Annotated in this window: 180 protein-coding genes, 3 tRNA genes, 4 pseudogenes and 1 riboswitch (1 of these 188 only partly in view); of the genes and pseudogenes, 105 read left to right on the top strand and 82 right to left on the bottom strand. The window is 61.9% G+C overall.

Annotated features, from left to right (window positions below; genetic code table 11):
* Positions 1-97: 97 nt before the first annotated feature.
* Positions 98-652, bottom strand: coding sequence for a GspH/FimT family pseudopilin (locus tag D0550_RS08720; protein ID WP_116808738.1), 555 nt, complete (start codon positions 650-652; stop codon positions 98-100).
* 144 nt (positions 653-796) lie between these two features.
* On the opposite strand from D0550_RS08720, the gene D0550_RS08715 reads away from it, so the two are divergent.
* The 4 genes from D0550_RS08715 (at position 797) to D0550_RS08700 (ending at position 3,377) form a co-directional block, all read left to right on the top strand.
* Positions 797-1,282, top strand: a complete 486-nt coding sequence (locus tag D0550_RS08715; protein WP_116808717.1) for a Fur family transcriptional regulator — start codon at positions 797-799, stop codon at positions 1,280-1,282.
* Between the two features lie 104 nt (positions 1,283-1,386).
* A tRNA-Thr gene (locus tag D0550_RS08710) sits at positions 1,387-1,462 on the top strand.
* Positions 1,463-1,492: 30 nt separating this feature from the next.
* Complete coding sequence (locus tag D0550_RS08705) at positions 1,493-2,620, top strand: S1C family serine protease (protein WP_116808716.1); 1,128 nt, start codon at positions 1,493-1,495, stop codon at positions 2,618-2,620.
* A 22-nt stretch (positions 2,621-2,642) separates the two neighbouring features.
* Positions 2,643-3,377 carry a lysophospholipid acyltransferase family protein gene (locus tag D0550_RS08700; RefSeq protein WP_116808715.1) on the top strand — a complete coding sequence of 245 codons (735 nt, stop codon included), beginning with the start codon at positions 2,643-2,645 and terminating at the stop codon, positions 3,375-3,377.
* Here D0550_RS08700 and D0550_RS08695 read toward each other — a convergent pair.
* Positions 3,374-4,372 carry a cation diffusion facilitator family transporter gene (locus tag D0550_RS08695; RefSeq protein ID WP_174842479.1) on the bottom strand — a complete coding sequence of 333 codons (999 nt, stop codon included), beginning with the start codon at positions 4,370-4,372 and terminating at the stop codon, positions 3,374-3,376. The two genes, D0550_RS08700 and D0550_RS08695, sit on opposite strands and share 4 nt — an antisense overlap.
* Positions 4,373-4,444: 72 nt before the next feature.
* Here D0550_RS08695 and D0550_RS08690 point away from each other — a divergent pair, with 72 nt between their 5' ends.
* Both D0550_RS08690 and D0550_RS08685 read left to right on the top strand, forming a co-directional pair.
* Positions 4,445-5,176 (top strand): glycosyltransferase family 2 protein, encoded by a 732-nt coding sequence (locus tag D0550_RS08690; protein ID WP_116808714.1) that lies wholly within the window; start codon positions 4,445-4,447, stop codon positions 5,174-5,176.
* Positions 5,177-5,479: 303 nt separating this feature from the next.
* Positions 5,480-8,170, top strand: coding sequence for an EAL domain-containing protein (locus D0550_RS08685; protein WP_116808713.1), 2,691 nt, complete (start codon positions 5,480-5,482; stop codon positions 8,168-8,170).
* Between the two features lie 5 nt (positions 8,171-8,175).
* Here the strand turns inward: D0550_RS08685 and nadC are convergent, their stop codons facing one another.
* Together nadC and D0550_RS08675 are read right to left on the bottom strand one after the other, a co-directional pair.
* Positions 8,176-9,027 carry a carboxylating nicotinate-nucleotide diphosphorylase gene (gene nadC / locus D0550_RS08680; RefSeq protein WP_116808712.1) on the bottom strand — a complete coding sequence of 284 codons (852 nt, stop codon included), beginning with the start codon at positions 9,025-9,027 and terminating at the stop codon, positions 8,176-8,178.
* A 111-nt stretch (positions 9,028-9,138) separates the two neighbouring features.
* Entirely contained in the window at positions 9,139-9,597 is a 459-nt protein-coding gene (locus tag D0550_RS08675) for a urate hydroxylase PuuD (RefSeq protein WP_414717275.1), read from the bottom strand.
* Positions 9,598-9,803: 206 nt separating this feature from the next.
* Here D0550_RS08675 and D0550_RS08670 point away from each other — a divergent pair, with 206 nt between their 5' ends.
* The 4 genes from D0550_RS08670 (at position 9,804) to rnt (ending at position 12,208) form a co-directional block, all read left to right on the top strand.
* Positions 9,804-10,094: a DUF1289 domain-containing protein gene (locus tag D0550_RS08670; RefSeq protein ID WP_322109528.1), complete on the top strand. Its 291-nt coding sequence runs from the start codon at positions 9,804-9,806 to the stop codon at positions 10,092-10,094.
* Positions 10,095-10,122: 28 nt separating this feature from the next.
* A complete protein-coding gene (gene grxD / locus D0550_RS08665) occupies positions 10,123-10,446 on the top strand; it encodes a Grx4 family monothiol glutaredoxin (protein ID WP_116808710.1) in 324 nt (107 codons plus the stop codon).
* Positions 10,447-10,529: 83 nt separating this feature from the next.
* Positions 10,530-11,576, top strand: a complete 1,047-nt coding sequence (gene pyrC / locus D0550_RS08660) for a dihydroorotase (RefSeq protein WP_116808709.1) — start codon at positions 10,530-10,532, stop codon at positions 11,574-11,576.
* A gap of 38 nt (positions 11,577-11,614) precedes the next feature.
* The gene (gene rnt / locus D0550_RS08655) at positions 11,615-12,208 is read left to right on the top strand and encodes a ribonuclease T (RefSeq protein WP_116808736.1); all 594 of its coding nucleotides are present in this window, start codon (positions 11,615-11,617) and stop codon (positions 12,206-12,208) included.
* 20 nt (positions 12,209-12,228) lie between these two features.
* Here the strand turns inward: rnt and D0550_RS08650 are convergent, their stop codons facing one another.
* Positions 12,229-12,897 (bottom strand): alpha/beta hydrolase family protein, encoded by a 669-nt coding sequence (locus D0550_RS08650; protein WP_116808708.1) that lies wholly within the window; start codon positions 12,895-12,897, stop codon positions 12,229-12,231.
* A gap of 918 nt (positions 12,898-13,815) precedes the next feature.
* Here D0550_RS08650 and cas7g point away from each other — a divergent pair.
* From cas7g to D0550_RS37120, 5 genes and pseudogenes are all read left to right on the top strand, one after another.
* Entirely contained in the window at positions 13,816-14,994 is a 1,179-nt protein-coding gene (gene cas7g / locus D0550_RS08645; protein ID WP_161965716.1) for a type I-G CRISPR-associated RAMP protein Csb1/Cas7g, read from the top strand.
* A 3-nt stretch (positions 14,995-14,997) separates the two neighbouring features.
* Positions 14,998-16,401, top strand: a complete 1,404-nt coding sequence (gene csb2, locus D0550_RS08640; protein ID WP_116808706.1) for a type I-G CRISPR-associated protein Csb2 — start codon at positions 14,998-15,000, stop codon at positions 16,399-16,401.
* Complete coding sequence (cas3g, locus tag D0550_RS08635) at positions 16,398-19,223, top strand: type I-G CRISPR-associated helicase/endonuclease Cas3g (RefSeq protein ID WP_116808705.1); 2,826 nt, start codon at positions 16,398-16,400, stop codon at positions 19,221-19,223. Before csb2 ends, cas3g begins: the two co-directional genes overlap by 4 nt.
* Positions 19,220-20,131 carry a type I-G CRISPR-associated protein, Cas3-extension family gene (locus D0550_RS08630; protein ID WP_116808704.1) on the top strand — a complete coding sequence of 304 codons (912 nt, stop codon included), beginning with the start codon at positions 19,220-19,222 and terminating at the stop codon, positions 20,129-20,131. The genes cas3g and D0550_RS08630 overlap by 4 nt, the downstream gene beginning before the upstream one ends.
* 2,171 nt (positions 20,132-22,302) lie before the next feature.
* Positions 22,303-22,527, top strand: a pseudogene (locus tag D0550_RS37120) (CRISPR-associated endonuclease Cas2); the annotation flags it as partial.
* A gap of 594 nt (positions 22,528-23,121) precedes the next feature.
* Here the strand turns inward: D0550_RS37120 and D0550_RS08620 are convergent.
* Positions 23,122-23,364: an alpha/beta family hydrolase gene (locus tag D0550_RS08620; RefSeq protein WP_153067094.1), complete on the bottom strand. Its 243-nt coding sequence runs from the start codon at positions 23,362-23,364 to the stop codon at positions 23,122-23,124.
* Between the two features lie 119 nt (positions 23,365-23,483).
* On the opposite strand from D0550_RS08620, the pseudogene D0550_RS36795 reads away from it, so the two are divergent.
* A pseudogene (locus tag D0550_RS36795) lies at positions 23,484-23,687 on the top strand (CRISPR-associated endonuclease Cas2); the annotation flags it as partial.
* A 921-nt stretch (positions 23,688-24,608) separates the two neighbouring features.
* On the opposite strand, the gene D0550_RS36650 reads toward D0550_RS36795, so the two are convergent.
* A complete protein-coding gene (locus tag D0550_RS36650) occupies positions 24,609-25,025 on the bottom strand; it encodes an alpha/beta family hydrolase (protein ID WP_349770709.1) in 417 nt (138 codons plus the stop codon).
* Positions 25,026-25,322: 297 nt separating this feature from the next.
* Between D0550_RS36650 and D0550_RS08605 the strand changes: the two genes are divergently transcribed.
* On the top strand, positions 25,323-25,730 hold the full coding sequence (locus D0550_RS08605; RefSeq protein WP_116808701.1) for a VOC family protein: 408 nt from the start codon (positions 25,323-25,325) through the stop codon (positions 25,728-25,730).
* A 265-nt stretch (positions 25,731-25,995) separates the two neighbouring features.
* Positions 25,996-26,265 (top strand): SymE family type I addiction module toxin, encoded by a 270-nt coding sequence (locus D0550_RS37115; RefSeq protein WP_414717273.1) that lies wholly within the window; start codon positions 25,996-25,998, stop codon positions 26,263-26,265.
* 3,277 nt (positions 26,266-29,542) lie between these two features.
* Here D0550_RS37115 and D0550_RS08590 read toward each other — a convergent pair.
* Complete coding sequence (locus D0550_RS08590) at positions 29,543-31,003, bottom strand: M17 family metallopeptidase (protein WP_116808698.1); 1,461 nt, start codon at positions 31,001-31,003, stop codon at positions 29,543-29,545.
* Positions 31,004-31,143: 140 nt separating this feature from the next.
* On the opposite strand from D0550_RS08590, the gene aceE reads away from it, so the two are divergent.
* From aceE to D0550_RS08560, 6 genes are all read left to right on the top strand, one after another.
* Entirely contained in the window at positions 31,144-33,813 is a 2,670-nt protein-coding gene (aceE, locus tag D0550_RS08585; RefSeq protein WP_116808697.1) for a pyruvate dehydrogenase (acetyl-transferring), homodimeric type, read from the top strand.
* Positions 33,814-33,841: 28 nt separating this feature from the next.
* Entirely contained in the window at positions 33,842-35,599 is a 1,758-nt protein-coding gene (aceF, locus tag D0550_RS08580) for a dihydrolipoyllysine-residue acetyltransferase (protein WP_116808696.1), read from the top strand.
* Positions 35,596-37,470 (top strand): dihydrolipoyl dehydrogenase, encoded by a 1,875-nt coding sequence (gene lpdA / locus D0550_RS08575; RefSeq protein WP_116808695.1) that lies wholly within the window; start codon positions 35,596-35,598, stop codon positions 37,468-37,470. Before aceF ends, lpdA begins: the two co-directional genes overlap by 4 nt.
* Before the next feature lie 314 nt (positions 37,471-37,784).
* Entirely contained in the window at positions 37,785-38,405 is a 621-nt protein-coding gene (locus D0550_RS08570; RefSeq protein WP_161965714.1) for an RNA polymerase sigma factor, read from the top strand.
* A 50-nt stretch (positions 38,406-38,455) separates the two neighbouring features.
* A complete protein-coding gene (locus tag D0550_RS08565) occupies positions 38,456-39,529 on the top strand; it encodes a FecR family protein (protein WP_161965713.1) in 1,074 nt (357 codons plus the stop codon).
* A gap of 57 nt (positions 39,530-39,586) precedes the next feature.
* Positions 39,587-42,370, top strand: coding sequence for a TonB-dependent receptor plug domain-containing protein (locus tag D0550_RS08560; protein ID WP_161965712.1), 2,784 nt, complete (start codon positions 39,587-39,589; stop codon positions 42,368-42,370).
* A 591-nt stretch (positions 42,371-42,961) separates the two neighbouring features.
* Here D0550_RS08560 and D0550_RS08555 read toward each other — a convergent pair.
* Positions 42,962-44,335 carry an MBL fold metallo-hydrolase gene (locus tag D0550_RS08555; protein ID WP_116808691.1) on the bottom strand — a complete coding sequence of 458 codons (1,374 nt, stop codon included), beginning with the start codon at positions 44,333-44,335 and terminating at the stop codon, positions 42,962-42,964.
* Positions 44,336-44,513: 178 nt separating this feature from the next.
* Here D0550_RS08555 and D0550_RS08550 point away from each other — a divergent pair, with 178 nt between their 5' ends.
* The 10 genes from D0550_RS08550 (at position 44,514) to D0550_RS08505 (ending at position 60,067) form a co-directional block, all read left to right on the top strand.
* A complete protein-coding gene (locus D0550_RS08550; RefSeq protein ID WP_116808690.1) occupies positions 44,514-47,915 on the top strand; it encodes a TM0106 family RecB-like putative nuclease in 3,402 nt (1,133 codons plus the stop codon).
* A 232-nt stretch (positions 47,916-48,147) separates the two neighbouring features.
* On the top strand, positions 48,148-49,401 hold the full coding sequence (locus D0550_RS08545) for a Yip1 family protein (RefSeq protein WP_116808689.1): 1,254 nt from the start codon (positions 48,148-48,150) through the stop codon (positions 49,399-49,401).
* Positions 49,402-49,440: 39 nt separating this feature from the next.
* Entirely contained in the window at positions 49,441-50,433 is a 993-nt protein-coding gene (locus D0550_RS08540) for an NAD(P)H-quinone oxidoreductase (RefSeq protein WP_116808688.1), read from the top strand.
* A 562-nt stretch (positions 50,434-50,995) separates the two neighbouring features.
* A complete protein-coding gene (locus D0550_RS08535; RefSeq protein WP_116808687.1) occupies positions 50,996-51,721 on the top strand; it encodes a GntR family transcriptional regulator in 726 nt (241 codons plus the stop codon).
* A 248-nt stretch (positions 51,722-51,969) separates the two neighbouring features.
* A complete protein-coding gene (locus tag D0550_RS08530; RefSeq protein ID WP_116808686.1) occupies positions 51,970-52,572 on the top strand; it encodes an RNA polymerase sigma factor in 603 nt (200 codons plus the stop codon).
* A gap of 28 nt (positions 52,573-52,600) precedes the next feature.
* Positions 52,601-53,656 carry a FecR family protein gene (locus tag D0550_RS08525; RefSeq protein WP_116808685.1) on the top strand — a complete coding sequence of 352 codons (1,056 nt, stop codon included), beginning with the start codon at positions 52,601-52,603 and terminating at the stop codon, positions 53,654-53,656.
* Between the two features lie 204 nt (positions 53,657-53,860).
* Complete coding sequence (locus D0550_RS08520) at positions 53,861-54,883, top strand: FecR family protein (protein ID WP_161965711.1); 1,023 nt, start codon at positions 53,861-53,863, stop codon at positions 54,881-54,883.
* A 120-nt stretch (positions 54,884-55,003) separates the two neighbouring features.
* Entirely contained in the window at positions 55,004-55,648 is a 645-nt protein-coding gene (locus tag D0550_RS08515) for an RNA polymerase sigma factor (protein ID WP_161965710.1), read from the top strand.
* Complete coding sequence (locus D0550_RS08510; protein WP_116808682.1) at positions 55,645-56,889, top strand: FecR family protein; 1,245 nt, start codon at positions 55,645-55,647, stop codon at positions 56,887-56,889. Before D0550_RS08515 ends, D0550_RS08510 begins: the two co-directional genes overlap by 4 nt.
* Before the next feature lie 160 nt (positions 56,890-57,049).
* Positions 57,050-60,067 carry a TonB-dependent receptor gene (locus D0550_RS08505; RefSeq protein WP_116808681.1) on the top strand — a complete coding sequence of 1,006 codons (3,018 nt, stop codon included), beginning with the start codon at positions 57,050-57,052 and terminating at the stop codon, positions 60,065-60,067.
* 3 nt (positions 60,068-60,070) lie between these two features.
* Here the strand turns inward: D0550_RS08505 and D0550_RS08500 are convergent, their stop codons facing one another.
* The 5 genes from D0550_RS08500 to D0550_RS08485 form a co-directional block, all read right to left on the bottom strand.
* The gene (locus tag D0550_RS08500) at positions 60,071-61,924 is read right to left on the bottom strand and encodes an asparagine synthase-related protein (RefSeq protein WP_116808680.1); all 1,854 of its coding nucleotides are present in this window, start codon (positions 61,922-61,924) and stop codon (positions 60,071-60,073) included.
* 21 nt (positions 61,925-61,945) lie between these two features.
* Positions 61,946-62,683 (bottom strand): lasso peptide biosynthesis B2 protein, encoded by a 738-nt coding sequence (locus D0550_RS08495; protein WP_116808679.1) that lies wholly within the window; start codon positions 62,681-62,683, stop codon positions 61,946-61,948.
* Positions 62,684-62,812: 129 nt separating this feature from the next.
* Entirely contained in the window at positions 62,813-62,953 is a 141-nt protein-coding gene (locus D0550_RS34845) for a hypothetical protein (protein ID WP_161965709.1), read from the bottom strand.
* 545 nt (positions 62,954-63,498) lie between these two features.
* Positions 63,499-64,506: a transposase gene (locus D0550_RS08490; protein WP_116808678.1), complete on the bottom strand. Its 1,008-nt coding sequence runs from the start codon at positions 64,504-64,506 to the stop codon at positions 63,499-63,501.
* Between the two features lie 123 nt (positions 64,507-64,629).
* Entirely contained in the window at positions 64,630-65,529 is a 900-nt protein-coding gene (locus D0550_RS08485) for an NUDIX hydrolase (RefSeq protein WP_153067092.1), read from the bottom strand.
* 17 nt (positions 65,530-65,546) lie between these two features.
* Here D0550_RS08485 and D0550_RS08480 point away from each other — a divergent pair, with 17 nt between their 5' ends.
* Positions 65,547-66,509: a hypothetical protein gene (locus D0550_RS08480; RefSeq protein WP_116808676.1), complete on the top strand. Its 963-nt coding sequence runs from the start codon at positions 65,547-65,549 to the stop codon at positions 66,507-66,509.
* A 78-nt stretch (positions 66,510-66,587) separates the two neighbouring features.
* Here the strand turns inward: D0550_RS08480 and D0550_RS08475 are convergent, their stop codons facing one another.
* On the bottom strand, positions 66,588-67,673 hold the full coding sequence (locus tag D0550_RS08475; RefSeq protein ID WP_116808675.1) for a zinc-binding dehydrogenase: 1,086 nt from the start codon (positions 67,671-67,673) through the stop codon (positions 66,588-66,590).
* A gap of 224 nt (positions 67,674-67,897) precedes the next feature.
* Between D0550_RS08475 and D0550_RS08470 the strand changes: the two genes are divergently transcribed.
* The 3 genes from D0550_RS08470 to bglX all read left to right on the top strand — a co-directional run bounded on the left by D0550_RS08470 (position 67,898) and on the right by bglX (position 72,840).
* Positions 67,898-68,359 carry a (2Fe-2S)-binding protein gene (locus tag D0550_RS08470; protein ID WP_116808674.1) on the top strand — a complete coding sequence of 154 codons (462 nt, stop codon included), beginning with the start codon at positions 67,898-67,900 and terminating at the stop codon, positions 68,357-68,359.
* Positions 68,360-68,369: 10 nt separating this feature from the next.
* Complete coding sequence (locus tag D0550_RS08465) at positions 68,370-70,553, top strand: xanthine dehydrogenase family protein molybdopterin-binding subunit (protein ID WP_116808673.1); 2,184 nt, start codon at positions 68,370-68,372, stop codon at positions 70,551-70,553.
* Positions 70,554-70,698: 145 nt separating this feature from the next.
* Positions 70,699-72,840 (top strand): beta-glucosidase BglX, encoded by a 2,142-nt coding sequence (bglX, locus tag D0550_RS08460; RefSeq protein WP_349770708.1) that lies wholly within the window; start codon positions 70,699-70,701, stop codon positions 72,838-72,840.
* A gap of 7 nt (positions 72,841-72,847) precedes the next feature.
* Here bglX and D0550_RS08455 read toward each other — a convergent pair whose 3' ends face one another.
* Positions 72,848-74,881, bottom strand: coding sequence for a carboxypeptidase-like regulatory domain-containing protein (locus tag D0550_RS08455; protein WP_116808671.1), 2,034 nt, complete (start codon positions 74,879-74,881; stop codon positions 72,848-72,850).
* A 221-nt stretch (positions 74,882-75,102) separates the two neighbouring features.
* Here D0550_RS08455 and D0550_RS08450 point away from each other — a divergent pair, with 221 nt between their 5' ends.
* Complete coding sequence (locus D0550_RS08450) at positions 75,103-75,678, top strand: hypothetical protein (RefSeq protein ID WP_153067091.1); 576 nt, start codon at positions 75,103-75,105, stop codon at positions 75,676-75,678.
* Here D0550_RS08450 and D0550_RS08445 read toward each other — a convergent pair.
* From D0550_RS08445 to D0550_RS08410, 8 genes are all read right to left on the bottom strand, one after another.
* Entirely contained in the window at positions 75,662-78,154 is a 2,493-nt protein-coding gene (locus D0550_RS08445; RefSeq protein WP_161965708.1) for a chemotaxis protein CheW, read from the bottom strand. The two genes, D0550_RS08450 and D0550_RS08445, sit on opposite strands and share 17 nt — an antisense overlap.
* A gap of 153 nt (positions 78,155-78,307) precedes the next feature.
* Positions 78,308-79,006, bottom strand: a complete 699-nt coding sequence (locus tag D0550_RS08440; RefSeq protein WP_116808668.1) for a histidine phosphatase family protein — start codon at positions 79,004-79,006, stop codon at positions 78,308-78,310.
* A gap of 120 nt (positions 79,007-79,126) precedes the next feature.
* Positions 79,127-79,339, bottom strand: coding sequence for a hypothetical protein (locus D0550_RS08435; RefSeq protein WP_116808667.1), 213 nt, complete (start codon positions 79,337-79,339; stop codon positions 79,127-79,129).
* Positions 79,340-79,628: 289 nt separating this feature from the next.
* Positions 79,629-80,207, bottom strand: a complete 579-nt coding sequence (locus tag D0550_RS08430; protein ID WP_116808666.1) for a hypothetical protein — start codon at positions 80,205-80,207, stop codon at positions 79,629-79,631.
* A gap of 35 nt (positions 80,208-80,242) precedes the next feature.
* Positions 80,243-80,614: a response regulator gene (locus D0550_RS08425; RefSeq protein WP_116808665.1), complete on the bottom strand. Its 372-nt coding sequence runs from the start codon at positions 80,612-80,614 to the stop codon at positions 80,243-80,245.
* 141 nt (positions 80,615-80,755) lie between these two features.
* A complete protein-coding gene (locus D0550_RS08420; RefSeq protein ID WP_116808664.1) occupies positions 80,756-81,523 on the bottom strand; it encodes an ABC transporter ATP-binding protein in 768 nt (255 codons plus the stop codon).
* A 1-nt stretch (position 81,524) separates the two neighbouring features.
* Positions 81,525-82,337 (bottom strand): ABC transporter permease, encoded by an 813-nt coding sequence (locus tag D0550_RS08415; protein ID WP_116808663.1) that lies wholly within the window; start codon positions 82,335-82,337, stop codon positions 81,525-81,527.
* Positions 82,338-82,343: 6 nt separating this feature from the next.
* On the bottom strand, positions 82,344-83,423 hold the full coding sequence (locus D0550_RS08410; RefSeq protein ID WP_116808662.1) for a putative urea ABC transporter substrate-binding protein: 1,080 nt from the start codon (positions 83,421-83,423) through the stop codon (positions 82,344-82,346).
* 94 nt (positions 83,424-83,517) lie between these two features.
* Positions 83,518-83,616, bottom strand: a riboswitch (guanidine-I (ykkC/yxkD leader).
* A gap of 239 nt (positions 83,617-83,855) precedes the next feature.
* Between D0550_RS08410 and D0550_RS08405 the strand changes: the two genes are divergently transcribed.
* From D0550_RS08405 to D0550_RS08385, 5 genes are all read left to right on the top strand, one after another.
* Positions 83,856-84,593: an urea amidolyase associated protein UAAP1 gene (locus D0550_RS08405; protein ID WP_116808661.1), complete on the top strand. Its 738-nt coding sequence runs from the start codon at positions 83,856-83,858 to the stop codon at positions 84,591-84,593.
* Positions 84,593-85,243, top strand: a complete 651-nt coding sequence (locus D0550_RS08400; RefSeq protein WP_116808660.1) for an urea amidolyase associated protein UAAP2 — start codon at positions 84,593-84,595, stop codon at positions 85,241-85,243. The genes D0550_RS08405 and D0550_RS08400 overlap by 1 nt, the downstream gene beginning before the upstream one ends.
* A 116-nt stretch (positions 85,244-85,359) precedes the next feature.
* Complete coding sequence (locus tag D0550_RS08395; protein ID WP_116808735.1) at positions 85,360-88,866, top strand: 5-oxoprolinase/urea amidolyase family protein; 3,507 nt, start codon at positions 85,360-85,362, stop codon at positions 88,864-88,866.
* 242 nt (positions 88,867-89,108) lie between these two features.
* Entirely contained in the window at positions 89,109-89,942 is an 834-nt protein-coding gene (locus tag D0550_RS08390) for a hypothetical protein (protein WP_153067090.1), read from the top strand.
* An 82-nt stretch (positions 89,943-90,024) separates the two neighbouring features.
* Positions 90,025-91,656: a 3-(methylthio)propionyl-CoA ligase gene (locus tag D0550_RS08385; RefSeq protein WP_116808658.1), complete on the top strand. Its 1,632-nt coding sequence runs from the start codon at positions 90,025-90,027 to the stop codon at positions 91,654-91,656.
* A 94-nt stretch (positions 91,657-91,750) separates the two neighbouring features.
* On the opposite strand, the gene D0550_RS08380 is transcribed toward D0550_RS08385, so the two are convergent.
* The gene (locus tag D0550_RS08380; RefSeq protein ID WP_116808657.1) at positions 91,751-92,893 is read right to left on the bottom strand and encodes an OmpA family protein; all 1,143 of its coding nucleotides are present in this window, start codon (positions 92,891-92,893) and stop codon (positions 91,751-91,753) included.
* A gap of 177 nt (positions 92,894-93,070) precedes the next feature.
* On the opposite strand from D0550_RS08380, the gene D0550_RS08375 reads away from it, so the two are divergent.
* Together D0550_RS08375 and D0550_RS08370 are read left to right on the top strand one after the other, a co-directional pair.
* Complete coding sequence (locus D0550_RS08375) at positions 93,071-93,814, top strand: helix-turn-helix domain-containing protein (protein ID WP_116808656.1); 744 nt, start codon at positions 93,071-93,073, stop codon at positions 93,812-93,814.
* 158 nt (positions 93,815-93,972) lie between these two features.
* On the top strand, positions 93,973-96,492 hold the full coding sequence (locus D0550_RS08370) for a glycogen/starch/alpha-glucan phosphorylase (protein ID WP_116808655.1): 2,520 nt from the start codon (positions 93,973-93,975) through the stop codon (positions 96,490-96,492).
* Here the strand turns inward: D0550_RS08370 and D0550_RS08365 are convergent.
* From D0550_RS08365 to D0550_RS08290, 16 genes and pseudogenes are all read right to left on the bottom strand, one after another.
* Positions 96,482-96,907 (bottom strand): MAPEG family protein, encoded by a 426-nt coding sequence (locus D0550_RS08365; RefSeq protein WP_161965707.1) that lies wholly within the window; start codon positions 96,905-96,907, stop codon positions 96,482-96,484. The two genes, D0550_RS08370 and D0550_RS08365, sit on opposite strands and share 11 nt — an antisense overlap.
* Before the next feature lie 23 nt (positions 96,908-96,930).
* Positions 96,931-98,457, bottom strand: coding sequence for a fumarate hydratase (locus D0550_RS08360; RefSeq protein ID WP_116808653.1), 1,527 nt, complete (start codon positions 98,455-98,457; stop codon positions 96,931-96,933).
* Positions 98,458-98,550: 93 nt separating this feature from the next.
* A complete protein-coding gene (locus tag D0550_RS08355) occupies positions 98,551-99,000 on the bottom strand; it encodes a DUF1841 family protein (RefSeq protein ID WP_116808652.1) in 450 nt (149 codons plus the stop codon).
* A 29-nt stretch (positions 99,001-99,029) separates the two neighbouring features.
* Positions 99,030-101,261, bottom strand: a complete 2,232-nt coding sequence (locus D0550_RS08350; RefSeq protein ID WP_116808651.1) for an Ig-like domain-containing protein — start codon at positions 101,259-101,261, stop codon at positions 99,030-99,032.
* A gap of 113 nt (positions 101,262-101,374) precedes the next feature.
* Entirely contained in the window at positions 101,375-102,325 is a 951-nt protein-coding gene (locus D0550_RS08345) for an SDR family NAD(P)-dependent oxidoreductase (RefSeq protein ID WP_116808650.1), read from the bottom strand.
* A 106-nt stretch (positions 102,326-102,431) separates the two neighbouring features.
* Positions 102,432-103,088: pseudogene (nth, locus tag D0550_RS08340) on the bottom strand (endonuclease III); the annotation flags it as partial.
* Positions 103,085-103,777: an Rnf-Nqr domain containing protein gene (locus D0550_RS08335; RefSeq protein ID WP_116808648.1), complete on the bottom strand. Its 693-nt coding sequence runs from the start codon at positions 103,775-103,777 to the stop codon at positions 103,085-103,087. The pseudogene nth and the gene D0550_RS08335, both read right to left, overlap by 4 nt.
* On the bottom strand, positions 103,774-104,412 hold the full coding sequence (gene rsxG, locus D0550_RS08330) for an electron transport complex subunit RsxG (protein ID WP_116808647.1): 639 nt from the start codon (positions 104,410-104,412) through the stop codon (positions 103,774-103,776). The genes D0550_RS08335 and rsxG overlap by 4 nt, the downstream gene beginning before the upstream one ends.
* Positions 104,396-105,433 (bottom strand): electron transport complex subunit RsxD, encoded by a 1,038-nt coding sequence (gene rsxD, locus D0550_RS08325; RefSeq protein ID WP_116808646.1) that lies wholly within the window; start codon positions 105,431-105,433, stop codon positions 104,396-104,398. The genes rsxG and rsxD overlap by 17 nt, the downstream gene beginning before the upstream one ends.
* On the bottom strand, positions 105,430-106,890 hold the full coding sequence (gene rsxC, locus D0550_RS08320) for an electron transport complex subunit RsxC (RefSeq protein WP_116808645.1): 1,461 nt from the start codon (positions 106,888-106,890) through the stop codon (positions 105,430-105,432). Before rsxC ends, rsxD begins: the two co-directional genes overlap by 4 nt.
* Complete coding sequence (gene rsxB, locus D0550_RS08315; RefSeq protein WP_116808644.1) at positions 106,887-107,390, bottom strand: electron transport complex subunit RsxB; 504 nt, start codon at positions 107,388-107,390, stop codon at positions 106,887-106,889. The genes rsxC and rsxB overlap by 4 nt, the downstream gene beginning before the upstream one ends.
* A gap of 10 nt (positions 107,391-107,400) precedes the next feature.
* Positions 107,401-107,979, bottom strand: a complete 579-nt coding sequence (locus D0550_RS08310) for an electron transport complex protein RnfA (protein WP_116808643.1) — start codon at positions 107,977-107,979, stop codon at positions 107,401-107,403.
* A gap of 24 nt (positions 107,980-108,003) precedes the next feature.
* Positions 108,004-110,115, bottom strand: a complete 2,112-nt coding sequence (metG, locus tag D0550_RS08305) for a methionine--tRNA ligase (protein ID WP_116808642.1) — start codon at positions 110,113-110,115, stop codon at positions 108,004-108,006.
* Positions 110,116-110,244: 129 nt separating this feature from the next.
* The gene (locus tag D0550_RS08300; RefSeq protein ID WP_116808641.1) at positions 110,245-111,363 is read right to left on the bottom strand and encodes a type IV pilus twitching motility protein PilT; all 1,119 of its coding nucleotides are present in this window, start codon (positions 111,361-111,363) and stop codon (positions 110,245-110,247) included.
* A 2-nt stretch (positions 111,364-111,365) separates the two neighbouring features.
* The gene (locus tag D0550_RS08295) at positions 111,366-112,460 is read right to left on the bottom strand and encodes a type IV pilus twitching motility protein PilT (protein ID WP_116808640.1); all 1,095 of its coding nucleotides are present in this window, start codon (positions 112,458-112,460) and stop codon (positions 111,366-111,368) included.
* A gap of 180 nt (positions 112,461-112,640) precedes the next feature.
* Positions 112,641-115,082 (bottom strand): HEAT repeat domain-containing protein, encoded by a 2,442-nt coding sequence (locus D0550_RS08290; protein WP_116808639.1) that lies wholly within the window; start codon positions 115,080-115,082, stop codon positions 112,641-112,643.
* Between the two features lie 185 nt (positions 115,083-115,267).
* Between D0550_RS08290 and apbC the strand changes: the two genes are divergently transcribed.
* Positions 115,268-116,371, top strand: coding sequence for an iron-sulfur cluster carrier protein ApbC (apbC, locus tag D0550_RS08285; RefSeq protein WP_116808638.1), 1,104 nt, complete (start codon positions 115,268-115,270; stop codon positions 116,369-116,371).
* Positions 116,372-116,423: 52 nt separating this feature from the next.
* Complete coding sequence (dcd, locus tag D0550_RS08280; protein ID WP_116808637.1) at positions 116,424-116,987, top strand: dCTP deaminase; 564 nt, start codon at positions 116,424-116,426, stop codon at positions 116,985-116,987.
* Positions 116,988-117,001: 14 nt separating this feature from the next.
* Here the strand turns inward: dcd and D0550_RS08275 are convergent, their stop codons facing one another.
* From D0550_RS08275 to purM, 4 genes are all read right to left on the bottom strand, one after another.
* Positions 117,002-117,877 (bottom strand): hypothetical protein, encoded by an 876-nt coding sequence (locus D0550_RS08275; RefSeq protein WP_116808636.1) that lies wholly within the window; start codon positions 117,875-117,877, stop codon positions 117,002-117,004.
* A 163-nt stretch (positions 117,878-118,040) separates the two neighbouring features.
* The gene (locus D0550_RS08270) at positions 118,041-118,760 is read right to left on the bottom strand and encodes a DUF3108 domain-containing protein (RefSeq protein ID WP_116808635.1); all 720 of its coding nucleotides are present in this window, start codon (positions 118,758-118,760) and stop codon (positions 118,041-118,043) included.
* A gap of 16 nt (positions 118,761-118,776) precedes the next feature.
* Positions 118,777-119,454, bottom strand: coding sequence for a phosphoribosylglycinamide formyltransferase (gene purN / locus D0550_RS08265; protein ID WP_116808634.1), 678 nt, complete (start codon positions 119,452-119,454; stop codon positions 118,777-118,779).
* 11 nt (positions 119,455-119,465) lie between these two features.
* On the bottom strand, positions 119,466-120,500 hold the full coding sequence (gene purM / locus D0550_RS08260) for a phosphoribosylformylglycinamidine cyclo-ligase (protein WP_116808633.1): 1,035 nt from the start codon (positions 120,498-120,500) through the stop codon (positions 119,466-119,468).
* A gap of 135 nt (positions 120,501-120,635) precedes the next feature.
* On the opposite strand from purM, the gene D0550_RS08255 reads away from it, so the two are divergent.
* From D0550_RS08255 to hda, 3 genes are read left to right on the top strand one after another with little or no spacing between them, the layout of a single operon-like run.
* Positions 120,636-121,601 (top strand): DUF2066 domain-containing protein, encoded by a 966-nt coding sequence (locus tag D0550_RS08255; RefSeq protein WP_161965706.1) that lies wholly within the window; start codon positions 120,636-120,638, stop codon positions 121,599-121,601.
* Between the two features lie 27 nt (positions 121,602-121,628).
* Entirely contained in the window at positions 121,629-122,189 is a 561-nt protein-coding gene (locus D0550_RS08250) for a CDP-alcohol phosphatidyltransferase family protein (protein ID WP_116808631.1), read from the top strand.
* Positions 122,189-122,908, top strand: coding sequence for a DnaA regulatory inactivator Hda (gene hda, locus D0550_RS08245; RefSeq protein ID WP_116808630.1), 720 nt, complete (start codon positions 122,189-122,191; stop codon positions 122,906-122,908). Before D0550_RS08250 ends, hda begins: the two co-directional genes overlap by 1 nt.
* Here the strand turns inward: hda and D0550_RS08240 are convergent.
* Entirely contained in the window at positions 122,905-123,258 is a 354-nt protein-coding gene (locus tag D0550_RS08240) for a DUF2069 domain-containing protein (protein WP_161965705.1), read from the bottom strand. The two genes, hda and D0550_RS08240, sit on opposite strands and share 4 nt — an antisense overlap.
* A gap of 10 nt (positions 123,259-123,268) precedes the next feature.
* A complete protein-coding gene (gene wrbA, locus D0550_RS08235) occupies positions 123,269-123,865 on the bottom strand; it encodes an NAD(P)H:quinone oxidoreductase (RefSeq protein WP_116808628.1) in 597 nt (198 codons plus the stop codon).
* A gap of 245 nt (positions 123,866-124,110) precedes the next feature.
* On the opposite strand from wrbA, the gene D0550_RS08230 reads away from it, so the two are divergent.
* Both D0550_RS08230 and D0550_RS08225 read left to right on the top strand, forming a co-directional pair.
* Entirely contained in the window at positions 124,111-124,335 is a 225-nt protein-coding gene (locus tag D0550_RS08230) for a DUF4398 domain-containing protein (RefSeq protein WP_161965704.1), read from the top strand.
* Between the two features lie 22 nt (positions 124,336-124,357).
* Positions 124,358-124,645 (top strand): acylphosphatase, encoded by a 288-nt coding sequence (locus tag D0550_RS08225; protein ID WP_116808626.1) that lies wholly within the window; start codon positions 124,358-124,360, stop codon positions 124,643-124,645.
* Positions 124,646-124,650: 5 nt separating this feature from the next.
* Here D0550_RS08225 and D0550_RS08220 read toward each other — a convergent pair whose 3' ends face one another.
* The gene (locus tag D0550_RS08220; RefSeq protein WP_116808625.1) at positions 124,651-125,217 is read right to left on the bottom strand and encodes a transglycosylase SLT domain-containing protein; all 567 of its coding nucleotides are present in this window, start codon (positions 125,215-125,217) and stop codon (positions 124,651-124,653) included.
* Between the two features lie 231 nt (positions 125,218-125,448).
* Between D0550_RS08220 and pssA the strand changes: the two genes are divergently transcribed.
* The 6 genes from pssA (at position 125,449) to D0550_RS08190 (ending at position 131,503) form a co-directional block, all read left to right on the top strand.
* Entirely contained in the window at positions 125,449-126,243 is a 795-nt protein-coding gene (pssA, locus tag D0550_RS08215; protein WP_116808624.1) for a CDP-diacylglycerol--serine O-phosphatidyltransferase, read from the top strand.
* Positions 126,244-126,435: 192 nt separating this feature from the next.
* Entirely contained in the window at positions 126,436-127,227 is a 792-nt protein-coding gene (locus D0550_RS08210; RefSeq protein WP_116808623.1) for a uracil-DNA glycosylase, read from the top strand.
* Positions 127,224-127,709, top strand: a complete 486-nt coding sequence (rimI, locus tag D0550_RS08205; RefSeq protein ID WP_206606159.1) for a ribosomal protein S18-alanine N-acetyltransferase — start codon at positions 127,224-127,226, stop codon at positions 127,707-127,709. The genes D0550_RS08210 and rimI overlap by 4 nt, the downstream gene beginning before the upstream one ends.
* Before the next feature lie 92 nt (positions 127,710-127,801).
* Positions 127,802-128,536, top strand: coding sequence for a hypothetical protein (locus D0550_RS08200; RefSeq protein ID WP_116808622.1), 735 nt, complete (start codon positions 127,802-127,804; stop codon positions 128,534-128,536).
* A gap of 44 nt (positions 128,537-128,580) precedes the next feature.
* A complete protein-coding gene (locus D0550_RS08195; protein WP_116808621.1) occupies positions 128,581-130,194 on the top strand; it encodes a peptide chain release factor 3 in 1,614 nt (537 codons plus the stop codon).
* A 13-nt stretch (positions 130,195-130,207) separates the two neighbouring features.
* A complete protein-coding gene (locus tag D0550_RS08190) occupies positions 130,208-131,503 on the top strand; it encodes an MFS transporter (RefSeq protein ID WP_116808620.1) in 1,296 nt (431 codons plus the stop codon).
* On the opposite strand, the gene D0550_RS08185 is transcribed toward D0550_RS08190, so the two are convergent.
* From D0550_RS08185 to D0550_RS08165, 5 genes are all read right to left on the bottom strand, one after another.
* On the bottom strand, positions 131,463-133,439 hold the full coding sequence (locus tag D0550_RS08185; protein WP_116808619.1) for a transglutaminase TgpA family protein: 1,977 nt from the start codon (positions 133,437-133,439) through the stop codon (positions 131,463-131,465). The two genes, D0550_RS08190 and D0550_RS08185, sit on opposite strands and share 41 nt — an antisense overlap.
* Positions 133,436-134,419: a DUF58 domain-containing protein gene (locus D0550_RS08180; protein ID WP_116808618.1), complete on the bottom strand. Its 984-nt coding sequence runs from the start codon at positions 134,417-134,419 to the stop codon at positions 133,436-133,438. Before D0550_RS08180 ends, D0550_RS08185 begins: the two co-directional genes overlap by 4 nt.
* Positions 134,420-134,447: 28 nt before the next feature.
* Positions 134,448-135,404 carry an AAA family ATPase gene (locus D0550_RS08175; RefSeq protein ID WP_116808617.1) on the bottom strand — a complete coding sequence of 319 codons (957 nt, stop codon included), beginning with the start codon at positions 135,402-135,404 and terminating at the stop codon, positions 134,448-134,450.
* A gap of 439 nt (positions 135,405-135,843) precedes the next feature.
* Positions 135,844-138,657 (bottom strand): valine--tRNA ligase, encoded by a 2,814-nt coding sequence (locus D0550_RS08170; RefSeq protein ID WP_116808616.1) that lies wholly within the window; start codon positions 138,655-138,657, stop codon positions 135,844-135,846.
* A 145-nt stretch (positions 138,658-138,802) separates the two neighbouring features.
* Complete coding sequence (locus D0550_RS08165; RefSeq protein WP_116808615.1) at positions 138,803-139,576, bottom strand: SDR family NAD(P)-dependent oxidoreductase; 774 nt, start codon at positions 139,574-139,576, stop codon at positions 138,803-138,805.
* 129 nt (positions 139,577-139,705) lie between these two features.
* On the opposite strand from D0550_RS08165, the gene D0550_RS08160 reads away from it, so the two are divergent.
* Together D0550_RS08160 and D0550_RS08155 are read left to right on the top strand one after the other, a co-directional pair.
* On the top strand, positions 139,706-140,617 hold the full coding sequence (locus D0550_RS08160) for a LysR family transcriptional regulator (protein ID WP_116808614.1): 912 nt from the start codon (positions 139,706-139,708) through the stop codon (positions 140,615-140,617).
* A 43-nt stretch (positions 140,618-140,660) separates the two neighbouring features.
* Complete coding sequence (locus D0550_RS08155; protein WP_116808613.1) at positions 140,661-141,101, top strand: acyl-CoA thioesterase; 441 nt, start codon at positions 140,661-140,663, stop codon at positions 141,099-141,101.
* 652 nt (positions 141,102-141,753) lie between these two features.
* Here the strand turns inward: D0550_RS08155 and D0550_RS08150 are convergent.
* The gene (locus D0550_RS08150; protein ID WP_116808612.1) at positions 141,754-142,176 is read right to left on the bottom strand and encodes a DNA polymerase III subunit chi; all 423 of its coding nucleotides are present in this window, start codon (positions 142,174-142,176) and stop codon (positions 141,754-141,756) included.
* Between the two features lie 10 nt (positions 142,177-142,186).
* Positions 142,187-143,674, bottom strand: a complete 1,488-nt coding sequence (locus D0550_RS08145; protein ID WP_116808611.1) for a leucyl aminopeptidase — start codon at positions 143,672-143,674, stop codon at positions 142,187-142,189.
* Positions 143,675-143,790: 116 nt separating this feature from the next.
* Between D0550_RS08145 and lptF the strand changes: the two genes are divergently transcribed.
* Genes lptF through D0550_RS08130 form a run of 3 tightly spaced genes read left to right on the top strand, consistent with a single transcriptional unit; the run spans position 143,791 to position 146,410 of the window.
* Positions 143,791-144,882: an LPS export ABC transporter permease LptF gene (gene lptF, locus D0550_RS08140; RefSeq protein WP_161965703.1), complete on the top strand. Its 1,092-nt coding sequence runs from the start codon at positions 143,791-143,793 to the stop codon at positions 144,880-144,882.
* Complete coding sequence (lptG, locus tag D0550_RS08135; protein WP_116808609.1) at positions 144,879-145,949, top strand: LPS export ABC transporter permease LptG; 1,071 nt, start codon at positions 144,879-144,881, stop codon at positions 145,947-145,949. Before lptF ends, lptG begins: the two co-directional genes overlap by 4 nt.
* Positions 145,950-145,951: 2 nt before the next feature.
* Positions 145,952-146,410: an RDD family protein gene (locus D0550_RS08130; protein WP_116808608.1), complete on the top strand. Its 459-nt coding sequence runs from the start codon at positions 145,952-145,954 to the stop codon at positions 146,408-146,410.
* 300 nt (positions 146,411-146,710) lie between these two features.
* On the opposite strand, the gene D0550_RS08125 is transcribed toward D0550_RS08130, so the two are convergent.
* From D0550_RS08125 to D0550_RS08100, 6 genes and pseudogenes are all read right to left on the bottom strand, one after another.
* Positions 146,711-147,799: a DUF4340 domain-containing protein gene (locus D0550_RS08125; RefSeq protein ID WP_116808607.1), complete on the bottom strand. Its 1,089-nt coding sequence runs from the start codon at positions 147,797-147,799 to the stop codon at positions 146,711-146,713.
* A 19-nt stretch (positions 147,800-147,818) separates the two neighbouring features.
* Positions 147,819-149,711, bottom strand: coding sequence for a GldG family protein (locus tag D0550_RS08120; RefSeq protein WP_116808606.1), 1,893 nt, complete (start codon positions 149,709-149,711; stop codon positions 147,819-147,821).
* A 1-nt stretch (position 149,712) separates the two neighbouring features.
* Positions 149,713-150,447, bottom strand: coding sequence for an ABC transporter permease subunit (locus tag D0550_RS08115; protein ID WP_116808605.1), 735 nt, complete (start codon positions 150,445-150,447; stop codon positions 149,713-149,715).
* A 68-nt stretch (positions 150,448-150,515) separates the two neighbouring features.
* Positions 150,516-151,181 (bottom strand): annotated as a pseudogene (locus tag D0550_RS08110) (ABC transporter ATP-binding protein); the annotation flags it as partial.
* Between the two features lie 625 nt (positions 151,182-151,806).
* Complete coding sequence (locus D0550_RS08105) at positions 151,807-152,622, bottom strand: hypothetical protein (protein WP_153067089.1); 816 nt, start codon at positions 152,620-152,622, stop codon at positions 151,807-151,809.
* Positions 152,623-152,769: 147 nt separating this feature from the next.
* Positions 152,770-152,845, bottom strand: a tRNA-Glu gene (locus tag D0550_RS08100).
* A 98-nt stretch (positions 152,846-152,943) separates the two neighbouring features.
* Here D0550_RS08100 and pcnB point away from each other — a divergent pair.
* From pcnB to panC, 5 genes are all read left to right on the top strand, one after another.
* On the top strand, positions 152,944-154,314 hold the full coding sequence (gene pcnB, locus D0550_RS08095) for a polynucleotide adenylyltransferase PcnB (protein ID WP_116808733.1): 1,371 nt from the start codon (positions 152,944-152,946) through the stop codon (positions 154,312-154,314).
* Positions 154,315-154,340: 26 nt separating this feature from the next.
* Positions 154,341-154,844 (top strand): 2-amino-4-hydroxy-6-hydroxymethyldihydropteridine diphosphokinase, encoded by a 504-nt coding sequence (gene folK / locus D0550_RS08090; RefSeq protein ID WP_116808602.1) that lies wholly within the window; start codon positions 154,341-154,343, stop codon positions 154,842-154,844.
* A 17-nt stretch (positions 154,845-154,861) separates the two neighbouring features.
* Positions 154,862-155,527 carry a deoxynucleoside kinase gene (locus tag D0550_RS08085; RefSeq protein ID WP_116808732.1) on the top strand — a complete coding sequence of 222 codons (666 nt, stop codon included), beginning with the start codon at positions 154,862-154,864 and terminating at the stop codon, positions 155,525-155,527.
* A gap of 85 nt (positions 155,528-155,612) precedes the next feature.
* Complete coding sequence (gene panB, locus D0550_RS08080; RefSeq protein WP_116808601.1) at positions 155,613-156,440, top strand: 3-methyl-2-oxobutanoate hydroxymethyltransferase; 828 nt, start codon at positions 155,613-155,615, stop codon at positions 156,438-156,440.
* A 3-nt stretch (positions 156,441-156,443) separates the two neighbouring features.
* Complete coding sequence (panC, locus tag D0550_RS08075; RefSeq protein WP_116808600.1) at positions 156,444-157,313, top strand: pantoate--beta-alanine ligase; 870 nt, start codon at positions 156,444-156,446, stop codon at positions 157,311-157,313.
* On the opposite strand, the gene queG is transcribed toward panC, so the two are convergent.
* Positions 157,314-158,378 carry a tRNA epoxyqueuosine(34) reductase QueG gene (gene queG / locus D0550_RS08070; protein WP_116808599.1) on the bottom strand — a complete coding sequence of 355 codons (1,065 nt, stop codon included), beginning with the start codon at positions 158,376-158,378 and terminating at the stop codon, positions 157,314-157,316.
* 65 nt (positions 158,379-158,443) lie between these two features.
* On the opposite strand from queG, the gene D0550_RS08065 reads away from it, so the two are divergent.
* From D0550_RS08065 to D0550_RS08000, 14 genes are all read left to right on the top strand, one after another.
* Positions 158,444-159,934 carry an NAD(P)H-hydrate dehydratase gene (locus tag D0550_RS08065; RefSeq protein ID WP_116808598.1) on the top strand — a complete coding sequence of 497 codons (1,491 nt, stop codon included), beginning with the start codon at positions 158,444-158,446 and terminating at the stop codon, positions 159,932-159,934.
* 20 nt (positions 159,935-159,954) lie between these two features.
* Complete coding sequence (tsaE, locus tag D0550_RS08060; protein ID WP_116808731.1) at positions 159,955-160,425, top strand: tRNA (adenosine(37)-N6)-threonylcarbamoyltransferase complex ATPase subunit type 1 TsaE; 471 nt, start codon at positions 159,955-159,957, stop codon at positions 160,423-160,425.
* Between the two features lie 44 nt (positions 160,426-160,469).
* A complete protein-coding gene (locus D0550_RS08055; RefSeq protein WP_116808597.1) occupies positions 160,470-161,732 on the top strand; it encodes an N-acetylmuramoyl-L-alanine amidase in 1,263 nt (420 codons plus the stop codon).
* Positions 161,733-161,837: 105 nt separating this feature from the next.
* The gene (gene mutL / locus D0550_RS08050; protein ID WP_116808596.1) at positions 161,838-163,679 is read left to right on the top strand and encodes a DNA mismatch repair endonuclease MutL; all 1,842 of its coding nucleotides are present in this window, start codon (positions 161,838-161,840) and stop codon (positions 163,677-163,679) included.
* A complete protein-coding gene (gene miaA / locus D0550_RS08045; protein ID WP_116808595.1) occupies positions 163,676-164,629 on the top strand; it encodes a tRNA (adenosine(37)-N6)-dimethylallyltransferase MiaA in 954 nt (317 codons plus the stop codon). Before mutL ends, miaA begins: the two co-directional genes overlap by 4 nt.
* A gap of 218 nt (positions 164,630-164,847) precedes the next feature.
* The gene (hfq, locus tag D0550_RS08040) at positions 164,848-165,105 is read left to right on the top strand and encodes an RNA chaperone Hfq (RefSeq protein ID WP_116808730.1); all 258 of its coding nucleotides are present in this window, start codon (positions 164,848-164,850) and stop codon (positions 165,103-165,105) included.
* A 30-nt stretch (positions 165,106-165,135) separates the two neighbouring features.
* The gene (gene hflX, locus D0550_RS08035; protein WP_116808729.1) at positions 165,136-166,416 is read left to right on the top strand and encodes a ribosome rescue GTPase HflX; all 1,281 of its coding nucleotides are present in this window, start codon (positions 165,136-165,138) and stop codon (positions 166,414-166,416) included.
* A gap of 123 nt (positions 166,417-166,539) precedes the next feature.
* Complete coding sequence (gene hflK, locus D0550_RS08030) at positions 166,540-167,700, top strand: FtsH protease activity modulator HflK (protein WP_116808594.1); 1,161 nt, start codon at positions 166,540-166,542, stop codon at positions 167,698-167,700.
* Positions 167,700-168,572, top strand: coding sequence for a protease modulator HflC (hflC, locus tag D0550_RS08025; protein WP_116808593.1), 873 nt, complete (start codon positions 167,700-167,702; stop codon positions 168,570-168,572). Before hflK ends, hflC begins: the two co-directional genes overlap by 1 nt.
* Positions 168,573-168,576: 4 nt before the next feature.
* Complete coding sequence (locus D0550_RS08020) at positions 168,577-168,768, top strand: DUF2065 domain-containing protein (protein WP_116808592.1); 192 nt, start codon at positions 168,577-168,579, stop codon at positions 168,766-168,768.
* Positions 168,769-168,796: 28 nt separating this feature from the next.
* Entirely contained in the window at positions 168,797-170,095 is a 1,299-nt protein-coding gene (locus D0550_RS08015) for an adenylosuccinate synthase (protein WP_116808591.1), read from the top strand.
* Positions 170,096-170,270: 175 nt separating this feature from the next.
* Entirely contained in the window at positions 170,271-171,542 is a 1,272-nt protein-coding gene (locus D0550_RS08010) for a BON domain-containing protein (RefSeq protein WP_161965702.1), read from the top strand.
* A gap of 55 nt (positions 171,543-171,597) precedes the next feature.
* A complete protein-coding gene (locus D0550_RS08005; protein WP_116808728.1) occupies positions 171,598-171,957 on the top strand; it encodes a four-helix bundle copper-binding protein in 360 nt (119 codons plus the stop codon).
* A 119-nt stretch (positions 171,958-172,076) separates the two neighbouring features.
* On the top strand, positions 172,077-173,960 hold the full coding sequence (locus tag D0550_RS08000; RefSeq protein ID WP_116808589.1) for an ABC transporter ATP-binding protein: 1,884 nt from the start codon (positions 172,077-172,079) through the stop codon (positions 173,958-173,960).
* Here the strand turns inward: D0550_RS08000 and D0550_RS07995 are convergent.
* The 3 genes from D0550_RS07995 to D0550_RS07985 form a co-directional block, all read right to left on the bottom strand.
* Positions 173,946-175,976, bottom strand: coding sequence for an amylo-alpha-1,6-glucosidase (locus tag D0550_RS07995; protein ID WP_116808588.1), 2,031 nt, complete (start codon positions 175,974-175,976; stop codon positions 173,946-173,948). The two genes, D0550_RS08000 and D0550_RS07995, sit on opposite strands and share 15 nt — an antisense overlap.
* Positions 175,973-177,865 carry a malto-oligosyltrehalose trehalohydrolase gene (gene treZ / locus D0550_RS07990; protein ID WP_116808587.1) on the bottom strand — a complete coding sequence of 631 codons (1,893 nt, stop codon included), beginning with the start codon at positions 177,863-177,865 and terminating at the stop codon, positions 175,973-175,975. The genes D0550_RS07995 and treZ overlap by 4 nt, the downstream gene beginning before the upstream one ends.
* A gap of 151 nt (positions 177,866-178,016) precedes the next feature.
* A tRNA-Leu gene (locus tag D0550_RS07985) sits at positions 178,017-178,101 on the bottom strand.
* Between the two features lie 101 nt (positions 178,102-178,202).
* Here D0550_RS07985 and rnr point away from each other — a divergent pair.
* Together rnr and rlmB are read left to right on the top strand one after the other, a co-directional pair.
* On the top strand, positions 178,203-180,467 hold the full coding sequence (gene rnr, locus D0550_RS07980) for a ribonuclease R (RefSeq protein WP_116808586.1): 2,265 nt from the start codon (positions 178,203-178,205) through the stop codon (positions 180,465-180,467).
* Positions 180,464-181,204 carry a 23S rRNA (guanosine(2251)-2'-O)-methyltransferase RlmB gene (gene rlmB / locus D0550_RS07975; protein ID WP_116808585.1) on the top strand — a complete coding sequence of 247 codons (741 nt, stop codon included), beginning with the start codon at positions 180,464-180,466 and terminating at the stop codon, positions 181,202-181,204. Before rnr ends, rlmB begins: the two co-directional genes overlap by 4 nt.
* A 3-nt stretch (positions 181,205-181,207) precedes the next feature.
* Here the strand turns inward: rlmB and D0550_RS07970 are convergent, their stop codons facing one another.
* Positions 181,208-183,349, bottom strand: a complete 2,142-nt coding sequence (locus D0550_RS07970; protein ID WP_116808584.1) for a putative bifunctional diguanylate cyclase/phosphodiesterase — start codon at positions 183,347-183,349, stop codon at positions 181,208-181,210.
* A 271-nt stretch (positions 183,350-183,620) separates the two neighbouring features.
* Here D0550_RS07970 and rpsF point away from each other — a divergent pair, with 271 nt between their 5' ends.
* The 6 genes from rpsF (at position 183,621) to alr (ending at position 188,209) form a co-directional block, all read left to right on the top strand.
* Complete coding sequence (rpsF, locus tag D0550_RS07965) at positions 183,621-184,001, top strand: 30S ribosomal protein S6 (RefSeq protein WP_116808583.1); 381 nt, start codon at positions 183,621-183,623, stop codon at positions 183,999-184,001.
* Between the two features lie 27 nt (positions 184,002-184,028).
* Positions 184,029-184,253 carry a 30S ribosomal protein S18 gene (gene rpsR, locus D0550_RS07960; protein ID WP_116808582.1) on the top strand — a complete coding sequence of 75 codons (225 nt, stop codon included), beginning with the start codon at positions 184,029-184,031 and terminating at the stop codon, positions 184,251-184,253.
* Positions 184,254-184,368: 115 nt separating this feature from the next.
* Positions 184,369-185,205 carry a hypothetical protein gene (locus tag D0550_RS07955; RefSeq protein ID WP_116808581.1) on the top strand — a complete coding sequence of 279 codons (837 nt, stop codon included), beginning with the start codon at positions 184,369-184,371 and terminating at the stop codon, positions 185,203-185,205.
* A 30-nt stretch (positions 185,206-185,235) separates the two neighbouring features.
* Positions 185,236-185,685 carry a 50S ribosomal protein L9 gene (rplI, locus tag D0550_RS07950; RefSeq protein WP_116808580.1) on the top strand — a complete coding sequence of 150 codons (450 nt, stop codon included), beginning with the start codon at positions 185,236-185,238 and terminating at the stop codon, positions 185,683-185,685.
* 17 nt (positions 185,686-185,702) lie between these two features.
* Positions 185,703-187,136 (top strand): replicative DNA helicase, encoded by a 1,434-nt coding sequence (dnaB, locus tag D0550_RS07945; RefSeq protein WP_116808579.1) that lies wholly within the window; start codon positions 185,703-185,705, stop codon positions 187,134-187,136.
* Positions 187,136-188,209 (top strand): alanine racemase, encoded by a 1,074-nt coding sequence (gene alr, locus D0550_RS07940; RefSeq protein WP_116808578.1) that lies wholly within the window; start codon positions 187,136-187,138, stop codon positions 188,207-188,209. Before dnaB ends, alr begins: the two co-directional genes overlap by 1 nt.
* Before the next feature lie 13 nt (positions 188,210-188,222).
* Here alr and D0550_RS07935 read toward each other — a convergent pair whose 3' ends face one another.
* The 4 genes from D0550_RS07935 to D0550_RS35870 all read right to left on the bottom strand — a co-directional run bounded on the left by D0550_RS07935 (position 188,223) and on the right by D0550_RS35870 (position 192,999).
* Positions 188,223-188,600: a hypothetical protein gene (locus D0550_RS07935; protein ID WP_153067088.1), complete on the bottom strand. Its 378-nt coding sequence runs from the start codon at positions 188,598-188,600 to the stop codon at positions 188,223-188,225.
* 61 nt (positions 188,601-188,661) lie between these two features.
* Positions 188,662-189,450 (bottom strand): FHA domain-containing protein, encoded by a 789-nt coding sequence (locus D0550_RS07930; RefSeq protein ID WP_116808576.1) that lies wholly within the window; start codon positions 189,448-189,450, stop codon positions 188,662-188,664.
* A gap of 40 nt (positions 189,451-189,490) precedes the next feature.
* Positions 189,491-190,309 (bottom strand): Stp1/IreP family PP2C-type Ser/Thr phosphatase, encoded by an 819-nt coding sequence (locus D0550_RS07925; protein ID WP_206606156.1) that lies wholly within the window; start codon positions 190,307-190,309, stop codon positions 189,491-189,493.
* A 17-nt stretch (positions 190,310-190,326) separates the two neighbouring features.
* Positions 190,327-192,999 carry a CHASE2 domain-containing serine/threonine-protein kinase gene (locus tag D0550_RS35870; RefSeq protein WP_116808575.1) on the bottom strand — a complete coding sequence of 891 codons (2,673 nt, stop codon included), beginning with the start codon at positions 192,997-192,999 and terminating at the stop codon, positions 190,327-190,329.
* 309 nt (positions 193,000-193,308) lie between these two features.
* Between D0550_RS35870 and radA the strand changes: the two genes are divergently transcribed.
* Positions 193,309-194,670, top strand: coding sequence for a DNA repair protein RadA (radA, locus tag D0550_RS07915; RefSeq protein ID WP_116808574.1), 1,362 nt, complete (start codon positions 193,309-193,311; stop codon positions 194,668-194,670).
* On the opposite strand, the gene D0550_RS07910 is transcribed toward radA, so the two are convergent.
* Together D0550_RS07910 and D0550_RS07905 are read right to left on the bottom strand one after the other, a co-directional pair.
* Positions 194,653-195,534: a transporter associated domain-containing protein gene (locus D0550_RS07910; protein WP_116808573.1), complete on the bottom strand. Its 882-nt coding sequence runs from the start codon at positions 195,532-195,534 to the stop codon at positions 194,653-194,655. The two genes, radA and D0550_RS07910, sit on opposite strands and share 18 nt — an antisense overlap.
* Before the next feature lie 9 nt (positions 195,535-195,543).
* Positions 195,544-196,293: a cytochrome C assembly family protein gene (locus D0550_RS07905; protein WP_161965701.1), complete on the bottom strand. Its 750-nt coding sequence runs from the start codon at positions 196,291-196,293 to the stop codon at positions 195,544-195,546.
* A gap of 232 nt (positions 196,294-196,525) precedes the next feature.
* On the opposite strand from D0550_RS07905, the gene ffh reads away from it, so the two are divergent.
* The 7 genes from ffh to sppA all read left to right on the top strand — a co-directional run bounded on the left by ffh (position 196,526) and on the right by sppA (position 203,073).
* Positions 196,526-197,887, top strand: coding sequence for a signal recognition particle protein (gene ffh / locus D0550_RS07900; protein WP_116808571.1), 1,362 nt, complete (start codon positions 196,526-196,528; stop codon positions 197,885-197,887).
* A gap of 135 nt (positions 197,888-198,022) precedes the next feature.
* Complete coding sequence (gene rpsP, locus D0550_RS07895; protein ID WP_116808570.1) at positions 198,023-198,280, top strand: 30S ribosomal protein S16; 258 nt, start codon at positions 198,023-198,025, stop codon at positions 198,278-198,280.
* 23 nt (positions 198,281-198,303) lie between these two features.
* On the top strand, positions 198,304-198,825 hold the full coding sequence (rimM, locus tag D0550_RS07890; protein WP_116808569.1) for a ribosome maturation factor RimM: 522 nt from the start codon (positions 198,304-198,306) through the stop codon (positions 198,823-198,825).
* A gap of 10 nt (positions 198,826-198,835) precedes the next feature.
* The gene (gene trmD / locus D0550_RS07885) at positions 198,836-199,591 is read left to right on the top strand and encodes a tRNA (guanosine(37)-N1)-methyltransferase TrmD (RefSeq protein ID WP_116808568.1); all 756 of its coding nucleotides are present in this window, start codon (positions 198,836-198,838) and stop codon (positions 199,589-199,591) included.
* 15 nt (positions 199,592-199,606) lie between these two features.
* Positions 199,607-199,948, top strand: a complete 342-nt coding sequence (gene rplS / locus D0550_RS07880) for a 50S ribosomal protein L19 (RefSeq protein WP_116808567.1) — start codon at positions 199,607-199,609, stop codon at positions 199,946-199,948.
* A gap of 144 nt (positions 199,949-200,092) precedes the next feature.
* Complete coding sequence (locus D0550_RS07875) at positions 200,093-201,205, top strand: PQQ-dependent sugar dehydrogenase (RefSeq protein ID WP_116808566.1); 1,113 nt, start codon at positions 200,093-200,095, stop codon at positions 201,203-201,205.
* 29 nt (positions 201,206-201,234) lie between these two features.
* Entirely contained in the window at positions 201,235-203,073 is a 1,839-nt protein-coding gene (sppA, locus tag D0550_RS07870) for a signal peptide peptidase SppA (RefSeq protein WP_116808565.1), read from the top strand.
* Between the two features lie 75 nt (positions 203,074-203,148).
* On the opposite strand, the gene D0550_RS07865 is transcribed toward sppA, so the two are convergent.
* The 5 genes from D0550_RS07865 to D0550_RS07845 form a co-directional block, all read right to left on the bottom strand.
* On the bottom strand, positions 203,149-203,604 hold the full coding sequence (locus tag D0550_RS07865; RefSeq protein WP_116808726.1) for a VOC family protein: 456 nt from the start codon (positions 203,602-203,604) through the stop codon (positions 203,149-203,151).
* Between the two features lie 14 nt (positions 203,605-203,618).
* The gene (locus D0550_RS07860) at positions 203,619-204,314 is read right to left on the bottom strand and encodes a type 1 glutamine amidotransferase domain-containing protein (RefSeq protein ID WP_116808564.1); all 696 of its coding nucleotides are present in this window, start codon (positions 204,312-204,314) and stop codon (positions 203,619-203,621) included.
* Positions 204,315-204,487: 173 nt separating this feature from the next.
* Entirely contained in the window at positions 204,488-205,090 is a 603-nt protein-coding gene (locus tag D0550_RS07855) for a cell wall hydrolase (RefSeq protein ID WP_116808563.1), read from the bottom strand.
* A gap of 21 nt (positions 205,091-205,111) precedes the next feature.
* Positions 205,112-205,747 (bottom strand): vWA domain-containing protein, encoded by a 636-nt coding sequence (locus D0550_RS07850; protein ID WP_174842478.1) that lies wholly within the window; start codon positions 205,745-205,747, stop codon positions 205,112-205,114.
* Positions 205,744-207,111 carry a hypothetical protein gene (locus tag D0550_RS07845; RefSeq protein WP_153067087.1) on the bottom strand — a complete coding sequence of 456 codons (1,368 nt, stop codon included), beginning with the start codon at positions 207,109-207,111 and terminating at the stop codon, positions 205,744-205,746. The genes D0550_RS07850 and D0550_RS07845 overlap by 4 nt, the downstream gene beginning before the upstream one ends.
* Before the next feature lie 185 nt (positions 207,112-207,296).
* On the opposite strand from D0550_RS07845, the gene D0550_RS07840 reads away from it, so the two are divergent.
* Positions 207,297-208,202, top strand: a complete 906-nt coding sequence (locus D0550_RS07840; RefSeq protein WP_153067086.1) for an MBL fold metallo-hydrolase — start codon at positions 207,297-207,299, stop codon at positions 208,200-208,202.
* 9 nt (positions 208,203-208,211) lie between these two features.
* Here D0550_RS07840 and tdh read toward each other — a convergent pair whose 3' ends face one another.
* Both tdh and D0550_RS07830 read right to left on the bottom strand, forming a co-directional pair.
* Entirely contained in the window at positions 208,212-209,243 is a 1,032-nt protein-coding gene (tdh, locus tag D0550_RS07835) for an L-threonine 3-dehydrogenase (protein WP_116808560.1), read from the bottom strand.
* A gap of 27 nt (positions 209,244-209,270) precedes the next feature.
* Positions 209,271-210,461 carry a glycine C-acetyltransferase gene (locus D0550_RS07830; RefSeq protein WP_116808559.1) on the bottom strand — a complete coding sequence of 397 codons (1,191 nt, stop codon included), beginning with the start codon at positions 210,459-210,461 and terminating at the stop codon, positions 209,271-209,273.
* Positions 210,462-211,233: 772 nt separating this feature from the next.
* Between D0550_RS07830 and D0550_RS07825 the strand changes: the two genes are divergently transcribed.
* Positions 211,234-213,870: a TonB-dependent receptor gene (locus tag D0550_RS07825; protein WP_161965700.1), complete on the top strand. Its 2,637-nt coding sequence runs from the start codon at positions 211,234-211,236 to the stop codon at positions 213,868-213,870.
* A 25-nt stretch (positions 213,871-213,895) separates the two neighbouring features.
* Here D0550_RS07825 and D0550_RS07820 read toward each other — a convergent pair whose 3' ends face one another.
* Together D0550_RS07820 and glpD are read right to left on the bottom strand one after the other, a co-directional pair.
* Positions 213,896-215,707, bottom strand: coding sequence for a DUF885 domain-containing protein (locus D0550_RS07820; RefSeq protein ID WP_116808557.1), 1,812 nt, complete (start codon positions 215,705-215,707; stop codon positions 213,896-213,898).
* A gap of 116 nt (positions 215,708-215,823) precedes the next feature.
* A complete protein-coding gene (gene glpD / locus D0550_RS07815; RefSeq protein ID WP_206606155.1) occupies positions 215,824-217,341 on the bottom strand; it encodes a glycerol-3-phosphate dehydrogenase in 1,518 nt (505 codons plus the stop codon).
* A gap of 177 nt (positions 217,342-217,518) precedes the next feature.
* On the opposite strand from glpD, the gene D0550_RS36320 reads away from it, so the two are divergent.
* On the top strand, positions 217,519-217,914 hold the full coding sequence (locus tag D0550_RS36320) for an RNA-binding S4 domain-containing protein (RefSeq protein ID WP_116808556.1): 396 nt from the start codon (positions 217,519-217,521) through the stop codon (positions 217,912-217,914).
* Here the strand turns inward: D0550_RS36320 and D0550_RS07805 are convergent.
* Positions 217,911-218,996, bottom strand: coding sequence for an XdhC family protein (locus D0550_RS07805; RefSeq protein WP_161965699.1), 1,086 nt, complete (start codon positions 218,994-218,996; stop codon positions 217,911-217,913). The two genes, D0550_RS36320 and D0550_RS07805, sit on opposite strands and share 4 nt — an antisense overlap.
* 234 nt (positions 218,997-219,230) lie before the next feature.
* Between D0550_RS07805 and D0550_RS07800 the strand changes: the two genes are divergently transcribed.
* The 3 genes from D0550_RS07800 to D0550_RS07790 all read left to right on the top strand — a co-directional run.
* A complete protein-coding gene (locus tag D0550_RS07800) occupies positions 219,231-219,659 on the top strand; it encodes a hypothetical protein (protein ID WP_116808554.1) in 429 nt (142 codons plus the stop codon).
* Positions 219,660-219,783: 124 nt separating this feature from the next.
* Positions 219,784-220,875 (top strand): phosphotransferase, encoded by a 1,092-nt coding sequence (locus tag D0550_RS07795; protein WP_116808553.1) that lies wholly within the window; start codon positions 219,784-219,786, stop codon positions 220,873-220,875.
* Between the two features lie 28 nt (positions 220,876-220,903).
* Positions 220,904-221,095: the 5' end (the start) of an acyl-CoA dehydrogenase family protein gene (locus tag D0550_RS07790; RefSeq protein WP_206606154.1), read on the top strand. It continues 996 nt past the right edge of the window; 192 of the gene's 1,188 nt are visible here — the first part of the coding sequence; the start codon lies at positions 220,904-220,906; its stop codon lies beyond the right edge, outside the window.

Here is a 221,095-nt window from a genome sequence, read left to right as displayed (position 1 = left end):
GCAGCGTCAGATGTGTATAAGAGACAGTGTTGAAGCCGCGCGTGTAATGGCGACCGCGCAATGGCGTAATTGATCCTCCCATACGCGAGCATGATGGCTATCCGTTGGGACAGCGTAAAGGGCGATTGTCGGAGTCTCGTGTCGCAATCCGGGGACGGCCGGCAGTGTTGATGATGATGGCGCGCGCCTGGGCCGGTCCGCGACGGTCACAGAACACCAGGGTGCCGTTGACCACGGCATGTTGATACGGTCTGAATGAATAGCTGCGGCGATTCGAAGTGATCGTTCCGCCGCGCCAGGCTGCTTGAACCGCAAGAATCCGCTCGTTTGCGTCCCGCACGGGTGGATCGTCCCGATTCGTATTCAAGAACACGATCCAGCCGTGCTGCCAATCGGCGGTGGCGTTGCTGCAGGTCTCGCCGTCGATCGAGCGGCAGATGCTGACCGTGCGAGCCTGGGTAGCCGCGGTTATGCGAGCCAGGTAGATGCTGTGGACAAAGGAGTTCACTGCCACGGTTCGCTGCGAGTCGAGCAACATGCCGTTGAAGACCGGGGCCGCCAACCCCAGCAGAATGCCGGCCACCGACAGGGTGACCAGCAGCTCGAGCAGGCTGAATCCTGCCCTGGATACCGATGGACAGGCTCGGGCCATGCGCGATCCCTCGCTTCAAGGGATAGCCAACATAACGACTCATCCTTGCCCTCAAATGTCGATTTTTAGCCTTTATTACCTAGTTTCTCGCCTCCGGACGCATGCCGATGTATGCTGGGCTCAAGTTATTTGGCGGGTTCTTAAGTGACTTCCGAGTACAACCCCGGACGCAACCCTCAGCATGACCCGGTGGTCTGCGCCGAGGGGCCGACGCGCGATCGGATCATCGAGCAGCTGCACCTGCACGGCCTCAAGCCCACTCATCAGCGGGTGCGAGTGGCCGAGATCCTGATGGTGGCGCCGACCCACATGACGGCCGAGCAGATCCTGGCGGAGATTCGCCGGGGCGGCGAGCGGGTGTCGAAGGCCACGGTCTACAACACCCTCAAAGTGCTGGCCCAGCGCGGCCTGGTGCGCCAGATCCACCTGGATCCGGAGCGCTCGGTGTACGACTCGACCATCGTGCCCCATCACCACTTCCATGACCTGGAGACCGGTGAGCTGCAGGACATCGATCCCAACGACATTGCCTTCAGTCGTTTTCCGACATTGCCCGAGGGCATGGAGGCGGAGGCGATCGAGGTCGTGATCCGTCTGCGCAAGAAGCGCCCGGCCGAGCCGTCGGCTTAGCACGCACAAGTTGATTGCGGCGCCTGTTCGCTCGCAACTTCTTCCCCTATACTTCGCACCCCGCCGCACCGGGGCTCCCCGGTGCCGCATCGGTTTCTCTCGGTGCCGACTTAGCTCAGCTGGTAGAGCAACGCATTCGTAATGCGTGGGTCCGCGGTTCGATTCCGCGAGTCGGCACCATTTCCCATCAAGCACTTACGCCTCATAACGATGCAAGCATCCGGGCGCTCGCGGTGGCGGAATATCACTCGGCTCATCGTGCTGGCGCTTGCTGCGTATGGCGCCTGGTATCTCGGCTCCGACACGGTGCATCGACTCACTGCCAGTGCCGCGCCTCGGCCCGTCGTCCCCCGGCGCGAGCTCATGGCGGACGAACAAGCCGTCATCGGTTTGTTCGAGGCGGCCAAGGGCTCGGTGGTTTTCATCTCGACCCAGGAGCGCGTGCTCGACTACTGGACCCGCAATGTCATGACCGTGCCGCGGGGCACCGGCTCGGGCTTCATTTGGGATGAGCAGGGTCACGTCGTCACGAATCTGCATGTCATCCAGGGTGGCAGCAGCGCGGTCGTGAAACTTGCCGACGGCCGCGATTTCGAAGCGACCTTCGTCGGCGGCAGCGAGACGCATGACATCGCGGTTCTGAAAATCGCCGCAGCAAAAGATTCGCCGGCGCCGATTCCTGTCGGCAGCAGTGGCGATGTTCAAGTCGGTCAGAAAGTCTTCGCGATCGGCAATCCGTTCGGGCTCGACTGGACGCTGACGACGGGCATCGTCTCGGCGCTGGATCGTGCGCTCAACGAGGAGGACGGTCGCGTCATCCAGCATCTGATCCAGACGGATGCCGCCATCAATCCCGGCAACTCGGGCGGCCCGTTGCTCGATAGCGCCGGTCGGCTGATCGGTATGAACACCGCGATCTTCAGCCCGTCGGGCGCCAGCGCCGGCATCGGTTTCGCGGTGCCCGTGGACACGATCAACCGGGTCGTGCCGGAGCTCATTGCGAACGGTCGCTATGCGCCGCCGAGCCTGGGTATCGACGTGGATGAGGTGCTGAGTCGCGCGGTCGCGCGTCAATTCGGCGTTCGTGGTGCGGCGATTCTTCGCGTGCGCCAGGGCAGTACGGGAGATCGTGCAGGCTTGCGCGGGGTTCGCGTCGAACGGCGCAATACCATTATTCCTGGCGACGTCATCGTTGCCGTCAACGGTAAGGAAGTGGACAGCGGCGCTTTGTTGTCCGCACGACTGGACGACTACAAACCCGGCGATACCGTGCGCCTCAAAGTGTGGCGCGACGGCAAGGAAATCGAGCTGAACGCCCAACTGCAGCAGGGCGGCTAGCCTTTGCAGTAAACTCACATCGATGTCAGGAGAAAGTGCGCCGCCGACGCGGCCCAAGCGAACCAAATCGCAACGCCAGCTGACGCCGGGACGCATGTTCGTCTATCGGCTCGCCACCTATCTGGGGGCGTTGCTGCTCGAAGTGCTGTGGCGGACCAGCCGGCTGAAGGTCGTCCATCTGGATCGGCTGGAAACATTGTTGAAAGAGCAAGGCGCCGTGGTGCCGGTGTTCTGGCATCAGCACCTGCTGATGTGCGCGCGCTTCATGGCCTCGAACAAGCTCAAAGGCATGAAGCCCGGCTTCATGATCTCGCCGTCGGTGGATGGTCAGGCGCCGACCATGCTCGCGGAGTTGTACGGCTGCCATGTGGTTCGAGGCTCGGGCTCATACACTGGCGTGCGAGCCGTGCGCGGTGTGTATAACGCGATCGTCAAGGAAGGTATTTCACCGACCATTACGCCCGATGGTCCGCGCGGGCCGCGTTTCGTCATGAAGCCCGGCGCAATCTTCACAGCGCAGATCAGTGGCAAAGCGGTGGTGCCGATCGCCTACGCGGCCAGCCCTGCAAAGTTGCTCAGGACCTGGGACAAGTTCGTCGTTCCCTGGCCGTTCGCGCGACTGCGCATCGCGATCGGCGAGCCGTACTTTCCGCCGAAACGAATGACGGAGGAAGAAATGGAAGCCGCGCAGAAGGAACTGGAACGGCGGCTGCACGAGGCGTTCAAAATCGCTGAACGCGCCTTACATGAACGCTAGCCGGCGACGCGATCGCGCTTGATCGGCGCCTCTTCCGCGCACTCCTTGTCGACGCAATCTGCCACTTCGATCTGAATCGTCGTGTGCGTGATACCGAAGCGCTCCGCCAACAGCGCCTTGGTGTCTTTCAGCACCATCTCCTGATCCGCCGCGCCATTCACCAGCGCGTGCATGGTGAGCAATGTTTCATGCGGGCCGACCGACCACGTGTGCACGTGGTGTACGTCGCGAATGGCCGGAATCTTCTGCTCCAGCGTACGACGCAGCTCGCTGTGATCGAGCCACTCCGGCGAGCCTTCCATGAGGATGTGCGCTGACCGTCGCACCAGCGAGACGGCGCTCTTCACGATCAGCGCGCTCACGAGCAATGACAGCAGCGGATCGATGGGCATCCAGCCGGTCCACAGAATGATCACCGCCGCGACGATCGCTGCGACCGAGCCCAGCAGATCGCCGAGCACATGCAAGCTCGCCGCCGAAAGGTTCATGTCGTGCGAGTCGCCCCGGCGCAGCATCGCGAAGACGATGAGGTTGACCGCCAGCCCGAGGCTGCCGATCCACAGGATGGCGGTCGCATTCACGGGCACAGGGTTCAACAAACGCATGACGGCTTCGAACGCGATCCAGGCGACGATGAACAGCAGGGCGCAGCCGTTGACGAAAGTGGCCAGCACGCGCAGGCGCTGATAACCGAACGAGCGTTTGGCGTCGGCGGGTCGGGTCGCGATACGCACTGCTGCCCAGGCGAGTGCCAGGGCGGCGGCATCGGTGAGCATGTGGCCGGCGTCTGCGACCAGGGCGAGCGAGTTCGCCAGCACGCCGCCGGCGAATTCGACCACCATGAACAGCGCGGTCAGCGCGAAAGCGATGCCCAGGATGGTGCCGCTGGCGCCTGCGGTGTGGTCGTGATCGTGATCGTGGCCATGCTCGTGAGCAGGGTGATCTTCATGCTCCCGTCCATGATCGTGGCCGTGCCCGTGCCGGTGCTCGTTCATTGGGTCAGCATAAGTCGATTGGTTTTGCCCGACCAGACGTCCAACCTGCCTGGTCTATAATCCGCGCCGCGCATGAAACTCTCCGTCGTCATTCCAGTCTGCAATGAGGCTGACAATGTCGGGCCGCTGGCCCGCGAAATCCAGGTCGCCCTGGTCAATCATCAGCCCTTCGAGATCATTTTCGTCGACGACGGCAGCACCGACGGCACCGTCGCGGCCGTGCATGCGGCACACGCCGGCGGCATCCCGGAAATCCGTCTGCTGGAGCACTCCCAGCGTTGCGGTCAGAGCCGGGCGGTATGCACCGGCGTCGAGGCGGCCCGGGCCGAATGGGTCGCGACCCTGGACGGCGATGGTCAGAATGACCCGGCCGACATCCCGGAATTGATCAAAGCAGTCACGGCGGGCGAGGACTCCCCCAAGCTCGTGATGGGCAATCGCACCACAAGAAAAGACACGTGGCTGCGCCGTTTTTCGTCACGTGTGGCGAATCGAGTACGCGGCGGGCTGCTTCGCGATGGCACCCCGGACACGGGCTGCGGCATCAAGCTCATGCATCGCGCCACGTTCATGCGGCTGCCCTGGTTCAACCACATGCACCGTTTCCTACCGGCCCTGTATCAGCGCGCCGGCGCCCGCGTGGTCTCCGTTCCCGTCCGCCACCGGCCACGCACTCGCGGAATCTCGAAGTACGGGCTGAGCAACCGCCTGTGGGTGGGCATCGTCGACCTGTTCGGTGTGCGCTGGCTGATCCTGAGAAATCCGCCGCCGATTCGCATCCGGGAATCCCTGCCGTTCGAATGAGGCATGCATCTGACGGAGGTTCCGTCGGATTGCGTACGGCCTGCACAGAGAAATGTCGCTGTTTGGCGTCGAGATTGGGGTGCGACACTGGGCGCTGTGCTTTTCATCGCATAATTTGCTGTGCCACAATCGGACGATCGCCGCATTGCTATTCATATATGCTCAGCAACGCAGTGCCGGCGGCGCGCAAAAAAGTTTCGGTTCGGGAGGGTGCCCTGAATGGCGAACGATACGAATCGCGGCCCGTGGTTGAGCCCGTGTCCTTGCGGCTTGGCGCCCGCCACTCATTGACGTGCGCCGCAAGTGGCAAGCAACCCGACAGAGCATGGACCGCTGATCTCCGCCCCGAGCGGCGATACGTTGTTTACCGCGCGTCCGCGCCGTAATACGAGGGTGGGGCTGGATGTCCTGCTCACCAAGGCATCCATCGATTTTCAGAATCTCACGTCCGAGCGCGATGATCCGCTGCTGAAACAGAATCTCGAGGCGCTGCGCGAATCGGCCGGCCTCGATGCGATCGTCATCGCCACCTTCGATGAAGCTCACCAGAGCATCGAGCACGTGGTCGCAGCCAGCGGCTTGTTCGCGACGTTCAATCCCATCGTGTTCCATGGCGAGCCGCTGGAGCGTTTGCCATATCTTCGTAACAAACTCGGTCATCTGCGCATCGTCGAGATCCGCGATTCGACGCGCCCGCGGCGAGAGCTGATCCCCGAGGGGACGCGCTTCGCTTCTTTACATATTGGCGCCGCGTTGATCGTCGGCGTGGCCCTGCAGGGACGCGTTCAGGCTTTCATCGCGCTGTGCTCGACGCTGCCGCGTGACTCGTGGGACGCCAACCTGCATTTGATGCTCAAGCTGCTCGGCTCCAGTTATTCGAGCGGCGTCGAAAGGTTGCGCTACCAGCGGCATTTCCATCAGCTCGAAGAGCGCAATGAGCTGGCGTTGCACGGTGCGAACGATGGTTTGTGGGACTTCGAAGTCGATACCCAGAAGACCTGGTTCTCGCCGCGCTGGAAAGCGATGCTCGGCTATAGCGACGACGAAGCTGAACCGCTGATCGACTGGCAACAATTGTTACATCCGGATGACACGGTGCGCGTGAGCATGGCGTTGCGCGACCACTTGTCCGGCAAGGAGCCTTTGTTCGAGAGCGTGCACCGCCTGCGTCATCGCGATGGCGTGTGGCTGTGGGTGGAGAGTCGCGCCAAGGCGCGCCTCGATGAGCATGGTCGCGCGCGTCGGATCGTCGGCGTCGATCTCGATGTCACCGAGCGCAAGCTGTACGAGGAAGCGCTGTTCAAGGAGAAGGAGAGCGCGCAGATCACGTTGCAGTCCATCGGCGACGGTGTGATTACCACCGATTCGAAGTGCCGCATCGAATACCTCAACCCGGTTGCTGAACAGCTCACCGGCTGGCGCCTCGAGCACGCGCAGGGCCGCGTCATCGATGAGATCTACCGCAGCTTCCATGAAGAGACTTGCGAGCCGCTGGAGAATCCACTGGCGGTCGCGATTCGTCGCACGCGCGCGATCAAGTCGGTCCGTCCGACGCTGCTGATTCGTCGCGACGGCAATGAGCTGTACATCGAGAGCTGCGCCTCGCCGATTCGCGATGGCGCGGGCAACGTGTCCGGCGGCGTGCTGGTGTTCCATGACGTGAGCGAGAGCCGCGAGCTGAATCGCAAACTCTCCTATCACGCCAGCCACGACATCCTCACGGGTCTGGTCAATCGTCGTGAGTTCGAGTCGCGCCTGGAGCGCGCTCTGAAGAGCTCCAAGGCTCGCGAAGCGTCCTACGCGCTGTGTCACATCGATCTCGATCAGTTCAAGATCATCAACGACAACTGCGGCCACAGCGCGGGCGACGCTTTGCTCGGCCAGGTCGGCGCATTGCTCAAGTCGAAGATTCGCTGGCGCGATACGGTGTCGCGGCTCGGTGGTGATGAGTTCGGCGTGCTGCTCGAGAGCTGCTCGCTCGAAGAAGCGGTGCGCAACGCCGAAATGCTCCGCGAGGCGATCCGCAACTACAAGTTCGTTTGGGAAGAGCGCACGTTCCGGCTCGGTGCCAGCATCGGCGTGGTGCCGCTGTCGCCCGAGAACGAGGATGTGGCGTCGCTCATTTCCGCCGCGGACAGCGCATGCGCCGCTGCGAAGGAAAGCGGTCGCAATCGCATTTACAGCTTCCAGGAAAACGACATCGACTTGATGCGTCGCCGCCGCGAAATGCAGTGGGCCGCGCGCATCAACAACGCGCTGGAAGACAATCGCTTCGAGATTTTTCGCCAGGTCATTCAGCCGCTACAGCACAAGGATGCGCACGGACTGCATTACGAGCTGCTGCTTCGTATGCGCGATGAGGCGGGCAAGATCGTGGCGCCGGATCAGTTCATCGTCGCGGCGGAACGCTACGGCCTGACGCCGAACATCGACCGCTGGATGATCGAGCATGCGCTGCGCTGGCTGGTGTCCGAAGCCGATGAGCGCGAGAAGCTGGAGCTGTGCTCCATCAACCTGTCGGGTCAGAGTCTGGGCGACGACAAGTTCCTGCCGTTCGTCATCGATCATTTCCATCGCAGCGGCATCGATGCCTCGAAGATCTGCTTCGAGATCACCGAGACCGCGGCCATCGCGAGCTTCTCGCAGGCGAACCGCTTCATTCATGCGCTGAAGGAGCTGGGTTGCCGCTTCGCCCTGGACGACTTCGGCACGGGCCTGTCGTCGTTCGGTTACCTGAAGCACTTCCCGGTGGACTTCCTGAAGATCGACGGCAGTTTCGTGAAGGAAATCCTGCACGACCCGATCGATCGCGAGATGGTGCGCTCGATCAATGAAATCGGCCATCTCACCGGCAAGCAGACCATTGCCGAGTTCGCCGAGAACGTCGAGATCATCGAAATGCTCCGCAGCCTGGGCGTGGACTACGCGCAGGGCTACGGCATAGCGACGCCGCAGCGAGTGATGAAGCTCGCCTCCGGCAGCGAGGCGTTCTAAAGGGCTTAGGCGAAGCGCATCGACAGATCGACGGCTCTTACATGCTTGGTGAGCCCGCCCACGGAGATGAAATCGACTCCTGTCTCCGCAACGGCGCGCAGTGTCTCCAACGACATGTTGCCCGACGCTTCCAACTCGATGCCCTTATTCTCGTGCCCTCGCGTGATACGCACCGCGCTCTTCATGTCTTCGTTGGAGAAGTTGTCGAGCAGGATGCGATCCACCTTCGCGGCCAGCGCCTGCTGTAGCTCGTCGAAATTCTCCACCTCGACTTCCACCATCACCTTGCTGTTGACCTTTCGCGCCTCGGCGACCGCCGCTGCGATCGAACCGGCCGCCGCGATGTGATTCTCTTTGACCAGGATCGCGTCGAACAAACCGATGCGATGATTCGTGCCGCCCGCACAGCGTACGGCGTACTTCTGCGCCAGCCGCAAGCCAGGAATCGTCTTGCGCGTATCGAGCACGCGGCATTGCGTTCCCTTCAACGCCTCGACGTAGCGAGTCGTCTCGGTCGCCACCGCAGACAAGCATTGCAGGAAATTCAGCGCCGTCCGCTCGCCGGTCAGGAGCGATCGTGACGGGCCCGACAATTCGCAAAGCAACTGATTCGCGCGCACGCGATCACCGTCCGCAGCTTTCCAAGTGACCTGCACGCTCGAATCGATTTGACGAAACACTTCGTCGAACCACGCGCGACCGCACAGCGTCGCGTCCTCACGTGTGATGACGGTCGCTTTCGAAACGCGATCGGCCGGAATCAATTGCGCGGTCAAATCGCCCGCGCCAACGTCTTCCTCGAGGGCAGTGCTGACGGTGCGGGAGATGTATTCGGAGCTGGGCGGGGCAATCGACATGCTGGGTCCTCGAACGCGAGATGCGAAAGATACGCTGTATTGCCCTCGGGCCAAAACGGCAGAGCCCGGCCGGAGCCAGGCTCTGATCGCGATCGAGGCAGGACCGCCGGGCTAGAAGGGCAGGCCGTGGCTCTGGCCGCCCATGCACATCAGCATTGGCACGGACAGGATGAAATTCACGCGCGAGGCGTACAGGGCGAGCTTGCGCGCCTTGGCCTTTTCCTCATCCGTGGCTGGCTTGATGCCGAGTATTTTTTTCTGATTCGGCCAGATCACGCCCCAGACATTGAGCAGCATGAAGGTCCCCAGCCAGGCGCCGACGCCGATGGTCACGAAGCCCTCTTGCAGCATGAAGGCCTTGTGCATGGCCACCGGGCTGCCATATCCGAACAGCAGGAAGTAGGCGCCAGTGACCCAGGTGAGCACCGCGGCCCAGCGGAACCACCAGAGCGCCCGCGGGGCGACATATTTGGCGATGCCGGCGCCGCCCGGGCCGCCTTTATCGGCGGTGGCATCGGCCAGGGCCGGCATCTGAACGACATTGAAGTAGTAGAGCAGGCCAATCCACATGACGCCCGACACGATGTGCAGCCAGCGATCGATCCGGGTGTGGTGCAGGCCCAGCCCATCGGCGCCGACCAGGGTGGTGGTGAGAATGACTGACAGAATGATGGCTAGCACGAAAGCCGAGATAATGGCCCCGCGCACCGAAGTCAGTGGATGCATGACCGTACTCCTCGCTAAACCGCCGGTTGTTCTTCGTTCTCGCCGCGTCCATGCGACTTGCCAGCCCTGGGACTACGGCATTTGTCAGCAAAAAGCGTTTGAAGAATAGGGTAGGCATCCCCATAATTCAATTGTCAGCCCCTTCCGTCATGTCGTTGTCGCCCCCATCTCCGGCCATTGCTTCTCCCTGTATCAAGGTCTGTGTACTCGATGCACAGCAGGTCTGCGTTGGCTGCGGACGTACCCTTGACGAGATCGCTCAGTGGTCGCGGATGACGGAGGAGCAGCGGCGCCAGGTCGTCGACCGGGCGCATCAGCGGCGCAGCCAGGCCGCCCCGTGAACCGTCTTTGGCTTTAATCGAGGTTTGTATGGACGTCATCGAACGCATCAAGTCGCAGCTGTCCTCCAGCCCGGTCGTGCTGTACATGAAGGGCACGCCTGACTTTCCCCAGTGCGGCTTCTCCGCGGCCGCTGTGCGTGCCCTGGGTGCCGTGGGCGCCGAGTTCGCGCACGTCAACATCTTCGAGGATCCGGAGCTGCGCGAAGCGCTGAAGCAATACTCGAACTGGCCGACCTACCCGCAGCTGTACGTAAACGGCGAGCTGGTTGGCGGCTCTGACATCATCATCGAGATGTACAAGAGCGGCGAGCTGCAGAAGCTCATCGGCGAGGCAGCCCAGGCCTCCGGTTGATCCTTTCCTTTTTGCCCTCCGCCTTGAGGCGGAGGGCATCCCCGGGCGCAGCTTCCTTCGCTCGCGTCCGTTAAACTCCCCGCATGACTCAGCTGACTCTGCTTCGCCCCGACGACTGGCACCTGCACGTGCGCGATGGCGCCCATCTGGCCAGCGTAGTTCCCTTCACCGCCCGGCAATTCGCTCGCGCGGTCATCATGCCGAATCTCAAGCCGCCGGTGACGACTGTCGCCGCTGCGGCTGCGTATCGCGACCGCATCCTGCAAGCCGTGCCCAAGGGGCTGCGCTTCGAGCCGTTGATGACGTTGTATCTCACGGACACGACATCCCCTCAGGAGATTCACGCAGCCAAGGCCAGCGGATTCATCGTCGGCGCGAAGTTGTATCCGTCCGGCGCGACCACGAACTCCGATGCCGGCGTCACTGCGATCGAAAAGATCTTCCCGGTGCTCGACGCCATGCAGGAAGCGGATCTCGTGTTCCAGGTGCACGGCGAGGTGACCGAGCACAGCGTCGACGTGTTCGATCGCGAGAAGGTTTTCATCGATCGCATCATGTCGCGCATCGTGGAGAAGTTCCCCAAGCTGCGCGTGGTGTTCGAACACGTGACGACGCGCGAGGGGGTGCAGTTCGTCCAAGGTGCTCGTGCGGGGGTCGGCGCGACCATCACGCCGCAGCATCTGCTGTTGAACCGCAATGCGATCTTTCAGGGCGGCATTCGTCCCCACAACTATTGTCTGCCGGTGCTCAAGCGCGAGCATGATCGTCAGGCGCTGGTGGACGCGGCGACCAGCGATGATCGTCGGTTCTTCCTCGGCACCGATAGCGCACCGCATGCGCGTCATACGAAGGAGAATGCTTGTGGCTGCGCGGGCGTGTTCTCTGCTCACGCGGCGATCGAGCTCTACGCCGAGGCGTTCGAAGCGGCCGGTCGACTGGATCGCCTGCAGGCGTTCGCGTCGGAGCGCGGGCCTGACTTCTATGGCTTGCCGCGCAATACTACGAAAATCACATTGAATCGCACGTCGTGGACGCCGCCTGCGGTGTACCGATTTGGTAACGATGAGCTGACGCCGTTTCGTGCCGGCGAGAGCGTTGCCTGGCAGCTGGCCGAGGAAATTCCGTCTTGAGCGATGTAGCGGGTGTCGAAGTCGAAGGCAAGCTGCCCATGGCCCGCCGCTTTCGCGGCTTTTTGCCAGTGGTGATCGACGTCGAGTGCGGCGGCTTCAATCCGAACACCGACGCGCTGCTGGAGATCGCTGCGGTGTTGGTCGAGATCCAGGGTGACGGCTCGCTGTTGCCGGGTGAGAGCTGGCGTTATCACGTGCAGCCGTTCGCGGGCGCGAATCTCGAGCCGGCGTCGCTCGCGGTCACTGGCATCGATCCGTTTCATCCGCTGCGCCCGGCGATTCCGGAGAAAGAGGCGCTGACCCGGCTGTTCAAGGAAATCCGCCGTGCGATGAAGGACAACGATTGCACGCGCGCCATCCTGGTCGGTCACAACGCGTACTTCGATTTGAACTTCATCAACGCCGCGATTGCCCGCACGGACATCAAGCGGAATCCGTTTCATCCGTTTTCGAGCTTCGACACGGCGACGCTCGCTGGCGTTGCTTACGGGCAGACTGTGCTCGGCAAGGCGCTGCAGGCAGCGGGCATCGAGTGGGACTCGGGCGCCGCACATTCCGCTGCTTACGATGCGCAGAAGACGGCGGAGCTGTTCTGCAAGATCTGTAACACGATGAAGGTGGCGGTGGGCTAGTCGAAAGCCGGTCGCCGCCGTTAGAGCTTCGCTGCCCAGTTCGCGATCGTATCAGCGAGCTCTTCCATCACTTCGCGGTCATTGCGCCCCGAGCGCACCAGCACGTGAAACGAATGATCCGCGCCTTCGATGCGCTTCATCGTTGCGCTCGGGCCGAGCTTTTGCACGATCGGCTCGAGCAGTGTGAGATCGGCCAGGTCATCTCGCGTGCCTTGCAGGAACAGCATCGGAATCTTCACGTCCGATAGATGAGCCGCGCGCTCAGTGGAGGGCTTCTTCGCTGGATGCAATGGGAAGCCCACGAACGCGAGCCCACGCACCTCGGGTAACGGCTTCGCTGCCTGAGCTTGCGAGGTCATCCGACCTCCGAACGACTTGCCACCCGCGATCAAACTCACACCCGGCGCCTGCTTGCGCGCTTCCTCTACGGCTGCGCGCACGGTGGCATGACAAAGTGCTGGTGGATCGGGGCGCTTTGAGCCGCTTTCCATGTAAGGGAAGTTGTAGCGGAGCGTGCCGATCTGTCGCGCTTCAAGGGCGTTGGCGAGATCGGTCATGAAGGTGTGGTTCATTCCCGCGCCCGCGCCATGTCCGAAGACAAAGCATGCTTTCGCAGCTGAGGGCATCTGTAACAACGCGGATACGCGGATGTTTGGTTTGATTTCGATGCTGAGGGAGGCGGGCGGCATGAGGCGAGTATGGCGGCTTTCGGTGGACGCGCCAACTTGAGATTTCCTTTAAAAGCTCTGCAGACAAGGGTCAATTCACCCTTCGATCCGATCCCTCGATGCAGGCGTCCGAGGAATGCTTGACGGCAGGTCGCCAGTTCCCCTGTGATAGCGAGGGAAAAGAGTGAAACCAACAAGTAAGAAAGTCCGATACGGCGACAAAGTGCGACTGGATATTGAGGTGCAAGGGAGGTCGCAGATTCGTTGCAGCATGAGTTCCCACCGTGGGCGACAGTCGAACGATCCGACTGGTGGGGCGCGAGGTGACAAGCAACAGAGAAAATCATCACGGAGGTCACGTGACCGCTGAATTGGGCTAACAACGAAGTCACTTGCCGGTGCTGTCGGCACGCGTTCGCGGTGATGACGCTGCGGCTTCATTGAAGCTCTGCTGAGCTGTTTTTTTGTAACTGCCACAACAGGTGCCCGCGGCGTGATTGCTGCGGCCTCATTGAAGGCGCTCCAAGACGAGCGTGTTGCGCGTGCCTTTGTCGTGATCGCGGCGATGACTCCGCGGTCTCATTGAAGCGTCGCTTGGACCCAGTGTGCGATCGTGGCAACCGCCGGTGATCGCGGCGAGAACGCCGCGGCCTCATTGAGTCAGGACGCTTCGATTCTCTTGCGGACTACCTGTGGTCGCGCCGAGTCCGACGGATTTTTGTCCTGCTCACAAAGGAGCTTGGACGCTATGCCTCCTGCCGACTAAAGGTCAATACAGGGGTATAGGCACACCCGTCGCGCGCTCTTTTCCTCCGTGGCGTAAGTGACGATTTGAGCGTCGGGTAACTACCGGTGCTTGCCCAATGTCTGTCTGCGCCCAGAGAACATTCTAACGACACGGAGCAGATGATGAACCTAAGTAACATCGTACGATCCGCTGTGGCAATTCGTTTGCGCCAGAGGCTGCTTCCCGAAGGAGGGGCTGGCGACAAAATCTTCCCACCGACATTCGCCGGCGGAACCTATTGCTGGGAACAGCGACGGATCGATGGGAAAAGCGTTCCATGTGTGTTGCTCGATTCCGTTTCCTCTCAGGCCAATCGCCTGGAAGAAGCCCTGGTGGAACTCGCGGCGACCGGGTTGATAGAGTTGCCTCGCTTGGTGTCGCGCTTTGATGGCGAGTTGGAGGACATTGGGGAGATCTGCACGCTCGCCGCCCCGCATCGAGTGTTCGATGCCATTTTTCGTGACAGCAATACCAGCAATGGCAAGCCGTTCTCGAAATCGGAGCTGTACAAACAGCTCGCCACTGCAAACGTCAGAAATGCCACGGCACTATTCGGAAGCTCGCCATCGGCTCTGTTGTTCGGGTGCTGGGACTCCACGGGGGCGGCGGGAGGAGGAGGCAATAGATTTGCGCGCGCCGTGACGAGTGAGATCGTTGGCATCGATGCTGAATGGGGCTCGACACAGGGTGGTGTTCGTCAATGTCCACTCAGGGTCAGTGCCGAAGCGGAGATTGCGATCGACCCCCAAGGTGACTGGTCCCTGGTCGGAAAGTCGGCGGTTGGAAAAAAGGAGCGCGCCAAAGGAACACGGCCTTCCGAGGTAAACCACGGCAGCATCTTGCTGAAAGTGGAGCAGGGAACGCGTCAGACCGTTGATTCCAACGGCGCTGTTCAGTCTCAGCGATTGCCTCTCAAGGGAGGAGTCACGGTGGACTATGCCCTTCAGACCACCGTGGTGTCTTTGACTGCTTTGCGTAGATTGAGATTCCCCGTCGCTAGCAAAGGGGATCCTGACCACGCCGCAAGGGTTGCGCTGGCTGCTTTGTCATTGGTTGCGATCACGGCCGGTCGCGAACGTGGATACTGGCTGCGATCGCGCTGTGGGCTGGTCGCGGATGGCTTGCAGGAACTTGAGATCCTCAATGCCGATGGCTCTTCCTCGACCCTCAAGGTGGATCGCGCCTCAGCACTGACCGCGTACGAGGATGCGGTTGCAAAGGCGAAGAAGGCAGGACTCCCTTGGAGTGCCAAGCCGGTCGTGCTTCGTCCGCAGCAGAAGCTCGTTGACCTGGTGAGGAAAAGTCGCCAGATCCAGTCGCTCGGAGGTTGAGCGATGTTGGCCATAGAGGTCGAGTTCCTCATGGGGCGCGCTGTGATCAGCCAGGTGATGGATCGGACGCAGGCAGAATGGCCACCGCATCCGCAGCGATTGTTCTCTGCACTGGTGGCGGCTTATGGCGAGTTGGGCGAACAAGGAGATAACCAGGAACAGGCGCTGCGGTGGCTCGAGGGGTTGCCCCCACCCGAGATCAAGGCCGATTTGTCTGCCTCACTACGAAGCTCGCCCAGCTACTTCGTACCCGTGAATGATGAGGTGACGAAGGCCGTTAAGGACAAGAATGACTTTCGGCATGTTCTGGATCGCCGCACGCGTCAGGAGCGGTTCTTCCCCGCGGCGGTTCCTGGGGATCCTGTCGTTGTCTTTCAATGGCCCTGTGCGCCGGGGCTCGAACAGCATCGTGCGGCTCTTAGAGGGCTAGTGGAGAACTTGACCTACGTCGGTCACAGCTCTTCTCCGGTGCGTGCATGTCTGCGCGAGCAGCCCGTCCAACCATCGCTCTGTCCCACCAACCAGGGGGAGATTTCGCTACGTGTTCCTTCGTCTGGGCGTTTTGATCGTCTGGTTACTACCCATGAACTGCGTGAAATAGATGAAAGTATTCAGCCGCCCTTAGGGCGTTTTCAGTCCTATCAGCGGCCGAGTCTCGTCAGGCGCAGCATCTTCTCTGAGAACGCGTTGGTGGTAGCGCTGGAGGGTGGGCCGAGATTGGGTTTGGATTCGACGCTGCCCTTGATCCAGCACGTGCGCAACGCCTTGCTGGCGCGGTTTGGCTCTTCCGTATCGGAGCTGCTGTGTGGTCACGACGCTGAGGGAAAGATGACTCGCCAGCCCCACCTGGCAATTCTGCCGTTGGGCTTCGTCGACTCTGGTCACGCGGACGGAGCGCTGAAGGGGATCGCCTTCGTGCTCCCATCGACAGCAAGCACCGCGGAGCGCCGAAAGCTGCGAGCTGCATTGGCAGGGCCGTGGCAACTTCATCTTGGGCCCCTTGGGTCGATGACGGTGCGTTATATCGATCCGTTCTCGCGCGGCGAGCTGAAAGCGCTGGACTTCAGCGTCTACACGCAAGAGTCCGATGTGTGGGCGAGCGTAACGCCGATCGTGCTCGACAGGCATCCGAAAAAGAATGGAGCAGGTGTTGAAGCAGTAATAGCGATGGCGTGCGAGCGAATCGGCTTGCCGGCTCCCGTAGAAGTGCGACTTGGATGTGTATCTGCAATCTCTGGTGCACCGACTGAACGTGACTTCCACGGTCGCTCCAAGCAGGTGGACGGCAAGGTGCGGCGGCATGCGGTGATCAGATTCGGCGAACGTGTGCGTGGTCCGCTCATGTTGGGAGCCGGTCGATTTATCGGGCTTGGGCTTTGTATGCCGCTGAGGAAGTCAAAGCGATGAAGCGCCTCAATTTCGTCGATTTCTTCTGCGATGTGCATGGACATGAGCCGTTCCCATGGCAAGAGCGACTCGCGACGCAGCTTATTGAGGACCATGCCTGGCCCGACCTGATCGATCTGCCAACGGCGAGTGGCAAGACCGCATGTCTGGACATCGCATTGTTTCACCTCGCTTGGTGTGCCGAACGTGGTAAGCCGTGGCTCGCTCCTCGGCGAATCGTATTCGTGGTCGATCGCCGCATCATCGTGGATTCGACTGCCAAACGAGCACAGAAGCTCTGCGCGGCACTGGAGAGTCCAAAGACGGCCGCCGTGAGGCGCGTTGCTGCGGCTCTAAAAGGCCTCGGTGGCGCCCATCCTTTGACACACGAAAAATTGCGAGGTGGCATGCCTCGAGAACGATCATTTCAGTTCGGTCCGGCTCAGCCAATGATTATCACATCGACCGTGGATCAAATCGGTTCGCGTCTGCTTTTTCGCGGCTATGGGATGAGCCCCTACGCATACCCGATCCATGCGGGCTTGCTTGGTCATGACTCATTATTGCTGCTAGATGAAGCCCATCTTAGCGCTCCATTCATGGAAACCGTCAGCGCGATTCGTGCAAGGCAGTCTCAGGCAGAGCGTCCGCTGAGCTCCGTGCAACCAGTGAAGCTGGTACCGCTCAGTGCGACGGCAAACACGAAGGGCATTCCTTTCAAGCTGGATCGGGATGACCTTGCCAATAAGGAACTAACCGCGCGGCGAACTGCGAAGAAGCCGGCACGACTGGTAGAGGCGCCGATGCGAACCCCAGATCGAGTGAAGGCTCTGTTGCGGGAGACACTTGACCTGTATCGATGTTCACGGACACCGGCTCCAGCCGTCGCAGTGATCGTAAATCGCGTGCGCACGGCGCGAGCCCTATATCAGCATCTTTGGGCTGAGAAGAAAGACGGCGGCTTCGACCTCGAGCTGATGATTGGCCGGAGCCGGCCGCTTGATCGCGATGCTGTTGCGACGCGAGTCGTAGAGCGCGCGGCTGCAGGCACTGCTAACAAAGTGCACGACCGAGGCTTGATTGTCGTAGCGACACAGACGATCGAAGTGGGCGCGGATCTCGATTTCCAGGGACTGGTGACGGAGTGCGCGGCCATGGATGCCTTGCGGCAACGATTCGGTAGGCTGGATCGCTTGGGCGAGTTTCGCAAAGCTCAGGCAGTAATCGTGGGAAGCTGCGACGAGGCAGGGGGCGACCCAGTATATGGTGAGGCGCTCAACTACACCTGGTCTTGGCTCAATACCGTTGCAAGTGAAGTCGCCGGGGTTCCAACGGTCGATTTTTCCATCGCCTCGATGCAGCGACTCACGAAGGCGGTCGACATGACGGCAATGAATTCCCCACTGCGCGATCGGCTATTGCTGACCCCGGCGCATGTCGACTTGCTTTCCCAGACATCGCCGCGGCCGATGTTCGAGCCAGATGTCCACGCGTTACTTCATGGGCTGGAGTCCGGTCTCGCGGATGTCCAGGTTATATGGCGCGCCGAACTTCCTGTAACGGGCGACGAGCCGGTCCTTGATGCCTCGGAACTTGGTGTCGCGACGAGCCTGCTTACGCTGAACCCGCCGACCAGCCTCGAATCACTTTCGTTGCCGTTGAGAGATGTGCGTGCTTGGCTGCTGGGACGGGCGGATGAAACAGGTCTGGCCGACGTCGAAGGTGTTTCAGAGGGGGAAGCAGCCAACGAGGCTGTCGCAAAGCCCCGCTTAGTGCTGCGCCGATCTGCTGAAAGATGGGAGCATGCGTTTGCTGGAGAAATTAGGCCTGGCGATACCCTCGCGGTACCGAGCACGTATGGTGGATGCGATCAGTTTGGCTTCGCCCCTGACTACAACAAAGCCGTTATTGATCTAAGCGCCGACGCGCGCCGTGCCTTGAAGAAGTCTGACCTTGTTGTGATCACCGAGCGCTGGCTCGAGGCCATCGGCGTGGGCAGTGAGCGCAGGGACTCGATCTGGACTGCACTACAGGAGCAGCGAAGCGATCAGTCGTCAGCCGGGGAGTTGTTGGCGTTCCTGCTCGAACAGATCTCGGATCTCGTTGCTCCTGATGCATGGCTTAGGAGGAAGCCGGTAATCGATGTCGTGGTGAGCGCGAATGGAAAGCTGCATGCTCTTGTTGTCGCAGAAGCTTCTGTGAAGCCAAACGACGCGTCCGATGAGGATTTCTCATCGAGCAACACCGTTCCCGTCCTGTTGAAAGAACACAGCTCTGGCGTGGCAGCGCATGCGCGCAAGCTCGCGGAGGCGCTTTGCTTGGGCGAGGAACATGTGGAGCACCTGGCGTGCGCAGGTGAATTCCACGACGTGGGTAAGGCCGATCCAAGAACTCAGCAAAGACTACGCGCAGGAGATGTCGGAATCTTCCCCGGCCAGCTTCTGGCCAAAGGTTCGCGACGCTCCAGGCTCGAACCCTCGGAATCGATGGAGAGGCATGAAGCCTATTCGGCGGCATTGCTTCGTCTGTATCCGGAACTGATGAAAGAGGTCGCCGATCCGGACTTGGTGGTCTATCTGGGTGGGACGCATCACGGGCGAGGGCGCGCCTTGATGCCAGATCGAAACGATGAAGGAACTGCCTTTACTATCGAATTGGCCGGCCAGACGTACTCATTCGAGGGAGCGCCAGGACTGGGATCTCTGGGGTCGGGCTGGGCCGCGCTGTTCTGGCGTATGAATCGCCGCTACGGTCCCTGGGGAATCGCATATCTCGAGTCGATCCTGAGGCTCGCGGACTGGATGCGATCAGCGGAGGAAATTGAAATGAGTCAGTCCCGATGAAGTCGCTGACGTTGTCTGCACTGATCGGGTCCCACCCGCTGGGTGCACTGGCCAGTTTCGGTCTGTTGCGGCTCGTGAGTGCCATCGATCCTCTCGCGAAGCTCGCATTTGTGCAGCGTGATGACTGGATTGCATCCCTCGAGTCGTCAGTCGTCACCGATGAGGCCAAGTTGATCGAAGTTCTTTCGCATTGGCTAAAGACGAATGATTTGGATGAAGCCTTGGGTTGGGCAACCGACGTTCGAATGGAACGCTCGGCCTATGTCAAAGCACTGGACAAAGCTATCACAGCTAGCCCTTCGGTACGCTCTGAATTCCTGTCTTCGCTGGTCGCCGATGGTGCTGTCGATACTCAGAAAGGCCTGGTCAAGCCATCGGCGTTTTACATGGTGTCGGGCCAACAGTCTTTTCTTGGTGGGCTGCGCGAGATTCTCGCGCAAGCACGAACATCTCCAGAAGCAATCTTTCAAGAGGCAGTGTTCGGGCCTTGGCGCTACCGAGTGCGCTCGCATAGTCTCGGTTGGGATCCGAATACGGAACGGCTGCACGCGCTGCGTAGTTTCGCTCCCACGTCGGAAAAGCCTTCCTGTATTGCGGGCGCAGTGCTGCTGGCATTTTGGGCGCTGCCCACAATGCCGGCGATGAGCAACGAAGGCAGGCCGCAAACAATCGGCTTCGCACGGCGAGGGCGTGATCAATACTTCTGCTGGCCCATATTCTCAAAGCCCATCGATGCGCCGGAGCTGACGACACTTTTGCAGGTGGGTGCCAAAGGTTGGAGATGTGGCCAAGGATTGCGCTCTGGCATCGAAGCGGTGTTCGAGTCTTCCAAATTCGTGTTTGGTCAAGGCTACGCCGTGCTTCGTCCGGCACGTGCGATTCGCTCTCGGAGTGTCGTTAGCGGCTGATCTCGTCGCGGAGTGTGGGTCGATGAGATATTCGAGGGCGGCGCTCGCGATCTGTTGCTCTTTAAAAAATCAGGTCTGGTTTTACCGCGGCGGTGCTGCCGCTGCGGCCTTATTGAAGTAACAGCCGGCGCAAGTCATGCGGTGCCACGCGGGATAGTTGCCGCAGCGGTGTCGCTGCGGTCTTATGGAAGCGGCGCGGCGCCGCCGTCGTCCATGTCAAGCAGTTCGGTGATCGCAGCGATCTCATTGAAGTCGCAAGAGAAGCAAGGAAGCCGTGCAAATTGACGACGTGATGGTGGCATACGCCGCGACCTCATTGAAGGTCCGCATTTAGCTCATTTGCTTGCCTGCTCGGGTCGGTTGTCGCGGCGACTTTAGTAAGGCATCGATACGGAAATCGGTCCTCCGCGTGCGTTTGCCACATATCCGCCGAGTTATCATTGTGGCCTCATGGATCTCTCCTATTGCATCGCGGTATCAATGAGACAGGCGGGTCGTGATGTTGTCCATATCGCCCACCGCATGGTGTCACGTGATGCTTCGATGTAATCGTCAGCTTCGTTGAGGCGGTTACGATGTTCATGACGTTATCGTCAACCTGATCGTGTCCCGCAGCCGCGTTGCTGCAGCCCCGCTGAGGCAAAGGCTTGGGTTCTATTTCAAGGCTGCAGATGCGGATTTCCGCGGTGTTGCGGTTGTGGCCTGATTGAAGCGAACCCCCGGCCAATCGGTTCGGAGCCGATTACTCTGATGCCCGTGGTAGTAACGCCGTGGTCTCGTCGCCGGATAAATCCGTTGAGATAGTCAACGGTACTGGTGGGCTGCATGCGCGGCGAGAGTGCCGCGCCTCCACTGAAGCTACGGGATGAGACTGCCGCTCCTCTTCGGTGTGTTCATGCTCCATCGCCAGGTCTCGTCAAAGCTGCTTGAACGACAGGAGAACCTTGGCGATCTTGCCGAGTGACGCTGGCGATATGCGCGGCCCGTTCAAGTGCGGCAGGTATCGCGCAGGGCTTGATGCGTATGCAGCGATGTTTTGAAGCGTCGGGGCGGTGGCCTCATTGAGGCGGCCGCTCGATCGGCATGGATGTCTTCGAGTTCAGTGTTGCTCGCGGTCTCCGCTGCCCGCTTTTTCTGGAGGCACTTTGTGAGTCCAGTGAGCCGCAGATGTCGAAGAGTGTCAGCAGGGTTGTTGCTGCGGTCTTATTGAAGTGCTGGCATCGAGTTCAGTCGTGATTTCGGCATGATCGATGCCTCCTCATTGAAGGTATAAGATTTTGGCCGGCGAAGTTCTGACGGCGTATGTCATCGCGGTGAGTTCGTCGCGATCCCATCGAAGGTACTGCACGGTGGTCGATGTGATGGGCGTGAATCTAATATCGTGGTGCCCACACTGCGACCTCATTGAAGTATGGTCGGCATTGATTCCGACCTCGCGCCGGACGCAGTGATTATCGTGCGGCATCATTGAAGTACCGTAACGCCGAACTGGCAGTTGTCGAAGTAACAAGTGATCGCGGCCTCTACGGTGCGGCTTCGTTGGAGCACGGTGGCTAGAAAATTTGGCGGCTGGCTGGGTCCGGTGTCCGCAGCGACAATGCTGCGGCTTAATTGAAGCAAATTTCCTTCGCTTACTTGACGAACTTTCATGCTCTGTGTCCGCAGCCATACCGCCGCGGCCTCATTGAAGCTTGTCAAAGTAACAATTCTCGACCGTGAGCAGGCCGGGTGATCGCGGCGATGACGCCGCGGCCTCATTGAAGTCACGGGGCAGGCCGAAGAGAGAGAGGCGCCTGGTATTCGCAAAGCGCTTCTATGAAGGGGAGCTGCCTGAGGCACCCTTGATTGCCTATGCGGAGTGGGGTGTTGGTGCGGCAGGTTCTCTACGCTGGGCTCGTGGTGTTGGCGGCTATTGGTGAGGTGTCGGCGGCATGATCGCTGCGGCCTTGTTGAAGTGTCGTGCTGGGGATATCGCCATTCAGGTCAGCGAAGTGTCCGCAGCGATAACGCTGCGGCCTCATTGAGCCTCTCCCTGGCGGTCGAGGCTCGCGATGCCGGTGGGCTAGTCGAAACCACTCGGTCCCTTTCGATCAGAAATCGACAGGGTTTTCGCTCAGCTCGCGATTGTGTCGGCGATCTCTTCCATCACTTCGTGACTATTGCGCATGCGCCAGCTGTCGGTTTTCCAATGCCGCTTGAGCAGAAAACGACATGCCGAGCTCGTGACGCTGCTCGATGGCGTGATTCATCACGATCAAGACCATACTTTTGTTTGTCGATGTCGGGCCGGCTGAACACGTGACCCCCAGAGTGGTAAGCTAGGCAAGGGCTTCGAGCCCGTCACCCGCCAGCCCATCATCGCCTTATTTCGCCGTGCCACGCGAGAGCTGCAGTGATGATGAAATCCGGCCCTCGCGGTTCTGAAGCTCTTTTAAAATCAGGAAGTTCGTTGACAATCTGAAAGCTTCCGTTGTGGCTATGTTTTATCCGGCCTGGATCGTAAATGGAGTCTCGCAAATGCGTTGCAAACGCGAGGTGGTGCGAAGGGTTATGGGTGGGCCGTGTCCGCAGCGATAAAGCTGCGGCTTCGTTGAAGCGTTCTTGGGCTGTGGTCGCCGATGGCATTGATTGAGTGTCCGCGGCGTTATCGCCGTGGCCTCGTTGAAGCGAGCCGATCGGGACCGGTGAGATAGCGCCGCAGGCCGGTGTCCGCAGCGATACCGCTGCGGCCTCGTTGAAGCGGCTTGAAGTGAGTCATTCGGCCCGTGACGGCGCCGTGTGTCCGCAGCGATCACTGCGGCGTCGTTGAAGCGATCACAACAGCTACGGCGGCGAGGCCGCTGGATGTGTGTCCGCAGCGTTTCGCTGCGGCCTCATTGAAGCAGCACCACCGTATCGAAGCTCTGCGGTGCCACGCCGTGTCCGCATCGCTGACGCTGCGGCCTCATTAAGCCTCACCTCGCCCCGCCGAGGTTCGCGCTGCCGGTGGGCTAGTCGAAACCGCTCGGTCGCTTTCGGTCAGAAGTCGACAGAGTTTTCGCCCAGCTCTCGATCGTATCCGCGATCTCTCCCATCACTTCGCGAACGTTTCGGCCGGAACGCGCCAGCATGTGGAAGGAATGATCCGCGCCGTCGATGCGCTTCAGGGTCGCGCTCGGGCCGAGTTTCTCGACGATCGGTTCGAGCAGTGTGAGATCGGCCAGGTCATCGCGCGTGCCTTGTAGGAACAGCATCGGAATCTTCACGTCCGTAGATGAGCTGCGCGTTCGGTGGATGGCTTCTTTGCCGGATGCAACGGAAAGCCGACGACCGCCAGCCCACCTACGTCTGAGCCGCGAGGTCATCCGACCTCCAGTGGCTGCAGCTTTCGGTCTTCCAATGCCGCTTGAGCAGAAAACGGCACGCCGAGCTCGTGGCGCTGCTCGATGGTGTGATTCATCACGACCAAGACCATATCCTGTTTGTCGACGTTGGGCCGGCTGATCACGTGACTCCCAGAGTGGTAAGCTTGGGCAAGGACTTCGAGCCCGTCACCCGCGCTCCCGTCATCGCCTAATTTCGCCGCGCCACGCGAGCGCTGCAGTGATGATGAAATCCCCGGGGAGCGCTCGCGATCTGAAGCTCTTTTAAAATCAGGATGTTCGTTGAGAACCGGAAAGGTTCTTTGGTGCTTATGTTTTCTCTGGCCTGGATCGTAACTTCAGCTCTCGCAAATGCGTCGCAAACGCGAGGTGGTACGCAGGGTTACGGGTGGGCTGTGACCGCAGCGATAGCGCTGCGGCCTCCTTGAAGCATTCAGTACAAGGATGGCTATGGCCCCGAAGTGGAGGTGACCGCAGCGATAACGCTGCGGCCTCGTTGAAGCGTCAGCTACTCGAGCGAGTCGATCGGCGCGGGCATCGTGACCGCAGCGATAACGTTGCGGCCTCGTTGAAGCAACTCGCCGTGCGCTGGATTCCATTGCGAATTTCCGGTGTCCGCAGCGTTATCGCTGCGGCCTTGTTGAAGCTACAACCAAGTGGATCTCGCGCGCAAAGGCCTCAGCGAGTGTCCGCAGCGATACCGCTGCGGCCTCGTTGAAGCGATCCGGATCCGTTGGACGATCTGAAGCGGGTTCACGTGTCCACAGCGATAGCGCGGCGGTCTCGTTGAAGGACTGATGCCATGTCACTCACTTCCCCGATCATCTCCGTGTCCGCAGTATTGTCGCTGTGGCCTCGTTGAAGCCGCACCGCCAGCGCCGCGAAATCCGGGCACGCCAGGTATGTGTCCGCAGCGTTATTGCTGCGGCCTCGTTGAAGCGTCGGGCCGGCACAGAGTGGCAAGACCGACAGCCTGTGTCCGCAGCGCTATCGCTGCGGCCTCATTGAGTCTCACCCTTTCGATCGAAAATCTACAGGGCTTTCGCCCAGCTCGAGATCGTTTCGGCCTGAGCACGCCAGCATGTGGAAGGAATGATCCGCGCCGTCGATGCGCTTCAGGGTCGCGCTCGGGCCGAGTTCTCCACGATCGGTTCGAGCAGTGTGAGATCGGCCAAGTCGTCACGCGTTCCTTGCAGGAACAGCATCGGAACCTGCACATCCGATAGATGAGCCGCGCGTTCAGTAGAGGGCTTCTTCGCTGGATGCAATGGAAATCCCACGAACGCGAGCCCACGCACCTCAGGTAACGGATTCGCTGTCTGAGCTTGCGAGGTCATCCGACCTCCGAACAACTTACCACCCGCGATCAACGTCACGCCCGGCGCTTGCTTGCGCGCTTCCCTACGGCCGTGCGCACAGCTGCATGACAAAGTGCCGCTGGGTCGGGACGCTTTGAGCCGCTTTCCATGTAAGGAAAGTTTAGCGGAGCGTGCCGATTTGCCGCGCTTCGAGTGCGTTGGCGAGATCGCCATGAATGCATGCGCCATTCCGGCGCCCGCACCGTGACCCAGCACAAAACACGTGCGAGCGTCCGGCGGCAGCTGCAGTAAAGCTGACACGCGTAGGCCGGGTTTAACTTCTATGCTTAGCGGTGTTGCGGAGGCTGCCATGTCCGGCAGTATGAGCTTTTGGGCACGGGCACTTAATGGCAGATTGAGGCGCTGTGCCCGGCAGTTGCTGCCGCACCTGGCCCGGCAATCAACTTGCTTTGATCGGCGCTGCGTCGCGCACTATGGCCCTCCTGCTTGGTCGACGTTGGAGAATGATTCATGAAGCCTCGGATTTCTCTCATTACGCTTGGCGTCGACGATCTCGAGCGCGCGGTAGATTTTTACGCTAGCGGTCTAAGGCTCAAGACCGACGGCATCGATCACGGCGCGGTCGCGTTCTTCGAATTGGAAGGCGGTCTGAGGCTGGCGCTGTGGCCGCGCAAGAGTTTGTCACACGACTCTGGATTGCCTCTGTCAGCACCGAGTCCCACGGACTTCTGTCTCGCTCACAATGTGAGTTCGAAAGCGGAGGTCGATGCAGTGATGGAGCAGGCTCGGAGTGCCGGCGCGACCATCGTCAAAGCCGCGCACGATACGTTTTATGGTGGCTACGCCGGCTATTTCCAAGATCCGGAGCGGCATCTGTGGGAGGTGGCGTGGAATCCGCAGATGCTGCCGAAGGAGTGAGCGAGCGCGCTGTGCGCGTGAATTCACTCTCACCAATGGGTGAGATCAGATCCTCCCGGTGGGGGATGCTCCCCTTCAATGGCTTCCTAAGTTTTGGCGCTCTTATGATTCGAATGGGAGCTAAACAACCGTATAGATACTTATTTTAACGGCAATAGAGACTGGGCGAGTAACTCGACAAAGAGCGGCGCCCGAAGGTGCTACAACACCATCCGGGCGCCTGACCACAGTCAACTTAAAAGGAGCTGACCATGGCTACTGCAAAGTGTACGACGCCTCCGCGCGGCGTGGACGCGCATATTCCCGCGCAATCCTCCGAAGCAACCCAGTCGCGCCAGTTAAAGATCCGAGACTTCTCTCCCTAAAAGCGTTGCTAGAAGGCAGCGAACCCGAGCCGAGGCCTTCGTTGCATCTCCAAGGACGCTGGCTCGAGAAGGCGGGCTTCCCAATCGGCCCGAATGTGCGAGTGCAGGTGACTCCACGGCGTTTGGTCGTGGAGTTGATGAAGCGTGGTTCGGATGGCGCAGAGTCTTGAGCACCCAAGTTCGGCAAACTCACGCGGACACGTCACGGTGTCGATGGCTGCCGTACGGTGCGCAGGGTTGCGCGAGGGGCGTGATCGCGACGGTAACGCTGCGACCACATTGAAGCGACGTTGTCGCAGACGTTATCGCGGGTCTGGACGGCGATTGCGCTCCAACCTTTGAAGGCAGGTGCTGCTGGGCGCTACGGCGGACAATGCGACATTATCGCGGCGTGATTGTCGCGACCTCATTTGTATTAGTTTCGACTTGATCTGACACCCCTCTTGCAAAGAGCGGGGTTACCCGGTTCGATGGTTGTTACCAGGCAATCACCTAGAGATGTCCGCGGCGCTAACGCTGCGGCCTCGTTGAAGCGGGATTTCGGTAGCCATCGGCGGCCGATACTACTCAGGTGTCCGCAGCGATACCGCTGCGGCTTTGTTGAAACCCAACCTGAATCGGGGTGACGTTTTACCCGTTGTCGTGCCCGCAGCAATAACGCTGCGGCCTCGTTGATGAGCCTGTCATCGTTCGATTTTGCCGGGTCGCGCGAGCGCGGTAGTGACGAAGAAATCCCTGGGGAGCGCTCGCACTGAAAAAGCTCTCTAAAAATCAGGATGTTTGGTGAGAATTGGATGGTTCTCCATGTCGTCATGTGTTTTCCAGTCCGGAATGCAGCTTTCGCAAACATGCGGAAAACGCGAGGGGCGCGTAGGGTTACGCGTGGGCTGTGATCGCGGCGATGACGCCGTGGCCTCATTGAAGCGCGAATCCGCAGTCGCTCGCGGGTCCGCAATTGTGTGATCGCGGTGATCGCGTCCGCGCGGGTGATCGCGGCGATGACGCCGCCGCTCACTAAAGCGGGACGTAGCTATCGTCCGGCCCCGGCTTCTGGATCGCGTGATCGTGGCGATTATGCCGCGGCCTCATTGAAGCCTTAGTCGCGTAATGCCGCAGACGTGACGCGGTTCCGTGATCGCGGCGATGACGCCGCGGCCTCATTGAATCTATGGCTTCCACTCGGATCGTTACGAGAAGGATATCGGTGATCGCGGCGATGACGCCGCAGCCTCATTGAAGCAGCAACTGCACCGGACCAGCGACGCGATGGCCTAGCGCGATCGCGGCGATTGCGCGCGATCTCATTGAAGCCCGCAGCCCATTTCACCGTTGATTATTGCCGCACGTTCGGTGATCGCGGCGATTACGTCGCGACCTCATAGAAGCTTCGCCGCGTTGTGATCGCAGTCATGTTCGGCGCCGTGTCCGCAGCGTCATTCCTGCGGCCTCATTGAGTCTCACTCCAGTTGGTCGAGGTTCGCTGTCTGTGGGTTGGTCGAAACGGGTCGGTCGCTTTTGAGTAGAAATCTGCAGGCTTTTCGCCCTGCTTGCGATCGTATCCGCGATTTCTTTCAGTTCGTGATCGTTGCGCCGCGAGCGCGCCAGTACGTGAAGCGAGTGATCCGCCGCGTCGATGCGTTTCAGGATCGCGCATGCCTTGCCGGAACAGCATAGGAGATGGTGCGCCAGGTCTCCATGATGTCGCCAGCGATTACTCTTGGCCATCACGGCGTGTGCGGCGGACTCTCTGTGACCGTTGCAAGCAATTGCTCCTTTGTTGTTGGAACTCTTAGGTACCTCGTACACCGTGGCGGTCTCATTGAAGCAATGCCACGCGCCGCTTTCTCGAAGCGTGGCTTGCGGTTATCGCGGCGACTGCGCCGCGACCTCATTGAAGGAGGTATGCCGCGACGCGCTGGTCCTGCATCGACGTTTTCGTGGCGATGACGCTGCGGCTCATTGAGGCGATCCGAAGGGGGGGCGGACCTACTGAAGCGGATGTATGGTGTCCGCAGCGTTATCGCTGCGCCCTCATTGATCCTCGCCTCAGGCGGTCGAGGTTCGCCCTGATGTAGTCAAGTTGAATCGTTTCGGTCGCTTTCGATCGGAAATCTACAAGGTTTTCGCCCAGCTCAGGGTCGTGCCCGCGATCTCTTCCATCACCTCATGATCATTGCACCGTGAGCGCGCCGGCACGTGGAACGAGTGACTCGGCGGCGTTTGGTGGGGGAGTTAGTAGAGTGCGATTCCGACGGTGCGGAATCGCATGCCACGCTCTCGGCAAACTCACTCCAACATCTCGCGGAGCTGATCGATGTGATGGAGCCGCCGCGCGCATGCGCGGCGATCCCGTGGCGGTCGCGGTTCGGTCACAATTTAGCACTCGCATATGAACTTTCCCTGCAAGTAGAGACTGATCGAGATCTGTGCACGAGGATTCGCTTGCAGGCGTATATCCGGCATCTGAGTTGGGAGACATTACGTCCCGTGCCGATATGAAGATCTGCAACACTGCGGGTGCCATGCGCTCCCCGGCGGGAATGCGCCACGAGTGTAGTACCGGCATCAAGCAGTGCGGACGCGGTCCAGTGAGCCATGATGAGCGATGAGCCTCTGAAGCAAGCATTTCAGTCATCGCGGCGACTATGCCGCGGCCTCATTGCAGCAGGAGAATGAGGCGAACCTAGCTGGGTGTGTGCATCGCGGTTGGAAACGCGAGAATGTGCGCATGGTTGCGCGTGGGCCATGATGCGGTGATTACACCGCGGCCTTATGAAGCATCGAGCAGGGCGTGAGCGCTGAACAAGTCGATGCGAGTGTGATCGCGGCAATTGCACCGCGACCCCATTGAAGCTACTGATTGCCGTCGATCTTCAGTGCGACCAGCCCGCGTGATTGCGGCTATTACGTTGCGACCTCATTGAAGCAAAGGCCTTCACGGATCAGTTCACACCGATGCGGCAAAGATCGTGGCTACTGCTGCGACCTCATTGAAGCACCAGGCCGTCGAGCGCAGGACCGCCTGCAGCGATGGTCGCGCGTCATGGCTGCGGCCTCATTAAAGCATCTGTGCTGGTCGAGACATACGAGGGCGTGTTCGCCACAGGCCATCATCTGGTGACACGAGTGACTTGCCCGCAGTGTTATGGCTATGGTTTGATATCCTTATGCAATGAACGATGTCGCGATCCTCGAAAAGAGTGGATCGGTACACCACTGAGTCCATGGCATGAGCGCAGGTGTTAGGTCCGCAGCGTGGTGGCTGCGGCTTCATTGAAGTGGATTATCACGATGCAACTGCGCGAACCGTTTCTTAGTGTCCGTGGCCTTATCGCCGCGGCCTCATTCAAGCGTCAACGCGGGCCCACCCGAGACGCAATTTGACAGTTTGCGTTTCTCCGGAAACGTCCAGCGCCAAGCAGTCGGGGCGGAAGCGACACCAACGCCTCACTCCCGCCGAGCCCGCTTCGCCCGTCCGCCGCTGAGCAAGTCCTGCTCAAGCAAAAGCTGCGTCGTGTACCGCACTCCAAATCCCGTGAAATCCGTCGGCACATGCGCAAGCCCACCGGGCCGATTCCCCGCGGCCAGATCGATGTGAATCCACGGAATCTCCGCCGGCACGAACTTGCTCAGGAACCGAGCGGCCAAGATGTGATCGCCTTTGCTATCCGGCGTGCACTGAAGGACATCGGCGATCGATGATTCGAGATCGCTGTCGAAGTCTTCGTCCATCGGAAACGGCCACACGCGCTCACCACTCTCACGACCGGCTGTCTCGATAGCGCCGTGCCACTCGGGGCGATTCGTGAATGCACCACAATAGCGCTCGGTCAGTGCTGTAACACACGCACCCGTGAGTGTCGCGAAGTCGATCATCAAATCTGGCTTCTCGCGCGCGGCGATCGTCAATGTGTCGGCAAGCACCATGCGACCCTCAGCGTCGCTGTGCGCGACTTGGATCGTTGTGCCATTCGCGGCGCGCACGACTTCTTGCGGGCGAAATGCGTTCGAGCCGATCTGGTTTTCGGTGATGGCGAGCCAGCAATCGATGTCATAAGGCACGTTCAGACGGCTCAGCGCGAGCAGGGTGCCGACCGCGACGGCGCTGCCCTGCATGTCTTCGTGCATCTGATACATGCTTTTGTGGGGCTTTAAATTGATACCCCCCGTGTCAAAACAAATGCCCTTGCCGACCAGCGCCAATTTCTTGCGCGTGGAGTCTCTTCCAGCTCGATAGCGCAGCCGCACGATGCCCGCGTCGCGGTGCTCATTTGCGCGTGTTACCGCCAGAAAGGCACCGGCGTTCAGCTTCTTCAGCGCGCGCTCGTCGAGGAACGAGAACGCCCAGCCTTCGCGTTTCGCGAGGTCACGCAACGCTTTTCGATAACTCGCCGTGTGCAAGACATTGGGCGGCAGCGTCGTCAGCCAGCGCGCCAGGTGATTGCCGCGATCAATCGCAATCGACAGATCCGCATCGATGTCCGGGCCATCGCCGCTGAGCGTGAGTTGCGGCGGCTCCGGCACTTTCGGTGTCTTCGACTTAATCACCGGCATGGGCGCGGTCGCGGCCAGCGCGGCGGCCGTCAGCGCTTCAAGCATTGCGGCGCTGTGAGTGGCGTCGAGGCCCTGGGTCGCCAACAGCACCTTCGCGCCGGAAACAGGCGCTAACTCCTTCCAAATGCGCGTCGCGAGCGACAGGCGCTCGAACGCCGAACTTGAAGGTTTTGCAAGTGCCACCACCATAGGTGATGCATCGGCTGCCACTCGCGCACTGAGGATAGATACAGGTCCGCGTGCCTTGGCTTCGCGATACAGCCGTTGCCAGGCCGCACTGAAAGGCAGCTTGGCCAGGCGTTGCTCGGCCTGTTCCCGATCGAGGATGACGATGCAGCCATCGTGTTTTTGCATTGAGCTTTCGCTCAACTGTGCGCGGCGTTGAGAAATACGTATGTCGCGCTCTGCAGGAAGCAATTCCACCACACCAGGTTCCTTGACCGAAAATTCTCAAACTCCGATGATACGCGGCCACCTTTTGCAGCACACCCGACATGTCCGAACCCTCCAGGTTTGATGATCTCGATCCCGAAGAAACGCGGGAATGGCTCGAATCGATCGACTCGGTGATCAAGGCGCAGGGCGCCGGCCGAGCCCACTTTCTGCTCGAAAGGTTGATCGATTTCACGCGCCGCAGTGGTGCGTACCTGCCGTTCAAGCCCAATACGGCCTATGTGAATACGATTTCATCCGGGCAGGAGCAGGAGTACCCGGGCGATCGCAGCATCGAGCGGCGCATCGAGGCCTTCATCCGCTGGAACGCGATGGCCATGGTGGTGCACACCAATCGCCAGAGCTCTGAATACGGCGGTCACATCGCCAGCTACGCGTCGTCGGCGACCATGTACGAAGTGGGCTTCAATCACTTCTGGCGCGCGCCCTCGGAAAACCATCCTGGCGACATGATCTACATCCAGGGCCACGTCGCGCCGGGTATCTACGCACGTGCGTATCTCGAAGGCCGACTCTCTGAAGAGAATTTGCGTTACTTCCGTCAGGAAGTGGCCAGCCCGGAGAAGGGTCTCAGCTCGTATCCGCATCCCTGGCTGATGCCGGATTTCTGGCAGTTCCCGACCGTGTCCATGGGCCTCGGGCCGATGATGGCCATCTATCAGGCGCGCTTTCAGCGCTATCTCGAGAATCGTGGCGTGGTGCCGACGACCGACCGCAAGGTGTGGGCATTCCTCGGTGACGGCGAGATGGACGAGCCCGAGTCGATGGGCGCGATCACCATGCCGGTGCGCGAGAAGCTCGACAATCTGGTGTTCGTCATCAACTGTAACCTGCAGCGCCTGGACGGTCCGGTGCGCGGCAACGGCAAGGTCATTCAAGAGCTCGAAGCCGCCTTCCTCGGCGCGGGCTGGAACGTCATCAAAGTCATCTGGGGCTCGCGTTGGGATCCTTTGCTCGCGAAGGACACCAAGGGCCTGCTGCGCCGGGTGATGGAAGAGTGCGTCGACGGCGAATATCAGAACTTCAAGGCCAAGGGCGGCGCGTACACGCGCGAGAATTTCTTCGGCAAGTATCCCGAGCTGAAAGAGATGGTCGCCAACATGTCGGATGACGACATCTGGCGTCTGAACCGCGGCGGCCACGACTATAAGAAAGTCTGGAACGCCTACAACGCGGCCGTGAATCACAAGGGCGCGCCGACGGTCATCCTGTGCAAGACCGTCAAGGGCTTCATGATGGGCAAGTGGGGTGAGAGCCAGAACATCACCCACCAGCAGAAAAAGCTGGATGACGAGGCGCTGAAGGAATTCCGCAAGCGCGTCTACATCGACATCCCGGACGAGCAGATCGCCAAGTCGCCGTTCCAGCGCCTGCCGGAAGACAGCGAGGAAATGAAGTATCTGCGCGAGCGTCGCGAACGGCTCGGCGGCCCGCTGCCGCAGCGTCGCGCGAATGCGCCGTCGCTGACTATTCCTGCGCTCGAAGCCTTCGACTCGCTGCTGCAGTCCTCGGGCGATCGTGAGTTCTCCACCACGATGGCATTCGTGCGCATCCTGCAGATGCTGGTGAAGGACAAGAACATCGGCAAGAACGTCGTGCCGATCGTGCCGGACGAGGCGCGTACCTTCGGTATGGAAGGCATGTTCCGCCAGGTCGGCATCTATTCCTCGGCGGGTCAGCTGTACACGCCGCAGGACGCCGATCAGCTGATGTTCTACAAGGAAGACAAGAAGGGTCAGATTCTCGAGGAAGGCATCAACGAAGGCGGCGCGCTCGCTTCGTTCATCGCGGCCGGTACCGCGTATGCCAACCACAACGTGAACATGATTCCGTTCTACATCTATTACTCGATGTTCGGATTCCAGCGCGTTGGCGATTTCATCTGGGCGGCCGGCGACAGCCAGGCTCGCGGCTTCCTGTTGGGCGGCACCGCGGGTCGCACGACGCTCGCAGGCGAAGGCCTGCAGCACCAGGACGGTCACAGCCATCTCGCGGCCAGCACGATTCCGAACTGCATTGCTTACGATCCGACGTTCGCATACGAGCTCGCAGTCATCATTCAGGACGGCATGCGTCGCATGTTCGCCGACCAGGAAGATGTCTTCTATTACCTCTCGGTGATGAATGAAAACTACGCGCACCCGGCCATGCCGAAGGGCGCGGAGGCGGGCATCCTCAAGGGCATGTACCTGCTGCAGTCCGGTGGCAAGGGCAAAGTGCGTGTGAACCTGATGGGCTCCGGCACGATCCTGCGCGAAGTCATCAAAGCCGCCGAGATTCTCGAGAAGGATTACGGCGTGCCGGCCGACGTGTTCAGCGCGACCAGCTTCTCCGAGCTGCGTCGTGAAGCGTTGGATGTCGAGCGCAAGAACTTGCTGAATCCCGATGCGCCGCAGGCGGTGCCGTATGTGCGGCAGGTGCTCGGCGATCGCACCGGTCCGTTCATTGCTTCGACGGACTACATGCGCATCGTGCCCGATCAAATACGTCAGTGGGTCCCCGGACGTTTCGTCGTGCTCGGCACCGATGGTTACGGTCGCAGCGACTCGCGTGCCGAGCTTCGCCGGCACTTCGAAGTGGACGCCGCGCACATCGTGGTGGCTTCGCTGCGCGCGCTCGCGGACGAAGGCAAGCTCGATATGGCGACCGTCAAAGGCGCCATCAAGAAATTCAACATCGATCCGGACAAGCCGAATCCGGTGACGCAGTAAGACCCGGTCAAGCTCTGATTAATTAAGCATGGCAACAGATATCAAAGTACCGGATCTCGGCGACTTCAAAGACGTCGAGGTCATCGACGTGCTGGTCAAGCCCGGCGACCAGGTCGAAGTCGACACGCCGCTGCTGACCCTGGAAACCGACAAGGCGACCATAGATGTGCCTTCCACGGATGCCGGTGTCATCGCCTCGCTCGCCTTGAAGAAGGGCGATCGTGTTTCCAAAGGCAGCCTGATCGGTCAGATCGAAGCCAAAGGTGGCGGCGCTGTTGCCGCGCCGGCTGGTGCGACCAAGACGAGCGGCGCGGCTGAAGAGCCTGTATCCACGCCGTCGATCGGCAAGGAACAGTCGGAGCGCAACGCTGGCGCGCCAGCAAAGCAAGCTGCGTCCGGCGGCACGGCTTCCAGCGAGGCGGCGACTCCGAGCAAGGCGGAGTCGAACAGCGGCGCGGCGGGTGGCGGCGAAGTTCGCGTTCCCGATCTCGGTGACTTCAAAGATGTGGAAGTCATCGACGTGCTGGTCAAGCCTGGCGATCGCATCGAAGTCGACACACCGCTGCTGACCCTCGAAACCGAGAAGGCGACGATGGATGTTCCGTCCACGGCCGCCGGTGTGCTCAAGTCGCTCGAGTTGAAGAAGGGCGACCGTGTTTCCAAAGGCGCTTTGATCGGTCTGCTCGAAGGTGGCGCCGCGCCTGCTTCGAAGAGCGCGCAGGAACAGCCAAAGGCTGCGCCCGCTGAGCCTGCGAAAGCTGCCGCGCCCGCCGCCGCTCCGGCGAAGAAAGAGCCGGCACCCGCGCCCGCGGCGGCTGCTGCTCCGGCTGAAACGAAAGGTTTGCCGCCGATCGACGAAGCTGGATTCGCTCGCGCATACGCGAGCCCATCGGTTCGTAAGTTCGCGCGCGAGCTCGGTGCCGATCTGAGTCGCATCAAAGGCACGGGTCCGAAAGGTCGCATCACGCCCGACGACGTGAAGGCGTTCGTCAAGCAAGCACTGTCGTCAGGCGCGCCTGCTGGCGCCGGCGCTGGTGGCGGCGCGCTGCCGAAAGTCCCGGAAGTCGATTTCTCCAAGTTCGGCGAGATCGAGGTCAAGCCGCTCAGCCGCATTCAGAAGATTTCCGGCCCGCATCTGCAGACCAGCTGGCTGAACATTCCGCACGTCTGGCAGATGGACGAAGCGGACATCACCGAGCTGGAAGAAACCCGCAAGAAGCTCAAGGGCAACGCCGAGAAGCAAGGCATCAAGCTCACGCCGCTCGCGTTCGTGCTGCGTGCCTGCGTGTTGGCGTTGAAGGAGTTCCCGAACGTCAACAGCTCGCTGGAGTCGTCGGGCAAGAACCTCGTCCTCAAGAAGTACATCAGCCTGGGCTTCGCGGCAGACACGCCGGGCGGCCTGGTCGTGCCGGTCATCAAGGACGCCGACAAGAAGGACATTTACGAGATCGCGCGCGACCTCGCGGTGCTCTCTGAAAAGGCTCGCGCCGGCAAGCTGACGGTCGCCGAGATGCAGGGCGCGACGTTTACTGTGTCGAGTCTCGGTGGCATTGGCGGCGTGGGCTTCACGCCCATCATCAATGCGCCGGAGGTAGCGATCCTCGGTGTGGCGAAGTCGAGCTTCAAGCCGGTTTATAAAGACGGCCAGTTCGTGCCGCGCCTGATGTTGCCGTTTACGCTGGCCTACGACCATCGCGTGATCGACGGTGCTGCCGGCGTGCGCTTCACCACCTTCCTGGCGGAGAAGCTCGCTGACGTGCGTGGGCTCATCGAGGCGGTGCCGTGACCAAAGTTAATGTTCCCGATATCGGCGACTTCAAGGACGTCGAAGTCATCGACGTGCTGGTCAAGCCGGGCGATGAGATTGCGCTCGAAACCCCGCTGGTCACTCTCGAAACCGAGAAGGCGACCATGGATGTGCCGTCGAACGCCGCGGGTGTCGTCAAATCGGTCGCGTTGAAGAAGGGCGATCGGGTTTCCAAAGGCGCCTTGATTCTCGAAGTCGACGCTGCGGAGGCTAAGGAAGCGCCGGCTGCGAAAGAAACAAAGGCTGCGGCCCCGGCGCCCGCGAAGGAAGAGGAAGACGTTCCTTTTACGGACACGATCGTCCGAGAGCAGAAAGCGAAGGCTGCCGCTGCGAACGCGCCCGCGCCCGCTCCGACTCCCGCCAAAGATACTTCGGGCGGCACGTACGACTACGACATGGTCGTGCTTGGTGCCGGCCCCGGCGGATACACCGCCGCGTTTCGCGCTGCCGATCTCGGCATGAAGGTCGCGTTGGTCGAGCGCTGGCCGCAACTCGGCGGCGTGTGTCTCAACGTAGGCTGCATCCCATCGAAAGCCTTGCTTCACGCCGCGAGGGTGATCGAAGAGGCGCATGAGATGGAGGCCTTCGGCGTCACTTTCGGCAAGCCGCAGATCGACGCGGTCAAACTGCGCGGCTGGAAAGAGAAGGTCGTCGGCAAACTGACTGGCGGTCTCGGCGTGCTCGCCAAGCAGCGCAAGGTCGAAGTCATCCGCGGCATCGGCAAGTTCGTCTCGCCCCATGAGATGCAGATCGCGAACACCGACATGACTCCGCAGTCCACGGTGTTGTCGAAGGGCGAGAATGCGCCGGGCGAAGGCGCACGCAAAATCTCGTTCAAGAACTGCATCATCGCGGCCGGCTCTGAAGTCGTCCGGCTGCCCGGTTTGCCCGACGATCCGCGCATCATCGATTCCACTGGCGCGCTCGAGCTCGATCTGCCGAAGCGCATGCTTGTCATCGGCGGCGGCATCATCGGCCTCGAAATGGCATGTGTGTACGACGCGCTGGGCACCAAGGTCAGCGTCGTCGAGCTCACCGACGGCCTGATTCCGGGTTGCGATCGCGACCTGGTGCGTCCGCTCGAGAAGCGCATCAGCAAGCGCTATGAAAAGATCATGGTGAAGACCAAGGTCAGCAAGGTCGAGGCGCTCAAGGAAGGGATTCGAGTTACGTTCGAGGGCGAACAGGCCCTCGAGCCGCAGATCTATGACAAGGTGCTGGTTGCGGTCGGCCGCAGCCCGAATGGCAAGAAGATCGGCGCGGAGGCGGCCGGCGTGGAGGTCGGCGAGCGCGGCTTCATCCCTGTCGACAAGCAGATGCGCACGAATGTTTCGCACATCTTCGCGATTGGCGATATCGCCGGCCAGCCCATGCTCGCTCACAAGGCCTCGCATGAAGGCAAGCTGGCGGCCGAAGTCGCCCATGGCGAGAAGCGTTTCTTCGACGCGCGCGTGATTCCGTCGGTCGCTTACACCGATCCGGAAATCGCGTGGGTCGGCCTGACCGAGACCGAAGCCAAGGCCAAAGGCATTGCCTACGAGAAGGGTAGTTTTCCGTGGTCGGCCAATGCCCGCTCACTCACGCTCGGGCGTGATGACGGCTTGACCAAAGTGTTGTTCGATCCCAGCACCCATCGGGTCATCGGCGGCGGCATCGTCGGCCCGAACGCCGGCGATCTGATTTCCGAGATTGCCCTGGCGATCGAGATGAACACGGATGCCGCCGATCTGGGGCTGACCATCCATCCGCATCCGACCTTGTCGGAGACGGTGATGTTCTCGGCCGAAGCGTATGAAGGCACGCTGACCGACCTGTACGTGCCCAAGAAAGCGGCCCGCGCCGCTCACTGACCGACGTAGCCAAAACGTCATCTATTAGAAATATTCGTGCCATGGCTTGTCCTTTCAGGACAAGCCGCCTCCTTTCAGTGCATTGCCGGTGAGGAAACACCGGGGGGGGCTCATTCTGCCGTTTGCACTTAGATCGTTCACTACGGCCGGATAACTGAACGGCAACCACGGCTGAGGGGACCTCCAGGGTTAAATTCCGGACCATGACCGGTCCCACCTCAGTGGAAACCCCTTTTGCAGAACTTGGCGACGAGGGATACAAGTACAGTCGCGGTGCATAAGAGTGGTCGGACACACTTCTCTTAGGAATGTTTGTGATCGATCGTGGGAGCTACGGGGACGTCGAGGTTGGCTCGTCTGCGCGTGCTGTCGACGCGCATCGAGAGCCTGCCGTTTCAGAAGCACTGGAACCTGTCGATCACGGCAACTCGAACAACCGCTTCGCGCAGTGGTTCAAGGATTGGCGCAAGCCAGTGAGACATTGGTTGTCCCGTCGCGCCTCGGTCCCTGCCGCCGAACTGGACGATCTGGCGCAGGAAGTGTTTCTGCGGCTGTTACGTTACAGCGACAAGACCGCTGTCGAGAACCCCCTGGGGTATCTGTTGCGGATCGCAGGCAATGTCGCCAGCGAATGGCGCACGCGCGCCCGTGTGTCCAAACCGCATGATCAGGAGTGGCTCGAGGATTTGCTGATCGAGCCCGATCAGGAGCCGCAGAATTCAGTCAGCCAGGCCGGCAGCGATGCCAACGTGCAGGCCGCGGTCGACAAGCTGCCGCCGCGGCAGCGTCAGGTTCTACTGTTGCGAGTGAACGAGGGACTCACTTACAAGCAGATCGCCGAGCGACTCCAGCTGTCGCCGCGCGTCGTGCTGCGTGATTTGTCCCGCGCCTACAGCCAGCTGCGTACGCGGCTGGACCCGGAAGACCTCAAGTGATGGAAGCACAAGAGGAACAGGACATGTCAACAGCCTCGGAACGTACGCGCATGACGAGCCAAGAAGCGGCCTACTGGTACATCCGCTGCTCCGACGAGCGGGCAATGCGGCGTTTTGATCGCAAGCTGTTTCTGTCGTGGCTGAAACGCTCGCCGGAGAATATCGCGGAGCTGCTGCGCATCGCCGATCTGGATGGCAAATTCGCGCGGCTGCGCTTGCAGGCTCGGGTCAATGAGCTGCAGGAATCCAACGTCTACGATATCGCTACGGGCGGCCTGGTCGCGCAGTACGACTACAACCCCAGCAAGTCCGTCAGCGACACTGTGAAAACAAAGGTTCGACCGGCCTGGGCGTTGGCGGCTGCGGCTGCGATTTTGACCTTTGCGATATTGCTGTCGCTCGGCGTTGAGATGCAGGACAAACCGGCCTCCGGCACGGTGACAACGGCGGTTGCGAGCCAGCTCCAGCAAATAACACTGGCCGACGGCAGCGTCGTTCATATCGACGCGCGCACGCGGCTCAACGTGGACTTCAGTCCGGGACGCCGCCTCGTTCATCTCTATGAAGGCCAGGCGGTGTTCGAGGTTGCGAAGGATCCGAGCCGGCCGTTCACGGTGAGTACTCACATCGTCGATGTCACCGCCGTCGGTACGAGGTTCGGTGTCGCCATCGACCCGGGTGTCACTACCACCGTGTCCGAGGGTGTGGTGAAGGTCACGGCCCACGGAACGCAGAATGACGATTCAGCCGTACGGCTGCACGCTGGCGAGCAGCTCCGGGTGCACGATGCAGGCTTTGGCCAGAAGCTGCGAATCTTCGGTGGTGCCTCTGCCGACCTCGCCAAGCTCCAGATCGTCAGAGTCGATGCGGAGCGCAAGCTGGCCTGGGTCGACGGCTGGCTGAAGTTCCAAGGCGAAACGATCGCCGAGATGGCGAGCGAGTTCAATCGCCGCAATGTTCTGCAGATAAAAATCGAAGATCGCGCCATTGGCGAGCGACATCTGGCCGGCTACTACCGTTTCCGCGCCAACAGCCCCGAGAGCTTCGTCAAGGTGCTCGACAGCGAGGAGGGTATCTCTGTGAGGAAAGAGGGCGGGAACGTATTGCGCGTCAAGTCGGATTGATTGCCGGTGACCTGTTGTCGATGGCGTTTGACAAGGACGCTCGCCGCCGCGCTAACGATGGCGTGGGCTCAACTGACCGCCGCGCAGAGCAGCTCGGCCGGCCCTGAGTATTCCCTCTCCATCCCGAGCGGTTCGTTAACGAAGGCGCTCGACCAGTTCTCCAAACAGACTGGCTTGCAGGTTGCTGCGGAGCTGACGACTCCCGAGCTACAACAACACCCCGTGAATGCAGTCGTCGGACGGTTCAGCGCCGCAGCTGCGTTGGAACAGCTGCTGGCTGGCAGCGAACTCACGTATGTCTGGGTGGACAGCTCGACGGTCAAGATCCATCTGGGCGCCGTGCCACCCGAAGGCGAGGGTGGGCAGCGTGGGGTGGTCGTTACGGGAAGCCGTTTGGATGGGGGGGAAGGGCCGGCGCCGGTGCGTGTTTACGGGCGGGAGGAGATTGAACGCCTTGGTGTTTCGTCGTTGCCAGGGCTTGCGACCTATCTGACCCAGCAGCCATTCTCCTTCGGAGAGTGGGCTCAGCGCAGCGGCGCTCAGCATTTTCAAATGCGCGGGCTGGGTGTGGATACCACGCTGGTGCTCATCAATGGCCGCAGGGCGCCCCCAAGCGCAACCAGCGTCACCCTAAATGCTTTTGATCTGAACACCGTTCCGCTCACAGCGGTGGAGCGGATCGAAGTCATGTCCGATTCGGCATCGGCGATCTATGGCTCAGACGCGATCGGTGGCGTCGTAAATATCATCCTCAAAGAGGATGTGACGGCGCCGGTCATCTATCTCCATTACGGTGGCGCAGATGGAGGCGGGGTGGAACGTCGCGTCGCTGTCTCCGCCGGTGGCGCGTGGCAGCGTTTCAGGTCGTCGCTTACGCTTGATTACCTCGATCGCACGATGCTTATCGGCGCCGAACGTGAGCTGTGGAGCAATCAGGACTTTCGCCGTTTTGGCGGCAAGGACTATCGCCTGACCACGGCCCCCAGGGCTAATGTTTACTCGCTTTCCGGCGCGTCGCTTCCTGGACTGCCTGCCTCGCAGGCGTCGGTCCCTTTCGGTAGCAGCGGAATCGGACTACGGCCGGAGGATTTCCTGGCTACGGCTGGGGCCGAGCACGCCAGTCTCTATAGCGCAGATCAGATGAGATCTATTGAGCCTGATCTGAAGCGTCTGTCCGCAGTGGGCTCGGCTGAGTACACGCTCGGCGAGAAAACCAGCATTTTTGGCGAAATGCTCGCAACCAAAAGCGACGTCTTGGCGCAAGGTTTTCTATTTCCTGTGCTGGGGCAGATTGTGCCCGCCGACAATCCATACAACCCGTTTGGCCAGCCCGTCAGGGTGGATTTTTCGCTAGCGGGAACGAAGCCGCTATCCATAGTGACGGAAGCCCAGAACACTCGATTCGTGCTGGGAGCGCGCGGCGACCTGAGTCGCTGGGATTGGGAGGTGGCACTTACTAGTAGCGACGGCAGCGTCGATGTGGAACGCATCAATGAACTAAATCTCTCTCTCGTTCAGGCGGCGCTACGTTCGACCGAACCGCAAACGGCTTTGAATCCATTTGTAGATGGTCCGGCTGGGAGCGACGCATTGCTCTCTTCACTGATGCGTGCTCCTCAAGCGTCAAGTTTCTTCTCGCGACAGTTACAGCTTTCTGGCTTCGTGCGGGGACCAATGTTCGAGTTGCCAGGCGGCATGAGTGAATTTGTCTTTGGCGGAGAGCTACGGCATGAGGAAGTGAGAACCGTAGACACGACGAGATTAGAGCAAGAGCGTGACATCGTTTCCGAGTTCGCGGAATTCAGGCTGCCAGTGCTGAAGGGGCTTTCGCTCAAACTCGCCCTGCGAGCAGACACCTATGAGCAAGCGGACGACTCGGTAAATCCGCAGTATGGCCTGGTATGGCGTCCGAATCAGGATTGGCTGGTGCGAGCCGCCTATGGCACGAGCTTTCGACCGCCGTCACTACTTGAGTTAGCCACCCAGACATCGGAGTTGCCGCTGGTTATCGCCGATCCTCGACGCGGTGGCTCAATCTCTCCGGTCAGGTTGACGGTGGGAGGAAATCCGGACCTGGGAAATGTATCGGCCCACTCATTCACCGGAGGTGTCGTATATCGACTTAGCCAATCCCCCGGCTTGCATTGGGGCGCTCACTACTGGCGAGTAGTAATGAACAATCGGATTTTCGTACCGCGCACCACGGACCTGGAAAGGATCGAAGAAAAATTCCCCAGTCGTGTGAGCCGAGCTGTGCAGACAGAGGCCGACAGGATGGCCGGTTGGCCTGGTGCGCTCCAATCGCTCGATATCTCGCTGATCAACTACGGCCGGCTGGACACCAGCGGTGTTGATCTCGATCTGTCTTATCGCGTGGCGGGTAAGCTGGGCCAGTTGCAGGCTGCGCTTTCAGCGACTTGGGTGAATGACTACGCTGCGCGGGACCTTACGCCCCTTCCAACAGCGGATCGGGTCGGTATTGCGAATTTGCTGGGAACCGTTCCTGAGTGGCGCTTGGTTGGCTCCCTCACATGGGACGGAAGTGGTTGGGGAGCTTCGACGACGACGACTTTTACGCCGCGCTATAGAGATGCCGATCTGACCGGCGTGCTAAACCGGCATCTACCCTCTCGCACGATCTTCGATGTGCAAGCATGGTTGGCGCTCGATCGGCTGTTCGATCCGGCCTTGTTCCATAGCATGAAGTTGACGGCGGGCGCCCTAAACGTATTCGACGAGGATGTCGATTTTGCGAACGTAGGCTTGGGGTTGGGGTTCGATATATCTCAGGCTGACCTGAGGCAACGATTCGCGTATTTGCGGATCACGAAAAGCTTCTAGCGACTGTTTCGACTCCAGGAGGGGCCCGTGTCCGGACGCGGGCCCCCTTGGGGCTGATTGTTATTCAGCGAACCAAGTGTAGGTACAGCAGCTATCTGGGACCGTTTGGATCGCGGTCCACTGCCGCGTTTCTTCCCTCGCATCCCCCAAATCGATCATTTCAATCCCTTGAACCTCCTTTCCTTTTGTCTCTTCTGTTTTCGTTTTCATGACGGTTCCTTAAAGGATTTATGACCGTCCCCCTGCCCGTCGGTAAATAACGCTTACTAATAGTTAACAGCAATAAGGCAAGTTCCGGAGATGGAAAATAAAGGTTCACCTGCGGCAGAAAAGGGGGTTAAGCTCCGCGAGTGCTCCGGTCATTGTGAGCAGAGACCGAAAGAACATCAGAACCTAGGTGCTATGGTTCGCCCTTGGTGGTTTGTAGTGGGCCTCATGGATGAGGTCCGCTGCGAATCTTAGAACCGGCACCGCTTATGCGGAGATTGCAGCCTCACAGGACGCTGGGGCTGCATGCTGCTGCTTTTGAGGCCGTCCTGGCCTTCGTGCGATTCCCCTATCGCGTTCTCTGCACGCCGCCGCGTGTCTTCTTCAGGCGGTGAAGCGTCGATAGCCGCGGCGTGCGAGCCGGTACAAAGCAGGCGTTGTCGATTGGAGCGTGGCGAGAACCTGGCGACGCAGCTTGCGGGACGTATCCACGCGGATTTGATCCAACCAGCCATTGAAGCCGGAGTCTTTGCGGTACGCGCGGAAATAGTCGTGCAGCTCATCGATGCTGAAAGCGCGGCCGTTGTCGCCGTACTTGGCGACGTAGGGGGTGAAGTCCGGGTAGAGCGAGCGCACCCCACCGTGGAGCACGGTCTTCACGAAGTTGCCGATCAGCAGGTCATCGAAAATCTCGTAGTTGATCGCAGTCATCAGAGAGTGACGTGGCGCCTCGAAGGTGATGCCGCGACCCTTGGGCCCGTCGAGGTCCACGTAGGTGTCCTTGCCCCCGACCCGCACGCCGATGAACTGGAATTTTTCTCGCAGGTGAGCGAATTTTTTGAAGTACGCGCGCACCGTGTGGACTTCCTGGTGATCGAGCTGCTCCGACCAGTTGTCGCCGAACTCGTGCGGTTCTCGGAATTCTCGTGGCGCAGCATCCATTGCTGTCTCGGTGATGCGATCCCTCGTGACATCGTACGAAAAGTACCCGGGAATGAACTCTCCGCGCGTTCTCTTGAACGAGGCCTGGTGAGCCTCGATCGGGACTTCGTAAGCCGCGGCCCAGCGCGAATCGGTTCTCGCGAACACATGGTGGCAGGAGAACGGGGAGGTGTGCGTGCCGTTCCAGCTCTTCAGCAGCGAGCTGTAGCGGTAGCCGAGCGAGCTTGACTCGGCCGGCATCGGATCGATTCGCTGCCCGTCTTCGGTGAAGAAATTGACCATGTCGGCCGTGCCATTGCCGCAGAGCTTGAGCACGAACCGGCGCTTGAAGGGTTGCAGCCGTGCCTGCAGCGCCGCCCGGGTGCCGAGCGCCGAGCCATCGTTCAGATTCAGCACGGCGCAGTCGTCGCCCAAGGCGATGAGCAGCACGGCGTCCTGGTTCCAATCCGGACAGCACAGAATCCTGACTTGAGGCGAGATCTGCAGCCAACTGTCGCTGGCGAGTTCGTGGGCGTTGTAACCGGAGGCAGTCAGATCGCGAAGGATCCGCCCGCCGTGATGTTGCGGCAGGAGGACGGTTTTGTCGCGAAACTGCGCGAGCGAGTCGAGGTTGAGGTGATCGGGATGTCCATGGGAGAACCAGACATGTCGAGTTGCAGCAAAAGCCTCCAGCTGCTCTGGCGTGAACTGATACGGCAGTATCCAGGACCCGAAGTACTGCGCCCCCGAGATCCAGGGATCGGTGGCGAGCACCGGAATGCCGCCGTCATAGACGATCAACGTCGCGTTGCCGCAGGTCTCGAATCCGAGGTTCATTTGCAGGCTCCCTCTCGGACAGATCAAATCGTCCTCTATGCCGCCTGTTTTTTTCTCTCGTGACAACCGGAATGAGGGGCAGAAGTCGCTGCCCTGATTTCGATCCCCGAAATATCGCAGCGCCGGAGGCACGGTGTAGAGTCGCGGCTCGTTCCAACCAGCGCTCAGAAGGACTCCCTTGCTCAAACGCGATAACGCGCTGCAGCTCAGCGCTTCCGATCTGGTCGGCTATCTCAACTGTCACCATCTGACGCACCTGGATGCACTCGTAGCCACGGGTGCGTTGTCAAAGCCTGCTGTCTGGGATCCTTCGCTCGAAGTGCTTTGGGAGCGCGGCGCTGCTCACGAGCGCGCGTATGTCGATCACTTGCGTTCGCCTGGCCGGCAGATTGTCGAGATCGAAGGTGTCGGCGTGACGCCGGTGCAGGTTGAAAAAACAATGGCGGCCATGCGCGCTGGGGTTGATGTCATCGTGCAAGGCGCGTTTTTGGAGGGAGTCTGGAGCGGGCGGACGGACGTGCTGCTTCGTGTGCCAGAAGCAAGTGCACTTGGCGACTGGTCGTATGAAGTCGTCGACACCAAGCTGGCGCGTGAGACGAAGGGTGGCACGGTACTGCAGTTGAGCTTGTATTCGGATCTGCTGGCGAAGGTTCAGGGACGAGTGCCGGAACGCATGCATGTCGTGACACCGGGCCGCGGCTTCGAGCCCGTCTCGTATAGGACGGCTGCGTACGCCGCCTACTATCGCCAGGTCCGCACGGCGCTGGAACGATCGCTCGCGATCACCGACGGCGCACCCACATATCCGCAGCCCAAAGACCACTGTGACATCTGTCGATGGCGGACAGAATGCGACGCGCGCCGGAGGCGTGATGACCATCTGTGCTTGGTCGCAGGCATCACAGCGACGCAGATAGCGGAGCTGTCTCGGCATGACGTCACGACATTGACGGGCCTGGCGCAATTGCCAGTGCCGCTGCCATGGAAACCTGAGCGAGGTCTGGCGCAGTCATTCGAGCGAAGTCGCGAGCAGGCGCGAATTCAGTGGGAAGGAAGACGAAGTGCTCAGCCGATTTATGAGGCACTGCCGCTCACTCCAGGCGCCGGGCTCTATCGGTTGCCGGCGCCGTCGCCGGGAGACATCTTTCTCGATCTCGAAGCGGATCCTTTCGTCGGCGAGGACGGGTTGGAGTTTCTATTTGGCTACGTCACGATGGATACGGCCGGAGCGCGCAATTACGTCGCGGAATGGGCGTTCTCGCGTGCGCAAGAACGTCGGGCGTTCGAGCGATTCGTCGATTTCGTGATGGCGCGATGGGCCGAGTGTCCGGGACTTCACATTTATCACTACGCGCCGTACGAGCCGAGCGCGCTGAAGCGGCTGATGGGACGATATGCGACGCGTGAAGATGAGCTCGACCGGATGTTGCGCGCGTCGCTGTTCGTCGATCTCTATACCGTCGCGCGACAAAGCATTCGCGCCAGTGTGGAGCGGTACTCGATCAAGAATCTCGAGACCTTCTACGATTTCAATCGCAGCGTGCCGCTCATCGAAGTCAGAAGTGCGCTGGCGAAGTTGCAGGCACGCCTCGAGCTCAACGATGTCGCCGGCATCAGCGATGAGAGCAAGGACATCGTGCTCCGCTACAACCGCGACGGTTGTCTCTCGGCGCAAAGACTGCGGGACTGGTTGGAGCGGATCAGAGGCGAGATGATCGGCAACGGCGCGGCGATACTGCGACCGGCGTCGGGCAATCCGGAGCCGCCGCCGGAGTTGGATGAGCGTCAACGGCAAGTCGCAGCGTTGGTGGAGCGTCTTACCACCGACGTGCCGACGGATGAATTGGAGCGCACGACCGAGCAGCAGGCGCGCTGGATTCTGGCGCACTCGCTCGATTGGCATCGGCGGGAGCAGAAGTCGTCGTGGTGGGAGTTCTTCCGGCTGGCTGACCTGACGCCTGAGGATCTGCTGGACGAACGCAGTGGCATCGCCGAGCTGGTGTTTCGCGGCAGCGTTGGCGGGACCGCCAAGGCACCGATTCATCGCTATCAGTTTCCGCCGCAAGAGCTGGAACTGAGCGAAGGCGACGCGTTGCACCTGAGCCAGCAGCAGAAGTTGGGCACGGTGGCGGCGATCTCGGCTGAGAACGGCACTATCGATATCAAGAAACGCGGCGACACGGCTTCGCTTCACCCGCGAGCGGCGTTCGCGCATGACTTGGTACGCACAGACGTGATGGCGGAGGCATTGCTACGATTTGGAATTCATGTTGCCGACCGCGGCATCGCGGGTTCGGGTGCTTATCAGGCAGCGCGAGATCTCCTGCTGAAGATTCCGCCGCGCTTGGGGGAGGAGTCGTTGCAGGTGGACGGCGAATCGGCGAGTGATGCCGCTGTTCGTGTATCGACGAAGCTGGCGAGCGGCGTCCTGCCGATTCAAGGGCCGCCGGGTGCGGGCAAGACGTTCACTGCTGCGCAAATGATTTGCGCCTTGGTGAAGGCGGGCAAGAAGGTGGGTGTGACCGCCAATAGTCACAAAGTCATCCGCAACCTGCTCGACAAAGTCGTGGAGCAGGCGGAGCGCGCGGGACTTCCCATCCAGTGTCTGCAGAAGGTCGCCGAGAAAGCCGCTGACGTGCCTGGCATTCGCTTCGAGACGGACAACGAGAAGGCGCTCGCAGCGATTGGCACATCGTGTCAGGTGATGGCGGGAACGGCGTGGCTGTGGTCGCGTCCGGATGCGTTCGAAGCTGTCGATACACTGTTCGTGGACGAGGCTGCGCAAATGTCGCTGGCCAATGTCCTGGCCGTATCGCAAGCCTGTCGCGCTCTAGTGCTGCTTGGTGATCCGCAGCAGTTGGAGCAGCCGATTCAAGGCAGTCATCCGGAAGGCACTGACGTGTCGGCGCTCGAACATGTGCTCGGCAGCGCGGCGACCATCGGTAAAGAGCAAGGCCTGTTCCTGGAGAAAACCTGGCGCTTGCACCCCGGCATCTGCTCGTTCACGTCAGAGCTGTTCTATGAAGGTCGGTTGACCTGTCGCGTGGGCGAGGAGCATCACGAGGTGAGATCGGCGGGTCGCATTCGTGGTACGGGCTTGCGCTATCTATCAGTCGTGCACGAAGGCAATCAGAACTCGGCGCCCGAAGAGGCCGAGGCCATCCAGCGATTGGTCGAACAAACATTGGCGGCGGGTGCGTCGTGGGTCGATCGCGACGGCCAGGTGCGATCGATAACCCTCGACGACATCCTGATCATCGCCCCGTACAACGCGCAGGTGTTCGAGATTCAGCGGCGCATGCCGCAGGCCCGTGTGGGTACTGTTGACAAGTTCCAAGGTCAGGAGGCGGCGATCGTCATCTATTCAGTGACCACTTCATCGCACGCCGATGCGCCGCGCGGCATGGAGTTCCTGTACAGCCTCAATCGACTCAACGTGGCGGTGTCACGTGCCAAGTGCGTGTGCGTACTGGTCGCGTCACCGGCGATTTTCGAGCCGGCATGTAACACACCGCGCCAGATGGAATTGGCCAACGCATATTGTCGCTACCGAGAGCGCGCCACAGCTTTAGACCTTTAGGCCTTTCGGTCAGTGATGCCGCCGCGCGCCTTCTGGCATACATACGCGTGTGCAGTTGCGATCCCAAACAATCTGTAGTGCCTGCCTCGAACTCGCCCGACGCTCGGCGGGAACGGGGCGGCGATTACTAATTTCTCAACGAAATTAGATACTTATACATGCCGGTCGAAATCGCCGGCGGGGCCGCATCGCCTCCAGCGCCAATTCCATTATCACAACCAGGAGAGTCCCTGTGGATCTCAACAAACTGATGGCTCGCGCCAAAGCCATTCTGCTGTCGCCCAAGAGCGAGTGGGCGGTCATTGCCGGCGAGCCGACCACCGTCGCGGACCTTTACAAGGGGTATGCCATCTGGCTGGCCGCGCTGCCGGCCATCTTCGCGTTTCTGAAGTCGAGCGTGATCGGCACGTCGGTGCTATTCGCCGGCACGTTCCGCATTGGCATTGGCGCCGGCCTGACCACGATGGTGCTGACGTATGTGATGGCGCTGGCCATGCTCTATGTGCTGGCGTTGATCGTCGATGCGCTCGCGCCGAGCTTCGGCGGCCAGAAGAGCAATATTCAAGCGTTCAAGGTCGTCGTGTACGCGTACACCGCCAGCTGGGTTGCAGGCATCGCGGTGATCGTGCCGGTACTGGGCCTGCTGTTGATGATTGCCGGCGGCGTCTACAGCATTTATCTGATGTATCTCGGCCTGCCGCAGACCATGAAGTGTCCGCCGGAGAAGGCGGCGGGTTACACCGCCGTGATCGTCATCATTGCGATCGTGGTGGGCGCCGTCATCGGTGTGGTGGTCGGTGGCATTGCGGGCGTCGGCAGCGTGATGAGCGGTGCGACTTACAGCTCTTCGAGCGATGACGACGTCAAGTTCGACGAGAACAGCGCGCTCGGCAAGATGCAGAAGTGGGGCGAGCAGATGGAAGCCGCCAACAAGCAGCTCGAAGCGGCTCAGAAGTCGGGCGATCAGGGCGCGCAGGAAGAGGCGCTGAAAGCGGTGTTCGGCGCTGCATTCAGCGGTGGCCAGCAGGTCGAGTCACTGGCGCCGGATCGCTTGAAGGCATTCGTGCCGGCAAAACTGGCCGGACTGGACCGCTCCAGCATTTCCGCCGAGCGCAACGGTGCACTGGGCTTGCAGGTCTCGACCGCGACGGCTACGTACTCCAACGATTCGGGGCGTGAAGTCAGGCTCGAGATTACCGATGCCGGCAACGCCAAAGGCCTGCTCGGCCTGGCCAGCTGGGTTGGCGTGGAAGGCGAGAAGGAAGAGAATGGCCGTCACGAGAAGACTTTTCGCGAGCGCGATCGTTTGATCCATCAGGAGTGGGACAGCGATGCCGCTTACGGTGAGTACACTGTGGTGGTCGGCGATCGATTCACGGTGAAGGTCGAGGGTGGGGCGGGCAGCGTCGCCGACCTGCGTAACGCAGCGGAACAAGTGGACCTGGACGGACTTGCCGATCTGCGCACCGAAGGGGTCAAGAACTGACGCGGTAGAGAGTTGACGAGCCGGGTTGAGGTTGAAGGTATGAAGATCATTGATGTTCCGCAACCCGGTGGTCCAGAGGCTCTCGTCGTCGCACAGCGGCCCACCCCGACGCCGCAAGCGACCGAGGTGCTGATCAAGATCGCGGCGGCCGGTATCAATCGGGCAGATGTGCTCCAGCGCAAGGGCGGCTATCCGCCGCCGCCCGGCGCGCCGAGTTATCCGGGCCTGGAATGCGCCGGCGTGGTCGCGGCGATCGGCGCTGCCGTTCGTGATTTCAAAGTGGGCGACAAAGTGTGCGCGCTGCTGCAAGGGGGCGGCTACGCCGAATATTGCACGGTGGATGAAGCCCAAGTGCTGCCAATCCCCGGCTCTCTCAGCATGATCGAAGCGGCCTCTCTGCCCGAGGCGTATTTCACCGTCTGGAGCAATGTGTTCGAGTTCGGTCGTCTGCAGCCAGGTGAGAGCTTGCTGGTGCATGGCGGCTCCAGCGGCATCGGAGTGTCGGCCATACAGTTGGCGAAGGCGCTGGGCCACACCGTCTTCACGACCGCGGGCAGCGATGACAAATGTCGTTTCTGCGAGCAGCTCGGCGCCAGGCGCGCCATCAACTACAAAACGGAAGATTTCGTTGCTGTGATCGCCGAGGAAACCGGCAAGCGCGGCGTGAATGTGCTGCTCGACATGGTGGGCGGCAGTTACTTGTCAAAAAACATTGCTACGCTGGCGGTTGAAGGCAGGCTGGTGATCATTGCCACGCAAGGCGGCATCAAAGGCGAGGCCGACTTGCTGCGTGTCCTGCAACGCAGGTTGGTGGTCACCGGCTCGGCGTTGCGTCCGCGCGATGTGACATTCAAGCGATTCATCAAGACTCGCTTGCTGGAAGTGGTCTGGCCATTACTGGCGCGCGGCGAGATCAAGCCCATCGTCGACAAGGTGTTTCCGCTGGAGCGGGCGAATGAGGCTCATGCGTATATGGAAAGTAGTGCACATCGAGGGAAGATCGTGCTCGCGCTCGATGCAGCTGGCGATTGATTTGACCGTTTCTTAGCACATTTCGAAAGTCGAACAAAAAAGTCGCTAAGACCGGTCATCCCCTGGAGTTGATCTCTAGGCATTTTCCGAATTTGCCGTTACTTCGCCGATGCATCCCAGTGGGCTCTGGTAGTTTTTGCCGACCCTGTATCGCTGCGTATGGGTTGCGATGCCGCGGCGCACATTGGATCGCCGGCACCAGCGTTGCAGGGAAATATTGTGGCGTCGACGGACAGGCGTTGTTCCGCAGCGGCCTGATCTAAAGGGATTGTTCGACGCTCATCAGCGGGTAGTGGTTGAGGGAATCGGCCATGTATCAATTCGAGTTGCTCGACTCCAGGCGTTTCGCCTGCTCGCACTTGGGTCCACTGCGGCCGTCAAAGATTCTCGGTTTGAGCGAATCGCCAGCGCTCAGGAGTCATCCTGCCGCTGACGGCAACGAAAGTATCAGGCGCATTACCAGAATCGCGCTGCCGGGGGGTATGGATGACGACACACGTCAGGGTGGGACATCACAGGTCTCAAAGGGTTACATCTTCAGGTTAACTACGGAGGGCGCACCATGCTCTCGACGGATCCAAGCAAGCGAATCTTTGTGTTGAAACGAGACGAAACAACCAGCCGCAAGGCCAGCAGTGATCACGCCGTAGAAGGAATCTACGACCGTATCAAGTCACTGCTGCTGGCGCATACGCTTGCGCCAGGGCAGTTGTTGCAGATCGGTACACTCGCCGAAGAGCTCGGCGTGAGTACCACGCCAGTGCGCGAAGCGCTGACGCGGCTCGCGGCGGAGCGGCTGATCGTGTTTGCGCCGAAGCGAGGCTTCTTCGCCAAGACGGCATCGGAAGATGAACTGCGTGGGCTGTACACGCTGAATCAAACATTGCTCGACTCGGCGCTTCGGGAATGGAATGCCGCGGCGACCACGGACGAAGAATCGAAGGTGCCTTCGAAGATCTTCACGTCGTTGCCGTTGTCGGACAAGCCCGATCAGCTGACGCGCACAGTCGACGATCTGTTCGTGCGCATCGCGACGCGCTCGGGCATCGGTGAGCTCGCCGACATCATTCGCAACTTCAACGATCGGTTGCATCATGCGCGCATGATCGAAGGGGAGCTCATCGTAGATGCCTTCGATGAGCTGGCGCGCTTGCGGCAACTGTATAGCGACAACAACAAGGAGCAATTACAGCTGGCGTTGCAGGAATATCACCAGCGACGTCGCGAGCTGGTGTCGGCAATCTGCAAGGAGCTGCTGTTTCGTCCGTTTCTTGCCGAAAATAAATAATGCCATCACGCTCTCCGGAGGCATTCTTGGCCTCCGGGGGCTGGCTTCGCGCGCGCCCGGTCAGTACTCATGACGGGCGACGACGCACGCCGGCACGCTCGCAGCAGCGGATGAGGGCGGGTTCGATCCCATCAAAGTTGAGTGCGCTGCACACTGGATTCAAGTTACAGTCCAGCGTGAAGGCTGGTCCCTTTTGCATGGGAGTTGCGCGTTAGGAAAGTCGCGCGGCTGGAACATAGGGAAATCTCGTGATCAATCGCCAAAAGCACCTGAAGCGCGCCGAGCCTGAGCTCGCCTCCGCGCAAGCGCCGCAGCCTGATGATGCCGTCGAGACCTCGATGGAAACCCGTAACGGGCGCATCACGCTGTGGTTTGGTCGCTGGCGCAAGCCCATTCGTAGCTGGTTTTCGAATCGCGCCTCAGTACCACGCGCCGAGGTAGACGATCTCGCGCAGGAAGTGTTTCTCCGGCTGCTGCGTTATAGCGACGACGTGGCGGTCGAGAATCCGCAAGGCTATCTGTTCAGGATCGCGGCGAACGTTGCGAACGAGTGGCGCGATCGCTCGCGGGTCCGTCAGCCGCACGATCGCAGCTGGCTCGATGAGTTGCAGATCGACCCGGCCGATCAGCCGGACAACACCGTCTTCCAGAACCGTGTCAACAAGCATCTGCAGACCGCGGTGAACCGCTTGCCGAAGCGGCAACGTGAAGTATTGTTGCTGCACGTCAACGAAGGTCTGACCTACAAGGAAATTGCCGATCGCTTGGATGTTACTTACCGGATCGTGCTAAGGGATCTCACTCGCGCTTATGCCACGCTGCGGATGCAGCTGAAGGCTGAAGACCTCTAGGAAGAGCAGGCCATTGAGGGCAAGGGGTATGAATCACAGCAGCGACACTGGGATCGACGCGCTCCTGAGCGAGCAGGCGGCGGGTTGGTTCGTGCGCCTGGTCGCGAACGATCTGTCGCCACGCGAGCGGCGTGAGTATCTCGCGTGGCTGAAGGCGTCGGACCGTCACGTCGAAGCGTTGCTCGACATCTATCGCTATCACGGCTACGGCCGCAAGGCGAAGCTGCATATGCGCGCGACACCGGAAAACGATCTGGGCGAGAACGTGATTCCTTTTGGGCCGCGAGGTATGAATGTCGTACATCAGCAGGCTCTGCGCATGAAGCGGCGGCGCGTGCGTCTCCTGCAGGTTGCCGCGGCGGTGGCGGGAGTTGCGTTCACTGTCGTTGCCGGCTGGGTGGCGAAGACCGAGTACTTCGACAAGCACATCGCTACCGGTCCGGGGCAGTGGGACCGCGCCATGCTCAGCGACGGCAGCGTGTTGCGCATCGGACCGAACACCAGGTTGCGTTGGTCGTTCGACGCCGGTCAACGCACCATCGTGCTCAGCGAGGGTGAGGCGGTGTTCGAAGTGGCGAAAGATCCAGATCGTCCTTTCATCGTCACTACACACATCGGTGATGTGCGCGCGGTCGGCACCGAGTTTGGTGTGTCGCTGGTGAACGCATCGACGGCGATTGTCACTGTCGCGCAGGGTAGAGTCGCAGTTAGCAGACATGACGATGCACGTGTCGTCACGATCGATCGCGCCAGTGCAGTGGCGGAGTTGGTCGAAGATCAGCAAATCGTCTTGTCAGACAGCGGTGCGCAGCCGGTCAAACAAGTCGATGCGTCACGCGAGTTGCAGTGGGCTACCGGATACTACGAATTCCGCGGTGAAACCGTGCGCGAAGCGATCGACCAGTTCAATCGTCGCAATCGCGTGAAGGTGGTGATGTCCGATCCGGCGATCGGTGCGATCGCCATGCCATTCACCACGGTCAAGCTCGACGATCCGGAAACATTCGTACTCATGCTCGCCGCGCGTCCCGATGTGCAGGTTGCGTACGAAAGCGCGAACGTCATTCGACTGTTACCCGAATAGCACGGCCGCTGCGTCGCCCGGCGCGGACATCGTCACAATTCCCAGGGATGGAAAGCGGAATATGCCCGGTCTCCTTTTAGGCACGGGAGACTCCACGGCTTACGGCATGTAGGCCGCATCAACTGGTGAGTCAACTGGCTCTACCAGTCCGCGACGGAATAGTTGGCGTCGATGAGCTGCTCTGCGCAGCCAGCGGGGACCGGGATGATGAATCCAACAATACAACAGGCCGCTGTGATCAAGCAGGCCGCGGAGTGGTACCAGCGTCTCAAGGATGGGGAGCTGGACGAAGCTTCGCAGCGCGAGTTTCGCGATTGGCTGAATGTGCCAGCCAATCTCTTGGAACTGGCGCGGATGTGTCTGATCGATGCGCGGTTGCGACGCGTCTTCAAGAAAAATGCGCGCGTGTTGCCGGAGAACGTCATCGACTTCGATTCATATGCGACGGTGACGCGGCCGCGTCCCCAGCCACCGCAACAGCGGGCTGCGATGTCGCGCTTCAAGATCAGAAGGATCGCGCTGGTCGCCGGTGTCGTGCTCGCCGTGAGCGTGGTGACGTGGATGCGCCTGGGAAGCTCCGACTATGTCGTCATCACCCGACAGGGGCACTGGGATAAACAATTGCTGGACGATGGCACGGTTGTTTATGTCGGCCCGCACACCAAGCTGCGTTTTCACTTCACAGAGGAGACGCGCGGAGTAGCGCTCGTCCGTGGTGAGGCATTGTTCGAAGTGGCGAAGGATCCTGGTCGGCCCTTCATCGTGTCGACAGATGCGGGCACCGTGCGTGCTGTCGGCACCGCGTTTGCGACGTCGGATCGGGGCGATACCGTAGTTGTCACTGTGGCAGAAGGCAAAGTTGCGGTGACGGCGTCGGCGACCCGCAATGGTGTGCAGCCCCGGGTGTACGCCACTGCGAATCAGCAAGTGGTGTTGTCGTCCAACGGTGTCAGCATGCCGGTGCCGGTCAAGGCCGATCGCGAGCTCATGTGGGTTCGTAACTGGTACGAGTACGAAGGCGAGCGCGTCGCCGATATCGTCGCGCGGCTGAACAAGCTGAACGGCGCTCAGGTGATCGTCGACGATCCCCAGGTGTTACGGCTGCGCGTGAACCTGCTCATGTTCAAACCCAGCCAGCCCGAGGAGTTCGTGCACAAGGTCAATCTCTGGTACGCGGATTATCCCGGGAAAGCCAGCCCGAACGCAGTGCATCTGGAGCGGCCGTAGCTTCAGGCCGCTACTGGACGTAATGCACTCCGGTGCCCCGACAGGGATGAGCTGTGCCTGTGATCCAGTCATCTAGGCGAGGGGAAGGTTTTCCCTCTCAGCCACTTAGCCACCTAGATAGTGATCGATCGGCACAAGCAGTCGAGCGGCGATGATCGTTGGAATTCGTCCAGGGAGGATGAAAAGAGCGAGCAGGATGTCTGTCGCCCTGAGGAAGGGCCCGCAGCAGCTCCAGGTGCCGAGGCGCGTCCGCGCGAATTTCGCGACGGCCGGCTGATCGAATGGTTCGGCAAGTGGCGCAAGCCCATCCGCAGTTGGCTGCGGAATCGAGCCTCGGTGCCGCCCGGGGACATCGATGACCTGGCCCAGGAAGTATTCCTGCGCCTGCTGCGCTATAGCGACGACGTCGCCGTCGACAACCCGCAAGGGTATCTGTTCCGGATCGCCGCCAATGTCGCCAACGAATGGCGCGAGCGCTCGAGGGTTCGCAAGCCGCACGACGACAGCTGGCTCGATGAGTTGCAGATCGAGGCGGGCGACGAGCCGGAAAATGCTTTTGCCAGGTCACGCGCCAATGAGTATGTGCAGGCCGCTGTCGATCGGCTGCCGCCACGGCAACGTGAGGTTTTGTTGTTACACGTGAACGAGGGGTTGACCTACAAGCAGATCGCTCAGCTGAGGGGGCTGACGTATCGGATCGTATTGCGTGATCTCACCCGGGCCTACAGTACCTTGCGCATGCAATTGCGACTGGAGGATCTGTGAACACGCCCATGGATGACGAGGATGCCAGCATGCAAGGAAGTCTGAACGAGAGTGGTCACGAGCGGGTCACCCAGATGTCGCTGAGTAACGAAGCTGCCGAATGGTTCGTACGATTGCGCGACGATCGCATGGGCGTGCGCCACCGCGAGCGCAACGTGCACTGGTTGAAACAGTCCCCGACCCACATTGCTGAATTGCTCCGCATCCAGCAGGTTTATCAGGTGCTGCGCGCCGCGAATGTGCAAAGCAATTTGCCGGGAGCGCCTCGGGAAAGCTCGAACGTGATCGAGCTGGAAGATCAGCGCGCGCCGGATTGGTCCGAGGCGCTGCAGCTCGACTTGATGGATGTTGCGCCGACCCGGCGCCGACAATCCCGCATTCAGCCGTGGAAGCTGGCGGCGGCGGTGGCCTGCCTCTGTGTGTCGTTTTTGCTGGGGTTCATGGCCAAGGTGGCGTGGCTGGATCGGAGCATCGAGACCGGGCTGGGCGAGTGGCGCTCGGTTGCATTGACCGATGGCACGCGAGTCCGGGTGGGCCCCGATTCATTGTTGAGACTCTCATTTGGCGACGATCATCGGACGATCCGCCTGGTGCGCGGTGAGGCTATGTTCGACGTCGCGAAGGACGCCACGCGTCCTTTCTATGTGAAGTCGGAGATGGTGGGCGTGCTCGCCGTCGGCACCGAATTTCGTGTCTCCCGGTTCGGCGGTAGAGATGTCGTTGCGGTCACTGAGGGCAGTGTCGCGCTATATCGCGATGGTCGCGATGCCATTCGTGGCGCAGTGTCCGCGGCCCCTGCGCAGGTCGCTGAAGCGACAGGCGGCGTTGCCCTGACCGCAGGGGATCAGGTGTCGATCACGCAGGCCACCCGCTCCAGGCCGGTTGTCAGGGAAAAGGTGAACGTGGATTACGAGCAGGCCTGGGCCGAAGGCTGGCTGGTGTACGAGGACAAGACCGTGGCCGAGGTGGCCAGCGACTTCAATCGCTTCAATCGGCTGAAGATCGTGGTCGCCGATCCGTCGATCGCCGCGCGGCGTCTGACGTTTTTCCGCGGCAGCGCCACCGATCCTGAATCATTCGTTGCGGCGCTGGCGACCAGTCCGGATATTGCGGTGGTACGGGACAATCCCAATGTCCTGCGCATCGAGCTGCGTCGTCCAGATGCCGAAACTCCCAAGTCGCAAGCCCCTGGCCAGCCACACGGCGATGTGCCACCGACCGTGAATCCAAATCCCATCTGAGACGACCCGCGCGGTTGCACAGTCCGCGTAAAGATATATTTTCGCTCGAGGCCCCGCCCTAAGTAACAAAGTCACAGCGCATTGCGGCGTCGTGCGGTAGATTCGCCCTTCATCAGCGGCGGGGCGGGTCCCCGGTATCAAACGGAACTTGCTGGGGAAGATGGTCGCGAAACAGGTCATCGCCGTCGTCGTGGCGGCCGTCCTATCCGGCTGTGTATGGCTCGGGACGGCGCTTGCCCAGCACGCGCGCGAACAAGCACCTGCTGCCCACGAGTACCCCATCGATATTCCGCGCCTGCCCATCATCGAGGCGCTGAAAGAATTCACGACACAGACCGGTCTGTTGATCAGCTTCTGGCCGGATGCGCAGACCGATCAAAGTCGGCTCGTAGGGCCGCTGCGCGGCAAGTTCACCGCGGAAGTGGCATTGACCCGACTGCTGGCTGAGAGCGGGTTGACCTATCGGCGTACCAACGATCGTTCGCTCGTCGTCATGGCGCCATCGCTGCTGGGCGCCCCTCGCAATGGGGTGACCGGCTCGGATCGGGATCGCAGCCGGCTGGCTGAAGGACAGCCCTATCTGCGAGAGCGGAATCATCCGCCGGAGCCCAATCTGACAGCCAGTGGCCGGCCTGGTTCGGGAGCGAGCATCGACGCGGCTGTCGAGCGAGTCGATGAAGTGATCGTCACCGGCTCACGTATCGAGCGCAGCGGCGAAGGGCCGGCTCCGGTGCAGGTGTTTACGCGCCGCATGATCGAAGATCTCGGTGCCGCTTCGATTCCCGATGTGTTGCGCTATACACCGCAACAGCCGTTCATTCGCGCCGAGCACTACTACAGCACCGGTGCGCAATACTCACAAATGCGCGGCATCGGTGTCGACACCACGCTGATTCTCATCAACGGTCGGCGCGTCGCGCCCACATCGAACAGCTTGATGCTCAATGGGTTCGACTTGAACAGTATTCCACTGGCGGCAGTGGATCGGATTGAAGTGCTGTCCGATTCGGCTTCGGCCATCTATGGCGCCGATGCCATGGGCGGCGTGATAAACGTGGTGCTGAAGAAAGAAATCCCACGCCCGGTGCTCGACGTTCAGTACGGCGGCGCCAGTGGTGGCGCAGATATGATGCGCGCGTCATTCAGCGCCAGTTACGACACCGAGCGACTGCGCACGGCGGCGATCTTCGATTACTACCAGCGGGATTTTCTGTTGGGTGCCGAACGCGATCTGTGGCGCGATCAGGACTATTCGCGCTATGGCGGGCTCGATTATCGATCGATGGCGGGCGTTCCTGGCACAGTGAGCTCATTGCACGGTGACAATCTGCCGGGCTTGTCGTCGTCCTTCGCGATGGTGCCGGAAGGCAGCACTGGCATCGGGCTGACGCCGCAGGATTTCGCCGCAACCGCTGGCGTACGCAATCGAACCGGCACGTCGAGCTCGCTTTCCATCGTGCCGCAGGCCAGGCAGCGCAGCGTGGCGCTCTTCGGCGAGTACGATCTGACGCCGGATTTGCTGGCCTTTGCCGAGCTGCTCTATACCAACCGGCAGACGATCTCGCAGCAGGGGCTCTATTCGGTACAGAGCGCGCTGGTGCCGGCGAACAATCCGTTCAATCCATTCCAGCAGCCGGTGCTGGTGGATTTCATTCTGGATGGCATCGAGCCGCGGCGCTTCGAACACGATATGAATTGGCTACGCGGCGCGTTCGGGCTGCGCGGCTCGCTGAGCTCCACATGGCGGTGGGAAGTCGCAGCGCTGGCCAGCACCGAGAGCGGTGATGCTCGCAGCACCATCGAGGTCAGTGCCGAGCATATCAACGAGGCGCTCGCACAGACGGATCCGGCGCGCGCGCTGAATCCCTTCGTCGATGGGCCTGCCGGCAGCCCGGAGCTGCTGAACTCGCTCATCGAGCCGGACGATGACCATCACTTCTCGCGCGGCCGGCAGCTTTCGGCCTTCATGCACGGCGACCTGTTCGAATTGCCGGCTGGGCCGATTCGAGCGGTGGCGGGGGGCGAGTGGCGCGATGAAAGGATGATCTATGACGACCGGTCGCTGCCCGTCAATGATGGTCGTGATATGCGAGCCGCTTTCACCGAGCTGCGCGTACCGCTGATCGGGTCTGCAGAATCGAATGATCGCGACGTCCTGTCGATGACGCTGGCCGCGCGGCTCGACCATTACAGCGACTTCGGCAGCTCGCTGAATCCACAGGTCGGATTGATGTGGCGTCCGGCTGCGGACATTTTGTTGCGCGGCTCATATAGCACCAGCTTTCGTCCGCCATCGCTGTTCGAGCTGCATGCGCCACGTACCACGCTGACGAACTCGGGCGTGCCCGATCCGGCGCGCAACGACGATCTGAGCACGGTGACGTTCGTCGCCGGTGGCAATCCGAATCTCCGACCGATCGAAGCAGACTCCATGACGACGGGGTTTGTGCTGACGCCGAGCGCGTTGCCGGGCCTGCAGTTGCTGACCAACTACTGGAGGATCAATACCGATCACCGCGTCACGTTCGTGCACTTCACTTCGCTGCTGTCCAATGAGGAGGCGTTCCGCGACCGCATCGTGCGCGATGTGCCGACCGAGGCTGATATCGCCGCGGGTATTCCCGGCAGGCTGTTGCAGCTGGATGTATCCCGAATGAATTTCGGGCGCCTGACCACGAGCGGTATCGATGTGCAGGCGAAGTACGAACGCAGCACCGGCTGGGGAGATGTCACGACGCGTCTGTCCGCCACGTGGGTCAACGAGTTCACGGCCGTCGATGTGCCGAAAACGCAGGCATTCGATCGCGTCGGCATAGCAAATCCCGCCGGTTCCATCCCGCGTTGGCGCGTCGTCGGCAGCCTCGGCTGGAAGCGCAATGGCTTCGGACTGTCGACCACACTCGATTGGTTGCCTGGCTATATGGACGCGAATGCTACTGGGCCCACGGGGCGCCACCTCCCTGCGCGCACCCTCGTGGATGTGCAAGCGAGCCTGGCCATGGACGAAGTGTTCGGTCCGAGTCCGGTGTGCGCTGACTTGAAGCTGCAGTTCGGCGTGAAGAATCTGACCGATGAGCTGCCGCCGTTTTCCGAGATCGGCTTCGCCGCTGGCTTCGATACCACGCAGGGCGATCTCGTCGGCCGCTTTAGTTATCTACGGCTGTCCAAAGGGTTCTGACCCTCAACTGGGCTGCAGTTGCGAGCCGCCGAGCCAGTGACGCGCCCACAGCTCCGAATCCAGATGGCGGAAGATTTCGCCCGGGTACACCGTGTTTTTGGTCGGACCGGCTGACAACACTTCCTCGAGCAGCGGGCGATCCAGCAGGCCATGGCGCGCCAGTACTCCATCCAGCAGTGTTTCTTTCAGGAAAGGGCGCTCGCGTTCGAGCAGTTGATCGTGAAAACCGGGTGCACGGTCTTTCCACAGGCGCCGCAGGATCGGCTCTGGCGTTTCCGCCACGAACGCTACTCGAGCCAGGCCTCGGTCGCGACCGCGATGGAAATGCGTGTGGATTGGAATCCGCAGCAGCAACTCGATCACGGGCTGCGAATATAGCGGCGAGACGACTTCCGGAACGGGCGCATCGGCGGGCACAGCGACGCCGTAGTAGTCGGGCGCCATCATCAACGTGCCGATCCGCCGTATTTTGTCCCAGGGCACGCGTCGCTGATCTCGAAACCAGGGATGCGAAACGCTGTCGTGGCCGCTGAACGCCTGCTTGATTTCGGGGCTGACCAGCTGACTTGCGGCGAGGATGCGATCGCGCGGTACGCCGGTGTTGTGGTTGGCAACGACCCGGCGAACCGCTGTGGTCAACACCGTCCAGCTGGATTTTTCGGTGAGCAGCGCGACTTGCGAGGCGAGCCGGAACAGGCGAGGGGTGATGCCATGTTGCCGCAAGAACTCCGGGACCGCATACGTCAGCGAGTCGCTGCAAAAGCCTGAATCGCCGCCGTCGCCACTGAATAGAGCGGTGGCCTGCGTGCGCTCGATCATCTCCCGCTCGATGGTGTTGCGCTGAATGAAGCCCAGCAGCGGCGAGGGTTCGGGAGAGGGCGGCATGCGCAGCCCGAGCGTCAGATCCAGATCGAGGGCGTGCAGCGGATATTCGATGTGCTCACAGCCGGCATGCGTAGCTGCGAGCCGTGCCCAGGGGCGCTCGTCGGAACGGCCGATAGGGCTGAAGTAAGTGTAGGCGGTAAATCGTTCCGTCGTGCCTTTGAGACAGCCCGCGACGATGGATGAATCGAGCCCGCCAGACAGTCTCAATAGCAACGAACGATGCATTCGCGCCAGGCCGGCGGTGGCGGCTTTGATGGCACTATGCATGGCCAGCGCGGCTGTTTGTGGATCTTCAATGAGATCCTCAGCTCCCCTGTAAGACAGCGGCGTCCAGTACATCCTGGTGGTGCTCTGCCAGCCGGTGCTGTGTTGCTGAAACTCGACGCACTCGCCCCGGCGCACCGGTGACGCTTCGTTGAGCGACGACGTGTCCAGAAAGCTGCTCCCCGCCATCATGTGACAGCGAAGAAACGTTTCGTTGGCAGTGAAGCGCAGCAGTCGCAGATCCAGGCAGTCGCCAATCCGCGAGAAGAAGATACTCACACCGCGATACTCGGTGCGCAGGCAAGGCAGCGAGCCTGTCGGATCCTTCAGTACCCATTTGTAGCCATTGGCATCGTAGCCGAACGCGACATAGTCGCCCCAGGCATGATCGATCAGCCATTTGCCGCGACTTTGCACAAACTCATGACTCTGCGTCGCGCCGAATTGAAACTGTTGGTCCGGGGTCGCAGAAAACAGGTCTCGGCTGCGAGCCAGCAGCGAGCCTATGACGATGCCGCCGTGGTCGCCGACTCGATGCAGCTGGAGCGCATCGTCGCGCACGCCGGCGCAAAACACCTGCATACCCGGCGCAGAAAATTCCTGTCGCCAGGTAGAGGAGAGTTCGCGCAACCGCTCGGCAATCAGTTGCGCGGTTTCTTGTTGTTGTGGATTCGTGTCGTCCCACACCATTCCCAGATATCGAAACATCGCCACGCTCCTTCGCGCGGTTCAGATCGCCAGAATGGGCGTGTATTCGCAAACCTGCTCGGGATTGGCGTCGAGGAGCAGTGTCCCTTGCTGTACCCAGCTGTGTGCCGCCCATGGCTTGGTGCGCACGCCGATCACCCAGGTCGGGTACACGTCGTAGTAGGCTAGAAACCGCACCAGCGCCAATGCATGAAACAAACATTGATCGCGGGCCGCAAAGGTGTGAGGTCGCAGCCGGCGAAAGATGCCGACCAGCTCGATTGCGCGTTCGTTATTGAATGACGCGCCGGCGACGTTCTTCTGTCTGCCGACGTCCTCGGCCGTCAGAAACAGCGTTCGCGATCGCACCGAGTGGCGCGCCCACGTGCAGGCGCGCAGAAAGCTGGTGAGGTGGCGCCAGCGGATCGATGATTTCCGGTCGATCTCATGGCCGACGCTGGTGAGCACGCTGTCGAGGTCCACTTGCGTGGGCGTGAACGCGGCGGGCTCTGGGGTGCTGTTGCTGAGCAGTCCGGCCTGGACCAGTTGGTCCGCGATCTTTACCGCATCTTGAAAGGGTAGCGGCTCGGCATCGCTGGCAAAACTGGCAGGTGCAGCCGCGAGGCTCTGCCAATTCCCGGCGAGGGCGCGTAGCGCGATCGTTTCTTTTCGCCCAACGCCAAAATAGCGATTGCGCCGCAGGTCCAGTATCACAGTGCCCGTTGCTGTCGAGCACGCCCGCACGTGCGACGGCAGCCAGTACGCTTTTTCAGTGTGCATGGGAGGGCCCGCCAAAATCGTCCCACCAGCTCTCGCCCGTTCTTTTTTGTCTGGGCAGGGCTCGCGCCGCGAGCCCCGCCCATCGATCTCACTTCAATGACTCAGGTATGTCCTTTGAGGGACGTCCTTTCAGGGCAGTCTTTCCCCCAGCAGAAATATCGAGTCGTAATAGATTGGGTACAAGCCGAATTGCTTGGTTTCGAGCGTCGCATCGCCGAGATCGAGCAGCTCGATCTCCGTTCCTTCTTGCCGTTCCGTCAGTTCCGTCATGATCTTTCCCTCGATGAAGCAACAGTCCTCCTGCATTGCCAACGCTGCAATGTTTGCGACCGGACGTCAATATACCTGGCAGCAGTCGATCAAATATTTCTGCGGCGAATCACGAATCGGTGCTCTTTCTGCCGTTTCCTATTAAGTAACAACCCTCACCAGGCGGCCTCGAGCGAGTTGCTCGCGAAGCAAAAAGCGCAACGCCTGTCACTGTCGCGATTCCCTCGACTATCGAGGCAATAGGCGTGCGCGCCCCGCCGCGGATGAAGGGCTATGGCATGTTCCGAACGAGGAGGGATGCCATGGTCGAGCTCAGAGCGCATCGGCGGGACGCTGCCAGTCACTGCAAACCCTGCGCGAGGCTTTGCAGCTTTTATGGTCGATCGCCAAGGAATGTGCGAAGTGACGATTGCGGCTGGCGCTTGCCGTTGTTGCGAGCGGCGCCCTGCTGGCGGCCGCAACGATCGCGTGGGGATTGGGAATAGCCGCCGGGGCGCCGCCGAGCTCAGCAACGCCCCACATCTTTTGCCCCGACTCCCTGCTGCTTACACTGCCTGCCGGTCCTCGTCGTCGCCGTCACGGGCTTCGGCGGCGCCATCCCAATAGTGAATCTTCATGCCGCCGCCGATGGGCACCAGCGGGGAAATGTCGTGCATGGCCGTGATCTTGAACAGCTCCGGCCGACGCGTGCGATAGCGGCTGATCGCCATCGAAAGTGTCGATGGATCGCGACGCAGGCAGCGCGCCACTTCACTCAATGTCGCGACACCACGCTCTGTCGCGTACCACGCGATCAATGCACGCACCAAGGTGAATTCGCGCTGGCGTGAATTCGACAGCACCAGATCGCGCTCCACGCCCATGCGACAGGTAACGGTGTGAATGATCTGATCCAGCGACGCCTTGCTGCGATAGGTGCGCGAGTTGCGGGGCAGGTTCTCCAGGAACTCGGTGCTGCCGATGACGCGCAAGTCGTTCGAACCGACGCGCTCGAACTGAACGACATCTTCGGGTTCGGGGCAGCGCGCCATGAACGTTTCGTACTCGGTGCCGCCATCCTTGAGCTCGAGCAGTCGTAACGTGTTGCGCGTCGTCAGCCAAGGGGTGGCGGACTGGCGTAGATACGTGCCATGGCTGGTGTGTTCAGCCGCACCGGGATGCTCCGCCAGCCCGCCCAATACCGGAACGTAGTGCAGATAGTGCAGCAGCTTGAGCAGGTAATGTTTCGGATCGATCAAGACCGCTTTATAACGCTGCCGGAAGAAGTGACCGGACTCGCCGATGCGACGATGCATGCTGCGCGCATAGCGACTGGTGAGGCCTTGCATGATGCGGCCCACCGAGATCTCGTCGATCTGCAAGATCAAATGAATGGCTTGCGGGGTCCAGCAATAGCCATGCACGCGAGCATTGGTGCGGCGCAGACCGGTCGCGAGCAGGCGTTCGAAGAGCGCATAGTCTTCGGGTTGAGAGAAAATGGGATGATGCGTGTTGCCATGTTGAACGACGTAGTACGTACCGCCCGCAACATGAAGCCGTTGCCGTCGAGACATCCTGCAAACCTCCTGGTGAGCTTCCCTGACCTCACGCACGATCGCGATCGATCGTTGTTATGCGCTCCGTGCCAAGGACTCTAGTCTGGCGCCAAGGGACATGCATTCATATATTTTGTTGTGTCAACGCTCGCTGGTGCGCGATGGCAGTGCGCGCAAACATTGCGGATATGTAACGTTCGATGGCACGCCGTCGCCGCTTAATACGTGATATTCCGAGTCCCACGGCATGACGATCATACGTTCGTCTTTGCGTATCTTGGGCAACACCGGCACGACGTCTCGCTGCGCTTCAGCAGCGAGGATTGCATTCAGCGAAACGTGCTGTCGCACACTGGCGTCAAGCTCCATCAGGTTGTAAAGCGTCGGCCGCGAAACCTTCATCGTTCCGTCATGCGCAGCTGCGATGAGCGACGCTGGCGTCATCCAGCACATCTCGGTCGCTTCGATGCTATCGACGGTCGCGCTCTGTTCCGGCGGCAAGCTGGCGAGGTAGAAGCGAGTGTCGAATCGCTTCGGCACCGGCGATGGAGTGATCCAGTGCGACCAGTACACCAGACGGCGCACGTCCAGGTACAGGTGTTCCTCCTGCAGCGAGGTGGCAAACAGCTCGGGTTGTGAGACGATTGCGCGTTGTCGGCCATGCAGTCGCGCCAGTCGCTCGCTCCCACAATGGTGTCCTTCCGCAGTCGTCGCCAGCAGCACACCCGTTTCCTCGAACGTCTCGCGAGCGGCCGCGACGGCCAGCCCCAAACACGTAGTGGCAGGCAACGCGTTGCCTGCCAGATCGCGCAGGCGATGGCAGCCGGCGCGCGCAATCTCCGGGATCAATGCGAGCGACTGCGCCGATGTGTCGGCGGGGCACAGCGTGCCGCCCGGAAATACCCACATACCGCCCATGAACGCGAGGTTTTCGTGTCGACGCGTCAACAAGACTTCGATCGCGCCCTGCTGTTCGCGCAGCAGGAGGACGCTGGCCGCGGGACGAGGCACAACAGGTTGCGGGTTGGTGGGTTGGCTCACGGTATAGGACTGCTCCGGTGAAGCGCGCTCACTGGATCGCGCTGCTGGTGATCGGGATTTTGCTGGTGGCCGTGGTGTTCGCGCCAGTCCCCGGCGACACGCGCTGGATCAGGACACTACACAACTCGGCACACGCGCCCATTTTCGGCAGCGTTTCGCTATTGACGCTGTTCATCGTGCGCGGTCATCCGCGCTTCGCGTCCATCGGCCTGGTGGGACAATATGCGCTGGCACTGGCGGCGGCGCTGTTGCTCGGCGTCCTGACCGAGCTGCTGCAGATTCCGGTGGGCCGTGACGCCAGTGTGGAAGACGCAGTACACGACGTCATCGGTGCCGCCGCGCTGCTGGGGATTTTTGCGGCGTTCGATTCGCGAGTACGCGCGACGGCGCATTCAAGCATCGTTCGACTGGTTGCTGCGACCATCGGCATCGTGGCGCTCATTGTCGCCGCTGCGCCGGTGACTCGAGCGGCCATCAAGTATCAGCAGAGGGAGGGGCGCTTTCCGGTGGTGGCGGACTTCACCGAGCGCTACGACCGCTACTTCATCCTGCAGCAGTCGGCTGAGTTCTCGCAGGCAAAGCTGCCCGAGCCGTGGGCGAGCAAAGCGGGAGAAGAGGCGATGCACGTGCAGCTGCTCGACGGTCCTTATCCCGGACTGGACTTCATCGAGCTGCGGCCGGACTGGAGCGGGTACTCGGCGCTGGCGGTCGACCTGACCAATCCGACGCCGCTGGCCCTGCATCTGGTGCTGAGAGTGCACGACGCCGCCCACAACAATCAGCCGACCGATCGATTCAGCCGTCGTTTCGAGCTGCCGCCCCGGACGCGTCAGGTCATTCGCATTCCATTGCAGGATGTGGCCGCCGGTCCGAGCACGCGTGAGCTGGATCTGCGCAATGTCGCGGAGATGATTATCTTCCGGACTGACGACTCGCCACGCGCGAACGAGCTTTATCTCTCGCGCGCGTGGCTGGAATAAAATGGGACAGAGCTAATTTCCCCTGCGTCAGCTCGGTAAGGCGGTCAGATCTGCGAAATTAGATCTGTCCCCTTTCAATCAGAGCACGATCACGGTGCGGATCGATTCACCCTTGCGCATCAGCTCGAAGCCTTCGTTGATTTGCTCGAGCTGGAGTCGATGCGTCACCAGCGAATCGAGATCGATTTTCTTGTCGACGTACCAGTCGACAATCTCCGGCAGCTTGGTGACGCGCGCGCCGCCCATGTAGCAGCCCGTCCAATGACGTCCCATCATCAGATGGCCCGGATATGAAGTGACCTCCGCGCCCTGCGGAGCGACGCCGACCACATAGCTCGTGCCCCAGGCCGGATTGGTGCATTCGAACGCCTGGCGCATGACTTGAGGATTGCCGATGCATTCGAAGGTGTAGTCCGCGCCGCCGGCGGTCAGCTTCATCAAATGACTGGTGAGTTTCTCGACCGCCTTGGGATTGACGAAGTCGGTCGCACCGAACTGGCGGGCGATGGCTTCCTTGGCCGGATTGGTATCGACGCCAATGATCTTCTTTGCGCCTGCCAGGCGAGCGCCTTGCACGACATTCAGGCCGATGCCGCCGAGACCGAAGATGACGACCGAGCTGCCAGCTTCGACCTTGGCCGCAAACAGTGCGGCACCCAGGCCGGTGGTGGCACCGCAGCCGATGTAGCAGATCGGATCGAACGGCGCGTCATCGCGCACCTTGGCCAGCATGTTTACCGGCAGCACCGAATAGTCCGCGAATGTGCCGAGCCCCCACAGCTGCGACACCGGCTTGCCGTTCAGCGAGAAGCGCGATTCGCCGGGCTTCAGGCGCGAGAACGCTTCGACGCACAGATTGGTCTTGGTGGAATGACAGTATCCGCACTTTTCGCAGTGAGGAATCAAGAAGGGAATGACATGGTCGCCCGGTTTGAACTTGGTGACGCCGGGGCCGCAGGCCACGACCACACCGGCAGCCTCATGACCCAGCAGAGCAGGGAACGCCCAGGGCAGCTTGCCCTCATACACGTGCAGATCGGAATGGCACAGGCCGGTGCTCTTGATGTGCACCAGGACTTCGCCTTCGCGCGGATCGTCCAGTTGCAGCGTCTCCATTACGAAGGGTTGGTTCGGGCCATGCACGACGGCGGCGCGGACTTCCATTGGCACGATGCTGATCCCCTTCGATTCGTAGAGTGGAGCGCGAGCCTACGCACATCGACCGGGTGGAGCAATCGGCCAGAGCACCGCAGTTTCTGGTCTTGATGAATCTCGACTTTCGGCGATGCGCTGTGCGGAATCCGGCAGGATTGTGCAACCCGCGTGCAGCGATGCCAGAGTAAGATCCGGCTCACTCCAGGTAGCCACTCGCCAACCCGAGGTCTCTTATGATCACGCTCGATATCAACGGCCAGCAGGTCCAGACCGACGCCGAGCCGGATACCCCATTGCTGTGGGTATTGCGTGACCATCTGGGCATGACCGGCAGCAAGTTCGGCTGCGGCAAGGCGCTTTGCGGGGCTTGCACTGTGCACATCGATGGCAATGCCACGCGCAGCTGTGTGCTGCCGGTGGCGGCGGTAGCGTCGAGCAAGATCTCGACCATCGAAGCGGTCGGTCAGTCGAAGGTAGGCAAGGCCGTGCAGGACGCCTGGATTGCCGAAGACGTGCCGCAGTGTGGTTACTGCCAGTCGGGGCAGATCATGAGCGCGACCGCTCTGCTCACCACCAATAACAAACCAACCGACGCCGATATCGATGCCGCGATGTCCGGCAATGTATGTCGTTGCGCCACATATGTGCGCATCCGCGCGGCGATCAAGCGCGCCGCTGGCACGTTGACGACCTGAGGAGACGAACATGAGCGCAGTCGAACAAGATACGGTGATACAAGCGACTCGTCGTGACGTGCTGAAGGGCGGCGCCGTGTTGACGGTAGCCATGTGGCTGCCCGCCAGCGGAGTGCGAGCCAACAATGCGGAGGCAACGAAGGCCGGCACATTCGTGCCGAATGCGTTCGTGCGTATCGATGAGGACAGCACCGTGACCGTGCTGTCCAAGCACGTCGAGATGGGTCAGGGCTCATACACGGGCCTGGCGACCATCGTTGCCGAGGAGCTCGACGCCGACTGGAGTCAGATCCGCGTCGAAGGCGCGCCCGCCGACGCGAAGCTTTATAACAATCTCGCGTTCGGCCCGTTCCAGGGCACGGGCGGCAGCACCGCGATCGCGAATTCGTACGATCAGCTGAAACAGGCGGGCGCTACTGCGCGCGCCATGCTGGTGGCTGCAGCGGCCAATCGTTGGAATGTGCCGGCGAACGAGATCACGATTGCTGCGGGCGTCGTTCAGCACAAGTCCGGCAAGTCGGCCCGCTTCGGTGAGCTGGTGGCCGATGCGTCAAAACTGCCGGTGCCGACCGAGGTCAAGACCAAGGATCCGTCGACTTACAACCGCATCGGCAAGAGCGCCGCGCGCGTCGACAGCAAGGCGAAGTCGACCGGCAAAGCCATTTTCACTCAGGACTTCAAACTGCCCGGCATGCTGACTGCCGTCGTTGCTCATCCGCCGCGCTTCGGTGGCAAGGTGAAGAGCTTCGATGCCAGCAAGGCGAAGGAGATCAAGGGCGTGAAGTCCGTGGTCGCCTTCGAAACGGCGGCGCGCTCGGGTGTCGCCGTGGTCGCGACGGATTTCTGGTCGGCCAAAAAGGGCCGTGACGCGTTGACCATCGAGTGGGACGAGTCGAATGCCTTCAAGCAAAGCTCGGACGAGATGCTGAAGGAATATCGCGAGCTGACCAAACGGCCCGGCGACATCGCGAAACAGGAAGGCGATGTCGAGAAGGCGTTTGCTTCGGCGGCACGCACCTTCGAGGCGACCTACGAGTTCCCGTATCTGGCGCACGCGGCGATGGAGCCGATGAATTGCGTCGTGCAGATCGGCCAGAACTCGTGCGAGATCTGGAACGGCGAGCAGTTCCAGACCGCGGATCAGATGGCGGTGGCGAAGCTGCTGGGCCTCTCGCCGAAAGACGTGAAGATCAATCAGCTCTATGCCGGCGGCAGCTTCGGCCGTCGCGCCAATCCATTGTCGGACTATGTCGTCGAGACTGCCGCTATCGCCAAGGCAGTGGGCACGACGGATCCGGTGAAACTCGTGTGGACGCGTGAAGACGACACGCGCGCGGGCTTCTATCGCCCGATGTACGTCCATTGGCTGAAGGCTGGCGTGGATGCGCAAGGCAAGATCGTCGCCTGGCAGCATCGCATCGTCGGTCAATCGATCACGCGCGGCACGCTGTTCGCGAGCCCGGGCAAGATCGATAACACTTCGGTGGAAGGCGCACAGAATCTGCCGTATCAGATTCCGAATCTGCAGGTGGAGCTGCACACCACGGAGCCGAAGGTGCCCGTGCTGTGGTGGCGCTCGGTGGGTTCGACTCATACGGCATTCGCTACGGAATGTTTCCTCGACGACATCGCGCGCGAGACCAAGCAGGACGCGTATCAGCTGCGTCGTGCATTGCTGGCGAAACATCCACGTCATCTGGCTGTGCTGGATCTGGTGGCCGAGAAGTCAGGTTGGAAGAAGAAGCGTGCGGCCGATGAGATTTATGGCCTCGCGTTGCACGAGTCCTTCAACAGCGTGGTCGGTCAAGTGGCCAAGCTGAAGAAGACGCCGAACGGCCCCAAGCTGGTCAGCGTGGTGTGTGCGGTGGACTGCGGTATTGCCGTGAATCCAAACATCATCGCCATGCAAATGGAGTCGGGCATCGGTTACGGATTGTCCGCTGCGCTGATGGGCGCAGTGACCTTGAAGGAAGGTCGGGTCGAACAGGGCAATTTCGACGACTACCCGGTCCTGCGCATCAACGAGATGCCGGCCGTCGAGACGCACATCGTGCCGTCGAAGAACAAGCCCACCGGCGTGGGTGAGCCGGGCACCCCGGTGATCGCGCCGGCGCTGGCCAATGCGTTGGCGCAGATCGATGGCAAACCGGTGCGCGTGTTGCCGCTCTCGGCGCAGGGAGTGAAGCTGGCATAATGCCTCGATGGCAGCCGCTTTTACTCGTCGGAAATTTCTACTCGGTGCGTCGTCTCTCACGCTGCTCGCTTTCGCCGAGCGGGCAGCGTGTGCGAGCTCGCTCAGCAAAAGTGCCGAAGATCACATCGAAGCACTGATCGCGAAAATGACCATCCAGGAAAAGGCTGGGCAACTCAGCATCTTTTCCGATGGTACGCGACGGGTGCCGGCAGCCGTGATCAATCCCGAAGCCGGGCCGCCGGTCGACGACGATCTCGCGCAGCGCGTGCGCGAGGGGCGCTTGATTGGCGTTTTCAACGGGTTTGGCGCAGCAGGTGCCCGTGCCATCCAAAGAATCGCGGTCGAAGAGTCGCGGCTGAAGATTCCGCTGATCTTCGGTGCCGATGTTTTACACGGCCTGTACACGATCTTTCCTATTCCCCTGGGTGAAGCAGCGAGCTTCGATCCGCAGCTGGCCGAGCGGACCGCGCGCGCGGCTGCTATTGAATCCACAGCCAATGGCGTGCACTGGACGTTCGCACCGATGGTCGACATCGGTCGCGATCAGCGGTGGGGGCGTGTCGCCGAGGGCTCGGGCGAAGATCCTTATTTGGGCTCAGTGCTCGCAGCGGCACGCGTGCGTGGATTTCAGGGCAAGAGTCTCACCGATGAGGACAGCCTGCTCGCGTGCCCCAAACATTTCGTCGCCTATGGTGCGGCCATGGGCGGTATGGATTACAACACCGTCGAGATGTCCGAGCAGACCTTACACGAGGTCTATTTGCCGCCGTTCAAAGCGGCATTCGATGCCGGCGCACTGTCCACGATGAGCTCGTTCAACGACATCAACGGCGTGCCGATGTCCGCCAATCGCAAGCTGATGACGGGACTGTTGCGGGACCAGTGGAAATTCCGCGGCATGGTGGTCTCCGACTACACCGCCGACATGGAACTGGTGAAGCATGGTGTCGCCAAGAACGATCGCGAAGCGACCAAGCTCGCCATCCTTGCCGGCGTCGACATCAGCATGCAGAGCGATTTCTACAACTTGTATTTACCGGAGCTGGTCGCGAGCGGCGAGCTGCCCATGGCGGTGGTCGATGAATCGGTGCGACGCGTGTTGCGTACTAAATATTTGCTCGGCCTGTTCGACAATCCGTATCGCTCGCTCGATCCGGAGGTCGAGAAGCGGAACACGATGACACCGGAGCTACGCGCCGTGGCGCGCGAGAGTGCGCGAGCTTCCATCGTGTTGCTCAAGAATGAAGGGAATGTGCTGCCGCTGCCGAAGTCCGGAAAGAAGATCGCGCTGATCGGTCCATTCAGCAACGACACGCTGAATCTCGCCGGGCCTTGGGCGCCATTCGCCAAGCCCGATCATGTCGTCAGTGTCGAGCAGGGTATGCGTGCGGTGCTGGCCGATAAGTCGCTGTTGACCGTGACGCTGGGCTCGATGATCGAGAAGCCCATGGACGGCGGTATCGAAGCTGCCGTAGCCGCGGCCCGTGCGGCCGATGTGGTCGTGCTCGCGATTGGCGAAGGGCAGGACATGTCGGGCGAAGCGCAATCGCGGACACAGATCATCGTGCCGCCCCCTCAGCAGCAACTGGTCGAAGCTGTCGCCAAAGTTGGCAAGCCGCTCGTCGTGCTGTTGCGAAACGGCCGCGCGCTCGCGCTCGAAGGCGCTGTGCGCAATGCGCAGGCGATCGTTACGAGCTGGTTTCTCGGCACCGAGACGGGCAGTGCAATTGCCGATGTGCTGTTCGGAGACTACAGCCCGAGCGGGCGGCTGCCGGTCAGCTTTCCGCAAGATTCCGGGCAGGAGCCGTACTTCTACAACCGCCGAACGACAGGTCGGCCGCAAGGAAATGAAGGCCCTGCGTTCAAAGCGCGTTATCGCGAGGTGTCGAACGAGGCGCTGTATCCGTTCGGTCACGGGCTCACTTATTCGCGCTTCGAGTACAGCGCGCCCAAGTTCAGCACCGAGAAGCTGGCTTGGAATGCGACCCTGACCATCACCGCCAGAATCACGAACGTGGGAGCGCGCGAAGCAGAGGAAGTCGCGCAGCTCTACATTCGTGATCGCGCGGCGAGCATGACTCGCCCCATTCGAGAGTTGAAGGGTTTTCAGAAGATTCGCTTGCCGCCGGGTGCGTCCACCGAAGTGCAGTTCACGCTGACGCGTCGGGAGCTGGCGTTCTATAACGAGCAGATGCAGTTCGTCGCCGAGCCAGGCGAGTTCGATGTCTGGATCTCACCGTCAGCGACCACAGGTGTCAGCAGGCGCTTCGAGCTGCTGGCGGGTTGAGTTGGCGTCAATGGCGTTGCAGGCTCACCTCCAGCGGCTGGCCGTTCCAAGCGGTGATTTCGATCGGGTAGTAGCCCTGAGCGGCGATTCGTAACGAGCTGCCAGCCAGGCCGCTGGGCAAATAGCTCACACCGTTCTGATCTATTTGCAACTGCATGACGACATTGGGTGAGCCGTTGTAAATCTCGACCACGCTGATGCTGGCTGGCGATTTGCCGCTGTCCCCGTCGCGTGCTCTGATCTGGACGCCGCGCGCGGGACGCATGTAGATCGCCATGTCCGAGATTGGTGAGCCGTACGAGAGCGGCGCTCGATAGAGCTCATAACCGGGCTTGTACGCAGTCATTACGAAATCGCCGGGTTGCAGCCCGCGAATGCCGAACTGGCCGAAATGATCGGAGCGGTCCAGCAGTGTGCTGTGATGCAAAGCAGGCCGCGCCGCTCGGACATTGACGAGCGCCCCTACCACAGGCGCTTCGCTGCCTTCTTCGAACACACGGCCTGACAGCTGCGCATCGGGTACCTCGATATCGAATACGGTGTCGCCGGAGACGTGCACGGGCGGACTGCTATAGGACGACTCCACCGCCAGCACGTACTCACCCTTCGGTACGTCCTCGATCGCATAGTCCCCGTCGTTTGACGAGATCGCGCTTAGCTGCAGCTGCTCATTCTCGTCCGCCGACAATGTGTTCGCGGCGAGCTGGACTCCGCCCAGTGGCTTGCCGCCACGGGTCACGCGTCCGGTCAAGCGCGCTCCCGTTCTGAGCTCGAAATTGACGGTGAGATCTTGGTTCGGACGCATCTCGACTTGCCTGCTCAGTCGTCCGCGCCGGGGAGTGATGACCTCGATCAAGACCTGACCGGGCGCAACGCCGCGGATTTCAAAAGCGCCACGCTCATCAGGATTAGCTTGCGGTGTCATGCCGGTCCCGCGGCTCATGGCATAGGCTAGAACCATCGTTTCCATGTGCTCGTCGGGTCGCAAGCCCGAGATCACGCCGCGGATACTGTGTCCGGCCGTCATGGGCAGCACGATGCCCTCGAGCTGTTCGTTGTGTGCCAGCACCAACTCGCGCTCGCCATTCAGTCCGCCGCCCCGGCCGGCGAGCCGATAACGGCCGGCGGGCAATTGGAAGAAGGTGAATTCTCCAGCCGGGCCAGTCGACGTCTGCATGGCGGTGTTTTCATCGAGATTGGAGAGGTTGACCTCACCTTGCACCGGAGTGAGTGCATCGGTGCCGGCGAGGTATCCGCTTACCGCGCCGCCCTTGGAGAGCGCGATTTCGACCGGCGCGTTTTTTCCGCCGACGAACGTCTCGATCTCTCTAGTCACATAGTTGTCCGCGTTTACTTCGAGGCGAATGGCGCCGGGTGGCACTCCGGCGAGAGTGAATGAGCCGTCCTTGTGTGAGCGCACTGATGGACGCAGGCGGAAGTTCCCTTCGTATCGGCCCACGGAGGCTTCACGAAAGACGATCGTTGCCGAGGCGATGCCATTCCTCGTGATCTCATCGACGATGCGGCCGCGCAGTGAGAGGCCCGTGAGCATTGGGATCAATATCTCTTGCGGTTGTTCGCCCTCGGAGATGCGCACATCGGGCATGTCGAATCGCTGGTAGCCCGCGGCTGTGGTGAAAACCGACCATGTGCCTGTGGGCAGGCCGCGGTACGTAAAACGTCCATCCTGGGTTCGGAACGATTGCTTGATCTGCCGTGGTGGATCTTTTGACGGGCGTGGCTGCTGCAACTCCACTGTGAATTCGCGAATCGGTTCGCGAGAGACGGCATCGATGACGCGGCCGCTAAACACGCCGGGGCCCATCGGCGCCTTATAGGGAACGACGTGATCTACTTTGGAATCTTTGCGCGGGGCCTGGACGATTTCAGCGATCTGTCCACTGGGCGTGTTCGATGCGGCGCCGACGGGTGAATCGGCGGGAGCCGCTTCGTCGTTGTCGAAGCGCACGACCCATCGACCTAGCAGCGCCAGGCACAGCACCAGCCCGAGAACGAGCGCGAGGGTGCGGCGGCGATCCATGATGAACAGCCTGAAGCGAAGCCCGCACCGAGCATACTCCTCGCATGGATTGCTCGCTTCAGGCCCGTCAGTCAACCCAGCAACTGTCGGTCTTCTTGCCAAATCACTCGCGCCAGTTTGTTGACGGATGCGCAATTCAGCGGCGCAGCAAGCGTCTGAGCGAGGCCGGCATGCAAATTGCTCCGACTGATCCGTCCAACGCTCGAGCTGCGATTCGCTACATGTCAAACGCCAAGTTCTTCGCTTCGATGATGTTGACTGCTCTGTGTGCGCAGGCGGCGCATGCGACCTCCGGGTCCACCAAGGCTCTCGAAGGCATGTGGTGCAGTCAGGATGCAGGTGCCGGCGAAACCATCGTGCAGTACTCGGCGACGGACTCTGCGGTGACTGCGTTCACCGTGCTGTCCGAAGCGGACCCTCGTCGGATCGGCAGCCAGGCATCGATTCAGTTGACGGCAGAGGCTCCGAACGTGTTCGTGCGTCGCGCGCTGGTGGGGGCGGATGAGGAATTCAGCGTGCAGAGCGAGCAGCTCACTGTGAACTCGCTGTGGATCTCGAATCGCGGCACCAGCAAAGAAACGCGTCAGGTGCTCGCCAGCCAGATCTATTACAAGTGCGATGTGGGTCAGGCGCTGCGCCGGGCCCAGGCGTTCATGTCGTCGCCAAAGGCAGAGCAGGCCACGAGACTGGCGCTGCTGCGTGACGAGCAGATTGAGCTGGATACCGTCCGCAACGCCAGCAAGGATGCGTACTACGCCGGCTTGATTCGCCAGTTGAAGCTCAACCCGCGGCTCTGAGCTGCGTCACCGACGCCAGCGGCTGCGATAACTTGAAGCCGGCCGCACCTGCGTAGATCAGCAGCTGTTCGATATTCATCAGCATGAGCACCGGCTCTGCCGCGTGCTCCGGCCGGACGGCGCGGTCGAGAATGGCGGCGCCGCGAACATTCAAATCGCCCACCGGCAGGATGCGGCTGACGGCAATCTCGGGAATGTCCGCCAGCTCCTCGACCAGCAGACCAAACAATTGCCCCGTTTCCACTGCGCGCACGACGATCACGTTGCGCGCTTCGGTGCCCGGGCCGGCATGTAGCAGCTGACCAAGATCGATCACCGGCAGCGGAGATTCTCGATACATCAGCAGGCCCGCGTGCCAGGCAGGTGCGTTCGGAATCGGACGGATGTGCGTACCGTCGAGCGCTTCGACGATATCGTTTCGTTGCAAGCCGAGGCGCTGCTGGCCGCAGTAGAACGTGGCGATATCGATCATGGGCTCTTGCGCGACCGCACGGCGATGGGTCTGCGTCTCGGCCCGTCGCACGACGCGCTCGATTGCCTCGCCCAGCGGAATGAGGATCAGGCTGAACGCGCCCATGCCGGTGTACTCGCGATATCCGGACGTCTTGCGCATGCCGACCGCGTAATGAGTGCCATTCATGCAAACGGTCTGCGGCGCGTTGCCATGCGCGCTCAGTAGTTCTCGAGGCAGATCGACAGTATCGCCGGGCTCATAGTCGGAGGTGGCCGCAATGACGGTCATGCGTGAGTCGACGAATAACCCGATGCATCCGCTGACGATGTCACCCGACTCGGTGCGAGGCAGCGCATCGCGCAGCATGGCTTTGAACTGTGGCGCCGAGTCGAACACGATGCCGATGCCGCCGACCACGCGACGGGCTTCGTTGTGAAGCGCAGCGCCATAGATCAACGTGTGTTGGCCGCCGTAGAGATCGCTGCGAGCGAATGCTGAAACCGCGTACTGCTGCGAGTCGCGAAGCTCCAGCGTGGCAGCAACCCAAGGTTCTTGGATCGTGCTGCCGACCTTGCTTGCATGCGCACGATTGGAAACCGCAACGATGCGGCTGTCGGCGTCGAACAACACTATATCGTGATAGACGGTGTAGAGGCTGTTGATGTGGCGCAGGATCTCGCCGGCATCGCGGTCGCCGCCGTTCGCAAGATGGCGGCTCAATGCGCCGTTCAGTGCCCACCAGCGGCAATCGTTCGCGCGCTCGTAGAGATTCCGATCGAGCACATCGACCGCAAGCGAGGCAAGCAGCTGCGCATCATCGAGAATCGATGACACGACCGTTTCCTGCAGCTCACTGATGGAGTGCTCGAATGTGTCCTGAGTGCGACGGCCGGCGTTGCCGATCTCGCGCAGCAGGACTTTGGTGAAATCGCTGCCAGTATCCGTGCTGGTCGCGAGGCGGACGTTGCCGTTCCACACCGTACGATTCAACTCGCGCTGAATGGCGTCGGCCTGCACAGGAATCTTGCGCAGGGCAGGGGAGAAGATGGTTTGACTCTCACGCAGGGCTGCGAGCAATTCACGCGGAATCGTATTCGCACCGTCGCCGGTCTGGCTGTCGAACGCATGTTCGATCGGCAGCATCGCATGTCCGTACCAACCAGGGCCCATGTAACCCTGATAACCCTGAGTGCGACACGTGACCGCGAGGTATTCGCGGCCCCCGAATCGAATGATGCGGCCGCCGGCATCGAGCACGACGGGCATCGGTGCGCCGACGGAAACCTGCCAGGCATCGCTGCTGGCGAGCACCGTTCCGTGCTCGTCGAGAAAGCAGAACACAGTCCAATCGTCCTCGGCGCGCAGCTTGTCGAAGATGCCGGCGACTTCATCTTCGAAGCGAAAGCACAGGCACAGCACGCCTTCCACGCGCGAGCCGTCGCCGACGCGGAAGGAGTAGACGAGATTGCGATCCGACTCGGGCAGCAGATCGATGCGCCCAAACGTCTCGACGTAACCCTGGCGAGTCGTGAGCGTGCGTTTCAGCAGTTCGTGCGACGTACGCTCGACGCTGTGCCGATCGTCCAGACGAACGAGGACTGCACCGTCCGCATCCAGCAATACGACGTCGTGATAGACAGAATACTTGCCGATGTACTCGCGGAAGCGACCGCGTAGACGATCGTTCAATTTCCTGAGCTGAGCGCCTTCGGTGCGGCGCTGGCGCAGATAGTCACGAATGTCATCGTCAATCGCGAGAAAGCCGATGTCGGCGGTGCGCTCGAACAGGTTGCGCACGATCACGTCGATGGCGATCTGGCCGCGCGCTTTCAGCGCCAGCATCGCTTTCTTATATGTTTCCTCGCTCAGGCTGTGCACGAGGTCGTTGGCCAGGCCTTCGAAGGCCTGGCGCGTGCCACTCATGTCGGCGCCGTCGCCGCGCAGATGTGACAACAACGAAAGTGTGTCCCACGAGCCCTGCAGGCTGGCCAGGCGGGCGCGATAGTCCTCTACTGAGGACATATGACGTACCACCGCTGCCTTGACCATTGATTGCTGTCCCTAGTTGGGGGCCTTGTCAGACAGATAACGGCCCGCGGCGCAGCAACCTTGAAAAGTAAAATGCGCGCTGGTTCGCGATTTCTCGCGTCCAGAGCATGCACGGTTATTGTGCAATCATCTGTATGTAATCAAATGCCTGCGCTCTGCACTGTCCAGGTGCGGCAGGCCGTTGAACATGGACAGCGAGACCTTCTCCGCGCTGTAGATCAAGCGCGTAATGGATGCGTTGTGAACGGCCCAGTTGAGCTCGATGCCGATGTGATTCGACAAGCCCATTACGTGCGCCACGACGGTGCCGATGACGCCCCCCGAGGTGCTGACGATCAACGTTTTCGAGCGACCTTCGGTGCGCATGATGTTTGCTAGCGCCGCGGTGATGCGCCCGTGAAAGCCGCGCCACGGCGTCATTTCTTCGGCTTCGATCTGCGCCTCCACCCAGGCGCGGGCGGCGCGTTCCAGGAAGAATTGAAACTTGCGACGGTCGGTTTTCAACTCGGGCCAACCTGCTTCCGCGAGTTGTTCCGGCGTCAGCGATTGCGCGAACGTGTGCAGGATGACGTCGCTTTCGTATTCATCGAACGCGGGCTCGATGGCAAGCGGCGGCGCCGCGCTGGCGAAGGATTCGGCGATGAGCTCGGCGGTCTCAGTTTGCCGGCGCAGTGAGCCGGAATAGATGCGGTCGATGGGTTCGCCCAGTGCCGCGAAATACTCGCCGAGCTGGCGGGCTTGTTCGCGGCCAGTGGCAGATAGTTGATCGTAGTTGTCGGTGCCAAAAGACGCCTGTCCGTGACGGACCAGATAGATCGTGCTCATGCGCCCAGTGTAGCCGGGCGCGAGCAATTACATCGGCATGCTGGTATTTCTGCCCAGCGGGACGTTGCCGGCGAACGCGGTCGGCGAGGGTCGAATCACGCCGACCGATTGAGCCGCGTGTTAGTGATTCGCGGCCGTGCGCTTCTCGGGCTTCGGCTCGACCGGGCCGAGGTCGGTGATCTCAACAGCCCACGAGCGTTCCTGCACCTGGCTGATTTCCACGCTCGGCACCTCCGAGGGCGGGCTGAAGAGAGCCGACGAGGCCCACAAAGCCGCTCCGACCAGCGCGAACGCGCCGGCAATGCCAACGATCTGTTGAGACTTGATCACCATGACTTCGGCTCCCCTAAGGCTGCATCCTGCGCTCGCTACGGCTGATCGACGGTCGCAACGATAGCTTCCTGAAGATTCCACACCGTGCTTCACATCACACGGCCTCGGTAAGCGCGCCGCAAAAAACTGCAAAACGCGATGCGTTTCTCAGCTTCATATTTAAGCGCCGTCACATCGTGGAAATATTTGCAGGGAAACGCCCAAGAGCGCAGTGCGGCGCCGACGTTATGGAATATCGCGAGGGAATAAAAAACGCCGTGCTGTTGAGCACGGCGTTGCAAAGCAAGGATCAGAACAGCTCGATATCGCCGGAGGTGCCGACGCGGATGGTCTGCGTGCTCTGATGGATGTGATCGCGAGCTTCGTCGGCGGACGCGCCTTCCACCATCATCTGGAAGATCTGTTTCTCTTCCTCGGTGCGATACAAGCGCTTCAGGGTCGTGAACAGACGACGCCACTGCTCGCGCTGCGTGGCCTGGGCGCGATCACAAACAAACAAGGCGAGTGTCGACAGGCTGTAACGCACGTGGCCGAGCCGTTGCGTGAGCTTGTCGTAGAACTGGAAGGCAACGACGGCGGAGGTCATCTGCCGTTCGATGGCTTCCATCTGCTTTTTCAGATCGAGATCGCCGAGCGCTGCGCGCTGTTCCGGCGTGAATTTGGCGGCGGCGGCCTTCATGGTGCGAGCGGTCTCGGCCAGCCCGGAAAACGCTTTGACCAGCGAGTCCACGGCCAGGTCGGATTCACACGTCGCCGATTCCACCTGCGCTTCGCACAGCTCGAGCATCTGCGCGATCTGTTGTTCGGGCGTCCAATCGGCGAGCGGCGCTGCTTCGGCGTTGGCGATTTCTATGGATGTGGGCAGCATGAACGGGTCACCGCGGCTCGTGGCTTGCAGGGGCTTCAGAGCACTCGGGCGATGGTCGCCAGCAGCTGGTCGGGATTGAACGGCTTGACGATCCAGCCGGTCGCGCCGGCCTGCTTGCCGCGCATCTTGGTTTCCGGACCGGACTCGGTGGTCAGCACCAGCATCGGCGTGAACTTGTAGGTGTCCAGGCCGCGCAGCTCCTTGACCAGCGTGATGCCGTCCATGCGAGGCATGTTGACGTCGGTCAGCACCAGATCCACGCCGCGACCCTTGGCCAGATCCAGGGCTTCGACGCCGTCGGCAGCCTGAATCACCTCGTAGCCAGCACCTTCGAGGGTGTAGCGGACCATCTGCCGCATGGACGCTGAATCGTCCACGGCGAGAATTGACTTCGAGGCTCCAGACATTACATGGCTCCAATTACACAGAATCTGGTCGGTCACAGCGGGGATGACCGCATCGTTTGCCGTATTAACGGCGCATGCTGCAGGGAGTTGAGTCGGGGGTTCCCGGAATGAGCGGCCGGTCGCACTCCGGCATCGCGATGGCTAGCGCACCAGTTCGGCCGTGAGGGCCGGCAGGGGCATGGCGTGCTTTTTCCGGTTCAGCGGAATGTCGTATGTCACAGTGGCGCCATAGCGCTCCGGTGCGTGCGGGTCGTGACGACGTTTGTCGAACACCAGCAACCGCGTGCCGAGCTGGAAGCTCTCCTTCAGATCGTGCGTGATCATGAAGATGGTCATGCGGTTGGCCTGCCACAGGCGCAGGATGATTTCATGCATATCGGCCGTGATGCCCGGGTCTAAAGCGCCGAACGGCTCGTCGAGCAGCAGGATCTTGGGCTCGCGGATCACTGACTGGGCTATGGACAGGCGCTGCTGCATGCCGCCCGAGAGTTGCGACGGATACTTGTCGCGCGCCGTGTGCAATCCGATCGCTTCGAGCAGGCTGTCGGCCTTCTCCAGCGCCTCGCGACGCCGGGTCCCGAACAGCTTGCCCAGCCAGCGTGAGCCGGAGAACTCCAGGCCGAGCAAAAGATTGTCGAGCACGCTCAAGTGCGGGAACAGTGAGTAACGCTGGAACACGATACCGCGATCGGGGCCCGGCTCGGGAGGTACCGGTCGGCCGTCGATCAGCAGCTGGCCTTTGGTGGGCTGCTCGACCCCGAGCAACATGCGCAGGAACGTAGTCTTGCCGCAGCCAGACGCGCCAATGATGGTGACGAACTCGCGATCGGCGATGTGCAGGTTCAGATTCTCCAGCACCACCTGATCGCCATATTCCTTCCACAGATGTTTGACCGTGACGGCAGCCATCTCAATGCATCTCCGCCCAGGGGAACAGCCGCGCTCGCGTCTTTCGTAACAACCAGTCCATGGTGTACGCGAGCAGCGTGATCCAGATGACGTAGGGCAGGATGACGTCCATCGCCAGATATCGACGTACCAGGAAGATGCGATAGCCGAGCCCTTCGGTGGACGCGATGGCTTCGGCGGCGATGAGAAAGAGCCAGGCAGAGCCGAGCGTCAGTCGGAGTGCGTCGATGAGGCGCGGCCAGAGTTGAGGCAGGATGACGCGGGTCGACAGCAGCCAGCTCGACGCGCCCAGGGTCTGCGCTTTGATGAGCTGCTCTTTGGGCAGTTCGCCGGCGCGCAATGAGACATCACGGACGATGCAGGGAGCCACGCCAAAGACGATCAATGCGATCTTCGCGACTTCACCGAGGCCGAGCACGATAAAAAGAATAGGCAGGATGGCCAGCGGCGGAATCATTGCGAGTGCGGCCACGAAGGGGCCCAGCAACGAACGCACGACGGGCAGAGCACCAATGGCGAGTCCACCGACGATGCCGATGAGTGCGCTGATGCCGAGCGCAATCAGCAGGCGCTTCATGCTCGCGCCGGTGTCCAGCCACCAGAGGACCTCACCGCTGCGTCGGTCCTCTTCGACGGCGTAGCTCTTCAGCGTATCCACCAGAGCGCTTGGCGCCGGCAGCAGCTTGTCGTCCGGATTGTCGGCGAGCCGGGTCGCCGAGCCGAATAAGTAGGCTGCGATCAACAGCAGAAACGGCAGCGCGCCGAGAGCCAGCGCGCCGCCGCGAGAGGGATAAAGATTGACCAGGCGTGGCATCGGCGGTTAGAGCGTGCCGTCCGCTGCCATCTTCATGTAGCTGGCGTCGAATCTCATCTTCACGCTCTTCGCGTTGCCCAGCGTCTTGCCGCCGGGGAACTCGATGCCGACTGCATCAATGGTCTTCGCGCCATCACCGAGGAGTCCATGATCGAAGGAGAACTTGCGCACCAGGTCCATGGTCTTGATTACCGCCGGGCCGGTCGCGAACGCGTGCGCTTCCGCCGGCGTCCAGAACATCTTCGTGGTCGCCAGCTGGCTGTTGAATCCCGCCAGGTCCGTGCCCGACGCCTTGGCCATGTGCTCCAGCGCTTTCGGATCTTTCGCCGCCATCAGCTTCATTGTTTCATACCAAGCACCGACCAACGCCTTCGCCAGCTTCGGGTTGTCTTTGAGCGTGGTGGTGTTGACGACCATCATGTCGATGATCTCGCCCGGAATCTTGCTCGAATCGAACACCAGCTGCGCATCCTTCGCTGCCACGATCTCACTGAGCTGCGGCTTCCACGTTACCGTCGCTTTCGTGTCCGCGGCGGCGTATGCGCCGACGATGTCGGCATCGGACGTGTTGACGACCTTGATGTCACGCTCCTGCATTCCGGCTGTTTCCAGCGCCCGGGCGAGCAGGTAGTGCGAGACCGAGAGCTCCACGAGGTTGACCGGCAGCCCTTTGATGCTGGCGAGTGTCTTGCCTTTGCCTTTCAACACCACGCCATCGTTGCCGTTGGAGAAGTCGCCGATGATCAGCGCCGTGGAGTCGACGCCGCCTGCTGACGGAATGGTCAGCATGTCCATGTTGGTCATCACGCAGCCGTCGAAGCCGCCGGCGGTGTACTGATTGATGGACTCGACGTAATCGTTGATCTGAGTGAGCTGAATGGAGATGCCGTATTTGTCGGCCCACTTCTTCAAGATCCCGCTCTGCGCCGCGTAGTCCCACGGCATCCAGCCGACGTAGATGCTCCAGGCGATCTTGAACGATTTCTTCTCGGCGGCGTGCGCCGCCGGCACCAGTGCCAGCAACGTCAGGGTCAGCAGCGCGACCCGCAGCAGGCGATACAGAAGCGATTGAGCGTGGGAAAGCATTCAGCGTCTCCTCTTATTGGACAGGCCACTCGAGTCGAGTGCCGGAAGACGCATCCCGCCAGAATAAATGGGGAGGCCGCCTGCCAGCGCGCAAACCTCCCGGGCTTTTATCCCGCCGTGTATCCAGCCTCGTCACTGGACTGCCTCTCTCGGACCAGCATCGCAAGCGACCGGAACCCTAGAGGCAAATTGCAATGTTTGAGTTTGCAAGGCGCGTGCCGGTCGCCGTGCACTGGATTTGCCGCCGCGCGCGTCGCGAGGAACGGTCATCGCTGCATTCAAATGGCGCGCCGAATTGTCGTGCTCGCACACAAGCGGTGCGTCTGTGTGGGCGAATGATCGCTCCAGCAAGTGGCGGTGGCGCTGAAATGCACGAGCAGCGTGCTTGGTACGCTCCTTGCTCTGGGCATCCCAAGTCAACGCGGACTTGTGATGGGTATGAGAATGGCCGAAGGCGCGCCGTACTGGATGCTTTGGGAAGAACTGGTCGTCGGCGGAGCCCATTGGTCTGGGCTGCTGCGGCGAGGCACGACCATGCGGCTGACCGATGTCGCCGGCGGCGGCAATGTCTCGGCGCTGTTCTACAACTACGACGACCGGATCGAGCGTTACAACATGGCCGACACGCTCAAGGCCCAACACACCGCTTATCTCACACGCGGATGCGTGTGCTACTCCGATATGGGCCGGGTGATGTGCTCGATCACCGATGACACCTGCGGGTGGCACGACACGTTATGCGGTGTTACGAGCGCTGCCATGGTCAGCTCGAAGTATGGCGACGCCCGCTATCAGGAACGTCGCAACGACTATCACCGCAATGCTTACGACGGCTTCCTCAATGAGTTGGGCAAGTACGGTCTCGGCAAGCGCGATCTCGCGGCCAACATCAATTTCTTCAGCAAAGTGACTGCCGACGATGACGGCAATCTCAAATTCCACGTAGGGCACTCGACTCCGGGCAGCTATGTCGACCTGCGCTTCGAGATGAACACGTTGGTGGTGTTGGCTGCGTGTCAGCACCCGCTGGACCCAGCAACCGACTATCGGCCCAAGGAGGTGCGGCTGACGACGTGGCATTCCCGTCCGGCCCCGCGCAACGATCCTTGTCGCACGCGCTGTCCCGAGAACGAGCGCGGCTTTCGCAATACAGAGATGTGGTACCGCTGATGCCGCTCAAAGAAAGTTCACTGGACGCGGCGCGGGCGATTCATCGCGAGATTGTCCCGGCGGGCGAACCGTGGATGGGCAGTCTCAAGAAAGGACAGCACTTCCGCATCGTCGATCTCGAAGGCAATCAAGCCGTCGACACGCTGTTCTACAGCGGGGCGTCGCTCGACGAGCGCTACAGCGCGCAGGACACGATCCGCGCGCAGGGAAACATCTATCTGACTGCGGGCACGAAGCTGCTGTCAAACGAAGGCAACGCGATGCTGACGATCGTCGCGGACACCTGCGGTCGTCACGACACCTTGGGCGGCGCGTGCTCGGCGGAAAGCAACACTGTCCGCTATGCGATGGACAAGCGCCACATGCACAGCTGCCGCGACAGCTTTCTTCTGGCGTTGTCGCACTGGGGCGCGAAGTATCACCGCGATTTCGGCAAGCGGGATCTGGCCAGCAACATCAATTTCTTCATGAACGTGCCTGTGACGCCGCAAGGTGAGCTCACGTTTGCCGATGGCATCTCCGCCGCGGGCCGCTACGTCGAGATGCGTGCCGAAATGGATGTGACAGTGTTGATCTCCAACTGTCCGCAGTTGAACAACCCGTGCAATGGCTTTAACCCGACGCCAGTTGAAGTGCTGGTCTGGGATTGACGGCAGGCGACGCTCACGTCGCCACTTGCGGGACGACCCGCGAGTTTCATGACAACGCCGGGACGACCCGGCACTGGGCTTCGGCTGGCACTGCCGGTCGGGTCGAAGGCGTTCTCATGTTCGATAAAGTGCTGATCGCGAATCGTGGCGCGATTGCGTGCCGGATCGTTCGCACGTTGCGGCGGCTGGGCATCCGCTCGGTCGCGGTCTATTCCGACGCCGATCGTCATTCGATGCATGTGGCGATGGCGGACGAAGCCATTCATATCGGCGCCGCGCCGGCCGCTGAAAGCTATCTCCAACAGGATCGCATCATTGCCGCCGCACGAGAGTCTGGCGCGCAGGCAATTCATCCGGGTTACGGCTTTCTGAGTGAGAACGCATCGTTCGCCGAGCGGTGTGCAGCCGCGGGGATCGTGTTCGTCGGGCCCAGCCCGCAGCAGATGCGCAGCTTCGGTCTCAAACATACGGCTCGCGAGTTGGCACAAGCGCAGGACGTTCCGTTGCTACCCGGCAGTGGATTGCTGAGTGGCGCCGAACACGCTGTCCGCGAAGCAGGCGCCATTGGCTATCCAGTGATGTTGAAGAGCACCGCAGGCGGCGGCGGTATCGGCATGCAGCTGTGTCGTAGCGCCGAGGACCTGGCGGCTGCTTATCACACGGTCGAGCGACTCGCTGCGAGCAACTTCAGTCAGGGTGGCGTCTTTATCGAGAAGTTCGTCGAGCAGGCGCGTCACATCGAAGTACAGATCTTCGGCGATGGTCGCGGCCATGTCGTGACGCTCGGCGAACGAGATTGCTCCGTGCAGCGGCGCAATCAGAAGGTGATCGAAGAGACCCCGGCACCCCGGCTCGATGATCGAACGCGACAGCAGTTGTTTGCCTGTGCCGAGCGGCTCGGCCGGAGCGTGGGTTACAAGTCGGCCGGCACCGTCGAGTTCGTGTACGACGATGCGAGCGGTGAATTCTATTTCCTAGAAGTGAATACGCGGTTGCAGGTCGAGCATGGTGTAACCGAGCAGGTGACTGGTGTCGACCTCGTCGAGTGGATGCTTCGGGTTGCCGCCGGCGAGCCACTGGATCTGGTCAGTCGAGTGCCGGCGCGCGGCCATTCCATCCAGGTTCGTGTGTATGCGGAGGATCCAGCGCATCAGTTCCGTCCGTCGAGCGGGTTGCTGTCGCATGTGCAATGGCCGGATGGCGTTCGAGTCGATCATTGGGTCGAGACGGGAGCGGATGTGCCGGCGCACTACGATCCCATGCTCGCGAAGATCATTTCGCATGGGGCCACTCGCGACGAGGCGCTGCAGAAGCTGCAAGGCGCGTTGGCGGCTACGCAGCTCTATGGGATCGAGACGAACCTCGCGTATCTCAGGCGCGTGATTGCTGATGAAGTGTTCCGCGAAGGGCGGCAGACAACCCGCTTTCTCGCGGGGCTCGACTATCGACCGGCGACGGTGGAGGTCATCCAGCCGGGCACGCACACGAGCATTCAAGAGTTTCCAGGGCGCGTGGGGTATTGGGATATCGGCGTGCCACCGTCGGGGCCGATGGATGATCTCGCGTTTCGGCTGGCCAACGAGCTGGTTGGGAATGTTGGAGCGACGGCGGGCCTGGAACTGACGGTCAGTGGCCCGACGCTGAAGTTCAATGCACCGGCGGTGATTGCGCTGTGTGGCGCTCCTATGAAAGCTGAGTTGGACGGCCAGCCGGTGCAGTACTGGACTGCGCTGAAAGTGGCGGCTGGCAGCGTTTTGAAGATGCGCTCGATCGAGGGAGCAGGGCAGCGAACGTATCTCGCCGTGCGTGGCGGGTTCGATGTGCCGACTTATATGGGCAGCCGGGCGACCTTTACGTTAGGCCAGTTCGGTGGACATGCGGGCCGAGCGCTGCGCGCAGGCGATACGTTGCGCTTGCAGGAGGGCGTAGAACTGACAGAGGTTGGTTCGCCATTGCCGGCGTCGCGCATACCGACGTACTCAAATACGTGGACCATTGATGTGATGTCGGGGCCGCATGGCGCGCCTGATTTCTTTACGGACCAAGACATTCAAACGTTCTTCGCCGCCGAGTGGGAGGTGCACTACAACTCCAGCCGCACGGGAGTGCGCTTGATCGGGCCCAAGCCTCAATGGGCAAGAGCGGATGGAGGTGAGGCGGGACTGCATCCGTCCAACATCCACGACAATGCCTATGCCATCGGCGCCATCGACTTCACTGGCGATATGCCGGTCATTCTTGGCCCGGACGGCCCGAGCCTGGGCGGGTTTGTGTGTCCGGCGACGATCATCAGCAGCGAGCTGTGGAAGGTCGGGCAGCTCAGGCCGGGCGATAAAGTCAGGTTCCGGCGTGTCGGTCCGTCCGAACCGGTGCTTCACACACATGCTGCGTCGGTGACGGGTGCGCCGGCTGTCTGCTATCGCCAGGCTGGCGACAACTATCTGCTGGTCGAATATGGGCCGCTGGTGCTTGACCTCGAACTGCGCTTCCGCGTGCACGCGTTGATGGATTGGCTGCAAAGGCAGCGAATTCCCGGCGTGCTCGAACTGACGCCGGGCATCCGCTCGCTGCAGGTCCATTTCGATAGTGCCAACATCTCACAGCGTGCCCTGTTGGACGTCTTGCTGCGCGCAGAAGATGAATTGCCCGCCGTGGATGACATCGAGGTGCCCAGCCGCATCGTATACTTGCCGCTCTCCTGGGACGATCCGGCCACGCGGGTCGCCATCGATAAATACGTGCAATCGGTGCGTAAGGACGCGCCCTGGTGTCCCAGCAATATCGAGTTCATCCGCCGGGTCAACGGTCTCGATTCCATCGACGACGTACGCCGCATCGTGTTCGATGCCAGCTATCTCGTCATGGGGCTCGGCGACGTTTATCTCGGCGCGCCCGTTGCGACGCCGCTGGATCCTCGCCATCGTCTCGTCACAACCAAATACAACCCGGCTCGCACCTGGACACCGGAAAACGCGGTTGGCATCGGCGGCGCCTATCTTTGCGTCTATGGCATGGAGGGCCCGGGCGGCTATCAGTTCGTCGGCCGCACGGTGCAGATGTGGAACCGTCATCGGCAAACGAAGGACTTCAAGGACGGCAAGCAGTGGCTGCTGCGATTCTTCGATCAGCTGCGCTTCTATCCGGTCTCTGCGGATGAGTTGTTACAGATGCGCGAGGACTTTCCCCTCGGCAAGCTCCAGCTGCGCGTCGAAGAAAGCACGCTGAAGTTGCGCGACTATCGGCAGTTCCTTGCTGATAACAACTTCTCGATCGCGGCCTTCAAGGCGCAACAGCAGGCGGCGTTCGAAGCAGAAAGAGAGCGCTGGCGCGCGAACGGTCAGCTCACGTTCGATTCAGAACCGGCCGTTGTCAGCGAAGTCGCGACGGCGACTGTTCCTGCCGGCTGCGAGGCGATCACATCGCCTGTCACCGGCAGCGTTTGGAAACAATCGCTGAGCATTGGTCAACGCATCAACGCCGGCGACGAGTTGCTGGTCATCGAAGCGATGAAAATGGAGATCCCAATCATCGCCGACCAGGCTGGCGAGATCGTCGAGATTCGTAGTGCCGCGGGCCGCGCCGTATCGGCCGGGGAAGTGCTCATCGCGATCAAGCCGGTCTGATCGTCGACTGACTGCTCTTGCAACATAACGTGAGGTTAGCTGAACGGGCTGGCTGAACAGCGCGCCCCCGCCGGCAGGAATTTGCATCCATCGCGCCTGCCGGCCCCGAAACTGCCAACTGTTTGGCAGAGCGGCAAAATGTGACGCAGTACAGTCCCGCGCTAGACCAGACATAAGGAAGGGCGGTAGCAACCTTCCCCAGTTCTGTGGAAGGCGCCAGGCTCCAACGTCAAAGGATTTCGATGGGTCTTTCCGAAACCATTATGGCGGCCATGATCGGTGCGTTGGCCACCGTCACCACCGCCTTGTTCCAGCTGTTCAGCAGTTTCAAGCAGCAACGTAGCAGCAAGGTCGACGTGCGGCCGAAGAAAGGCTCTACGTTGCGCTCGGTACTCGCCGTGCTCGCGCTGATGGTTGCTTCGGCGGCTGGCGGCTTTCTGTATTCCGAATTAATCAAACAGCGCGCAGAGGAAGACATGCGTGCCATGCGCGGCGAGCTGAAGGAACTGCGCTCACTGATCGCTGCCGAACAAGAGGCCGAGCGAGCGGACGTCGCAGCTGCCGCGAAATCGGCCGCTATGGATCACCATGCAGTGACGTTGCCTGCGGCGATGGAGAGCGTCGCTGACAGTGTGGAATCGGTTGTCTATGTCCCTGCGTGCCGCGCCGGCAATGTCACAACCGGTTGCAATGAGCAGGAAGCTCAGCGCATCGCGCTCTGCGGGACGATACCCGCGTATGCCCGGGTCGATCGCATTCAATTGTTTGCGCAGCCGGACGCCATGCAACACCCCTGGGACAAACATCAGGTGAGCTTCGACCAGGATCTCGGCGGCGCGCGCTTCACCGGCAACTCGTTCGAGTATGCGCAGGGCGAGGATTTGAAAGCCGTCTGTGTGAATTTCGTACAGTGGAGCAGCGAGCATCCGCATATCGCGCGGATTGTCGTGGAGTTCGGCTTCGGGAATGTGCCGGCGCCGGCCGCCTCGGCACCAGTGCCGGCAGTAATTGCCGCTGAGTCGCTGCATGCAGGGCCGACGCCTGCCGCTTTCGCCGGCACCGGCGCGACCCAGTAACCTCAGTCCGGCGCGGCGAGCGCCCCAACGACATTTGTGGTATCTCTTTAGAGAGAACCATGAACAGCGATGGGGGACGGCCATGTTCGGACAGATGATGGACCGGCCGCTGCTGATCAGCGGCGTCGCGCGCCATGCAGAACTGCAGCACCCTCGGCGGGAGATCGTTTCGATCACTGCCGACAATCCCCGCCACCGATATACCTACCGGGATGCATTCGCCCGCGCCCGCAAGCTTGCCAATGCGCTGAGTCGGCTCGGGTTGCAGCGGGGCGATCGCGTGGCGACGCTTGCCTGGAACGACTACCGGCACTTCGAGACTTATTACGCGGTGTCCGGTTCGGGGTTCGTCTGTCATACCATCAACCCGCGTCTGTTCGAAGATCAGATCGTCTTCATCATCAATCATGCCGAGGACCGCTGGTTGTTCCTCGATCCAGCGTTCGTGCCGCTGGTGGAGAAGCTGCAATCGCGCTTGCCGAAGCTCGAAGGTTGCATCGTCATGACCGACGATGCGCACATGCCTCAAACCCAGCTGCCTCGCGCGCGCAGCTATGAATCCTTCATCGCCGTCGAGAGCGACAGTTTCGAGTGGCCCGAGTTCGATGAGCGCACCGCGAGCTCGTTGTGCTACACGTCCGGGACGACTGGCGATCCGAAAGGCGTGCTCTACAGTCATCGCTCGACCGTCCTGCATTGCTATGCCTCGGCCATGCCGGATGCGATGGCACTGTCGGCGCATGAAGTGGTGATGCCAGTCGTGCCGATGTTTCATGTGAATGCATGGGGCCTGCCGTATTCGTGCGCGATGGTGGGGGCGAAGCTGGTATTCCCGGGATCTAAGATGGGGGATGCGGAAACGCTGCAGGCGCTCATTGAAGAGGAGCAGGTGACGTTCTCGGCCGGCGTGCCCACGGTGTGGCAGGGCCTGCTTGCGTATCTGGAGAAAACCGGCAAGCGCATCGACAGCCTCACGCGTGTGTTGAGCGGCGGTTCGGCTGTGCCCCTGGCGCTGATGAACCAACTGCGAGAGCGTCACGACGTCGAAGTCGTGCATGCGTGGGGCATGACCGAGACCAGTCCCATCGGCACGATTCGTTCGCTGTCGCCGGAGGCGAACAGCTTGCCCGAAGAGCGTCGCAACGCATTGCGCGCTCGACAGGGGCGCACTGTGTTTGGTGTCGAGCTGAAAGTGGCCGATGACGCAGGCAACGAAGTGCCTCGCGACGGCAAAACGTTTGGCGCGCTGAAGGTGCGGGGCCCCTGGGTGGCGGCCAGCTACTACAAGCGTAACGGCGATGATGTGTTCGAGAACGACGGTTGGTTCGATACCGGCGACGTCGCGACGATCTGCCCGCTGGGGTACCTGCAGATCACGGATCGGACCAAGGATGTCATCAAATCAGGTGGTGAGTGGATCAGCTCGATCGACCTGGAGAACCTGGCAGTCGCGCATCCAGCGGTGGCGCAGGCCGCGGCGATTGCGATCCCGCATCCGAAATGGCAGGAGCGGCCGTTGTTGGTAGCGGTATTGAAGCCCGGAGCGGCAGCGACTGCAGAAGAGCTGTTGCAGTTCTTTGCAGGCAAGGTGGCGAAGTGGTGGATTCCGGACGACGTGGTGTTCGTCGAGAAGCTGCCGCTGACGGCGACGGGCAAGCTCAGCAAATTGCAACTGCGGCAGCAGTTCGTGGGGTATCAGTTTCCATTGAGATGAAAAAGGCTCCTGCCCTGACGGGAAGGAGCCGGTTGGTTTTCTTGGGCGGGCCTCTCTCCTTGCGAAGAGAGGCCCGTCCTTCGACACGAGCTGTTTAGCGCTCGACCTTACCTTCGCCCTGGACTTCCACGTCGCCAGGGTTATCCAGCACGGCCATCACCACACGGCGATTCAAGGCGCGGCCCTCGTCGGTCTTGTTGTCCGCGATCGGCTGCGCTTCGCCGTAGCCCTTCGCGGTCAGTTGCGACGTGGGTACGCCCTGGCCCAGCAGGAAGTTGCGGACCGAGTCGGCACGTTGCTGTGACAACTTCAGGTTGTACGCATCCGGGCCGGCGCTGTCGGTGTGACCCTGCAGCTCGATCTTCAGTCGCGGATATTTCTTCAGATCCGCGGCCACGTTGTCGAGAGCGTTGCGGGACTCCGGCTTCAGCGTCGCCGAGTTGTACTCGAAGGTCACACCTTCCAGCGTGATCGAGCCCTTGCGTGTGCAACCGTACGCATCGACCGCAACGCCTGGAGGTGTATCCGGGCACTTGTCGACGTTGTCGAGCACGCCATCCTTGTCCTGGTCGCCAACAGGCGGCGGGGGCGGCGGAGGCGGCGGTGGCGGGGGCGGCGGCGGCGGAGCTGCTTCAACCGGCTTCGGCGGCGGCGCGCCGAACGAGTATTGGAAGCCCAGCAAGCCGAGATAATCGCGATAGTGTCCGTTGGCACCCGCGTCATCCCAGCGAGCCTTCAACTCGGGACGCAGCGAGAAGGTGCGTGAGCCATCGCTGTTCTCCCACGCCTTGATGAACATACCGACGCCAACTTGCGACATGAAGTCGGTTGCGTCACCGCCGTCGCTCTTCGGGCGATCGTTCTGCGCGACACCGAGACCGGCGCTCAGGAACGGTTGCACGACGCCGCCGCGATTGAACACACCCAGCAGGTCGATCGAGCCGCCATACAGGCTCAGATCGCTGTGATTCGGACCGCCGCCGATCTGCGAGCCGTTGAGATTGAGCTCGACGTTCAAGCCACGATTGACAACCTTGCCGACGGCCAGGCCATACAACCAATCCTTATCCTGCAAGGGGCGGTCGTTGTCGACGGAAATGCCGCCGATCTGCGGAGTGATGTACCAGTGGCCGACCTCATCGGCCGCAGCCATCCCCGGCGCGGCGATGACGAGCGCTGGCACGGACCAGCGTAAAGCCGGCCTGGCCAGGGCACGTAACGCGTGAAACACCTTCATATCGATTCCTCTTGTTTGTTCAACGTGCCTGCACACCCGATGCCGTTGTGTTGGACCGGATATGCCGACGGGGCGACACCTTAGCGACCTCAGCGCGTCGAACAAGCTTTGAAAACCGAAGTACCGGATTACGGTACTCTAAGCACCGCGGTGTTAGCTCTGTCGGGATTTATTGCAGTGAATGAGACCAAGAACCTGCTGGAAACTTTGAAGCGCTGCTTGCGCGCGCGTGGCATGACCTACCAGAAGCTCGGCCGCTCGCTGGGCTTGAGCGAGTCGTCGGTGAAGCGTTTGTTCTCCGATGAATCTTTTACATTGGTGAGATTGGAGCGCGTGTGCGCAGCCATCGATATGAGTGTCGCCGATTTGGTACGCATGGCCGCAGGCACGCGCGAAGCGCAGACCTTCAGTTTGTCGCTCGAGCAGGAGCGCACTTTGGCAAGCGATGCTTCGTTGCTCGCATTGTTTTATTTGCTGATGAATGGCAGACCGGTGGAGGCGGCGGAACGTCGGCTCGGCCTCAACCCACGAGCGATGCGCGGGTTGCTGGACCGGCTCGTGGGAGCACAGCTCATCACTCTCGATGCCAAGCGCAGGATTCACTTGCATGCGCGCCTGCCGATTGCATGGCGCCCGGACGGGCCGGTGCGTAAGTTATATGAGCGCCAGGTGCGGGCGGAATTTCTGCAAGGCCGCTTCACCGGCAGCAACGAGGCGCTGTCGTTTCATTCCGCTGAGCTGTCGCCGGCGTCGGTGCGCATCCTGCTCAAGAAGATCGACAAGCTCGCGGCTGACTTCGCCGACCTCGCGGCGCTCGATGTGCAACTGCCAGCACGAGACAAGACCAGCATTGCGCTGCTGCTCGCGTGCCGCCCGTGGGTGTTCTCGATGTTCTCCGCATACCGCGCCAAGGCAGCGTAGCTGCACTCAAAAGAGGCGGGTCGTTCGGCCCGCTGATTTAAGCCGGTGCGGGCCCGCGTGTCGGTGCCCGCCTGACTGCGATTACCGACAGCTGCGCTGGCCCGCACGATATTTGCACCATTCACGCCGTTTGCGGACTACAACAAGCAGGTACTGTCATGGCCACGTCAATGCAGCCAGTGGAAAGCCAGCCTTACGAAGACGAGCGCACGGCGCTGACCAAGGAGGCGTTCAAGCACGCCTTCCTGGACAACTTGTTTTACGTGCAGGGGAAGTTCCCGGCGCTCGCCACCCAGAACGATTACTACCAGGCGCTGGCGTGCGCGGTGCGCGATCGCCTGTTGCAGCGGTGGATCAGCACGGCGGCTGCTTACACCAAGCAGGGTTCGCGCACGGTCGCGTATTTCTCGGCCGAGTTTCTGATGGGCCCTCATCTTGGCAATAACCTGATCAATCTCGGTATCTACGAACAGGTGCGCGACGCCATCACTGAGCTGGGCCTGGATTTCGATACCCTGTTGCGCCAGGAGGACGAGCCGGGACTGGGCAATGGCGGTCTCGGGCGCCTGGCGGCATGTTTCATCGATTCGATGGCGACGCTGGAGATTCCTTCGCTCGGCTACGGCATCCGCTACGAGTTCGGCATCTTTCATCAGGAGATCGTCGATGGCTGGCAGATGGAGCGCACCGACAAATGGCTGCGCTTCGGTAATCCCTGGGAGATCCTGCGGCCGGAGTGGGCGGTCGAAGTAAAGTTAGGCGGTCACACCGAGCAGTATCGCGACGAGCAGGAGCGTCTGCGCATTCGGTGGGTTCCGGACAAGGTCGTGGTCGGCGTTCCGTATGACACGCCGATTCTCGGCTATCGAAACAACACTGCGAACACGCTGCGCTTGTGGAAGGCCGAGGCGCCGGAGTCGTTCGATTTCTCCACCTTCAACCGCGGCGACTATGGCGGTGCGGTCCGACAGAAGGTGTGGTCGGAGACGCTGAGCAAGGTGCTCTATCCGAACGACGAGCAGATCCAGGGCAAGACCTTGCGCCTGGAGCAGCAATACTTCTTCGTGTCCGCTTCGCTGCAGGACATGCTGCGAATCATGCGGGTGCAGAAGCTGCCGCTGGAGCGCTTCCACGAGAAGTTCGCCGTGCAGCTCAATGACACCCATCCCGCGATTGCCGTCGCGGAGCTGATGCGGCTGCTGGTGGACGATCATGTGATTCCGTGGGATCGAGCCTGGAGCATCACCTGCAAGACGTTTGCATACACCAACCATACGTTGTTGCCGGAAGCGCTGGAGTGTTGGCCGCTCGAACTGTTCAAGTCGGTGCTGCCGCGGCATTTGGACATCATCTACGAGATCAATGCGCGCTTCCTCGATGAAGTACGCATTCGCTTCTATGGCGACGAGTCGCGCCTCGCGCGGTTGTCGTTGATCGATGAGCACGGCGAGCGCTACGTGCGCATGGCGCATCTGGCGTGCGTCGGCAGCCACACGATCAACGGTGTGGCGGAGTTGCACTCCGAGCTGCTCAAGCATGACGTGCTCAAAGATTTCTACGAGATGTGGCCGCACAAGTTCAGCAACAAGACCAACGGTGTGACGCCGCGTCGCTGGATGGCGCTGAGCAATCCGCGCTTGACGGGCCTGATCAGCGAAGCGATCGGCGACTCCTGGCTCAAGAATCTGGACGAGCTGATCAAGCTCGAGCCGCTGGCCGACGACGCGGCATTCCGGCAGCGCTGGCGCGAGATCAAGCACGCCAACAAGGTCGATTTTGCTGCGTTCCTGAAGCGGCGCAATGGCGCCGACATCGATCCGCAGTCGCTGTTCGACGTCCAGGTCAAGCGCATTCACGAATACAAGCGGCAGCACTTGAACATCCTGCACGTGATTGCTCTGTATCACCGGCTGCGCTCCGACCCGAATGCCGACCTTCAGCCCCGCACGTTTGTGTTCGGCGGCAAGGCGGCGCCGGCGTATCACCTGGCCAAGCTCATCATCAAACTGATCACTTCGGTGGGCGATGTGGTGAACCGCGATCCGGCGGTCAAGGATCGATTGAAGGTGGTGTTCCTGCCGAACTTCAATGTCACCAATGGTCAGCGTGTGTATCCGGCCGCCGATCTGTCCGAGCAGATCTCAACGGCGGGCAAGGAGGCGTCGGGCACGGGCAACATGAAGTTCTCCATGAACGGGGCGTTGACCATCGGCACAATGGATGGCGCCAACATCGAGATCCGTCAGGAAGTCGGTGCGGAAAACTTCTTCCTGTTCGGCTTGACCGCGGAGCAGGTGGCTGAAGCCAAGGCTCGCGGCTATCGACCGCTCGAGTACATGACGCCCGAGTTGCAGGAGGTGATCTCTCTGATCAACAGCGGGTTCTTCTCACGTGGCGATGCGGAGTTGTTCCGCGCGCTCACCGATGGGCTGTTGTGGCACGACCCCTATCTGGTGTTCGCAGACTTCGAGTCGTATTCCCAATGTCAGCTGCAGGTGAGCCAGGCTTATCGCGACGTCGATCACTGGACCCGCATGTCGATCTTGAACGCGGCGCGCAGCGGCAAGTTCTCTTCGGATCGCACGATTCGCGAGTACTGTGCGGATATCTGGCACGCGCCTTCTGTGCCGGTGCGCCTGCTGTCTCAGGAAGACGTGAAAGTCGGCTTCATGCAGTGAGCAGGCGCGCGGCGAACAGCGCCCACATCACGTACAGCACGATGCTGCTGGCGAAGAACAACTGGAAGCGTCGGATGACGCGGTTGCTCGTGAGGTGCACGTACGTGTGCGCTGCTCGCAGCACGACGTAACCCCAGGCGCACGCCAGCAACAATGCTGTCGTGAGCTGGGTGATCGCGAGGAAGCCGCACAGCGCATAGAACAGCACCGGCACCTCGAACAGATTGCGGAAGTGGTCGGAGGCCGCCACGTTCTGCAGCGTCTCGTGCACCTGTTTGGCGTTCGCCAGTTGTTGGGGATGAATCCGCCGAGACCGCATCTCGGCGATGCGGTCTCGATACAACTTGATAAAAACCGCCCCGGTCAGCAGGGCGAGGGCGGTGGGGGGCAACAGGATCGCGTGCTGGATCTGCATGGGTCCCTCCACCGCGTTGTTCTTTACACCACTTTGACGGGGATGCCGGCGATGCGCTTGCGCCATTCCGCAGGGCCGGTCTCGTGCACCGACTCGCCGCGAGCGTCGACGGCGACGGTTACCGGCATATCCTTCACTTCGAATTCGTAGATCGCTTCCATGCCCAGATCGCCGAACGCGACCACGCGGCTGGAACGAATCGCCTTCGACACCAGATACGCCGAGCCACCGACGGCCATGAGGTATGCAGCCTTGTGCTTGCGAATGGATTCGATGGCTTCGGGACCGCGCTCGGATTTGCCGACCATGGCGATCAGACCGGTCTTGCCGAGCATCATGTCGGTGAACTTGTCCATGCGGGTGGCCGTGGTCGGGCCGGCGGGGCCGACGACTTCGCCTTTCACCGGATCGACGGGGCCGACGTAGTAGATCACGCGATTCTTGAAATCCAGTCCCGCTGGCAACGGCTGACCCGATTCGATCAGCGTGTTGATGCGTTTGTGAGCAGCGTCGCGACCGGTGAGCATCTTGCCCGACAGCAGCAAGCGCTCGCCCGGCTTCCACGAGGCCACGTCTTCGCGCGTGAGCGCATCGAGATTCACGCGGCGCGATTCAGCGGAGGCTTGATACGTGAGCTTCGGCCACAGCTCGAGATCCGGCGGATCGAGCTTCGCAGGACCCGAGCCGTCGAGCACGAAGTGCGCGTGACGAGTCGCGGCACAATTCGGAATCACTGCGACCGGCAGCGACGCGGCGTGCGTCGGACAATGTTTGATCTTTACATCGAGTACGGTGGTGAGGCCGCCGAGGCCCTGCGCGCCGATGCCGAGGGCGTTGATCTTGTCCATGAGCTCCAGGCGCAGCGCTTCGAATTTGTCCTTCGGGCCGGCTTCGCGGATCTCATGGATGTCGATGGCTTCGAACAACGATTCCTTGGCCATCACCATGGCTTTCTCGGCGGTGCCGCCGATGCCGATGCCGAGCATGCCCGGCGGGCACCAGCCCGCGCCCATCTGCGGCACGGTCTTCAGCAGCCAATCGACGATGGAGTCGGACGGATTCAACATCACCATCTTGGATTTGTTTTCCGAGCCGCCGCCCTTGGCCGCGACTGCGATGTCGAGCGTATCGCCGGCCACGACTTCCATATGGATGACCGCAGGCGTGTTGTCCTTGGTGTTCTTTCTATCGAACAAAGGATCGCCGACGATCGAGGCGCGCAGCATGTTGTCCGGATGGTTGTAAGCGCGCCGCACGCCTTCGTTGATCATGTCGCTCAACGACATCGTGGCGTCGGTCCACTGCACGTTCATGCCCACCTTGACGAACACGGTGACGATGCCGGTGTCCTGACAGATCGGGCGGTGGCCTTCGGCGCACATGCGCGAATTCACCAGAATCTGTTTGATCGCATCCTTGGCTGCCGGGCTTTCCTCGCGCTCGTAAGCGGCCGCCATGGCCTGGATGAAATCGGGCGAGTGGTAATAGGAAATGTACTGCAGGGCGTCGGCGACGCTCTGGATCACATCGTCTTGCTTGATGGCTGGCATGGTCGTGGCGTGGGAGCTCGAAGGGCTCGCGAGGGGGCGGAATCTACCATTCGCGTCCTGATGCGGCCACCACGCGGAGCGCGAACGCAGGCATCACTTTATGCGAAGGCCCGCCAGCTCCCGGATGCGTCGCAGATAAGCCTGCTCGTCGGGCGGCCGACCGGCGCGCTGCGCTTCCCACAGCGCCTCTGCGAGGCGCTCGATGATCTGATGCTCGGCGTCGTGGGGCTCGCCCAGGCGCGCCGCCAGCGCCTCGAAAGCGGCCCGGATGCCGGGCGGACGATCGGTGCCGATCTGATCCCGGACCGCCAGATGCAGGCCCATGTGCAGGAACGGGTTGGACTGGCCGCCCTCGGGGCTGTAATCGCGGTCGACTACGTCGTCCGAGCGTTCCAGCGCCGCCTGATATTCAGGGTGGAGCGCGACCACGTCGGCGATCTGCGCTTCCAGCGGCTCCATCGGGATGCCCTCGCGATGCTTGCGCCAGGCATCGATGTACATCTGGCGCAGTTGGTCGCGGGATTGGGTGTCGAAGATCGGCATGCGGCGATTCTAGCCGCTTACGCGGGTCTTCAGGGCAGGGCCACCCGATAAAGCGTGCCGCTCGACCCTGTCCGGAAATAAGCGACGCCATCGGCTTGCATCAACGCTGATGGCAACGTATCCAGCCAGAGCCGCGTTCCGTTCGCGGAGCTCCACGTATGCATCCGGGTACCGTCTGTGAAGGTCACGCGACCGTTCCTGATAGTGAACCAGTTGATGTACGGGTTGTCCTGCGCGATCAGTTCTGTCGTGACCGAGCCATCGTTCACCTGCAGCGTGTTGTCACGATCGATCCAATAGACCACTCCGCCTTCGAGCGAGGCAACGCGGACATCCGAACTGAGCATGGCGGCCGCCGCAGGATTGCTCAGCGGTGCGATGAATAGTTCCGTGGTCGGAGGCGCGGGATCGAGCCAGATGAGGCGCATGCCATCGGTGGTCGGGCGGGTGACAGAGCCGCTGACCAGCAGCTGCGTGACATTCGTCTGCAGATTGTGGCTGTAGATTCCGGCGGTGCCATTGAGGGTAGTCTCGAACAGCAGTTGCTCGTTTCCCGGGGTGGCAACGATGTCGTGCCAGCCACCTGCGATCACGTTTCCGACCGGTACATCTCTGGAGATGCCGGTCTGCAGGTTGTAGACCCTGAACATCGTCGGAGCGCCAGCCTGCACCCAGCTCAGCCACGGGCCGCGCAGCCGTGGCAGGTTGGTGGGGGTGAAGGCGGGAGCAATCGGCGATTGTGAGATATCAGTCGCCTGTCCGGAGGCGTCGAGCAGGTAGATACGTTGATTTTGTCCGTACGCCACGATGCGCCCTTCGCTCATCCGGTACGTCGCGCTGCCAAAGGTCGCGGCGGGAAACTGTGTTTCTACGCCGGCGGGATTTCTCAGCACCACTGCACCGGAAGCCTTTCGGTACAGCAGTGAGCCTCGGTCCGCCGCCAGCAACTGTTCCGCGTCCCTGGCGAGCAGTTCATAGCTCAACGACGTGGAGGGCACAATGACGTTGTAGTAACGCGAGGTCATCCTGCCGTATCCGTCCTGCAGTCGGATCGAGACCGAATGCTCTCCGGGCGGCACGCCGGCGAGCGCGAAATCCACGGCGAATGGACTGGTCTGGGTCCTCAACACCCCCAGATCGCCTGCGTCGATGGTCAGGTTCGCGCCGGGGAGGTCGTCACTGAAATCCCCGCGGATGCTGACCCGGTCGCCCGATGTGATCATGCCGTCGAACAGTCCTGTGACATCAAACGTGGCAGGCGCATCCACCGTATACGTGCGCTCGACCTCGGCGGTGCCAGTCGCGTTGTCGGTTGCGACGACGCGAAATACATTCACGCCCGGCGGCAACGTTGTGGTGTCGAGGTCATAAACGTACTCACTGCTGCCGCTGCTCGGCGCGCTTGCCACGTGCACCGAACTGCCATTGATAAAAAATTCCACGGAGGCGATGCCGGCGTCGGAGGACGCATTCGCCACGAGTTGCAGAGGATGGGCGGGCGTGGGAGAGGGGGCGACCAGATGAAACAGTATCGCGGCCGCCGGGTTGTCTACTTGCAGCGCGCGCGTCCAGGCGACCCTCAGGCCAGGAGTCATCTCGACGAACGCACGTAGTTGGCGCGTGCCGTCGACGAGCTGTTGCGCCGGCAGTGTTGCGGCGAATGTTCCACCGCCTGTCACGCGGGCAAACTGCGTGCCGTCGAGAGAATACGAGACCGATAGCGCAGATTCGGCGTCCTGCACACTGACGCGAGCCGCACCACGTATCGGCTCGGCCTGGTCGATCTGAATCGTCACGGGATTGCTGGGGGCCAGGTCGATGGCGATCTCGGTTTCGTTGCCTGGCGAGTGCAAGGGTAACGAGCGTTCTTCCAGAGTCGCCATCACCCGATATCGGGCGGAGGCGGGCACGGTCCGAACCCAGAAAGTCTCCCCTCCCTCCATGGGCCGCAGCGTATCCACCAGTTCCCAGCTGCCTTCGCCCACCCGCCGCTCCACGCGATAGTTCAACTCGTCCTCGAACATATCCACCCAGGTGATCACCAGCTGCGATCCGGTCAAGAGCATGCGCAGGCGTGCGTTCTCTGCGCTGTACTGTTCCCAGTCGATCGGCGGTGGTGGTGGGGGAGGCGGATTGTTTGGTGAGCCACCGCCAGGGGGCGGGGTCGTGGTCGGCGGATTGTTGCCGCCACCACCTCCACCACCACAGGCGGCGAGGACGAACGCAAGCAATGCGAGAACCAGAGTCCGCTGAGCGATCACTTGAATCTTCCCGAGGGCGGCCGTGCCCGCTGCAATTGATTGTTGTTCGGCTGGGCCGTCAGCCGTGAGCGGGAGATTCTAGCGCCAGGCGGCGCTGCTAGTAAGCGTTCGGATCAAGTGAGGTGGTGTCGTGTCAACTCTGTCGACACTTGCCACAATTTTGCAGACATGGCGCGATCGGTTTGATGAGCGCTTTGTGGCGCGGGATTGCAGTCGGAAAAGTATTCGCCGTTGACCTGTTTCAGCGTGGGATGAGCGGCGACATAACAAACCGTGGCCGCGCCCTGCGCCGGCGACTTGAGATTGGCCGGCGTGGCGCTGGCGGGCAGGTCGCGCCGGATGTTGGTGTCGACGGGCCCTGGCGAAAGGCAATTCGAAGTCGCGCGAGTCTTGCTGAGGCGCTGTGACAGCTCCAGCGAGTACAAGCCATTGGCGAGTTTCGAATGTGCGTAGCCGCGGCGATACCAGTTGCGGCCAGAGAGATCGTTGAACTGAATGCCGCCCTGGGGCGCGTCACGATGATTGCCGCTGCCGACCACGACAACGCGGCCCTGCTCCGCCGAGATCACCCGATCGAGCAGCCGCTGCGTGAGGATGAAATGACCGAGGTGATTGACCACGAATTGTTTTTCGATGCCGTTCACTTGCTGCCAGTCGTCGAGAATAATACCGGCGTTGAGAATCAGCATGTCGATGCTGACATTCATGTTGCGAATGGTGTTCGCGCAAGCAACCACGGAATCGAAGTCCGTCAGTTCCAGTACGACGGGTGTCGTTTTGCCGCTGATTTTGCCGCAAGCCTCTTTACCTTTGTCGAGCGTGCGAGCGGTGCCAATGACATGAGCGCCGCGTAAGGCGAGCACACGCATTGTTTCAAAGCCGATGCCGGAGTTGCAGCCAGTGACCACAGCGGTCTTGCCGGCGAGATTCAAGCCGGCCGTGACTTGCTCCGCCGTGGAGTTGCGATTGAACTGACTGTGCGGAGTGTCGGCATTCGCAGAGCAGGGCAGCTGAGCGGCGATGCCGGCGAGCGCGGCCTGATGAATGAATGTGCGTCGATCCATGATGTGCTCACGCGCGTCGCTTGCGAAGTTTCTGAGCGAGCTTCGCCTTGGTTGCCGCGACGGTCGGTTTCGTGACTGCTCGTTTGGGTTTAGACGGCGCAAAGATGCTTCGCTTCTCAGGCTTGATCTCCGGCGGCGTCTTTTCCTTGTATTCGCACAAGTCGAGAATCACACACTCCGGGCACTTCGGCTTGCGGGCGATGCAAGTGTAACGACCGTGCAGGATCAGCCAGTGATGAGCATCGTGCGCGTACTCAGGCGGCACGACTTTCAACAAGTGGTCTTCGACCTCGCGCACGTTGTCGCCCGGCGCGAGGCCGGTGCGGTTCGAGACGCGGAAGATGTGTGTATCCACGGCGATGGTTGGATGGCCGAACGCGGTATTCAAAATCACATTCGCGGTTTTGCGGCCGACGCCCGGCAATGCTTCCAGCGCGTCGCGCGATTCCGGCACCTGGCCGCCATGCTGCTCGACCAGAATGCGACAGGTGGCGATCACATTCTTCGCCTTGGTGTTGAACAGCCCGATGGTCTTGATGTACTTCGAAAGCCCATCCACGCCGAGTGCCAGGATGGCCTGCGGCGTGTTGGCATGTTTGTAGAGCTCGCGCGTGGCCAGATTGACGCCCTTGTCCGTGGCCTGCGCCGACAGAATTACGGCGATCAGCAGCTCGAACGGCGTTGAATATTCCAGCTCGGTGGTCGGCTTGGGATTGGCGGCCTTGAGGCGTTCGAAAATCGCGGCGATCTTTTTGCGGTTCATGATGAGGTGGATTTGCGGCTGGCTATCCAGTTGCGTGCGGCGATCAGCAGGCCCAGCGAAATAAACGCGCCCGGCGGCAGCAGGGCGAGCAGAAAGCCCATGTCGACGCTGAAGACCTTGAGCTCCAAACGATCGGCCCAGGTGCCCAGCAGGGCGTCTGCGCCGCTCAGCAATGAGCCGCGGCCAACGAGTTCGCGAGCGACGCCGAGCGCGATCAATGTCAGAGCGATGCCGAGAGCAATGCGCACGCTGCGGATGAGTGCAGTGCCACGGGCCGCGTCGGGTGTTTGCAGGTGATCGATCACCACGATGTTCACGGCCAGCAATGGCAGGAACACGCCAAACGACGCGCCGAGATCGTGAAACCACGCGCGCATGAACAGTTCCGCCGCCGTGACGAGTCCTGCGGTGACGAGCAGGCTGCCGGGCAGAACGATCGAGTCATCCAGCCAGCGACGGATGGCGCCGAGTAGCAAGGTCGCCAGGGGAAATATCACCAGCACCAGAGCGCCGAAGCCGAGTCCTTTGACGACGGTGTCGCTCACCGCGAGCAGTGGGCACAGCGCGAGCAGTTGCAATGTGCTGCCAAACGCGCGCTGTCTCGCAGGCGGCGGCGGGAGGTTGCTGACTGCGCCTGGCCTGACGCTCAAGCCTTCCGCGTCGTCATTGGGGGTTGCCGGCGTATTCATCGAGGGTTGCCGTCCTGATACAAACGGTCCTCATTGCCTTGATAAAACTCCAGCGTGCGTCGCACCGCCTTCACGATGGCTCGCGGCGTAATCGTCGCGCCCGTGAATGCATCGAAGTCGCCGCCATCCCGACGCACGGTCCAGCGCTGCTGCGGCGGCTTGGTCAGCGACAGGCCACGAAATTTATCCAGCCAGCCGGCGTCACGATTCTCGAACGCGTCGCCGAGGCCGGGGGTTTCGTTGTGACGAATGACCTGGACGCCGATCAGCTGGCCGCCGGGCGCGATGGCGACGAGCAATTCCAGCGGCCCGCGATAGCCGTCGGGAGCGATCGAGCGAATGGCGACCGCGACCGGCAGTCCGTTCTTGCGCATGCGATAGGCGGTGACCGGTGCAGCTGTGCCGAGCTGGTCGGGCGCAGTGACCTCGGTCGTGTCGGTGAGAGGGTCGTTGTCGTAGCTCTGCGGAGCAACGAGTGCGTCCAGATGCTGTTTGATCCAGACCTCTTGATTGCGGGCGATACGATCGCGCGTGAGGTTCGCAAACGTCACCAGCCCGACCGTCAGCACGGCCGCGATGACGACGAGTGTCACCGTCGGTCTGACGATCTTGCGCTTGTCAGCGGGCGTGGCCATAGATGCGCGGAATCGTGTAGCGATCGATGAGCGGCACCGACAAGTTCATCAGCAACACGGCGAACGCGACGCCATCGGGATAGCCGCCCCAGGTGCGGATCATGTAGGTCAGCACGCCAATGCCGGCGCCGTAAATCAACCGACCCCGATCGCTGGTCGCGGCCGAAATCGGGTCGGTCGCGATGAAGAATGCGCCCAGCAGGCTCGCGCCGGAAGTGAGATGAAAGATCGGGCCGGCGTAGCTGCCCGGATCGACCATGTACATCAGCGAGGCGCTGATCGCGATGGCACTGAGCATGGCGACGGGGATGTGCCAGCGGATGATGCGTAACCCGAGCAAAGCGATGCCGCCAGCGAGCGTCGCCAGATTGATCCATTCCCAACCGCGACCGCCGAGCGTGCCGAAGATCGGTGCCGCTTGCGCCTCGGCCATCGTCATGCCCATTTTCAAACCGGTACGCAACGCGTCGAGCGGCGTCGGCGACGTGACGGCGTCCCAGGTGAGTCGCGACGGCAGCGATCCAGTAAGAATGGTCTGAATCGTTTCGCCGAGCGTCAACTCGATGTGTTCCATGTCCATGCCCGCGGGCGGCAGCCACTGCAGCAACTGCACAGGAAACGAAACCAGCAGCACGGCATAACCCACCATCGCCGGATTGAACGGGTTCGCACCCAGGCCGCCATACAAATGTTTCGCCAGCAGAATGGCGAACGCCGTGCCACTCACCACCAGCCACCACGGCGCCAGCGGCGGCAGGCACAGCGCCAGCAGTATCGCTGTCACGATCGCGCTGCCATCTTTCAGGAACGGCTCGATCGGCTTCCCTCGCAAGCGCAACGCCAACGCTTCGGCGACCAGCGCCGTTGCCGCGCCCAACGTGATCTGCACCAACAAGCCCACGCCAAAGAACACCACATGCAATGCCACCGTCGGCAGCAATGCATAAATAACGATCCGCATGACTCGCCCGACGCTGTCATGCGCGACCACGTGCGGTGCGGGGGCGGTGGGGAAGGTCATGAGGTGGGCTCGTTCTTGGGGCGCCGCTTCTCCGCCAGTTTCGCACGATGTTCGGCTTCGAGGCGCGCGAGGCGTTCGTTGCGAGCGAGGAAGCGGGCGCGGGCGGCGTCGGCGGTGCGATGGGCGTCGAGCTCGCGAGTGAGCAGAGGCTTGGCTTCGCGGAATCGTTCGGCCAGCGGGATCTGGCTGGGGCAGACGTAATCGCAGCAGCCGCATTCGATGCAGTCGAGCAGGCCGTGGCGGGCGAGTTGATCGCCATCGAAAGGTTGTAAGTACCAGTGCAGTTGTTGTGGCAGCAGGAATGCAGGGCACACTTGTGAGCAGTTGCCGCAGCGAATGCACGGCATCTCGGCGCCGCGTGGTTGTAGATCCAACGCGGAAGCGGCGATGATGCAATTGGTTGCTTTCACGACTGGGAGATCGTCATGAGGCAACGACGTCCCCATCATCGAGCCGCCCATGATCAGCCGCGCCATGCGCTCGGTGTAACCGCCGCCATCGGCAATGAGACTGGAGAACGGCGTGCCGATCCGCGTTTCCCAATTGCCAGCCTCGGTGACGCCGTCCCCTGTGACCGTCACGATGCGACTCACCAAGGGTTGTCCATCGCGAATCCAACGCGCGATGGCGGCGACCGTGCCGACGTTGTGAGAGACGATGCCGATGTCCGAGGGCAAGCCATCGTGAGGCACTTCGACGCCGAACACCGTGGCAATCAGTTGCCGCTCGCCGCCCGCGGGGTAAATTGCTGGGACGACTTTGATTCGAATTCTGGAATCGCCGGCTTGCTCGATGGCCCGAAGCAGAGCGGCCTGCGCTTCCGGAACATTGTCTTCGATCGCGATCGTGCAATTGGGTGCGGAGAGCGAGTGAAGCAAAGCTCGGGCGCCGAACACGATGTCCTCGGCGCGCTCGCGCATCAGCATTTCGTCACAACTGATGTATGGCTCGCACTCCGCGCCATTGAGTAGCAGCAGCGGGCCGTTCTCGCACAGCGAGCTTGCGAGTTTGTTTGCAGTGGGAAAAACAGCGCCGCCCAATCCGACGATGCCTCCGCGCGCGATGTGCTCGCAGGCTTCGATTGGGGAAATTTGCTCGAATGAACAGACGGCGGCGGCGTTCTCGAACCGCTCATCCCGACCGTCATTGGCGATGACGATGCTGAGCGTGGGCGCGCCGAGTCGATGCGGCGCCGGCCGAGGTTCGATCGCAATCACTTCGCCAGACACCGGCGAGTGCAGCCACGCGCTGATGCCCGGCGCGGGCTGAGCGATCGGCTGCCACATGCGCACGCGATCCGATGGCTTTACGAGCGGGAGTGCTGGCAGGCCCGAGTTTTGATCGAGCGGAATCACATAGCGCTCGGTCAAGCTCGCGGCACGGATCGGGGCTTTGGTGGAACGCTGCTTGTGCGCTTCGAGGCGCAGACCGCCGGTGACTAATTCCCTGGCGGTCATTGTGCGACCGTCGGTGCCGGCCGCATGATGATGCAATCGACCGGGCAGGGCGGAATGCACAACTCACACCCGGTGCAGTCCGCCGCGATCACCGTGTGCATGTGGCGAGAAGCGCCGACGATGGCGTCGACCGGACAGGCCTGAATGCACTTGGTGCAACCGATGCAGGCGTCCTCTTCGATAAAGGCCACTGCCGGATGATCGGGAACGACGCCGAATTCCTTACCGACCGGCTTGGGTTCCACGCCCATCATGCTCGCCAGTGCCTTCGCGGTGCGTTCGCCGCCTGGCGGGCACTGGTTGATATCGGCTGCGCCTTGCGCAATGGCTTCTGCGTAAGGACGGCAACCTGTGAACGTGCAACGACGGCATTGCGTCTGGGGCAGCAAGGCGTCGATGCGATCGACCAATGAGATTTCTTTGGGCGCGCCGGCGGCGGCGGCCGTCGCCAAACCAGCGAGGGCCGCAAGCACGATGATTGTGACGAGCGCGGTAATCATCGCGAGGTCGTCATTCCTGAATCAGTCCGGTGAAGCCCATGAACGCCAGCGCCATGATGCCGGCACTGACCAACGCCAGCGGCGCGTCCCGAAACACGCTGGGTACATCGGCATGCTGCAATCGGTCGTGCATGGCGGCGAATGCCAGCATCAAGAAGCCCAGCGCTACGGCCATGGCGACGGAGAATGACACGGCATCGACGATGTTCTGCATCCGTGCGTCCACCATCAGCGCGATGCCGAGCACGGCGGAGTTGGTGGTCACGAGCAGCGTGAAGCCGGGGCGCTGCGGTTGCAGGCGACCGTCGCGTCGCATGATCAGTTCGACCACCGGCACCACCGCCACTGCGACGATCACGAATACAAACGTTCTGAGATAGCCGAGCCCGTTCGGTTTCAGCACCCACGTCGACAGCGACCAGCTGATCGCTGCCACCAGGGGAATGGCAAGCAGCGATGCGATTGCGAGGCCCTGCGCGCCCTTGAAGGTGCCCGTGACGGCTTCGAACGGCCGCCACGAGGGCAGGCGCGTCAGTGCCATCACGTTCACCAGGACGGCGCTGAGCAGAATGAGCAAAAGCGCGGACATGGTTTGAGCGGTGCCGCCGCGGTGCTATTTCACCTTCATGCCTGCGGTCGCGCCGGAGTCGGGCGAGAGCAGGAAGATATCTTTGCCGCCTGGGCCTGCGGCCAACACCATTCCCTCGGAAGTGCCGAAGCGCATCTTGCGCGGCTTCAGGTTCACCAGGACCAGCGTAAAGCGGCCGACCAGTTGCTCGGGCGCATACGCCGAGCGAATGCCGGAGAACACCGTACGCTGGCTGTCGCCCACGTCCAGCGTGAGCTTCAGCAACTTGTCCGATCCCTCGACGCTTTCGGCCGCCACGACCTTGGCAATCCGCAGATCGATCTTGGCGAAATCTTCGATGCCGATTTCGCCCACCGGTTCGTCGGCGGACGCCTTTGTCTCGGCCGGTTTGGCCGGAGTGGTCGAAGCGACCGTCGTGGCCTTGGCAGTCGGCTTCACTTCCGGCTCGCCGGTATCGAACAGCGCGACCAGTTGTTTCGCATCGACGCGCTGGAGCAGATGTTCGTAGGTGCCGATCTCGTGACCCGCCGGCAGCCACTGGTGTTGGCCCCAGAGCATCTGTGCATCGCTCAGCCGCAGGAAACCCTGCACCTTGCGGGCAGTTTCCGGCAGCACCGGCGCCAGCAGCACAGTGAGGTACCAGAAGAAATTGAGCGCAGTGGAGCAGACCTGATGCAGTCGCTGCTCTTCGCCCGCGACCTTCGCCAGTTCCCACGGCTTGGCCGAGTCGATGTATTGATTCACGCGATCCAGCAACGTGCCGATCTCGCGCATCGCCTTGCCGAATTCGCGGCCTTCATACAGCTCGCCGATACGATTCCAGCAGTCGGCGTCGCTGACGAAGTCCTGCTGCAGCTGTTGAGCAGCTGGATCGAGCGCGCTGAGCTTGCCGCCAAAACGTTTGGTGATGAATCCGGCGCAGCGGCTGGCGATGTTGACGTACTTGCCGACCAGGTCCGAGTTCACGCGCGCCACGAAGTCATCGGGGTTGAAGTCGATGTCTTCGACGTTCGCATTGAGCTTGGCGGCGAGGTAATAGCGCAGCCACTCGGGATTCATGCCGAGGTCGAGATAACGGACCGGGCTCAGGCCGGTGCCGCGAGATTTCGACATCTTCAGGCCGGACACGGTGATGAAGCCGTGCACGTACACGTTGTCCGGAATCTTGCGGCTTGCGAATTTCAGCATCGCCGGCCAGAACAGCGTGTGGAAGTAGATGATGTCCTTGCCGATGAAATGAATCTGCTGCACGTCATCCGCAGCGATGAACTGCTCGAAAGTGCGCGACTCACCGTTGGCTTGCGCTTTACCGGTCGTGAAGTAGTTCTTCAACGACGCGAGATAGCCGACCGGCGCATCCAGCCACACATAAAAATATTTGCCCGGTGCGTCGGGAATCGGAATGCCGAAGTAGGGCGCGTCGCGGGAGATGTCCCAATCGCCCAGTTCCTGATCGCCCTTGCCGCTGAGCCACTCGCCGGCTTTGTTCGCGACCGACGGCTGCAACCGTTTGGTCCACTGCGTGAGGAACTCGACGCAGCGCGGGTCGGACAGCTTGAAAAAGAAATGATCCGAGCTCTTGCGCACCGGCTTGGCGCCGGACAGGGTCGAGTACGGATTGATCAGATCGGTGGGCGCATACACCGAGCTGCAGTTCTCGCAGGCGTCGCCGTACTGATCCTGGGCATGACAGTTCGGGCACTCGCCTTTGATGTAACGATCGGCGAGGAACATGTTCTTGACCGGATCGAAGAACTGCTCCACCGGCTTGTCATAGATCAGATCGTTGGCCTTGAGTGCGCGGTAGATCTCCTGCGACAGCTCGGTGTTCTCGGGCGAATGCGTCGAGTGCCAGTGATCGAAGCTCAGCAGGAAGCCATTCAGCGAGCGCGGCCGGCCGGCGGCGATGCGCCCGACCAGTTCCTCCGGCGTGATGCCTTCGGCTTCGGCCTTGAGCATGATGGGGGCGCCATGCGCGTCGTCCGCGCCCATCCAGTGGACCTTGTGCCCCTGCAAGCGCTGGAACCGCACCCAGATGTCGGCCTGGATGTACTCCATGATATGACCGATGTGGAACGGTCCATTGGCGTACGGCAGGGCGGTCGTGACGAAATAATTACGAGGTGCGGCAGTCATTTAGGCGCGGGAGGCGGCGGCAAAGGACTGAAATTATGCCTGACTTTGGGTATTCAATGCCGATTGGTAGCGAATACCAATTGGTAGCGAACCCTCAGAGGAAATCCCCGCACCCGGGCGCTGCTTGCCTCAGCCCACGTCCTTGAACTGCTCGAACTTCGCCTTGTTGATGGCCTTCTGGTAGGCGTGCTTGCCGCTGATGATGGCCTTGTCCAACAAATCCTGAATGGCGCTGTCCATCAGGCGCATGCCGAAGGCGGCGCCGCTCTGCATGGCGTTCTCGAGCTGGTCGAGCTTGCCCTGGCGGATCAGGTTGGCCACGGCCGGGGTGTTCACCAGGATTTCGTGGGCGGCGACGCGGCCCGGCTTGCCGGCCCTGGGAATCAGCTGCTGCGAGATCACGCCTCGCAAGGAGGTCGAGAGCATCGCTCGTACGTGCGACTGCTTATCCGCCGGGAAGGCGTTCACGATGCGATCCACTGTGGGCGCGGCGCCGTTGGTGTGCAAGGTGCCCATCACCAGAATGCCCATCTCGGCCGCGGTGACCGCGATGCTCATGGTTTCGTAGTCGCGCAACTCGCCGACCAGGATCACGTCGGGATCTTCACGCAGCGCGGAGTGCAGCGCCTCGGAGAACGACGGGCTGTGCGTGCCGATCTCGCGCTGACTCACCAGGCAGTTCTTGCGCTGATGTACGAACTCGATCGGATCCTCGATGGTGAGGATGTGGCCTTTCAAGCGCGCGTTCATGTCGTCGATCATCGCGGCCAGCGTGGTCGACTTGCCGGAGCCGGTCTTGCCGGTCACCAGGATCAGGCCGTTGTTCACTTTGCACAGGTTGCGGATCGCATCCGGCACACCGAGCTGATCCAGCGTCAGGGCTTTGGAAGGAATGGCGCGGCACACGCAGCCCAAACCATACAAATGGCGCATGACGTTGACGCGGAAGCGCGAGACACCAGGAATAATGTACGCGAAGTCGGCGCCATGCTTTTCTTCCAGGCGCATCTGCGCGGCGCGCGGCATGATCTCGCGCAATGTTTCTTCCACGAACTGTGCTGCCAGCGGCTCGGGCCGCAGGTTGTGCAGCTCGCCATACAAACGAATGCGCGGCGGATCGCCGGCGATGAAGTGCAGGTCCGAGCCGTTCTTGCTCAGCACTTCCTTGAGGAACTCGTCGATCTTACGCGGCACGTATGTGCTCTGCGTCGCGCCCGCTGCTGCGGCTTGGCTAGCTTCAGTACTCATAATCAGCCGGGGGCCAGGTCGAGCTTGGGCAATACGCTGGTATCGGTGACGAAGCGCGCGAACAGCTTCTTGTCGTTCGCGTACACGTAGGCGTCGTCGGGATCGATTTCCTTGGCCTGCACATTGGCCAGCAGCGACTGATCGAGCATCTGCATGCCCAGATCCTTGCCCATCTGCAGCTGCGAGGGGATCTGGTGGGTCTGATCGGTCTGGATCAGCTTACCGATCGCGCGGGTGACGACCATGATCTCGCAGATGGCCTTGCGGCCGCGTTGATCGGCGGTCTTCACCAGCACCTGCGTGACGACGGCGATCAGGCTGTTGGCAAGGAACGCCTTGGTCTGTTCGCGCTCGTCGGCGGGCAACGCGTCGACGACGCGGTCGATGGTCTTCACCGCACCGGTCGTGTGCAGCGTGCCGAGCACCAGGTGGCCGGTTTCGGCGGCGGTCATGGCCCAGCGAATCGTATCGGCATCGCGCAACTCGCCGACCAGGATCACGTCGGGGTCTTCGCGCATGGCCGCGCGCACGCCTTCGGAGAACGACGGCAGGTGCGTGTTCAGCTCGCGCTGGATGACCTGGCTCTGTTTGCTCTTGTGCACGAACTCGATCGGGTCTTCCAGGCTGATGATGTTCAGCCGGCGCGTCGAGTTGAGGTAATCGATCATGGCCGCGAGCGTGGTCGACTTGCCCGTACCTGTAGAGCCGGTGACCAGGATCATGCCCTGGTGGTTGTCGCACAGCTTCTTGACGATGGGCGGCAGCGACAGCCGGTCGATGGTCGGCACGTCGGACGGAATGGCGCGGAACGTGGCGCCGACGCCCGTTTCCTTGCGGAACACGTTGACGCGGAAACGCCCGCCGTTGGCGGCGACGTAGGAGAAGTCAACGTCGTGGCCTCGGCGCAGCTGCTCCTGGTGGCCGCGATTCATGATCTCGACGATGTAGCCTTCCAGCTCGGCCTGGCTCAGGTCGCGGAATTTGATCGGCAGCAGATCGCCATGCATTCGCAACATGGGCGGCAGGCCGACCGCGAAGTGGATGTCGGAACACCCTTGATCGGTGCCGAGCTTGAGAAAGGCGTCTATTCGGGCCATGCAAAGAACTTGAGGTCCGTGGCGGGCAGGAGCCTACCGTGTAAAGGCGGGTCGCCGCTACTCAGATTGCGACCAACGGGGGAGGACGGGCGATCAATGGCACTGCCAGGTGCCGCCGTACCGTCAAAAATCCGTCGCCCGCTACCGATGCCGCCGGGCAGGGGCGCGCCGGCGCACCGCTCAGGCCAGCGCTTTTTCCAGCGCGATGCGCAGCTCGTCCATGCTCTGGAAGCGCTTGGTCTTGTCCACCGCCATGGCCTTGCTGACCAGGTCGGAGAGCGGCGGCGGCAGCTGCGGGTTCACCTCGATGGCCGATTTCGCCTTGCCTTGCACGTGCTGGTACATGACCGACATGTGGTCGCCGCGGCTGTAGGGCGGCACACCCGTAACCATCTCGTACAGGATCACGCCGACGCTGTAGATATCGGCACGGTCGTCCACCTTCTTGCCGAGGATCTGCTCGGGCGCCATGTATTTGGGCGAGCCGATCACGTAACCGGTCTTGGTGAGCTGCGTGTCGCCTTCCTTCTGCGCAGCGGCCACGCCGAAGTCCACGATCTTGAGCAGCCCCTCGTTATTGATGAGGATGTTCGCAGGCTTCAAGTCACGGTGCACGATGCCGGCGTGGTGCGCGACGGTCATGCCGGTGCAGATATCGATGCCGTACTGGATCGCGCGCGGCAGCGGCAACGGTTTCTCGTTGACGATTTCGCTGCCCAGCGTGTGCGACGGGAAATACTCCATGGAGATGGCGTAGTTGCCGCGCATGTACAGGAAGTCATAAATGCGGATGACGTTCTTGTGCGTGATCTTGCGCGAGTAGCGCAGCTCGTGCACGAAGCGCTTCATCATCTCTTCGTCCTGCGCCACGTTCGGGTTCAGGAACTTCAGGATCAGCCGCTCCTCGACCACCGTGTCTTCCATCAACAGCACGGTACCGAAAGCGCCCTTGCCGATCTTCTCGATGAACTTGTAGCGGCCTTCGACCACATCGCCCGGCTTGAGCGTGCCGATGTCGAGCTTGGCGGTGGCCGCCGCCGCCTCTTCGGCCTTCTTGATGACCTGATCGACGTCGCCGCGATCGATCAGCAGCGTGCGCGCCGGTTCTGCGCCCATGGTTCGGCCGGCGCCACGCGCCGGCTCGGAGCCGGTGCGACCGGCCTTGATGGCGGCAGCGACGGCGGTGCTCGAGTAGCGCAGGTCGATGTCTTCGATCGCGCGAATCGCGGCGTGCTCGATGGTCGGATCGCTGGTATTGGAGCCCGCAGCTTGAATGTAGCTGCGTACTGCATCGGCGCGCTTGTCGTCCGCGAGACGGGCGAGGGCGTTGATGGCTTCGACCTTGATCTCTTTCTCCGGCCGATCCAGCAGATGCACGAGCGACTCGATGACGCGCGTATCGCCCAGCTTGCCGAGCGCTCGCGCCACGGTTGGCAGGGAGCGAGTGTTGTCTGTTTTCAGCAGATCCATCAGCGCGGGCACGGCCTTCTTGCTGCCGATTTCCGCGAGCGCATCGACGGCGCGTTCGCTGACCCACCAGTCCTTGTCCTTGGTGGCTTCGATCAGGAAGTTGATGGCGCGCTCGTCCTTGGTCTGATTCAGGATCTCGATGGCGGCACGGCGCACGTCTTCGTCTTCGTCGCGAATCAGCTCGATGACGGCGTCGACGACGCGCGGGCCGCCGATCTTGCCGAGCGCATCGGCGGCGCGGGTGCGCACCCACCAGTCGTCATCCTTGATGACTTGCAGCAGATGTTTGATGTCGTTGGCGGTGCCAAGATGGTTCAGCACTTCCACGCCGGCGCGGCGGGCGTACTCGTTCTCGTCCTTGAGGACCTCGATGAGATATTTCATCGTGTCCGGGTCCTTGGCGCGCACCACCACGTCGATGGCGCGGTTGGCGACTTCCAGGTCCGGGTCACGCAGCAGCGCGCAGATCGGTCCGATGTGCAGCGGGCCGTCCATCTTCGACAGCGCATTCAGCGCGGCTTGCCGAATCATCTTATTCGGGTCGCGCAGCTGGGTCTGAATGGCCTGCGACACCTCCGGCCGGTTGAAGCGGGCCAGGATGTTGATGATGTGGATGCGGGCGGTCGAGTCTTTGCCTTCGATGCGGCTGATCAGCTCGGGCAACGAGCTGTCGTCGGCCAGCTCGCCGACGATCTTGAACAGCGCGGCCTTTTCGTTCGCTTCCTGACTGTAGGCGTGCTGCAGCAGGTCGCGCACGGTGAAGCGGCCCTTCTGGCCTGCGATCACCTCGAGAATGGTCGGCTTGGGCATGTCGTCCCGCCCGAGCAGCTCGATCAGCAGGGCGGCGCTGTAATTGCGGCTGGCGGACAGCGCCTGGCCGATCGCGGCGACGGTGCGCGGGCTGCCTTCGGCCATGCCCTGGGCGAGGATGGGAAAGCTCTTGTTGTCGATCAGCTGGGTCAGCGTATCGATGTAGACGGCGGTTTCCTTGCGATCGGCCACGGCCAGCGCGTCGAGGATCTTGGGAATCGCGCCCGGGCCGATCTTGATGAGCTTTTGTAGCGCTTTTTGCGAGTCCGGATGCAGCGGGTCCCCAATCCCGCGGATCTCGGCGATCAGGCGCTCGGCTCTGAGATCGGAAAAAAAACTCATCGAGGGTCTGGTATCCGTTTCTTAGTGGCGCCGCTGCCGTGCGCGTGCATATTGCCGCGCATTATGCCACGGCTAACATGGATCAAGTTCAGGTCAGGCATTTCCCCTCCAGGATCCCCACGGCCTTTTTGGCCAAATCCGCTACAATCCGCGGCCCGCCGGCAGCGTCCTGAACGGCTATTTCGATGAGCTCCGAAACTACTGTGCACGAATCCGAGCTGCGCCAGCTACTGGGCGCCTATGTCGACCCCTATCTCGGCCTGACGCTGGAGCGTGCCGATACCCTTAAGACCGTCCAGGTCAGCAATGGCGACGCGGTCGTCAGTGTCGAGCTGGGCTTTCCCGCCGGCCGCTATGGTACCGAGCTTGCCGCCGAGTTGGAGCGTCGCGCCCGCTCGCTCAGCTGGCTGAAGCAGCTGCAGGTCAATGTCGGCTGGCGCGTTGCTTCGCACTCCGTGCAGAAGAATCTGAAGCCCGTTCAGGGGATCCGGAACATCATCGCGGTGGCCTCGGGCAAGGGCGGCGTGGGCAAGTCCACGACCGCGGTGAACCTGGCGCTCGGTCTGGCACATGACGGCGCCGCGGTCGGCTTGCTCGATGCCGACATCTACGGGCCGAGTCAGCCGCAAATGATGGGCCTGAGCCAGGAAAAGCCCACCAGCCCGGACCAGAAAACCATGTTCGCGCCCGAGGCCTACGGCATCAAGGTCATGTCCATCGGGTTCCTGGTGGATGTGGAGCAGCCGATGGTGTGGCGCGGACCCATGGTCACGCAGGCGCTCGTGCAGCTGCTCGAAACCACTCGCTGGGGCGAGCTGGACTATCTGATCGTCGACATGCCGCCGGGCACGGGCGATACGCAGCTCACGCTGTCTCAGCGCGTGCCTGTGAGTGGCGCGGTGATCGTGACCACGCCGCAGGACATCGCGCTGCTCGACGCCCGCAAGGGATTGCGGATGTTTGAGAAAGTCGAGGTGCCGGTGTTGGGCGTGGTCGAGAACATGAGCACCCATGTGTGCTCGAACTGCGGCTTCGAAGAACATATCTTTGGCGCCGGCGGCGGGCGCCGCATGGCCGAACAATATGGCGTCGAGCTGTTGGGCGAGCTGCCGCTCGACATTCGGATTCGCGAACAGGTCGACGGTGGTCGTCCCACGGTGGTAAGCGAGCCGGAAAGCAAGATCGGGCGTGCTTACATCGATCTGGCGCGGCGCACGGCGGCTCGTCTGGTCGTTGCCGGCCTGCAGCCCACCGCGGCGTTTCCGAACATTTCGACCGAAGATACTTGAGCCGCGCCTCGGCGCCAGTCATCAATCCTTAGTCATTGGTCATTTCAAAAACATGAGCATCAAGTCTGATCGCTGGATTCGTCGCATGGCGGCCGAGGGCATGATCGAGCCGTTCGAAGCGGGGCAGGTGCGCACCGCCAGCCACGGCAAGATCATTTCATACGGCACGTCCAGCTACGGCTACGACGTGCGCTGCGCGAATGAATTCAAGATCTTCACCAACATCAATTCGACCATCGTCGATCCGAAGAACTTCGATTCGAAGAGCTTCGTCGATGTGACTTCGGATGTTTGCATCATCCCGCCGAACTCGTTCGCACTGGCCCGCACCGTCGAGTATTTCCGCATCCCGCGCAACGTGCTGACGATCTGCCTCGGCAAGTCCACCTACGCGCGCTGCGGCATCATCGTGAACGTCACGCCGCTGGAGCCCGAGTGGGAAGGTCACGTGACTCTCGAGTTCTCCAACACCACTACGCTGCCCGCGAAAATCTACGCTAATGAAGGCGTCGCGCAGATGCTGTTCCTCGAGTCCGATGAAGTCTGCGAGACTTCATACAAGGATCGCGGGGGCAAGTATCAGGGCCAGCAAGGCGTGACACTGCCCCGCGCCTGAACCACGTCAGGGGTTCAACGTAGCGGCCTGCCTGTTTCGGGCCTGACGCGATCGCCGCTACGTTCCTGGCCGGCGAAGATCTCGGAAGGGACATCCGAGTGCGCCAGAGCATTGACCACCCGCTTGCGACCCAGCATTGCACCGGCAATTGCTGCGGCCAGCGACACGATCAGCGCGACGAAGGTGATCCACGCCGCCTTGGTCGCTCCTGCCTGGGCTCGCTCTGCCATGGCGGGCAGTTGTGCACGGGCCCGGTCCATCAACTGCGCGGTGCCTTGCCGGACTTGCGCCGCTGCTTGTTGCGGATTGTCGCGCACGGCCTCAACGCGTCGTGATACGTCGCTCAATTGCGCGCGTACTTCCTGCTCGGACATACCGGTGGCTGCTGCGATGGTCTGAGCGGTCTGCGGATCGTTCAGGCGGTTCAGTATCTGCTGCACATCGCCGGTAGACAGATTCTCCATATTGGAAAGCGATGCGCCGACGGTCTGGCCGATACCGCCGAACAGACTGGAGATGCCGCTCGCCAGCAGTTGTACGCCACTGCTGGCCAGCCATAACACCACCAGCATGCTCAGTACCCACACCAGGGCACCTTCGAATGCACCGGCGGCTCGGTCGAAGACCATGCCCAGTCGCGTCGCGGCCATTCCGCCTACGAACAGGGCGATCAATAGAGAGATGCCGCTCCAGATGGCCGCGCCCGTGCCGAATGTGCCGGCCTGAGTTTGTCCGGGATTGACGGCCGAGACGCCGACCGCGACACCCAGCGTCGTCAGCACCAGCAACGTGCCCAGCACGGTGAGCATGCCTGCCCAGATGCCGCCCCAGGAAATCTTGAAGCCCGAAACAGGAATGACGTCCAGATGCTCGTGAACTACTGTGGCCATGGCAGGTCTCCAAAGGGCGACGTGCCTGAGCAATGGGTGGAAAATAAACAAGTTCCGCCGTGCGAATCGGCGCTTGTGGTCGAATCCCGGCGGTGGGCGGCCCGGTTGCGATAGAGCGGGGATTCTTGATTATCGAATCGTTATCAAATGATAACGGCGCCGGTCATTTGACCGACTGCAGCACCATCACCGTCTCGACCTTGCCTTTGCGGATCTGCTCGGCCCGGGCCGCGACGTATTCCATGCTGGGGATCATCCAGAAGCGGGACTGGCGATCCGAGCCCTCGCGGGTGCTTTCGTAAACGACGGCGTCGAGTTTGCCAAGCTTGGTGTCGATCGACGTTGTTTCTTTCTTCACATAGTTATAGCGTTTGACGCGGTTGTCATCGATCAGCGGAATGGTGCCGGGTTGTTCGCCGCGCAGCAGGGAAGTGACCACGTCGACTTGAATGGAGAGCCGATCCTGCAGGCCGGGCTCCAGCGGCAGTTCGATCTTCTCGCCTTCGATCTCGCCGGTGGCGACATTGCGGGCCCAGTCGAATTTGAGGTGACCGTCCTTCGCGGTGCTGGACTTGCCATCGTCGAATTGCCATTCGAGGGGCCGCACCCCGTCGGGGCCGATCTCCATGACGGTGCGCTCCATTGCCGCGCTGCTGACGAAGAAGCGCGCGAGCATGGAAGGATCGGCGGTTGTTTGATACGTATAACGACCGGTCGCATCATCCCGCGACAGCTTGAGCGTCAGCAGGCCGGCGCGCATGCCGCGATAGCTGACTTCATAGACCGCGGTAAAAGGCTTGGGAAGAATGACGTCGGACTTCGCTGCGGTTGCCAGCAGCAGCGTCGCGAATAGAAACGTGGTCACTCGAACCAGTCGTCGCATTCGTCACCTCGATCGCTCAATCGGCCAGCGGCTGGATTACCGGAGCTGCCAGCGGTTGGCCATCGAGCCAGGCCCGCTGTTCGCGCAACTGCAGGCGACCGCGGGCAAACCAGTCGATGGCCTGCGAATAGATCCTGTGTTCCTGCTGCTGAACTCGCGCTGAAAGGCTGCTTTCGCTGTCACCGGGCAGGACTTTCACCTGCGATTGAATAACGAGCGGCCCTCCATCAAGTTCCTCTGTGACGAAGTGCACACTGCAGCCATGCAAGCTGTCGCCGGCCTCGAGCGCGCGCCGATGGGTGTGCAGGCCTCGGTACAAAGGCAGTAGCGATGGATGAATGTTGAGGATGCGATCGGCAAACGCGGCGATGAAGCCGGGGCTGAGGATGCGCATGAAGCCCGCCAGTACGACCAGCTTGGGCTCGAAGCTCTGCACCAGCGCTGCCAGCGCCTGGTCATAGCTCGGCCGATCCGCAAACTCGCGCGCTGCCAGCGAGCGAGTGGGAATATCCATTGCCGCGGCCGTGGCGAGGCCGGCGGCTTCGGCCTTGTCGCTGATCACCGCGCGGACTTCGACGGGCAGCTCACCGCTCGCCGCCCGTTCCGCGATCGCGTGCATGTTACTGCCGCGACCCGAGATCAAGATGACGATCGGAAGTTTGGTTTGCGGTGGACCGCCGGCGACGGACGTCATTCCTGAGTGCGTCAGCTGCGAATGACTACGCCGCCGTCGCCACGGCGCACTTCGCCAATGACGATCGGCGTCTCGCCGTGTTCAGCAAGCGAGCGCATCGCTTTGTCGCAATGTTCAGCGGCGACGCACACCGTCATGCCGATGCCGCAGTTGAACGTGCGATACATCTCGGCTGCTGGAATGCTGCCGGCCTTTTGCAGCCAGCTGAACACCGCGGGCTGCTGCCACGTTTGCGAGCTCAGCATCACTTCCAATCCGCTCGGAATCACGCGAGGAATGTTCTCGGTGAGCCCGCCGCCGGTGATGTGCGCAAAGCTGCGGACCGGCACGGTCTTCGCCAACGCGAGCAACGGCTTCACGTAGATGCGCGTCGGCGCGAGCAGCGCGTCGTACAGCAGGCCGCCGTCGATCTTGGTGGCCGGGGTGGCCTTGCTGGTCTTGATCAGCTTGCGGATCAGCGAATAGCCGTTGGAATGCGGGCCCGAGGAGGGCAGGCCGATGATTACGTCGCCGGGGCGCGTGCTGCGGCCATCGATGATGCCGTCCTTCTCGACGATGCCGACGCAAAAGCCGGCGAGGTCGTAGTCGCCGTCGGCGTACATGCCGGGCATTTCCGCCGTTTCGCCACCGATCAGGGCGGCGCCCGCCTGAATGCAGCCCTCGACGATGCCCTTGATTACGGTCTCGGCGACTTCGACGCTGAGCTTGCCGGTGGCGTAGTAATCGAGGAAGAACAGTGGCTCGGCGCCTTGCACGACGACGTCGTTGACGCACATCGCGACCAGATCGATGCCGATCGTGGCATGCCGGCCGGTCTCGATGGCCAGGCGCAGCTTGGTGCCGACGCCGTCGGTGCCCGATACCAGCACCGGCTTCTTGTAGCGGTCCAGCGGAATCTCGAACAGCGCGCCGAATCCGCCCAGGCCGCCCAGCACCTCGGGTCGCATCGAGCGCTTGACCGCCGGCTTGATGCGCTCGACGAGTTCATCGCCGGCTTCGATATCGACGCCAGCGTCTTTGTAGGTGATCGGCTCGGAGGGTTGCATGGTTGGATCAGTCGATCGTTGATGACGGGCGGGTGCCGCGGGGGTGGATAGGGGGTGTGTTATTTTACACGCCGTTGCTCGGCGTTGGGACCTCGCCGTTCAGGGTGGACTTTGTAAAGGATGGGCTTCCGAGAGATGAGTAGGACAAAAGCGTTGATTCGCTGGCTGTCGTTGTGCACGGCATGGGCGCTGCTGGCGGCCGCTTTGCCCGTGGGCGCGGTGACGCTTGGGGACCTGTACGAAACCGACCAGCCCGTGCTGAACAACGCGCGCGACGCTGCTTTCGTCGACGCATTGAAGACGGTGGTGGTGCGCGTCAGTGGTCAGCGTGAGGCGCCGGCGCGGCTCGGCGCGGCGCTGAGCGACCCCCGCAAATATGTCCAACGCTTCGGCTACACCGCGGATAACGTGCTGCAGGTGGGCTTCGACAGCGTTTCGGTGGACCGGCTGCTCCAGGACGCGGGCCTGCCGATCTGGGGGCGCGAACGTCCCGCGACCCTGGTGCTGTTGAACGTGATCGATCCCAGCGGCTACAGCTACTGGATCAGCGGCGATCAGCCGAATGCGCTGAAGGACAGCCTGGAAAAGGTCGCTCGCGAGCGGGGCCTGCCGTTGAAGTGGCCGGCCGTGCCGCCGCAAGGCTTCGACGAGACCAGCGCGCTTCAGGAAGCCGAGCGTTATGGCGCCAACGCGGCCTTGCTCGGCCGTTCGCAAGGCGCGGCGGTGCGCTGGACGTTGCTGTCGAGCGAGGGTTCGGCGCAGGCCAGTGGCGGCATGGAGGACGGCATTCATCTGGCGGCCGACACGTTCGCCCGGATGTTCGCCGCGTCGGGCTCCTCGCTGGGCAATGTGGTCGTCGAGGTGTCCGGAATCGGCGATCTCGACGCGTACGCGAGCACGCTGAATTATCTGGAAGGCATGACGCTGGTGCGCGCCGTCGCCTTGGAACAAGTGTCCGGCGATACAATGCGCTTCAAGCTCGCCGTGCGCGGCGACGCGGCCACACTGCGTCGTGCGATCGCGCTCGACAGCCGACTGGTAGCGCAAGACGATGGCGCCGCACCGACGGGTGCGCGGCTGTCGTTCCGGTATCGCCCCTGAACCATTCCTAAAAAGTAGGCGTTCGCCATGCGGCACATTCCCAATGCATTGTGCATTTTGCGCATGCTGCTGGTCGTGCCCATCGCCTGGCTGCTGAACGCCGGCGAGTACAAGCTCACATTGCTGGTGTTCGCGTTCGCCGGGTTCACCGACGGACTCGACGGCTTTCTCGCCAAGCGCTGCGGCTGGATGTCGGAGCTGGGCAAGGTGCTCGATCCGCTCGCCGACAAGATTTTGCTGGTGAGCGTGTTCATCATCCTCGCAGTGCTCGACATCGTGCCGGTGTGGCTGGCCGCGACGGCCGTGCTGCGCGATGTGACGATCACCGCGGGCGCGATCGGTTACAACGCGCTGTACGGCTATCCGCATGGCAATCCGACCGTCATCAGCAAGATCAACACGCTGTGCCAGATTCTGTATTTGCTGCTGGCGGTCGCGGCGCGAGCGGGTGAGTGGCAGCCCGACATTGCGTTGATGATTCTTGGGGCACTGGTGTTCGTGACGACGGTGGTGAGTGGTATCGATTACGTCGTCACGTGGTCGCGCAAGGCAATCGATGCCAGTCGTCAGCAACGCGGGCTCACTTGATGATTCAGTCGACGCAGTTGTCGTTAGGCGTGCGATTGCCGGACAGCTCGGTATTCGAGAGCTATTACGCCGGCCGCAATCGGCTGGCCGTCGATGCGCTGCTGGCATTGCCGGGAGGCGAGCGATCGCGCGCTCCCACGTGCACATGGCTTCATGGCGCGCCCGGCACCGGGAAGACTCATCTGTTGCAGGCTGTCTGTGCTCGCGCGACTCGCGAAGGGCAGACCGCCGCTTATTTGCCGCTGCCGGAAGTGATCGAGCTCGGCGAAGAGCTGCTGGCCGGTTTCGGTGAGCTTGCCATTGTTTGTCTCGACGATGCGCAAGTGCTCGCCGGGCGCGAGCAATGGGAACGGGCTTTGTTTCGCTTGCACGTCGAGCTGGACGAGCGGGGCGGGAAGTTGCTCGTCGCAGGTACGGCGCCGCCGGCCGCGCTGCCGTTCAAGCTGCGCGATCTGGGCTCGCGACTGAATGGCGGGCTGGTGCTGACACTGCAGCCTCTGGATGAGCCGGAACAGATCGCAGCGTTGCGATTGCGGGCGCAGCTGCGCGGTCTGGAATTACCCGATGAGACCGCGCAGTTCATGTTGCGACGGCTGCCCCGCGACATGACTCATCTCTATGCCGTACTCGATGAGCTCGACGCGGCGTCACTGGTGGCACAACGCCGTCTGACCGTGCGCTTCGTGAAAGAAGTGCTCGAACGTCGCCTCGCGCTTTAATTGTGCCCGCGTGTCAGGCGCAGATAGGCGATCAGCAAAACAAACAACAGGAACGCCACCACCAGGCACAGGCCGGCCCAGAGGCGCCCGGCGGGATTGGCGACCGCTTCGGTGATCGCCACGATCAGAAATGGCGTCACGGCCAGCGACATCCAGGCGTAGGTTCGCCGATGGCCCGCCAACAGGCGCGGCAGTGCGATCAACAAAGGCAGTGTCAGTACCACGATCAGCACGCCGTCGCCGACGGAAAATCCGCTCTGCACTCGCCAGGCGACCAGCGACGCGATCAGGATGCCGATGGTCGAAACGACCACGATGCGCGCCCGCGCGATCAGGGTTTCATTGCTCAAGAGGGTGCGCTCAACGTTCCGGGGACAAACGAACCGCGAGCTCGGCGACTCGCTTGCCGAGCAGTGCCGCCAACAAACGTTCGTCGTCGGTGAGCTTACCCGGAGTGAGGCCGGCGACATGACTCGCGCCGTATGGCGAGCCGCCGGAGCGAGTGTGCGTGAGCGCCGGTTCAGTGTAAGGCAGGCCGACGATATACATGCCGTGATGGATCAACGGCATCATCATGCTGAGCAGCGTTGTTTCCTGGCCGCCATGCATGGTCTGCGTGGAAGTAAACACAGCGGCCGGTTTGTTGGCGAGCGCGCCACTGGCCCACAACGCGCTGGTGCCGTCCAGAAAGTACTTCAGGGGCGCGGCCATGTTGCCGAACCGTGTCGGGCTGCCTAACACCAAACCGTCACATTCGCGCAGATCTTCGTGCGTCGCGAATGGCGGACCTTCGCTCGGCACCGCCGGCTCCAGTTGCTCGATCACCGTGGTGACTTGCGGAACTGTGCGCAATTTAGCCTTTGCGCCGGGCACGGACTCGATGCCCCGGCACACTTGCCGAGCCAGCTCGGCCGTCATGCCTTTGCGTGAATAAAACAGCACCAGAATTTCAGCCATGCGCGCGATTGCTCCGAAAGGCCTTCGCTGCACGCGTCATGTGGGTGGAATGCAACGCGAGGCGCACAGTCGAGGCGCGTGCATTGTATTCAGGTGCTCCTTGACGGTGTAGATTGTGATTGCTACGGTCGATTGCAAAAATCGCCATGGTAAGTCAGTCATTCCTTCGTTGTTTGGCGTTACTCATGCTCGGCATGGGCCTAAGCGTGGGCGTGTCTGGCTGCGCCGGCGCTCCAGTCCAGGAGATGAGCAACGCTCGCCAGGCCATCAAGGCGGCACGCGATGCCACCGGTCCGTCGACCGCTGCGCCCCCTTCCCTGATCGAAGCCGAGACCTTGTTGAACAGCGCGGAAGACAACCTGCAGAAGCGCGCTTACAAACAAGCCCGCCGGGATGCGATCGCCGCCCGCGGCAAGGCCGCCGAAGCGCTCAGCTCCACCCGCACTGCCGACGACCGCGGCTCCAGCTGATCTGAGCGGTTATCATTTCGCGATGTCGACTCTCATCGCACGTCGTTGCTTCGTTTCCGGCCGGGTTCAAGGCGTGTTCTATCGCGCCTCCACGCGTCAGAAAGCTACCGAGCTGGGCTGCGCTGGCTATGCCCGCAATCTGCCCGACGGGCGGGTGGAAGTGTTGGCAGTCGGTGAGCCGCAGTCCGTGCAAGGACTGCTCGACTGGCTCTGGCGCGGCTCGCCCGCCTCGGAAGTGAAGCTCGTGGAAGTTCAGGAACTGGTGCTCGAGGATCTCGAGGACCTGCCGGTGGGCTTCGCCCAGCGCTGAAATTTTCAGTTGTATTGCCAGCGGTTGGCCAGTCTTACGAGCACCAGGTCGGAGTAGTTGCGACGCCCGACGCTGCCGTTGTAGCGCGCCAGCGCCTTGGTGTAGTCGCCCTTTTCCCGATCCAGGTAGAACTTCAGGATGGTGCAGCCCATGCGCACGTTCTGCGGGATGCGCACCAGCTCCTGGTTGGTCATGCCGAGCTGATTGGGCCAGAACGGCATCACCTGCATCAGGCCGACGGCGCCCGCCGAGGACACGGCCCAGCGATCGAAGCGGCTTTCGACGTCGATGACGGCCATCACCAGGCCGGGCGGTAACTGCAGACGGCGGGCTTCGCAGAACACGTGATGCAGGATTTCGTCGCGCTCGGTGTCGTCCTTGACCACCTTGAGCAGCTTCGGCTCCATCGCCGCCCGCCACACCTTCTTTTCGAATTCATCTTCGAAACAGGGGCTTTCGGCCAGGGTGTTCTGCAGGAATCTGCCGAGCGCAGGATCCTGCTGCCGATCGGCCAGCGCGGGCAGGGCAAGCAGGCTCAGCAGTGTCGGCAACAGGCAGCGCAGTGCAATCACTCTTCGACCGTGTATGTTGTGCGCATTGCGGGCCGCACAATATCATGCGCGCAAACAGCGATAGATCGAGCGCGTCACACCGGCCATCCTGTGCCCCGATGGGGGGCAAGGCGGAACCTGGCGCGTGTCGGCACATTCATCCAGCATCCGCCGTTCCTAAGGAGCGGCGCTGGACAGGATGTCCGCAGGACCGCCCTGACGGACTCGCCTCAACAGGACTGCCCGAAACACATGAGCGCCGAATATCACAGTAGCGACGTTGAGCAGCCGGCCGAGACCCGGCAGCCGAGCCGCGGCGTGTATTGGTTGCCCAATCTGTTCACCACCGGCACGCTGTTCGGCGGCTTCTACGCCATCGTGGCCGCCATCGACGGCAATTTCTCCAACGCAGGCATCGCCATCTTCGTGGCCATGATTGCCGACGGCCTGGATGGCCGCGTCGCCCGCTGGACCAATACCCAGAGCGACTTCGGCAAGGAGTACGACAGCCTTTGCGACATGGTCGCCTTCGGCCTCGCGCCGGCGATCGTCGTGTACCAGTGGGGCATCGAGCGCATCTACGGCTACGGCAAGTTCTGGGGCCGGTTCGGCTGGCTCGCCTGCTTCTTCTTTGCGGTCGCCGCGGCCTTACGCCTGGCGCGCTTCAATGCTCGCGCCGCTACCGCCGACAAGCGCTACTTCGAGGGTTTGCCGAGCCCGTCCGCGGCGGCCACTGTCGCCAGCTTCATCTGGCTGGTCAGCGAATTCCCAGTCACCGGGCTGTGGGCGCTGGCGCTGGCGTTCAGCATCACGATCTGTAGCGGCGCGTTGATGGTCAGCAAGTTCTCCTACTGGAGCGGCAAGGAGCTGAACATGCGGGGCCGCATCCCGTGGATGTACGCGGCGCTGATCCCATTGATTTACGTACTCATCTCGCTGGCGCCGGTCTCACTGTTCACCCTGTTCGGGCTGTACGCCGCGTCCGCGCCACTGCACTGGTTGTGGCGCAAACTGACCCGCAAGAAGCGGGTCGCGGAAGGCCCCTAAGGCGTTAGAGCCTCAGCCGGACGCTTCGACTACCCGGAACTTGATGACGCCCCTGTTCGCGAGACCAAGTCAATCGAAGCCGCCTCCCTAAGGGATCGCGATTTGGGTTGTGGGTGAATGCGATTGCCGATGGTCTAGCGGGGCGGGTGCCGGTAAGCTTCCTCCATAACCATCTACAGCGCATCGTCCCGCATGGATTCCCGCCGCCTTGCCTACCTGAAGGCACTCGAAATCGACGTCTGGGAACGTCGAGACGGCAGCGCGCGCCCAGCGGTTGTGCAAGAGGCAGCGGTCGCCGCTCCGGTTGCATCGGCGCCAGCGCTGCGCGCCGTGCCTGAACCTGCCGTCGAGCCCAGGATTGTCGTTCCCGGACCCGAGGTCGTCGTTCCCGGCGACGATGCCGGGGTCTCGACGCTGGGCTGGGACGAACTTGCAACCGCAGTGCTTTCCTGCACGAAGTGCCCGTTGCACGCCACACGTACCAATGGTGTCTTCGGGGTTGGCAATCGCAGCGCCCGTTGGATGATCATTGGCGAAGCCCCCGGCGCGGACGAAGACCGCCAGGGCGAGCCGTTCGTGGGGCGCGCCGGCCAGTTGCTCAACTCCATGCTCAAGGCCGTGGGCCTGGCACGGGAGCAGGTTTTCATTGCGAACATCCTGAAATCGCGACCGCCCAACAACCGCGATCCCAAACCCGAAGAAGTGCGCGCCTGCATTCCATATCTGTATCGGCAGATCGAGCTGGTGAATCCGGCACTGATCCTGTGCGTCGGGCGCATTGCCGCGCAGACGCTGCTCGATGTCGACACGCCGATCGGCAAACTGCGCGGCGTCGTGCATAGAATCGCAACCAACCGGCCGATGGTGGTTACCTACCACCCGGCTTATCTGTTACGCAGTCCGGTGGAGAAGCGTAAATCATGGGCCGATCTGTTATTGGCCATGCGTACCTTCGAGACGTTGCAAAGTGGGGCAACGGCGTGAGCGCCGAACTCGACCGTAGCGCGCTGTATCAAGCGGTCCGCTTTCGGCCGATGACGCTGGTCGATGTTCCCGCAGTGGTGACGGTCGAGCGCGCCTCGTACCTGTTCCCCTGGAGCGAAGGGGTCTTTCGCGATTGCGTGCGCGTGGGCTATCTGTGCCGCGTGGTCGAGTTCGACGGGCAGGTGGCTGGCTACGGCATCATGTCCTACGGCGCCGGCGAAGCTCACATTCTCAACATCTGTATCCGCAATGATCTGCGTGGCGGCGGCGTCGGCCGGCGCTTGATGGACTTCCTGCTGAGCCGTGCCAGGGAAGCCGAAATGCAGGACGTGTTTCTCGAAGTGCGGCCGTCCAATCCGGTCGCCATCAAGCTGTACGAGTCGCTGGGTTTCGTCAAAGTCGGCGTGCGCAAAGCCTATTACCAGGCCGCCGGCGGTCGCGAAGACGCGCTGGTCTACAAGCGCGTGCTCGGCAACCCCTGAGTAATTGCCCGCCCTTGTGACCCACGCCCGGCTTTGCGGGTGGGGCCTGTGTATCGTGAAAAGCTGACACGTGTCACACGCGGATCGGCTTCATGCACGCTCTCGCTGCCCCAGAAAAACAACCGGCCCTGCTGGCCACGGCACGTACTCTGCTGATCATGCTGGTGGCCGCCGACCTGGCGTTCATCCTGCTGCACGTGATTTATGTCGAGACCGGGCTGTTGCGCGGCCGGCCGTTTTCTCTGGAAGCCGACAATGGCGTGCCGGAGGCCTATCAATACGTCAAACAATTCTGGGTCGCGCTGTGCATGGTCGGTCTGTTCCGACGCACCCGCGAGGTGAGTTACATCGGCGTGGCCGTGGTCTTCACTTTCTTGCTGATGGACGATGCGTTCCAGTTCCATGAGCACTTCGGTAAATGGCTGGCCGCGCAGTATTCGTTGCCGGTGGCTTTCGGACTGCGTCCCGATGACATCGGCGAACTGCTGTTCGCCGCGTTCGTAGGTGGCGTGACCGCGTTGTTGATCGGATTTGGCTACTGGCGCGGCGGGCCGGATGCACGCATCGTGACGCGCGATATCTCCGTCCTCATTCTCTTGCTTGCCGGTCTGGGCGTGGGCGTCGATGTCGTCCATGTCGTCAGCTACTACAAGGCGCCGCTGCTCGCCCAGTTCCTGCTGATCCTCGAGGACGGCGGCGAGATGCTGGTGGTGAGCGCGACCGCGGCTTACACCTTCAATGTCCTGATCCACGGAGGGCGTGCGCCCGTGGACTTGTGGGATATCATGCGCAACTTTGCCAGCCAACGCTTGCTTCGCCGCGCCTGACACCGCCTGTAAGGTGGTTGCGCGCGCCGGGGCGCGGAATCACCATGTCAGAAGATTTAGCCAATAGCCTAAGTACCCGGGAGATAAGCAAAAGAAGAACTTTTGCCATCATCAGTCACCCGGACGCCGGCAAGACCACCCTGACCGAAAAGCTGCTGTTGTTCGGCGGTGCCATTCAGCTCGCCGGCACGGTGAAGGGCCGCAAGGCGGCCCGGCATGCGACCTCGGACTGGATGGCGCTGGAACAGCAGCGCGGTATCTCGGTCACTTCCTCGGTCATGCAGTTTCCCTACGACGGCCACATGGTGAACCTGCTCGACACGCCCGGCCACGAGGACTTCTCCGAAGACACCTACCGCACGCTGACGGCGGTGGACTCGGCATTGATGGTGATCGACTGCGCCAAGGGCGTCGAAGCGCGCACCATCAAGCTGATGGAAGTCACGCGCCTGCGCGACACGCCCATCATGACTTTCATCAACAAGCTCGATCGCGAAGGCCGCGAGCCCATGGAGCTGCTGGATGAAATCGAGAAGGTGCTGAAGATCTCCTGCGCGCCCATCACCTGGCCGATCGGCATGGGACGCGAGCTGCAGGGCATCTATCACCTGACGGAAGATCGCATCTATATCTATCAGGCGGGCGAGAAGGGCCGCGCCGGCACGCATGCGACGATCGACAAGCTCGACAGCGATGCGGCGACGGAATTTCTCGGCGCGCGCGCGAAGTCGTTCCGCGAAGAAGTCGAGTTGGTGCGCGGCGCCGCGCCGGAATTCGATCTCGAGCAGTATCTGGCCGCGAAGCAGACGCCAGTGTTCTTCGGCTCGGCCATCAGCAACTTCGGCGTGACGGAGCTGCTGGCGTCATTCGTCAGGAATGCGCCAGGCCCGAAAGAGCGCGAGACGACCGGCCGGGTCGTGCAGCCGCTGGAAGAAAAGCTCACCGGCTTCGTGTTCAAGATCCAGGCGAACATGGACCCGGGGCACCGCGACCGTATCGCCTTCATGCGCATCTGCTCGGGCAAGTTCACCAAGGGCATGCGGTTGTTTCATGTGCGGCTCAAGAAAGAAATGCGCATCAACGATGCGCTCACGTTCCTCGCGGCCGATCGTCAGCACACCGACGAGGCGTTCGCGGGCGACATTCTCGGTTTGCACAATCACGGCACGATCAACATCGGCGACACCTTCACCGAAGGCGAGTCGTTGATGTTCACCGGCATTCCCAACTTCGCACCGGAAATGTTCCGTCGCGTGGTGCTGCGCGATCCGCTGCGCATGAAGGCGCTGCAGAAGGGGCTGGATCAGTTGTGCGAAGAAGGCGCGACCCAGGTGTTCCGTCCGCTGCGTAACAACGATCTGATTCTCGGCGCCGTCGGCCAGCTGCAGTTCGACGTGGTCACGTTCCGTTTGCAGGACGAATACTCGGTGCAGTCGTCGTTCGACAACGTCAACGTGTACACCGCGCGCTGGGTGTACAGCAAGGATGCGAAGAAGCTCGATGAATTCCGCACCAAGGCTTACGAGCACCTGGCGTTGGATCATTCGGGCGCACTGGTCTATCTCGCCCCGACGCGGGTCAACCTGCAGCTGACGCTGGAACGCTGGCCGGATCTCGATTTCCGCGAGACCCGCGAGCATCTGGCGGCTGCCGCTTAACGAACAGCCAGACATGAAGTCACCGCTCATCACCAAGAAAGTGTTCGCCTGGGCGCTCTACGACTGGGCGAACTCGTCGTTTGCGACCACGGTGATGGTCGTGTTCTTCCCGCTGTTCTTCAAACAGTTCCTGACGCCGGGTCAGGATGCGACCACCAGCACCTTCTGGCTGGGCATCGCCAACGGCGTGTCGAGCTTCGTGCTGGCCATCATGGCGCCCTGGCTCGGTGCGTTGGCCGATCGTGGCGGCAAGCATCTGCGCTTTCTCGCGGCGTTCACCGCAATCGGTGTGATTCCGACGGCGATGCTGGCGTTCGTCGGCGTCGGCGATTGGCAGGCCGCGGCGGTGTTGTTCGCGATTGCGTCGTTGGGCTTCTGGGGCGGGTTGATCTTCTACGACTCGATGCTGGTGACGGTCGCGCCGGCCAAGCGGCTGGATTCGGTCTCGGGCTTCGGTTACGCGATGGGCTATCTCGGTGGTGCGCTGTTGCTCACCGTCAACGTGCTGATGTTTGCGAAACCGGCGATGTTCGGTCTGGCCAGTCCCGAGGCGGCGATTCGCGCTTCGTTCGTTTCGGTCGCAGTGTGGTGGGTGGTGTTCGCGATTCCCCTCTTCAAAGCGTACCCACGCACCGCAGAGCGTGCGCCGGTAGCTGCTGGCGGCGCACTGCGTGAAGGCTTTCAGGAGTTGCTCCGGACGTTCAAGGAAGTCCGCACCTATCGCCCGGTGATTTTGTTCCTGCTCGCTTATTGGATGTACATCGATGGCGTGAACACCATCATGAAGATGGCGGTGGACTACGGCCTCGCGCTCGGCTTCCCGGCGGACAGCCTGATCTCCGGCATCTTGATGATCCAGTTCATCGGCTTCCCGGCCACGTTGCTGTTCGGCGCGATCGGCGACCGCATCAGTCCGCTGGTGGGCATTTTCGTCGGCATCGGCGTGTATGCCGCTGTGACCTTCTACGCCGTGTTCATGACTACCGTGTCCGAGTTTTACGTGATGGCGGCCGCCATTGGCTGCGTGCAGGGCGCAACTCAGGCGATGAGCCGCTCGTACTACGGACGCTTGATTCCGCAGGAGCGCGCCGGCGAGTTCTATGGCTTCTACAACATGATGGGCAAATTCGCCGCGGTGCTGGGCCCGCTGCTCATGGCCTTCACGGCCTTGCTCACCGGCAGTTCGCGCATGGCGATTCTGTCGGTGGCGGTGTTGTTCGCAGGCGGCGCGATCGTACTGGTCATCGCGGCACGAGCGGCTCGCGAGGTCACGCCTCCAGCTGGTTTACCAGAAACTTCAGCCGGCTGAGCTGAGTCGGCAACGGCGTCGGGCCATAACGTAAGCTTACGTAGACCGATTGCACTTCCGCCAACTGCGCGGCCAGTTCCGGCCGCGCCTGCGCCGCACGCGCGACGTAATCATTCGGCCCTTCGTGCGGCTGCCGGGGCACACCCAGTTTCGCGAGCTTGCGGCACAACTGCTCGTAGACATGCGCGACCGGGTCGCGGGCTCGCGGCTTGAACTTCCAGGTGAGATAAACCGACAGGATTGCGAAGAAGCCGAGCAGGGCGACGATCAGTCCGACGGCCAGATATTCCAGGCGCGGGTTGTCGATATTGAGCTTCTTCAGCAGCCAGTTCTGCTGAGCCTCACCGAACTCGACGATCTGGTCGTTCCAGAACGTGTTGGCCGCGTCCCACGCCATTCGCATCTTCGAGAACAGCGCGCTCTGACGCAGCACTCTGCCTGGCACGTCTTCCTCGGCAGAAATAGCAGCATCCAAACCGCGCTCGATGCGCTCGGGCGCGATCGCTGCGGTGGGGTCGATACGCTGCCAGCCACGGCCATCCAGCCACACCTCCGACCAGGCATGCGCATCGGACTGGCGCACGATGAAATAGCCGCCCATGGGGTTGAATTCGCCGCCCTGATAACCGGTCACGATGCGAGCTGGAATGCCGACGCTGCGTGCCATGACGGTGAACGCCGACGCGAAGTGTTCGCAGAAGCCGCGCTTGGTGTTGAACAGGAAGTCGTCGACGGCGTTCGTGTCCAGCGCTGGCGGTTGCAGGGTGTAATAGAACTCTTCGCTGCCGAACTTGGTGAGCACGGACTGGATGAATGCTTCGTCACTGCCCGCGCTCTCGCGCATCTGACGCGCAAGCTCGATGGTGCGCGTGTTCCGATTGCGTGGAATGTATGTATCCAGGCGCCGCTGGTCATTGCGCAGCTCGCTGGTGGTGACGTACGTGGGCGTCGATTCCAGATCGAACGACGTCAGCACGGCGATCTGTTCCTGACGCGCGTAGAGCTGAAAGTCCTCGGCGCGATGGGCACGCGCCCGATCCCAGCCCGTGACCATATCGAGCGCGAAGATCCAATTGCGCTGCTGCGGCTCCAGGGAAATTCGATAGCGATACGTCGAGCCGGACGAGGCGATCTGCTGGGGCTGGTAGGACGCGCCCGTGTAACGCCAGGTGCGTCCGTCGAACAGATGCATCACCGGGCCGCGCCAGTAGCGTTCGCGCGGTGGCGGCGCCTCGCCCTCGAACTTCACTCTGAATGCGGTCGCGCTGGACAGGCTCAGCTCGGATACGTCGCCGGGCGTCATTTGCTCGCTCAAGCCGGTGATGGCCCGTTCGCGCGCCGGCACCGCCCAGAACTGTCCGGGCAGGCGAGGGAAGAACAGAAACAGCAGGACCGCCAGCGGCACTGCCTGTAGAAACATTTTTGCCGTGGTCGTGGCCGCTTCGCGAACCGGCATCGCCTCGGTCTGATGGATGCGCATCAGCGTCATGGTCAGCAGCCCCGCCGTGAGCAGCATATACGGCAGCAACAGCATGCTCTGGTTGTAGAGGAAGGCGGCGAACAGCGCGAAGTAGGAGAGGAATACCACGACGGTGAGATCGCGCACCGTGCGGGTCTCGAGCAGCTTCATGCCCGCCATCACGATCAGCAGCGAGGTGCCGGCGTCGATGCCGTTGAGCGTGCGATAACTGGCGAGCACGCCGAGCAACGAAGCGAATGCGATGCCGGTACAGGCCCACTTCGGCGGCAACGGCCAATGCTTGATTTCGGCAGTCATGCGAAATGCCGCGGCGACCGCGGCGGTCAGCAGCGTCCAGACTGCGATGTGGTCAAAGTGCGGTGCGACCGCCAGCGCCAGGCCGGCAATCACCCAGACCAGCCGCTGCCCGATCGGCGTCAGTTGCTGCAGGCGGTTTTCCAGCGTGGCCGCGCTCATGGCTCGAACAACGCCAAAGCAGTCAGGCAGCGCTGCCGATGACCGGGGCCGATGTTTGCTGGAATGTCCAGGCCGGGCAGCTTCAAGGCGAAGGCGCGGCCTTCGGCGTAGGCGTCCTCGATCCAGCGGCACAGTTGCGACAACCGCGCTTCGGTGCCGAGACCAGTGAGCCCATCCCAATCGAACACGTGCGATGTGACCGCGGTGCCGGCGTACAGCTTGACCTGCAGCCCTTGCTCACGAGCATAGACTTTCCACGCGATGCGACGGGGTGAGTCGCCGGGATTGAACGGGCGCAGGCCCGCGAACTCTTCATCGCCTCGCGCCGAGTCTTGAGCCCCGCCTGTATCTGTTTCCACAGGCGGTGGCGACAGGCCGCGAGCGGCCGGTTTGGGATAGACCACGCAGGTGAGATTCATGTGGACATGAGCCCACGCGCGAAACAGGCTGAATGGATGCCGTGTGACGATCTCGAAGTGGTCGAGCGTGAGCATGCCGCGCTTGGGTGCAGGCAGGCGCAGGTCGAACACGGCGCGCCCATTCGCTGCAATCAGCTGTGGCGTCGTGAGGCCGCCGTGATCGTTCGCGACGCTCAACTCGTGACGGGCCAGCGGCGCCGTGTTCTCCAGTGCGATATGAAATGTCGCCTCGTTCCCCGCGAACACCGGCTCGCTGCTGGCGGAGCGGATCACGATGCCGGACAGATTGCGATGACAGTAATGCATGGCGGTGAGCGCCAGCGAGCCGAGCAAGAACGTCAGCCCCAGCGCCAGATTGTTTGCATAGTTCATCGCGCCGATGAACATGGCCGCCAACATCAGTGCGAACGCAACGCCCATGCCGCTCGGCAGGATATAGATGCGCCGGTTGGGCAAAGTCAGCGGATCGACATCGATGCCATGACGCTTGCGAGCCCAGCGACGAGAGAACTGTCGCAGCCGGCGCATCAGGCCGAAATCCAGATTGAGGCTCAAGTTCATGGCCGCTGGACCACTCACGCGCCAGCGACTAAGGGACCGCGACTTCTTTCAGGACGAACTGACCGATTTCGGTGGGCGTCTTGGGTGCGGTTTCGTCGCGAGGCTTGAGGCGATGGCCGACCACCGCAGCGAGCACTGCCTGCACGTCTTCGGGCATGACGCCCGGATGGCCATGAATCAATGCCCAGGCTTGGGCTGCTCGCAGCAGGCCAATGGCAGCACGGGGAGAGATGCCCGCTTCGAACAACGGAGACTCGCGCGTGTAACGAACGAGAGCCTGCACGTAGTCGAGCAACGCATCGGATACGTGCACCTTCGGCACCATCGTTTGCATCAACAGCAATTGCTGGGGTGACAACGTTGGCGCTAGCGTCGCCACCAGATCGCGACGGTCCTGGCCGAGCAGCAGCTGACGTTCCAGCGCCGGATCGGGATAGCCGAGCTCGATGCGCATCAGAAAGCGGTCGAGCTGCGACTCGGGCAGCGGATACGTGCCGATCTGATACACCGGGTTCTGGGTGGCGATCACGAAGAACGGTGCCGCCAGCGGATACGTGTTGCCATCGGCAGTGACTTGATGCTCTTCCATGGCCTCCAGCAGTGCGCTCTGCGCTTTCGGCGTGGCGCGATTCACTTCGTCCGCAAGCACCAGCTGCGAGAACACCGGGCCCTTGTGGAACTGGAACGTGCTGGTCTCACGGTCGAACACGGAGATGCCGATGATGTCGGCGGGCAGCAGGTCGCTGGTGAACTGGATGCGTTGATAAGAGAGACCGAGCGATTCGGCGAGCGCGTGCGCCAGGGTGGTCTTGCCGACGCCGGGAATGTCCTCGATGAGCAGATGACCGCGCGCGAGCAGGCACGAGATGCACAGTCGCATCTGCTGCTCCTTGCCCAGGATGACCCGATTGAGCTGCGCCGTGGTGGCGGCGATCAGCTCGATGGGGTCGGCCTGCGTGATCAGAGTGGGAATGGCGGAATTCATGCGCTCTCCGGCTTTCGCTCGCCGGTCAGTGTCGGCACTACGGCGTCAAATGCAAGTAGGTAGTTCGCATTCGCGGCAGAGCGTATGGCAGATTCGCCAGATGGAGACAACGGAGAGCTGAGCTTAGTGGTTAGCGTCGCCTGCGGTGGGTGTGCCCTCCCGGCACCGCGACACACGCCGTCGCTCCGCTTCGCTCGCGCTAACGCGCGCGACTCTGCTGCACCTTACGCTGCGCAGTCCTGCTCCGCGTAAGCCCAGGGTGTACATCCATGTACACCCGCTCGGCGGAGCGAAGCATGCTTCGCTGAAAACACCGCCGAGCCCATGTGGCTGCTAATGGACCACCATCCCTGGATGGATCCATTTGCCGGGAGGGCACACCCACCGCAGGCGACGCCTTGGGGGCAGTGGGTGCGTTGATAGAGAAGAGAATGGTCTCTTACAACTTGCTGACCATTTGTTCCTGCTCATCCAGTTGCGCGACTTGCCGTTTGAACTCGGCGATACGGTCATGCACTTCGGCGACGACCTCGGGCTTGGCGTTCGCGACGAAGTTCGGATTGTTGAGCTTGCCTTCCTCTCGCTTGAGGTCCTGCTCGACCTTGGCTTTGCGCTTGCGCAGGCGCGCCAGCTCGGCTTGCGGGTCGGAGATCAGGCCGGCCAGCGGCGAGGAGACCGTGCGGCGATCGATGATGGCGGTCGCGGACGGCGGCAGGGAAGCGTCACCCGGGAGGATGGTCAGTTCCCCGATCTTGCCGACCCCGCGGACCACGTCGAGGTTCGCCTGGATCGAAGGTGCATCGCTCGCCTCCGGCGACTGGAACGCGACAGCGATCTCGCGAGACTGAGGAATATCCAGCTGGCCCCGAATCTGGCGGGCGCCCAGGATCACGGCCTTGATCGGCGTGATAGCGGCTTCAGCCGCGACGTCGCGTGAGAACTCGGCGGCAGTCGGATACGACTGCAACATGATCGTCTCACCTTTGATGCCGGCCATCGGGGCCACCGACTGCCAGATCTCTTCGGTGATGAAGGGCATCAGCGGATGTAACAAGCGCAGATACGCTTCGAGCACGACCGCCAGCGTTTCGCGCGTGCCGCGCTTCTGTGCATCGCTCGACTGTTCGGACTGCAGCGTCGGCTTCGACAGCTCCAGATACCAGTCGCAGTACTCGTACCAGGCGAACTCATACAACGCTTGCGAGGCGAGGTCGAAACGATATTCGGCTTCGGCCAGGCGAGCGCGCACGTCTTCGATCGTCGCGCCCAGGCGCGAGCGGATCCAGCGATCAGCGGCGGAATATTCAACCGGACCCGTGGCAGTCGCCGGCGGCGCGCTCTCCAGATTCATCATCACGTAGCGCGCGGCATTCCACAGCTTGTTACAAAAGTTGCGGTAGCCCTCGATGCGGCCGAGATCGAAGCGAATGTCGCGGCCCATGGTTGCGAGCGCGCAGAACGTAAAGCGCAGCGCGTCGGCACCATAGGACGGAATGCCGTTCGGGAACTGCTTGCGCGTGGCATTCTCGATCTTGTCTTTGGTCTGCTGGGGCTGCATCAGCCCGGTGGTGCGCTTGGCGACCAGCGACTCCAGGTCGATGCCGTCGATCAGGTCGAGCGGATCGATGATGTTGCCCTTGGACTTGGACATCTTGTCGCCGTTCTCGTCGCGGATCAGGCCGGTGATGTACACCTCCCGGAACGGCACGTCGCCGGCGAACTTCAGGCCCATCATGATCATGCGGGCCACCCAGAAGAAAATGATGTCGAAGCCCGTCACCAGCACGCTGGTGGGATAGAGCGTCTTGAGCTCGGGGGTCTGCTCCGGCCAGCCCAGGGTGGAGAACGGCCAGAGCGCGGACGAGAACCACGTGTCGAGCACGTCTTCATCGCGCTTGAGCGTCACATCGCGGCCCAGCTTGGCGCGCGCCTGTTGTTGAGCCTGCGCTTCGCTGTGGGCGACGTAATGATTGCCTTGATCGTCATACCACGCCGGGATCTGATGTCCCCACCACAGCTGGCGGCTGATGCACCAGTCCTGGATGTTCTCCATCCACTGGTAGTAAGTCTTGGACCAGTTCTCCGGCACGAAGCGAATGCGGCCGTCCTGCACGCACTTGATCGCCGGCTCGGCGAGCGGCGCGATGCGCACGTACCATTGATCGGTGAGCCACGGCTCGAGCACCGCATTGCTACGATCGCCGCGCGGCACCTGCAACTTGTGAGGCTCGATCTTCTCGACCAGCCCCAGCGCTTCGAGATCGGCGACGACTTGCTTGCGCGCGGCGAAGCGGTCGAGCCCGCGATATTTCTCGGGCACCTGGTCGTTGAGCGCGGCGTTGGCGTCGAAGATGTTGATCAGCGGCAGCGAATGACGCACGCCGATCTGGTAGTCGTTGAAGTCGTGGCCCGGAGTGATCTTGACGCAGCCGGAGCCGAACGCCGGGTCGACGTAATCGTCGGCGACGATGGGAATGAGTCGGTTGGTCAACGGCAGGCGGATCTTCTGGCCGATGAGATGTTTGTAGCGCTCGTCCTCGGGATGCACGGCCACCGCGGTGTCGCCGAGCATGGTTTCCGGGCGCGTGGTGGCCACGACGATGTGCTGATCGCTGCCTTCGACGGGATAAATGGTATCGCCACTGCCCTCGATGGGATAACGGAAATGCCACAGCGAGCCTTGCTCCTCCTGTGAGATCACTTCCAGATCGGACAGGGCGGTGTGCAGCACCGGATCCCAGTTCACCAGACGCTTGCCGCGATAGATCAGCCCGTCTTCATACAAACGCACGAAGACATCGGTGACCGCCTCGGACAACCCTTCGTCCATCGTGAAGCGGTCGCGCGACCAGTCCACCGAGTTGCCGATGCGGCGTTCCTGGCGGGAGATGGTGTCACCGGACTGTGCCTTCCATTCCCACACGCGCTTGGTGAATTCTTCGCGGCCGATATCTCTACGGTGCACGCCCTGCGCATTGAGCTGTCGCTCGACGACCATCTGCGTGGCGATGCCGGCGTGGTCGGTGCCCGGTTGCCACAGCGTGTTCTCGCCCTGCATGCGGTGCTGGCGGGTGAGCACGTCCATCAGCGTGTGCTGAAAGGCGTGACCCATGTGCAGCGTGCCGGTGACGTTCGGCGGCGGAATGACGATGCTGTAGGGCGCACCCTGGCCCGAGGGCTTGAACCAGCCGTGCGACTCCCATCGCTGGTAGGTGCGCTGTTCGATGTCCTTGGGGTCGTAGGTTTTTTGCATATCCGGGCACAGGCGGGAAACCGCGGGGCAGTGAGCGTGAAATAGCTGGGTAGTATAGCCGCCCGACGCATCCTCGCGGGCCGCCGCCGTATCCCATAGAAGCTGCGGGCCGGCTCTGCCGGCCCGCTCCTACCCTTACCGCGACTTACAGGAACATGCCGCCCGAGACCTCGATGCGCTGGGCATTGATCCAGCGGTTTTCCGGCGACAGCAGCGAGGCGACTACGCCCCCGATGTCGTCCGGCAGGCCGACCCGTCCGAGCGCGGTCTGCGAGGCGATCAGGTCGTTCACCTGCTTGTTGTCCCGGACCAGGCCCCCGCCGAAGTCGGTTTCGATGGCGCCCGGGGCGACGATGTTCACAGCAATGCCGCGGCCGCCGAGCTCTTTGGCCTGATAGCGCGTCAGCACTTCCATGGCGCCCTTCATGGCGGCATAAGCCGCGTAGCCCGGCAGCGCGAAGCGGGCGAGGCCGGAAGAAATATTCACGATCCGGCCGCCGTCGGCCAGCAGCGGCAACAGCTTCTGAGTCAGGAAAAACGGGCCTTTGAGGTGGATGTTCACCAGCTCGTCGAACTGCGCTTCGGTGGTTTCGGCAAAGGCCGCGTGAATGCCGATGCCGGCGTTATTCACGAGGAAATCGAAGCGGTCACGCTGCCAACGGTTCTTCAGCACTTCGCGAACCTGCGCCACGAACTGATCGAAGCTCGAGGCGACGCTGACATCGAGCTGCAGCGCTGCCGCCCGTCGACCGGACTTCTCGATCTCGGCCACCACGTCTTCGGCTTCCTTGCGATTGCTCCGATAGGTCAACAGCACATCGATGCCCCGCCGCGCGGACTGCAGAGCCATGTTCCGGCCCAGGCCGCGGCTGCCGCCGGTGATCAGGGCGATGGGGGCGGAGGTGTTCGAGGTATTCATTGCTGGCTCCTTCTGCGATGGGGTTGAGGCGACGGAGAGCAGCTTATTGATCCAAGATCAGGTGATAAACTGGCTGGCATTGATCGCAGTGTTCGTATAATCCGAACAATCAGCCGGTAAGCTACCCCCATGAATCAACTCGAAGCCATGCAGATCTTCGTCCGCGTCGCCGAACTCGCCAGCTATACGCGGGCGGCGGAAAGCCTGGGCATGCCCAAGGCGAGCATGTCCACCGCGGTTCAGCAGTTGGAGAGCGAGTTCGGTACCCAGTTGCTGCATCGGACCACTCGCAAGGTTCAGATGACGCTGGACGGACGCGCTTGCTACGAACGCTGCAAAGACCTGCTCGCCGACATGGACGAGCTGCGCTCGATGTTTCAACAAGGCCCGCAGGAATTGCGAGGACGATTGCGGGTCGATATGCCTACGGGCATCGCACGCACCACGGTCATTCCGCACCTGACCGAGTTCATGCGCCAACATCCGTTACTCGAGATCGAGCTGAGTTGCACGGATCGCAAAGTGGATTTAGTGCGCGAAGGATTCGATTGCGTGATGCGCGTCGGCTCGGTGGACGATGTCAGTTTGATCGCGCGCCCGCTCGGCGCATTTGCTGTCACGAACTGTGCGAGTCCCGAATACGTTCGCACCCACGGCATGCCGCGCACGGTGGAAGATCTCGCGCAGCATCAGCTGATCCACTATGTCGGCACGTTCGGCGCGAAGTCGATGGGATTCGAATATCACGATGGCGTTGCCTACCGCACGGCGGACATGCCCGGTGCAATCACGGTCAATAGTGCCGAGGCGTATCAAGAAACCTGCCTGGCAGGCTTGGGCATCATTCAAGCGCCAGGGCCCGGCATGCGGAAGTTGATCGAGCAAGGCTTGCTCGTGGAAGTCGCGCCCGAGTTGCGCGCCGAGCCGATGCCCGTGTGGCTGCTGTACGCGCAGCGACGCAATCTGTCCCGCCGCGTGCAGGTCTTCATGACTTGGATTGCGGATCTGTTGAAGCCGCATTTGTTGCCGCTGGCTGTCTGATTTGGGACGTTATTATCTCGGCATAGAGAGTCGAGGAGCGACGATGAGCCGGTTCCGTTATTTCTTGCGAGTACGTTACAGCGAATGCGATGGGCAGAAGGTCGTGTTCAATTCCCGCTACGGCGATTACACCGATCTGGCCGCGGCGGAGTTCTTTCGCGCGCTGGGCTATGAAAAGGAAATGCAAACCGGCGAGCTGGATTTTCAGCTGGTGAAACAAACGACGGAATGGCGCGCGCCGGCACGCTACGACCAGGTGCTGGAAATTTCAGTGTCGACCAGGCATCTCGGCAATACGTCGTTTACGTTGGCGACGGAGTTTCGGCTGGCCGGCGATGAGAAGGTGACAGTGACTGTGGAAACGGTGTACGTGCACGTCGATCACCACACGCTTCAAAAGATGCCACTGCCGCCAGCGCTACGCGCGGCGATGGAACGCGGCGCGTCGAATGTGACGATCGATCACGCTGCGTATCTCTCTTAACGTTTGGGTCGGCTGTGGAGTTGAGGTTGTCGCCGGAGGGCGTTGGTGGTTTGCGCCGCCGGGAGCGACCTACCTCCTTCCGGCACCGGGCACGGCCGGAGCGCACTGCGCTCCTCACCGCACGTCCATGGTGAGCCCTGCTGTTGGGGCCCCATCCCTGTGCCCCAAAGCTGCCGGAAGGAGGTAGGTCGCTCCCGGCGACGCCGAAAGGTCATAGAGATAGCTGGCGGAGCGACGTTCGTCGCCGCTATCGCGCTCTAACGAGCGCTTGCGTTTCTTGCTGCCGCTCGAAACTAGATGAGTCGTCTTGGCGACGCCTCGCGACGGAGAGCTGGCCGATCGCATGCTGTGACATCACACGAGCGGCCGCGCTAAGCGCGGCCGCAACTGCCGTTGCGACAACGATCAGCCTCAAACTCACAATCAACGGTTGGGGGCCGGAGCAGAGTCACGCGCAAAACCGCTGTGACGTTTCGGCGGCGTCGGGAGTGTCCTAGCTCTTCCCGGCAGCTTTGCGGTACAGGGACGGGACCGCAACAGCAGGGCTCATCATGGACGTGCGGTGTAGGAGCGCAAGCGCTCCGGCCGTGCCCGGTGCCGGGAAGAGCTAGGACACTCCCGACGCCGCTGACCACCGACGCCCTCTGAAGCCTTAAAGGTTGTGCGACTCCATAGCACACCCCTGCTCGCGATATTGTTTGAAACGCTCGCGAGCAGCGCGCTTCCGCTCCGGATCGACGTCGACGATCTCAGCGATCCGATCGTATGCATTCACGTCCGACGGCATGGCGTCCGTCAAATTGATCAGCAGTCCTCGATGTGACTGCGGCCCCAGCTCCGACCCGACCATGACCATCACCCGCGCGTGCGCCGCCGCCTGGCCTTGGTAGACCTCATGCGGCAGGAAGCTGCCATCGCTGAACGTCCACAGCATGTCGTCGAGTCGTTGCACGTCGGGTGTTTGGATGTACACCTGACAGCCTTGCTCGACGGCGCGCTCGGCCAGCCTGCACGCATAGCGCAGGCGGGCATCGGGCGCGTCCGCTGAGAGGACGTAGAAGTCCACTCGACTCATGGCAGGTCGATTACTTCTTGTTGATGAGGTAATCGACCAGCAGCGGCACCGGTCGACCCGTGCTGCCCTTGTTCGCGCCCGCTTGATACGCCGTGCCCGCGATGTCGAGGTGCGCCCAGCGCAGGCCGTCGGTGAACTTGGCGAGGAAACATGCGGCCGTGATGGCGCCGCCTTCGCGACCGCCCACATTGGCGAAGTCGGCGAAGTTGCTCTTCAGCTGATCGGCGTATTCCTCGCCGATCGGCATGTGCCAGGCGCGATCGTCGGCGCGGTCGCCCGCGGCCTTCAGTTCGCCCGCCAGCTCGTCGTCGTTGCTGAACAGACCGGACATGTGATTGCCGAGCGCGATCACGCAGGCGCCGGTGAGCGTCGCCAGATCGATGACTACATCGGGCTTGAAACGGCGCGAGTAGGTGATGGCGTCGCACAGGATCAGGCGGCCTTCGGCGTCGGTGTTGAGCACTTCGATGGTCTGGCCCGACATGCTCTTCACGATGTCGCCCGGCTTGGTGGCACGGCCGCTCGGCATGTTTTCGCATGCCGGCACGATGCCGATCACGTTGAGCGGCAATTCCAGCTCGAGCACGGCTTTCATGGTGCCGAACACGCTGGCGGCGCCGCTCATGTCGAACTTCATTTCATCCATGCCCGGCGGCGGCTTCAGCGAGATGCCGCCGGTGTCGAATGTCACACCCTTGCCGACCAGCACCGTCGGCGCCTGGCTGCGCTCGGCGCCGTAGTACTCGAACACGATGAACGCGGCCGGCTCTTCGGTGCCGTGGGTCACCGACAGGAAGGAACCCATGCCGAGGCGTTTGCATTCGGCTTCATTCAGCACGCGCACGTTGAGCTTCTTGTAATCCTTGGCCAGATTCTTGGCCGTGCGGGCCAGATAGCTCGGGGTGCAAACATTGGCCGGCTGGTTGGCGAGATCGCGCGACAGTGCCATGCCGGTGACGATCGCCTCACCGTGCGCAATGCCGCGCTCGGCCTGGCCTTTGTCACCGCGACTGGCCACGGCAAGACCGAACTTGATCAGCGCCGGCTTGGGGCGCTTGTTGCTGGTCTTGTGATCGGGAATGCGGTACTGCGACGCCGAGACCGCCTCGACCACGATGCGCGCTTGCGTGTACGCATCGGCGTCGGCGATTTCGTCCAGGCCCAGATAGCTGATCGCATCGCGAGCGCCGGTTTTGGCCAGCAGGCTCAGCGCGCTGGCCAGCGCCTTGCGATATTGCTTGCGCTTGAAGGCGCCGCGATTGCCGAGGCCGAGCACCAGGACGCGCTCGACCGGTGCGCCGCTCAGATCGGCGAGCAGAATGGCGTCGCCAGTCTTGCCGCGCAGATCGCCACGCTTGACCAGCTTGGCGATGCGGCCGCCGATGCGGGCATCGAGATCTTCGGCGGCGGCGGACAGCACGCCTTTGTCGTAGACGCCGACGATGGCGCAATCAGTGCGCTGACGGGAGGCTGAGGCGGTGCTGACGAAAAATTCCATGAACCTTCCTCGCAAAGGGCGCGAAAAAGAGGCTAGTCTACTCCATTCCGCGCGCCTGACCGCCGCGGAAACTAACCTCTCGCTGCGGGTAAAAAGCGGAACGAGCATTGCGCACTTTGGATCGATACCTCCTGAAGGAGGTCACGGAAACCTGGCTGGCCGTCACCGGCGTACTGCTGGTCATCCTGCTGTCGAATCAGCTCGCGCGGGTGCTGTCGCAGGCCGCCGCCAACGATTTTCCACGCGATGTGGTGCTGTCGCTGATCGGCCTGACCTCGGCCGGCTATCTCACCGTGATCGTGCCCATCGGCTTCTTTCTCGCCATCATGCTGGCGCTGGGCCGCATGTATCACGAGAGCGAAATGGCGGCGATCCAGTCCTGCGGCGTCGGGCCGGTCGGCCTGTACCGGCCGATCGCCTATCTCGGCGCGTTCATTGCTGCTTTGCTGATCTGGCTGTCGTTCTGGGGGATTCCCGCGGCAGCGGCACGAGCGCAGCAGATCCGGACCGAAGCTTTGCAGAATGCGCAATTCGGGCTGCTCGAGCCCGGTCGCTTCCGCACGTTTGGCGGCGGCAATGTGGTGTTCTATGCCGAGCGCGTCGATGACAACGGCATTCTGCACAACGTGAATGTGTTCGTGGATCGGACCCAGGAGCCGGACAGTACCGGCGAGCTGGAAGTCTGGGTGGCGACACGTGCCGAGCAGCGCGGCGCCGGGCAAGCCGATCAGATGTTCGTGCTGTATGACGGCGATCATTACAAGGGCGTGCCAGGACAAGGGGAATGGCAGATCACCCATTTCGCCGAGGGCGGTTATCCGATCCGGCTGGGTGAGATCGGCGGGCGTGCCGGCAAGGCCGGCATGAAGTCGACCGACGAGTTGTTACAGTCCAGCGACCCGCGCGATCGCGCCGAGCTGCAGTGGCGCATTTCGACGCCGCTGATGGCGCTCATCCTGATGCTAATCGCGGTGCCGTTGGCTCGACTGCGGCCGAGGCAAGGCCGCTTCGGACGGATTGGCATCGCCATCCTCGTATATTTCATCTATTCGCAGCTGCTGGCTGCGGGGCGCGCATGGATCGAAGGGGGCATGTCGGAATGGCTCGGCATGGGCTGGGTACACGCGGTCGCGCTGACTCTGGGCCTGTGGCTGCTGTCGCGTGAGGCGCCGTTCCGTAAGCCTCGGACTGTGGCGGTGCCGGCATGACCTCCATCCTGTCCCGATATGTAATCAAAGCGATCCTCGGCAACACCGCGCTGGTGTTGCTCGTGCTGCTGGCGCTGAGTGCCTTGTATCTGTTCATCACGCAGCAGGACGAGATCGGCATCGGCAACTTCTCGGTCGAGAACGCCTTCATGTTCGTCGGCTTGAACCTGCCGAAGTACGCATTCGATATGTTGCCGATCGCAGCGCTGATCGGTGCGTTGCTGGCGTTGGGCAGTCTGGCGCGCACGCTGGAATTGATTGTCGTGCGGGCGGCGGGCGTGTCGACGATGCGCATCGCGATGTGGGTGGCGGGCGCGGGTGTCATCTTGATGATTTTCACTGCGCTCATCGGTGAGGTGATCGCGCCGCCGATGGAGCAGTACGGCCGGCAGATGAAGACCTTCGCCAAGTTCAACGACTACAGCATGGCAGGCAACAACAGCGCCTGGGCCAAGGATGGCGAACGGATCATCTCGGTTCGCCAGCAGTCGGCGGACAATCGCTACGGCGGCGTGTACGTGTTCAGCTTCGACGGGCAGCGCCGGCTGCGCAGCGTCGGGCGCGCGAGTAGCGCCAGCATCGATAAGAACAATCTGTGGCGCCTGGAGAACTACCTCGAATCACGCATCGGCAATGAACGGGTGGTGACGAGCGAGGCGGCAGAGACGCAGCTGCAGACCGGGTTGTCGCCGGAATTTCTCGGGCTGGCCGTGCTGGATGCGGACTCGCTGACCGGGCGAGGCCTGTATAGCTACATTCAGCATCTGAGGGCGAACGGTCTGGATTCGCGTGCGTACGAGACTGCTTTGTGGGCGCGCATCGCACGCACAGTCGCCGTGGCGATCATCGTGGTGCTGGCAGTGCCGTTCGCGTTCGGGCCGATGCGGTCGACGGGCACGGGGGCGCGCACGGTCGTGGGTATCATGATCGGTGTCGTGTTCTTCCTGATGGCGAAGATGTTGGAAAGCGGCGGCGAAGTGTTCAACATGCCGCCCTTCCTGGTCGCCTGGCTGCCAACTGTGCTGCTGACGATCGTTACCACTATCGCTATCTCACGCGTCCGCTAAAGATGACTGACTCCGTTTCGACCGAGCGCTTGCCCAGCGCCGGCCTGCTGCGCCGGCTAGGCGCGATGTTTTATGACCTGCTGCTGGTGCTCGCGGTGATGATGGTCGCGACGGCGGTGTTCTTGCCGCTGACCGGCGGCGAGGCAATCACGAGTGAGCGCTATGGCGCGTGGGAGTACGCGTATCAGGTGCTGTTGCTGGCGATCATCGTGCTGTTCTTTGGATTGTTCTGGACGCGTCGAGGTCAGACGCTCGGGATGGCAGCCTGGCGGCTTCGCCTCGAGCGCGAGGACGGCTCTGCGTTGAACTGGGTGGATGTATTCAAGCGTCTGGCGGGCGCGACGGTGTCGCTGACGCTGGCGTTCGCCGGGTATCTGTGGATCTTGATCGATCGCGACAAGCTGGCCTGGCACGATCGCTGGACCCGGACGCGGATGGTGGTGCTGCCCAAGAATCGCTGAGGGCTCGCTGAGGCAGCGAAGAGGCGTAGTGGCTTGCGTAGGCCAGGGCGGGGGGACTCCTCCGGGCACCGTGCTCCCCGTCAGCCGCGCCTCGGCGCGGCTTCCTCGGGTCCCGTCCCTGGGCGCACTGCTCCGACAAGGTCCCTCTTGTTCGAAGCTGCCCGGAGGAGTCCCCCCGCCCTGGCCTACGCCGAAACGTCAGTGGTAACGGCGGTGTCACGGCAGCTTGGCTCGCTACTTCCTGTCTTATTGCCAAGCCTTCCGATCAGCGACCCATTTCTGGGTCGCTGATCATCGTGGTTATTTCTTGATCAGCTCGTCCATGGGCTTGAAGATCGCTTCGTACTTGTACGCCGGAATCTCGTAAACCCAGCCATTGAGCTGCGCGTTCGCCTTGGTCGACTCTTCCGCGACATTGCGACTTGCCGGCGGGTCGGCGGGCGGGGCGCCTTCGCTGTTGGCGTCCTTCTTCTCCGTGTCGGCGGTCGCGACTTTGAATTTGTCGGCCAGCGCGGCGTCGTAAGACGTCTTCAGTGCCACGTAATGTTTGTCGTCCTTCGTCCAGCCGCTGGCTTCGGTCACCAGGCCGTCGAAGGTTCTGATCGTGGCGCGCGCGCTGGGCGGATCGGTCACTTCGCTGGCGGCTTTGACATCGCTCAGCGTCAGGCCGGCGAGGGCAGTCGCAAAGTTATCCGCGGCGGACGGCGAGCTCAGCTGTTTGCCCTTCGGCAAACCTTCGACCGTGAAGTCCTCATCGGCGCGAGTCTTCTTCACGGCAGAGTACGGCTTGTTCTTCTCGACGGTCACTTCAGCCGACTGCACGCGATCCGCAGAAACATCGATGACTTCTTTGCGCAGCCACTGGTCGGCGGACGCGGACGTGTCGATGTTCTTGTTGATCAACCAGCTCTTCGGCTCGCCGGCGCGACGCACGTACTGCGACTGCGTGCCCTGGGCCTGCTTGCCGACGATCAGTTTGATCGGCTGCTTCGGGCCATCGAGCTCGATCTGCACACCGCCGGCCGCTGCATCGGAGATGTCTTCGACGCCGAGTGCCGCATAGCTTGCTGGATTGGAGGTTTTCTCCTCCAGCACCTTGGCCTCGGTGATGCTGGTGATGAGCTTGCGCAGCTTGGCCTCGTCGGCCGGATAGTTGTTGCGTTCGGCGACGGTCCAGCCGCTCTCACCACGCTGCAAATCGAGGGCCGGCGTGCCGCCGGCTTTGACGATGCGTACGGCAGTGATCGCAGCCAGCTCCTGTTTCAGCTCAGGATACAGAGCGGCAGATTCGATCGACGGCGGTGAAACCTGTCGGCCCGCGAGCCACAGGCCCGCGAGGATGGCGAGCACCGCGATGACTGCCAGGATGGAAAGTTTTCGCGAAGTCATGAGCTAACCTCTGTCACTCTCAACCCGTGTGGGCCGCGGCGCGGCCGGCGCGGAGCCGGCGACGACGCACGATTTCGAGGAAGATCGCGCCGAGCGCGAGCAGTGCCGGCACCAACGCGATGTTGATGACCTTCAGCCGCGTGCCGAGCGCTTCGATTTCGACATCGAGGCTGCGGCGCGTGTCGCGCAGCTCCTTGCGAATGCGCACGCGCTCGTGCTGGAAGCGCTCGAGCTCGGCCTCCTGTTCGGCCGACAGCGACATCGCAGCCTGAGCGCCACCGCGGCCGGCTTCCAGAGCCGACAGCTTTTGCTCGGTCTCCTTCAGCTCTTGATCCAGCTCCTTCTCCTTGGCGCGCAGCTGATCGCCGGCCTGGCGACGCAGCTCGTCGACCTTGGTGAAGGGGCGGAAGAAACTCTGGCGACCGCGCACGCTGATCAGGTCGGCGCTGCCGGCGAGGTTGTCGACGGAGTTCGCGAGGAAGTCGCCGTTGTTCGCCCAGGCGACGGCGAAGCGCTGACCGAATACGTTCTGCGTACGAACCCACAGCGGGTCCGCGAGCAGGTCGGTGTCGGCGACCAGGATGACGTTGGCATCGTCCTTCGTTTCAGTGAGATGCGGACCCGCGGCACCTTCGGCGCGCGGCTTGCCATTCGGGAAGGCGGACTTCAGCTTGCCGTGAATGCGAGCCGCGATCGTGTAGCGCTCGCCGGTCGGCTTGAAGCCATCGAGCAGCGAATCGCTGTCGGGCAGGAACATCAGTTTCGCAGCCGGCAACAGTGCGGCGTTGGTGCTCGACTGTAGCAGCGGCTCGAAGTCGATGGTGGCGTCTTCCTTCTTCGACAGTGCACCGGCGGTCATCACGTTGATCGTATCGAGCGTCGAGACCGTCACGTCCTTCGGATTCATGCTGGCGCGATTCAAGCCGAGGATGGCGATGTGCTGTGAGGGCGCCTTGCCCTGTTGCAGCGACACGGTCAGACCCAGCTCGCGATCGCCGACGATCTCGTTGGTATCGAACTTCACGCCCCACGTATCGAGCAGTGGACCGAGCGTCGAGGAGCGGCCAGCCATCGGCGGCATGCCCATCTGTGCGCCGGCGTTGTCGTTCTCCGACTGCGGATCCATGAAGGTGATGAGCTTGCCGCCGCGCATGACGAACTGATCGATCGCGTACTGCATCTGCGGGCTCAGGTCTTTCGGATGCACGATCATCAGCACGCCGATGTCGGCGGGAATGTCGTTGCCGTCGGCCTGCAACGTGCGCACGTCGAGCGATTCGCGCAGCTGCTGGATGCTGGCCCAGCCCGGCGACATCTGACCGCTCATCTGATCGAAGCGCGGCTCCACCGGCAGGCTCGAGATCAAGCCAACGACGGAGCGCTTGGCGTTGCTCAGCCGATAGATGAGGCTGGCGACGTCGTACTCCAGGAACTCTTCCTTGTCCGGCTGGAACAGGCCGATGATCTCGCGACCGTCGGTCGAGTTGGTACCGGCGAGGCCGAAGTACATCGGCTCACCGCCTGGCGTCGCGGAGACCGGCGACAGGCCGAACTCGGTGGCGCGATCCTCGTCCTCGGAGAACGGCTGCGGATCGATCACGGAAAGTCGCAGCTTGCCCTTGGAGTGCTGCGACATTTCTTCGAGCAGCTCGCGAACGCGCTGTGCATAGGCGCGCAATTGCGGTTGCTGGGCGCTCGCATCCTGCGAGAAGAAGAAATAAAGATTGATCGGCTCGTCGAGCGTGCTGACGATCTTCTCAGTGCCGGGCGCGAGCGAGTAGAGCTTGCTCTCGGTCAGGTCGAGGCGCGCGCCGCGAAAGACGAACGTGATGAGGATGGTGGCGCCGATGAACAACAGGGCGAGCGCCACGAGCGCGGTCGCGCCATAGGTCTTGCGTGTTTTGGTAGTCATGTCAGTCGGCCTTCTTCATGTCGAGCACGATCGAGTTGGCGGCGAGCCAGACGCCGATCACGGTCCCGAAGTACAACAGGTCGCGCAGGTCGATCACGCCTTTGGAGATCGCCTGGAAGTGTGTGTAGAACGACAGCGAGGCGAGTGCGTCCACCAGCACCCGCGGTGCCCAGCCGGACACCATGTCGAGCACGATCGGGAAGCCCGAGAACAGGAAGCCGAAGCAGATGACGACCGTGAAGATGAACGCGATCACCTGATTGCGCGTCGCTGCGGACAGGCACGCGCCGATCGCGAGGAAACCGCCCGCCATCAACCAGCTGCCGATATACGCGGCGAGGATGGCGCCGTTGTCCGGATCGCCGAGATAGTTCACGGTGAGCCACATCGGGAAAGTGAGCGCCAGCGCGACGCCGGCGAATGCCCAGGCCGCGAGGAACTTGCCAATGACGGCTTGCCAGGTCGTGACGGGCAGCGTCATCAGCAGCTCGATGCTGCCGGATTTGCGCTCCTCGGCCCACAGTCGCATCGAGATCGCGGGAATCAGGAACAGATACAGCCAGGGATGAAACGAGAAGAACGGCGCGAGATCGGCCTGGCCGCGCTCGTAGAAGTTGCCGAACTGGAACGCGAAGGCCGCGGCCAGCACCAGGAAGAACACGATGAAGACGAGCGCGAGTGGCGTGGCGAAGTAGCTGCTGAACTCGCGGCGGAAGATGCTTTTGATGTTATGCATTGCTGACCTCACGCTGCTTTCTGGCCGGTCGTGATCTGACGGAACACGTCATCGAGCCGACCGGTCGGCGCGCGGGCTGCCAGTTCCTTCGGCGTGGCGTCGGCAAGCAATTTGCCGCCGGCGATGATGATGGCGCGGTTACACACCGCGTCGACCTCTTCGAGGATGTGGGTGGAGATCACGATGATCTTGTCTTTCGACATGTCGTTGATCAGCGTGCGCACCTGGTGTTTTTGGTTCGGATCCAGACCGTCGGTGGGCTCGTCGAGGATCAGTACCTGCGGGTCGTGCAGCAGCGCCTGCGCCAGGCCGACGCGACGCTTGAAGCCCTTCGACAGGGTTTCGATCATCTGCTCGAGTACGCTGTCCAGCTGCAGGCGAGCGATCACGTCGTCGAAGCGGGCACGCCGCCGATCGCCGCTCAGGCCGCGGACATCCGCGATGAAGTCGAGAAAGCTGCGCACCGTCATCTCGCCGTAGCTCGGCGCGCCTTCGGGCAGATAACCCATGCAGGCCTTGGCGGCGAGCGGATCGTTCTCCACATCATGGCCGCACACCGAGACCGTGCCGGAGGTCGGCGTGAGGAAGCCGGTGATCATTTTCATCGTTGTCGACTTGCCGGCGCCGTTCGGTCCGAGGAAGCCGAGCACCTGGCCCGGGGTCACCGTGAAGGAGATGTCGTTGACGGCGGTCAGCGCGCCGTAGCGTTTGGTCAGGTTTCTGATCTCAATCATGCGAGGGCCCTGTTTAAGTGGTCACAGTGGGTCGTCAGAGAGGTCGGATGGTCCATGCTCGACTATCGGCCTGCTAAAAAAAATCGTCCCTTCAGACTGCGCTCCGTCCCGCGGGTTCCGGTGTGGCTTACGGCAGCGACCGGCGGGACGCCTCGGTTGGTGTTATGGCGGCCCGGTGCAGACGGCGTGGCGACGCAACGAGGGCGGGGATTTTTTTCCGGTCGCGGGGCTTTTTCAAGTCGCCCCCGACGACCGGCCATGACGATCTCTTAATGAAGGTCTTAATGAACTTGTAGCGTTGCTGCGGTCCAATTCGCCCTGCGGCACGAATTCGCGATCAAGTGAGCCGGGCCGCAGTTGATTTCGTGAGCGGCTTTGAATTTTTTTGCAATGCAAAGCTTGTGCTGCGATGCGATCTCGGGTATCTTTGGCATCGCAAAATAAATGCGATAAATGATCTGCAGCGAGACGCGCGGATCAGCCCGAAGAGGGCTCGCATTCGGGTTGCAACGAATCTGTAGGCTGCGCCGGGGACAATGGCGCGGTCGCTAACGAATCCCCCTGTTGGCCGGATCACTGTCATAGTATCCGGCCTCTTTTTTGCCCGCGATTTTACGGGGTTTGGTTAGGTCTGCACGGCTCGCTCGATCTCTGCCTTATGGGCCCGCAGCACCTTGCGGATCTCCGCCGCAGAAGGACGTTCGGCGATTCGGGCAATCAATTCCGCCAGCTCGTGCCACGGCTTGCCCCATTTCAGCAGGCGCACGGCATCGGCGATGATTTTTCCTTTTAGATCCAATGGCGCAGCGGCCTTGGGGGCTTCCTGCGCAGGCGCGGGCTTCGCCGGGGCTTTGGCCGGCTGCATGGCGGCGGGATTGATCTTCGGCGCGGGGCGCGCTGAGGGAATCGATCGTGCGGGGACAGCGACGGGGGCCGGAGGGTCCACCGCATTCAGTTCGCTGGTGGGCTCGGGGTCGAGCAGAGGGAATTCCTCTTTGACTTTGACCGCTTTCAGTTGCGGCATCTCGCGCGTGGGCTCTTCGGCCGGCGCGCGGTTTCGTTGGGTGGGCGCGCGAATCACGGTCGGCGCTTCCACGGTCTGACTGGTGCCCGCCGCGGCGTCGGCCTTGGCCGGGTCGGCGAGCGGAATGAAGCGCTGAATGTGCTGAATGCCGACCAGATTGGCCAGGAACGCCATCAGCTCCAGCGACTCGGAAAATTTGCTATCGCCCATGGCCTGGCGCGTCTCGCAGTGCTGCTTCAGCTCCAGCACCTTCTGCCGGGCGACTTCGAGCACCCAGCGCGTCGGGCGGTCGTGCTTCTGCCAGGGCTGAACGCGCGCATAAGCGGCGTCACTCAGCTCGACATACTGCAAATGCAGGTCGATGCTGGTTAGCCACTTATCGATCAGCTCCGTGATGCGGCGATCCGCTGGCGTCATGACGACTCCGTAGAATGTGCGCGCATTATGCACACGGAGCCTGCGGAAACGGTCCGAAACCCGGCAGTCGCAGCGTGTTTCTGTGCGCTGCTACCGCTTGTCGCCGACTGGCGCCGCGGTCTCGTGCCAGGAAAACTGACGCAGAGGTGGCGCTCCCACGGGGATTCGAACCCCGGTTTAGGCCTTGAGAGGGCCCCGTCCTAGGCCTCTAGACGATGGGAGCGTATTAGAAGGCTGGCACGACGTGCCGAGCAGACGCGGTATTATACGGGTCGTTTCACGCGGCTCAAGTTTTTGACTCCGACGGATGGTTCGCTGCTATTGAACGATAACAATTCTCCCGCCGAGATCCTGGATCAGGCGAGCGCCCCGCGCGTGGTGGCGCGCCAAGAGCACCCGATCTCGCGTGCCAACATTTCTTCGAATGCGTTGAAGGTCCTGTACCGGCTGAAAGAGGCTGGCTACCAGGCATTTCTCGTGGGCGGCGCGGTGCGCGACCTGCTGCTTGGGCTGCATCCGAAGGATTTCGACGTCGCCACCAACGCCCATCCGGATCAAGTCAAGCAGCTGTTTCGCAACTGCCGATTGATCGGTCGGCGCTTTCACCTCGCGCACGTGCGCTTCGGCTACGAGATCATCGAAGTCGCGACGTTCCGTGCTGCGCACACGCCGATCGACGAAGACAACAGCGTCGACGAGGCGGGGCATCGCGTGCTCGATGAGCGCGGCCGCATCCTGCGCGACAATCTGTACGGCACGATCGAAGAGGACGTGTGGCGCCGTGATTTCACCGCCAATGCGCTCTACTACAACATCAGCGACTTCTCGGTTTGGGATTACGTCGGTGGGTATGAAGACGCGCAGGCGCGCGTGCTGCGTCTGATCGGCGACCCCGAGACACGCTATCGCGAGGACCCGGTGCGCATGCTGCGCGCGGTTCGTTTCGCGGCCAAGCTCGACTTCGGCATTCATATCGATACCGCCAATCCGATTCCGAAGCTCGCCTGGATGCTCGATGGCGTGCCGCCGGCGCGGCTGTTCGATGAAGTGAACAAGATGTTCCTCGCCGGATACGCGATTCGTTCGTTCGAGTTGCTGTGGGATCTGGGCCTGCTCGAACATCTGTTCCCGGATCTCGCGACATCGATGAACGCCGACCCGAACAGCGTGGGCGCGCGGGTGTTGCGGCTCGGACTGGAAGGCACCGACGAACGCGTGCGTGCCGATAAGTCAGTAACGCCGACGTTCCTGTTCGCGGTATTGATGTGGCCAGCGATTCTGAAGGCGTTCGAGAAGTTGCAGCCGGAGCAGGGCGCGGAGATTCAGGCGCTGCTCGCTGCTTGTGATCAGGTCACCGCGCGTCAGCAGTCGCGCGTCGCCGTGCCGAAGCGGTTCACGTTGCCATTGCGCGAGATCGTCGGCCTGCAACCTCGTTTTGCGCACCGTGAAGGTCGTCGGGCGTTGCGCTTGCTCGATCACCCGCGATTCCGCGCGGCCTATGACTTCCTTTTGTTGCGCGCAGCTGCCGGCGAAGTGGAACAAGAGGTGGCGCAGTGGTGGACGGACATTCAAACCAAGACCGTCGAAGATCGTACCGCGATGGTTGAGCAGGGCGGCGATGGTCAGTCGCCGGCAGGCGAGCCGCGGCGTCGCCGCCGTCGGCGTCGTCGTCCTCGGCCGCCAGCTGCTTGAGCGCCGTCGGTTCCACAGCGCCTGCATTGTGGTTCCCCGCGTATGTAGCGCTCGGCAGTAATCTCGATCAACCGTTGGTTCAGATCGAGCGTGCATTCACGGCGCTGTCGCAGTTGGCGAACGTTCGGCTCATCGCGCGCTCCGGCCTTTACAAAACTCAGCCGCTGGGGCCGCAGGATCAACCTGAATTCATCAATGCTGCGGCGGGCTTGCTCACGACGCTTGCGCCACGCGACCTGCTCGTGGAGTTGAAAAGATTGGAGCGCGAGCTGGGGCGCGCGCAGCCCATCGTGCGCTGGGGGCCGCGCGTGATCGATCTCGATTTGCTCGTGTACGCCGATACGCAGATTTCGGAAACCGATCTGACGGTGCCGCACAGTGGTCTGCCTGAGCGCAACTTCGTCCTGTATCCTTTGTGCGATCTCGCCCCCGAGCTGCTCGTTCCCGGCCATGGCCGCGTGAAGCAGCTCGCGGCACGTGTCGGAGGTGCTGGATTGGTGCCGCTCACCGGCGCTCCCGGCGTCCCTTGAACAACTCAGCGGTGGACATGACCGAGAAGTCTCTCATTCCAGCGCCGCACCGCCTGATCGTGGTCGAAGGACCGATCGGCGTCGGCAAGACCAGTCTCGCCCGGCGGCTCGCGCGCAGCTTCGGTAGCGAGCTGATCCTCGAGCAGGCCGACGAGAATCCGTTCCTGGAGCGCTTTTATAAGAATCCCCGCTCGGCGGCGTTGCAGACGCAGCTGTTCTTTCTGTTCCAGCGCACCCGCCAGCTCGAAGATATCCGCCAGCACGACCTGTTCGACACCGTGCGGGTCGCCGACTACCTGCTGGACAAGGACAAGCTGTTTGCGCAGCTGACGTTGGATGAGGAGGAGTTCTCGCTATACGAGCAGGTCTACGCGCGCCTCGCGGTCGATGCACCGTTGCCCGACCTGGTGATTTATCTGCAGGCGCCGGTCGATATTCTGCGCGAGCGTATCGAGCGGCGCGGCATCAAGTACGAGCAGAACATCGAGAAGAACTACCTGGAGCGGCTCCAGGAAACCTATGCCCGGTTCTTCCATAGTTATGACGCCTCGCCGCTGTTGATCGTGAACGCCGCGCAGGCGGATTTCGTCAACAACGATCATGACTATGGGCAGCTGCTGGATCAGGTCGTCCGCACCCGCCGCGGGCGCCACTACTACAATCCCTTGAAGAGTGCCGTTTGAGCCCTGATAAGGCTGTCATTCTCCTGTAGTTTGACTGTCAGGGCCTCCCTGGGCATTCTTCCCCGCCCCGCCGTAGCTCACCGCCATGTACAAGCACCTTCAAGAGCGTTACGCGCCGCGTCCGCCGGTCAATGTCGGCACCCTCGTCAAGATGAAGTCGGAAGGCGAGAAAATCGCCGCGATCACCGCTTATGACGCCAGTTTCGCCACTTTGGTGGACGACGCCGGTGTCGACGTGGTGCTGGTCGGCGACTCGCTCGGCATGGTCATTCAGGGCCATGACACGACCGTGCCCGTGACCCTCGCCGATATCATTTACCACTGCCGTGCCGTGGCCAAAGGGCTGTACCGCCCGTTCCTCATTGCGGATATGCCGTTCATGACGTACGCGTCCAAGGAGCAGGCGCTCGATAACGCCGTGCGCCTGATGCAAGACGGCGGCGCCAAGATGGTGAAGCTCGAAGGCGGCGCGGGTCAGGTGGAGATCGTCGAATTTCTCGCCAGTCACGACATCGCGGTCTGCGCGCACCTGGGCCTGAAGCCCCAGTCGGTCCACAAGGTGGGCGGCTTCCGCGTGCAGGGTCGGCAGGAAGAAGCGGCCGAACGTATGCTGCGCGATGCGCAAGCCCTGGAGGCTGCGGGTGCGGACATCGTGCTGCTCGAATGTATTCCGGCGGCGCTGGGCAAGCACATCACCGAACAGTTGCACGTGCCGGTCATCGGCATCGGCGCAGGTCCCGACACCGACGGCCAGATTCTGGTTCTCTATGACGTGCTCGATATCACCTCGGGCCGCAAACCCAAGTTCTCGAAAAATTTCCTCGCCGGGCGCGACAGCGCGCTGGAAGCGGTCAAGGCCTATACCCAGGCCGTGAAGGCGAAGGAATATCCGGGCCCCGAGCATTGTTTTTAAGTGATGGCTAAAACGTTAGAAGTAGTGGCGCGTCCTCACGAGTTGCGTGAGCGCGTCGCGCAGTGGCGTCGCAAGGGCGAGCGCATTGCTTTCGTGCCCACGATGGGCAATTTGCATGCGGGTCACGGCACGCTGGTCAGTCGGGCATCCGAGCTGGCCGAGCACGTGATCGTCAGCATCTTCGTCAATCCGCTGCAGTTCGGGCCGAATGAAGACTTCGCGACCTATCCGCGTACTCCCGACGAAGATCATCAGCTGTTGCGCTCGTTGAACGTCGAAGTGCTGTTTGCGCCCGAGGTTCACGACATCTATCCGCGCGGCCAGGAAACAACGGCGCGCGTGCATGTGCCCGGGCTCGAAGACATTCTGTGTGGCGCGTTCCGCCCCGGACATTTCATGGGCGTGGCCACGGTCGTGACCAAATTGCTGAACCTGGTGCAGCCCGATGTGGCGCTGTTCGGCGAGAAGGATTTCCAGCAGCTGATGATCATTCGCCGCGCAGTCATCGATCTGTGCATGCCGATGGAAATCGTCGGTGTGCCAACGGCGCGCGAAAAGGACGGTCTCGCGATGAGCTCGCGCAATCGTTACTTGCTGCCGGAACAGCGCGCGGTGGCTCCACAAATTTTCGCTGCACTCGAGGGCGCGCGGGTCGCCATCGAGTCGGGCTCAACGGATTACGCCGCTCTGGAACAGGCGGGGGGCGAGGCGCTGCAGAAGGCTGGCTTCCGGCCGGATTACTTTGCGATTCGCGATGCGAACTCGTTGCAGATGCCGAACGGCGAGTCGAGCGATTTGGTCATTGTCACGGCGGCTCGCATTGGTCGCGCGCGATTGATCGATAACGTTCGCGCCAAACGCCCGAGCAAATAACTATGCAGCGTGCTGGGCCAGCGCCCAGCCGACATGCTCGCGCACCAGCTCCGACGGATCCTCGCGGCGTGCTTCGAGTGCGCGAATGACTTCCTCGGTGGTCGGCGCATTGCCCAGCGCGACGGCAATGTTTCTTATCCAACACTCATAACCGATGCGTCGGATCGCGCTGCCCTCGGTGCGATCCAGAAACTGCTGCTCGGTCCAGGCGAACAGTTCGACCAGTTTGCTGCCATCGAGCGCGTGCCGGGGCACGAAATCCACTTCGCTGGTGAAGCGCGCGAACTTGTTCCAGGGACAGACCAGCTGGCAGTCGTCGCAACCGTAGATGCGATTGCCCAGCGCCTTGCGGAACTGTTCGGGAATCGAGCCGCGCAGTTCGATGGTGAGATACGAGATACAGCGAGTCGCATCCAGCTGGAAAGGCGCGACGATGGCCTGCGTCGGGCAGACGTCGATGCAAGCCCGGCAAGTGCCGCAATGTTCGGTCTCTGGCGTATCCACCGGCAGCGGCAGGTCGGTGAGAATCTCGCCCAGGAAGAAATATGAGCCGGCGCGACGATTGATCAGATTGGTGTGCTTGCCGATCCAGCCGAGCCCGGCGTTGCGGGCGAAGGCCTTCTCGAGCACCGGCCCACTGTCGACGAATACGCGATGCGACTGCGATGCGCTGTGCGCCTGGATCTTCTCCGCCAGCCGGGCCAGCCGGCGCCGCAGTACCTTGTGATAGTCGCGGCCCAGTGCATAACGCGAGACGTAACCGAGCTCGGGATCCTGGAGGATCTGGTCCGGGTCCTGCGCTTGCGTAGGTAAATAATCCATACGCGCCGAGATCACTCGCAACGTGCCGGGCACCAGCTCATGCGGCCGGGCGCGCCGACGGCCGTGGCGCTCCATATAGTCCATGGCACCATGACGGCCTTGCTCCAGCCAGCGCATCAAGCGTGCTTCATCTTCGGGCACGTCGATGCCCGCGATGCCGACCTGCTGGAAGCCCAGCTCACGACTCCACTGTCGGATGGAGCTGGCGAGCTCGGTGTAGTCATGCGGGACGGCGACGGACATGGTGCAATTCTGGCAGAACACGAATTCCAGCAGAACTGTGGGCCGATTTTGCTAACCTTTGACGTATGAAGCCGCTGCCATTGGCCGTGCATACCGCCGCACAAGTGCGGGCCCTCGATCGCCACGCGATCGACGATTTGCACATTCCGTCCTACACGTTGATGACCCAGGCCGGCGAGGCGGCGGCTGTCGCGCTGCGCAGCTGCTGGCCATCCAAACAGCGGATCGCTGTGGTATGCGGGCCTGGCAACAATGGTGGCGATGGCTATGTGCTCGCGCGCTTGGCGCAGTCCATGCGCATCGATGTCACGGTAGTGTCACTGAGCGATACCGCTCAGCTGCGCGGAGATGCCAAGCGCGCGCACGATGATTTCGTAGCGACTGGCGGCGTCGTGCAGCCCTGGACCGATGGCTGTCTGGCGAACGCTGAAGTCATCGTCGATGCCATCTTCGGGACCGGCCTGTCGCGTACGCTCGATGCCATCATGATCGAGCGCATCCACGCGATCAACGATTGCGGCGTGCCCATTCTCTCGCTCGATATTCCCAGCGGACTGGATGCGGACACCGGCGCCGTGTGGGGCGCGGCGATTGCGGCCGAGCGGACGCTGTCATTCATCGGGCTGAAGCTGGGGTTCTATCTGGGTGAGGGGCCGAACTACACCGGCATCGTGCTGTTCGACGATCTGGATCTGCCGGCGGGCACGATCGATTCCGTGCCGCCGTCTGCGCTGAGAATTCATGAGGATTTCGTCGCGCAATTGCTGCCGCGACGGCGTCGCACCGCTCATAAGGGACAACAAGGAAGCGTGCTGGTCATCGGCGGTGGCATCGGAATGGCAGGTGCCGCGCGCATGGCCGGTGAGGCAGCGTTGCGAGCTGGCGCAGGACTGGTGACAGTCGCCTGTTGGCCGGACAACGTTGCGTCGATTACCGCCAGTCGTCCGGAGCTGATGTGTCACGGCGTTGCAGATGCGAGCGATCTCAAGTCGATGATAGAGCGCGCCGATGTGCTCGCGATCGGCCCGGGCCTGGGGCAGAGCGACTGGAGCCGAGCCTTGCTCGACGTCACTTTGCAAAGTGACAAGCCGACGGTGATCGATGCCGATGCGCTCAATCTGCTGGCGCATGCGCCTCGCGCCAATTCGCAATGGATTCTCACGCCGCATCCGGGTGAAGCCGGGCGGCTGCTCGGCATCACTACTGCTGATGTACAGAGCAATCGTCTGCAGTCCGCGCGCGAGATTGCCAAGAAGTTCGCTGGCACGGTGGTGTTGAAAGGCGCCGGCACGCTGGTCGTCACGGGCGATTCGCTGCCGTACATCTGCGACCAGGGCAATCCCGGCATGGCATCGCCTGGCATGGGCGATGTGCTTACCGGCGTCATCACTGGCATCGCTGCGCAGACCGCTGATCTGCCGGGTGCGGCTCGGGCGGGCGTGCTGGTGCACGCGATGGCGGGCGATATGGCTGCGCGTCGCGGCGAGCGCGGTCTTCTGGCTACCGATCTATTTGGATACTTGCCTACGTGCGTGAACCCGACACAGAGACTCTGAGCGTCGGCTCGGCGGAGCAGATGCAGGTCTTGGGTCGGGCGATCGCGGCAGCGGTCGACGCGACCGAGAGCACTTTCATCATTGCGCTCGAAGGCGAGCTGGGCGCGGGCAAGACCACCCTGGTCGGCGGCATCCTGCGTTCGTATGGCGTGACCGGGCCGGTCCGCAGCCCGACCTATACGTTGATCGAGCCTTACGAGACCGCGAGCCGGGCGATCTACCATCTCGACCTGTATCGGCTGACCGATCCCGGTGAAGTCGAACCCCTCGGAATTCGCGACCTGCTGACCGGCGCGGCCCTGCTGCTCATCGAATGGCCGTCGCGGGCCGCGGGGGCGATTCCCGCCGCCGACCTGCAGGTCGATATCGCCTATCCGGCGCTGGGAACCGAGGGCCGGCAGGTCAGGCTAACCCCCCATTCCCTTAACGGCGCTAACGTCGTGCGACACATCGTTGCAGCAATACCGGAATTGCGTCAGCTATCTGCATAATTTCGTTGAAAACTTGACTTTCGGCGCGGTAGATTACCCGCCATATGCGAGGGTCGCGGCGAAGTGCGTTTTTTTCTCTGCTGGCGGGCTGCCTGGGCCTGCTCGCGGCCGCCTTTGGCGCGTACGCCGCCAAGCCCGTCGTCGTCAAAGATGTCAGGCTGTGGGCCGGTGCCGACGGCACTCGGCTGGTATTCGATCTGACCGGACCGGTCGAGCACAACGTACTGACGCTGGATAAGCCCGATCGCGTCGTCGTCGACATCCCGGCGGCAACCATCGAGAGCGCGCGGGTGCTGCCTCAAGGACAAGGTTTCATAAAGCAATTGCGCGCGGCGGCTCAGCCCAACGGCGATCTGCGCGTCGTCGTCGATCTCACCGGGCCGGCACAGCCCAAGTCTTTCTCGGTCGGTCCCCAGCAGTCCTATGGTCATCGACTGGTGCTCGATCTCACGCCCTCGAAGGGCACGGTTGCAGCGGCTCCGTCGCAGCCGTCGGTCGTGAAAGCCCTGGCCGATGCGCATGGTCGCGAGATCGTCATTGCGATCGATGCCGGGCACGGTGGCGTCGATCCGGGCTCGATCGGCACGCGCGGAACCTATGAGAAGCATGTGACGCTGGCAATCGCGAAGCGGCTGAAGGACCGTATCGATCGCGAGCCCGGCATGCGTGCGATTCTGACCCGCGACAACGACATGTTCGTCGAGCATCGCGAGCGCATTGCCCGTGCCCGCCGTCAGCGTGCGGACATGTTCGTGTCCGTGCATGCGGACTCATATACGAACCGGTCGGTGGCTGGCTCGTCGGTGTACGTGCTGTCCGCCCGCGGCGCGAGCGACGAGTCGGCTCGGTGGCTGGCGGATCGCGAAAACGCGGCCGACCTCATCGGCGGCGTGAAGCTCGACGACAAGGACAGCGTGCTGGCATCGGTGCTGCTCGATCTGTCGCAGGGCGCCGCCATGAGCGCCAGCGTGGACGCGGCGGAGCTGGTCATGCAGGAGCTGTACAAGATCGGCAACATCACCAATCGGGGCGTCAAACACGCCGGCTTCCTGGTGCTGAAGTCGCCGGATATTCCATCGATGCTGGTCGAGACCGCCTTCATCTCCAATCCGACCGAGGAGGCGCGGCTGCTCGACCCCAAGCATCAGCAGCGGCTTGCCGAGGCGATCCATCAAGGCGTGCGGGCGTACTTCTACGCCAATCCTCCGCCGGGCACGCTGGTGTCGGACTTGCGCGCGAAGCAGTCGGGCACGACCGTGATTGCGAGCACGTCTGACGGCGAAAGTGCTGGCCGCACAGCGAACTAAGGCTACTGTTCAAGGCCGGCGGACCACGTCCGCAATCCCCGGTTAGTGAAGCAGGCAGCTTTCGCGCGATAATGCCGCGCCTTCCCCTAGTGCTGCCCACCTCTGATGCCGATCCGCGTTCTGCCCGAGCAACTCATCCACCAGATCGCTGCCGGCGAGGTGATCGAACGGCCTGCCTCGGTGCTCAAGGAATTGATCGAGAACAGCCTCGACGCTGGCGCCAAGCGTGTCGATATCGAGATCGAAGAGGGTGGCGCCAAGCTGTGCCGGGTTCGAGATGACGGTTGCGGCATCGAGCGCGAAGAACTGGCGCTCGCGCTATCGCGTCATGCGACCAGCAAGATTGCCAGCATCGATGACCTCGAGCGGGTCGGCACGCTGGGCTTTCGTGGCGAGGCGCTGCCCAGTATTGCGTCGGTGTCGCGCACCAAAATCACTTCACGCAGTGCCAATCACTCGGTCGGGTACAGCGTCAGTTCCGATAACGGCGTGCTGACCGACCTGGAACCGGCGCCGCATTCGATCGGCACCACCGTCGAAGTGCGCGACTTGTTCTTCAATGTGCCCGCACGTCGCAAATTCCTGCGCGCCGAGCGCACCGAAACGCAGCACATCTCGCGCATGATCGAGCGACTCGCGCTATCGAAGTTCGAGACTGCGTTTTCATTGTCGGCGGCGCGGCGTTCGTTGGGCGATTTCCCGGCGGCCAGGTCACAAATCGAGCGCGAGCGCCGCGTAGCGCAGATCGTCGGTGACGAGTTCATGGCGAACGCGATGTACGTCGAGCATGAGTCGTCCGGGTGCAAGCTCTGGGGCTGGCTGTGTCAGCCGACATACGCGCGCGCGCAGCCCGACCTGCAACATTTCTATTTGAACGGCCGCATGCTGCGCGATCGGTTGATCAGCAGCGCCATTCGACTGGGCTATCGCGATGTGATGTTCCATGGCCGGCATCCGGCGTTCGTGCTGTTCATGGAGATCGATCCGCGGCAAGTCGACGTCAACGCACATCCGGCCAAGCTGGAAGTTCGCTTCCGCGATGGTCGTCATATTCATAACTTCCTGTTCAAGACAGTCGAGCGAGTGCTGCGGGAAACCTATGCGGGCGCGGCCAGTGCGGCGCCGCCGCCCACCGATGCGAACTCGCTCATGCCGACCGCCGAGCCGGTGTCGATGTGGCCGATGCGTGGGCCGAATCAAGCGTCGCTGGGCTTGCGCGTGTCCGAGTCGCCGCCGCCGGCATATTTTCGTCAGCCATCCGCTGCGTATCCGTCGCCGCCTGCGTTCGAAAGAACCAGTGCAGTGCCAGCGGCCGCGGCGGCGGGCGAGATGGAAATGCCGGCTGTCGAGTCACAGCCCGAAACGCCGCCGCTCGGTTTCGCGCTCGCGCAGCTACATGGCATTTACATTCTTTCCCAAGCGCCCGATGGCTTGATCCTGGTCGACATGCATGCGGCTCACGAGCGCACGACCTACGAGCGCATGAAAGCGGCGCTCGATAACGGCGGCGTGGCGAGTCAGCCGCTGCTGGTGCCGCTGTCTGTGTCAGTGGCGGCGTCGGAGGCGGATGTTCTGGAAGAGCATGCGCCGGCGTTGAATCGCCTTGGTCTCGATGTCATGCGCTCCGGGCCAACCGGCGTACAGATTCGCGCCGTGCCGGCGTTCCTGGCGCAGAAAGATCTGGATGAGTTGTTGCGACGGATCAGCGCCGACCTGTCCGCCGACGGCTCGACGCGCGGCATCGAAGAGGCCATCAATGAAGTACTGGGCACCATCGCTTGCCATGGCGCCGTGCGCGCGCATCGCAATCTCGCCGTGCCCGAAATGAATGCATTGCTCAGAGAGATGGAGCGCACCGTGCGCAGCGATCAATGCAATCACGGTCGTCCCACCTGGACGTATGTGAGCCTGGGCGATCTGGATCGTATGTTTCTTCGAGGACGATGAGCGAGCTCACGCAAGCGGTGCCGATTCCGCTCATCATGGGCCCGACCGGCGCGGGCAAGACCGATCTGGCGCTGCGGCTCGCCGCCAACTATCCCATCGAGATCGTCAGCGTGGATTCGGCGCTGGTCTATCGCGGCATGGACATCGGTACGGGGAAACCCTCGCGCGAGGAACTGGAACGTTTTCCGCATCACCTGGTCGATATTCTCGATCCGTCGCAACCGTACTCGGCGGGACAGTTCGTACGCGATGCGGTGCAGGCAATTGGAGACATCCGCAGGCGAGGCAAGCTGCCCGTGCTGGTCGGCGGCACGATGTTGTATTTCCGCGCTCTGCGTCGCGGCCTGGCGGAGATGCCGCAAGCCGACGCCAAGGTGCGACAGGAAATTGACGCCGCCGCTGCACGCTCGGGTTGGCCGGCGTTACATGCGCAGCTTGCATTGCTCGATCCGTTGACCGCGCAGCGAATCCAACCAAACGATGGACAACGAATACAGCGGGCACTCGAAGTACACCGGCTGACCGGCAAAACGCTAAGCGAGCTGCACGCACAAACCCGACCGGCCGATCCCTCGTTGAAGTTTGCTGCTTTCGTCTGGGCGCCCAGCGATCGTGAGCGGCTGTACCAGGCGATCGAGCTGCGTTTCGAACGCATGCTGCAGGCAGGCTTGCTGGACGAGGTAAGAAGGCTGCAACAGCGAGGCGATCTGCACGCCGAGTTGCCCGCGATACGGTCCGTCGGCTATCGGCAACTATGGGAACATTTGTGTGGTAATGAGTCTTTAACTGCTTCGGTGCAGCGCGCGGTTTTCGCAACCCGACAGCTGGCGCGACGACAACTGATCTGGTTACGGGCCGAAAATGAAGTGCAATGGTGTGATGCCCTTGATTCCACCGCGGCCGGCCCGATAGAGAATGCGGTCGCTACATTCGTTCGAGGCATGGTGTGATGATAGTTTCGTTGTGGGCGGGCACAGCGGTTCACTCGTGACACTGATGCAGCTGCGTATTGAATCAAAGGCAGCTTCGACGGGAACATCGCTGTGGTAAACTGCGGCATCGCAGCGGTTACCGGATGGTGCCCGTCGGCTGTCGTGCAGCTGCAGGGAAGCGGCATAGTCGGCAAAGCTCAACCAAAGAATTCGAAGGCATAACAAGGAGATAAATGATGGCCAGAGGGCAATCATTACAGGATCCGTTCCTGAACACATTGCGCAAGGAGCGCGTCCCGGTCTCCATTTACCTGGTGAACGGTATCAAACTACAAGGTCAGATCGACTCGTTCGATCAGTTCGTCGTCTTGCTGAAGAACAGTGTCAGCCAGATGGTCTACAAGCACGCGATTTCCACAGTCGTTCCGGCACGGGCCATCCGTCTGCCGACGAGCGAAGAAGAAGGCGCGGAGTCTCCAGCAGCGAGCGAGTGAAATTGAGCTTGTCGATGTGGGAGTTCGTTGTTGTTTGAACGTCCTCGCAGCGGCGAACGTGCGCTCCTGGTCCGTATCGGGCTGGGAGGTCCTCCCGGTAAAGATGAGCTGAGTGAGTTCGAGGCGCTGGCACGTTCGGCCGGCGCCGAAGTCCTGGCAGTCATCACCGGCACTCGCAAGGTGCCGGATCCCCGCCTGTACATCGGCAGCGGCAAAGCCGAAGAGATTCGGGCCCGGGTGCGAGAGCTCGGCGCGGATCTGGCGGTATTCGATCACGCCTTGTCGCCCAGCCAGGAACGCAATCTCGAAGGGTTGTTGCAATGTCGGGTGCTGGATCGCACCGGACTGATCCTCGACATCTTCGCGCAACGTGCCCGCAGCTTCGAAGGTCAACTGCAGGTCGAGCTGGCGCAGCTCAAGCACATCGCCACCCGGCTGGTGCGAGGCTGGACCCACCTGGAGCGTCAAAAGGGCGGTATCGGTCTGCGCGGTCCCGGCGAAACTCAGCTGGAAACCGACCGTCGATTGCTGGCGGCCCGGATTCGCACCTTGAATGCGCGGCTGGACAAAGTGCTGACGCAGCGTGCGACCACGCGGCGCGAACGCAAGCGAGCGGAAATACCGACCGTTGCATTGGTGGGTTACACCAACGCCGGCAAGTCCACTCTATTTAATAGACTGACGGGCGCAGGCGCCTACGCAGCCGATCAATTGTTCGCCACGCTCGATCCGACAGTGCGTCGCCTGGAATTGCCGGATGCTCGCTTCACATTGCTGGCGGACACGGTTGGTTTCGTGCGCGATCTGCCCCATGAACTGGTGGCGGCGTTCCGTTCGACATTGCAGGAAGCGCGTGAGTCGACGCTCCTGCTGCATGTCATCGACGCGGCCGATCCGAATCGCAGCGAGCGCATTGCCCAGGTCAACCAGGTGTTGAGCGAAGTTGGTGCAGGCGACCTGCCGCAGATCGAGGTCTTCAACAAGGCCGACCTGATTGGCGAGACCGCGCATGTGGAGCGGGGCGAGAATGGGGCGACCCGTCGCGTCTGGCTATCGGCGCAGACCGGCGAGGGCACCCAGTTGCTGGTCGATGCCATCGGCGAATTTTTGGGACCGGAGCTGGTCCATCGTCATATCGTTCTGCAACCCGAGGAGGGACGGGCGCGGGCCCGGTTCTTCGCGGCCGGCGCAGTGCTTGCCGAACAGGCCTTGCCCAGTGGTGCGGTGGACCTCGAAGTGTCCATGCCCCGGCGGGCGTTCGAGCACCTTTGCCGATCCGAAGGGTTGCCGGAAGCTCTGGCGGATGGTTAAAAGCTTGTAACCTCCGGGGGCCATTCCTAAAATCGCCCGTTTCGGGTGCGGCGAGCCGAACTCGCCGGTCGATGTCGAACCTCCCAAACCCTTTAGCTCTCAGACACAAAGTCATCCAAAACCATGGCGTGGAACGAACCCGGCGGTAACTCCGGAGGCAAGCGCAACCCCTGGGGCGGCGGAAACAAGCCCGATCAGGGTCCGCCCGATCTGGACGAGGTCTTGCGCAACCTGCAGCGGCGACTGGCCGGCCTGTTTGGCGGCACAGGCGGCGGCAATCGCTCCGTAGGTGGGGCGGGGCCGGGCCGTGGCTTTGGCATCGGCACGATAATTGTCGTGCTGGCGGCCATCTGGGCCTTCAGCGGCCTGTACACGGTCGACGCCGCCGAGCGCGGGGTCATTCTGCGCTTCGGTAAGCACGTCGCGACCACCATGCCTGGCCTGCGCTGGCATCTGCCGTGGCCGATCGAGACCAAGCAGATCGTGAACATCCAGACCATCGAGAGCTTCGCCGAGCAGACGCGCATGCTGACCTCGGACGAGAACATGGTCGATATCAACATGGAAGTGCAGTTCCGTCGGGCCAACCCGCTGGACTATGCGTTCAACGTCAACCAGCCGGAGCAGACGCTGCGGGAAGTCAGCGAGAGTGCGATCCGCGAAGTCATCGGTCGCAGCAAGCTGGATGGCGTGCTCGAGAGCGGCCGTCAGGAAATCGTGGCCCGGACCAAAGAGCTGATCCAGCGCACGCTGGATGCCTACAAAGTCGGTCTGGAAGTCACCGCGGTCAACCTGCAGGACGTGAAGGTGCCGAACGAAGTGGCGCCGGCCCAGCAGGATGCGATCAAAGCGCGCGAAGACCGCGATCGTCTGTCGCTGGCCGCGCAAGCTTATTCAAATGACCTGATCCCTCGCGCCCGCGGTGCCGCGGTTCGCCAGGTGCAGGAAGCGCAAGCCTATCGCGCTCAGAAAGTCTCCAAGGCCGAGGGTGAAGCCAATCGCTTCACCGCATTGCTGTCCGAGTACGAGCGAGCGCCGGCGGTCACGCGCGAACGCTTGTATCTGGAAACGATCGAGAACGTGCTTGCGTCCAGCAAGAAGGTGGTGCTCGCCACTCAGAACGGCAGCGGCAACCTGATCTATCTCCCCATCGACAAGCTGCTCGAACAGAGCCGTCGCGTGCCCCGCGTGTCCACCAGCGAACCCAGCATGACTGTCGAGAGTCCCGATGGCAGTGACGCGACCAGCGTCTCTGGCGATCGTCGTACGCGAGGAACCCGCTAATGGCCGGCCGTGGATTTCTGATTCTCATCCTGGCGGCAGTGGTGGCCTTCGTGCTGGGCATGTCCGCCTTCACCGTGCGCGAGACCGAGCTGGCGATCAAGTTCCGGTTCGGTGAGATCGTGCGCTCCGATTACACGCCGGGTCTGCATTTCATGGTCCCGATGGTCAACAACATCCGCAAGTTCGAGCGTCGCATCGAGACCAAGAACTATCCGTCGGAGCAGTTCCTGACCAGCGAAGGCAAGATCCTGCGCATCGACTTCTACATCAAGTGGCGCATCTCCGACGTTTCCACCTACTACCAGGCGACTTCGGGCGGCGACCGGGAAATTGCTGCGGGCCGTCTCGGCAGTATCGTGAAGGACGGCATCAAGGGCGTGATCGCCCGCCGCACCATTCAGCAGGTGGTGGCGGCCGAGCGCGCCGAGTTCACCGGCGAAATCCTCAAGCTGGCCGAAGAGAGCACCAAGGGGCTCGGTCTGCAGCTGGTGGACGTACGCGTGAAGAAGATCGATCTGCCCGAGGAAGTGAGCGAATCGGTGTTCAGCCGCATGCGCCAGGACTTCGACCGCCAGGCCAAGCGGCTGCGCGCCGAGGGTGAGGAGAACGCCGAGAAGCTGCGCTCCGAAGCGGATCGTCAGCGCACCGAGATTCTTGCCGAAGCCTATCGCGAGTCGGAAATCATCAAGGGCGAGGGCGATGCGAAGTCGGCGGACATTTATGCGCGCGCCTACAATCGCAACGCCGAGTTCTATTCGTTCCATCGCAGCCTGCAGGCGTATCGGTTGGCCATCGGCACCGACAACGACGTGCTGGTGATTTCTCCGGACAGCGACTTCTTCAAGTACCTGAATCGAGCCAACAAGCGCTGATGCCGTGAACTGGTCGGACCTGTTCGCGGCGCTGGCGCTCTATCTGGTGCTGGAGGGCGTAATGCCGTTTCTCAGCCCGCAATCGGTGAAGCGCCTGTTACAGGCGCTGTCCAGTCTGCAGGACCGACAGCTGCGGTTGTTCGGTCTTGCAAGCATGAGTGCCGGCCTGGTGCTGCTGTTCTTCGTGCGCTCCTAGAATTCTTCCTTTAGACCCCGAGTCCGTAATGAGTAGCCATCGCAATGTTGTCGTCATCGGTGCCCAGTGGGGCGATGAAGGCAAGGGCAAGATCGTCGACCTGTTGACCAATCGCGTCGCGGGCGTGGTGCGATTCCAGGGCGGTCACAACGCCGGCCATACGCTGGTGATCAACGGCCGCAAGACCATTCTGCGGCTGATCCCCTCCGGCATCCTGCACGACAACGTCACCTGCTTCATCGGCAACGGTGTGGTGCTCTCGCCCAAGGCGTTGCTGGATGAAATCGCAGAGCTGCAGACCGCCGGCATCGATGTGCCGAAGAAGCTGCGCATCTCCGAAGCTTGTCCGTTGATCCTGCCGCATCACATCGCGCTGGATAAGGCGCGTGAAGAGGCGGCCGGCGCGGCCAAGATCGGCACCACCGGTCGTGGCATCGGTCCGGCGTATGAGGACAAGGTTGCTCGTCGCGCGATTCGCGTGCAGGACCTGTTCGCGCGCGAGCGCTTCGCCGCCAAGCTCGGCGAGGTGCTCGATTATCACAACTTCGTGTTGCGCAATTACTTCAAGGCGCCAGTCATCGACTTCCAGCAGACGCTCGATGAAGCGCTGGCGCTGGGCGAGCGGCTGCAGCCGATGGTCGCGGACGTGTCCGGCGAAGTGAACGCGCTGATCCGTGGCGGCAAGCGCCTGCTGTTCGAAGGTGCTCAGGCGGCATTGCTCGATATCGATCACGGCACGTATCCGTTCGTGACGTCGAGCAACTGTATCGCTGGTCAGGCGTGCGCCGGTGTAGGCGTCGGCCCGCAACAGTTGCACTACGTACTCGGTGTCGCCAAGGCGTATGCGACCCGCGTCGGCAGCGGCCCATTCCCGACCGAGATCGACGATGAAGTCGGCGAGCACTTGCGAGTGAAGGGCAACGAATACGGTTCGGTCACAGGTCGCCCGCGCCGCTGCGGCTGGTTCGACGCTGCGAGCTTGCGCCGTGCGGTGGAGATCAACGGCATCTCCGGCTTGTGCATCACCAAGCTCGACGTGCTCGACGGCCTCGACACGGTTCGCGTGGCGGTCGGTTACAAGGTGAAGGGCGAGCGTCGCGATCTGTTGCCGGTCGGTGCTGAAGCGCTGTCGATCTGTGCGCCGATTTACGAAGAGCACCCGGGTTGGAAAGAAAGCACGGCGGGCGTGAAGACGTTCGAGGAACTGCCGAAGAACGCGCAGGCGTATCTGCGTCGTCTCGAAGTGCTGGTCGGCGCGCCCATCTCCATTATCTCGACCGGTCCCGACCGGCTCGAGACCATCGTGTTGAAGCATCCCTTCGACTAAAGCCTCGAGCTAGCGCTGGTGCGTCGGCCAGCGCTCAATCTCTGTCAGTAAAGACTCGCGCGCGTGACTGATTTACGCGCGCGTTTTTGCGTGCGCGCGCCGCTCGGAACTCCCGATGTCTCGAAGAATTGATTCCGCACGCCAGTGATCAATTCCCGAGCTTGAGGAGATGCAAATGGCTTACAGCAATTACCGAAGTGACTGGAACCGGGATCGCGATGAGCGTGGGCGAATGCGCGGTCGCGATCGAGACCAGGACAGTCAGTATATGCAGAGCGACGACGATGACTCGCGGCTGGCTCGCGATTCGATGGAGCGGGATTACTACGGCAGCGAGTCGGGTGGCCGCGGGCGCGGCGGTTACGGGGGCGGGCGTAGTGAGCGTGAAGGAGGCTCGCGTTACAACCGCGGCTACGGGCAGGGCGACTATGACCAGGAATACGGTCAGCGAGAATCTGGACAGGGCGCGCGCTTCGGTCAGAGCGGTCGTTTCAGTGAGATGGGTTACGGACGCGGTCGTGAGTATTCAGGCGGCGGCCATGGCCACTACGGCAATGAAACGGGCGGTTGGCAAGGTCGCGAGGAAGAGCAATGGCGCAATCGCGACGTGCACGGCCAATACGATCGCGACGCCAACTACGGCGGCTTCAGCAGCAGCGGCACCGGCAGCTATCGCGGCTACGGCGGCAGCGGCGGCAGTTATCAAGGCGGTCAGGGCCGGTGGGGCGAAGGTGGCACGCAATACGGCCAGGGCAGCCAGGGCGATTACAACTATCGCGGCTATGAGCGCAGCCACTTCGGACAAGGCGGTTTCCAGGGGCGCGGCGGGTATCAGGGTCAGAGCTTCAATGAAGACCAGGGCCAATATGGCCAGCCCGGTCAGGGTAGTTGGAGACAGCGCATTGGCCAGTCGATGCGCAACTTCGGATCGGGACGCTCCAGCGGCGGCCGCTCGTATGGTGATTACCGAGGCAGCGAGAGCGGCGCCGGTGGCGATGAGTACGGCAGCCGCGGCGAGGGCATGGACCTGTACGGCTCGCAAGGTTCTCAGGGGCGGCAATGGGGTCAGGAAGAAGGCGGCCACCGTGGTCGCGGCCCACGCGGTTACAAACGTTCCGACGAGCGCATCAAGGAAGAGGTGTGCGATTGCCTGACGGACGATGAGCGACTGGACGCGACCAACATCGAGGTCATGGTCAAGGATGGCGAAGTGATCTTGAGCGGCTACGCGACCTCGCGCGAAGACAAACGTTGGGCCGAGGCGCTGGCCGAGCGCATCTCCGGCGTGAAAGAAGTGCAGAACAGTATTCGCTTGCAGGATCAGCAGCGCGGCCAGATGGGCAGTACTCAAGCCTCGATGCAGGGTGCCGGTGCGAGCGGCAGCGGCACCTCCGGAACCCGAGGCGGAGGCGACAACAAGGGCAGGGAATCCAACATTCAGCACTGAGGATGATGGTTGGGGCGCCGCTGGCGCCCCAACGTCCATGTGGAAGGAGCAGCTCATGAGTACGCACGCTGTCACCCCGGGCGAGCACCCAGCCACTGACATCAAACAATGCATCGAGGATTGCGAGCGGTGCTATCGCGTTTGTTTCAGCATGGCAATGAACCATTGCCTGGAGCAAGGCGGCCCACATGTCGAGCCCACGCATTTCCGCTTGATGACCATCTGCTCGCAGCTGTGTCGGTTGACCGCCGACGCCATGATTGCGAACTTTACGCTTCATGAGGAGCTGTGCCGGGCCTGCTCGCGGGTGTGCGCGGAATGCGCCGAGAGCTGTCGCAAGTTGGACGGCATGGAGGAATGTGTCGACGCATGCGAACACTGCTCGAAGAGCTGTGCCGCCATGTTGCGACATTGACGCTTCACGGGCCCCAATCTCAGCGAAAGCCTTAGGCGTGAAGCGTCGACTTCTGCACGGTTAGCTACATAGCCGCGGCCTAAAGTGCGCGCCTGGCACTTGAGGTTATGTAGCTACGCATGAGCGAATCATCTGTTTCGGTCATCCCGGCCGCAGCCGCCAAACGCGGCGGCGTGTTCTATCTCTACAAGCATCTTTGGCAAGAGTCGCGCGGCCGGCGTGCCCAGTTCCTGGGCGCCGTGGCTCTGCTGTTGACCGCGCAATGCGTGCTGCTGAGCGTGCCGTACTTCGCGGGTCGCGCTATCAACGTTTTGCAGGCGAACGGTGCAGAGGGCATCGGTCAGGCCGGCCTGTGGCTGTCGCTGGTCGTGGCTGCGACCGTGCTCAGCTGGATATTCCACGGCCCCGGCCGTTTCCTCGAGCGCAACGTTGCGCTGGAGATTCGCCGTCGCATTTCCGATGGCTTGATCCAGCGCCTGCTGTCGCTGCCGCTGTCGTGGCACGAAGCCAATCACTCTGGCGTCACCGCACATCGAGTGCAGCAGAGCAGCTCGGCGCTATCGTCGTTCGCCCAGAGTCAGTTCATTTATCTGAGCAGCGCGGTCCGGCTGGTCGGGCCCATCATCGCGTTGTGGCTGTTGCAGCCGTACGTCGGCATGAGCGCGATCGTGGGCTTCGTGCTCATTTGTGTGTCGGTCATCGGCTTCGATCGCGCCATGATTCGTCTCGCGCATCGCGAGAACGACGCCGAGCGCCGTTACTCCGCGGCCTTGCTCGACGCGCTGGGCAATATCACCAGCGTGTTCGCGCTCCGTCAGGCACGGGCCATCACGGGCTTGGTACAGCGTCGGCTCGAAGCCATTTTCGCGCCCATGCGTCGTTCCATCGTGCTGAACGAAGCCAAGTGGTGCACCGTCGATGTGTGCAGCAAGGTACTGAGTTGCAGCCTGGTGGCGCTGTTCGCCTGGCTGGCGGTGCGCAACGTCGACGCGAGCGTCGGCGAGAAGACCCTCATGCTCGGTAGCCTGTTCATGGTATGGGAATACGCGTCGCAGGCCGGTGGCGTGATCTCCACCTTTGCGTCGAACTTCCAGAACTTCGCGCGCCAGCATGCTGACTACGCCAGCGCCGATCCGATCCGCGAGGCGACGGTCAAAACCGCCGATGCGACCAGTGCCGAGCTGTTACGGCCCTCGTCGGCCGAGCCGGAGCACTACACCGTCCACGATCTGATGTTCAGCCATCCCGGTGTGCGCAACGAGCGACCGACGCTCAATGGCGTCTCGCTGTCCCTTCAGCAGGGTCGCCGTTATGCATTGATCGGTGGCAGCGGCTCGGGCAAGAGCACATTGCTTCGTGTGTTGGCGGGCTTGTACGAGGCGGATCGCGTCGCTATCGACCGTCGCAACGGTCCAGCTATCGTTACGCCGTCCGCCGCCGCTCAAATGCTGAAAGCGAACGTTACTTTGGTGCCGCAGGACGCTGAGGTTCTCGAAGGCACGCTCGCGGAGAACCTGGGGCTGTGCGCGACGCATGCCGGCGCGCCGACAGATGCCCAGTATGCGGACGCGATGAACGTTGCCTGCGTCAGCGACTTCATCTCCAATGACGCGAATGGCTTGGGCACCGCGGTCGTCGAACGTGGCGCGAACTGGTCTGGCGGTCAACGCGCGCGAATCGCGCTTGCCCGAGGCATTCTCGCGGCGGCTGATAGCAACTTGGTGTTGTTCGATGAGCCCACCGCAGCCCTGGACTCGCGGACCGAAGCGCGCGTCTATGACAACATCTTCGCGGCGTTGCCGAACTCGTGCATCGTGTCGTCGATCCATCGCCTGCATCTGCTCGACCGCTTCGACGAAGTGATCGTGATGCATGAGGGACGCGTCGTCGCTCAAGGGCCCGCCGCATTGCTCGCGGCGACCTCGCCCGACTTTCGTCAGCTGCTGGCGATGTATCGTCAGGAAGATGGCGGGCAGCAGAAGTCGGAATCAGCGGCTGCTTGAGCCACCGGGCCTGGTTTTCAACCAGGCCCGCAATACTTCGGCCACGCTCCAGGCCTGCGCCATGCAGCCGCCTGGAGCGAACGGCTCCTCGGCATCGAAGATCTCGCTGATGCTACCGACGCCGGCGTCATAAAGATGGCCGGGGAATTCTTCCAACAATGCCCGCGCGCCGACCGGATCCGGGTACACGCGTAAATAAGCATCGATGTAATGGCCGATGAGCCAGGGCCACACTGTTCCCTGGTGGTAAGCCGCGTCCCGCTCGCGCAGGTTGCCTCGATAATGCGATTTGTAGTCCGAGTGCTCGGTGCTCAACGTGCGCAGACCGTAAGCAGTCAGCAGCTTGTCCCGCACGACATCGACGACTTGTTTCCAATGGCGCTGGTACAGCACCGGATGCTGCAGGGAGATCGCGAAGATCTGGTTGGGACGAATCGTGTCCTCGTTGCCGTCCGGGCCGTCGATGACATCATACAAACAGCCGCGCTGCTCGTTCCAGAAGCGCTGATTGAACGAATCGCGCACTTGGGCTGCGAGGTTCTGGTATTGATCGTGCGGCTGACGCAGCTCGGCGGCCCAATGCGCCATCAGTTGCAGCGCGTTGTGCCATAGCGCTTGCACCTCCACTGGCTTGCCGCGCCGAGGGGTGACCACCCAGCCATCGACCTTGGCGTCCATCCACGTCAATTGATAGCCGTCGGCCGCGGCCGAAATCAGGCCGTCCTTCGGATCGACATGGATGTTGAAGCGCGTGCCGTCGATATGATGCTGGATGATGGACTGGAGCACCGGGAACAGATTTTTTACCAGCGCACGATCTGCCGTCCTGTCCAGGTATCGTGAGATTGCGTGGAAATACCAAAGTGTCGCATCCACGGTGTTGTACAGCGCCTCCCGACCGCCCTCGGGAAACAGATTCGGCAGCAGCCCATCCTTCACGTAGTGCGAGAACGTGCTGAGAATCGCGCCCGCTTCGCGATAGCGGCCGGTGCATAGCGTGAGTCCGTCGAGACTGATCATGGTGTCGCGGCCCCAATCGCCGAACCAGTGATAGCCTGCATAGACGCTGCGTAACTCGCCGCCGCCGGCCTGTGCGAGCACGCTTTCTTCCAGGCGGCTGCCCGGCAGCACGATGAATTGATCGGCGGCCATCGCCAGCTGTTCGGCGACCGGATCGTCCTGCAAGGCCGGCGCGAGACTCAACAGATGGTCCAGGCGTCGACGTTCCGCATCGAAGACCGCCGGCGCATCGAACTCCAGCTGTTCCCAGGCATGCACCGAGGCGACGAACACGGCCGGATGATTGGGCCGCACGCTGGCCAGCAGATAGCCGGGACTGAACGCGCTCTCGAATTCGGGATCGCCGCGGTCGCGCTCGATGCGATACACGAAGTTGGTTTCATCGCGCTCCTCGGTCACGAAGGCGGTGGGGCCGGGGCGCAAACCAAAGCGCAGCACGATGTCGGAATCGACGTGTCGCACCTCGTGTCGGCCGCGGCGGACTTCCAGCATGAAGGAACCGGGTTCTGCGCGCGGCGACTCGTCGTGCCGTCGAAAAGAAACATACGGTCGGACATGCAGCTCCAGTGCTTCACCTTGCAGCAGGCGATACTGCACGCACACTGTGTTCTGGTTGTGGACCATGCTGACGGATTTTTCGAACACCACGCCCTCATGCTCGAAGGTCCACACGGCGATGCGGTGATCCAGGCGGAACTCTTTCAGGAACAAGTGCAGCTCGCCTTCGACGCGCTCCTCGTACTCCGCGCCGCCCAGATGCATCTGGCGATTGTTGATCATGACCCACTCGTCGCAGCGGGAGATGAGAATGTGCCGGCCTTTGGGGGAAGCCAGATTGGGCACGAACAAGCCGTGATATTTACGCGCCGGAATGCCGGCCAATGTGCCCGAGGCGTAGCCGCCCAGCCCGTTGGTCACCAACCACTCGCGGTTGCGCAGAAACTCAGGATCGCTCTCGCTGTTCCAGCTCAATACGATCTGTCGATCGCGAATCATGCGGGTACCTCGGCAATGATGATGCGTGGCGCAGCCAACAACAGCACGGCACACTGCGCCTGAATGCGCCAGGGGCCACATCCGTGTTCGGCGACCGGCGCGAATGCACCCAAGCCTCCGTATTCGGGCGATTCACTGTTCCAGAACATTTGCCAGTCACTGCCGCGGGGTGGCGCGAGCAACGGCTCCGCGATCGGTCCGCCATCCAGCTCGCTGTCCAGATTCACGATCAGCAGACGATCGCCATGCTCGGCATCGAACCAGCGCAATACGAAGCTGTGCTCGCTCAGGGTTGCGCCATCGATACTGGCGCGATCCTGACGTGAGATCACCGGATCGTCCCTGCGCAAACGTAACAAGTCGCGATGCAGGCTCAGCATGTCTGAATTACGTGCGCACTCGGTCCAGTCGAGCTTGGAGTCTAGGAAAGTGCGCTCTGCACCGGGATCCGGAATCAACGCCTGCAACCTCGGATCCGCGTAGGCGCGAAACTGGCCGACGAATTCACGCCGGCCGGCGTGTACCTGGCGCGCAAGCTTTTCAGCATGGTCGGCGAAGAACGTAAATGTGGTCGATGCGCCGAACTCCTGTCCCATGAATAACAGCGGCGTCTGCGGAGCAAGCAGTGTGACGGCGGCCAAGGCACGATAGCGCGCGGCTGCGCAGACCGAATGAATGCGTACCCCCGCGGCGGTGTTTCCAACCTGGTCGTGGTTCTGCAGAAAGATCACGCAGGCTGCGGCTTCACGATCGTGCAGCGGCGTACCACGGCATAGTTTCTGCCACGAGTACCACTGACCCTGATAAAGAAACCCTCGGCGCACACACGACAGGAATTCCTGCGCGCGTCCGGTGTAGTCGTGAAAGTAACCATCGCGACTGCCGGTCAACGCCACACGCGCGCTGTGGTGGAAGTCGTCGTTCCACATTGCGTCCATGCCAAAGCCGCCGGCATTCACGGGCAGCAAGTGTTCGCTGTGCTGAGGCTCGTTTTCTGCAATGAAGATGATGCGTCGCGGCTGCGCCAGCGCGCGAGCGCGCTGGGTCAGTTCGGCGAGCAGGTGCGTCTTGCTGGCGTCGAAAATGGATTGCGTGGCGTCGAGCCGAAAGCCATCCAGATGAAACTCGCGGATCCAGTAACACGCATTGCCGATGAGGAATTCGCGAGCGCCGGCGCTGTGTTCCTCGTCCAGATTGAACGGCGCGCCCCAGTCGGTACGATGGCGCTGGCTGAAATAATGCGGACTGAAGCAGGGTAGATAGTTGCCGTCCGGCCCGACATGGTTGTAGACGACGTCGAGAATGACGGCCAGGTCGAGCGCATGTGCGCGATCGATGAAACGTTTGAACGCTTCGTGATCGCCATACATATGATAGGGCGCGTAGATCTGCACGCCGTCATAGCCCCAGTTCCAGCGGCCAGGACATTCGGCGACCGGCATGACTTCCAATACCGTGACGCCGAGGTCGCGCAGGTACTCGAGTTTTTCCGCGGCCGCATCGAATGTTCCTTCGAGCGTGAATGTGCCGACGTGTAATTCGTAGATGATCTGCCGTTCGATCCCGACGCCGCGCCACTGCGTATCCGTCCATGGGAACGAGCTCGGGTCGACCAGCATCGATGGTCCATGCACGCCCTGCGGCTGAAATCGGGAGCAGGGATCGGGCCAGGGACCGGCATCGTCCACTTTGTACTTATATAGCCGGGCAGATGTAGTCGCGGCGCCCGAAAAATAACCGCCGTCTTCGCGCGTGAGTGTCAGCGGCTTGTAATTTGCGTCTGCGAACACCACATCGACGCGGCGTGCGTCGGGTGCCCAGACGCGAAAGCGTGCGGCACCATCCGAGCATACTGCGCCTAACAGTTCAGGATGCGGAGACGGCGACATGCGGACCCTTCAAGCGAAGGTGAAGACGACAGTGCTGAGCACATGAAGTCAAACACTGGGCCGCCGGCCGGGTTCCGTCACTGTGAGGCAGCGTTACCGCTAATGCGGTACTATCACTGCCTTCATGTTTGTTCTTCTAAGCAGTGAGAGATGGTGCCCAGGAGAGGACTCGAACCTCCACGGATTGCTCCACTGATACCTGAAACCAGCGCGTCTACCAGTTCCGCCACCTGGGCAAGGAAGGGAACGCGGGGCATGCCCCGCAAGAGGCGCGCAATGTACCGACGACGTTTAGGGCTGTCAATGACGAGCCCACGTTTTTCCCTTGTGAATCCTTATGAAGCTAAGAAAAAAAACTCGTAAAGCCAAAAAGACCTCGACTCGCCCGGCCGCCCGGACCGGCGCCCCCTCCCGACCCCGGGTTTCCCGGGACCTGCCGGGCATTCCCCAGGTGCTGCAGGCCGCCGGCCGGCCGCTGGATTTCGACGAACTGGCCCAGCGCGCCCAGCGCAATGGCGCCTCGGCCCGTAAACGCCTGACCAAGGAGCTCGAGGAGCTGCTGCAGTCGGGCACCATCATCCGCAACCGGCGCGATGAGTACTGCTTGCGCGAGCGGCTGTCGCTCATCGTCGGCACCGTCAGCGCCCACAAGGACGGCCACGGTTTCCTGATGCCGGACGATCGTTCGGCGCCGATCTACCTCGCGCCACGACAAATGCTCGAGACCATGCATGGCGACCGTGCCGCCGTGCGCGTCAGCGGCACCGATCATCGCGGTCGTCCCGAAGGCTCCATCGTCGAAGTGATCGAGCGCAATACGCGCGAGATCGTCGGGCGGCTGTACGACGAATCCGGCATCTGCTTCGTGGTGCCGGACAACCCTCGCATCGGCCACAAGATCCTGGTGCCTCGCCAGCATCTGGGCGCTGCGCGACCGGGCCAGGTCGTGTTGGTCAAGCTGATCGAGCAACCCTCGAAGACGGCGCAGCCGCTGGGGCACATCACTCGTGTGCTCGGCGAGCATGCAGCGCCGGGCATGGAGACCGACATCGCGATTCACTCGCACGGGTTGCCGTTCGAGTTTCCCCCGGAAGTGATCGCGGAAGCCGAAGGGTTCGGCAGCTCGGTGTCGGCGGCGTCCAAGCGCGGTCGTGAAGATCTGCGTGAGCTGCCGCTGGTGACGATCGACGGTGAAGACGCCCGCGATTTCGACGACGCGGTGTACTGCGAACCGTTGCGTGGGGGCAGCTGGCGATTGCTCGTTGCGATCGCGGACGTCGCCAGTTACGTCGCACCGAACTCGGCGCTGGATCGTGAAGCGACCTTGCGCGGCACGTCCGTTTACTTTCCGAACCGCGTGCTGCCCATGCTGCCCGAAGCACTGTCGAACGGGTTGTGCTCGCTCAATCCCAATGTCGATCGATTGTGCATGGTCTGCGAGATGCGCGTGACTGCCGAAGGCAAAGTCACTCGTGCGCAGTTTTTCGAAGGGTTGATGCGCTCGGCCGCTCGGTTGACGTACACGAAGGTTGCCGCCTATCTCGCCAATCCCGCAGCGACTCATGCACCGGAAGTGACCGCGCTCGGCGCGCAGCTCAATGCCCTCTACGGGGTGTTCAAGGCGCTGCACCGTGCCCGCTCCAGGCGTGGCGCGCTCGATTTCGATGCGCCGGAGCTGAAGGTGCAGTTCGACTCACAAGGTCGGATCGCATCATTCGTGGAAGCCTCCCGGAACGATGCGCATCGCTTGATCGAGGAGTGCATGATCGCTGCGAACGTGCAGGCAGCGCGCTTTCTCAAGAAACATCGCATTCCGACGCTGTTCCGAGTACATGGTCAGCCCGAGGCGGATCGGCTCGAACAACTGCGCCAGTTCCTGCAGGGCTTCAACATTCATCTGCCGACCGATCGCGACATCGAGCCGACCGATCTGAGCGAGGTGTTGCAGCGGGCCGTCGGTCACGAAGAGGCGCATCTGATCCAGACGGTCGTGATCCGCTCCATGCCGCAGGCCGTGTATCAGCCGGAGAACATCGGTCACTTCGGCCTGGCGCTGACCGAGTACGCGCACTTTACGTCGCCGATTCGCCGCTATCCCGACTTGATGGTCCATCGTGGCATCCGACACGTCCTGCGAGGCGGCAACGCCGAGACGTTCCCATGGACCGCCGGCATGGTCGCGACGTTGGGCCAATCGTGCTCCTACACCGAGCGACGTGCCGACGAGGCAACTCGTGATGCGATGTCCTGGCTCAAGTGCGAATTCATGCGCGACAAGATCGGCGAGGAATTCGACACGCTGGTCACTGGCGTGGTCGATTTCGGCCTGTTCGTGCAGATCAAGGGAATGCAAATCGACGGACTGGTGCATGTGAGCGCGCTGGGCGCCGATTACTTCTCGCGCGACAAGTCAGGCTATCGCATGGTCGGTGCGCGCAGCGGGCGCATCTTCCGGTTGGGCGATCATTTGCGCGTGCGACTGATCAATGTGGTCATCGACGAACGTAAAATCGACTTCGAGCTGGCCGAGGCGGGCGGCGGTCAACGCATGGTGCGCGGACCGTGGCAACGCCGACGCAACCAGCCCCGAGGAAGACGATGAGCGAATCCACCACCATTTTCGGGCTGCATGCGGTGCGCACCCTGTTGCAGCAACGGCCCGAGCGTGCAGCCGTCCTGATCCTGCAAAAGGGCAGGGACGATGCGCGCATCGCCGAGCTGATGAAGCTGGCTCAGGCCAAAGGAATCAAGACCGAGCTGCGCGATAGCAAGGAGCTGGATCGACTGGCCGGCGATGAGCGTCATCAAGGCGCGTGCCTGCAGATCCGCAGCGTCGGTGTGTTGGGCGAGGGCGCGCTCGATGACGTGCTCGACTCGGTGGCGACTCCGCCGCTGCTGTTGGTGCTGGACGGCGTGCAGGATCCTCACAATCTCGGCGCTTGTTTACGTACTGCCGACGCGGCTGGCGTTACTGCTGTGATCGTGCCGAAGGATCGCGCCGCTGGCCTGTCGGCGACGGTTCGCAAAGTTGCGTCGGGTGCGGCTGAGACGGTCCCGTTGATTCAAGTCACGAATCTCGCGCGTACCTTGCGCTGGTTGAAGGAACGGGACATTTGGATCGTCGGCACCGACGATCAGGCGACGCACTCGCTGTATGCGAGCAAGCTCACCGGTCCGCTCGCGGTCGTGTTGGGAGCCGAAGGCACGGGCCTGCGTCGTCTGACGCGAGAGAACTGCGACGCGCTGGTCAGCATTCCGATGCGCGGCGTCGTGGAAAGTTTGAACGTCTCCGTCGCGACCGGCGTCTTGCTGTACGAAGCCGTGCGTCAGCGTCAGTAGCCCTCAGGTCGCCGACTTACGTGCCTTCACCGGCACGTACAGGCGGCTCATGGTCGCCAGCGGATCGAACTTGGCACCGGTCTTGGCTCGCATCATTTCGGCGAACGCTTCGGGCGTCATGGCCGGGCTGCAGAAGAATCCCTGATATTGATCGCAGCCGAGCGAGCGCAGGAATTCCAGCTGCTGCTCGGTCTCGACGCCTTCCGCGATCACTTTCAAGCGCAGGCTGTGTGCCAGCGAAATGATCGCGTGCACGATGGCCGCGTCCTCGGGATTGGCGACCACATCCTTGATGAAGGTGCGATCGATCTTGAGTTTGTCGAGCGGGAAGCGACGCAGATAGTTCAGGCTGGAGTAGCCGGTGCCGAAGTCGTCGATGGAGATGTGCACGCCGAGACGGCTCAGCTGTTCGAGAATCTCGGCGGACGCGGCGGCGTTGTGCATGACCGCGCTCTCGGTCAGCTCGATCTCCAGATACGTCGGTTCGAGATTGGAATTCTCCAGTGCCGACTTCACGACGCTGACCAGATTCTTCTGCCGGAACTGCTGTGCCGACATATTGATGGCGACGCGCACCGGCGCCATGCCGTTGACCTGCCACTGACGCGCTTGCCGGCAAGCTTCACGCAGCACCCATTCGCCGATCTGCAGAATGAGGCCCGTCTCCTCGGCGAGCGGAATGAAATCGCCCGGCGGCACCAGTCCGCGCTCCGGATGGCGCCAACGGATCAGCGCTTCAGTGCTGCTGATACGACCGCTCGTGACATCCACCTTCGGCTGGTAGTGCAGCTCCAGCTCGCCCTTGACGAGCGCGCGGCGCAGTCCGTTCTCCAGCTCCAGGCGCTGCTGTGCGAAGGCATTCATCGACGGCGTGAAGAACGAATAGGTGTTGCCGCCGACTTTCTTCGAGTGATACATCGCTGCATCGGCCGCGACCACCAGTTCCTCGGCGCGCGCGCCATCGCTCGGATAGATGCTGATGCCGATGCTGGGCGCGGTGTGAATGTCCACCGACAAAATATGAAAGGGCTTGGCGAAGCAAGCGATCAGGCGCTGCGCCAGGATCTCGATATCGGCCTGACCGTTGACCTCATCGGCGATGAACACGAACTCGTCGCCGCCGGTGCGCGCCAACGTATCGCTCTTGCGCAAGGTGCCGCGCAGCCGATTGGCAACCTCTTTCAACAACTCATCGCCGCCGTGATGGCCGAGCGAGTCGTTAATCATTTTGAAGCGATCCAGATCCATGACCAGCACGGCCACGCGACCTTCGCGACGCTCGGCATAGGAAATCGCCTGCGCCAGGCGGTCGTCGAGCAACAGACGATTGGGCAACTCGGTGAGCGAATCATGGGTCGCCAGATGACGCAGGCGGGCATTGGCATCTTCCAGCGCGACTGCATGCTGACGCGAGCGTGATTCGAGATGCGCGTCGTACATCAGCAGAATCATCGTGATCAGCAGCACGCCCAGTGCGCCACAGCCGATCAGCAAGCCGAGCCAGCCGCTGCTGTGCCCCGTAGCACCGATGCAGTACGAGCCCGGTGCGAACTGCGATGCGAACATGCCGGTGTAGTGCATGCCCGCGATGGCCGTGCCCATCACCAGCGAAGCGGCTGCCCGTTGCAGGAAGATGCGCCACGAGGCGCCGCCGCGCAGGCGAAAGAACAGCCACAGCGCCGCGAACGACGCCACGATGGCGATGACAATGGAAAGGATCAGCAGCTTCGGTTCATAAGTAATGAAGGGCACGATGCGGATCGCGCCCATGCCCGAGTAGTGCATGGCTGCAATGCCCAGCCCCATGAGCACCGCGGCGCCGGCCAGGCGACCGAGACCGCTTTGTTTCTGGCTCGCGATGCTGAGCGCGAAGCCGGAGACGAGCATGGCCACGAGCAACGACGCCAGCGTCTTGCCAATGTCGTAAGAAAGCGGAATGGGCAGGGTGAACGCGAGCATGCCGATGAAGTGCATGGACCAGATGCCCACGCCCATGGCGAACGCGCCACCAGCGAGCCACATGCGCACGTACTTGCGATGCGCAGTCGCCACGCGCGAAGCGAGGTTCAGGGCGGTGTACGACACGCAGACGGCTACCACGAACGACAGCGTCACGAGCCACGGATTGTATGAGCCGTTCACTATGTAAAGTCCTGGACGGAGACCACCGTCGCCGGCTGTAACGGCCGGTGCCGATTTGTCTTGACGCAGTCCAGCATGGATTCAGTGCCGGGCTGGGGGCCTGCTTCAGGGAAAGCATTAGTTGGCAACCCTTACATTTGCTTCGGACCGGGCACTCGGCTAGTATCCGCGGCCCTGTTGCGCCCGACCGGCTTTTGCCAGGGCGGACAGTTTCTTCAACTCCTTGTCGCATTTGGCTTCTCGATCCAAGGCGGCATACCCATAAGGAGCAGCAATGCGACACTACGAGATCGTTTTTCTGGTGCACCCTGACCAGAGTGAACAGGTTCCGGCGATGCTGGAACGCTACAAGACCATGATCGGGGCCGGTAACGGCACCGTGCATCGCCTCGAGGACTGGGGCCGTCGGCAACTCACGTTCCCGATCGCCAAGGTCCACAAAGCCCACTACGTGCTGATGAACATCGAGGTCGACGGCAAGACGCTGGCCGAGCTCACCGGCGCGTTCCGCTTCAGCGATGCAGTGCTGCGTCACCTGGTCATCAAGATGGACAAGGCCGTCACCGAGCCCTCGCCGATGGCGAAGGGCGACGAAGAGCGCGACGAGCGCTTCTCGCGTGACGACGAGGAAGAAGGCGCTCCCGCCTCGACCTGATCTATCGCTCACTCTTAGAGGTTCACCATGTCCCGCTTTTTCCGCCGTCGCAAGTTCTGCCGCTTTACCGCCGAAGGCATCGAGCAGATCGATTACAAGGATCTCGGCATCCTGAAGAGCTACATCACCGAGACTGGCAAGATCGTGCCGAGCCGCATCACCGGCACCAAGTCGCACTATCAGCGTCAGTTGGCCGTGGCCGTGAAGCGCGCCCGTTTCCTGGCGCTGCTGCCGTACACCGATCAGCACTGAGAAATTTCGGGTCCCATGCCCCGCGCCCTAAGCAAAGGGGCGGGGTAGATACATGCACCGTGCAATTGCTGTCTGGTTAACAGGGCATCCGTGGCGCGCCGTCTTTGCGAGCGCCATGAGTGGAGCGCTTGCCCCGCAGCTGCCGCTGCCCTTCCTGGTGATTGCCGGTGCCATTGCCGTGCTGGTGGCGCTGCGCTTCGAGCTGCGCTACGCCGTCGGCATGGCATTTACCGCCGGCGCGGCGGCCAGCTGGGTGGTGCTGTCGGTAGCCCGACCCGGGGGCTGGCTGTTTTTCGCGATCGGCCTGCTGTTTTTCGGCCCGATGCTGTTGGGCTGGTTGATGAGGCGCTCCGGCTCGCTGAACCTGGCGTTCCAGGTCACCCTGCTGAGCATGGCGCTGCTGCTGATCGTGCTGTTCGCGGTCCTGCCCGATCCGGTCGGCATGTGGCGCGAGCAGATCGAGCTGGTTTGGGCCTCGATGGCGAAGGCCGGTCTGCAGATCGAAGGCGATCGCGACGTAATCATCGCTGCCTGGTCGCGCACCATGTGGGGCGCGCTGGCTGCTCTGGCGCTGGCCACGGTGTTCGGCGCGACGTTGCTGGGCCGATGGTGGCAGTCGCTGCTGGACACGCCGGGCTCGTTTGGTGTCGAGTACCGGCAGTTGCGCCTCGGGCGCGCGCTGGGAATCGCAACCACGGTGCTGTTCATCGTGGCGTTGCTGACCGACTCGGCACTGGTGGCTTCACTGGCCTGGGTGGCGTTTGCCGCGCTGGCTTTTCAGGGGCTCGCGGCCGCCCATCGCAGCAAGGCGGTCGGCCGGCTGGATCGCGGCTGGCTGGTGGCGATCTATGTATTGCTGATCGTGCTGCCGGTGACCTCGATCGTGGTTTTCATGCTCGCGATCTGGGGCTTTGCGGATAATTGGCTGCGTCCACGGACGCAGAACGTTTAACTGACGCCTCTTTTAGTTGAGGATAGGCTGATGGAAATCATTCTGATTCAGAAGGTTGCCAACCTCGGCAACATCGGTGACAAGGTCAAGGTCAAGTCCGGCTACGGCCGCAACTACCTGCTGCCGCAAGGCAAGGCCACGCTGGCCACGCCGGAGAACGTCGCCAAGTTCGAAGCCCGTCGCGCCGAGTTCGAAAAGGCTGCGAAGGAAGAGCTGGCCAGCGCCCAGGCGCGTGCCGCCAAGCTCGAAGGCTTCAAGCTGTCGCTGTCGGCCAAGGCCGGTGGCGAAGGCAAGCTGTTCGGCTCGGTGGGCAACAGCGACATCGTCGAAGCGCTGAAGAAGGCTGGCCACACGGTCGAGCGCGCCGAAGTGCGTATGCCGAACGGCCCGATCCGTCAGGCTGGCGAGCACGTCGTGCAGCTGCACCTGCACACTGACGTCAATGTCGATCTGCCGGTCGTGATCATCGGCGAAGAATAACTTTCGGCACGCCACCCATGGCCGAAGCCGAAGGCAAGGTCTCGTTCGCGGGCGCACGTCGCGCCCGCGAAAAAGACCGACCGGACCGGACGGTGGACGATATTCGAGTCCCGCCTCACAGCGTCGAGGCGGAGCAGGCCGTGCTCGGCGGCCTGATGCTGGACAACCGCGTTTGGGACAACATCGCGGACCGCATCGTCGCTGACGATTTCTATCGTCGCGATCATCAAATCATCTTTGAGGCCATCGCCGAGCGCGGCGCCAATGGCGAGCCTTCCGATGCCGTCACTCTGTCCGAGTGGCTGGAACGCAAAGGGCTGCTGGCCGAGGTCGGCGGCCTTCCTTATCTCGCACAACTGGTTCGTGACACGCCCAGCGCAGCTAACGTGCGCGCTTACGCGGACGCCGTTCGCGAACGCTCGACGCTAAGACAGCTGATTTCTGTCGGCGGTGAGATCGCCAACGGCGCGTACGATCCGCAAGGTCGCGAGTCCGCCGAGATCCTCGACGAAGCCGAGCGCCGCGTCTTCGAGATCGCCGAGAGCCGCAACAAGACCGGCTCGGGCTTCGTGCCGCTGCGCAACGAAGTCGGCAAGATCATCGATATGATCGATACGCTGTCGCAGAACCCCGGTGCCATCACCGGGCTGTCGACAGGCTTCAAGAAGCTCGACGAGATGACCGCCGGCCTGCAGAAGGGCGATCTCATCATCGTCGCCGCACGTCCTTCCATGGGTAAGACCACGTTCAGTCTGAACATGGCGGAGAACGCCGCCTTCGGCCCGAAGCAGGCCAAGGTGGGCGTGTTCAGTATGGAAATGGGACGCGAGCAGCTGGCGTTTCGTATGGTGTCCTCGCTCGGCCGCGTCGACCAAACCAAGCTGCGCACCGGCCAGCTGGACGACGACGACTGGTCGCGCGTGCAGATGGCCATCTCGATGATGAAATCGTCGAGCATCTTCATCGACGACACGCCGGCGTTGTCTCCTACCGAAGTGCGCGCTCGCGCGCGCCGCTTGAAGCGCGAGCATGGGCTCGATCTGATCGTGGTCGACTACCTGCAGCTGATGCAGGTGCCGGGCAACAAAGAAAACCGCACCGCCGAGATTTCCGAGATCTCGCGCTCGCTGAAGGCGCTGGCGAAGGAATTGTCGGTGCCGGTGATCGCACTGTCGCAGCTGAATCGCGCGGTGGAACAGCGTACGGACAAGCGGCCGGTGAGCTCGGACTTGCGTGAATCGGGCGCTATCGAGCAGGACGCGGACATCATCATGATGATCTACCGCGAAGAGGTTTATAACCCCGAGACGCCGCGCAAGGGCATCGCCGACATCATCATCACCAAACAGCGTAACGGCCCGACCGGCGACATCGAGCTGACCTTCCTCGGCAAGTTCACGAAGTTCGAGAATTACGCGCCAGAGGCTGCCTTCGGCGACGGACCTTTCTAGTGAGCTTTCCGGTTGCGACCATCGATGCAGCGGCACTGCGCAGTAATCTGGCAGTGGTGCGGCGGATGGCGCCGCGCTCTCGCATCATTGCTGTCGTCAAAGCGAATGGCTACGGCCATGGAATGATTCGCGTCGCGCGCGCGCTCGCGGATGCGGATGGCTTGGGCGTGGCTCGTCTCGCCGACGCTATTGCTCTTCGCGAAGCTGGCGTCACTCAACGGATCTTGCTCCTCGAAGGCGTGTTTGGCGTCGAGCAGTTCGCGCTGGCGGCCAAGGAGCAATGTGAGATCGTCGTTCACTCGCCCGAACAGCTCGAGGCGTTGGAACAGTTCGCGGGGTCGCATCGGTTCACGGTGTGGTTGAAGCTCAACAGCGGCATGAACCGGCTGGGCTTTCGGGTCGAAGAGTTCACCGCCGCGCATGCTCGTCTGCAGCGTTGCTCGTCGGTCAGTTCGATTCGAGTGATGACCCACTTGTCCTCGTCGGAAGAGCGCGGCCTGGTGACGGCGACTCAGCTGAAAGTTTTCGACGATCTGGTCGCGCCGCTCGGCCTCGAGCGCAGTGTCGCCAATTCCGCCGCGATCATCGGCTGGCCGGAAGCTCACCAGGATTGGGTGCGGCCGGGGTTGATGCTGTATGGCATGTCGCCGATGTCGAACCAGACTGCCGCCGAGTTCGGTTTGCGGCCCGCTATGACTTTGTCGACGCAGCTCATTGCCGTTCAGAACATTGGGGTCGGCGAGCCGGTTGGTTACAACGGCATCTGGCGCGCTCAGCGCCCATCACGCATTGGCATAGCAGCCATCGGCTACGGCGACGGCTTCCCTCGCGGCACCCGCAACGGTGCGCCTGTGCTCGTTGGCGGGCAAGAGGCACCGATCGCCGGGCGCGTGTCGATGGATATGATTTCCATCGATATCACCGATTTGCCGCAGGCGAAGGCGGGCGATGAGGTTGTTGTGTGGGGCGAAGGCTTGCCGGCCGAGCGACTGGCGCCGTATGCCGATACGACGTGTTATGAGCTCGTCTGCCGCGTGACGTCACGCGTGCCGCTGCTTTGGAAAGATGCCTGAGCCCGCGGAGCGTCTAGTCGCCGAGACTGAGCCAGCGCAAATCCTCTACGGTTCCAAATAGATTGCATTCGTTGTAACCGTTGAGTTTCACGTTCTGCCCTGACACCTGCGCAGCGAGTGCTGTAGCAAGCAAGGCGCGACCCGTGGGGCTGTCGGCGTCGAACACGAACTTGTATCCAGTGTCGGTTTGACACGAAGGTGGCAGGGTCGTCGCTGTCCCATCGATCTTCAGGAAAACCTTCGTTCCATAGACCGGGCCCAGGTGAACCTCGCGAATGACGCCGGTCATGTCTCCAGCGGCGGCAACGCTGCTAAATCCGGCCACCGAGAGAACAAACACGTTCTTAACTCTCAGTATCCAATCTCGAGCAACAGATTCGGCAGTTCGCATGTGTGTTCTCCTTCGCCGGCCTTTCCGTGCAGTGCCTTGATCTCGAAGCAATGGGTTCTTACTAGCCTTCGAAGAATCCCATCTTCACGCCGGCCAGCAGGATCACATCGTTGTCTGCCAGCTTGCGAGCCTGCTCGCCGATCGCGGTGCCATTCACCGACGGATAGTCGCCGGGCTTGCCGCTGTCGACGTGGACGATGAAATAACCGTCGGCGCGACGAGTGATGGCAGCAACCTGCACGCCAGGGCGGCCGAGCGTCGTCAGCGCTTTGTTCAATTCGAGCTCACGACCGGCAAACGCGCCGCTCAACACCTGCAGCTTGGCCTTCGGCAGAGCGATACCGGCATGCTCGCCGGTGGTGCTGGTGCCAGCGGGAGGCATCGGGCGGGTGACGGCGGGTGTCGAGGTTGAAACGGGCGTCGGGGTCGCTTTCGGAGCGGCAACCGGCGGCGGAGGAGGCGGCGATGCGGCTGCGGCCTTCTTCGCGGCGACAGCGGCCACGGCGGAGCCCGGAGTGATCACCATCGTCTTCTCGAATTCATCGGGCTCGGTGTCCGAGCTCTGCGTATCGACGAAACGCAGCTGATGATGGCCGACGGTCACGACGTCGCCGTGCTGGAGCGCATGCTTCTTGATCAGCTTGCCGTTGACGTAAGTGCCGTTGGTGCTGTTCAGATCTTCGAGGAACGAGTCGTTGAGGATGTTGATCACCAGCGAGTGGTGACCGCTCACGGCCGGATTGTCGATGCGAATGTCGTTATCGGGGAGCCGGCCGACGGTGTACCGCTCCTTGTTCATGTTGTATTCGGCCATGACCTGACCGTCCAGGCTAAGAATCAACCGTGCCATTTGCTCGTCCCCGAGTAATGCCAGTCAGCGACCACTGTGACTAGCCAAACCAGCGCAAGATTCTGTCAACTACCCCCGTCCGCGCTGCGAACGAGTCCACAACTTGCGCAAGAATGATTGACACATTGTCGCGACCGCCATTGTCATTCGACAATTGAATCAATTGCTTAGCAACCGTTTCAAGGCTAGCACTAAAGGTGCTCATAGTTAAGTGGATGTCGTCGTCCTCGACCATGTCGGACAGGCCGTCCGAGCACAGACAGAAGAAGTCGCCTTTCTCCACCGGCTGTTCATGGACCTCGACGTCGACGGTCGGCTCCACGCCGAGCGCCCGGGTCACGTAATTCTTGTTGGTGGCGCGCTGCGCCTCGGCCTGGGAGTAGAACCCGCGGTCGACCAGTTCCTGGAGCAGCGAGTGATCCATGGTCATCTGTTCGAGGCGGTTGGCCCGTAACCGGTACAGGCGCGAGTCGCCCACATGGGCAATGGCCACGCGGTTGTCGAAGAACAGGCAGGCCACGATGGTGGTGCCCATGCCCTCGCATTGCGGCTGGGTCTTCGCGGTCTGATAGATGATCTTGTTGGCGCGGGCGATCGCATCTCGCAACACGATGCTCGGCCGGGCCATGCCGGTCTCGGGGTCGGACGACGACATGTCCTGGTGCTCGACGGCTTCCTTCACCAGGCTCATCACCGTTTTCACGGCAATGCCGCTAGCGACCTCACCGGCGTTGTAACCGCCCATGCCATCGGCCAGGACGAACAGGCCGATGTCGGCGTCGACGCCGATCGTGTCCTCGTTGTGCTCTCGCACGCGACCGACGTCGCTCAATCCTACGGAGCGGATCTTGCCACGCACCTAGTTGACCCTCCTGGTCATGGTAGCAACCACTCGTGTTCGGCCTGTGCGGCGCTCTTTTCCGGCGGACCGGCGACGGTGCGCAAAGCCATGGCCATTTCGGCGCAAGTCACGTAACGATCGTCCGCCGACTTGGACAGTGCGCGGTCGATGATGGTCTCGACCTCCGCCGGCAAATCGGGACGGATCGTACGGATCGGAGTGTGCGGCTCAGTAGCGATCTTCTGCATCAAACGCGGCATCGAATCGGCGCGGAACGGTAGTTGACCGCACAGCAGCTGGTACAGGCTCACGCCCAGGGCGAATTGATCGGAGCGACCGTCGAGCGCGCGCCCTTCGAGTTGTTCCGGTGACATGAAGGAAGGTGTGCCCAGGACGATTCCGGTTTTGGTTCGGCTTGTATCGGTCAGGCGTGCGATTCCGAAGTCGGTGATCTTCAGTTCATCCGTCTCGGGATTGAACATTATATTAGCTGGTTTGATGTCGCGATGAACGACGTTCTGCCGGTGCGCATAGTGCAGAGCCTCGGCCACACGGGCGACGAGCAGCATCACGCTTTTCGGCGTCAACAGCTGCTTTGAGTCCGTATGGGTGCTGAGGTGATGGCCGCGCAGGTACTCCATCGCGATGTATGCCAGGCCATTGTCTTCGCCCGCATCGTAGACAGTAACGATAGCCGGATGGTTCAGCCGGCCGGCCATCTCCGCTTCGCGGAAAAAGCGTGCACGCGCTTCGGCCAGATCGTCCTCCTCGAACTCCTCGGCCAGCGGAATCGCCTTGATCGCGACCACGCGATTGATCTTCGGATCGCGGCCCAGGTAGACGATGCCCATGGCGCCTTTGCCGAGCTCGCGCTCGATTTCATAGCGACCGAGGGTGCGCTTCGGCGACGAGCGCCCTGGCATGGACGCATCCAGATCGGGCACGGTTGCTTCGTGATCTTTCAGATCGAACGCGGGCTGTCGCGGCCGGATCGGTCGCGGCGGTTCGCGTTTGACTGGCGGCACTGGCGTGGCCGTCTCATGAGTCATTGTTTCGCGGGACTCGTGCACCAAGGATCCGCGTGTTGCTGGTGCGCGAGTCAACGGTTCTTCGCGCACGCGCGCACGGCGCGCCTTGAGCTCACGGTAGTTGGGATCACGGGTGGCGATATAGGTGTACACCGCGGACGCTTTGGCAAGTTGCGCGCGCCGCTCGAAGTCCATGCCCAGGTTGTAGAGCAGCTCCATTGTCGGTGCATCCAGCGCACAGCGCTGATAGGTCTCGAACGCCAGATCGAGTTGGCCTTGCTTGTGGAACGTCTGTCCGAGCGAGCGCAGATTTGCCCCCGGATCGCGCGCGCCGTCGCCGGTTCGAATGTTGGCGCGACGGATCAGCTCGCCGACCAGATACAAACCATAGGCCGCCGCCAGTGCGATGCAAGGAAGCATGAGGTGCAGCCAGACATGCGACGAGCGCAGCAACATAACCTCGCTGCCGGCGAGCAGCACTATCAGCAGCACCGTCGTCATTCCGCCGATCGCGACGCCCGCGGCAGGCAACATGAAGGCCGAGAACAGCAGCACGAGTGCGACGACGCCCCACTCGACGACCGGCGCGTAACCGGGCCGCGAGTAGTACTGCGCGCTCAACGAGCTCGACACCGCGCTGGCCATCGCCACTACCGGCGGCGTGGCTTTGCTCACAGGCGTGGTGATGGAGTCATCGACATTGTCGCTGTTCATCAGGCCGATGAGCACGACCTTGTCGCGCAGCTCGCGCTTGGGCACGCCGCCCGATAACACTTGCCAGTAGGGATATTGCTGAAATGCATGCACGCCGCTGGGCGGAAAGTAACGTGGACGACTGTGCTGAGTGGAATCCAGCGGCGTCCGACGAGTTCCCAGGGTCAGCGCATTGTTGGAATGGAAAGTCATTTCATTGGGCGAAATGTCCAGCGCGCGACCCGTGATGACTGCAGAAAGCGACGGTACGAGCCCGCTGCCGACGCGAACGGCGGCGAGGCTGGTGCGCACGACGCCGTCCGAATCCGGCTCTATATAGGTGTGGCCGATGCCGCTGGCCTCGGCCAGGAACACTGGCGCGGGCAACATCGTGACCTCGGCATTTGCGGCGCGCTGTAACACTGACGCATCGGAGCCCGGCGCGAAGCGCGCGGGAATCTGAGTGCTGTCTGTGGGACTGTTGTTGAGGCGGATGTGTACCGGCAAGATCACGTTGCCGTGCGCGGCCATGGATCTGGCGAGATGCGCATCGGGATTGCGGCCGGCCGCCGAATCGCCGAGCAGCTTGCGCAGCTGGCGAGCCTGTTCGGAACTCCCCAGGTTGCTGGACTCGAGCAGCGCGAGCGCAGCACGAACTTTTTCACGTTCGCTGGTGCGGCGGGCGGTGTCGAATGGAAAGGTGAATGCGACGACGCTGGCGCCTTCCGCTTTCAGCTTGTCGATCAGGCTGGCGTGCACGTCGCGCGGCCACGGCCACTCACCGAGCTGGGCCAGGCTGGCGTCGTCGATGGCAACGATCGCTACGTCGCGCGACGGCGCGACCTCGACCGAATTCATCATGCGGTCGTAGACGTTCAACTCCAGCGGCAGCGAGGCGGGGGAGTAAACCCAATTGCCCACGGCAACCACCAGAGCTGCAGCCAGCCCGCCGGGAAGCCAGGAGAATCGCGCCAGTTTTGCCGCCACGAAGTGCTACCTAAAACATTAAAACCGTAGCCGAGCCGGTCGACTACCCTGGCCGAATCGAACCGGATGGTCGTAAGACCATGTGGATCGCGGATCGGTTGCCAAGGTGGGTTGGCGGCTGCGGTGGGTACGGGCCCTCAAATGCGGCGCGAGTATAGCGAAGGACGATAGGTTAAATTGCCGGTGGCGTCACACCCGCGGAGCCCTCGTAGGCCCGCCAGCGGCTCGAGGCAAACTCTTCGCCGCGGTACTGCCGATCAGTTCACATCCATATAAAGTCTCGGGCTGCCCCCGCGTCTGTTTAGGAACATGGCCAAAACCAAGGAAATCTTCGTCTGCGAGCAATGTGGTAACGAGAGCCTGCAATGGCAGGGCATCTGCCCGTCATGCGGCGCGGCCGACACACTCAAACGTATGAGTATTAGCCGTAGCTCGCGCACTGGCGCGGAGCGCCGGCCGTTGGCTGCGGGCAGCGAGCGGCCACGGCGACTGGTTGAGGTGTCAGAAGCGAGCGAGCCGCGCATTGCGACCGGCTTGCAGGAGTTCGACCGCGTGCTCGGCGGCGGATTGGTATTGGGCTCCGTGACTTTGCTTGGTGGCGATCCCGGCATCGGCAAGTCCACGGTGTTGTTGCAGGCGGGCGACGCGCTCAGCCGCGCGACTCCGACGCTGTATGTAACCGGCGAAGAATCGTTGCAGCAGGTGAGCCTGCGTGCGCGCCGCCTCGAAGTCGTTAGCGAAACCTTGCAATTGCTTGCAGAGACAAACGTCGAGACCATCCTCGGCCACGCGCAACAGTCCGGCGCGCGCGTGCTGGTCATCGACTCCATTCAAACCATGTTCGTCAATGACGTGGATTCGTCGCCAGGCTCGGCATCGCAGGTGCGCGAGGCGGCCGCGGCGCTGGTGCGCTTTGCCAAGTCATCGGGCGTGTCGGTGCTAATCATCGGTCACGTCACCAAGGAAGGCGTAATCGCCGGTCCGCGCATTCTCGAACACATGGTCGATACCGTGCTTTATTTCGAGAGCGATGCGGGCAGTCGCTTCCGTTTGGTGCGCGCGGTGAAGAATCGCTTCGGCGCGGCGAATGAAGTCGGCGTGTTCGCGATGACCGAGCAAGGTCTGCGCGAGGTCAAGAATCCGTCGGCGATCTTCTTGTCGCAGCATCCGCAGCCCGTGGCTGGCAGCGCGGTGATGGTCGCGCGCGAAGGCAGCCGACCGATGTTGATCGAAGTGCAGTCACTCACCGATGAAGCGCAGGGCATGAATCCGCGGCGCGTTGCGGTCGGTCTGGAAGCGAACCGTCTCGCGCTGTTGCTTGCGGTTTTACATCGACACGGCGGTGTCTCCACGGCGGGGCGCGACGTGTTTCTAAACGTCGTCGGCGGCGTACGCATTTCAGAGACCGCGGCGGATCTGCCGGCGGTGTTGGCGTCAGTGTCGAGCGTGCGCGATCAGCCGCTCGCGCCGCGACTGGTTTGCTTCGGCGAGCTGGGACTGGCGGGCGAGGTGAGGCCGGTGCCCTATGGCGAGGAGCGTTTGCGCGAAGCCGCGAAGCATGGCTTCGAGCGCGCCATCGTCCCGGAAGCCAACAAGCCCCGCCGGGAAATCGAAGGTCTGGAGGTGATCGGCGTCGAGCGTCTGGACGAGGCGTTACGCAACGCCTTTTGACGCGGTCTCGAAATCCACACCGATCGGTCGGATCCGCGCGGTCTTCACGCTGTTCTCCGCGGTCTGGAGAATCTCCACCGACAGATTGCCGAGCTTCAGCCCGGTGCCGGCGTGGGGAATCGTTTCCAGATACTCCAGGATCAAGCCGTTCAAGGTGCGCGGGCCGTCCGTGGGCAGATCCCAGCCGAGCGTCTTGTTCAACACGCGGATGCTGATCGCGCCGTTGATTACGAAACTGCCGTCGGCATCCCGATGGATGTCTTGGTGGAGCGCGCCCGGAGCGCTGGTGAACTCACCGACGACCTCTTCGAGAATGTCTTCGAGCGTCACGAGGCCGCGGATATCGCCGTACTCATCGACGACCAGCGCGATGCGCCGGCGATCGCGCTGGAAATTCAGCAGCTGGACGCTCAGCGTCGTGGCCTCGGGCACGAAGTAGCCTTCGCGCTCACGCGCCAGTTGTAACAATACGTCGCGCGTCAGGTCGGCGCGGGCCATCGCGTGCACCACCTTCTTCATGTGCAGCATGCCGATGATGTTGTCGAGATTGTTCTCGCAGACCGGCAGGCGCGTATGAGGGGTGGAGCGCAGCGTGTCGATGATGGTGTCCCAGTCGTCGGCGATGTCGATGTAAGCGATATCGCTGCGGGGGATCATGATGTCGTCGACCTTCATGGTGTCGAGGTCGAGCAACTTGTCAGTCAGGCGGCGGCGCGGATTGTCGGATACCGACTGCGTCTGTTCGGCGCGGCGCGGCTTGGCCGGCGTGCGCACGAAAGTACGACCCACGAAGAACCCGATGGTCGCGGCCACGAGAACCGCAAGCACCAACGTGCTCACCCAACCGATCGCATGCAGACTCAAATCCGTTCCTCAACCCCAATGCCGGCCGAGAATGGTCTCGAGCACGATTTTGGAACCGAAATACGCAAGACCCAGCAGCGCGAAGCCGCTCAAGGTCCAGTTCCTCGCCACTCTACCGCGCCAGCCGAAGCGCCACCGACCAAACAGCAGCACCGCAAACACCACCCACGCGAGGCACGACAGCACCGTCTTGTGAATGAGGTGCTGTGCGAACAGGTCGCGCACGAAAATGAAGCCACTGAATAGTGCGAGTGTCAGCACCGCGAAGCCAGCGCCCAGCGCCTGGAACGTGGCCGACTCCAGCGCTTCCATCGATGGCAGGATCGTGAGCATGCCGAGCGGCTGACGGCTGCGCAGCCGCCGATCGAGCAGCGCGAGCGCGATGGCGAGGGCCACGGCGATGGTGAGAAGCGCATAAGCCAACGTCGAGAGCACGATGTGCGCGGCGATTTCCCAGCTCTGCTCTTCGCGCGCGTATCCCGCGTTGCCCTCCACTGTGGTGGCGGCGACGACGCCCGCGACGGCCATGAGAACGGAGCTGATGCCGGCGAACCGCGGGCGGGTTAAGGCCAGAGCGAGCGCGAGCAGGCCCGTGGGCCAGCCAATCAGCGAGGCGGTCTCGGCGACGGTGAACGCCAGCTCGGGCTTGGCGAACACAGTTCGCCAGAGCAGGGAGCCGTGGAGCGCGACGGCGATGGCCCCCAGTCCGAGGCCCGCGATCCGCCGCCCACGCGCAGCATTCTCGTCGGCGCGGTACACGCTCGAGGCAAGCCATGCGGCGCAAGCCAGATAGCAGGCGAGAACGACGATGGACAACACTGAGGTGGGGGGCTCAGATAGGGATGACCGCCAGATGATAGCGGATCGCAGTTGGGGTTGGCGGTTAGCCGTTGGAACTGCGGCCCACTGGCCATATTTCGGTCGGCTCTGGCTTCTGCGCCTCTTGGTCTAAACTAGCCCCAACTTTCAATTTCCAGCCAGCCCAAATTCCATGTTCGACAAACTGACTGAACGCCTGCAAGGCGTCATGGAGAGCCTGCGCGGTCGCGGGCGTCTCACCGAGGAGAATATTGCCGACACCCTGCGCCAGGTGCGCATGGCGCTGCTGGAGGCGGACGTCGCGCTGCCGGTCGTGAAGACCTTCGTCGACGCCATCCGCGGCAAGGTCGTCGGTCAGGAGTTCGACAAGAGCCTGACGCCGGGTCAGATGCTGGTGAAGCTCATCCACGATGAGCTGATCGCGCTGATGGGCGCGGGCGTCCGGCCGTTGAACCTGCGCGCGCAGCCGCCCGTGGTCATCCTGCTTGCAGGTCTCCAGGGCGCGGGTAAGACCACCTCGGCGGGCAAGCTCGCCAAGTGGCTCAAGGAGAACGAGCGCAAGAAGGTGCTGCTCGCCAGTACCGACGTTTACCGTCCCGCGGCCATCCTGCAGCTGGAGCGGCTGGCGGCGCAGCTGGATGTGGCGTTCTTCCCGTCCGATCCGAAAAAGGCCCCGGTGACGCTGGCGAAAGAGGCGCTGACCGAGGCGAAGCAGTCGCTGTACGACGTGCTGATCGTCGATACCGCCGGCCGGTTGCACGTCGACGACGAGATGATGGTGGAGATCAAGGAGATCGCCGGCGCCGTGTCACCCACGGAGACGCTGTTCGTCGTCGACAGCATGGCCGGCCAGGATGCCGTGAACGCGGCGCGCGCCTTCGGCGCGGCGCTGACCTTGACCGGCGTAGTGCTCACGAAGACCGACGGTGACGCGCGCGGTGGCGCGGCCTTGTCGGTGCGGCAGATCACCGGCGCGCCCATTCTCTTTATGGGCACCGGCGAAAAAACGGATGCCTTGGAGCCGTTCCACGCCGAGCGCGTCGCTTCGCGCATCCTGGGCATGGGCGACGTGCTGTCGCTGGTCGAGAAGGTCACCCAGAACGTCGATCGCGAGCAGGCCGAAAAGCTGGCTCGCAAGCTGAAGAAGGGCAAGGACTTCGACCTGGAGGATCTGCACGATCAGCTGCAGCAGGTCGAGAAAATGGGCGGCCTGAGCGCGCTCATGGACAAGCTGCCCGCGCAGCTGGCCGGCAAGGCGGCGCAGATGCCCCAGGGCAATGAAAAGGAGATCAAACGGCAGGTGGCCATGATCCGCTCCATGACCCCGGGCGAGCGCCGCTACCCCAAAAGCATCGACGCCTCGCGCAAGCGCCGGATCGCGGCGGGCTCGGGCGTGCATGTGTCGGAGATCAATAAGCTCCTGAAAAACCACATGCAAATGCAGAAGATGATGAAGACGTTCTCGAAGGGCGGCGGCCTGCGGCGCCTGATGAGTGCCTTCAGCGGCGGCGGATTTCCCCGACCTGGGGGCTGATCGGCACAGCGTCGGCGCGAAGGGCCCCGCGCCGACTTTGAAAAAACCTATACATCCAGTATAGTTCGCGCCCTTTTCCGGGCGCCCCGTGCCCGGACGCCCGGCTTTACGTATTGAATTCGAGGCTTTAGCAGCATGGTCACGATCCGGCTCACCCGTCGTGGGGCGAAGAAGTCGCCCTTCTATCACATCGTCGTTACCGACAGTCGGATGCGTCAGGGCGGCACGACCCTGGAGCAGGTCGGCTTTTTCAACCCGATTCCGACTGGCAAGCAGCGCCGCCTGGAGCTGAAGCTGGATCGCGTCGACTACTGGGTCGGCAAGGGTGCGAAGCCGTCCGAGCGCGTGGCCGAGCTGGTCAAGACGCATCGCAAGCAGGCCGTCGCGGCCTGAATTGACGTTTGAGCGCCGCTGTCATGAGCGACGCGCAGGCTGATCGCTGGGTGGTGCTGGGTAAGATCGGCAGCACCTTCGGCGTGCAGGGCTGGGTGCGAATCACTTCGTACACGGATCCGGCCGAGAACATTCTGGATTACGACCGCTGGCACCTGCATCGGGCCGGGCAGTGGGTAGCGGTTGAAGTCGAAGATGGGCGGATGACCGCCAAAGGCGTGCTGGCCAAGCTCGCCGGTATCGAGACTCCGGAAGAGGCTCGGTTGCAGGTGGGCATCGAGATTGCCGTGCTGCGCAGCGAGCTGCCGCCGACGGCGCCCGGAGAGTATTACTGGAGCGATCTGGAAGGGCTGGAAGCGCTGACGTCGAGCGGTGAATCGCTGGGTCGCGTGGACCACTTCCGCAGTACGCCGGGTGGCGATCTGGCGGTGGTCAAAGGTGCCAGGGAGCACTGGATTCCGTTCGTGAAGGACCGGATCGTCAAGGTCGACCTGGAGGCCGGACACATCGTGTTCGACTGGGGTGTGGACTGGCTGGACGATTGAGGCTTCGGCGATGCGCATCGAAGTGGTGACGCTGTTTCCGGAGTTCGTGACCGAAGCAGTTCGAGTGGGAGTTCTGGGTCGCGCCATCGAGCGCGGCACCGTGGCGGTGAATGCCACGACCCCGCGCGAATTCGCGACCGACGTGCACAAGACCGTCGACGACCGTCCTTACGGGGGCGGCCCGGGGATGGTGATGAAGATCGAGCCGGCGCGCACCTCGATACGAGCCGCGAAGGCGCGACTGCCCGAGGGTAGTCGCAGCGTGTACCTCGCCGCTGACGGTGCGCCATTGACGCACGCGAAGGCGCAGGAGCTGGCCAAGTTGCCGGGCCTGCTGTTGCTGGCGGGGCGCTACGAAGGGGTCGATGAACGGCTGATCCAGTCGGAAATCGACGAGAGCGTGTCCATCGGCGACTACGTGTTGTCGGGTGGCGAGCTGCCGGCGCTGGTGCTGATCGACGCGGTAGTCCGGCTGTTGCCGGGCGTGCTGGGTGACGAGGCCTCGGCGGTGGAAGATTCGTTCGTCGCCGGACTGCTCGACTGGCCGCACTACACGCGGCCGGAAGTGTTCGAAGGGCAGGCGGTGCCTGCGGTGCTGGTCGGCGGCAATCATGCCGCGATCCGCCGCTGGCGCGAGCAGCAGGCGCTCGGGCGCACTTGGCTGCGGCGGCCGGACTTGATCGAGAAACTGGCGCTGACGGCCGAACAGCAGCGCTTATTGAAAGAATTTTTGGCGGAACGCGAGGCGTCTCCGCCGCCGGTTTGAAAGGATGGGTACACCATGAACATCATCGAAAAGCTCGAGAGCGAAGCCATCGGCAAAGAAATTCCGGACTTCTCCCCCGGCGACACCGTCGTCGTGGAAGTGAAGGTGAAGGAAGGCGACCGCGAGCGCACCCAGGCCTATGAAGGCGTGGTGATTGCACGTCGCAATCGCGGCTTCAACTCTTCGTTCACTGTGCGCAAGATTTCGCACGGCGAAGGTGTGGAGCGCGTGTTCCAGACGTACAGCCCCTCGATCGGTGCCATCACCGTCAAGCGTCGCGGCAACGTGCGTCGCGCCAAGCTGTACTACCTGCGCGATCTGACCGGCAAGGCCGCGCGCATCGAAGAAAAGGTGTAATTCACACCTACGGATTGCATGGCCGGCGTTAGCGCAAACCTACACGCCGGTCATTCTTCCTCCCATCCCGGTTAGCGGCCCGTCTCGGCCGCTAACTGCTTGGTCTCCGCGGTGGTTAAACTGTGTCTTCCTAGAGGAGACACCATGCCCGCCTCTTTCCACCGCCAGCTGTTCGGCCTGCTCGCGCTCTGCTGCGCGACTGCTGCGCTCGCCAGTCCTGCGACGGACAAGGTGCTGCAGAACGTTCGTCTGCCTGCCGGCTTTCAGCTCGAGGTTTACGCCGACAATGTTCCGGCTGCGCGTTCCCTGGCGCTCGGCTCGAAAGGCACGTTGTTCGTGGGCACGCGCGGTAGCACTGTTTACGCGATCAGCGGCTCGCCTGGCACCGGACTCAAGCCGACGGTGCGTGTGATCGCGGAAAAGCTGAACATGCCCAACGGCGTTGCCTTCCGCGACGGTGCACTGTACGTCGCCGAGGTCCACCGCATCCTGCGCTATGACGACATCGAATCGAAGCTGGCCAACGTTCCAGCGCCTAAAGTCGTGCGCGGCGATCTGCCAACGTCCCGTCATCACGGCTGGCGATACATTGCGTTCGGCCCGGACGGCAAGTTGTACGTCTCGATCGGTGCCCCCTGCAATGTTTGTAACGAGCCGAATTTCGGCCTGATCGCGCGCATGAATGCCGATGGCTCCGGCCAGGAAGTGTTTGCTCGCGGTATTCGTAACAGCGTCGGGTTCACCTGGCATCCCACCACCAAGGAGCTGTGGTTCACCGACAACGGCCGCGATTATCTCGGCGACGACTCGCCCCCAGACGAGCTGAATGTCGCGCCCCGCGCCGGTCTCGACTTCGGCTTTCCTTACTGCCATGGCCGGGACACGAAAGATCCCGATTTCGGCAAGCTGGGCGACTGCTCACGCATGACGCCGCCGGCGCAAACATTGGGCGCGCACGTCGCGGCCCTGGGCGTGAAGTTCTATACGGGCAGCGTGTTCCCAGAGAAATATCGCAATCAGATATTCATCGCCGAGCATGGCTCCTGGAACCGGCGCACCAAGAGCGGTTATCGCCTGACCCTGGTACGACTCGACGGCGACAAAGCGATCAGCTATGAACCGTTCGCGACCGGATTCAATCGCGACGACGACGTGTTCGGGCGGCCGGTGGATCTGCTGGTGCTCGAGGATGGCTCGATGCTGATCTCCGACGACACCGCCGGCGCCATCTACCGTCTGACTTACTCTGCGACCTAACCCGATTTCATTTATTTGGCGCCTGCTCCATGAAAGCGATTGCCTGGTTCCTCGGTTTCGTCTGGCGTGGCCTCGATGGCCTGCGCAAAGTGCTGCACCTCATCGTGTTGCTGGTGCTGTTCCTCGCGATCGGCGCGGCGCTGTCGCCGAGTATCCCGCTCATTCCTCACAAGGCGGCGCTAGTGCTCGCGCCGCAGGGTGCGCTGGTCGAGCAGCTTTCGGGCGACCCGTTCGAGCGCGCGGTGGCGGAAGCGTACGGCCAGGGCCGTCCTGAGACATTGCTGCGCGATCTGGTCGATTCCGTCGACAAGGCCGCCACCGACAAGCGCATCGAGCTGATGGTCCTCGACCTCAGTGGCATGAACGGCGGCGGCATCGCCAAGATGCAGGAGCTGGCGGCGGCAATTCAGCGCTTCCGGGCTGCGGGCAAGAAGGTGTTCGCGTTCGGGGAAAGTTACGATCAGGCGCAGTACTACCTCGCCGCGCAGGCCGACGAGATCTATCTGGATCCGCACGGCCTCGTGCTCATCGAAGGTTTCGGTTACTACCGCACGTTCCTGAAAGGCGTGATCGACAAGCTGTCGGTCGATGTGAACGTATTCCGTGCCGGCAAGTTCAAGTCGTTCACGGATCAGTTCAGCCGCAGCGACATGTCCGAGCAGGAAGAGCAGGAGAGCCTGGCATGGCTGAACGCGCTGTGGAAGCAGTATCAGGCGGGCGTCACCAAGGCGCGCGGGCTCGATGAAGGTGCGATTGCCGCCTACGCGAACCAGTACGCCGAGATTGCGAAGTCACATCGCGGCGATCTGGCGACCGCGGCGCTCGAGAAAAATCTGGTGACCGAGCTGAAGTCGCGCCGGGAGTTCGAGGATCAGATCAAGGCGCTGGTCGGCGAGGACAAGGACGAGCACACCTTCAACGGGGTCGTGAACTGGGATTATCTGACCGCGGCCCGCTCGGGCGAGTCGCTCAAGCTCGAAGGCAATCGCGTCGGCGTCGTGGTGGCCTCGGGTGAGATTCTCGACGGCTCACAGCCGCCGGGCACGATCGGCTCGGAGTCCACCTCGCGGCTGCTGCGTGATGCGCTCTATGACGACAAGGTCAAAGCAGTGGTGCTGCGAATCGACAGCCCCGGCGGCAGCATGCTGGCGTCGGAAGTCATCCGTCGCGAGATCGATGCGTTGCGCGATGCTGGCAAGCCGGTGATCGCGTCGATGAGCAGCACGGCGGCGTCGGGCGGCTATTACATCGCCATGGATGCGGATGAGATCTGGGCGAGCCCGGCGACGCTCACCGGCTCGATCGGCGTGTTCGCGGTGTTTCCGACCATCGAGCGCACGCTCGAGAAATTCGGCGTGACCATCGACGGCGTGGGCACGACGCCGTACGCAGGCTCGCTGCGCCTCGATCGCACGCTGAACGATGGCGCGAAAGAGATCCTGCAGAATTCCATCGATCACGCGTACAGCGTATTCGTGAACAACGTGGCGACGGCGCGCGAGAAATCTTTCGAGGATATCGATGAGGTTGCGCAGGGCAGAGTATGGGCGGGCGTGGACGCCGCTCAGCACGGGTTGGTGGACAAGCTCGGGTCGTACAAGGATGCGTTGGATGCCGCTGCGGAGAAGGCAGGCCTGGGCAAGGACTACAAGGTTCACTACATCGAGCCGCCGATGGGCTGGCGTCAGGCACTGGCGATGCGCTCGCAAGCGCTGGCGGCGCGCATCACCCGGTCGCTCGTGCCGGAGCACGCATTGTTTGCTAACGCCCGCCGCATCCTGGCGCCGCTCGAAGCGGAATTGACGCGGTTGGCGCGCTTCAATGATCCGCAGAACGTGTATTACTACTGCATGTGTTCGGCGCCCTGAGCTGAGTGTTTTCTCCCCCTCTGGGGAGAAATTAGGGAGTGTGTGTTCGGCGCCGGCTACGCATGAGGCCGAAGGTTAGCCGTACGTGAAGTCCGGTTTGCTCTGTCCGACCTCGATAATGTAACCGTCGGGATCTCGGATATAGCAGCGCGTTTCGCCGTACTTGTCCTTCGGCTCCGTGATGAACTCGGCTCCTCGACTTCTCCACAGTTCATAGCACGCTTGAATATCGGCAACACGGATATTCATGAAGCTGCTGACCTTATCCGGATCGGGCAGGACACTGAGCGTTACCGCCGGCTTGTCGGGAGTCGGCCCGCCCCCGACGTTGACAATCAGCCACGTGTTGGCGATCTGAATGTACCCGGGCGCGCCGTTGCTATCGCCTCTGCTCAGAATGCGCCCGCCGAAGACCCTTTCGTAGAAGCGAGCCGACCGATCGATGTCGGCGACGGTAAGAAAATGCGCGATGGTGAATCCGTTGCGCGGGGGCATCTCATAGCTCTGCTGTTCAACTTGTACGCTGTTCATCGATGGCTCCACTGTCACGGGGCGGCAATCGGCTGTTCCCTGGTGAGCTTCAGCAGGGCTTGCGCTGCCGAGACGGATGACGCGGGGTTTTGGCCCGTAATGAGGCGACCATCTACGATAGAGAACGGATCCCAATTGCGCTTCTTTTCAAAGATGGCTCCCAGGCTCAGCAATTCGTCCTCGACGAGAAATGGCACAACCCGCGTGAGCTGCACTTCCTCCTCTTCGCCATCGGTAAAGCCGGTTACATGTTTCCCCTTCACAAGAGGCTCGCCCTTGTAGGTCACGTGACGCAGCACGCCCGGGGAGTGGCAGACAAGCGCAATCGGCTTGCCTGCATTGTAGAAGGACTCGAGCAAGGCCTTGGAAACAGGACTTTCAGCGAGATCCCACATCGGCCCGTGGCCGCCTGGGTAGAACACTGTGTCAAAGTCGTCCGCTTTCACCTCTGCGAGCTTGACCGTCTGTGAGAAGTCCCTCTTGGCTCTCTCATCCTGCTTGAAGCGCGTCGTCGCGGGAGTCTGATTCTCAGGCAGATCGCTTTTTGGATCGAGCGGCGGCCGCCCTCCTTTGGGTGAAGCAAGCGTCAAGTCGACGCCGGCGTCGCGGAAGACAAAATAGGGCGCTGCGCCCTCCTCGAGCCAGAAACCGGTCGGGCGACCGGTGTCGCCCAGTTGATCATGGGAAGTGAATACCATCAGGATTTTCATGCTGTCTCCTGGCCGGTTCGCCGGGTTCTCTCGCCGAACGTGGCGCTGCGAGGCAGGGAGGGCAATGTCACCTTGGTCCGATTGCCACAGCTCGTGGAGAGATCGTCCCGCTTGTTGACCTGTCGTGCGCGCACGCTCGCCGGCACCGCAGAAGTAAGGGCAGAGCCGACGGCTCACCGGTAAAAGATGTGGTTGCCAATCTTCGCAACCACTTTCTTCGAGCTCGCCCAATACGGCTGCACCGACGTCGCGTGATAGAACAGGGCGTCCGGGACCACCGGCTCGTAATAGCCGTGATAAACCGTCGTCGCCACGTTCATCGACTGTTTCCAGGCAGGACTGCCTGACTCCAGTCGCAGCTTGAACGCCGTCCACGAGAAGTGTGCGACCAGGCGCTGCCGTGACGCATCCCAGCGCGTGTCGTGCACGACTTCGCAGATCGTGTTGGGGAAGTGCCGCGACGCCAGCCGATTCATCGTAACTTCAGCGACCGCGTACTGGCCCTGCAGCGTCTCGCCCCGCGCCTCGAAATAAATGTTCTCGGCGAGGCAGCGAATCTCGCGGGCTCGGACTTTAGCGGCGTCGATGCGTGAGCCGTCGTAGGTCGAACGCGCGCTATACGCAAAATAGACAATCATGCCGACTGCGATGAAGGGCAGGGTGAGGAACGCGAAAAAGGGCGCGTCTCCTTTGTCCCGGAGCAGCCAGTACATCGCCAGCCTGCGTCGTCGGAGCACGAACCAGGCGCGCACGTCGTAGAGCACGGATCTCAGCATCGCTTTGCTTCAGCTGTCGCGTCACAGCAGGCCGTCGAGGCGCTCCAGGTCATTGATCATTCGCCAGCGGCCTCCGGCATTCTCGACGCGCGTGCGCCATGCCTCTACGCGTGCGAGATACTCGCGTGGATCGAAGTTATCCGAGCGCAACTTGGTGACGTTGAGCGCAACGACTTCGAATCCCTTCAGGTCGAGTGGCACATCGCGCACATAGCCCTTCGCCAGATCCTCCTGCAGGTCCGAGAAGATCAGGATGGCCTTGCGGCCGGAGTTCTTTTCGTTGAGGAACTCGATGCCTTGCAGGAGGCCGCCGGTGATGTCGGTGTAGGGAGCGGATTGCGAGTGCTCGACGAAGGTTTTGATGGCGTCGGCGAACGCACGCTTCTGACCGTTCGCGGTGCTCGGCCGGTCGTCGAAGGTGGCCTTGGCGATGATGTCCTTCTCGCTGAAGCTGCCGGTGTCGATGCGGGCGACCGCAAACGAGTCGGTCGGCTGCAATCTCGACAGCGCGTAGAGGATGATGCTCTGCGCCTTTTTCAGTTCCTCGTTGTACGTGCCCGACGTGTCGAGCAGCAGATAGACGCCCGTGTTGCGAGGCGCAGTCGGCGTGCAGCCGCCGATCAGGAGCGCAGTCAGGGCGAGGATGAAGGCCTTCATGTCTGCACCTCCTGTGCTGAGCCCGCCTCTTGGGCGCGCGCCTCGTTTGCTGCTGCTTTCGCCCGCGCTTCGAGCCACAAAGGAACGAACAGCGGCAGATCGTAGAGACGCTCCAGCAATTTGCCGATGTGATGGAACGAGTTGCTCAGCACCCGGAAGACCAAAGCGACCGCTCTCAAGACACCGATACCGCACAGGCCGAGCACGGTGCGCGACGAGTGCACGAACGTTTCGAATGGAATCGCCACGAAGGTCAACGCGAACGGCAGAATGAAGCCCATGCCCATCTGCGCGGCCGTCGTGATCCACAGGAACTCGTTCTTCAGCCCGCCGCTATCTTCTCCGCGCAGCAGTGCACCGGTTGCCAGCTCGTCCTGGAGCAACACTTCGCGCATGTACGCCAGGCCGGCTTCGACGCTGGCCAGCAGTGCCAGCAGGCTGAACGTGATCCAGATCATGCGCACGCGCATTTTGTCGGGCAGGGCGGCGATCACGGGAAACAATCGCGTGATGCGCAACGACTCCATGAGGAACAGGCCCATCGAGATCTCGACCATGATGATCACGAGTGCCGCAATGTCGGCGGTCCGGAACGAGCCGATGTAGCTCGTGCCGCCCACCATCTCCGACATGGGGCGGGCGATCAGCGAGAAATTGATGGCTGCGCCGCCGATCGCGATCAGCAGCACCAGTCCCGAGACAAAGAACTGCACCACCGAGGACGAGGAGAGCGTCGACACCGCCCGGTCGTGACCGTGCACGATGTCCTGATAATCCTGCATGTGGCGATCGATGGCGCTGGCGCGGTTCAGCAAACTTTCGACAGAGGCCATCACCCGGTCGAGCGTTTCTTTGATGACGCGCCATTCCGGCATCATCTTGCGCAGCAGCCCGTGCCGCTCGGCACTGGCCTCGCGATAGGTATCCATCGCCTCTTTGTGAGCTTTGACCAGCGACTTGTGGATGTCCTCGAGAATGGCGGCCGCACCGTTGCGCGCTTCCATTTGGGCCACGGCGTCGACAGCACGCACCCAGCCCGGCGCTTCCGGCGGCACGTCGACAGCGGCCTGATGCTCTTCCTCTATACGCCGGATCGACTCGCTCAACGCACGATGCAGCGTGGGATAGTTGGACAGATCCTTGCGCACACTGTCGCTGATGCGCTCGAACTCGCGCTCGATGATCCGCTCCTTCGCCTCGCGTCCTGCGGCGAGCAGAACGTCACGGTTGCGGGTCGCAAGCCTCGATTCGAGATGCGTCGTTGAGTGCGAGGCCAGTCGCAGACCGCGCGCAATTGCGCTGGTCGCTGTACGAATTGCCTGGTGAGCCGTCTCTCGCGCCAGAAACAATACGAAGACTGCCACGATGAATAAGATCAGTATCGAGAGTGTGGGCCAGGGTGTGAACTCGAGAAGCGCACTGAAGGACATAACTTTCCCCTTGCAATGGGTGTCCGGCGCGGCAATCCTGAACGAGACTGCCGCTAGCTGTCTGAATTCGGCTGAACGAGCCCGGCGGATGTCACCTGAATGAACGAATGGAGTGAAACTTGACGCAGTTCTCAAGCCGGCCAGCTGAACGACTCTGGCGGCTGATTCTGATGGTGGCCGCGATGCTGCCGATTTTTAGTGCGGCACGCGCCGATGCGTTGGTCGAGAAGACCTGGATTCATGGGTCGGCGAACTGCGCCGAGAATCGCGATGCGCCGCTCGAAACGTTTCAGTTCGATGCGGACACCTACATTTTCCGACAGAACAAATGCCTGAACTTCGAAGGGCCGTTCATTTACGTGATGTTCGGCCAACACACGGTGTTCATTCAGGATACCGGCGCGACGGCAGATGCCGCGCAATTCCCGCTCCATGAAACCGTTCGGCGGCTCATGCGCCAGCGTGGGGATGAGAAACTGAATATCCTGGTCACCCACTCGCACAGCCACGGTGACCATATCGCCGGCGACGCGCAGTTTCGCGGCCAGCCTGGCGTCACGCTGGTCGAGCCCAACGCCCCCGCCGTCCGCGAGCATTTTGGTTTCACGAATTGGCCGGATGGGGTGGCCACGATCGATCTGGGAGGTCGCACGCTGACTGTGCTACCTGCGCCCGGCCATCAGGATGAGGCACTGGTCGTTTATGACGAGCGCACGCGCTGGCTGCTGACCGGAGACAGCCTCTATCCCGGGCGGCTCTATGTGCGAGATTGGGCTGCGTTTCGCGCCAGTGTCGAGCACCTGGTGACATTTACAAAGACTCACCCGGTGTCCGCCATCATGGGCACGCACATCGAGCTCGCGCGCAACGGTGAGCAGTACCCAGCTGGCACGACACATCAGCCCGACGAAGCCAGCCTGGTGCTGACGACGCGTGACCTGGAAGAGCTCGATCGATTGTTACAGCAGGCGGGCGCTGAGCCGAAGCAGATCGCGACTCAGCGCTTCATCGTGTGGCCGAAGTAGTCGGCCGGCTCAGGCCGTTTCCCAGTTCATCACCACTTTGCCCGACTGGCCGGCGCCCATGATCTCGAAGGCGCGCTGATATTCAGTGTATGGCAGACGGTGGGTGATGATGGGGCGGACGTTCAGGCCGCTCTGCAGCAGCGCGGCCATCTTGTACCAGGTCTCGAACATCTGGCGGCCGTAGATGCCTTTGATGGTGAGGCCTTTGAGGATCACATCGTTCCAGTCGATGGCAACTTCGGTGGAGGGGATGCCGAGCATGGCGACGCTGCCGCCGTGATGAAGCGTGCGGAGCATGCTGCGCAGAGCGGAGGCGTTGCCGGACATTTCCAGGCCGACGTCGAAGCCTTCCTGCATGCCGAGTTGCTTCATCGCGTCGTCGAGCGAGTCGCGAGTGACGTTCAATGCCAGCGTTGCGCCCATCTTGCGCGCCAGGTCCAGCCGATAGTCATTCACGTCGGTAATCACGACGTTGCGCGCGCCAATGAAGCGAACGATCGCGGCAGCCATGATGCCGATGGGGCCGGCGCCGGTGATCAAAACGTCCTCGCCGACGACGTCGAATGCCAGTGCGGTGTGCACGGCGTTGCCAAGTGGATCGAGAATGGAAGCGATTTCGTCGTCGATGGCTGCTGGCAGTTTGAATGCGTTGAACGCAGGAATCACGACGTACTCTGCAAACGAGCCCTGGCGGTTCACGCCCACGCCGAGCGTGTTACGGCACAGATGCCGGCGGCCGGCGCGACAGTTACGACAGTAGCCGCAAGTGATGTGGCCTTCGCCGGAAGCGCGATCGCCGGGCCTGAAGCCTTGTACTTCGCTGCCGACCTCGACGATCTCACCGCTGTACTCATGGCCTACGGCCATCGGCACGGGGATGGTCTTCTGCGCCCACGCATCCCAGTTGTAGATGTGCATGTCGGTGCCGCAGATCGCGGTCCGCTTGACGCGAATCATCACATCGTTGGGGCCGACGGTCGGCTTGGGAATGTCCTGCAGTTCAATGCCGACGGCAGCCTGGGCTTTGACTAGTGCGCGCATGAGTGGTTGCTTGCGTTTATTTAGTGACTATTGAATGACGCCGAGCTCTTTGCCTACTGTGGTGAATGCGGCGACGGCTTTATCCAATTGTTGGGTGGTATGAGCCGCCGACATTTGCGTGCGGATGCGCGCCTTGCCATGGGGGACCACGGGGAATGAAAAGCCGATGACATAAACTCCGTGCTCGAGCAGCCGCTGCGCGAATTCGGCGGCCACTTTCGCATCGCCGAGCATGACCGGAATGATGGGGTGCTCGCCCGGCACGAGATTGAAGCCGGCGGCGGTCATTTGTTTGCGGAAATGTGCCGCGTTGTCCCACAGGCGCGAGCGCAGTTTGTCGTCGGCTTCCAGCAGATCCAGCACCCGCAGGCTCGCAGCAGCGATGAATGGCGGGATGCTGTTGGAGAACAGATATGGCCGCGAGCGCTGTCGCAGCCAGGCGATGATTTCTTTGCGGCCCGACGTGTAGCCGCCGGCGGCGCCACCCAGCGCCTTGCCGAGCGTGCCCGTGATGATATCGACGCGATCCATCACGCCGCGCAGCTCATGCGTGCCTCGGCCGCGTTCGCCAACGAAACCGACCGCATGTGAGTCATCGACCATCACGAGCGCGTCGTAGCGATCCGCCAGATCGCATATTTCCTCGAGCCGCGCGATGACGCCGTCCATCGAGAATACGCCGTCGGTGGCGATCAGGCGTACGCGACAATTCGCGGCTTCCTTCAGTCGGGCCTCCAGCTCATCCAGGTCGTTGTTGGCGTAACGAAAGCGCTGCGCTTTGCACAGCCGAATGCCGTCGATGATGCTGGCGTGGTTCAGCGCATCGCTGATCACGGCGTCCTGCTCGTCGAGCAACGTTTCGAACAATCCGCCGTTGGCATCGAAACAGGAAGAATAAAGAATCGTGTCGTCGGTGCCGAGGAAACGGCTCAAACGCTCTTCCAGATCTTTGTGAATCTGGTGCGTGCCGCAGATGAAACGTACCGAGGCCATGCCATAGCCATAGCGATCGAGCGCCAGACGGGCCGCCTCTCGCACCGAAGCATGGTTGGCCAATCCCAGGTAATTGTTGGCGCACAGGTTCAGGACTTCCTCGCCGCCTACCACCCGCACTGACGAGCTTTGCGGCGAGGTCAGGACGCGCTCCGGCTTGAACAGGCCCTGCGTGCGCAGTTGTTCCGTTTCGGCCGTCAGTCGTTGAAGAAAGTCGCGCTTCACTTAGGACCTCTGCTACCTCGATGCCGAGGTGGATTGTGCCACTGTGCGGATGACGGCTGGCAGGTCAGCTAGGTTCCACGCGCTGGAGTACAGCTTTATAGAACGCTCAGTACAGTTCTGAGGTGCAGGATTGCCCAAGCGTATTGCAAGCTTGCGACAAAAATTCTTATTCTCGGTATGTCTGTCGAGCGGCCTTGGGGGCCGGCAGACGATTCGAACCGCACCGTCCGCGGTGCGAGGGGGGATGCATGGAGGCGACAGGACTAGCATGGCTGTCCACGGGCGTGCCCCAGGACACACGCTGCTTCATCGATGGCGATGTCACCGGCGCCACGGCGCATGATGCGCATCCCTGAGGCACTCCGTTGCCTAGTCAGCAGAACGGTCAGCGCATCGACGGTGGCCATCTGCCGAGCGCGCCGAAGAACAAGACCGCGTTCAACCCTGCTACACGTGGCAGATGTCGCTGGGCTCACTTACACTGTCGGGTACGTGGACAGCGCCACGCGTGTATGGAATCGAGGCGCAGTTCCGCTTCGGTACCTGAGTCGGCGTCAATGGTTTGTAAAACAGGGCGGTCGAGCATATCGATCGCCCTGTTTTTTTGTCTGAACTGCGCCATGGATGAAGGTACGCATTTTCGAGCTGCGGGCTTGCTTTGGCGCATTGCTGTAAGGAGGTGCAGTTCATACCATCGATGCGATTTGAGGAGCGATCGTCGATTTCATACATAACTATTGAGCGGATGTCGCTCATCCGAACGGGGGTTCTCATGAAGATGCAACAGCGAGGGATGCTGTCCATCATGGGCGGCCTGTTGTGCGTGAGTGGGATTTCAAACGCACAAGACACCAGAAACTCAGTATTAGAAGAAGTCGTGGTCACTGCGGAGAAGCGCGAGCAAACGATTCAAGAAGCGCCCGTGGCCGTTTCCGCTTACACCAGCGCGCGTCGGGATCTGATCGGTGTCAACACGATCGAGGACGTTGCGCGCATCACGCCGAGCTTGAGTTATACGAACAACGACCGGCTCTCGATTCGTGGCTTTGGCCGTCTCACCAACAACATCGGCACCGACCCGTCGGTGGCGTTGTACTCCGATGGCATTTTTTCCACGTCCATGGCCGATACGTCGACGCCCTCGTTGTTCATCGATCGCACCGAGATCCTGCGTGGCCCACAGGGGACGTTGTACGGGCGCAATTCCATCGGTGGCACGCTCAATGTCATCGCCAAGCGACCCACCAAGGACTTCAATGGCGAAGTGCGTGGCACGTTTGGCAACTACGGTAGCTGGCGCACCGACGCGCTGCTGCGTGGACCGATTACGGAGTCATTGCGCTTTCTGGTCGGCGGCTCGAAAGATCGTCGCGAGCAGGGCTTCGTCAATAACCTGGGACCGGGAGGTGACACCGCCGACAGCGATCGATGGATGGTCGAAGCGCAGCTCGAGGCCGATCTGGGCGAGCGTGTCGTTGCACGGCTGAGATATTCGAAGTTCGAGTGGCAGGACAGCTATGGCGTCGGCAACACCCTGGGTAGCGTCATCTCGCCCTACAACAACATTTCATTGTCGGGAACGGGTACTTCGGCGCTGTACTACAACTCGATGTTCGGCTACACCGAGCCCAATCCGAGTGTTGCCGATCCATACACCATCAACACCAACTCGGCTGCGGCCGGCACGCTGTCGCATCAGCACCGCATCCACTTGGATGTGACCGCTGATTTCGAGGGCGCGACGCTCAAGCTCCTGTCCGGGTATCAGCAGTACACATACTTCACTTCGTCGGATAGCGATGGCACGCCGCGGACGGCGCCATTCAACATTCCCGTGCCTGCGGGCGGAACGCTGTCTGTGGATCTCGATGGCCCCGCTGGGCCGCTGCCGAGTCAAACCATTGCGCGCCCGGCATTCAATGCGCTCAACGTGACGCCGGATGCGCGCACGTACTATCACGAGCGCCAGCAATGGCAGTCGAACGAGTTGAATCTCTCGTCCAACGGCGATGGCGATCTGCAGTGGATCGTCGGGTTGTATCAGTACAGCCAGAAGTGGGACCAGCCGCAGGGAATCAGAGTCGTCGGCGACCCGGCGATTTTGCATCCAGTCGGCGCAGCGCCGAATCCGAGCGGCGCATTCCTGGCCGTGGATGGCCATCTGGAGACAGATTCCTATGCCGGGTTCGGTCAGCTGGATTGGTCGTTCGCCGAGCGCTGGACCTACACGCTGGGCCTGCGCTACACGAAGGACAAGAAAACCGGTATCGACATGGCGCGGTACGTGGCTCGTACACCGGGAACTGCAATCGCTGCCGCCGACGCACCGCCGACGCTGGAAAGCGCCATCATCGGGTTGTTTCCTGTCGGCACGCCGCTTTCTTTCATACAAACACAGGTACCAACCGTTGGTCCGCTCGTCGCGGCTGCCGTGCTTGCGCAAACCCAGGCGCTCGCGCTTGACGTAACGCAGAGTCAGGTCTGTGGTGCGACGGCTTGCGCTGCGGATCTCCAGCCGAATCCAGGCGGAGGCTTGCGGCGTAATCTGGCGGGCGATTGGGATGCGGTGACGGGTACGACCGGCCTGCAGTGGGCGCCCAACGACAACACAAATATGTATTTGCGCTATAGCCGTGGCTACAAGTCAGGGGGCTGGCTGGGCTCCAATGGGTTGACGCCCAATCCATACGCCGATCCGGAGTACGTCGATTCGTACGAGCTGGGGGTGAAGGCTGTGATCGCCGCTCGAGTGCAACTCAACACGGCCGTGTTCTACAGCGATTACGACGGATTCCAGACGCCGCTGACGGTGTCGCTCGGCACGATCACTGCCAGTCGGTTCCTGAATTTGCAGGCGCGCGTGCAGGGTGTAGAGCTCGAAGCGGTCTGGTCGCCGATCGATCGGTTGCAGTTGCTGGCGAGTTATTCGTATCTGGATGCCGAGATCACTCGCGGCTGCTGCTTTGTCGATACGGCAGATCCGGCTGCACTGGCGGCGGGTGCCCGACCGGTCAGTACGCTGCCGAATGGGGAGGTGGCGCAGACGCTGGTGGGCAATCGTTTGCCACTGGCGCCAGAGCACAAGTGGACTGTCGGTGCGAACTATACGTGGAGTTTTGCGGCGGGATCGCTCACCGCGAGCGGCATGTACACCGATACCAACGATCAGCAATCGACGATCTGGTCCAATCCGATCTACACGGCGCCATCGTTCGAGATTGCGGACTTTCGTTTGTTATGGAACGACGCCGAGAACCGTTACACGGTCATCGGCTTCGTGAAGAATGCGTTCGACGAGATCGGTTACGGCAGCTCGACGGGTGGCGTACCCACGCCGGTGGGCTCGCGTCGTACCGTTTCGCTGACGTATCCGAGAACGTATGGAATGGAGTTGCAGTATCGCTTCTGACGGGTGCGAATTACCGCGCTCGACATCAGCCGGGCGCGGTCTTGCTCCACTGGTTCACGGCGGAATGCAGCACGTCGATGGGCACCGGTCCGGACTTCAACACCAGATCGTGATACAGCCGCACATCGAAGCCGCCGCCCATCTGTTGACGCGCGCGTTCGCGTGCGGCGCGAATCTCGGTGGCGCCGACCATGAAGCTGCAAGCCTGGCCGGGATACACGCAATACCGATCGATTTCACGCTCGCTGGACATCTGGCGCTCGCCCGCATTCTCGACCATCCATTTGACGGCTTGCTCGCGCGTCCAGCGATGATGATGAATGCCGGTATCGACGACGATGCGAGCGGCGCGGAACAGCTCCGATTGCAGCAGCCCGATGCGACCTGCCGCATTCTTTTCGTAGATGCCCAACTCATCGGCCACGCGTTCGGCATACAGCGCCCAGCCTTCGGTGTATGCGGAGAAGCGCACCAGCCGACGGAACAATGACAGCTCTCCTGCGGCACGCAGCACGGCGAACTGGAAATGATGACCCGGAATGCCTTCGTGATGAGCCAGCGTTGGCAGACGCCACAGCGGCAGCTCGGCGGGTGACTTCAGATTCAACGAGAACGTGCCGGGCTGGCCGCCGACGCCGTCGCTGTAGAACGCGCCCGGCGCGCCGTTCTCGATCGCGATCGGAATGCGCTTCACCAGCAGCTCGTCTTTCGGGACGGTCTTGAAACCTTTCGGCAGCAGGGCACGGATCGCGGAGATATCGTTGCGTGCGGCGGCGAGCAGTTGCTCACGGCCCGCATCGTTCTCCGGCACGAGGAAGCGAGGGTCCGCGTCCAACGCCTTGATGCGCTCCCCGAGAGATCCGGTCTTGAGTCCTTGCTCCTGCAGACTGCGATCGAGCTGCGCACTGATGTCCGCGACCAGCTGCAAGCCGCGTTTGTGCAGCTCGCCGGGCTCAATCTTGGTGGTCGTGTTCGAGTACACGGACGAGGCGTAGTAGGCGTCGCCATCGGGCAGCGCCCAAACGCCGGCAGATGTTTTCGCTTTCGGTGCGAGGGTTGCCAGCGCCTGCATCTGTCGATCGAGAGCCGGCACGATCTGAGATCGGAATATTTGCTCGGCCCGCGGACCGATGGCGCCGAGCTTCTTGGCATTGGCGCGCTCGATCGCGGGACCAATCATGGCGGTTTGTGCCGGCGGCGTATCGCGCAAGGTCTGGATCTGCGCAATCGTTCGCTTGATGACGAAGCTCGGAGGAATCACGCCGATGCCGGCATCGTGACGAATCCTCTCGGTTTCCTGATCCAGCGCACGCGCCAATGCACTCATGCGAGAGAAATAGGCGTCCACGTCCTGTGCAGATTCGAGTGGATGTTTCGAGCCGATGAACTCCGGCAACCAGTAGTAGGTGCCGTTCATCTGGCTGACGGGGTAAGGGCTTGGGCGCAGGTTGATATCGACAGTACCGTATCGCGCGGTCTGATCTTTCAGCGTCGAGTACACGAACACGGCGGTGTCGTAGTCGAGCTGAGCGGCGGCGTCGAGCTTGGTGCGATCGATTTTCGCCAGCTCGCTCAGCGCGCGTGCTGCCGATTCGCGATCTTTGGCGGATGCGGCCAGCGAGCGGTCGTCGAGTTGTGAGCGCTGGCCGGCGTTCGCGCCGACGTCGAACTCATACTGTGTAGCTTCTTCCGGGCTGCGGCGGAGGTAGTCTTCCGCCAGTCGTTGCAGCAGGGCGTCGAGTGCGGGCGAACTATCGTTGGCTGCGAACGCAGGCAGACCGCTGAAAGCTGCGAGACTGGCGCCAACGGCAGTGCGAATGAGTGTGCGGCGGTTCATGAATATCCTCTTGTCGAAAGCGGCCGAGGCCCTTTCGACACGTCCGCCAAGAGGCGCGACTTTTGTCGGACTGCAGCTTACCGGACTGCCGGTGGTGCTGGCCATGCAGGCCACGCTCAACTTTGTTGCGAATCGAACAACTGCGCCACCCGCTGGCGTTGCTCCTCGGTCAAATGCAGCCCGAGCTTGGTCCGGCGCCACAGGATGTCGTCGCCGCTGCGCGCCCATTCATTCGCAATCAGATAGTCGATCTCGGCTTGGGTCAGGCCGCCGCCATAGTGCTCGCCGAGATCCAGCATGGCCTGCGCCTTGCCGAGAATTTTCTCCACGCGCGTGCCATACGCTCGTGCCAGGCGATGCGCCATGGACGCTGATAGGAAAGGCCAGCGCTTGTGCACGCCCTCGGCGAACGCGGCAAAGTCAGCACGGGGCACGTCACCGCCAGGCAGGGCGGCTTGGTCTGTCCATTCGCGGTCGCTGCTGTTCAAGTGCGGTTGCAGTTTGCTGAGCGCGCTTTCGGCGAGGCGGCGATAAGTGGTGATCTTGCCGCCGAACACGGACAGCAGCGGCGGAGCCTCGGGCGTCGTTTCGGTCAGCTCGAGCTTGTAGTCGCGTGTGACTTTGGACGCATTGCTCGATTCATCATCGGAGAGCGGCCGCACGCCTGCATAACTCCATTTCACGTCCGACGGCGCGATGCTCTTACGAAAGTAGCTGTTGACGGTGTTGCACAGATAGAGAACCTCTTCGGGCGAAATGCTGACCTGGGTCGCATCGCCGGTGAAGGGCACGTCGGTGGTGCCGATCAGCGTGAACTGTTCCTGATACGGAATCGTGAACACGATGCGTCCGTCGGGATTTTGCAGCATGAAGGCGTGCTCACCGGTGTACAGCCGAGGCACGACGATGTGACTTCCCTTGACCAGGCGCACGTGCGCGTCGGTGTCCATCGAAGGAAACCCCTTGAGCACCTCCTGCACCCAAGGTCCCGCGGCGTTGACGATCGCGCGGGCGCGCACTTCCGTGGTCTCTTTGCTCTCGACGTCTTGAATGGTTGCAAGCCATTGCGAGCCATCGACCTTCGCATTCACAAAGCGTGTTCGCGTACGAATCGTTGCGCCACGCGCAGCTGCGTCGACCGCGTTGAGCACGACCAGCCTGCTGTCATCGACCCAGCAGTCGGCATAAGCAAAGCCGTGATCCAAGCCGGGCCGTAACGCTCCATACGCACCGTTGGCGAGTCGCACGCTGCGCGACGCAGGCAGAATCTTGCGACCGCCGATGTGGTCGTAGAAGAACAAGCCGAGGCGCATCAGCCAGCGCGGCCGTAGCTCGGGCACGTGCGGCAGAATGAATTGCATGGGCCGGATGATGTGAGGCGCGATGCGCAGCAGCCGCTCGCGCTCGATCAGCGCCTCGCGCACCAGCCGGAACTCGAAGAACTCCAGGTAGCGCAGGCCGCCGTGGATGAGCTTGGTGCTGGCGGAGGAAGTCGCCGAGGCCAGATCGGCCCGTTCGACCAGCATGACTTTCAGGCCGCGTCCGGCCGCGTCACGCGCGATGCCAGCGCCATTGATACCGCCACCGATGATGAGCAGGTCGACGCTGGAGTGGTCGCTGTTGCTGGCGGTCATCGCCCCAGCCGTCATGTGCTCACCGCTGCCCATGCCTCAGAAAATTAGACTTTCGTAATCGAGTGCAGCCTCAGGCCGCAGGCGGCGGCGAGAGGTAAAAGGAGGATGCCCGATCCCGCGATTTAATGGTATGCCCCTACGTGCACCTGCATCAGTCGAACGGCGTACACTGCGGCAATGAGCGAGGACAAATCCCCCGGCGACCAGGCCGGTTTGCGCATCGATAAATGGCTGTGGTTCGCGCGCCTGTTCAAGAGCCGCTCGCAGGCGACGGACGCGGTGGCGGGCGGGCTGGTGCATGTGAATGGCGATCGGGTGAAGCCCTCGCGTGTCGTACACGTGGACGACCGGCTGCACATCACCAAGGATGAAACGCGACTCGAAGTGATCGTGCGCGGCATGCCGGTGCGTCGCGGCCCTGCGCCTGAAGCCCGGCAGCACTATGAAGAGACGCCCGAGAGCATCGCGGCGCGAGAGCAACAACGGGAGCGCAATCGGCTGGCCGCGCCGGCGCCCGACGGTCGTCCCGACAAGCATGCCCGGCGAGTCTTGCGGGATCTGCGGCGAGGTTAGCCCGGCGCGGATTTACTGAACGAGCCGCCCTCGCGGCCGGCCATCACCGCTTGAATCTCAGCGACGATGGCCAGGGCGATGCTCTCCGGCGAGCGTGCACCAATATCGAGCCCGATCGGGCCATACAAGCGGCCGCTGAGCCGGGCGGCTTTGTCACCAATCTCGTGTAACAAGCGAATGCGCCGCGGCGCCGGGCCGAGCAATCCGACATAGGGAATGGAGCTGTCCGCGAGTGCCGCTAGATAGGCTTGATCCGATAGCAGGTGATGACTCATCACGACCGCGGCGTCGTAGTGTCCCGCCTGCAATTCCTGAGGCAACTCGGCCGACGGCTTGAGCGCGACGCGCCGGGCTCGCGGAAAACGATCCGCAATGGCGTATGCCGGCCGGTGATCGAGCACCGTGACCTGCCAATTCATCAGGCCGGCGATTTCCACCAGCGGCATTGCGTCCGGCCCTGCACCCAGCAGCAGCAGTCGCGGTGGCAATTCAATGGGCACGACCAGAAAGGTCGCATCGTCCGCTTCGACGGCCTGGCTCGAAGGTCCAGCACCTCGCGGCGTTGATACATCCATGGCGGCGCTCACCGAGGCCGGGACTGAATGTTTGTTCTGCGCCCAGAAGGCTGCGCCGAGCGGAAACTGCGGGTTCTGCGATTGAGTGACGACGGCGAAGCTCGCCTCGGTCTGATCGAACCGGCAACGCGCTGCGAAATTGAAAGGCTGATAATCGTTGCTGCGATCCAGGCGGCTCAACAGAATCGTCATCGCGCCTTCGCAGCCCAGGCCGATGCCCCAGATCACGTCGTCGGAACTGCGGGTGTCGTAATGAACCGTCTGCGGGTCGCCAGTTGCGAGCACGGTTCTGGCGCGCTCCATCAAGTCGGCCTCGAGACAGCCGCCGCTGAGCAGACCTGCAACGCGCCCGTCGCCGGCAATGAGCATCTGGGCGCCGGCCTTGCGATAGGTCGAGCCCAAGGTCTGCGCCACCGTAGCGAGGACCAGCGGCTCGGCACGGTCGACGTAGTAGCGGAAGAATTCGTCGGCGGCGATGCCGCTATGGATCAATCCTGGCTGGGTCATGGCTGGAAATGGAGTTCTCCAGCGGCGGATTGTCCCAGCTTCGCGACCCTGCTGCATGTAAAAGAGGGCTCAATCCTTGCCCAATCCGGCATTTCTGCCGGTCCTACGCGTCCCTGCGTCCCCGGCATTCGGGCGTCCTGCCCAGCACCACTCGGGAACTTTTCCAGCCCCTCCACACCACTAACAGGAGGTACCGCGCGCCATCGGGTCAACGAGTCGAACACGGGAGGGCGCATGCTTCGCAAGATGGTGTTCGGATCCCTGCTGATGCTGGCCGGCACCGGCCCCCTGCAGGCCGAAGCCAGTGTCCGGTGCACCCTGAAGTTCAGCATGCAGGGCTGGTCGGCGTTTTATAAAACCGCCGACGGTCGCGGCACGATCGATTGCGACAACGGGCAGTCAATGAAGGTCAAGTTGTCGGCCAAAGGCGGCGGGCTCACCGTGGGCAAGTCGTCGATCGAGGATGGCCACGGCAAGTTCTCCGCCGTCGGCAGTACCGCGCAGCTGTTGGGTAATTACATCGCCGCCGAGGCGCACGCGGGTGCGATCAAATCGGCGGGCGCGCAGGTGATGACCAAGGGTGAAGTTTCACTGGCATTGAGTGGCACCGGCCAAGGTGTGGATCTCGGCATCGTACTCGGAGCGATGACGATCTCACTTTGAGCGCATGCGCATCACTGTGAGATTTCACACAGCGGTACTAGTCAATTCTGCACGCACACGCAGTTCCGGCAGGGATGGCCGGCGCATACAATGACAGGCCGAACTGCTGAGGAGACGATGAGCAATGCCGGGGCCCGAATCACAGACGACCGCAGCCACGCCCGCCTCCGACGTTGCTCTGATCGACGTCCTGCCACAGCACCGCTTCGATGAAGCGTCTTTGTGGCAGTACCTGCAACGGCATCTGGATGATTTTTCCCTGCCGGCGCAGCTGCGCCAGTTTCAAGGCGGGCAATCCAATCCGACTTATTTGATCCAGACCCCGACCAGGAAATATGTGCTGCGGAAAAAGCCGCCAGGCAAGCTGTTGCCGTCGGCGCATTTGATCGAGCGCGAATATCGCATCCTGCGTGCGCTCCCCGATACAGATGTCCCAGTGCCGCGTGCGCGTGTGCTCTGTGAAGATCCAAGCGTCATCGGCACGCCGTTTTATGTGATGGATCATGTCGAGGGACGGGTGATCACCGGGGTGCATTTGCCAAATCTGACACCCTCCGAACGGCGAGCGATTTACACCGATTACGCGCGCATCTTGGCGCAGCTGCACGGTGTCGATTACCAGGCGTGCGGATTAGGTGATTTCGGAAAGCCGGAAGGTTACGTCGCGCGCCAGCTGGATCGCTGGAGTAAACAGTATCTAGCGTCGCAGACCGAAGAAAACGCCGCCATGAACGAGCTGATGGCGTGGCTCGGCGCGCATCTGCCGGCGAATGAGGAGACCGCGATCGTTCATGGCGACTACCGCATCGGTAACACGATTCTGCATCCCTGCGAGCCGCGCATGATCGCGGTGCTGGATTGGGAACTGGCGACGCTGGGCCATCCGCTGAGCGACCTGGCGTATGCCTGCATGTTCTATCGCATTCCCCCCAGCGAACAGGGCAGCGGTGGATTGCTCGGGCTCGACATCGCTGCGCTCGGTATTCCGAGCGAGCAGGAATTCGTGAGTCTGTACTGCAAGTTCTCCGGTCGCGATCACATCGCCGACTGGCCGTTCTTTCTGGCGTTTGCATATTTCCGCATGGCTGCGATCACCCAGGGCGTGTACGCGCGCGCATTGCAAGGCAATGCCGCCGATCAGCGTGCCATCAAGTATGGTGAGCACGCCAAAGCATTTGCCGCCGCGGGTCGCGATATGACCCGCAAGGCGAGCTGACGAAGGCTGCTGCTGCAGGAGAAATAACGTGTCCGCACAAGACGAGGCATTGGAAGCGTTTCGCCGCGACACCCGCGCGTGGCTGGAAGCAAATTGTCCTTCGGAAATGCGTCAGCCCATCGTCGATGAATACGATGTGTGCTGGGGCGGCCGACGCTTTCAATTCAAGAACGACGCGCAGCGCGTGTGGCTGCAGAGGATGGCGGAGCGCGGCTGGACG

The sequence above is a fragment of the Steroidobacter cummioxidans genome (assembly GCF_003104955.1).
This window is presented reverse-complemented; position numbering and strand designations above follow the sequence as displayed.

Coding starts and splice junctions, on each gene's coding strand:
- D0550_RS08720 (WP_116808738.1), bottom strand. CDS start 652: ATGGCCCGAGCCTGTCCATCGGTATCCAGGGCAGGATTCAGCCTGCTC.
- D0550_RS08705 (WP_116808716.1), top strand. CDS start 1,493: ATGCAAGCATCCGGGCGCTCGCGGTGGCGGAATATCACTCGGCTCATC.
- D0550_RS08700 (WP_116808715.1), top strand. CDS start 2,643: ATGTCAGGAGAAAGTGCGCCGCCGACGCGGCCCAAGCGAACCAAATCG.
- D0550_RS08695 (WP_174842479.1), bottom strand. CDS start 4,372: ATGAACGAGCACCGGCACGGGCACGGCCACGATCATGGACGGGAGCAT.
- D0550_RS08690 (WP_116808714.1), top strand. CDS start 4,445: ATGAAACTCTCCGTCGTCATTCCAGTCTGCAATGAGGCTGACAATGTC.
- nadC (WP_116808712.1), bottom strand. CDS start 9,027: ATGTCGATTGCCCCGCCCAGCTCCGAATACATCTCCCGCACCGTCAGC.
- D0550_RS08675 (WP_414717275.1), bottom strand. CDS start 9,597: ATGTGGATTGGCCTGCTCTACTACTTCAATGTCGTTCAGATGCCGGCC.
- D0550_RS08670 (WP_322109528.1), top strand. CDS start 9,804: ATGCGACTTGCCAGCCCTGGGACTACGGCATTTGTCAGCAAAAAGCGT.
- grxD (WP_116808710.1), top strand. CDS start 10,123: ATGGACGTCATCGAACGCATCAAGTCGCAGCTGTCCTCCAGCCCGGTC.
- pyrC (WP_116808709.1), top strand. CDS start 10,530: ATGACTCAGCTGACTCTGCTTCGCCCCGACGACTGGCACCTGCACGTG.
- rnt (WP_116808736.1), top strand. CDS start 11,615: ATGGCCCGCCGCTTTCGCGGCTTTTTGCCAGTGGTGATCGACGTCGAG.
- D0550_RS08650 (WP_116808708.1), bottom strand. CDS start 12,897: ATGCCGCCCGCCTCCCTCAGCATCGAAATCAAACCAAACATCCGCGTA.
- csb2 (WP_116808706.1), top strand. CDS start 14,998: ATGTTGGCCATAGAGGTCGAGTTCCTCATGGGGCGCGCTGTGATCAGC.
- cas3g (WP_116808705.1), top strand. CDS start 16,398: ATGAAGCGCCTCAATTTCGTCGATTTCTTCTGCGATGTGCATGGACAT.
- D0550_RS08630 (WP_116808704.1), top strand. CDS start 19,220: ATGAAGTCGCTGACGTTGTCTGCACTGATCGGGTCCCACCCGCTGGGT.
- D0550_RS08620 (WP_153067094.1), bottom strand. CDS start 23,364: ATGCTGTTCCTACAAGGCACGCGCGATGACCTGGCCGATCTCACACTG.
- D0550_RS36650 (WP_349770709.1), bottom strand. CDS start 25,025: ATGGCGATCTCGCCAACGCACTCGAAGCGCGGCAAATCGGCACGCTCC.
- D0550_RS08605 (WP_116808701.1), top strand. CDS start 25,323: ATGAAGCCTCGGATTTCTCTCATTACGCTTGGCGTCGACGATCTCGAG.
- D0550_RS08590 (WP_116808698.1), bottom strand. CDS start 31,003: ATGCAAAAACACGATGGCTGCATCGTCATCCTCGATCGGGAACAGGCC.
- aceE (WP_116808697.1), top strand. CDS start 31,144: ATGTCCGAACCCTCCAGGTTTGATGATCTCGATCCCGAAGAAACGCGG.
- aceF (WP_116808696.1), top strand. CDS start 33,842: ATGGCAACAGATATCAAAGTACCGGATCTCGGCGACTTCAAAGACGTC.
- D0550_RS08565 (WP_161965713.1), top strand. CDS start 38,456: ATGACGAGCCAAGAAGCGGCCTACTGGTACATCCGCTGCTCCGACGAG.
- D0550_RS08560 (WP_161965712.1), top strand. CDS start 39,587: ATGGCGTGGGCTCAACTGACCGCCGCGCAGAGCAGCTCGGCCGGCCCT.
- D0550_RS08555 (WP_116808691.1), bottom strand. CDS start 44,335: ATGAACCTCGGATTCGAGACCTGCGGCAACGCGACGTTGATCGTCTAT.
- D0550_RS08540 (WP_116808688.1), top strand. CDS start 49,441: ATGAAGATCATTGATGTTCCGCAACCCGGTGGTCCAGAGGCTCTCGTC.
- D0550_RS08535 (WP_116808687.1), top strand. CDS start 50,996: ATGCTCTCGACGGATCCAAGCAAGCGAATCTTTGTGTTGAAACGAGAC.
- D0550_RS08525 (WP_116808685.1), top strand. CDS start 52,601: ATGAATCACAGCAGCGACACTGGGATCGACGCGCTCCTGAGCGAGCAG.
- D0550_RS08520 (WP_161965711.1), top strand. CDS start 53,861: ATGATGAATCCAACAATACAACAGGCCGCTGTGATCAAGCAGGCCGCG.
- D0550_RS08505 (WP_116808681.1), top strand. CDS start 57,050: ATGGTCGCGAAACAGGTCATCGCCGTCGTCGTGGCGGCCGTCCTATCC.
- D0550_RS08500 (WP_116808680.1), bottom strand. CDS start 61,924: ATGTTTCGATATCTGGGAATGGTGTGGGACGACACGAATCCACAACAA.
- D0550_RS08495 (WP_116808679.1), bottom strand. CDS start 62,683: ATGCACACTGAAAAAGCGTACTGGCTGCCGTCGCACGTGCGGGCGTGC.
- D0550_RS34845 (WP_161965709.1), bottom strand. CDS start 62,953: ATGACGGAACTGACGGAACGGCAAGAAGGAACGGAGATCGAGCTGCTC.
- D0550_RS08490 (WP_116808678.1), bottom strand. CDS start 64,506: ATGTCTCGACGGCAACGGCTTCATGTTGCGGGCGGTACGTACTACGTC.
- D0550_RS08475 (WP_116808675.1), bottom strand. CDS start 67,673: ATGGAAGTCCGCGCCGCCGTCGTGCATGGCCCGAACCAACCCTTCGTA.
- D0550_RS08470 (WP_116808674.1), top strand. CDS start 67,898: ATGATCACGCTCGATATCAACGGCCAGCAGGTCCAGACCGACGCCGAG.
- D0550_RS08465 (WP_116808673.1), top strand. CDS start 68,370: ATGAGCGCAGTCGAACAAGATACGGTGATACAAGCGACTCGTCGTGAC.
- bglX (WP_349770708.1), top strand. CDS start 70,699: ATGACCATCCAGGAAAAGGCTGGGCAACTCAGCATCTTTTCCGATGGT.
- D0550_RS08455 (WP_116808671.1), bottom strand. CDS start 74,881: ATGGATCGCCGCCGCACCCTCGCGCTCGTTCTCGGGCTGGTGCTGTGC.
- D0550_RS08450 (WP_153067091.1), top strand. CDS start 75,103: ATGTCAAACGCCAAGTTCTTCGCTTCGATGATGTTGACTGCTCTGTGT.
- D0550_RS08445 (WP_161965708.1), bottom strand. CDS start 78,154: ATGTCCTCAGTAGAGGACTATCGCGCCCGCCTGGCCAGCCTGCAGGGC.
- D0550_RS08440 (WP_116808668.1), bottom strand. CDS start 79,006: ATGAGCACGATCTATCTGGTCCGTCACGGACAGGCGTCTTTTGGCACC.
- D0550_RS08435 (WP_116808667.1), bottom strand. CDS start 79,339: ATGGTGATCAAGTCTCAACAGATCGTTGGCATTGCCGGCGCGTTCGCG.
- D0550_RS08430 (WP_116808666.1), bottom strand. CDS start 80,207: ATGCTGCCCACATCCATAGAAATCGCCAACGCCGAAGCAGCGCCGCTC.
- D0550_RS08425 (WP_116808665.1), bottom strand. CDS start 80,614: ATGTCTGGAGCCTCGAAGTCAATTCTCGCCGTGGACGATTCAGCGTCC.
- D0550_RS08420 (WP_116808664.1), bottom strand. CDS start 81,523: ATGGCTGCCGTCACGGTCAAACATCTGTGGAAGGAATATGGCGATCAG.
- D0550_RS08415 (WP_116808663.1), bottom strand. CDS start 82,337: ATGCCACGCCTGGTCAATCTTTATCCCTCTCGCGGCGGCGCGCTGGCT.
- D0550_RS08410 (WP_116808662.1), bottom strand. CDS start 83,423: ATGCTTTCCCACGCTCAATCGCTTCTGTATCGCCTGCTGCGGGTCGCG.
- D0550_RS08405 (WP_116808661.1), top strand. CDS start 83,856: ATGGGTATGAGAATGGCCGAAGGCGCGCCGTACTGGATGCTTTGGGAA.
- D0550_RS08400 (WP_116808660.1), top strand. CDS start 84,593: ATGCCGCTCAAAGAAAGTTCACTGGACGCGGCGCGGGCGATTCATCGC.
- D0550_RS08395 (WP_116808735.1), top strand. CDS start 85,360: ATGTTCGATAAAGTGCTGATCGCGAATCGTGGCGCGATTGCGTGCCGG.
- D0550_RS08390 (WP_153067090.1), top strand. CDS start 89,109: ATGGGTCTTTCCGAAACCATTATGGCGGCCATGATCGGTGCGTTGGCC.
- D0550_RS08385 (WP_116808658.1), top strand. CDS start 90,025: ATGTTCGGACAGATGATGGACCGGCCGCTGCTGATCAGCGGCGTCGCG.
- D0550_RS08380 (WP_116808657.1), bottom strand. CDS start 92,893: ATGAAGGTGTTTCACGCGTTACGTGCCCTGGCCAGGCCGGCTTTACGC.
- D0550_RS08370 (WP_116808655.1), top strand. CDS start 93,973: ATGGCCACGTCAATGCAGCCAGTGGAAAGCCAGCCTTACGAAGACGAG.
- D0550_RS08365 (WP_161965707.1), bottom strand. CDS start 96,907: ATGCAGATCCAGCACGCGATCCTGTTGCCCCCCACCGCCCTCGCCCTG.
- D0550_RS08360 (WP_116808653.1), bottom strand. CDS start 98,457: ATGCCAGCCATCAAGCAAGACGATGTGATCCAGAGCGTCGCCGACGCC.
- D0550_RS08355 (WP_116808652.1), bottom strand. CDS start 99,000: ATGCCGATCTTCGACACCCAATCCCGCGACCAACTGCGCCAGATGTAC.
- D0550_RS08345 (WP_116808650.1), bottom strand. CDS start 102,325: ATGGATCGACGCACATTCATTCATCAGGCCGCGCTCGCCGGCATCGCC.
- D0550_RS08335 (WP_116808648.1), bottom strand. CDS start 103,777: ATGAATACGCCGGCAACCCCCAATGACGACGCGGAAGGCTTGAGCGTC.
- rsxG (WP_116808647.1), bottom strand. CDS start 104,412: ATGGCCACGCCCGCTGACAAGCGCAAGATCGTCAGACCGACGGTGACA.
- rsxD (WP_116808646.1), bottom strand. CDS start 105,433: ATGACCTTCCCCACCGCCCCCGCACCGCACGTGGTCGCGCATGACAGC.
- rsxC (WP_116808645.1), bottom strand. CDS start 106,890: ATGACCGCCAGGGAATTAGTCACCGGCGGTCTGCGCCTCGAAGCGCAC.
- rsxB (WP_116808644.1), bottom strand. CDS start 107,390: ATGATTACCGCGCTCGTCACAATCATCGTGCTTGCGGCCCTCGCTGGT.
- D0550_RS08310 (WP_116808643.1), bottom strand. CDS start 107,979: ATGTCCGCGCTTTTGCTCATTCTGCTCAGCGCCGTCCTGGTGAACGTG.
- metG (WP_116808642.1), bottom strand. CDS start 110,115: ATGACTGCCGCACCTCGTAATTATTTCGTCACGACCGCCCTGCCGTAC.
- D0550_RS08300 (WP_116808641.1), bottom strand. CDS start 111,363: ATGAGTACTGAAGCTAGCCAAGCCGCAGCAGCGGGCGCGACGCAGAGC.
- D0550_RS08295 (WP_116808640.1), bottom strand. CDS start 112,460: ATGGCCCGAATAGACGCCTTTCTCAAGCTCGGCACCGATCAAGGGTGT.
- D0550_RS08290 (WP_116808639.1), bottom strand. CDS start 115,082: ATGAGTTTTTTTTCCGATCTCAGAGCCGAGCGCCTGATCGCCGAGATC.
- apbC (WP_116808638.1), top strand. CDS start 115,268: ATGAGCTCCGAAACTACTGTGCACGAATCCGAGCTGCGCCAGCTACTG.
- dcd (WP_116808637.1), top strand. CDS start 116,424: ATGAGCATCAAGTCTGATCGCTGGATTCGTCGCATGGCGGCCGAGGGC.
- D0550_RS08275 (WP_116808636.1), bottom strand. CDS start 117,877: ATGGCCACAGTAGTTCACGAGCATCTGGACGTCATTCCTGTTTCGGGC.
- D0550_RS08270 (WP_116808635.1), bottom strand. CDS start 118,760: ATGCGACGACTGGTTCGAGTGACCACGTTTCTATTCGCGACGCTGCTG.
- purN (WP_116808634.1), bottom strand. CDS start 119,454: ATGACGTCCGTCGCCGGCGGTCCACCGCAAACCAAACTTCCGATCGTC.
- purM (WP_116808633.1), bottom strand. CDS start 120,500: ATGCAACCCTCCGAGCCGATCACCTACAAAGACGCTGGCGTCGATATC.
- D0550_RS08255 (WP_161965706.1), top strand. CDS start 120,636: ATGAGTAGGACAAAAGCGTTGATTCGCTGGCTGTCGTTGTGCACGGCA.
- D0550_RS08250 (WP_116808631.1), top strand. CDS start 121,629: ATGCGGCACATTCCCAATGCATTGTGCATTTTGCGCATGCTGCTGGTC.
- hda (WP_116808630.1), top strand. CDS start 122,189: ATGATTCAGTCGACGCAGTTGTCGTTAGGCGTGCGATTGCCGGACAGC.
- wrbA (WP_116808628.1), bottom strand. CDS start 123,865: ATGGCTGAAATTCTGGTGCTGTTTTATTCACGCAAAGGCATGACGGCC.
- D0550_RS08230 (WP_161965704.1), top strand. CDS start 124,111: ATGAGCAACGCTCGCCAGGCCATCAAGGCGGCACGCGATGCCACCGGT.
- D0550_RS08225 (WP_116808626.1), top strand. CDS start 124,358: ATGTCGACTCTCATCGCACGTCGTTGCTTCGTTTCCGGCCGGGTTCAA.
- pssA (WP_116808624.1), top strand. CDS start 125,449: ATGAGCGCCGAATATCACAGTAGCGACGTTGAGCAGCCGGCCGAGACC.
- D0550_RS08210 (WP_116808623.1), top strand. CDS start 126,436: ATGGATTCCCGCCGCCTTGCCTACCTGAAGGCACTCGAAATCGACGTC.
- D0550_RS08200 (WP_116808622.1), top strand. CDS start 127,802: ATGCACGCTCTCGCTGCCCCAGAAAAACAACCGGCCCTGCTGGCCACG.
- D0550_RS08195 (WP_116808621.1), top strand. CDS start 128,581: ATGTCAGAAGATTTAGCCAATAGCCTAAGTACCCGGGAGATAAGCAAA.
- D0550_RS08190 (WP_116808620.1), top strand. CDS start 130,208: ATGAAGTCACCGCTCATCACCAAGAAAGTGTTCGCCTGGGCGCTCTAC.
- D0550_RS08185 (WP_116808619.1), bottom strand. CDS start 133,439: ATGAGCGCGGCCACGCTGGAAAACCGCCTGCAGCAACTGACGCCGATC.
- D0550_RS08180 (WP_116808618.1), bottom strand. CDS start 134,419: ATGAACTTGAGCCTCAATCTGGATTTCGGCCTGATGCGCCGGCTGCGA.
- D0550_RS08175 (WP_116808617.1), bottom strand. CDS start 135,404: ATGAATTCCGCCATTCCCACTCTGATCACGCAGGCCGACCCCATCGAG.
- D0550_RS08170 (WP_116808616.1), bottom strand. CDS start 138,657: ATGCAAAAAACCTACGACCCCAAGGACATCGAACAGCGCACCTACCAG.
- D0550_RS08165 (WP_116808615.1), bottom strand. CDS start 139,576: ATGAATACCTCGAACACCTCCGCCCCCATCGCCCTGATCACCGGCGGC.
- D0550_RS08160 (WP_116808614.1), top strand. CDS start 139,706: ATGAATCAACTCGAAGCCATGCAGATCTTCGTCCGCGTCGCCGAACTC.
- D0550_RS08155 (WP_116808613.1), top strand. CDS start 140,661: ATGAGCCGGTTCCGTTATTTCTTGCGAGTACGTTACAGCGAATGCGAT.
- D0550_RS08150 (WP_116808612.1), bottom strand. CDS start 142,176: ATGAGTCGAGTGGACTTCTACGTCCTCTCAGCGGACGCGCCCGATGCC.
- D0550_RS08145 (WP_116808611.1), bottom strand. CDS start 143,674: ATGGAATTTTTCGTCAGCACCGCCTCAGCCTCCCGTCAGCGCACTGAT.
- lptG (WP_116808609.1), top strand. CDS start 144,879: ATGACCTCCATCCTGTCCCGATATGTAATCAAAGCGATCCTCGGCAAC.
- D0550_RS08130 (WP_116808608.1), top strand. CDS start 145,952: ATGACTGACTCCGTTTCGACCGAGCGCTTGCCCAGCGCCGGCCTGCTG.
- D0550_RS08125 (WP_116808607.1), bottom strand. CDS start 147,799: ATGACTTCGCGAAAACTTTCCATCCTGGCAGTCATCGCGGTGCTCGCC.
- D0550_RS08120 (WP_116808606.1), bottom strand. CDS start 149,711: ATGACTACCAAAACACGCAAGACCTATGGCGCGACCGCGCTCGTGGCG.
- D0550_RS08115 (WP_116808605.1), bottom strand. CDS start 150,447: ATGCATAACATCAAAAGCATCTTCCGCCGCGAGTTCAGCAGCTACTTC.
- D0550_RS08105 (WP_153067089.1), bottom strand. CDS start 152,622: ATGACGCCAGCGGATCGCCGCATCACGGAGCTGATCGATAAGTGGCTA.
- D0550_RS08085 (WP_116808732.1), top strand. CDS start 154,862: ATGACCGAGAAGTCTCTCATTCCAGCGCCGCACCGCCTGATCGTGGTC.
- panB (WP_116808601.1), top strand. CDS start 155,613: ATGTACAAGCACCTTCAAGAGCGTTACGCGCCGCGTCCGCCGGTCAAT.
- panC (WP_116808600.1), top strand. CDS start 156,444: ATGGCTAAAACGTTAGAAGTAGTGGCGCGTCCTCACGAGTTGCGTGAG.
- queG (WP_116808599.1), bottom strand. CDS start 158,378: ATGTCCGTCGCCGTCCCGCATGACTACACCGAGCTCGCCAGCTCCATC.
- D0550_RS08065 (WP_116808598.1), top strand. CDS start 158,444: ATGAAGCCGCTGCCATTGGCCGTGCATACCGCCGCACAAGTGCGGGCC.
- tsaE (WP_116808731.1), top strand. CDS start 159,955: ATGCAGGTCTTGGGTCGGGCGATCGCGGCAGCGGTCGACGCGACCGAG.
- D0550_RS08055 (WP_116808597.1), top strand. CDS start 160,470: ATGCGAGGGTCGCGGCGAAGTGCGTTTTTTTCTCTGCTGGCGGGCTGC.
- mutL (WP_116808596.1), top strand. CDS start 161,838: ATGCCGATCCGCGTTCTGCCCGAGCAACTCATCCACCAGATCGCTGCC.
- miaA (WP_116808595.1), top strand. CDS start 163,676: ATGAGCGAGCTCACGCAAGCGGTGCCGATTCCGCTCATCATGGGCCCG.
- hfq (WP_116808730.1), top strand. CDS start 164,848: ATGGCCAGAGGGCAATCATTACAGGATCCGTTCCTGAACACATTGCGC.
- hflK (WP_116808594.1), top strand. CDS start 166,540: ATGGCGTGGAACGAACCCGGCGGTAACTCCGGAGGCAAGCGCAACCCC.
- hflC (WP_116808593.1), top strand. CDS start 167,700: ATGGCCGGCCGTGGATTTCTGATTCTCATCCTGGCGGCAGTGGTGGCC.
- D0550_RS08015 (WP_116808591.1), top strand. CDS start 168,797: ATGAGTAGCCATCGCAATGTTGTCGTCATCGGTGCCCAGTGGGGCGAT.
- D0550_RS08010 (WP_161965702.1), top strand. CDS start 170,271: ATGGCTTACAGCAATTACCGAAGTGACTGGAACCGGGATCGCGATGAG.
- D0550_RS08005 (WP_116808728.1), top strand. CDS start 171,598: ATGAGTACGCACGCTGTCACCCCGGGCGAGCACCCAGCCACTGACATC.
- D0550_RS08000 (WP_116808589.1), top strand. CDS start 172,077: ATGAGCGAATCATCTGTTTCGGTCATCCCGGCCGCAGCCGCCAAACGC.
- D0550_RS07995 (WP_116808588.1), bottom strand. CDS start 175,976: ATGATTCGCGATCGACAGATCGTATTGAGCTGGAACAGCGAGAGCGAT.
- treZ (WP_116808587.1), bottom strand. CDS start 177,865: ATGTCGCCGTCTCCGCATCCTGAACTGTTAGGCGCAGTATGCTCGGAT.
- rnr (WP_116808586.1), top strand. CDS start 178,203: ATGAAGCTAAGAAAAAAAACTCGTAAAGCCAAAAAGACCTCGACTCGC.
- rlmB (WP_116808585.1), top strand. CDS start 180,464: ATGAGCGAATCCACCACCATTTTCGGGCTGCATGCGGTGCGCACCCTG.
- rpsF (WP_116808583.1), top strand. CDS start 183,621: ATGCGACACTACGAGATCGTTTTTCTGGTGCACCCTGACCAGAGTGAA.
- rpsR (WP_116808582.1), top strand. CDS start 184,029: ATGTCCCGCTTTTTCCGCCGTCGCAAGTTCTGCCGCTTTACCGCCGAA.
- D0550_RS07955 (WP_116808581.1), top strand. CDS start 184,369: ATGAGTGGAGCGCTTGCCCCGCAGCTGCCGCTGCCCTTCCTGGTGATT.
- rplI (WP_116808580.1), top strand. CDS start 185,236: ATGGAAATCATTCTGATTCAGAAGGTTGCCAACCTCGGCAACATCGGT.
- dnaB (WP_116808579.1), top strand. CDS start 185,703: ATGGCCGAAGCCGAAGGCAAGGTCTCGTTCGCGGGCGCACGTCGCGCC.
- D0550_RS07935 (WP_153067088.1), bottom strand. CDS start 188,600: ATGCGAACTGCCGAATCTGTTGCTCGAGATTGGATACTGAGAGTTAAG.
- D0550_RS07930 (WP_116808576.1), bottom strand. CDS start 189,450: ATGGCACGGTTGATTCTTAGCCTGGACGGTCAGGTCATGGCCGAATAC.
- radA (WP_116808574.1), top strand. CDS start 193,309: ATGGCCAAAACCAAGGAAATCTTCGTCTGCGAGCAATGTGGTAACGAG.
- ffh (WP_116808571.1), top strand. CDS start 196,526: ATGTTCGACAAACTGACTGAACGCCTGCAAGGCGTCATGGAGAGCCTG.
- rpsP (WP_116808570.1), top strand. CDS start 198,023: ATGGTCACGATCCGGCTCACCCGTCGTGGGGCGAAGAAGTCGCCCTTC.
- rimM (WP_116808569.1), top strand. CDS start 198,304: ATGAGCGACGCGCAGGCTGATCGCTGGGTGGTGCTGGGTAAGATCGGC.
- trmD (WP_116808568.1), top strand. CDS start 198,836: ATGCGCATCGAAGTGGTGACGCTGTTTCCGGAGTTCGTGACCGAAGCA.
- rplS (WP_116808567.1), top strand. CDS start 199,607: ATGAACATCATCGAAAAGCTCGAGAGCGAAGCCATCGGCAAAGAAATT.
- D0550_RS07875 (WP_116808566.1), top strand. CDS start 200,093: ATGCCCGCCTCTTTCCACCGCCAGCTGTTCGGCCTGCTCGCGCTCTGC.
- sppA (WP_116808565.1), top strand. CDS start 201,235: ATGAAAGCGATTGCCTGGTTCCTCGGTTTCGTCTGGCGTGGCCTCGAT.
- D0550_RS07865 (WP_116808726.1), bottom strand. CDS start 203,604: ATGAACAGCGTACAAGTTGAACAGCAGAGCTATGAGATGCCCCCGCGC.
- D0550_RS07860 (WP_116808564.1), bottom strand. CDS start 204,314: ATGAAAATCCTGATGGTATTCACTTCCCATGATCAACTGGGCGACACC.
- D0550_RS07855 (WP_116808563.1), bottom strand. CDS start 205,090: ATGCTGAGATCCGTGCTCTACGACGTGCGCGCCTGGTTCGTGCTCCGA.
- D0550_RS07850 (WP_174842478.1), bottom strand. CDS start 205,747: ATGAAGGCCTTCATCCTCGCCCTGACTGCGCTCCTGATCGGCGGCTGC.
- tdh (WP_116808560.1), bottom strand. CDS start 209,243: ATGCGCGCACTAGTCAAAGCCCAGGCTGCCGTCGGCATTGAACTGCAG.
- D0550_RS07825 (WP_161965700.1), top strand. CDS start 211,234: ATGAAGATGCAACAGCGAGGGATGCTGTCCATCATGGGCGGCCTGTTG.
- D0550_RS07820 (WP_116808557.1), bottom strand. CDS start 215,707: ATGAACCGCCGCACACTCATTCGCACTGCCGTTGGCGCCAGTCTCGCA.
- glpD (WP_206606155.1), bottom strand. CDS start 217,341: ATGACCGCCAGCAACAGCGACCACTCCAGCGTCGACCTGCTCATCATC.
- D0550_RS36320 (WP_116808556.1), top strand. CDS start 217,519: ATGAGCGAGGACAAATCCCCCGGCGACCAGGCCGGTTTGCGCATCGAT.
- D0550_RS07805 (WP_161965699.1), bottom strand. CDS start 218,996: ATGACCCAGCCAGGATTGATCCATAGCGGCATCGCCGCCGACGAATTC.
- D0550_RS07800 (WP_116808554.1), top strand. CDS start 219,231: ATGCTTCGCAAGATGGTGTTCGGATCCCTGCTGATGCTGGCCGGCACC.
- D0550_RS07795 (WP_116808553.1), top strand. CDS start 219,784: ATGCCGGGGCCCGAATCACAGACGACCGCAGCCACGCCCGCCTCCGAC.